Origin of the sequence: Bacteroides sp. AM10-21B (genome assembly GCF_003472565.1) — a bacterium.
GTDB classification, from domain to species: domain Bacteria; phylum Bacteroidota; class Bacteroidia; order Bacteroidales; family Bacteroidaceae; genus Bacteroides; species Bacteroides propionicigenes.
Map to the genome: position 1 here is coordinate 115,343 of NZ_QRME01000005.1, position 230,686 is coordinate 346,028.

A 230,686-nucleotide genomic window follows, 5' to 3' on the forward strand; every position below is an offset into this window, starting at 1 on the left:
TTTCCGTACTGACGCGCATGGATGAAGCCGCCAACATGATTGATATGGAAAAGGTGGACATCAGTATGCTCGTCACCAATATAGTCAATGAAGTGTCGCTGGAATTGGAAGAAAAACATATTACCGTCATCAACAGCCTGCAACCCAAGATACAACTAAAAGGCAACTATTCATTGCTCTACTCCATATTCCGCAATCTCATGGATAACGCCATAGCTTATGCCGGAACGAATATCCACATCAACATCAACTGCTTCCGCGAAGACGAGAATTTCTATTATTTCAGTTTTGCGGATACCGGAGTGGGTGTTTCGCCGGAGCACCTGAACCGCCTGTTCGAACGCTTCTACCGCGTAGACAAAGGACGCTCACGCAAACTGGGCGGCACAGGCTTGGGACTTGCCATCGTGAAAAACGCCGTCATTATCCACGGTGGAACAATCTCCGCCAAGAACAATCAGGGGGGTGGACTGGAATTTGTGTTCACGCTGGCAAAGGAGAAATAATTCTCTCCATTCATTCTTGTATGTCACTTTTTTCATTATCTTTGCGATGCATTGGTTTGCCTCCTTTCTTTCAAAGGAGGCAATTAAAAGGGAATCAGGTGCAAATCCTGGACAGTCCCGCTGCTGTAAGTTTCACATAATGTTGCAGGCTATAAACTCTCTCCATGCCACTGGAAGCATATTCCGGGAAGGCTGTTTGCAACAGAAACAAGTCAGAAGACCTGCCATGCACTGTTTTATCATTGCTTTCGAGGAAAAAGCGTTGAGTCTAATGAACCGGATAATTCATCCAATCATTTCATTCATCAAAACTCTTTCAAAGAAAGTAAAAGAGAATAAACTCTGCCAAGTTTATTTAAATGATGTCCGGCCGAAGTGATTCGTCCGGACATTTGTTTTACAAAAAGTCATAAAAGATTGCCTATCACCCGCAAAATCATTATATTCGGCACATAAAAACACAACAAACGGATTCTTCCGTTGACCTATTGTCGAACTTATAAAAATTAAGAATCTATGGAATTACCATTTGCCGAATCATGGAAAATTAAAATGGTGGAACCTATCCGCAAAAGTACCCGCCAAGAACGTGAACAGTGGTTGAAAGAGGCTCATTACAACGTTTTTCAGCTGAAATCAGAACAAGTCTATATCGACCTCATCACCGACTCGGGAACAGGAGCCATGAGCGACCGGCAATGGGCAGGCATAATGCTTGGGGACGAAAGTTACGCAGGCGCTTCTTCTTTCTTCAACCTGAAAGAGGTTATCACCCGTCTCACCGGATTTGAATACGTCATCCCTACCCATCAGGGGCGTGCCGCCGAAAATGTATTGTTCTCCTATCTGGTGCATGAGGGGGACATAGTACCGGGAAACTCCCATTTCGACACAACCAAAGGACACATCGAAAGCCGGAAGGCAATAGCGCTGGACTGCACGATAGACGAAGCCAAACAAACACAACTGGAAATCCCCTTCAAAGGGAATGTAGACCCTGCCAAATTGGAAAAAGCATTGCAGGAACATAGTGACCGCATACCGTTCGTCATTGTCACCATCACCAACAACACAGCCGGAGGACAACCCGTTTCCATGCAGAACCTTCGTGAAGTCCGAAGCATTGCCGACAAGTACGACAAGCCTGTCCTTTTTGACTCTGCCCGCTTTGCCGAAAACGCTTATTTCATCAAAACCCGCGAGGAAGGTTACAAGGACAAGAGCATTAAGGAAATCACCAAAGAAATGTTTGCCCTTGCAGACGGCATGACCATGAGCGCCAAGAAAGACGGCATCGTCAATATGGGCGGATTTATCGCAACCCGCCGACAGGACTGGTACGAAGGGGCCAAAGGATTCTGCGTGCAGTTCGAGGGCTACCTTACTTATGGCGGCATGAACGGCCGCGACATGAATGCGCTTGCCATCGGCTTGGATGAAAACACCGAGTTCGACAATCTTGAAACCCGCATCCGCCAAGTAGAATATCTGGCAAAGAAACTGGATGAGTATGAAATACCTTACCAGCGTCCTGCCGGAGGACATGCAATCTTTGTAGACGCCCCCAAAGTACTGACACACGTACCCAAAGAAGAATTCCCGGCACAGACATTGACCGTAGAGCTGTATCTGGAAGCCGGCATACGAGGATGTGAAATAGGTTATTTGCTTGCCGACCGTGACCCCGTTACCCGCGAGAACCGCTTCAACGGACTTGACTTGCTCCGCCTTGCCATTCCACGCCGCGTGTACACCGACAATCATATGAATGTAATAGCCGCCGCACTCAAGAATGTATATGACAAGCGTGAGACTATCACAAGAGGAGTACGCATTGCATGGGAAGCCCCGCTAATGCGCCACTTTACCGTACAACTGGAACGACTGTAGGAATTACAGGCTCAACGTTAGAACAAAATCCGGAAACAAGCAGTAGTGAATCTGAAAATTCCGTTTCTCCGCCGTACGATATTCCTCGGCGGAGAATACTCCTTGTTCGCCGACCGTAAACGGCAGCACATGCAAATGCTCCCGAAAATCCACATCGGAAGCATTCATACACTTAAACATGGTTTCCTTGGCAGACCAATGGAGCAGCAACGACCATGTTTCCGTATCTCCGAACAAAGAAATCCGTTCATCTTCCCGCATGAATTTATGCGCTACCTTACGTACCCGCTCGCCATAAAATTCGATATCGATACCCACTTCTTTCTCCGGCCTGCCCAACAAAACGGCAACATAGCCCTTGGTATGCGAAATGCTGATAGAGAAAGAGCTGTCCGCCAAATACGGTTTTCCATTGGGATGGTAACCTATCTCTTTCTCTTCACCAAGCATCACATACAGCAATACACGGACGGCCAGCCGCTCCAATTTACGGGACTCAGCCGTAAATACCCGAATATCCGCCTCATATTTTTCTCTATGGGGAAGCAAGGCAAACAGTTCTTCCAACGTCTCATCGGTTTTCCAAATGCCCCACCTGCAAGAGCTGTCGGTATATTGTTTAAAGACAGGCATTTTATTTTTCTGTTTCAGAACTTTCCCGAACAGGTTCATTAACCGTGAATTTCACTTTTAAGATACGGCGGTTGTCCATTTCAAGAACTTCAAATTCATAACAATTGTAAGTCACCTTCTCATGAAGTGCGGGAAACTCCCCTTTCAATTCAAGCAACAGTCCCGCCAAAGTATCGGCATCACCCGCCACCTCGTCAAAGGTCTCCTCATCTATCTTGGTTATCTTGTAGAAATCTGTCAGCTGTGTTTTGGCTTCAAAGACCCATGTGTGGTCATTGAGAACTGCATAGGTACGCTCTTCATCATCATATTCGTCACGTATCTCACCCACAATCTCCTCTATAATGTCTTCCATTGTAACGATGCCCGATGTTCCTCCGAACTCATCCACCACAATAGCGATATGAATCTTGTTCGCCTGAAAATCACGGAGCAAATCATCAATCATCTTGGTTTCCGGAACAAAGTATGCCGGACGAATCAACGACTGCCAACGGAAATTATCTCCCTTATTCAGATGGGGAAGCAGGTCTTTGATATAAAGCACTCCCTTTATATTGTCACGTGTTTCCGCATAAACAGGAATACGTGAATAAGCATTCTCTACAATACACTTCAACACATCCTTAAAAGGAGTGCGAATCTCCAAATCCACCACATCCAAACGGGATGTCATTACTTCCTTAGCCGTCTCACCGCCAAAACGAATAATACCCTCCAATATATTGTTCTCTTCTGAAAGTTCGGCTTTGTCTGTCAACTCCAACGCATGCGACAGTTCATCCACTGAAATGTTATGGTTCTTCCGTACGAAATGCTTGTTGAGAAACGAAGTGGAACGCACCAATACCGAAGATAACGGATAGAAGATGGAACGACACGCCATAATGCCGGGAGCAGCAAAACGACAAAAAGCCAATGTCTTTTGCGCCGAATAGATTTTTGGCATAATCTCTCCGAAAAGCAACAACAGGAAAGTCAGGACAACCGTCAGAATCACGAACTCCGCAATAACCGAATGGAACAGGAATACATTCATAAAGAAGAAGTTGCAGAGCATAATAATCGTTACGTTCACAAAGTTGTTCGTAATCAATATCGTAGCCAATAATCGCTCCGTATCATCCAACAAATTCCTGATTTTCTCGTCAGAAGGGTGTTTCCCCTCTCCAATAGTATTCAAATCGGAAGGAGACAGTGAGAAGAATGCTATTTCGGAAGCCGAAGCAAAACCGGAAGCAAGTAAAAGCACACCTGCCAATACAATGGCTATAATAGCCGAAACAGAAGGAGTTTGTACGGTTATACCGTTAAAAATATCTGCCAACTGGCATAAATAAGCGTCTGGGTCCAAAGATTTTGGTTTTAGTTAAACAATTAGAACGGTAAATCGTCCGTTGGATTATTCTGTGCAGGAGCCGCCTGCGATTGTGCTGACTGTACGGGAGCACCCGCCTGTCCCGGCATACCGGTCTGCGGTGCAGCCCCGGGAGTTGTATTTCTTGCAGAAAGCATTTCCATGCTATCTACAAAAATCTCTGTTACATACCGTTTTGCACCGGTCTGGTCATCATACGAACGAGTCCGTATCTTGCCCTCCACATAAAGTTTGTCTCCTTTATGCACGTATTGATCAACAACTTCAGCCAACCGATTGCGAAATACAAGATTATGCCATTCAGTGCGGTCCGGTATTTGTGTTCCATTCTGTAAAGTGTACCCTTTTTCTGAAGTGGCAAAAGATACTTGCGCTACGCAATTACCACCGTCATAGTAGGTCACTTTTGGAGGTTGCCCTACATTTCCTACCAATATCACTTTATTTACTGACATATACTTTCAATTTTATATTTGTTGCCAAAATTAACGAGAATAACAACATCATGCAAGAATACAGCCAACTTTTATACATATTTCTCCAAGAACGCATGCACCAGACGAGATACCGGATATTGTTCCAAATCTTCCACCCTGATGCACTGATAACCCGAAAACGAACGGGAGTTCTCCGGCAACACAACTTCATAAAAGTTAGTATAAATCACCCTGTGCGACAAAATATGTTTCACATTCCGAAGCACCGAACGCACTTCCGGCGTCTCCCCCTCCGCCAAAAGTGATCGAAAAGAAGCCGATGCAAGGAATTCCTCTTCAGACAAGTCCTTATCCGCTTCAACCAACGGCAACTCAAACAAGTTCTTCCAAACATCGTCGTCCGTCCGCTTATGTATAAAAGTACGCGCGCCCATGCGTACATATATATAATTAAAGTAGCGGTTGGAAGTTTTTGTTTTATGTTGCTTCACGGGAAGTTGCGTCACCAGCCCTTTTGATAAAGCGGTACAACTATCCGCCAAAGGACAAAACATACAGTTGGGAGACTGCGGCGTACACTGAATAGCCCCAAAATCCATTATGGCCTGATTATAGGTCGCCGGCCGGGATTTATCAAGCATCTCATCCGCCAAAGCCGCAAAAAGTTTTTTTCCCTCCGTAGAATCAATCGGAGTATCAATACCCCAATAACGGGAAAGGACGCGATACACATTACCATCCACCACCGCATACGGCATATTATAGGCAATGGAACAAATAGCGGCAGCCGTATAGTCGCCCACCCCTTTCAAAGCGCGCACTTCCCGATAACTTGCCGGAAACTTGCCGTTCATACTCTTGGCGGCGGCATGCAGATTACGGGCACGGGAGTAATAGCCCAATCCTTGCCAGTATTTTAAAACTTCCTCCTCCGAAGCCGAAGCCAAAGCCGCCACATCAGGAAAACGACGGATAAAACGAAGGAAATACTCATATCCCTGCACTACCCGCGTCTGCTGCAAGATAATCTCAGAAATCCATATCCGGTAAGGATCGGTTGTTTCTCTCCACGGCAAATCGCGTTTATTATCCGCATACCAATTCAGTAAAGTCTCAGTCAATATATTCATAAATAGTTCCATATCCCCCAAAGGATGCAGTCCTTTTTCGGAAGAACAAAAATACGGATTTTCAGTCTAACAATGCCCAATGCTTAGACTTTTTTCAAAAAATGTCGAGAATATATTTTTTAGAGCCGCCAAAAAGCTATATATTTGCAGTCCAAAAAATTAGAAAACTATAGTAATAATATTTTTTTTAGAAAAAATGACTAAAGCTGATATTGTAAACGAAATTACAAAGAACACCGGAATTGACAAAGTCACAGTACTTACAACCGTTGAAGCGTTCATGGACGCAGTGAAGGCATCTTTATCAAAAGATGAAAATGTTTATCTCCGCGGGTTTGGTAGTTTTGTAGTGAAGAAGAGAGCTCAGAAAACAGCTCGTAACATCTCAAAGAACACTACCATCATCATTCCGGAACACAACATTCCGGCTTTTAAACCTGCCAAGACATTCACCATTGCTGTGAAAAAATAATAAACAATTAGTATTAACCCATAAAATTTTGAAGCTATGCCAAGCGGAAAGAAGAAAAAAAGACATAAAATGTCTACGCACAAGCGTAAAAAAAGACTAAGAAAGAACAGACATAAAAGCAAAAAGTAATTTTTAGTCTGAAAGACAAAATAAAGAACAAACTTGTGAAGCTAATTGTCTCGCGGGTTTGTTCTTTGTTTAAGTATCAAACTGATGAGGTTGTGTCTAAACTTCGTTTTGACACAACTCCCATCGGTAAATCTGAACAGAAAATATCTGTATAATAAAAATGTAAAAGCAAATTATTGTGACAAGCGAACTCGTTGTAGACGTACAGCCCAAAGAGGTTTCCATCGCTTTGCTCGAAGACAAAAGCCTGGTGGAACTCCAAAGCGAAGGAAGAAACATTTCCTTCTCTGTGGGTAATATGTATTTAGGACGCGTCAAGAAATTGATGCCGGGCCTGAATGCCTGCTTCGTGGACGTGGGTTACGAGAAAGACGCTTTTCTTCATTATCTGGACTTAGGTCCTCAATTTAACTCATTAGAGAAATACGTAAAGCAAACTTTAAGCGATAAAAAGAAGCTTAATCCAATTACCAAAGCAGCCATACTTCCCGATCTTGAAAAAGACGGAACAGTATCCAACACACTCAAAGTAGGACAAGAAGTAGTGGTGCAAATCGTAAAGGAACCAATCTCGACCAAAGGGCCGCGCCTAACTTCCGAACTTTCTTTTGCCGGAAGGTATCTCGTGCTAATCCCCTTCAACGATAAGGTTTCCGTATCACAAAAAATTAAATCAAGCGAAGAACGCGCCCGTCTCAAACAACTGCTGATGAGCATCAAACCCAAGAATTTTGGTGTCATCGTCCGTACTGTTGCCGAAGGAAAACGCGTAGCCGAGCTTGACGGAGAGCTTAAAGTATTACTGAAACATTGGGAAGAAGCTATTACCAAAGTACAAAAAGCAACCAAGTTTCCGACACTGATTTACGAAGAAACCAGCCGCGCCGTAGGCTTATTGCGCGACTTGTTCAATCCTTCTTTCGAAAACATCCACGTGAACAACGAAGCTGTATTCAACGAAATCAAGGATTACGTAACACTCATCGCCCCTGAACGGGCAGGAATCGTAAAGCTGTACAAGGGTCAACTTCCCATTTACGACAATTTTGGTATCACCAAACAGATAAAGTCGTCATTTGGCAAAACCGTTTCATACAAAAGCGGGGCTTACCTGATTATTGAGCACACCGAGGCGCTTCACGTAGTAGACGTGAACAGCGGTAACCGCATCAAAAATGCCAACGGGCAAGAAGCCAATGCACTGGAAGTGAATTTGGGAGCCGCCGATGAACTGGCACGCCAATTGCGACTAAGAGATATGGGTGGTATTATCGTAGTGGATTTCATTGACATGAATGAAGCCGAAAACAGACAAAAGCTTTACGAACGTATGTGTGCTAATATGCAGAAAGACAGAGCACGCCACAACATCTTGCCGCTCAGCAAATTCGGATTGATGCAGATAACTCGTCAACGAGTACGTCCGGCAATGGATGTGAATACCACGGAAACCTGTCCAACCTGCTTCGGCAAAGGCACTATTAAATCGTCCATCCTCTTTACGGACACCTTAGAGAGTAAAATTGACTACCTTGTCAACAAATTGAAGATAAAGAGATTCTCGTTACACATCCACCCGTATATCGCTGCCTACATCAATCAGGGAGTCCTCTCGCTGAAACGGAAATGGCAAATGAAATACGGATTCGGAATCAAGATTATTCCAAGCCAGAAATTAGCGTTTCTGGAGTATATCTTCTACGATCCGCAAGGAGAAGAGATTGATATGAAGGAAGAAATCGAAATCAAATAAAGAAAACGGCGAAGTCTGATAAACACTTCGCCGTTTTTTTGTTCGTTATTACAGTGCCAGACGATAGATTTCCTTGCTGTCCTGTTTGGTCAGTTTTACATAATTGCCCACAAACTCTCCCTTATTGCGATGCAAATTATCCGACAAGCGGTCTATATCAGGATTCTCAATGCCCAACTCCCTAAAGTTGACCGGCAGTCCTATAAAGCGGAAAAAGTGTTTTAAACGGGCGATTCCCGCCAAAGCCATTTCTTCCAAATCTTCCGACTCAGGAATTCCAAAAACACGGTTGGCGAATTGGGCTATCTTCTTCGGATTGTGCTCAGCCATAAAAGTCATCCATGCCGGAACTATCACAGACAACCCTGCGCCATGCGTAACGTTGTAAATAGCACTGACCTCATGCTCCAAAAAGTGCGAAGCCCAGTCTTCCTCACAACCTACACCACAAGTTCCGTTATGGGCTATCGTTCCGCACCACATAATATTGGCGCGTGCGTCATAATCTTCCGGATTTTGCTTTACACGATAAGCCTCCTTAATGATAGCCGTCAGCGTACCTTCGCAAAGGCGGTCGCTGATTTCCACCTCCTGCGTATTAGTGAAATAACGCTCCATAATATGCACCATCATATCGGCAATTCCGCAAGAGGTCTGAAAAGGCGGTAATGTATAAGTCAGCTCAGGATTCATTATAGAAAAGACAGGGCGTAATAGCTCCGGCACACGCAGGCTCAATTTCTGAAGGGTATCTACCTTCGTGATAACCGAATTGCCTGACCCTTCACTGCCCGCAGCGGGAATTGTCAGCACAACAGCCACTTTCAATGCCTTCACCACTTTCGCCTTACCGATAAAGAAATCCCAAAAATCACCTTCATAAGGCACACCGGCAGCAATTGCCTTTGCTGTATCAATCACAGAGCCGCCTCCCACGGGAAGCAGTAAATCAGCCTGTTCACGACGGCAAATCTCAATGCCTTCACACACCTTCGTATCAACCGGATTGGGCTGTACGCCTCCCATCTCGCAATACCGAATACCGGCTTCCTGCAAAGATTGCTTCACCCTGTCCAACAGACCGCTCCGCACCACGGAACCGCCACCATATACAATCATTACTTTCTGTGCCCCGTGCTTATGCGCCAAAGCGCCGACTTGCATTTCCGTTGCCCTACCAAAGACAAATTCCGTAGGACTATAAAAGACAAAATTATTCATATACTTCTATACTATATATAAAAACCGACTATCGCAAAAACGCTACATTAATGCCGACGGAAATTAGTAAACAACACACGTGGCGTCACACCTTCGTCAAGCCCCATGAAATCCATAACTATAATACCCGTTGTATTCCTTATCTCCTCGATAAGAAACTTTTCTACCTGAGGATTATTGCTCATGGCACATACCTGAGGAATAGGAACTGGAATTTTTATGGAGTCTGAAAGTTTTATATTATCCACTCCGCTTAGGAAATTAATGGAATAGACAGAATCTTCACATCGGTCTGCTTTCCGGGCATTTTCTTTAATTGCTTGTATCTTTTGGGGAGTGGAACCAAGTTGATATTCATCCTGCAAATGTTGGCAAGTTACCGGGAAGGGCTCTCCATCAACCACCGGCGTATAAAACCGAAGCTGATAGCCGATATACTCTTTCACCCCATCCTTCATATCTTCCAATTGATATGAATTAAAGAGGACTATTTTTCCCCTTGTTTCACCCAATACGGGAATCACCACTCCATGTTCATCTTTTACACCGGCTCCGGAATATTCCTCAGACCAGCTCCAGAACCATTGCCGATAACGCCCTATCACTTCCTTTTCCAAAAGGTTTCTGTAAGCGGACTCATCCTGAGTATTTTCCGACTTTACACGTAAAAGAACCGTTTCATCCGGATGCTCGCCCAAAAATCTCACCAATGGCTGCATAGCGTCTTCCGACACCAGCTTCAAATCCGTAGCGCCATGATAAAAGCGCATCGTATGGTCCAAACGAAGGTCAAAAAAGCGTGCGCCCATTTTAAGTTGCTCTTCCAAAGATTTAGCTTGGCAGGCCGCCGTAGCATCCAGAATAAGCCCCCATTTTTTTTGTTCTATTACCTCCTTTATGAGATTCTTATGATAGCACGTATAGCTCATAGTATCATGGGTGCCGGGAATTGAGATTCCGGATAATAGAGTATCATCCGGCACGCAGGACATCCAATCTTCATGCTCCCAACCCCAATTGCCAGCTTCAACAGGTTCACCGGTCGGAATTTGTTCCAATTCGTTTTCCGGAAGCACCTGTATCTTATCGGCGGCAAAGCCCATTTCATCAAAAGTGACAGAATCAAGAATCGGCAGTTTCAGGCAGCCATTTACACTCAAATAAACTTTATTGTCCGAGTCTGCCACCAACCGGGACGAAACAGACAAGAATTCGCCATCCGGCAACACATTCAGGCATTTGTCAGTAACCCGCGTATAATACGGGCGTACAAATAACTTCTCCATGACTTCATCGCCTGCAATCGCATATTTCTTGCCATGAAGGACCAAATAGGTACTGTCGCCGCTTCCTCTGACAACAGCACAATTTAAAATCCTGTGTTCCATACCTTTCTATGTTTATCGAATATATTGACTGTATCTTTCAAAGAAACGTTTAAACGTCCCCCACTTCATCAGCCCTTGCTCAAATACCAGAATACCCAGCAGAGAACAGGAAATGCCCAGCATTACATCAATCAAATAATGATGTCCGGAGTAGACAGCCGTCCACCAGATGCCCACCATGACAACAGAGAACAGAGCTATCAGCCACTTCTTGCAACGCCCCATAGCGGCATATGCCACAGCTACCACCATATAAGCTGCGTGCAGCGAAGGAACAGCAGCAAACACGTTGGCATTCCGCCCGTAAATGGAATTAAAGATGGAGCACCCCAACAGTTCGTCAAAACGCCCCAACCCCGCCACATTACCCGGCGTATCGAGAATCGGCTCAAAGCCGTAGTTCATAGCATACCAAGGTGGTGCTGCCGGATGAATATAATACCCGGCAAACCCGATAAGGTTTACCAACAAAAAAACCATGGCAAAGCGAAGATACAGCTTGCGTTCGCCTTTCAGATAAAGCCACAAGCCGAATGCAATGGGAACAGGAACCCAGCAGAGATAGAATATGCCTGCCAAGAAATCACCTGTCGCACAGTGGTTCTGTGCAAAATATTCACAGGGAATCAACGTTGTCCCGTTAATCGAGATACCAAATAAGGACTTCTCCGCCTCATACAATCCCTGCACATCAATAGGATTCACCTCATAATTGGGATATACCCGCATCCAGTCGTAAGAAATGCCGAAGATGATAAAAGGAAGTAACGCTACCGCCAATTTACGGGTTGTTTTTCCTGCAAAGAAGAGCACCAGAAACAGACCCGCCATCAGAAGATGTTCTGTGCGCAGCCCTATACAAACGGCTGTCAACAACAAGAACAGTACCGTAATAACAACAACAGGCAACGCTTCTTTGACAGAAGGGAAGATATTTTTTCTCATCGTTGCTTCTTTAAGAGTTTATAGCAATGCGCAATACGTGCAAATGCCGTCAAATTAGCAAGAAAAGCTATCACAGCCATCGGAACAATCAGTATCAGCATGGGGTCAAACGCTTCGCAATCTCCGAAAATGCCGCAGAACAAAGCACCGAGACTGGTCAGCACCACACGTTCGGGACGTTGCATGAAACCTACCTTACATTCCAGCCCCAACCCTTCGGCACGTGCACGCACATAGCTCACCATAAGCGAGCCAATCAATGCGACAAAAGTTATCATCGACCCCCACAGATAACCTTGCAGAATCAAATAATAGAAGATACCGAACAACGTCACCATCTCGCTATAACGATCGAGCACCGAGTCGTACAATGCTCCAAATGTGGAAGACATATTGCCTACACGCGCCACACGCCCGTCCATCATATCGAACAAACCGGCAAAGAGGACAATTCCTCCTCCCCAACCCACATAGGCCAGTTCACCCGGTTTGTACATACCCGCATACACAAATACGCACGCAGCCACGATGTTCATCACCAGTCCGGTGGTAGTAATAAAATTAGGCGTAATGCCCACCTTAATCATGCCATGTACAATCGGATTTATAATCTTATAAATCAACTGTTGCAGCCAATCTCTATAATTCATATCAGTTCTATTTAGTCTCTAAAATATTGTCGTATAAATTTTCTGAAATTATGATTACGATATACGAATACCCGTTGCAGATGATAGTTCCAGAAAAATGCCACCAGAACAGCTACGATAACTTTGGACAGGATAAACACATCGTTTATGTAATGTCCCAGCAATCCGTCCACCCAGTACATACCCGTCAGCCACTCCGTCAGGGCAAATGTACCCCATGTATTCAATAAAATACTACCTCCCCAGACAAAAAGATATTTCAGCGCAACGTGCGTCTTTTTGCAGTCATCCGCATGAAATACCCAACCGTAGTTAATGACACAATTCACCATGCCGCCAACCACAGAGCCTAAGAAAGTAGCATACAAATAAAAAAGTCCGGATAGTTTAACCAGTAAAATAGTCACCAAGAAATCCACAAGACTTGCCACATACGACGAAAGCTGAGCCTTGACAAAGACCCAAACAGCATGACGCCAACCTGCAAATCCCGATATTTCCTTTAGCCTATCAGCCATCTTACTCCGATTAAGACTACAAAGCTATAAATTCCCGCCAAAATATCATCCATCATTACTCCAAATCCGCCCGGGAAACTTTCCATACGACGGATTCCTAACGGCTTGAAAATGTCGAACAGACGAAAAAGGGCGAATGCGCCCAGCGCATACCATACATTACCCGACGGTGCAGCCAGCAATGCAATCCATACTCCTACCATTTCGTCCACCACCACGCGCGAAGGGTCTTCCCCCCAGCAAGGTTCAAGACGATTGGTTGCCCATATTCCCATTACCGTAAAGACAAGAATTAAGGCCACCGTCAGCCACATCAGGCATATTTCCGGAACAATGAAAGACAATCCGAACCAAATAAGCGTAGCCAGCAAAGCGCCTGCCGTACCCGGAGCGAAAGGAGAAAATCCCGAACCGAAGCCCGTACCTATGAGAACCGGGAAAAAAGAGGGTTTCTTCATTGATAAAAAGGGGATAAAAAGGATGATAATGTGATAGGGGTGATAAAGCGATAAAAGTGGTAAGGTAGTAGAGTGATAAAATCTCGAAACACGAAACTTACTTATCACCCTATCACCTTATCACTTTTATAACCCTACCACTTTCTTATTTTAGTCCAAATAGCTCGGTGCAGTTTCACCTACCATGTTGCGGAGAGTTTCTTTCACCATTCTCCACTGTTGGAACAAGTCGTGTACCGGCTCGTGTTCAAAGTCGTGCATCGGGCTCTTGCAGAAGAATGACAGCCAAGTCTGGATGCCACACATACCTGCACGCAGAGCAAGGTCACTGAAGATAACCAAGTCGAGTGCGATAGGAGCTGCCAAGATAGAGTCACGGCACAGGAAGTTAACTTTGATTTCCATCGGATAACCCATCCAGCCGAAGATGTCGATATTATCCCATGCTTCCTTGTTGTCCTTACGAGGCGGATAATAGTTGATACGTACTTTGTGATATACATCACCGTACAAATCGGGGAATTTTTCAGGTTCGAAAATATTGTCGATAACAGACAGCTTGCTGACTTCTTTTGTCTTGAAGTTTTCCGGTTGGTCCAGCACTTCGCCGTCGCGGTTACCCAAGATATTGGTAGAGAACCATCCGCTTACGCCCAGCATACGAGTCTTGAACATCGGGGCGAGTACAGTCTTCATCAAAGTCTGTCCGCTCTTGAAGTCCTTACCGGAAATAGGCACATTCATCTTCTTGGAGAATTCCCACATAGCCGGAGTGTCTACGCACAAGTTAGGAGCACCCATGATGAATGGAGCACCTTCTGCGATTGCAGCGTAAGCGTAACACATACTCGGAGAAATAACTTCCGTATTGTTTTCCTTCATAGCTTTTTCCAAAGCGGCGAGAGACTTGTGCTCTTCAGCCAAAGGAACATAAATTTCAGTACTTGCAGCCCACAATACTGCGATACGGTCGCAGTTATTATTTGCCTTGAAAGTGCGGATGTCCTCACGCAACTGTTCCACCATATCCCAGCGCGTAGCGGCATTCTTGATGTGTGTACCGTTCAGACGTTTTGCAAAATTGTGGTCAAAAGCGGCAGGCATAGGTTTGATGGCCTTCAACTCATCCTTTACGAGGTTCAAGTCCTTTTCTTTCAAAACTTCTGCATACATTGCAGCTTCATACGCATCATCTGCAAAAATATCCCAACCGCCGAAAACGATATCGTTCAAATCAACCAAAGGCACTACATCCTTAATCAGATGCTCTTTGCCGTCCTGCATACGCATAGTAGCCATTTGTGCGATTGAGCCTATAGCTTTTGCCAACCCCTTACGGGCAGCTAATGTACCTGTAATCATAGTGGTTGCAACCGCACCACCTACTCCGACTACCAGTACGCCTAACCGACCGGTTGCCGGCTTAATGTTTTCTTTCATTGCCATTGTATTATTTAGAGTTTAAAAAATTGCTCAAATTTAGGGTATTTTACCCAATTGGGATTAGTCTTTTTATCCGATTTAATGCTCTGTTAGTAAGATTTAAGTTAAAATGTCATATGCAGGCTGATTCTAAGCCCGGATTTATCTATATTCGGTAAATCCCGGTAAGTTAAACGCCATACATAATCCACCCGCAGCACTTTCAAAATATTCTCAATCCCCACCCCGACTTCCACGTACGGAGTATGTCCCATGGTAGTGCTTCCTGCCGGAAAAGCAAATAATCCTTCACTGAATTCGGGATTGTTCTTGTTGCTCAGGTTTCCATAAATTCCCCGGCAGGACAATACTTCACGCCATTTCAGTTTTTTCAACAACGGAATGCGGTTGAAGAGAAAACCGTTCAAGAAATAAGTCACATCCCACGAGGCATATTCATCGTTCATAAATTCCATCGCATTCATCAGTGAATAAGACTCCGGCTGAATAGTGTAAGACAGATTGGCATTGGGAATAATAAGTAACGGGAAAGGGACTTTATTCCACACCTTACCGGCTTTCAGTATGACATCCGTATAGCCAAAGGCCGAAAACCAGAAACGTTTCTGGAAACCCGCCTCCGTATAGTGGTAGGTATAATCCCCACCCAACACACCTTTAGCCGCCATAGTATGCGTCAGCGTAAAAACCGGAGCGTCCAACGACACCGGAAAACGGTTCCATTGGGTCTGGAAGAATTTTTCGTTAGGAGCATAACGCAGCTTCAATTCCAGTTCACTTGTAGAAATACTTTTTACAAACTCATCTCCGGCATCTTGCTTCACGAAAGGAATAAGATGTGAAGATTCGTCTTTCCGCAGGCGCGTAGTCAGCTGGAAAGAAAAGCCCGAATGAAATTCGTTTGTGTACGTCAGTTCCGCCTTCCGCTGATAGCCGATGCGGTCGTCCTTCTGGCGCTTCAAAGCCAGAAATACATTATCCTGACTGGTATAGAGATAATGCTGCCCGTATTGGTTGACATCGGACAGATAGCGAAGTTTCAAGGAATGAATCGGAAACTCGTTGGCATACTCCTTTTTCTTGTGAAAAGAATATTCCAGTTCCGCCAGCCCTTTCATACGCTCATCACGAAATCCGTACGCCATATATCCCCTACCGAACAAATGCGGATTGAGCCAAGCGGTCGTCATTCCGCCGGCACGTACACGAACCCCCTCCAGCGCATTACCGCTGATAGTGGTATTCATCATGCCGATATAGAACAAGGGAGCTTTCTCTTTAGGAGCCGGGATATACCCCGTAAACAATACTTTCAGCACCTTCTCCGTCCAATAATAAACCGGATAACTGCGCAATTGAGCCATCATCTTGTCTACGGAAGTCTCCTTTTTGCTCACTTCCGCAAGCCGGTTGGCATCCCAATAAGCGTCGGAATGAGCGGAAGAATCCATGCCCTCAATCACTTTCTCGGGCTTTCGGAATGCCTGCAAAGCATCAGCGGTAAGTTCGTAGGCATAATCCTGATAATATACATCCCGCTTGGCATAGATACCGTCACTGTTATCCACCAATTTGAATTCCGTCGTGATACTTTCATTCATCAGCTGCCTTGTACCGTCCTCCGCACGGCCAAAGTTCTGTTCTATCTTCATGTAGTCCACAAAGTTCAGGTTGATTTTCTGAGGAAAGTTCATCACTACGCGACGCACGAAATACGTACTGTCCAGCATGACGTACAGATGCCCCGTAAAGCCGAACGACTCGGAGTTGAAAGGTACAAAAGTCAAGTCCACACAAGGCTTCCCGGCAACGGTCAGTGTATCCATCAGGTAATACTTGTAGAACGAAGGTCCCAAAGAAGATAGCGGACTGACGAACTTATTGGTAAACAGCGTTATATTGTTCTGATAAATATCTACATCGGTCATGGTGACGCTGATAGCCTGCTCCATGCCTTGCTGTGACAGCATTTCGTCCACACCTGCCTGCCGCCGTGCCTTTACCCATTGCTTTTCGCTATGGGGCGACTTGCGGTAATAATCCGTAGCCAGCAGCTCGCGGTTGGATACCGCCAATACAGGTTTTCCGGTAACGGCGGAAGTATCTACATAATCGGTCAGGAACTTAAACTTGCGGTACAGCCACTTCTGCTGCTTTACGCTATCGAAATTGTTAATGGCAAACGTCATTTTTTCATAACGTTCACGCTGCCAGAAGTCACGTTCATCCGGAGAATAATCGTCCCGGTGCTCTATCATCTTCCGTACAAACTCCACAGCCGGATTGTCCTTCTTTTTGTAACGCTCGCGCTTCGGCTTCACCACCACCTCGTTCAGCGCATAAGTAGCAGGGGCAAGCGCAACTTTTATACGCTCCCCGCGTGCCGGATGAATCAACCGGGTGTATTCATTATAACCCACAGCCGAGATTACCAGCCGCGCTTCCGGACGATAGGTCTTGAAAGAAAACACGCCCTTGTCATCAGTCATTCCCCCCTCTGTGGTTCCTTTCAGATAGACCGAGGTATATGGCAACGGCTCCCGTGTCAGCGAATCAGTGACAACACCTTGCACTACATATTGCGCCCTCAAGGGAACTACAATTATCTGCATCAGCAGAAACACCCTAATAAACAACCTCATACCTTACCTATCTATCATTCAGTGCGCAAAGGTACGGAAGAAAACTTTTTATAAAAGTTCGGTTTTGCGGAATAAATGTTCTAAAAAACCACTTTTATTCAAAACACTTCCCGTTAAAACCCGTTGTATAGCGAAAACGACTTGCAAAAGACGTACAAACCGACCTAAATACTTAATTATGGAATGGATTTTCAATCAACTCAGAGAACGTCCCGAATTAGCCATTTTCCTCACCATTTTCTTGGGGTTCTGGCTGGGCAAGCTGCGCATCGGCAAGTTCACTTTAGGAACCGTCACCAGTGTGCTGCTGGTAGGCGTAGTGGTGGGGCAGCTGAATATTGCCGTACCCGGCCCTATCAAGTCAGTATTTTTCTTACTGTTCCTGTTTGCCGTAGGCTACAAGGTAGGACCGCAGTTCTTCCGCGGACTCAAAAAAGACGGACTGCCGCAGGTGGCATTTGCGGTGCTGATGTGCGTATCCGTATTGGGAGTGACTTGGCTTCTTGCCTTGCTCATGGGATATAACATGGGAGAAGCGGCAGGATTGCTTGCCGGCTCGCAAACCATATCCGCCGTTATCGGAGTAGCGGAAGATACAATGGCCAATATGGGGCTGGACGAAGCGCAACGGCAGAGTTACGTCAACATCATTCCGGTATCCTATGCCGTAACTTACATTTTCGGCACTGCCGGCTCGGCTTGGGTACTATCGTCCATCGGACCGAAAATGCTGGGCGGGCTGGATAAGGTGAAAGCCGCCTGCAAGGATTTGGAAGCCCGCATGGGTAATTCCCAGGCAGACGAGCCCGGCTTCATGCACGCCGCACGTCCCGTCACCTTCCGCGCCTACCGCATAAAAAACGAATGGTTCAAAAACGGGAAAAGGGTTATAGACCTCGAAATGTACTTCCAGCAACAGGACAAGCGCCTGTTTGTGGAACGGCTCCGCAAAGCGGGCACTATCCGCGAAGTCAGCCCCAACGTGCAACTGGAGATAGGAGATGAAGTTGTGCTCAGCGGACGCCGGGAATACGTTATCGGTGAGGAGGACTGGATAGGTCCGGAAATACAAGACCAGCAATTACTGGACTTCCCTGCAGAAAGGCTGCCCGTCATGGTAACAAAAAAGACTTTTGCAGGAAAGACCGTTTCGGCAATCCGCAGCGAAAAGTTCATGCACGGTGTCAGCATCCGCAGCATCAAGCGTGCAGGCATCGACATCCCCGTCATGGCACAGACCACAGTAGATGCCGGCGACGTGGTAGAAGTAGTGGGAACCAGACAGGAAGTGGAAGCTGCCGCCAGACGTTTGGGCTATATAGACCGTCCTACCAACCAGACAGACATGATTTTCGTAGGGCTCGGCATCCTTGTGGGCGGACTGTTCGGTGCATTATCCGTTCACATCGGCGGCGTGCCAATCAGCCTGAGCACCAGTGGCGGAGCATTGATAGCGGGATTGTTCTTCGGTTGGCTGCGTAGCAAGCATCCCACCTTCGGACGCATTCCCGAACCGTCGCAATGGGTACTGAATAATGTAGGGCTGAATATGTTCATCGCCGTAGTAGGCATATCGGCAGGTCCCAGCTTTGTACAGGGATTCCATGACGTGGGCATCAGCCTGTTCCTTGTAGGTGCGGTTGCCACCACTCTCCCGCTGATTATCGGGCTGCTGCTGGCAAGGTATCTGTTCAAGTTTCACCCCGCCATCGCACTTGGGTGCTGTGCAGGTGCAAGAACCACTACGGCAGCCCTCGGAGCCATACAAGATGCTGTAGAGAGCGAAACGCCTGCATTGGGTTACACAGTGACGTATGCAGTAGGCAATACCTTGCTTATTATATGGGGAGTGGTTATCGTCCTGCTGATTTAGCGTACAAAGGCTCTAAGCAAACAATAGCTATTCTCCAAACAAACTAAGAATTACAGATGCCCTTGAAATCATAATATTTTATTAAATAATGCGAAGCAGTAATTAAATACCTAAACCTCAGATTATATGGATACAAAACTTTTAGAAAAGAAGATGGAAAACATCAGCCCTTTCGAGCTGAAAAACCGTCTCATTGATATGGCAGATGAAAGTCTGAAAAAGACCGCGCGTACCATGCTGAACGCCGGGCGCGGTAATCCCAACTGGATTGCAACCACTCCACGCGAAGCCTTCTTCCTTTTGGGAAAGTTCGGGTTAGAAGAATGCCGCCACACCATGTTCCTTCCCGAAGGCATCGCCGGCATTCCCGAAAAGCAAGGCATTGCCTCCCGTTTTGAGCAATTCCTCAAAAGCAATACCTATCAGCCCGGAGCCAAATTGTTGGAGCAAACCTACAACTATATGCTGATGCAGCATGCCGTCGACCCGGACAGCCTTGTCCACGAATGGGCGGAAAGCGTTATAGGCGACCAATATCCCGTGCCCGACCGCATTCTGCAATTCACCGAAATGTTGGTATGCGACTACCTGAATCAGGAAATATGCGACAACCGTCCGCCACGAGGAGCGTTCGACCTGTTTGCCACCGAAGGCGGAACAGCCGCCATGTGCTATATCTTCGACTCCCTGCAAGAAAATTTTCTATTAAACAAAGGCGACGGCATCGTTCTCATGGTTCCCGCCTTTACACCTTACATAGAGATTCCCCAACTGAGCCGCTACCGGTTTAAGGTGACCGAACTGCATGCCAACCGCATGAACAAAGACGGACTGCACCTGTGGCAATACAGTGACGAGGATATTGACAGGCTGAAGAATCCGGCGATAAAGGCATTGTTCGTTACCAATCCGAGCAACCCGCCCAGCTACACGCTCAGTCCGGAGACAATGGCACGCATCGTAAACATTGTAAAGGAAGACAACCCCAACCTGATGATTATTACGGATGATGTGTACGGCACATTCAGCCCGCATTTCCGTTCGTTCATGGCAGAAATTCCGTACAATACGCTTTGTGTATATTCATTCTCCAAATATTTCGGCGCCACCGGCTGGCGCAATGCCGTCATAGCACTGCACGAGTACAATGTATTCGACAGGCAAATATCCCGGTTGCCAAAAGAGAAACGCGAAGCCCTCAACCGCCGTTATGCCACACTGACCCTGCATCCCGAGAAACTGAAGTTCATAGACCGCATGGTAGCAGACAGCCGCCAGGTAGCATTGAACCATACGGCAGGACTTTCACTGCCTCAGCAGATGCAGATGAGCTTATTCGCCGCTTTTGCATTGCTGGACAAGGAGAACCGATACAAGCAAAAGATGCAGGAAATCATCCGGCGCCGTTTGCAGGCTCTTTGGGACAACACCGGGTTTACATTAGTGGAAGACCCCTTACGGGTGGGCTACTATACGGAAATCGATATGCTGGTCTGGGCCAAAAAGTTCTATGGAGACAAGTTTGTGGAATACCTCAAAAAGACGTACAGCCCGCTGAACGTCGTGTTCCGCCTTGCCCAAGAAACATCCCTGGTACTTCTGAACGGCGGCGGCTTCGACGGGCCGGAATGGAGCGTGCGCGCTTCCCTTGCCAATCTGAATGAGAACGATTACGTCACCATCGGCCAAGGCATCAAGCGTATATTGGATGAATACGCGGAGGAATGGGAAGGAAAATTAAAAATTAAATAAGATTCGGAAGCGGGTCAACCCGTCATTGTATGTGCGCAGGGAGAATGTACAACCATGACGACTCAATACTTCCCTGATAAACACCAAGCCAATCCCCTGCCCGTTCGGTTTGGTGGAGAAGAAGGGACTGAAGAGTTTAGCTTCGGCCTCCTTACTTATTCCGGGACCATTGTCTACGATTTCTATGAAAGCGGGGGCGGTGGTCCTTACTATTATTTCACCTTGCTTGCCTGCCGCTTCGCCGGCCCCCTCTATACTTTCGGCAGCGTTCTTAATGATATTTACCAAAACTTGCTCAAACAATGAAGCATCCAGACGAACCTGTCCCACTTCAGGGTCACATTCCAAGCGGAGGATAATGTTACGGTCGTTGCACATCCCTTCCATGAAACGCTTGCACATGGATACCAATTCATTCAGCCGAACCGGCGCCACCGTAGGTTCGGGAATCTTCACCACATCGGCAAAACGGGTAATGAAACGGCTCATAGAGAAACAACGCTCCGTACATACGCGCATTACATCGCAAATGTCTTCCATGCCCTCTTCCGTAGAAAGGGCTTGCTCCACCGTATCCAAAGTAGAGGTTATGCCGGCAGTAGTATTGTTCACTTCGTGGGCAATCATGCGGATAACCTTTTCGTATGCACGTTTTTCCGCTTTCATCACTTCGTCCGTCATACGTTCTATCAAGAAGAAAGGATGCTTGAATCCTCTGTCGATAAACGAGGAATGGGTGCACTTATAAATATTCGCATCATTCAGCCGCACTACGGAAGTTTCCTCTTTAGGAAGCGATGCCAGTTCTTCCGCCAAAGGCGAATCAATCTTCTCCAGTTTCTTGTTCTGCGCTTCTTCAGGACGGACACCTAACATCTTCACAGCCATTGGGTTGAGTTGAGACACTTCGCCGTCCAACGTCATAATGATAACTCCCATAGGCGATGCCTGAATCAACAAGTCAAGAAAATGGTTCTGCTCGCGCATACGCAGACGCTCGTTCTTGAGCTGCTCCATCATGCGGTTGAATATGTTTACAATACGGTCGGCCTCATACTGCCCCACCTGACTGAGCCGGCTGCTGAAGTCCTGTTCGCGCAGCAATTCCATACCGCTTCCTATCGTACTCATCGGCTTGACAATCTTGCGATAAAACACCACCAGATAAATAAGTATAAATGCGATGATGCCCTCCACTATATACAGGTGGACGGTTTGCATTTTATCTGCCAGGCATATCAATGCCCCGCCAAGTCCGAGCAGAAACAGCACGAGGATGAAAAAATAGAATTTGATGCGCACGATAAATGAGTTATGATGAATCAGAAATTATAATTCATATTTTATTCCGTATTTCTCCAACCGCCTGTACAGTGCAGCCCTGCTGATGCCCAACCCTAATGCAACCTGACTGAGATTGCCTTTATGTTGTTCCAAAGCCTGCAGGATAGTCTGCCGTTCTATTTCGTCCAGCGTCATGCCGGCAAAAGACGTTCCTTCGGCGGCCTTTGCGGGTTCGTCATGGCGCTGATATTGCGATTCAAAATCAGAAGCATCTAAAGTCTGTTTTCCGCTGACAAGAATGGTACGCTCCACCAGATTCTTCAATTCGCGGATATTACCCGAATAAGGCAGGCGGGAAAGGAAATTCAGTGCGTCCGCCGAGAATTCGGTATGTGGCAAACCGTTTACAGCTGCCTGACGGTCGGCAAAGTGGCGTGCCAACAGAGGAATATCCTCACGACGTTCGCGCAAGGCGGGAAGTTTTACGGTTATCAGATTGATACGGTAGAAAAGGTCTTCGCGGAACGTGCGTTCGGAAACCATTTTGCGCAAATCGGCATTGGTGGCGGATACTACACGTACATCCACCTTGCGCGGGCGGCTGTCTCCAAGCACTTCAAAAGTCTGGTCTTGAAGCACACGCAACAGTTTTACCTGACAAGACAAATCCAAGTCGCCTATTTCATCCAGAAAGATAGTCCCTTTGTTTGCCAGTTCAAAACGGCCTATACGGTCGGCGCTCGCATCGGTAAAAGCGCCTTTCTTATGACCGAACATCTCACTCTCGAACAAACTCTGCGAAATACCGCCGAGATTGACCTTCACGAAAGGTTGCTTGGTACGCTGGCTGTTGATATGGATGGCCTCGGCTATCAGTTCCTTACCTGTACCGCTCTCACCGGTGATGAGTACGGAAGCGTTGGTACGGGCTATGCGGGCTACGGTATTCAGTACTTCCATCAGTCCTTGTGACTTTCCTATGATGTGGCTGCGGTTCAAGCCTTCCGCCTGCTCTTCCGGCACTTCCTTCGGAGCGGCGCTCAATTCCAAAGCGGTTTCGATGCGCTGCAAAAGGGCGGCATTGTTCCACGGCTTGGTAATAAAGTCGAAAGCACCCGCCTGCATACCCTGTACGGCAAGCTGTATACTGCCCCATGCTGTCATCAAGATAACGGGGACGTCGGAGCGGAACACCTTCACCTGCTTCAACAGCGTAAGCCCTTCCTCACCGGTAGTGGAGAGCGTAAAGTTCATATCCATCAATATCAGTGCGGGAGATTCTGCACGAACTATATCCATTGCTTCACGGGGACCCGGAGCTGTTTTTACTTCATAACCGGCACGCTTCAACATAAAACTAAGTGAAGAACGTACGGCACTATCATCATCGACTATCAGTATCATAGCATTTTGTAGTTAGTTGCTTGCAAAAGTAAGTTTTTTCACCACAGTTCATACAGATTTGCACTCTTTTTTTGTTTTTTCCCTTATAATCTTACAAATCGGTATGTTTTGTACCGGAATCAGCCTTTGATTATATCTTCAAAGTCGGCTTCCAACTCCATGTTCCGTTCAAAATCCCAAAGAGTCAGGCTACGGAGCTGATAGAAATAATACCAATAGTAATAAAGTTCGGAGATGTGTTTTTGCCGTGCTTCGTCTTTGGAGTTCTGCGCATCGTTGAGGTCAAGAGTGCTTATTTTGCCAATCATAAAAGTCTCCACACTGGTCTTGTAACGTTTTTCGGCTATCAGGTCGGCTTCTTCGGCTATTTCCAGTTGCTGGGCTTGGTTGTTGAAGTTTGCCACCAGCAAGAAGATGTCCTGATTGAAGTCCATTTGTTCCTGGCGGATTTTGGAAAGCACCACTTCGCGGTTGCTCTTCGCCACTCTCACCTTGCCGCGACGTTTGCCCCAGTCGAGGATAGGTATTTTTACACCGACTTTCACAATCTGGTTATCCAGCAAATCCTGATAGGCAGAGGAGAATTCATAGTTTTGTCCGGTATAGCCAACGCTGGCAAACAAGTCAATACTCCTTAAATTTCCACGTGCCGTAGCCACTTCATAGTCGGCTTCCAACTGGCGGCGGCGTATATTCTGGGCAAACGAGTTGCGTTCCAAAGCCTTGTTCAGGACGCGGTCATAGTCCATTTTAATACCCGAAACAGAAGCGGGTATCACAGGGTTCAGTCCCTCGCTCTCCGACACGCCGAGGAATGAACGCAACTGGAACATCTTGGCGTTCAGTGTGCTTTCGGCTTCGGTTACATCGGCTTTGCCTTGCAGGGAGTTCAGTTTGAGCTGCAACAGGTCGTTTTCTGAAATCTGCCCCATTTTGCGTTTGGCAATGGCCACTTCATATAGGCGGTCTGAATTCGCTTTATTTTGCTGTGCTGTGGCAAGCGCTTCCTTTGCCAGCAATAATTCGAAGAAGTAGGTGATGGTTTTCATCGTTACTTGTTCCGTTGCCGAAATAAAGGCAGCCTTTGCCTCTGCATACCGTACAGGTTCGATACGGCGGTTCCACTTCAAACTGTTCACGCCGAATATGGGTTGCGTCAATTCAAGGCTTACGGGCACGGACATAAACTGCTTATTACCGTCGGAGCCCAACTGCTTGATGTAATCGAGGGAAGAAGCCAACGACAGCTTACCACCTGTGAACCAGATATTCTGGTCGATGGAAAGTGCACCGGACAGTCCCAATGTATTGTTACGGACAAAGCTATAAGAACCGTCTGAATTCTGATAGGTGCTGTATGACTTGTTATAATTGGGCAATGTTCCTGTAAAGTTTACTTCGGGCAGCAGGTCTGCTCGGAAAGTACGGTATTCCCAATAGGCTGTTTTCAACTCGTTGAGTGCCACCGCAGCATCTACAGACTGGGTACGTGCCAGGGCGATGGCTTCTGCCAAAGTAATGTCACGTTCGTGCGTCAGAGTATCATTTTGTGCCGATGCAATCAGCGGCATCAAAAAACAAGCGGCGAGTAAAATATTCTTTTTCATGTTCGGTCTTTAAAATTGTCGTTGATAGAAAAGCAAAGAGTGTGCCAAGCGGGCAGGAAGGCATTACGCAAGGGGGAGTGTCCGAAATCGGACACTCCCCCTGTTCGTTTGCGGACAATCGGCGGCGATTCTGTAACGTGCCAATAAAAAGCCAGCCCATGTGCCATTTTTCGGGCTCATTTCCAGACGAATAGCCCATTTTACAGCCAATGCTACTGCCAGTCTACTGACACAACATAATTAATAAAGAAAAGATATACTAAAGTATATCTGTCGGAGAGAGAAAACTGATGATGCGTTCGGGCAAGGCAGATGATGCGTCCGGGCAAAGCAGATGATGTATTCGGACGCAACGCATCATACATTTACAGTACCCCTTTCGAGCTTGGCAGTTCATAGTGATAGATATCACGTTTCACTGCCATTTTCAGGGCTCTTGCCAAGGCTTTGAAGATTCCCTCTATCTTATGATGTTCATTCTGTCCTTCCGCTTTGATATTTAGATTCATCTTGGCCGCATCGCTCAACGACTTAAAGAAATGCAGGAACATTTCCGTAGGCATCTCTCCTATTTTCTCGCGCTTGAACTCGGCATCCCATACCAGCCAGGGACGTCCTCCAAAGTCCAGACATACCTGACACAGACAATCGTCCATAGGCAGTGCGTACCCGTAACGCTCTATGCCGCGCTTGTTGCCCAATGCCTGATACAGACACTCACCCAAAGCAAGGGCGGTGTCTTCTATCGTATGATGTTCGTCCACTTCCAAATCGCCTTTCACGCGAATTGTCAAATCCATACCGCCATGCTTGCCTATCTGTTCCAGCATATGGTCGAAGAAGCCGAGCCCGGTATGAATATCACAATGACCGTTACCGTCCAAATTCACAGCTACGTAAATATCCGTTTCTTTCGTGGTACGGCGTACTTCCGCTTTCCGTTCACCTGCAAAAAGAAATTCAGCGACTTTATCCCAATCTTTCGTTGCCAAAGCACAGACATCCTCCAAGCCCTCACAGGCAGCTTCACCACCGGATGATTTCGGCTTCAGCATATTCGTATCTTCCTGCAAAAAGATGGCACGACATCCCAAGTTCTTCGCCAACTCCACATCCGTAGGGCGGTCGCCTATCACAAAACTGTTTGCCAAGTCGTATTCGGGATTGTCGAGGTACTTCGTCAGCATACCGGTACATGGCTTGCGGGTCGGTGCATTGTCTTCGGGCATACTACGGTCTATGCAAATATCATCGAACGTAATTCCCTCCCCTTCCAGCGTCTTCATCATCAGATTATGCGCCGGCCAAAAAGTTTCTTCCGGAAAAGACGCCGTACCCAGCCCATCCTGATTGGTAACCATAACAAGCTCAAAATCCAGTTTGCTGCGGACAAAGCCAAGGTTACGCATCACTTTCGGATAAAACTCCAGTTTCTCCAACGAATCTAACTGATAATCTACAGGCGGCTCAATAACCAACGTCCCGTCACGATCTATAAAAAGTACCTTCTTCATACTTTGTATTTTATATCTTATACTTTATACCTCATATTTCCTCAACGCCTCAAGCAACCTGTCATTCTCGTTTCTTGTACCTACCGTTACCCTCAGGCAGTTTCCGCAAAGCGATACGGAGTTACGGTTACGCACAATAATACCTTCGCCCACCAGATAATTATAAATCTTCACAGCATCCGTCACGCGGGCCAGAAAGAAGTTGGCATCAGAAGGAAACATTTTCACCGTACAAGGCAACTTAGCAAACGCCTCCTCCAAACTTTCGCGTTCCTCTTTCAGGGTCTTTACCCAACGCTCTATCTCATAGTAACGGTGCAACATCTCTATCGCCTGTTTCTGCGTCAGCAGGTTCACATTATAAGGATACTTTATTTTGCTGAGAATCGAAATAATCTCCTGCGAAGCAAAAGCCATGCCCAAACGTATGGCAGCACATCCCCATGCTTTAGAGAAGGTTTGGAGCACAACCAGATTAGGGTATTTATCCAGTTCTTCCAAGAAAGAAGGCGCTTCCGAAAAGTCGTTATAAGCCTCATCCAGTATCACCAGCCCATCGAACCCACGGATAATTCGCTCAATCTCGCAACGAAGCAAGTCGTTTCCCGTAGGATTATTGGGAGAACAAAGGAATATCAACTTCGTATGCTCGTCCGCAGCCGCCAGCAGCTTATCTGCCGAGAACTGAAAATTCTCATCCAGCAATACTTTACGGTATTCCACATCGTTCACCTCCGCACACACCTGATACATACCGTATGTAGGGTCTATAGCTACCACATTATCTATACGCGGCTCGCAGAAAGCACGGAATAGAAGGTCTATCGCCTCATCACTGCCATTTCCCAGAAAAATATGTTCGGGGCTTACCTTCTTTATTTTCGACAGTTCTTTCTTCAATTCCCGTTGCATCGGGTCCGGATAGCGGTTGTGCGGCATATTGTACGGATTTTCGTTTGCATCGAGAAAAACGGACGCGGCAGCGCCATTATATTCATCACGTGCCGAAGAGTAAGGCTTCAAGCGCCACACATTCGGCCGGGTAAGTTCTTCTAAAGTTCTCATGGACAGATGTTTTTTTTATTTTCAATTCTCAACTCTCAATTTATCAAGTCTGACAGTTACCGCATTCTTATGTGCATCCAGATGCTCGTTGGCAGCCATTTCCTCTATAGCCGGGCCAATGGTGCGTATTCCTTCCGGCTTAATCTCTTGGAAAGTAATCTTACGTATAAAGCTATCAAGACTGACACCGCTATATGCTTTGGCATAACCGTTGGTGGGCAGCGTATGGTTGGTTCCCGAAGCATAGTCTCCTGCGCTTTCCGGAGTGAGAGAACCCAAGAATACCGAACCGGCATTAACTACCCGTTCTGCAACGGACATATAATCCGCTGTTTCGATGATGAGGTGCTCCGGTGCATAGGAGTTGGTCAGTTCAATGGCTTCGTCCATATCGCGCACTACAATCAGTTTACTGTTGGCAAGAGACCTCTCCGCAATCTCCTTACGGGGCAGCAAAGCCAACTGACGCTCCACTTCTTCTTTCACCGCCTGTTGCAACGCCGGGGAAGTGGTAATCAGTATCGCCTGACTGTCTACACCATGCTCTGCCTGACTCAGCAAGTCGGCAGCCACAAAAGACGGATTGGCTGTTTCATCCGCCAGCACCTCCACTTCCGAAGGACCCGCCGGCATATCAATGGCTACATCACGCAAGCTCACCAACTGTTTGGCAGCCGTTACATATTGATTGCCCGGACCGAATATCTTATACACTTTCGGCACGCTCTCCGTACCATAAGCCATTGCCGCAATGGCTTGCACACCACCGGCTTTGAAAATGCGGCTTACACCCGCCACCTTAGCCGCAAACAAAACGGCAGGGTGCACTTTTCCATCTTTGCCCGGAGGAGTACAAAGCACTATCTCCTTGCATCCTGCAATCTTTGCCGGAACAGCCAGCATCAGTACGGTAGAAAAGAGCGGAGCTGTTCCGCCGGGAATGTACAAACCGACTTTCTCTATGGCAACCGCTTTCTGCCAACAAGTAACACCCGGTTGAGTCTCTACCCGTTTGCCCTCAAAGCGTTGCGCCCCATGAAAGGTCTCAATATTCTGTTTGGCAAGACGGATGGCTTTTTTCAGCTCCTCGCCCACCAATGCGGCAGCTTCCTCCTGTTCTTCTTCCGTCACAGCCAATGCGGCCAGCGACACTTTGTCAAACTTTTCTTCGTATTCCAATACGGCACGGTCACCTTCCGCTTTCACACGGTCTATAATAGCCCGTACCGTATCGAAGAGGTTTTCCGTGTTCATCACCGGACGTTTCAGTAATTCCGCCCATTGAGATTTATCAGGATTAGTAATCAAGTTCATACCACTAACTTTTAAAGTATCATTTTTTCAATCGGCAACACCAAAATGCCTTCTGCACCCAATGCCTTCAATTTACCGATAATCTCCCAAAAACATTTTTCATCCAGCACCGTATGTACTGAACACCAACCCTCTTGCGCCAACGGCATCACCGTAGGGCTCTTCATACCCGGCAATACGGCTATAATTTCATCCAGTTTTTCTTTCGGCGCATTCATCAACACATATTTCTTGTCTTCCGCCGTCTTTACTGCATTCATACGGAACAGCAATTCATCCAGAATCTCCTTCTTCTCCTCACTCATATTCTTGTTGCCAATCAACAGAGCTTCGGACTTCATCACCACTTCCACTTCTTTCAGGCGGTTGCTCACCAAAGTAGAACCGGAACTTACAATATCAAAAATCGCATCGGCCAGACCAATACCCGGAGAAACCTCTACCGAACCTGTAATCACGTGTATCTCCGCTTTTACTCCCTGTTCTTTAAGGTATCGGGAAAGAATGCCGGGATACGAAGTGGCAATCTTCTTACCTTCAAACCACTGCGGACCCGTATATTCAATATCCTTAGGCAGGGCCAGTGACAAACGGCATTTGCTGAATCCCAAACGTTTTACAATTTCAGCATCTTCCGCCTTTTCCATAAACTCGTTTTCACCGACAATACCCAAATCGGCCACTCCCGTAGCTACCGTTTGCGGAATATCATCATCGCGCAAAAACAAAACTTCCAAAGGAAAGTTGGAAGACTGTACCAATAGTGTGCGTTTCGTTGCACTCAGTTTAATATCCGATTCTTCAAGGAATGACATTGTTTCGTCAAAAAGACGGCCTTTGGCCTGTACTGCAATTCTTAACATGATATTATTTTATATTTTATGGTTTGCTAATAAAAAAACGAGGTTTACCAGTGTTCGGCAAGCCTCGTTCATTATATGTTCTTCGTTATACACATATCCTCATACGCCCACCGAGTTATTCGTCAGGATGATAATGGTGATGATGTGCAACGATATTCTTCATACTTTCTCTACTTTTGATGCGACAAATGTAAACGATTTGTTTTAAACAACCAAAGATTTATCACAAAAAGTTCACTTTTTCTTTCACTTTCATCAAATAAGCGGTAATATTTCATCCGGTTCTACATCACAGTGATGAAAACACATTTCTTTTTCCGCCTTTTCCTGCGGGAAAGTAAAGTAGGTGCATGTGGCTTCCGTACAGAGTTCGCCCATGCTGTTATACAGCCTTGCTTCTATAATGGCAATATTACGTTTCTGTTCACGTAGCGACGCCCGCAGTACCAAATGTGTATCATTAGTAGATATGGACTTACGAAAACGAGTCTCCATTTTAGAAGTCACTCCCCCGGTCTGCAACTTGCGGAACACCACCCAGCCGCAAATTTCATCCAGCAATACGGACTGAATGCCGCCATGCAATGTGTTCAACCATCCCTGATATTCCGGACGGGGCTTCCAGATACTCACTACTTCATCGCCGTCTTCATAGAATTCCATTCTTACACCTGCCTCATTATCAGGAGAACAACCAAAGCAATTATAGCCTTCCATGTTTTTCCATGGGTTGATAATCTTCTTCATATACTATTTTTTCTGTAAAGATAAGCTATTCTATGAAATCCACACAACTTTATTCTTTACTTCTCGCATTCCACACCAGCAACGCCAATAACACAGACATCAAAGCCGCACCTATCCAAAACCAGTTGATATAGGTAAAGTCGTACACCTCCACACCATCGACAAGCCGCTTGTTGCCTTCAATCAGCACTCCGCTCATCACATCCTGCAAGCCGGCACCGATATAACTCGCAATGCCTACCACGCCCAAAGCAGCACCCGATGCGTTACGGGGAGCAATATCCACAGCCATCAGTCCGCCCAGGAAGCAAATCAACACACCGATACCCAAGCCAAAGAGAATCATTGCCAAAGCATCCACCCAAAAATGGACACCCGGAACAAGAAGAAAAAGACACAGGGCAACCACATTCGTCAAACCGAATATCAAGGCGGGAATATTGCGACGACCTCCGAAAAGCTTATCCGAGATAACCCCGGAAAACATAGTCCCTACAATACCGCATACCGAACTTATGGAAATGATGAAGCTGGCATCCAACGTGGAATATCCCTTCTCTGCCTGCAGATAGAACACACCCCAACTATTCACCGCATAACGGCTGATGTACATAAAGGCGCTACTGAACGCAAGTATCCAAATGGCAGGATTTCTCAACACCGCTTTCTGGGCACGGTTGAACTCTTCTGTTTCCAAAGCATTCATTTCCTTTTTCTCCGCAGGGGCATTGACGGCAGGAAGTCCCTTGCTCTGAGGAGTATCATGAAAAAAACGCCAGATTATCAAAGCACCAACCAGACCAACCAGACCTGCACCCAGAAAACCGTAACGCCATCCCAACGCACTTACAATGGAAGCCACAATAATAAATGTCATTGCCTCACCGATATTATGGCTTGCGCTCCAAAAGCCATAAAAAGAGCCGCGTTCCTTGTCCGTAAACCAACGGGAAAGACCTACCACACAGGAAGCCGCACCCATAGACTGAAACCACCCGCTGATACCCCAAAGAATGGCAAACAGAATAAAAGAATGTACAAAACCCAAACAAAGGTTGACCAATGCGGTCACCAGCAAACCGGTTGACATGAAACGGTTGATATTACTGCGGTCTGCCAAAAAACCATTCGTAAACTTGCCGACAGCATAGGTAAAGAACAGTACCGCACCAATGATTCCCAGTTCGGTTTCCGAAAAGATACCCTCATCCACAATAGGCTTCTTCACTACATTCAGACTCAAACGGCAGACGTAATACATACCATAACCCAAAGTGGCGGCAAGGAAAGTGGACCACTGTAAACGCTTCAAACGTTGCTTCTGTCCCATCAGGCAGTCATCGGAAGAGGAGTCATCAGACAAAGCTCCGCCATGACCGGATTTCGGTTGCGAAACCCGGTAGAAATCAATAATAGACTTAAACATGATGATTTTCAATCTTTATTCATGCAACTTCTTTGCTTTCAGATACTCCAGCAACAGAGCCGGACGGTCCGTCTGAACCAGTTTAGCTCCCTGACCGATTATCCACCCCCAACTTTCATCCGGCTGATGCAACTCTACGGCACGGTCATCATCATGTCCGCCGCAGAGTTCAGGCCAGAGGCTGTTTATAAAGATTTTTGCACCGCTATCACGAACTTTTTTTATTAAACGCTGAACTTCGGGACCATCATTATTAAATACCAATTCAAAAGCCTGTGGTTTCATGTGTTTCAAATAGCTGTCTATTACAGCTTCAGCACCTTCCTTATGCAAATTCACAACAGGCATGAAAATCATTTTATCCAGCACCTCACCATTTTCAGCCTTTACCTGTTCGTAAGGCAAACCGGCTTTCATCACACACTGATTTACCGTACCCGTTTTTTCAAGAATAGCATATGCATCTTTAAAGTAATCATAACCTTTATCCACATTCACCATTATCTTACCTTTACACAAAAGCATCACCTCTTCAAAGGTAGGTATAAGATGACGTGTTTTATGTCCTGCACCGTTACGCATACGAAACTCATGCAATTCTGCTAAAGTAAAATCTTCCGGACGACCTTTTCCTGTTGTAGTACGGTCAATTGTTTTATCATGCATCAGAATCAGATGTCCGTCCTTGGTACGTTTTAAATCTATCTCGACCATATCAACTCCCATATCAATACAATTTTGAATAGCCTGCAAAGAATTCTCAGGAGCATTACGCCAATCGGCACGATGAGATACAACCAACACTGATTCACTGGCTGGTGCATTAAATCCTTCCAAAATATGGTCTACGGTTTGTTGAGCAAGTACATAACCTGCCCATATCATACTAACGTAAATGAATAATAAAATTTTCTTCATAACCATAAAATTATTTCGTACAATCAAATGTACCCAATTCTTTTTTAATTAAATGTTTGGAATCACTGTCATTCAGTATATAAATACTGTATTTTGCCCCGCCCGGATACACACGAACAACAATATGTCCTTGAGTAGATGCCATCTTATCCGTCAAACTTCCTATAACTATCTTTGCAGCCGGATGTAAATTAGTAGATATCACATTCCTACTTTCCGGATAAATCTCTTTTGATAAAGCCCGGGCTAATACTGTATGATTAGGATGTAAAGCATCCCACGCAGACATTATTATATTCTGAGGGGATAAACGCGCCAAAAAATGCTCATTTGTACCATCTTCATTTCCATGATGATTTAAGACCGCAACTTCAACCTTACCCACAATATCAGAAACAGGAGACTCAATATCATGCCATAGTGGACGTCCGGGACGTGGATAGCCGGGAATATCCCCACCTGTGTAATAATCAAATAACCCATAAGTCAGTTTAACTACACAGCTATACATATTTTCCCGGGGCATCTCTTTTTTGGTATAAAGAATTCGGTCAGAAAATAACGTATCAATCTCACCGTTTTCCAAAGCTAACATACCATTGGCATATATATTCCGGATATGAAAAGAAGGATAGCTCAGTCTATCATACAGCAAACTAAATTGTTTATCAGTACCCACTTTAAAAGTTTGATGTTCCACCTTATTGTCTATAGATTTTATAAAACGGCAATAATTGGAATAACAAGAATCGGAAAAAGAAGGTGGAAAAAAGTCTCCTCCTCTATCAACGATTGTATGTGCCGGAAAATGCTGATAAACATCTGTAACTCCGGTTAAATAATAACGTTTTTTCTCTTCTTTTACGCGAAACAAAGCACCAATATGATCAGAATGGTGGTGAGTCAACAAATAATAATCAATATACTTCCTGCCATTTGGAATAAAGGAAGCAATATAATCTGCAATCCATTCACCTGCTCTTTTTAGGTTATCCGGTTTGGGGGCAACAACTCTCGTATTAGCTTTTATTTCTCCTGCATCAATCAATAAAGTTGTACCATCCGGAAGAATACAAAAAGTACAATCACCACGTCCGGTATTTATGTGATGAATATCCAAATACCCCTCTTCCCATTTCTCCAAAGTCTGTGAGAAGACGGTTGTGGCGGCAAATGCCGCCACAACCAATAATAAAATATACCGATTCATATTAATTATACCCCGGATTTTGAGGGAATGTTACAGGATTATTAATCAAATCAACCTCTGTTTTCGGAAGCGGATATAAATAATCATTCTTCGTAATTGTAAATCCAACCTTAGACATGGCATCTAATGCTGTATCTGTACGAATCAAATCAAACCAACGGTGCAGTTCAAAAGGAAATTCCAAACGTCTTTCCTCTAATACAGCCTTACGAAAGCTATTTTGATCGTTCAATTCTGTTGAAGTATATGCAACCGCTTTTGCACGTCCTCTAACCAAATTTAAAGCACTCATAGCCTTACCATCCTCCGTTCCATCGTAAGCTACCTCATTATGAGCTTCTGCACACATCAACAAAACATCAGCCCATCTCAATAAAGGAAGATCAAAACCGACCTTAGCTGTTGTTGCATCAAACGTATCATAATATTTAGCTATCACATTATTATTAGCATCCACCTTTTTATATTCAATCATATCACGACGTTCATCCGTAGTGCCATAAGAAGCCTTTAATTCACTATAAATAACAGATTTGTCCTTAAAATAATCATTGTATCCATGTCCCTCTCCAATAACAGACTTTGAATAACGGACAGCAAACAATATTTCTTTGTTCATCTCATTATTCACACTAAACACATCCGCAATATTATCTAATAAGCCATATTGTGATGAATATGTCTGTATCAAATTATCCAATAGTGTAACCGCATCCGACCACTTCTTCTCAGTCAGATACACTTTACCCTACAAAGCCTCTGCTGCAACGGAAGTTGCGCGCCCTAAATCGTCACTACCATACGAGGGTTCCAACTTTTTAGCTGCATCCTTTAAATCATCTTCGATAACTTTATAAATATCTGCTATAGGAGTACGGCCATAGTTCACTGCATCCACAGCTTTAATCGGCTCTAAAATAAGAGGAGCATCTCCCCATAAACGGACAATATTAAAATAAGCCAAAGCACGCAAGAAAGCCGCTTCTCCCTCATATTGTTCCCTCAATTCATCATTAGCAACAACATGGCTATTAGCGAGTACATTGTTACATCTATAAATCTGATTATAAAGTTCTTTCCAGGCTTGACGAATAATATTATTTCCAGAAGTTGCCGTAAAATTATCTATAAAATAAAATACACCGGCTGCACCCCCAGGATTAATATCTTCTACATTGTCAGAACGAAGTTCCATTAAAGCTATAAAGTATTCTCCATATTGATAAGTGCCTTGCAATGAACCATAACAAGCTGTTAAAGCCGAATTTATATCTGAGGTATTTTTATAGTAATTAACAGAAGAGGCTTCAGATATAGGAGTTAGGTCCAAAAAGTCGCTACAACTTGTCGCCGACAATAGAGCGAATAAACTAACTATATAATATTTTATCTTCATAATCTATACTATTTAAAAGGTTACATTTAATCCAAAAACAAAGGACTTAGCCAATGGATAAGTTCCATAATCAATACCGGGTGTAAGAGAGTTGCCTTTCATATTTACCTCGGGATTATATCCGCTATATTTTGTAAAAGTAAACGGATTCTGTGTAGACAAATAAACGCGGAGATGATTAATACCTACATTAGACAACCAAGATTTAGGCAATGTATAACCTAACGTTATATTTTTTATTCTCAAATAAGATCCATCCTCAATATGCCAAGTTGAAGTAGTACCATTCATTCCGGTAGCGCTTCTATTGGCTCGTACCACCAATCCACTTCCCGGGTTACTCTCTGATACCCAACGATCCAAAGCATCAACCTGACAGTTGTTTCCACCTTCCATATTATCGATATAACGACGGAATATATTAGCAATTTTATTCCCCTGTACTCCTTGTAAAGACACGGCTAAATCGATATTCTTATATTTCATCTCGGTAGAGAATCCATAAGTAAATTTCGGCATATAGTTTCCTGTAATAGTACGGTCATTTTCATCGATTTCTCCACTTCCGTCTACATCTTTATAACGGAAATCTCCCGGTTTGGCACCTTTTACATAAGCATATTTGCGTTTAGTTTTATCCGGATCTTTAGAATTATCTATCTCCGCTTGATTAGCAAAAACACCATCTGTAACCAAAGTATAATAGTTACCTATCGGTTCGCCAACTTTCGTAATAAATGTCACACTTTCTGTTGTTGTCAGCATCTCATCAACTCCCCCTAAATCAACAACTTTATTTCTATTAGCGGAAATATTAAAACGATTATTCCAAGTAAAATCTCCCCACTTATTCGTTGTAGCCAAAGAAAACTCAATACCTTTATTGCTTACCTTACCGATATTCATAGGAATTGTACTGAAACCGGAAAATTCTGCAACAGGAACATCCAATAACATATCACTGGTAGTACTTGTATACCAGTCCAGTTCAAAGGTAAACATATTAAATAAGCCAAACTCCAATCCTAAATTCAACATAGCTGTTTTTTCCCAGCCTAAATCCGGATTTCCAGCAGTTGACGGATATAAACCATTTGCCAAAGTTCCGTCATTTTTTCCATAAGCATAGTTATCCTCGCTTAAAGTCGCATAATAATCATAATTGCCAATATTAAAATTACCGCTCACACCATAGCTGGCACGCAACTTCAAAGAAGAAAGCCAATGTAAACTCTTCATAAAGTCTTCTTCACTGACATACCATCCGGCAGATACAGAAGGGAATGTCCCCCAACGATTGTTTTTCCCAAAACGGGAAGAACCATCAGCACGAATAGCTGCCGAAAGCATATATTTTCCTTTATAAGAATACTGTGCACGTGCCAATGCAGAAAGTAAAGACCACTCATAAGCCGTAGCACTCCAATTCGTAATAGCCGATGCCGCATTTATAGTATGCACCAAATCATTTGGATAACCATTTCCTGCAATCAAAGAGGTATTAGCAGACTCTTTTTGAGCCGACCAACCTGCCACAGCAGACAAATGATGATCTTGCTTAAATGTTTTCACATAAGACAGCGTATTCTCCCATACCCAGTTCAACAGGTTTTTATCACGTTTCGACCCTTCCGGTACAGAAGGCGGTACTCTATTCAATGATGTCGGCAAAGTAGAAGGACGGTAATACGAACGACTATAACTATTAAAATCAACCCCAAAACTAGTCTTAAATTTCAAATCCTTATACAATTCATATTCTCCATATACATTACCCAAAAAACGATACCTCTTCATTTGATCCTCTTTTTCATTAGCCAATGCCACCGGATTTACAATTTGCGGATGCTTATATTGCCAGTTCCATTGATCAAAGTTATAAGACCCATCAGGATTGTACACAGGCATAATAGGAGCCATTGCCAGTGCAGAAGCAACAATAGTTTCATTCTTATAACGGTCTTCAGTAGGCACAATGTCATACACTGAATAGTTAAAAGATAGATTAGCTCCAAAAGCAAATCTCTTATAACTAGTATCAACCTTACCTCTTGCGCCCATTTGTTCAAATTCAGAGCCAATAACAATACCTTCTTCTTTCATGTAATTCCCTGAAATAAAGTATCTGGTAGAGCTATTTCCACCGGAAAGAGAAAGATTGTGACTATGAGTCAAAGCAGTCCGCATCACCTCATCCTGCCAATCAGTATTAGTCAAGCCTGTCTCACCATTTATATAAGGCATAATTTCCGGTGGCAACAAATATGCCTGATTTATAGTGCCCGGTTTCTTTCCAAGTTTAGCATTACGTTCATCATTAGTATCAGTAATGCTTCCTTGTATACCTTTACTCTCTAATAAGTCAAGATATGCATTATTATGCCCGTCATAACTAAGTTTTGCATAGTCATAAGCATCCAGCATATCTATTTTTTTTGTGCGTTGTTGGAAACCTACATATCCGTCATATTGTACTGTCGGTTTCAAATCCTTGCCTTCTTTCCCTTTTTTGGTCGTAATAATTACAACACCGTTAGCGCCTCTCGAACCATAAATGGCCGCAGCTGAGGCATCCTTCAATACTTCAATAGATTCAATATCATTCATATTGATAGTACTCAAAGGAGAAACACTTTGTCCTGCCCCATTACCGGCATCACTAGACATTGGAAAACCATCTATTACATACAAAGGATCTGTACCCGCGGTAATACTGCCGCTACCTCTAACTTTTATAGATAATCCGCCACCGGGTACCCCATTCGGTTGAGTAACTTGTACGCCAGTCATCTTACCGACAAGGGCCTGATCCACACTTGACACAGGAACGGCTAACTCGCTGGCTTTCATTGATGATATAGAAGTAGTAACATCACGCTTACGCTGTACACCATAACCAACGACTACCACCTCATCAAGAAGTTCATTATCTTCTTTTAAAATAATTTTAGCCAAATCTCTATTATCCGCCTTAAATTCAGCTGTTTTATAACCGATATAAGAAAAAGAGATTGTCCCTTCTTCCGGAACATCAGACAAAGTATAGTTCCCATCAACATCGGTTATTATACCATTAGTTGTGCCTTTTACTACCACGCTTGCACCAATAATAGGCTCTCCCGTTTGGTCAACTACTCTACCTGTAATTGTTTTAGTCTTTACTTGCTTACCCGTATTTGAATTTTTCTGTTTGCCTACAGAAATCGTATTATTTTCCCTATTGAAATATAACTTTGTTTGAGAAGATATTTTATCCAATACAGATTGTAAAGAAGCATCCTTGACACTTAAAGACACACGTGATACATTATTTATCACTGTTTCATCATAAAAGAATTTCAATCCGGTTTGTTTACTCAGTTGATTGAAAACATTTTCTACCGTTTCATTTTGAACACTTAGCGTAATATTGTTCTGATTTTGTGCTTGAACACTATAAGGTACAAATGACAAGCATACGAATAGTAAAAAAGCTAAAAACGAATATACATTTCTACTTTTCCTTTTAGAATTAGGAAGAATATTCATAAATTTGTGCGTTTTAGTAATTAAATAAATTATTTAAAACAAAGGTTTTAGTAATCCGCGATACGTTATTCACACGGGGGAAAACGAATGAATATCCGTCCGGACTATGATAGGGGCTTCTCTGAGAGACAGCTCCTATTTTTTTAAGAATTAAGGATGTGTTTTCATACTTGCTTTTTCTTGAATTAAAGGTTAATATTCACGAGGTTTACATATAATACACTATTACTTCAATGCGCTGGGGTTTCATTAACATATTTTATTGCTTATACAATAATACCTGATTTCCACTCTTCTTATAACGAATGCCACTTGTGTACTCAATAGACTGTAGCACAGCCTCCAAACTCTTATTATCATGCTCACCGGAAATAAGGTTGCTAAAGTCTTGACCTTCAGCAAAAGTGATACGACAATTATACATACGCTCCAATTCTTTGGCTACATCACGTATCGGAGTAGTGTTAAAGCGCAAGCTACCTTTTCGCCAAACAGCTACTGCACGATCTTCGTGCCGCTTGTTATATTCTCCCGAAACTGTATTGATAAGTACCTGTTCCTTAGCTTGCAGACGCATCATTGCTTCGGGCATATCGACCTGCACTTTACCGCTTTCTACATCTACAGAAACCACTTCATCCGAAGAATAGGATTTGACATTGAAACAAGTACCCAACACACGCACGTCAAAATGACGGGCATTTACAATGAAAGGCTGTTTTTCGTTATGATATACACGGAAATAACCTTCACCCTCCAACTCTATTCTGCGTTCATCATCGACAAAATGATTCGGATAACGCACACGTGAACAGGAATTTAAAGTTAAGTATGTACCGTCAGGAAGTTGTATTTCTTTGCGTTCACCGAAAGACGTGGAAGCTTCCAAATAGGATATCTGTTGCCGGTCTATATAATGTATATAACTGATACTGCCAAAAATAAGGCAAACCACAGCAGCCACACTTGCTACCGCCGCCACTGTCCGGCGAAACCATGTCCGTTTTTTATGCTCAATATGCTTCAACAACAATCGAGCTTCCTTTTTATATTGTTCGCGTTCAAGATCAGTACGAGCCTGACGAACGGAAGATTCTTCCCAAATATCGGTTGCCAGTTCTTCAAAACCGTCAATACCGTGATGTTCCGAACACTGTAAACCATCCATCAGCCTACGTGCATCTTCCGTAGTATACAGGTCATCTAAATAACGGCGAAACAATGATTTATCTCTTTCACTATTCTCCATAGTTCCTAATTTTAATAGTACAAAGGCTATCAAAAATAAACCTTTTATATGGAGATATACACGTAAGAGAAGAATTACAGGGGTGCGATTAGCGTTTTTTAAGAAATAAAATTCCTGCCAAATGGTCTGGTCGTGCGTCTTCCTACAAATTTAAGCAAATAAGAAGCAAAACAAGGTCTGCACCCGCTACTGAGTTCTTTTCCAAATAAGTACGCAATATCCGTAATGATATAGAAATGGATTCCTGTACTGTATTGACAGAAATACCCAATGCTTCGGCTATTTCACGATGAGACATTTGCTGTTCCCGGCTCATTTCAAATATTTCACGCTGGCGGGGTGTCAGTTGTTGCAATGCACGAACAATGAACTGCCGCAAGTCATTGGCAAAAACAGTCTCTTTCGTATTATTTGTATAATCCACCGCTTGCGAGAGTATCTGTTCCCTAAGTTTATCCTGATTGGCCAAGTCACGCAACTGATTCAGTATGCGGTTGCGTACAATCGTATATAGATAAGCCGAAAAAGATGCGTCCGGATTGATAAAACGACGACCTTGCCAAACTACCGTGAAAGCATCCTGAAAAATATCCTCTGCATACTCGCGTGACTTCAAAAAGCGCATGGCAAAGTATATCAAACGATTTTTATAGGCAGCATAAAGTTCGCAGAAAGCATCCTCATCCCCCTCTATCAGACGGAGAACAAGAGCATGCTCATCATTAAGAATTCCGGTTGCGTACATACTGTATTTTTAAAGTTTGCCTACAAAGGTATCGCTATGATGTTACAAACCTATGTAAAATTCGGGAAATAAAAAAGAAATAAAGCAAATCTCTACATAGTTAAGTCGGCAACTAATGTTTGCTAAACATAATCATTATAACACTAATCAACAGCAAAGTAATTGAATATAAATAGAAAATTGTTTTCATACTCTTCAATAAAGCTATAAACTTTATATTGGGACTTGGTACCCAAATCAGTCCGACTGATAAACAGGCACAAAAGATATTAGCAATGAAAAGAACAAATAATTCTTCCGGAATATTGCCAATAAAAGATACGCTGAGCGGTAATAAAAAAGTAATGATAGTAACTATACCACTTGTATTCTTTTCAACCACAACAACTCTGTGCTCATACCATGCAAATTTATCTGTAACATTCTCAGCATCATTATAAAAACTAAAACAAAGATTAAAACCGAAAAAGATATTTCCCAATATCCATGGGAAAAAGTAGATATAAATATTGTGTTGCAGAATTTTGGAATATAGTAAATAAATAATCAAAAGATTCCATAATAACATAGCGACATAATAGGCAATACTACTCAGATCTATCTCTACAATTTCTTTATTGGGTAGTCGAGTTCGAGACTTGGTAAATAGCATTTGAAATATTAAATAGCCACAAGTCTGCAATAATATATAATTAGAAAAAGTCCATGTAAAAATATAATCTCCCATCAGGTACGAAGGAACTCCACTTCCTAATGCAGAAATAGTGCTGCACAAAAGAGAAGGTAACAGAGCAATGCAAACAGTATAGAAAAGCAAATGAAGATCCTTATTAACAATTACTTTTATAATCGTTACAACAAAAGTGGCAGAAGCAAATGTATAAAGAATCGTAATCCATGTATGAGAATTGAATATACAAAATAAAATATATAGGATAAATAAAATCAATAGCAAAAAGTTATATTGTGAAAGATAAAATATCCCTTGTGCATATTTATTCCTATTTGGTATTTTCAACCGTTTCAAGGCAAAGAAAGCAACAAGTAATAGAAAAATCTGAAAAGTATTAACGATACAATTTATTATTAATATTTTCAAAGGAAGCTCTAAAACAAATCCACATATTAAAAATGACATCACTCCAATAACTATCCCCCAATATTGAAGATACATAATACAAGTAAAAAGTATGACTACCGTAATATAAAAGGGCAAACTTGTATAGAAGATTGCAGAATTATTATTCAATAGTAAAGGAATAATACTTGTCACTACGGCGATTAGCATCATTATGAGTAAATTCGCACAAACTCTCGTTGTCTCCAGCTTATAGGTGTCACTATGTGAAGATTGTATCATATTATTTCCAGTATTAATCAAAATAAGTAATGTACAAAAATACGAATATATATCAAAAAGAAAAGATATGTATCCGGCAAAGTTCAGAATTTCAGAAAAGTTTCTCCCCTTTTTCTTAAGAAATAAACTAAATTCTCTTTTTACATACTGTTTTTTTCATATCTTCGTTTATCCAAATGGTCTGTCAGTTAGAATGGGCAAGAGTCGCAATACTTTCATCCTTCAGTTTGTTTATATTTATACAAACCGAATAATTAATAAAAGAAGAATGCTTAGAGGTATCAGCTTTTGTATAGGTGTATTGTTAACACTTTCTTTGTTTGCCCAAAACAAAGAAAATGATTCAATTATATCCGACAGCATATCACGCAGGAATGACAGTCGATTCAAGAAAGTGATTAAACGTTTCCTCAATTTCAGCGATTTTGATACCACTTATATCAGTCCAAACCGCTACAACTACGCTTTGATGCTCGACCACTTCACCAACTATGAATATTATTCCGTAGGGAGTGGCACTCCCGAACCTCAACGCCTCCGGTTCTCACCCAAACCTCATAATAAAATAGGAGTCTATTTTGGCTGGCGCTGGATTTTCTTGGGGTGGGCTGTCGATGCGGACGGCCTTTACGGAAAGAAAAGCGGGAAAAAAGAGGAACTGAATTCGACCTCAGCCTTTACAGTTCCAAGTTAGGAGTGGATATTTTATATAAACGTACAGGTAACTCTTACAAGATACATAACGTAACAGGATTCTCCGACCATATACCTGCCAATTATTCTGAAGACTTCAACGGACTGAAAGTAAAGATGAAAGGACTGAATTTATACTATATATTCAACAACCGGCGCTTTTCTTATCCTGCCGCTTTCAGCCAATCCACCAACCAGCGGCGTAACGCCGGCTCTTTCATTGCCGGATTCTCCGTATCAACTCATAATCTGGATTTTGACTATACCAAGCTGCCCGACGTTATTCAGAAGACAATGAACCCGGGTATGAAAGTGAACCATATAAAATACACCAATATCAGCCTCAACGCCGGCTATGCCTATAATTGGGTATTTGCCCGCAACTGCCTTGCCTGCATTTCCCTCAATCCGGCAGTGGCTTACAAAACCTCACGCATTAAAAAAGCGGAAGGAGAAATGGACGACTGGTACAAGAACTTCAATATCGACTTCATCCTGCGTGCAGGAGTGGTATACAACAACAGCAAGTATTTTGTAGGCACTTCATTCGTAGGCAGAACATATGACTATTACCGAAACAACTTCTCTTTGAACAACGGCTTCGGTACATTGCAGGTATATGCAGGGTTCAACTTCTGTCTGAAAAAGGAACACCGCAAGAAAAAGCGGTAACAAACCTGTTATAATCAGAAGGAATAAGTACAAGCCACCCCTACTATATCCTTTCGCCCCTTGCTCTCCCATTGGCGGCAATAAAAGATATCCGCTTCCCAATCGGAAGAGAGCGGAAGAACCACTCCGCCACGATAGCGCATACGTTGTACATCAAACCGTTCTCCACGATTCAATCCGTTATACATTTCAACCGAAGCATACGGCTCTATTTTACATTTGGGAATATCATAGGCCAACTTAACGCGTGAACGCCAGCGGAACTCATCACCATTGCTATCGAAAGTGTGTTGGAAACGTTCGCGAAGCGAAACTTTCAGCCTTTGTACGCGAGTGGAAAGCGTTCCGTCAAAATGATAACGGTGACGGAATTTCCAACCCGCTTCTCCCCGGTTGCGATAATGGACTTCGTAGCCCGCAGCCACTTTCAGAAAAGGGAGCACAGAATATGCCCCGCCTATATCCAACCCCCAACGGTCTGTCTTGTCAAGATTATCTTTTGTACGCCATTCCAATTTTCCGGACAGGGTAAATGCCGGTTTTACCTTATATTTAAAACCGGTACTTGCCCAAGTGGTAAAGTCCCTTTCCTGTGCATACAGAGAAATAGGCACAACAAATAATACCGCTACCAGCAAGCCACAGATTCTCCATACACCAAAATTCTTCTTTACCATAATTATTTCAAAATAAGTAAATACACATAATTAGCTTATGCTATCTGTCATTCAGAGCGTAGCGAAGAATCTCTTCTCTGTGTATACATCAAGAGAGTAGATTCTTCGCTACGCTCTGAATGACAGATGCTCTTGATATAAACATTTAACATCGGTTTCACACCTGCAAAGCTAAAGATTAATTCTGTAATAATTCTGTAATTTCTTTCAAGTGTTTCTCTATCTTCTCAAAAAAGGAAGCCAGATGCGAACCGTCCACAAAAGCATGATTCACATAAATGGAAAGCGGAAACACCAGACGCTCTCCGCGAGACACTACTTTACCGACGGTCATCAGGGGATGGCTACAACCGTTACCGGCTTCGGCAACGGTATAAGTGGTCGATGTGAAGTACATTTTGGGCACTGCACTCAGATGCACCACATCGTAATCTCCTTGCTGCATCAATGTCTTTTCCGCACCGTAAGGGTCGCCGTCTTCGGGAATATTCGTAATCAGAGCATACGCTTCGGTATAAAAGCGTTTGAAGTCTTCATGGTAAGGAATACGAACTGTATAGAAAGTCTTTCCCGGAACTGCAATCGGGGAAATAATGTCTACCCGGTCGTGAAATACAACCTGCCCGTCCTTATCTATGCGGTAACGGAGTTCGTTCACCTCATTAGCCGAACGAAGAACCGCATACAAGTAATAAAGGAAAAAAGAGTGTTTTGATTGCTTTGCCGCAACACTGGCCTCCGTACAATCTATTTCGGTAGTCACCGAATACCATGAGTTTAAAAATGTACGGAAAAAACCGTAATTGTCACGACGTTCCCAAGTGTCAATGTCGATAATGTGTTTCATAAATAAAAAATGGATTACGAAAAAAGGATACTTATACAGCATCCTTTCTTCTATTCAGTTATTATTTTTCTTTTTTATAATTTTCCAATCCTGTCTGCAGGAACTCGATGTACTTTGGAATACTTTCATCATAAGAATATGACTTGTTCAGCGGCTCACCTTCATTGTTTATCAACACATAGAAAGGCTGGGCATTGGCGCCGAACTTCACCCGCTGCAAGTAGCTCCACTTATCGCCCACCGTACGCAAGGTACGTTCCGTTCCGTTCTCCACAATCTTCACCGGTGAGGGAAGCGGAGTCTTATTGTCTACATAGAGCGTAATGAGCACATAGTCGTTATTGATAATATCGCTTACTTTCGGGTCTGTCCATACGGCAAGTTCCATCTTACGGCAATTCACACAACCATAGCCGGTAAAGTCCAACATCACAGGCTTGCCCTGTTGGCGGGCATACTCCATACCGAGGTCGTAATCATCGAACTTGGCATGCACCTCATTATTATAAAGATTGAAGTCTTGCGTCTGCATAGGCGGTGCAAAAGCGCTGACAGCCTTCAACGGAGCCCCCCATAACCCGGGAAGCATATATACGGCAAACGCCAGCGAAGCCAGTGCCATAAAGAAACGAGGCACACTGACTTTTACATCGTCATCATCGTGCGGGAACTTGATTTTGCCCAACAGATAGAAACCAAGCAGGGCAAACAGTACAATCCACAATGCAAGGAAAGTTTCACGGTCGAGTATGCGCCAACCGTAAGCCAAATCGGCCACGGAAAGGAATTTCAGCGCAAACGCTAATTCAAGAAACCCGAGTGTCACCTTGATTACATTCATCCAGCCGCCTGATTTGGGCATTGACTTCAGCCAAGACGGGAACAGTGCAAACAGAGTGAACGGCAATGCTAAAGCAATAGCAAAACCCAGCATCCCGATAGCCGGAGCTATCATGTTGCCGGTAGTGGAAACCTGCACCAGCAAGAAACCGATAATAGGACCAGTACACGAAAATGACACCAACGACAGCGTAAACGCCATCAAGAATATACTGAGCAAGCCGCCTGTCTTTTCCGCTTTAGAGTCTACCGCATTGCTCCACTTGGAAGGAAGCGTAATTTCAAAAGCTCCGAAAAAAGACGCCGCAAAAACTACCAGCATCAAGAAGAAGAAGATGTTGAAAACAGCATTCGTTGACAACGAATTCAAGGCATTAGCACCGAAAAGCCCTGTTACCAGCAGCCCCAAACCAACATATATCACTACGATAGATGCACCGTACGTCCAAGCGTCACGAATACCTTTCTTCTTGTCTTTGCTACGTTTCAGGAAGAAGCTGACAGTCATTGGAATAATAGGCCACACGCAAGGTGTAAACAATGCCAGCAACCCGCCGACAAATCCGGTGATAAAGATGTAAATCCAAGACATATCTTCCTGCGAGGTGGTTTCGCCCAATGCTTGCAATTCATTGATAACCGGTTTCCAAAGGTCGATAGTTCCGTTATCGGCGACTTTGATTCCGGTAGTTCCTTCCGCCCCACCTATAATAGTCGCCTCTCCGGTTTCGGCCGTTTCGGAAGAAACTTCCGGTTTCACCGGTTGGGCATCGGCTGCCGGTTCTTTAGAAACCACGCCTTCCGCATTGCCCGAAAACTTAAACGGCACTTGTGTAGGAGGCAAACAGTTTTCGTCATTACATGCGCCATATTCCAAATAGCCTTCCACCTTATATGCACCACCGGTCAGCTTCAGCTTCTGTACAAACTGAACGGAATTTGCAAAATAGCGCACCTTCATCTCGAATAGCTTGTCGAATGCGGCAATTTCTTTTCCTATCGGCTTGAGTTTCCCGATAAGTTCCGCACCTGAGATTTCTTCGACATTAAATGTTGCCGAAATAGGACCGCCGTCACCCAAATCGGTTGAGTACACATGCCAGCCCTTATCAATAGTTCCTGTAAATACGACCTCTGCCTCACCTGCCTGCAAAGTCTTTAACTCCGACTTAAACTTGACAGGTTCCTGTATCTGCGCCTGCACCACCACGGCGAAAAGCAACAGAAGAATGGAGAATATGCTTTTCTTCATTTTATTCTTTCGTTTTTTTTAATTTATACTTCATAATCCACGCAGGCACGGCTTTCTTTAACCTCTGCAATGAGCTTGCCGGCAGCTACATGGTCGGGATGCGTAGCGTAGAACTTCACATCGTCCAACGTATCGAATTCGCTGTAAAGAGCAATGCTCCAAGTCTCGGCAGGATTGATGTTCAATCCGACTTCAATCTTACGGATAACGGATATCTTAGCGGGAAGCGCTTCAATAGCCTTCTTAAAATTATTCATTGCAGCTAACTTTTCGTCAGCGGGAGCTTCGTCTTTCAGCTTAAATAATACAATATGCTTTACCATAACTTTGTTATTTAAATGATTTATACCTATATTTGTCAACCGAAACGGTTGCTTTTAAAACCGCAAAAATACTCGTTTTGTTTCAAATATATACTTAAACGGATGTTAATAATAGGAATTGCAGGCGGAACCGGGTCGGGAAAGACCACCGTAGTACGTAAAATAGTCGAAAGCCTGTCGGCAGGTGAAGTGGTATTGTTACCCCAAGACTCTTACTACAAAGACAGCAGTCACGTCCCCGTAGAAGAACGGCAGAATATTAATTTCGACCACCCGGATGCTTTCGACTGGGGACTTTTGTCCAAACACGTATCCATGCTTCGTGAAGGCAAAAGCATCGAGCAGCCCACATATTCCTATCTGACCTGTACCCGCCAGCCCGAAACCATCCACATCGAACCGCGGGGAGTCATCATCATCGAAGGTATACTTGCCTTATGTGACAAAAAGCTGCGCAGCATGATGGATCTTAAAATCTTTGTCGATGCAGATCCTGACGAACGTCTCATCCGCGTAATCCAGCGTGATGTCATAGAGCGAGGACGTACTGCCGAAGCAGTAATGGAACGTTATACCCGTATCCTGAAACCGATGCATCTGCAGTTTATAGAACCCTGCAAGCGATATGCCGACCTTATCATACCGGAAGGCGGAAGCAATCAGGTAGCGATTGATATCCTCACGATGTATATCAAAAAACACTTGTAACCAACTTAATTCTGCATATATGGCCGAGAGTGCTCCCCTTGCCAAACGCAAATTGTCAGTTTTCCACTGTCAATTGCTGATAGCAATCGTGTTGCTTTGCAGCGTCATGGGATGCCGCGGCAATCATAGTGCGGCAAGCGAAAAGGAAGAAACCGGTGATTTGCAACAGATAAAGGATAGCGGAGAACTGGTAGTGCTGACCTTATACAGTTCTACGTCCTACTTCATCTATCGTGGACAAGACATGGGTTTTCAGTATGAACTGAGTGAACAGTTTGCCAAGAGCCTCGGCGTGAAGCTGAAGATTAAAGTTGCCGGAAGCGTACACGACCTGATTGAAAAACTCCTTGCGGGCGAGGGCGACCTCATAGCCTACAACCTGCCCATAACCAAGGAATGGAAAGACAGCCTGATATATTGCGGAGAAGAAGTGATTACACATCAGGTCATAGTGCAACGCGCAGGCGGACGTACAAAACCGCTGAAGGACGTAACGGAACTTATCGGAAAGGATGTGTATGTGAAACCCGGAAAATACTATGAGCGTCTTGTCAATCTGGACAAGGAATTGGGTGGCGGCATCCATATCCACAAAGTAAGCAATGACAGCATCACGATAGAAGACCTGATTATGCAAGTATCGCAGGGTAAGATACCTTACACCGTGGCGGACAATGATGTAGCCCGGCTCAACACTACCTATTACCCCAACCTGAACATCGGGCTTTCCATCAGCTTTGACCAACGGGCCTCGTGGGCTGTACGCAAGGATTGTCCGCAACTGGCGGAAGCCGCCAACAAATGGCATGAAGAGAATATGACCTCTCCGGCGTATACAGCCAGTATGAAACGATATTTTGAAATCAGCAAAGCCATTCCCCACTCTCCTATCCTGTCTCTGCGGGAAGGGAAAATATCGCATTTCGACCCTCTTTTCAAGAAGTATGCACCGGACATTAATTGGGATTGGCGTTTATTGGCATCCTTGGCCTATACGGAATCCAACTTCGACACTACCGCCGTTTCTTGGGCAGGTGCAAGGGGATTGATGCAACTGATGCCCGCCACGGCACGTGCCATGGGAATGCCTCCGGGCAAAGAGCACAACCCGGAAGAAAGTATAAAAGCCGCCACAAAGTATATTGCCGCTACCGCCAAAAGTTTCTCGGCCATTCCTCAAGAGGAACGGATTAATTTTGTATTGGCATCCTACAATTCCGGTATCGGACATGTGCTCGATGCCATGGCTTTAGCCGAGAAATACGGAAAGGACAAATACATATGGCGGGACAATGTGGAGAATTTCATCCTCTTGAAAAGCAATGAAGAATACTTCACCGACCCGGTTTGCAAGTACGGTTACTTCCGCGGAATAGAAACTTATAACTTCGTAAGGGACATCACCGCACGATTCGAACAGTACAAGAAGAAGATTAAAAGCTGATACACCTCAGGGCTTTTCTCAAAACAATTTCAACCGGTTTGCCTTTGCCTCTTCGAGGGAAACTGTCTTAATCTGTTTCTCCTGATTCTTCTCGCGCAATTGTTGATACTCGTTGGAGAGGCTTTCCATCAACTCGGCTTTTTGATTGGGATTCATCAAGCGGGCTGCTATCGTTGCGTTCTGCGAAGCGTCTTTTAAGTGAATAACCGGGGCATGGTAAACCGGAGCTATCTTCAACGCCGTATGCAAAGGAGAAGTAGTAGCGCCGCCAATCAACAACGGTATATCCACTCCCGCTTTTTCCAATTCAATGGCAACGTGCACCATTTCGTCCAACGAAGGGGTAATGAGGCCGCTCAGCCCAATCATATTCACCTCTTCTTCTATGGCACGCTGTACAATCGTTTCAGCGGGAACCATCACTCCCAAATCAATTATCTCATATCCGTTGCAAGCCATTACGACGGAAACTATATTTTTGCCAATATCGTGTACGTCGCCTTTCACCGTGGCAAGTAATACCTTGCCGGCAGAGGTTGCACCTTCCTGCTTCTCCGATTCGATAACCGGCTGAAGGATAGCTACCGCTTTCTTCATGGTACGCGCCGTCTTGACAACTTGCGGAAGGAACATTTTACCTGCACCGAACAAATCGCCCACATAATTCATCCCTGCCATCAGAGGACCCTCAATTATATCTACGGCCTTCGGATAGTTCTTCAGGGCTTCTGCAAGGTCTTCTTCCAGATAATCTCCGACGCCCTTTGTCAAAGCATACTTTAAACGCTCCTCTACGGTACTCTCACGCCAGAAAAGTTGAGAGTTGGGAGCTGAAAGCCGTGAAGTACCGTTTAGAGAAGAACTCTTGGCAGCTTCCGCCTCGGCTTTCAAGCGTTCGGCAGTCTCAATCAAACGCTCGGCGGCATCTGCGCGGCGATTGAGGACAACATCCTCGATACGCTCCAGTATATCAGCGGGTATATCGGTATAGAGCACGGAAGTGGCAGGATTCACGATGCCCATGTCCATCCCTTCACGAATGGCATGATAAAGGAACACCGCATGCATTGCTTCACGGATATAATTGTTGCCGCGAAACGAGAAAGAAAGATTACTAACCCCGCCGCTGACATGAGCGCCGGGCAGGTTCTTCCGTATCCAAGCGGCAGCACGAATAAAATCGACAGCATAATTATTATGCTCGTCCATCCCCGTAGCTACTGCAAGCACGTTCGGGTCGAAAATAATATCGTGCGGATTGAAGCCGGCTTTATCTACCAACAGACGGTAAGCACGTTCGCATACTTCGATTCTGCGCTCGTATGTATCAGCTTGTCCCCGTTCATCAAAAGCCATTACTACCGTAGCTGCACCATATTGCTTTACAATACGGGCGTGCTCAAGAAATATCTCTTCACCTTCTTTCAAAGATATGGAGTTGACGACAGACTTGCCTTGCACGCATTTTAATCCCGCAACTATCACGTCCCATTTGGAGGAGTCTATCATTACGGGAACACGTGCTATTTCCGGCTCGGAAGCTATCAGATTGAGGAAAGTCGTCATTTCCCTTTCCGCATCCAGTAATCCGTCGTCCATATTTATATCGATAATCTGCGCTCCGTCTTCTACCTGTTGACGAGCGATACTCAGCGCTTCATCATATTTCTTCTCGTTGATTAGACGCAGAAACTTGCGCGAACCGGCAACATTGCAACGCTCGCCTACATTGACGAAGTTATTTTCCGGCTTTACTTCCAACAGTTCCAGACCGGAAAGCCAAAGGTTAGCGGGTGCAGGAACCGGAATACGCGGCACAGCATCGGTTATCAATGATGAATATGCAGCGATATACTCGTCCGTCGTACCGCAACACCCGCCGATTATATTTACCAGCCCTTCACGAATGTACTCTTGCATCTCAACAGCCATCTCAGCCGGTGTTTGGTCGTATGCGCCAAGACTGTTGGGCAAGCCTGCATTGGGATATGCGCTTATGTAATAGGGGGCACGAGCGGACAATTGTTCGAGAAAAGGTTTCAGCTGTCGGGCTCCGAAAGAACAGTTGAGCCCGACGGAGAAAATATCGGCATGCTGCACAGAAGCCAGAAATGCGTCCAACGTTTGTCCGGACAAAGTGCGCCCGCCTACATCGGAAACCGTTACGGAAAGCATCAACGGTACGCGAACACCGGTAGCCTTCATTGCCTGCTCGGCAGCGTATATAGCCGCTTTCGCATTCAATGTATCAAATATAGTCTCAATCAACAACGCATCGACTCCTGCTTCGAGCATCGCTTCCATCTGTTCGCGATAAGAAGCGGCCAGTCCGTCGTAAGTCAATGCGCGAAAAGCCGGATTATTCACATCCGGACTCATGGAACAAGTCTTATTGGTAGGCCCTACGGAACCTGCCACGAATCGTGGCTTATCAGGAGTTAAAGCCGTAAATTCATCGGCAACTTCACGTGCCAGCCTCACAGCCGCAAGATTTATCTCACGCACATATTCCTGCACGTGATAGTCTGCCATACTGACGCTTGTAGAACTAAAGGTATTGGTTTCGATAATGTCTGCACCTGCCGCAAGATATTTGCGGTGAATGTCTTGTATTACATCCGGACGTGTCAAACAAAGTATGTCATTATTGCCTTTCAGCTGTCCGGGAATCTGCGCAAAACGTTCTCCGCGGAAATCTTCCTCCGTTAAGTTGTATTGTTGTATCATGGTGCCCATAGCACCGTCCAGAATAAGGATGCGCTCACGCACCTGATTTTCAATAGAAACCATAATTATCTTTTGAACATACGCGCCATATCGCGCTTATCATCTTTTTCTTTCAAAGCCTCACGTTTGTCATATTGCTTCTTACCCTTTGCAAGAGCAACAACAACCTTTGCCAGTCCTTTTTCATTGATAAACAAACGGACGGGTATCATGGTAAAACCGGGATCTTTCGAGCCTCGCTGCAGTTTATCCAGCTCTTTTTTTGTCAACAGAAGTTTACGCTCCCTGCGTGCGTTATGGTTATTGTACGAACCATAAAAATATTCGGCGATATGCATATTCTTTACCCACAGTTCGCCGTTGGCAAAGTAACAGAATGTATCTACCAGACTGGCTTTTCCCAAACGGATAGACTTAATCTCCGTACCGGTGAGCACAATGCCCGCAGTATAGGTATCTACCAATTCGTAATCGAATGTAGCACGCTTATTCTTAATATTTACAGGAGCTTGTTTCATAAAATCAATCAGTTCAGCACTACCGTCAGCTTATTGAATATGAATTCTATCACTGCCGGACAAGCTATTAACAAAATAGAAGAAAGAATGGTGAACCTCAAACGGTCTTTTTCCGCTACTTTCATCACAATAGCGCTTCCTTCCCACACTACATACACAATATAAAATTGAAGCAACAAGGCTATTATGCTGAAATCGGGCAATATGCCTATAATGATTTTCAACAAGAAAGGGACTACCAACGCATAACCTGCAAACTGTTGCGTCAAAGGAATATCATTGTCCATAAAAAACATACGGACACGCAACCCATTGATGAGATAGGCTGCCAAAAAATATCCCCCGAACAGGGATACCGCCACCGCACAGCATTGTGTCATGGCATACTGAAAACTTTGCGGACCGCCCCAGCCTTTCGCCATCAAAGAACCGATAAAGACTGACAATCCGCATAAACCAATCATAGGATAGACAAAAGCTGTAAACACCTTTCGCCTATCCTCTTCCAAACGAATTTCCTCCCAGGCACGTGCCGGAGAGGAAATCAGTTGCATTGCTATATGAAATAGTTCCTTGTAATTCAATTATTTATCATCTGTTTTAAATGAGTAACTTACCTCATAGGACTGAAGCTCGTCTTTAGCGTTCTCCAAACTATTTGAATCAGCTTTCTGACCTTCATTTGCCCAAATCTTTATTTTCGTAGGAGCGCTTTTGCCTGTTTTTGCCTTAAATACAGAAAGAGCCTCCTCTATGCCAAATGCTTTATAAATATTACCATCAGCTTTTACTTCAGTGTCAGTTGTCTCATAACGCAAATACAGTTCTAAAGTCGTATCATCAGCCGGCTCCTGTGATTCGTCATAAACCAAAGTAAAGAGATGCTTGGTTAAATCCGCTGAATTATATAAGAAAACAACCGGTATCAGGATAGTCTCCTTATCATAGTAGCTGATACCATTATTAGAGTTTGAATAATCGCTGGCGAATCCGATTTTTTTAATTGTCGCATTTTCAAAGTCATCAGCCCCTGTACTATTAAGCACATAACTTGCGGTAGCTGTACTCAGATTTTGAATGCCTGCAACAGTTACTTTTATTTCTTTAGTCTGTTCTGTCACAGGTTGTTCTTCTGAATTATAACTCCATGCAATCTGTACAATATCACCTGAATTTAATTTTAAATCAGTATCTGTAATCAATTTGCTGGCATTCACAGCAGTGTATTTAATATCACTATCCGCAAATTTGAATGAGCAATAAATAGGGTCTACCACTTCCATTACAAAAGTACCGCCCACAGTAGGATCACTATCTCCCATACATGAAGTTAAAGAAACACCCATCATCAGGGTAAAAGCAACCATCAAGAATTTTAATTGTTTCATAAACATATTTTTTTAGAGTTTGCAAAGATATAAATTTCAATTCACATAATGTAAATGCAGAAACTTAAAAAATACTGCAAACACTACTTTATTATTTTTGCAAATAAATCCAGATGTTCGTCTACATAGCTGGCAACCAACGCTGTATATTCTTCCTCTTTTTCCAAAAATTCATCTTCCAACGCATCAAAAGCTTCATATTGCTCGTACATAGCCATAAACTCATCATCCGTACGCTCACGTTCCAAGTCTTCACGGTGAGCATCATATATCTTCTTGGCAGCATACACCAGCTTGCTTAAATCGCCCACTCCCCACAAGCGCATAACCTTGGCAAACGGGTTAGCAAAGATATAGCCCCCATACCCGTTCTGTATCAATTGGCAAAATCCACCCTCCATCAGTTCGTCGCGGAATATCTGATATGCCAGTAACGAATGTTGTTCGCCGGTGAGCAAAGGCATCGTTTCAGCAGTCAGCTCGCCACCTGTTTTTTCCTTGTACGTATCTGTAAATACTTGAATGAAAGCATCCATTCCTTCACCTGCAGCTTGTTGCAGAACTTTATCCGCTATTTCTACCATAATCTTAATTTTCTGTTTTTAAGTATATAGCGGCAAAGATACCAAAATTATTCAAGGAAATGCAATAGTACACCTTTAAGCTGTCAAAGGTCAGCTTTACGTTGCCAAAGGTCAACTCTGCAACGCTAAACCTCTACTCTGCAAACAAAGCATTGTGACACCCTGTCACCATACTTACATAACTTTCCCTCGCGCGCGCAGGAGATTTTTTTTAGAATGTATGAAACGTGCATTTCCTGCACGCGCGTATGAGGAAAAAGTTATGCAAGTATGGTGACAGGGTGTCAAGCTGCCAATCGTATTGCAATCTCTACATTGCAATACGCTAAGTCTCTATCCGTTATTACCTATTTTTAGAAAAAAAGTCAAATTGAACGGTTGGCAGAAAGCAAGAAAACGACTACCTTTGTGACCGTTTAATAAAACATAGAACTACGTTTTTTTTAATTATAACTTAAAAAAGAGCTAATTATGACTTATTCACACGAAGTGGAACACATGTGTGTTGTAAAGAAAGGTCCTAACCACGGACCGGCTCCCATACCCGAAGAAGGCAAATGGGTAAAATCAAAAGAAATCGTTGATATTTCAGGTTTGACACATGGTGTAGGTTGGTGTGCTCCTCAGCAAGGTGCTTGTAAACTGACTTTGAACGTAAAAGAAGGTATCATTCAGGAAGCATTGGTCGAAACAATCGGCTGCTCCGGTATGACTCACTCAGCCGCTATGGCAGCTGAAATCCTTCCGGGCAAGACAGTACTCGAAGCATTGAATACCGACCTCGTTTGCGACGCTATCAATACAGCAATGCGCGAACTCTTCCTGCAAATCGTTTACGGACGCACTCAGTCGGCTTTCTCAGAAGGCGGTTTGATTATCGGTGCCGGTTTGGAAGACTTGGGCAAGGGTCTGCGCAGCCAGGTAGGTACTCTGTACGGTACTTTGGCAAAGGGTCCTCGTTACCTGGAAATGGCAGAAGGTTATATCAAGACTATCGCTCTTGATAAGAACGATGAAATCTGCGGATACGAATTCGTTCACATGGGTAAATTCATGGATGAAATCAAGAAAGGTACTGATGCCAACGAAGCATTGAAGAAAGTAACCGGTACTTACGGACGCTTCACTGCAGAACAGGGAGCTGTTAAACACATTGATCCACGTCACGAATAATATAAGGAGGAAAGAAACTATGATTAGAGAAGTAAAATTTGAAAGTCAAGACCGTCGTATCAAAGGTATCATCGAAGCCTTGAACGCTAACGGCATCAAAGACATCGAGGAAGCTAACGCTATCTGCGAAGCTGCCGGACTCGATCCTTATAAGACGTGTGAAGAAACTCAGCCCATCTGTTTCGAAAATGCAAAATGGGCTTATGTGGTAGGTTGCGCCATCGCTATCAAAAAAGGTTGCAAGAACGCTGCTGATGCTGCTGAAGCTATCGGTATCGGATTGCAGGCATTCTGTATTCCGGGTTCTGTAGCCGACGACCGTAAGGTTGGTATCGGTCACGGTAATCTGGCTGCCATGTTGCTTCGCGAAGAGACTAAGTGCTTTGCTTTCTTGGCAGGTCACGAATCTTTCGCAGCTGCAGAAGGTGCAATCAAAATTGCCGCCAAAGCTGACAAAGTACGTAAAGAGCCTTTGCGTTGTATCCTGAACGGTTTGGGTAAAGATGCAGCACAAATCATCTCTCGTATTAACGGCTTTACTTATGTTCAGACTCAATTTGACTACTATACAGGTGAACTGAAAGTAGTTCGTGAAATCGCATACAGCGACGGTCCTCGTGCCAAAGTAAAATGCTATGGCGCTGACGACGTTCGCGAAGGTGTAGCCATCATGTGGAAAGAAGGCGTAGATGTATCTATCACAGGCAACTCTACTAACCCGACTCGTTTCCAACACCCCGTTGCAGGTACTTACAAGAAAGAACGTGTTCTTGCCGGTAAACCTTACTTTTCAGTAGCATCAGGTGGCGGTACAGGCCGTACACTTCACCCGGACAACATGGCTGCCGGTCCTGCTTCTTACGGCATGACGGACACGATGGGCCGTATGCACTCAGACGCTCAGTTCGCTGGTTCTTCATCAGTTCCCGCTCACGTGGAAATGATGGGCTTCCTCGGTATAGGTAACAACCCGATGGTAGGATGTACAGTAGCTTGCGCGGTTGACGTGGCTCAGGCTTTGAGTAAGTAATATAATACATTGCTAATATATAAATCCCTGTAACTGTAATGGTTATGGGGATTTATATTTTAGTTATAGTGCAATACTTATCCCCTATCTAATACTCATTTCCTCTTGCTATTCTTTTTATAATTGATTGTAGTTGGGACAAGAACAAGCAACAAATACTATTATCGGAGAAATTGCATGATGCGTAGGGGGCAAACGCATTATCTATTAAAGTCAAACACATCATGGGTTTACCCGTAATAGATGATGTGTTTGACTTATCATACTTCTTACTGAAGCTTAAAGAATAGGTGGCAGTTAATAATAAGTAGTTGTATCCTTTCGCTTTCTTCCTAAATTGACACATTAAACCTTTTGTTTTTTGATGAAAAAAACTTTTTCTTATAGGTCGCGGATGCAGCGTACCCGGTATTGGCTTGTCTTGCTACGGTTCATCATTGCCCCCAAAGCAAAATCCATAGTCCACGCTTCGGATGAGGAGTTGGTCGTGGACGACCAGTATTGGGTTCCGTCCATCAGGAAGTCTGTAAAGCCTGCGAGACTGCTAAGCAACTCTTTTCTCACGGTATATATCAGATACAACTCCCGTTGGGTGGGGACACGCCAGCTACCGGCAGGTGCACCGAGTTCGGAGTAAGCCTGACATCCGGTGGCGGGTGAGGCAATAGTGCCTGTTCCCGATGAACTGTTGGCAGCGGAAGTCCAGCCGTTGGCTGCTGCCCAACTCACATTGACAATGTCTGCTTTGGCTACGACGAATCGTGGAGATACCGTACGGTTTGTGGCATCGGAATATAGGTGTACGGGTACGGGATGCGATACGGCGCTACTTTTCAGCGAGGTACTTTTGAAGCCGTTGTTGTTGATGATGCCGCTTAGCGTTTCTACATACGGACTGGTGAGTCCGCCGGTACCGCTTGCCACTGCACGCACGCAGCGTACGTAGAGCGTGTTGCCTTTGGCGGTGGTGGTGCTTCGCCCGTTGTCAAAGCGGGTGTAGATGGCATTGTCTTTTCCACTCTGCGATTCGGTACTCGAATAGTAAAGATTGGCAGATATCTTTTCGGCAGAGGTCTGACTTAGTGAGGGTTCTCCCGCATAAATCAGCGCCAATTCGTCTTCCGATGGCAGATACCATTTTATTTCGTCTCCCAGTATAGAGCCGTCTCCGTTGGTGTCACGGTTCTTCTCGAAGCAATAGCGGGCGGCATAGGTGTTGAAAATGGGGTCGTAAAGGTTTTCGGCTATCACATTCTCACCGGTGCGCGGATAGGGCTTGCGCAGAATGGTGGACGAGGGCAGGTACACGAGGTTGTTGGTGTTGTCCAGCCCGGCACGCTTGTAGTAATCGAATACCACCTGTGGCAACACGGTCTGCATATCCGTAGAGGGAAATCCCCATTGCATGGTGTAGGTCTTTTCCAGCCCGGTTTCGGCTCCCGGTGTCAGTATCAGCCCGGTTTCCTCCACATTCTCCACGGCAAGTTTATAGTCGCCGGTGGGGAGCAGAACGCCCGGCAGACTGTATTTGCGCATACCCACTGTGCCCATCGTCTGGTAGCCTTTCTGGGTGATGGGTACGTCTACGTAAGCTCCTTGTGCATTGGTGATGTGCAGGGTGGCGTTCCGGGTTGTTCCTTCCGAGAGGTATTCGTCGGCATACAGATAATAGGTTTGGAAGGTCATCTGCGTGGCATCCGTAAATGCAATGCCGCTGATGGAGGTTTTCATGTCTGTAGACGGATTGTACGTGGGACGTGCCCACATACTGGTGCCTGCCGGTACAAACTTGTTGATGTTGAGCGCAGAGACTTTCAGCCAGAAGGTGGAGGTGGCGGGAAGTCCCGAGTTGTCCAGTATTTGCAGGCTGAGCGTGTTGGCAAACGAACCGAGCCTGATGGGACGCCAATCGTAATGGCAGTCCAGCGTGGTGTTCTGCACGGATGCCTGAAAGCCCGAAGCCGCTCCCTCGATACGTGAGTCGATATCTATGTCATTGATGCCGTTGACGGTTATCTGGTAGGTATACTCTTTGCTCCGTTCCAAGTTGTAATCATTGTAGCTGTTTGCTCCCAGAAAGATGGTGGCTTTGATGCCGGTGTTTGCACCCGACTTTTGATAGAATCCGTTGGCTATGATGGCTGTGGCGCGTGCAGGGGCATAGAGATTCTTGTTGTACGGGTTGGTGTCGGCAGGCGAACCGCCGGTACGGCCGCCGCGCCGGTTTTCAAAGAGGTAGAACACGGTTGCCTTGCCGGGTTTGGACGCCCCGTTTACGGTGAATGTGGTATCGGTCCAAGCAAAGGTAGCGATGGACGACAAGTAGTCCGAAGCGTTCGCCGGGTTCACGGCATCACTGCTGCGCGGTATGAGGTAAGACAGGCGGGGGAAGTCCTGCAACTTCCAGTCCGACCAAGTTACCTGTTCGCCGGCAGGCACATTGTTTATCAAGTTGACGTGTATTTTGGAGACTACATAACTAAGGTTCAGGGATACGGTTATACTGCCCGGATTGACGGGGATTGCCACGTTGGAAGCATATCCCCACATCAACATTTTACGGTTTATCTCCATATCGCCTCCTGTGGTGTACACAATGAGGTTGTTCATGTCCGTCAGATTGTGAATATCGTTCACTGCTTGCGTAAAGTTGGTGTTGACCGCAGTCAGATTGGCTATGGCGTATATGCTCATATTGCTTCCCGACAAGGTGGAAATGTTCTGAATGTTCGTTAGTCCGTTGGCATCACTGTAAGATGCGTTGGTTACAATCTTTCCTGTATGGTCGAATATGAGGATTTGGATAGAACTGACTTTCTTCTCTTCGGCAGATGTCAGTCCGGTGCTCCGTGTCTCCAGTTCACGGTTTTTCAGCTGCAGATGTATCAAGGCAGGCATTCCCTCTTCCAAGTCGGGACTGGTGGGGAGATCGTCTTCACGGGCGCACGACGCTATGAAGAACAGGCAGGCAAGGGCTGAAAGAAGAAAAGTAGTAGGCTTCATAGGGTGGTAGAGGTTTTAAAATTCCTGATTTATGTTTGATTCGTTCCACGGGTTGATGATGAAACTGACGTTTACTTCGGGGTTGCCTCCCAAGTCGATGAAGACGGAGAGCAACTTGCCTGTTTCGAGAATGAGCGGCTTTCCTTGATTGTCTGCCGAGGTTTCGTAGACCGGAGTGCCTCCTTTATAGAGTGTGACCGTCACAGCCTTGCCCTTTGAGGGGAGCGTGCGGAAAACGGGTGCCACCAGCTCCTGCAAAGTATTGAATCGGCATTCGGGCCGGTACTTGTTGCGCGTTGTCGACAATTCGCCAAGGAAGTTGATACCCTCTGCCGTCTCGCTCACTTGTAAGGTAAAATCTGTATCCGAAGTATCAAAGCGTCCCGAAATTCCTTTGACGAGAATCTCCATGGAAGCAACTCTTCGTTGTAATTTCAGTAAATGGGTGATAGTCGAGGCGCGCGTGGCGGCTGAATAATCAATATTTACAAAACCGAAGAATAAGTCATCGGGCGACAGGAGGTATCCATCGGTAGAATGGAGCAACGTCATTTGCAAATTTCCCAACAGTGCGCCCGCAGTGGGTTGCGGCATATTTTGGCTACTGCTTCGGCTGTTTCCCCAGCCTGCGATGGTGATTCTCTGCTGTTCGGGATAGTCGATGCCCACAGTCTCGTTCTCTTTGCAAGGAATGCTCTTCAGAAAACGGTTCTGTGCATCGAATACATACAGCATTACTTCGGAAACGGCATCTGTACCGATGATTTCGTTACCCACTCCGTCGTACGAGCGAATCGTGAGGACGTGTTGTCTTTTGGGGTGAGGGCAGTTATCGTGCCCATCGTCATCACAGGCTGCCTGCATGAGGCAGAGCATCAGCAGGCAGCAACCGGTGTAGATAAGGTTAGGTTTCATGTTAGTTGAATTCCTGATCTATCTGAATCACAGGGTTCCATGCGGCAGGCGTAATGGTTACGTTGATGGCGCCTTTGCTGAGGGGAGCATAGGGGTCGTTGTTGCCGAAACCTTTAATGATAGCTTTCACATTATAGATATTGCCACGTTGCACTACCAGCGATTTGTCGCCTGCATTGGTGGCGTTGTTTGCGCCCGAACCGTTCTGGTCGCCATTGATGATGATAGGATAGTAGTAAGTTTCGGCTCCCAATTTGCCTTCGAGGGCTACGATTGTGGGCGACTGGCTGTTGTTCTCCAACGCATAGAAGTAATTCTTGGCGAATCCTTTGTCGGCACTAAGGTCGGCAATTTTCAGTGCGGCATCGTACGTATTGGTTGCGGGTGATACGGGCAGGTAGCTACCGGTAAATCCGGTGATGTCACTCTTTCCGTACAAGAAGGAAGTCACGTTGGCGGTGAGGTAAGTACCGGGGGCTGCGAAGTAATCTGATGCCGACTTTACGTTGAGCAGGTAAGCGCCTGTGATGGTGAAACCCGTCATGTTGGAGGGCAGTTGAGACAAATCCCAGTCAAGGTGGATGCGTGAGCCGAGGAAGTGCAACTGAACGGTAGCCGTGGCAGGCGAAGCGGTAGTTGCGGCAGATGCGTCGATGTTTTCGGTAAATCCGCTCATCCCCAAGTTAGTACCTGTGCGCATGGCTGTCAATTGGTACTTGGCGGCAAGGTTGTAGAGGTCGGAAATGCGGGTCACCCCGGCAAAGTCGGCTGCATTGCTGATGTTGGCAATGACGTAGACGTGGCGGTTGGCGCCGGCGGTAATATTCACGCTTACAGCCGTATTGCCGCTTGTGGAGAAGTCGAAGGTGGTTTTACCGTCAAGTACGGGGTTGAGACTTGTGCCACGAAACACGAGGATGATACCTTGTCCTATCTTGGATTCGTCATTGGCTACCGGGGCACCGGATGCCTTTGTGTTCACGTCGGATGCAAGGGTCACTTTGAGTAAGGCAGGTGTGCCCGGTTCGGCAGGTTCTGTAACCTCATCATTCTGATTACAAGAAGCCAAAAACATACAGCTGATAGCTGCGAAAGAAAGAAACAACTTTTTCATAATGAATTAATTTTAAGAAAAACATAAATATATTGGGTTTAGAGAAAATATTAAAACAAGTATGTTCCTATCTAACATCAATCATATGAATTAGTTCTTTGAAAAGTCTCATTTTTTTATCCGAGCGGGAAATATTTTTGGATAATGCAGCTGATGCCTTTCAATACAATTGACAAGAATGCATTGCCGGGTAAAACTTCGACAATACATTCTTGTTTTTTTATATAAAATCACACCATGATATTGGACTACGCTTTAAATAAGAGACTTAGAGAATATTTCTGTTTGAATGGGTAATGACTTGGCAACGGTCATAAATTCAGCGTTTTACAATACTATTCAATCAAACAACTCTTATTGGGCACTATAAAATATTTTGTGTAAATGTAAATACGGGATTCAATATGGGTTCCGTATTTTTTATTTAATAGCTTTGCAAAATGAAGAAAATTATGAAAGAGAAGAATCATGTAGTGCCTGATGAGGTATTAAGTAAGGAGTTCCTTAACCAATTCAAGACAGAAGCTGATGTCAGCAAGTTTCTGAAGCAACTACACGCGCAGGTATTGGAGTAAATACTTGAAGGTGAGATGGATGCGCATCTGGATTATGAGAAGAATTCGGTTTCCGGTCATAACAGCGGTAATTCCCGTAACGGCAGCTACCCCAAGAAAATCCAAACCGAACACGGTGAAGCGGTCATACCTATTCCCCGTGACCGTAACGGTGAATTCGAGCCCATAGTTGTTCCCAAACACGAGAGTCGTGGGCTTTCCATAGAAAAACTTGTTATCTCCCTATATGCCAAAGGAATGAGCGTTTCTGACATTGAAGAGAAGATGCGTGAAATCTATGAAATAGAACTGTCCACATCAGCCATTTCCATCATCACGAACAAAGTCAACCAGGCTGCTCAGGAATGGCAGAACCGCCCTTTGGATCCTGTCTATCTAATCGTTTGGATGGACGGTATTGTCTTCAAGGTTCATGACAACGGAAAAATCATCAACAAGACTGTCTATCTCTGTGTCGGTCTGAAACAGAACGGCTTGAAGGAAGTCCTTGGCATGTGGGTGGGAAAATCAGAAAGTTCTTCATTCTGGATGGGTGTCCTGACAGATTTGAAGGCCCGCGGAGTGCAGAACATACTGATTACCTGCACTGACAATCTGAACGGGTTTACCGACACCATACGTGCCGTATTTCCTCAATCTTCCAGCAAATATGTGTCGTACATCAGATCAGGAACTCCTGTAAATATGTCGTTTACAAGGACAAGAAAGAGTTTACAGCCGATATGAAGAACATCTATAACGCGCCCAACAAGGAGGCTGCTGCCGTGGAACTGGATAATTTGGGAAAAAAATGAGGAGGGAAGTACCCTTATGCCATCCTCTCATGGAGGAATAACTGGGATGACCTGACTGTTTTCTTCCAGTTTTCATTGGAAATCAGGAAAATAATCTACACCACAAACCTCATAAAAAATCTGAATGGAAAAATCAGAAAGTACACTAAACAAAGCTTTCATTCCCTTCGGATGATGCTGTGAAGAAAATGGTATACCTTTCTCTGACGGAGATTGAGAGGAAATGGACGATGCCGATTACTAACTGGGGATTGATTATGAACCAATTTATGCTTATTTTTGAAAACAGAATTCAGATATAAGAGAACTTATAACTGAATTCCGTTTACATTTACACAAAATTATGGACAGTGCCGGCTTTGAGTAAGTAATTTTAAGTAATTGCTATACACCCCTGTAACTATATAAATTACAGGGGGTTATATTTTATATCCATAATAATACCTATCTCCTATTCTGATACTTATTACCTCTTACTATTCTTCTTATAATTGACTATGATTAGATAATGGAATTGAAGCAAATTATTACTTAAAGGGAACTAAATTGAAGCTATATTATCCCAATAAACAAAATCATTTTAATCATACAAACTATTGCGGATTGTTTTATAACGTTCAATCAATTCATTACTTATTTCACGGTTTATAAAATCAATTGCAAGGATTGGTTCCCTAACAATATTAGTTTCATATATTCCCAATGAATACAACATTTCCTTGAAAAAGTGGATTGATATATCAAGATGCTGATTTGAATAGGATAATATTGGCAATATTTTCTCAAAAAGCTCACACGCCTCCGCTTTACGTCCATCTTGGAATAGGGTATAAATCCTTACATATATTTCATGCATGGCTGTTGGCATAAAACAATCTACACCACGCTCCAATCCTTCTATCATCTGTCCAACTGCCCAGCCACCAGCCAACAATAAATTCCCTTTGGTAAGCTTCTTCACATCAGTGTACTTCTTCCCTGCGGGCACAACCTCAACCTTCAGCATTTTGAAACTTTCTATTTCTCGATAAAGATGTCCTATAAAATCTAAAGGTAATCCATACCCTCCTGCATCCCAATCCTGAATTACAATCATTTCAGGAGACAATTTATCTAATTGACTTATTTCATCAAAATAGTCATCAACTGAAATCAATGGAATATTCACCAATAAAGCTCGACATCCCATTGCCTGAAACTTGACAAAATTTTCATATCTTTCTTTGCGCGTATAAGCAGATGTTCCGGCTACAACAGCCACTTCTGTCCCCGCCTCCTCAAGAGCGATACCAACAAGTAGCTCTTTTTCCGATTCCGACAATTTTAGCACTTCACTTGCCATAGCCGGAATCAAAAAACCTTTTACTCCAGAATCAATGGCATATCTCAAATGCTTACGCAATCCATTTTGATCGATTTCTCCATTATACCTAAATGGAGTATTAATTACTGTAACTATTCCTCTCAAATCCATTTTTAATTATGGTTTTATTCATCAACAGAATAAATCTTTGATATTATAAACTTTCATAGTTCCCCTATTAGTCGGTCTTTTTCATAAATTTTGTAAGTAAGAATCCTGTTAGAAATATAACAGTCGTCCCAAAAACGATCGTGAGATATGTGTGTAACGAACTATGAAAACAATAAAACGGCATTCCTTCATTGATTAAAGGAGAGAGACTCATCCATGCAATGGTTAACAACCCAAGTATTACAGCGATAATGGCATGCACGCGTTTGACATTGCGACAAACTACACCCAACAAGAACAGACCAAGCATTCCACCACTGAAGATTGATGCCAATTTCCACCAAGCATCCAACACACCGTCAATATGCATCATCATTAATCCCATAACAATACCCAATGCTCCTACAACAAACGAAGTAATATATAAAACCCTCATACTTTTTTTCTCTGGCAGCTCTTTTTTAGAAAGTCGCTTTACGAAATCTGTCAATACAATCGTTGCCGAAGAATTAATACTCGTAGCAATAGTAGACATTCCCGCAGAAAATAAAGACGCAATAATAAGACCAGTAAGACCAGTAGGAAGTCCGTGAACGATGAACCAAGGAAATACCTGATCAGATGGTGTTCCTACGGGTAATAACTCAGGTTGAGCCGTGTAGTAAGAGAATAATGCTGTTCCAATGTAAACAAAAATAAGGGATACGGGAATATAGAGCAAACCGCCAAAAAGAGTAGACTTCACAGCTTCAGCGGTCGAGCGGGTTGTCATATAACGTTGAACATAATTCTGATCTATACCATAATTCTGCATATTAACAAATAATCCATAAATCAGAACAACCCAAAACGTTGGTTCTGTTAGACTCGTACTGAAACTCCCAAGACTGAATTTATCGTGTTCCCAAGCTATCGCAAAGAGCTGATTAGGCCCCTCAGGCATGGTAAAAGTAAGAATTAGTGCGCATACTACAGCACCCACGATAAGTATAATTCCCTGTATGGCATCTGTCCAAACTACAGCAGCAATGCCTCCCAACAAAGTATATACAAGGGTAACTACACCTGTACCAATAATAATAGTCTGAATATCCCACCCAAACATGGTATTCAACGGCAGAGCCAGTAATAACAATATCGACCCTACACGTGCGAGCTGTGTAAGTAGGTAACAAACAGCCACATAACAACGTGCCCAATACCCGAAACGCATCTCAAGATAATGGTAAGCTGACACACTATTAATCCCTCTATAAAGAGGAATAAACACTTTTGCAGCAAGCCACGTAGCAATCGGTATCGAAAGGCTAAATACAAATGGATTCCAATTACCATTGTAAGCATCTCCGGGTAATCCCAAAAAACTGATACTGCTAACAAACGTAGCAAAAATTGACATACCTACGATCCACGTAGGTAATGTTCCCTCTGCAGCGGTAAATGCCGCCGCTCCTTTACAACTGCGAAAATAAAACGAGCATCCGAAAAGTGCAACTCCGCCTACAAAAATAAAGAAGACGAAGTAATCAAGTAAAGTTATATCCATTTTTATATCAGATTAAATAGGTTGACAATATATTACTTTAGATTAGTATTCTTTTATACAGCGTATATATAATTAAACTCGCCATTACTCCTAAACGGGATGAGCCGGAATATTTCTTTTAATCATGTTCATTTGTGTTGTTTTTATTGATAATTAATACAAAAAAGGTCAGTTATATTTTTCATACCTTACAGATTTCTCTACATATACAGAATGCAAGTGTTTTTACAAATATCCATTTAAAAATATAGATACTTACTTCATTTTTTAGATTTACACTTCATTTTAAAACGTTTTAGCTTTATTCCGTAAAAACGAACTTCCATCCTAAATACTTTTGCCTATAACAATTATATTCATCATTAATAATTTTATTATTCGCAATAAAGGCTACATACCCTAACTAATAAGTTTCCCGCTTCTACAGCCATATTTATAGCAACTTTCAGCACATATTATTTTTTTCAGCTGATATTCAAAAAATCCATTTCCACTGCAAAAATAGCTAAAACGTTTTAATAAACAAGCTTTTTCTATTTTTTTTTTATAAGTACACAATATTATACCATAAAACAGAACAAATTTAGATGTATCAAACATGATAAAGTTGACGTTCCAGTCCATAAAAAAACAGAATGATATTAATTTTCTCTCTTTTTCCTATCTTTGCCGCATGAAAGCAGAATTAAAAGAAAACGGTGGATTACCGACTCATATACTTTGGACACTTGCTATCGTAGCCGGTATTTCTGTAGCAAATTTGTACTACAACCAGCCATTGCTAAACGTGATACGTCACGAGCTGGGCGTCTCCGAGTTCCAAACAAATCTTATTGCAATGATTACGCAAATAGGGTATGCTTTGGGACTACTGTTCATAGTGCCGTTAGGCGACCTTTACCAACGGAAAAAGATTATTCTGACAAACTTCATCTTACTGATATTCTCACTCATAGCCATAGCTGTAGCACCCAATATTTATATTATATGGGGAGCTTCGTTCATAACAGGAGTATGCTCTATGATACCGCAAATCTTTGTGCCGATAGCTTCACAATTCTCCCGACCGGAAAATAAAGGACGCAACGTAGGCATTGTCATATCCGGTCTGCTGACCGGTATACTCTCCTCACGCGTCATCAGTGGTTTTGTTGGCGAAGTATTAGGGTGGCGTGAAATGTATTTCATCGCGGCAGGTATGATGCTGTTATGCTCCATTGTTGTCCTGAAAGCCCTGCCGGACATACGTCCCACTTTCCGAGGAAAATACAGCAGCCTGATGAAATCCCTCTTTTCCCTTATCAAAGATTATCCCACCCTACGCATCTACTCCATGCGGGCGGGTATCGCATTCGGTTCTTTCTTAGCCATGTGGTCATGCCTTGCTTTCAAAATGGGTGAAGCCCCCTTCTACGCCAATAGCGACGTTATCGGAATCCTGGGAGTATGCGGAATAGCGGGTGCATTAACTGCATCTTTCGTTGGGAAATATGTAAAGACAGTAGGAATACGCAACTTTAATTTCATAGGCTGCGGACTAATCCTCTTGGCATGGGCCTCACTCTATTTCTGTGGAAACACATATGCCGGTATCATTGCTGGAGTCATATTAATTGACATTGGCATGCAGTGTATTCAGCTTAGTAATCAAGCCAGCATTTTCGATATTTGTCCTCCGGCATCCAACCGGGTAAACACCATTTTCATGACAACCTATTTCATAGGCGGCTCATTAGGCACTTTCCTTGCAGGCAGTTGTTGGCACGTATGGGGATGGGCCGGTGTGTCCGGCATAGGTACGGTGCTCACCATACTCTCTCTCCTGATTACCATTTACTACAAAGAGAAATAAAGGAATAACATCCTTTTTAGAAACGATACATTCTTGTTTTTTACATAAAAGAAATTTCAATATGTTTTGATTTTCCCCATAAAAGTTATATTTTTGTCAAAACAGGTATAATTTAATAAATATTCATCAAAATTCATCTAACCATGGACACACAAAAGAAAATCACAGTGACAGGAGTTATCTCCGAAGGTATCGGTTTAGGTATTAAGAATGCAGCATCTATGCTGGGGGCCACAATTCTTTGGCTGCTTACAATCTGGATTCCTTATTTAAATGTCGGGACTACTATCGCCATGACAACCATTCCCATTGAGTTGAGTAAAGGAAAAGTAATTTCTCCCCTTTTCATTTTTGACGGAAAATACCGCAAATTCATGGGTGAATATTTCACATTAATAGGATTGATGTATCTTGCCATCATCCCCGCTCTCTTTTTCATGATTGTACCGGGAATCATCATATCCATAGGATGGTCACTTGCAATCTATATCTTGCTTGATAAAGGTGTAGCTCCGGGCGAAGCTATGATTCAGAGCAACAAAGCTACTTATGGCTATAAATGGACTATATTCGGTATATCATTCCTGTTAGGCTTGGCTTTCTATATCCTCTTATCTATTATATTTGCCATTGCAGACGGTGGTTTCGCAATGTTCCTTCTGTTCCTTATCAGCATTGTCTACACCGTGGCGTCACTCGGATGTAGCGCTGTTATCTATCGTAATTTGACGGCAGAAGTCCAACCGGAAACAATGGAAACCGTAGTAGAAATATAAACTACTATTGAAAAACACCAACAACCTCCTTCACCGCTCTGCAACTCCTTAAGACAAGAGAGTTAAAGGTGAAGGGGGCTGTTGTTTATTGATGTCTCCCCTATTTATCTTGACACCCGTCCTGATGTATTTCCATTCATCAGGCTTTCCACTTCATCCACCGTTATAAGATTGAAGTCTCCATAAACAGTGTTCTTCAATGCAGAAGCGGCAAGGGCATACTCCAATGCTTTTTGATCATCGTGCGGATAAGTGATTAAACCATATATCATACCACCGACAAAAGCATCACCCGCCCCCACGCGGTCTATTTCATGCTCAATGTCATAAATACCGGCGTGCTTCAGAGCACCGTCGGAATAAAGCACGGCAGCAAGCAAATTATGATTGGACGTGACAGAATTACGCAATTCCAAGAATACTTTCCGGCAACGGGGAACAAGCCCGGCTACTTCTTGTCCAAAAGCCTCGAAAGAAGGTAAATCCGACTCAAAAGAAGTATCGGCAGCATCTACAGCCTTGAAACCTACAGGATTTATGCCAAGAATCTCCCGATACTCCGGTTCCGCACCAAAAATCACATCGCTGTATTGCACCAGCGGTCGCATCACTTCGGCAGCCGTACGTCCATAGTTCCAAAGTTTCTTGCGGAAATTCAGGTCGCAGGAAATGGTAAGTCCCATACGGTCGGCTATTTCAAGCGCTTCGCGGCAGGCGTCAGCACCCTCTTGCGAAAGGGCGGCGGCAATGCCCGACCAGTGAAACCAGCCTGCATCGGCAAATATGGCTTCCCAATCAATCATACCCGGACGGAGTGTGGCAAAAGATGAGCCCTCACGATCGTACACCACATTGGAGTTGCGGAACGCAGCACCACATTCCAAATAGTACAATCCCAAACGTTTGCCACCGAATACGATACCGTCCGTTCTCAGTCCGCAGGAACGGAGTGAAGCAATACATGCACAGGCCATTGCATTATCGGGCAAACGGGTGACAAACTCCGTAGGAATACCGAAGTGTGCCAAAGATACTGCCACATTGGCCTCGCTGCCACCATACGTAGCAATAAATTCATTGGTCTGCGAAAAGCGGCGGAATCCGGGAGTAGTAAGTCGCAGCATAACTTCACCGAAAGTAACGACTTTCTTATCGGTGGAAAGGGATTTCTTTTTCATAAGTCTTATATTATTCAAAAGCATCAATAGAAATTCAAATATACTATCAAAAATCCAAGTAAACGCAAAGAATTAATAATATTTATTTGCAGAACAGGAAAAAGAAAAGAAATTCGGCAGCTTTGTTATACTTTTGTCGCATTATATTTACTGTAACGTTTCGCATGAGTCCAATAAAGAAAATACCCTCTCCTATCGTATCCCTTCTCCCTATCGTAATTTTAGTAGGAATGCTGTTTGCCACTATCCGCACCTTTGGAAGTGATGCGCTAAGTGGTGGCAGCCAAGTATCTTTGCTTACTACTACTGCGGTTTGCATATTTATAGGAATAACGTTCTACCGGATTCCTTGGAAAGATTATGAAATTGCCATCACCAATAATATAGCAGGCGTATCTTCCGCCATTATCATATTACTGATTATCGGTGCACTGAGTGGTGCATGGATGATTAGCGGTGTAGTTCCTACCCTCATTTACTACGGAATGCAAATTATACACCCTGATTTTTTCCTCGCTTCCACCTGTATCATCTGTGCATTGGTATCAATTATGACAGGAAGTTCGTGGACTACTATTGCAACCATAGGAATCGCCCTTTTGGGCATAGGCAAGGCGCAAGGTTTTGAAGAAGGCTGGATTGCAGGCGCCATTATTTCAGGGGCTTATTTCGGTGATAAAGTTTCACCGCTGTCAGACACTACGGTTCTTGCCGCATCGGTCACCGACACTCCGCTGTTCCGGCATATCCGCTATATGATGATTACCACCATTCCGTCACTCATCATCACCCTTATTATATTTACAGTTATGGGATTCACCTACGAAACCGGCGGTACAGAACAAATAGCCGAGTTTGCAGCATCACTGGATGCCAAATTTCACATCACACCTTGGTTGCTGGCTGTGCCGGTAGTTACGGGCATACTGATTGCACGCAAGATACCCTCTATCATTACCCTGTTTTTATCCACCTTATTGGCTGCTGCCTTTGCCATCATATTCCAGCCCGAACTACTACATGAGATTTCCGGTAATAATGACCTATTTAAGGGAACAATGATGAGCTTATATGGCAGTACCGAACTGCAAAGTGACAATGATATGCTCACAGAACTGATTGCCACAAGAGGTATGTCGGGAATGATGAACACGATATGGCTAATCCTTTGCGCCATGTGCTTTGGTGGTGCAATGACAGCAAGCGGTATGCTGGGAAGCATTACTTCCGTCTTTGTTCGGTTCATGAAAAACACTGTCAGCGTAGTGGCATCCACCGTCGGTTCGGGTATATTCCTCAACTTTGCCACAGCAGACCAGTATATCAGCATTATTCTTACCGGCAATATGTTCAGCAATATCTATGAGAAGAAAGGATACGAAAACCGGCTACTGAGCCGTACCACAGAAGATGCCGTCACCGTAACCTCTGTTCTCATCCCATGGAACACATGCGGAATGACACAAGCTACCATCCTGAGCGTATCTACGTTGACCTACCTTCCTTACTGCTTTTTCAACCTCATCAGTCCTCTGATGAGCATACTCGTTGCAGCTCTCGGATATAAAATAATTAAAAAAACGGTGAACAATCCCGATTAGGCATTGTTCTTGCAATAAACTTATAACGAACAATATAATTTAAACCTAAACAAAAATTAAGTATGAAAAAGTTTATTGCATTAGCAGCATTAGTTTTGGTAAGCATGGTAACCACTACCGTGTATGCACAAGAGAGTAACGCACAACGCCGTGCGGATCGTAAAGCCCAAAGAGACGCAGAACGCGCCCGCCTGAAAGCGGAACAGCAGGCAGCCGATGCCGTCTCTTATGATGAAGCCGTAGCAGCACTGAAAGCACAGAAGTTTGTATTGGAAGCCAATCAGGTGATGTTCCGCAACGGACAAACCGCCTTTGTTACATCCAATACCAACTTTGTATTGGTGAATCAGGGACGCGGTACTGTACAAGTAGCTTTCAACACTGTTTATCCCGGTCCCAACGGTATTGGCGGAGTAACCGTAGACGGAACTGTATCGGATATACAAACAACCACCGACAAGCGCGGTAACATAAATTGCAATTTCAGCATTCAAGGTATTGGCATCTCCGCCCAGATATTCCTTACGCTGACTAACGGCGGTAACAATGCAACCGTTACCATCAGCCCGAACTTCAACTCCAACACCATGACTTTAAGCGGCAGCTTGCTGCCGTTAAACCAGTCGAATATCTTTAAAGGACGTTCTTGGTAAACCCATTACAATATATATATATTCTCAACCCCGCTGCAAATCACTTAAAAAGTGTACATTTGCAGCGGAGTTTTTTTTATATCTATTCATCATGAGAGAATTTATCATCGCAGACAATCAAGACATAACCAAAGCAGGGATGATGTTTCTGTTGAGCCAACAAAAAGACACTGCCCTGCTACTGGAAGCCGATAATAAAGCGGAACTGATACAACAGTTGCGATTGCATCCCGGAGCGGTGGTAATACTGGACTATACATTGTTTAACTTCACCGGCTCCGACGAGTTGATTGTATTGCACGAACGCTTCAAGGAAGCCGACTGGCTACTGTTCTCTGACGAATTGAGTGTCGGCTTTCTACGACAAGTACTATTCAGCAGCATGGCCTTCGGGGTAGTGTTGAAGGACAACTCCAAGGAAGAGATACTCACCGCCCTGCAATGCGCCTCGCGCAAAGAGCGTTTCATATGCAATCATGTCAGCAACCTGCTACTGGCAAGAGACAATCGGCCTCCTACTCCCCACTCCGTGCAAGATGCCTTACTGACACCTGCAGAACGGAGTATCCTGAAAGAGATTGCATTAGGAAAAACTACCAAAGAGATTGCAGCCGAAAGAAACCTCAGTTTTCATACCGTGAACAGCCATCGAAAAAACATTTTCAGGAAACTGAGTGTAAACAATGCCCACGAAGCTACCAAGTATGCTATGAAAGCGGGCATTGTAGATTTGGTGGAATACTATATCTGATTTCTCCGCTTCCGATACACAATCCGGAAGCCTCATCATATATAACGCCGAATTGCCCCGGAGCTATGCCTTGTAACTTCTCTTCGGAAACGACATGATAACCGACCTCATCCTGCGCCAGCCTACCCTTGATAAATTCGGGTGTGTGGCGTATCTTAAACGTAATCGGAATTTCCCCCTTGATGCCTTTCCATGGGTTTTCCGTAATAAAATGAAAATCCTGCATACTGAACTCATGCCCGTATTGCAGTTCCGTATCATATCCGCGCGATACATAAATCACATTCTCATCCGTATCTTTACAAACCACGAACCAAGGACCTCCACTCAATCCCAACCCCTTACGTTGACCGATAGTATGAAACCAGTAGCCGTGATGTACCCCCAGTACCTTTCCCGTTTCCAATTCAACAACCCTACCTTCTTTTTCGCCCAGAAACCGGCGGACAAAGTCGTTATAATTAATCTTTCCCAAGAAACAGATGCCTTGGCTGTCCCGTCTGCGAGCACTGGGTAACTTAGCTTTCAAAGCGATGTCACGCACTTCCTGTTTCATCAGTCCACCCAATGGAAACATCAGTTTGGAAACTTGCAAATAGTCTATCTGTGCAAGAAAGTCTGTCTGGTCCTTCACCGGGTCGAGGGCAGTGCCCAGCCAAGTTTTTCCATTCAGCATAACGGTAGTGGCATAGTGCCCGGTTGCCGTAAAATCAAAATTCTTGCCGACCTGTTGCTCAAAGCAACCGAATTTTATGAGCTTGTTACACATCACATCCGGGTTCGGAGTGAACCCGCGGCGTACCTTCTCAATGGCATAAGCGGCCACATTATCCCAATATTCCCGATGTAAATCTACCACTTCCAGCGAAAGTCCGTAACGATGGGCAACAGCGGAAGCCATTTCCAAATCTTCCTCTGCCGAACAGTCCATATAGTCGGTATCATCCTTCCCTATTTTTATGTAAAACAATGAAGGACGGTGGCCTTGCTCACAAAGGAGATGTACAGCAACGGAGCTGTCTACACCCCCGGATAATAGAACGGCAATATTCATATTTATAATATATCTAAATTTTCCCCAATGCCTGCGACAAATCATCCAACAAGTCGTCTATGTGCTCCGTTCCAATGGAAAGACGTATTGTTCCCGGCTTGATGCCTTGCTCAGCCAGTTCCTGTTTGTTTAATTGTGAGTGGGTGGTAGTAGCCGGATGTATGACAAGTGACTTTACATCTGCCACATTGGCCAATAATGAGAATATCTGTAAGCTGTCTATAAATGCCTGAGCCTCTTTCTCTCCACCCTTTACCTCGAAGGTAAAGATAGAACCTGCTCCTTTTGGGAAATACTTCCGGTACAACGCATGGTCTGGATGATTCGGTAAAGACGGATGATTCACGGCTGCCACTTTAGGATGCTTCTTCAGGAATTCCACAACTCTCAGCGCATTCTCCACATGGCGTTCCACACGCAAAGAGAGAGTTTCCAGGCCTTGCAAAAGAATAAACGCATTGAACGGGCTGATAGCTGCACCCGTATCACGCAACAACACCGCACGAATACGGGCAACATACGCAGCTGCCCCTGCCGCATCAACAAAACGTACGCCATGATAACTGGAATCGGGTTCTGTCAGTTGCGGAAATTTACCGGAAGCCACCCAATCGAACTTACCGCTATCTACAATGACACCACCCAAAGAAGTACCATGTCCGCCAATGAACTTCGTAGCGGAATGTACCACAATATCAGCCCCGTGTTCGATAGGGCGAACCAAATAGGGGGTACCGAAAGTGTTGTCGATAATCAAAGGTATTTTATGGCGGTGAGCGATTTCGGCAACTGCATCAATATCGATGATATTCGAGTTAGGATTGCCCAATGTCTCCAAAAATACAGCTTTTGTATTTTCCTGAATAGCTTTCTCAAAGTTGGATAAATCGTTCGGATCTACGAAAGTAGTCTTAACACCGTAAGCGGGCAATGTATGTGCCAGCAAATTATACGTTCCGCCATATATTGTCTTGGCAGCTACGATGTGGTCGCCCGCACACGTAATATTTTCAAAAGCATAAGTCACAGCCGCAGCACCGGAAGCAACTGCCAGTCCCGCGACACCGCCCTCAAGGGCTGCAACACGTTGCTCAAATACTCCTTGTGTGGAGTTTGTCAATCGGCCATAGATATTGCCCGAATCTTGTAGACCAAAGCGGGCGGCAGCATGGGCCGAGTTACGGAACACGTACGAAGTAGTCTGATAGATAGGCACGGCACGTGCATCTGTCGCCGGGTCCGGCTGTTCCTGTCCTACATGGAGTTGTAGCGTCTCAAAATGTAATTTCTTTGTTTCCATTATCATTTGTATTTTAGGTGAATAGGATTTTCCTCACTTGAATGTTGCAAAGATAGAGGGATATAACCAAGCGACCTATGACACATGATAGGGAATTTTATACCATATTTGTGGTAGATAAAAGAACTATTCGCTATTTTTGTGGGCGAAAACCAAATGATATAGAGACTGATGAAGAGAAGGAAGTTGTTACTTTTCCCCCTACTGGGATTCCTTACGCTGACAAGCCTGTTTTCCTGCGGAGAGAATCGCTGGAAGGAATACTATCCGTTGACGGGACGCGATCTGTGGATGGACAGCCTGATGCGGGAAGTTTATCTGTGGTATGAAGATATTCCTCCTTCCAAGAGCCTGAACTATTTTCAAGAACCGGAGGATTTCCTAAAAAGTATCTTGTCGGGAAATGATAAAGGTTTCTCTACCGTGGACTCTATCATAGATGCTCCCCTGCCAAGTTATGGTTTCGACTATACTTTATATAAGGTGGCTACCAGCGACACTACTTACAATGCACTTGTCTCTTACGTAGCCAAGAATTCTCCGGCAGAGGAAGCCGGGCTGCAACGCGGCAACTGGATTATGCTCATAGACGGCGACTCCATTACCAAGAATACGGAAGAACGGCTTACAGATGGCGGTGTACGGACGCTGCGTGTCGGAAAGTATGTGATGGTCAAGGAGGAAGGTGGCGAAGACAAGGAAACCGGAGATAAAGAAGAAACGGAAGAAGATAAAAGTGTAGGAGTGATACAGGAAATCGGGGATATCACATTGCCGGGTGTCCGTAGTGTAACAGAACCTGCCATTTATACAACAAAGTTTGTGCAGCTCGAAGGTACCGACCACAAAATAGCCTATCTGGCATACAACTCTTTCAGTGCCGGCACTGCGGAAAACAAGGAGAAATACAACAACGAATTACGTGCCTTTTCACAAAAGTGCAGGCAAGCTGATGTCAATAATTTTATACTCGACCTCCGCTACAATCCCGGTGGAGAGATGGAGTGCGTACAACTCCTTGCGGACATACTTGTACCCGCCGATAAGCTGGAAAGCCCTTTCGCTTTCTTGCAATACAATGACAAACAAAGTGCCAAGAACCGTGATTTGATACTGGATTCCCAACTTCTGCAGGGAGGAACCAATCTTAATCTATCCAAAGTTTATATCATCACCGGTAGCACTACCGCCGGCGCTGCGGAGATGCTTATCAACTGCCTGAAGCCCTATATGACGGTAGTCCTTATCGGACAAACAACCAAAGGAGAATATGTAGCTACTGAAAACTATATCAACCCCAAGTATCCTTGGGCATTACGTCCGGTAGTATGCGAGGTTTTTAACTCGAAAGGTGAAGCCGATTACAGTGCGGGGTTCAAACCCGATATCCCTATCAACGAAGCATCTTACCTACAATACTATCTTCCCTTAGGCGATTTTAATGAAATATTGCTCAATACCGCAATAGGAGTTATTGCAGGCGTTATTGAAATTCCGAAATCCCAAACAAATGCAATTGTCGTTAAGAGTTTCACCACTCAAAAGAATGTTCGCAAGGGATTGATTATTAAATAATGGAAGCAATGAAGAAACTTATCTTTACATTATTAGTTGCACTCACAGTAATAACAGCTTGTGAAGATAACGACACTCCCGCCAACAACGGGAAGCGTCTGCCCATACCTTTTTCTAAAATCCAGTTATCGGAGAACAGCCCCTATGAGGTAGGAGTACCTACGGTAACCACTACCCAAACCTACTCATATGCCCAAGGGCAACTGACCGACTTCACCACCGTACAAAGTTATACCGTTCAGGGTGAACAAATGAAAATAGAAAATACGACATCGGTAGCCTATAACGAACACGAAGCCGTAGTGACAGACGACTCCGGCAATGTATCCACCTATCTTCTTAATGATAAAGGATATGCCACCCAATGCACACGCCAAGAGGTAAGTACAATCCGCACTTATACTTTTTCTTACTTCATCAGCCCGGAAGGTAAACACTATTTAGAGAATATAACCGAAAGTGTGAATGGTAAAGTATACGCCTTTATCGACATGGATTACAGTAATTACCAAGCACTGCGTGTTACACAAAAAGTAGATACTTACGAACAGGCCTATACAGCCACCACTCCGTCAAATAATGGAATAGCCAACCAATCGGAAGTTCCTTGCGTGTTTTTTGAAGGTTTATATCCGCTTTCACTGCACTCTGCCGCTTTATATGGGAAATTGCTGGGAGAGCCTTTCGGCATCTTAATAGACCAGGTTATTCCTGACGGGAACACAGCGAGTAAAGAAGTCACAAAGTATACCTACTCTTTCGATAAACGAAACATTATAACTTCCTGCAAAGAGGTAATAAACAGTTACGGTACGAATTATATCCGTACCGTAAACTATGTTATCGAATAATTATTTAAGTAAATGTGCATAATTAGTTTATACTATCTTGATATAAATTAATTCTCAACATTTACTTATTGAAGTACTTACTGAAGAACAATATCTGGTAGTCTATGGAGTTATTCCAATAAGTCCCTGTATGCCCGCCCGGGCGAGTGATGAAATCGTGGTCTATTTTGTATGCCAATAAACGTTTGTGCAATTCCTTGTTTACTTCAAGGAAGAAATCGCTTTCGCCGCAATCAATAATCAGAGCCAAGTCACCATTCTTTAGTTTATCAACTTGATTAATAACTGTATGGCTATTCCAAATCTCCTCGTTTGCAGTAAGTTCACCCAGCTGTTTCTTCATCTCCCAATTATTGGGGAACGGGCGAATGTCCACTCCGCCGCTTGTACTTCCTGCCGCTCCGAACACGTCTTTATGACGGATAGCATTCCACAATGCTCCATGTCCGCCCATACTCAAACCGGTAATGGCACGTCCCCGTTTCTCCGGAACCGTGGCATAGTGCGTATCCGTATAGTTCACCAGTTCCGAAGAAATAAAGGTTTCATAACGATAAGAAGGATTCTTGGGGCTATCCCAGTACCAACTGTTTTTCCCGTCAGGGCATACAAAGATAATGCCTTTCTCATCAGCTATTTGAGATAACTCCGGTCTTATCCCAATCCATGTACCTGCATTGCCGCCATAACCATGCAACAAATACACAGCCGGACAAGCTTGCGGCTTCTTTGCAACAGCCTTATCCGGAAGGATATAAACCACCTTTACGTCCTTGTTCATCGAGGAACTTTTTACGAACACTGTATCTACGCGTGCGGCCTGTACACTAATAGCCACCACTTGCAGCAAGAATACGAATAGAAAATGTCTGCTTTTCATGTTAATTTGTTTAATCTTCTTAAGAGACGGCAATATTAACAATAAATATTTGAAAAACATTATCTTTGTGCACAAACAATTTGTAATCCAAACATGGAATTCATTATTATTCTATTTTTACTTATCTTGAATGGCATCTTTGCCATGTATGAAATCGCATTAGTATCTTCAAGCAAAGCACGCTTAGAAACCCTCGTAGGAAAAGGTAATAAAAGTGCGAAAGGCGTTCTGAAACAATTGGAAGAACCGGAAAAGTTTCTCTCCACCATCCAAATCGGTATTACACTGATTGGCATTATATCCGGTGCTTACGGCGGTGTAGCCATAGCCGACGACGTAGTTCCGCTGTTTGCAATGATTCCCGGTCTGGAATTATATGCCAAAGACCTTGCAATGATTACTACCGTAGCCGTTATTACCTACTTGTCACTCATTATCGGAGAACTGGTTCCCAAATCAATAGCATTAAACAACCCGGAACGTTATGCTACCCTGCTCAGTCCCTTTATGATTGTGCTCACTAAGGTATCCTATCCGTTTGTATGTCTCCTCAGCGCTTCTACCAAACTGACAAACAAGCTCATCGGCATGAAAGAAGGAGAAGAACGGCAAATGACCCAAGAAGAATTGAAAATGATTCTGCATCAAAGTTCCGAACAAGGTGTTATCGACAAGGATGAAACAGAAATGCTGCGTGATGTTTTCCGTTTCTCGGACAAAAGAGCCAATGACCTGATGACACATCGACGCGATGTAATAGTACTGCATCCCACCGACACACAAGAAGAGGTGTTACGGATTATTCATGAAGAACATTTCAGCAAATATTTGTTGGTGGAAAGCGGTAAGGATGAAATCATAGGAGTGGTTTCCGTAAAAGACATTATCTTGATGTTGGGCGGCGAACAACCGTTCAACCTGCGTAACATCGCCCGTCCACCCCTGTTTATTCCTGAAAGTTTATATGCCAAGAAAGTTTTAGAGCTCTTCAAGAAGAACAAAAACAAGTTCGGAGTTGTTGTAGACGAGTATGGAAATACAGAAGGCATTATTACCTTGCACGATTTAACGGAAAGTATCTTCGGTGACATTTTGGAAGAGAACGAAACGGAAGAAGAAGAGATAGTGACCCGAACAGACGGCTCCATGTTGGTAGAAGCTTCCATGAATATAGGCGACTTTATGGAAGCAATGGGCATACTGAGCTATGACGACTTGAAAGAAGAGGATTTCACAACATTAAGTGGACTTGCCATGTTCCTTATCGGGCGGGTTCCAAAAGCCGGTGATATTTTCAGTTACAAAAACTTGGAGTTTGAAATAGTAGATATGGATCGTGGAAGAGTAGATAAATTGCTCGTTATAAAACGAGAAGACGAAGAATAAACGCCGTTGGCGTCTCTTAATATTAATTTAAACCATTAAAGCAATGAAAAAAGTAATGATGATTGCAGCAATTGCCGCTGCATTGGTATCCTGCCAATCAAAAGGAAATCAGAACAACGACACTATGGATGAGGGTGTCATGACTGTTGTAGGCAACGATTCTTCTGCAGTAGCCGTTTACGAAGGTATACTCCCTGCAGCCGACGGTCCGGGCATTCAGTACGTATTGAGTGTAGACAGCATAGGTCCCGACGGCGAAAGCGGTTATACCTTAGTTACGACTTATCTGGATGCAGAAGGACAAGGAAAAAATAAATCCTTCACTTCCACAGGAAAACGTCAGGTTATCCAAAAGGACGTTAACAACAATAAGAAAACGGCCTATAAGCTGACTCCCAACGACGGTGACTCTCCCGTATACTTCGTTGTTATCAATGACACTACTTTAAGACTGGTAAACGATAGTCTGCAAGAGGCTGTCAGCGATTTGAATTACGACATTATTCAAGTGAAATAAACAGTCGCCACTGAACATCAAAAAGGAAGTTAACTTCATGCCTTGCATGATATTAACTTCCTTTTCTTATGATGTTAACTTAGTATGGTGTATCTTATTAACTTATTATAGACAAATAAGTTAACTAAACATCCTGCAATTATTCCCCTAACTTATTTCTTTGCGGGAGAAGAGTATCTTGCATTCAAACCGTCCAAGATTTCACGTGTAATATTATAAATGCTGTCAGCATACAACAGATTGTCAAAGCCGGTGTTGCTGATAATCATACTGTAACCTTTTGTCTTGTTGTATTCCTTCAGGAAAGCGTTAATAGAGTCACGCAACTGCAAACTGTTCTTTTCGTTCTCACTCATCAACTCAGACTGTAGCTTGTTACCCAGATTCTGCAGGTCTTGTTCCAATTTAGCAATACGGTTGTATTCCTGTTGAGCGCGCTCCTGTGTCAGATATGCATTGTTCTGAACTTTAGTCTGGAACTCTTGTTTCTGACGGTCAAGGTCTTTAGCTTTCTGGTTCAAAGTCAAACGTACATTTTCGCTTTTCTTTACCATTGCCTCGTTCAAGTCGACACAATAGTTATATTTTGCCAAAAGCGTATCTATTTCTACATAAGCAATTTTCATTCCGGATAATCCGGCTGCTTGTGTTGAAGCATTTGCTGTCTGATTATCGGCTTTACCAGCGCATTGAGAAAATAAAACGATTAGTGCAAGAGCTGCCAAACCGTTTACGAGGTAGTTTAATCTCTTCATAATTTGTAAAAATATTGTTTTTAGTTTATTTAGTTCATACTATCGTTTAAGGTTCTCTCCAGGTCATCAATAGAGAAACGGCTTTTCTTTTGTGCCTCCCTGTCTTGTGACTGTACACACCCGATTCCTCTATCCCGCATTGCTTTATTGCCGCTGACGTGTCCGTTAGGAAACCTGCCGCCTTTCACAAAAAAGACCTTTACGCCCAATAAAACAATGCAAATAGCAACTATTAACAAAGTTATCAATAATGTACCAAGCATTTCCATTAATTTTGTTGCATAAAAACAGAATACCAGTCAGCAAAAAGCGTTTGAATTTTGTTTTCACTCTTAGCTTACTCTGTTTTGTGGGTGCAAATATAGGGCTTTGGTTGGACTAAGCATCCTTTTTTACTCTAAAAAAAGAGAAAGGGAAATAAAATAGCCAATCAATTTAACCATCTTTAGCAATAAGAGGTTAATTTGTATAAGAATTGAATTTCAAAAACAGAAGATTAGAATACATATCAAGTGTATCCTATCTGTTATAAACTATAAGATATGGAAAAAAAAGACTTGAAACCGGCCGGCGTATTCCGCTATTTTGAGGAAATCTGCCAAGTTCCGCGTCCTTCCAAAAAGGAAGAAAAGATTATTGCTTTCTTAAAAGCATTCGGAGAAAAACATAAGTTGGAAACGAAGGTGGATGAAGCCGGAAACGTACTGATAAAGAAGCCTGCCACTCCGGGTATGGAAAATCGAAAAACAGTTGTGCTCCAGTCGCATGTGGACATGGTATGCGAGAAGAACAACGATGTAAAACATGATTTCCTCACCGACCCTATCGAAACCGAGATAGACGGAGAATGGCTGAAAGCCAAAGGCACAACGCTGGGGGCGGATAACGGTATCGGTGTAGCAACCGAACTGGCTATCCTTGCCGATGACAGCATTGAACATGGTCCTGTAGAATGTCTGTTCACCGTAGACGAAGAAACCGGACTGACGGGTGCTTTTGCTTTGCAGGAAGGTTTTATGAGCGGTGATATTCTCCTGAACCTCGACTCCGAAGACGAGGGCGAACTTTTTATCGGCTGTGCAGGCGGCATAGACTCTGTTGCCGAGTTTACCTATAAGGAGGTGGATGTGCCTGCCGGATATTTCTTCTGCAAAGTACAGGTGAAAGGTCTGAAGGGCGGGCACTCCGGCGGCGATATTCATTTGGGACGAGGCAATGCCAACAAGTTGCTGAACCGCTTTCTAAGCCAGACTTTCAAGAAGTACGATATGTATCTCTGCGAAATAGACGGCGGCAACCTGCGTAATGCCATTGCACGCGAAGCGCACGCCGTTATAGCCATCCCCGAAGCCGACAAGCACGCCCTGCGTACCGATTTAAATGTATTTGCAGCCCAAGCCGAGGCAGAGTATGCCGTAGCGGACCCTGATTTGCAGTTTGTTCTCGAATCGGAGAATCCCCGCACTAAGGCCATTGATAAAGATACGACCGAACATTTGCTGCAGGCCCTTTATGCTGCTCCACATGGAGTATACGCCATGAGTCAGGATATTCCGGGCTTGGTAGAAACTTCCACCAATCTTGCATCCGTAAAGATGAAACCGGGTAATATAATCCGCATAGAAACAAGCCAACGCAGTTCTACCGAGTCCTCCAAACAGGACATCGCCACTATGGTACGTACCGTATTCGAAATGGCAGGGGCAAGCGTTTCTTTCGGCGACGGTTATCCGGGTTGGAAACCCAATCCGCACTCTGAGATACTGGAAGTTGCAGCGGAATCATACAAACGCCTGTTCGGTGTAGATGCCCAAATAAAGGCTATCCATGCCGGACTGGAATGCGGGTTATTTCTCGATAAATACCCCTCATTGGATATGATTTCTTTCGGTCCTACCCTGCAAGGAGTACACTCTCCCGATGAACGGATGCTCATTCCCACCGTACAAAAGTTCTGGGACCATCTGCTGGATATATTGAAACATATCCCTGCCAAGAATTAATGGACATACAAATACGGAAACATAAAGAAGAGATGCGGAGCAAAAGAAGAAATGCTCCGCTTCTTTTTGTTTCCATACCAGTCTTTATACTTCTTGCTTTCCTACCATTCTCTTTGTTGTACGGGCAGGTCAAAAAAGATACCCTCACCTTCCGTATCATGAGCTACAACGTAGAGAACCTGTTCGACTGCCGCCATGACACACTGAAAAACGATTATGAATTTCTGGCTGGCGCCGTCCGGCACTGGAACTATACCAAATACAAAAAGAAATTAGATGCCATTGCACGCGTCATTATTGCCGTAGGCAGATGGACACCACCTGCATTAGTAGCCCTCTGCGAAGTAGAAAATGACAGCGTATTGCGCGACCTTACCCGCTACTCCGCTCTGCGGGAAGCCGATTACCGCTATGTCATTACGCATTCTCCCGACGAACGGGGAATTGATGTGGCACTGCTGTATCAAAGAGGTCTTTTCAAATTGTTGTCCGCTCAAAGTTATCCGGTAACAAAACCTCATGAAAGAAGCCGTCCCACACGCGACATTCTCCATGTCAGCGGCTTGCTTTTGAGCCACGACACTTTAGATGTACTTATAACTCACTTCCCATCCCGTTCCGGAGGGGCAAAGGCATCCGAGCCTTACCGCCTTTCGGCAGCACAAAGATTAAAGAATGTGGCAGATAGCTTGTGCAGAGCCCGTACCCGTCCGCAAATTATCATTATGGGAGACTTTAATGACTACCCCGTCAACAAGTCCGTACAAAAGATATTAAAAGCCGGAGTTCCGCCTACGGAAGCAGATGCATTAGACTCCCAAACCCTTTATCATCTTTTAGCGAGGAAAAGTACCGCCGACAAGTACTTCGGAAGTTACAAATACCAAGGGGAATGGGGGCTACTCGACCATATTATCCTTTCGGGAAACTTGCTGAAACCGGATTCCCCGCTATACACAGCAGAAGATAGAGCCGATGTGTTCCTCGCACCCTTTCTGTTGTCCGAAGACAAGAAATATGGAGGCAGTCAGCCTTTCCGCACCTATTACGGTATGAAATATCAGGCGGGATACAGCGACCACCTTCCCGTATGGGCAGAGTTCAAGCTACTATATTAATCGGAATATTGGTAAAGCTTTAAGTCAAACTTACCGACCATTACCAACAAGTGATCGAATATATCGGACTGAATACGTTCGTACTCCTTCCATACCTTATTGCGCGAAAAGAAATAAACCTGAATGGGAACCCCGTAGGTCGTGGGCTCCTTTTGACTGATAATTAAATCTAAATCCTGATTTACAACCGGAAGGCTGCACAGATAACGCTCAATATAAATACGATAAAGCTGGGCATTAGTGGGCACTTCTCCCTCTGCCGGCTGATAGTCCGCCATCAAAGGAATGTCCTTACGAATGGCATCCAACATATCGGGAGTGCAAAACTTCAAAGTAGTCATGTCCAAATAAATATTCTTATTCACACGCCGGCCTCCACTCTCTTGCATTCCGCGCCAGTTCTGGAAAGAATTATTCACCAATGTATAAGGCGGTACAGTAGAGATTGTATTGTCCCAATTGCGTATTTTCACCGTATTCAGAGTGATTTCCTCCACGGTTCCATTGGCGGTGTTATTGGGCAAAGCTATCCAGTCTCCAATACGCAACATATCATTGGCAGAAAGCTGCACTCCCGCCACAAATCCAAGAATACTGTCTTTAAATACCAACATCAACACGGCTGCCGATGCACCCAAACCCGCAAACAAGGTCATTGGAGATTTATTTATCAGCACAGCAATAATAACAATTCCCCCGATAAAGAACAACAATACCTGAAGAACCTGTACAAAGCCTTTCATCGGACGGTTCTTTTGCTTGTCCTTTGCATTGTACACATCCAGCATCACCAGTAGCAAGCCGTTGATAGTAAGCAGTATTGCGGTGATGATATACACCGCACATATCTTCTGCGAAAATTCCAGGATTTCTTTTCCCCGCACAAAAGCCAGAGGCAACAAGAAGTAAATCAATATACCGGGCAGGATATGGATAAGATGATGTACCACCTTACGCTTCATCAACAATGTATTCCACTGGTGAGGAGCACGCTTTGTATAGTGCCTCATCCCTCCCACGAATATAGCCTGACACAGATAATCCAACCCTACTGACACACCTATCATCAATACGGCAATAATTGTCTCGTCAAACATATTTGCAAATTTCGGTTCTACGCCCCATTCTATCAGGATGTTGTTCATCCAGCTTCCTAAACTCATCATAAATATCTGTTTTATAAATCTGTTAAGAAGATAACAAACTATAAAGGAAGATGTTTATCGTAGTAATGCCTCCCACCCAAATCGGGAGATAAATATGCGTATAATTTTCTCTCCGTCGATACTTGCACACCCCGCAGAAAAGCCGGTAACAAAGAGACGCACCGACAAAACCGATAAAAGCGCCCGCCAATAAGTCTCCGGGATAATGCACTCCCAAATAAGAACGGGAATAACACGTCAGCAGCGCCCATACCATAATAAACCAGTTCAAAGCACGATTGCGGAACAGATAGAACAAAAAGAAAGCAAGTCCGAATGTATTGGCGGCATGACAGGAAGGAAAGCCGTATCGTCCGCCCCGATACCCATTTACTATATGTACGAACTCAGAAATGGGGTTCTCCGGATTGGCAGGACGCAGACGGCACACCCACGGACGGATGAAGGTCGCTCCTATCTGGTCGGCAAAAATGATTGTCAGCGCAATGGCTACAGCGCACCCTATAGCTACTTTCCAATGCAAATTACGGGCTATCACATAGAGAATAGACGCATATAAAGGTATCCAAATCCATTTTCCACTAAAGGCATACATAAACAGATCCGCCCATTCGGCACGCCATCCGTTGATGGCAAGCAACAGGTCGGTATCCATTTCCACCAACCCTGATAAAACATCAGCTAATATCATTCTATCTTTTGGCTATATCGTCATACAATTTCTGCAAATAAGCCTGTCCCAAAGAGAGGTTCTGCCCTTTCTTCGAGCCTTCATCCACAGCTATTGCATTTGATTCATTATTAAATATCAGCTGATTGTCCGGCGTCACAAGACCGAAAGCGTCGTGTGCGGTAAAGAAAGCAAAATGCGGAGAATCAGGATTCAGCATATCTTTGCTGAACGTAAATTTACCATGAGGCAAGGACAGTTGCGCCAACAAGGTAGCGGCAATATCCTGTTGCGAACCGTAAACATCAACACGTCTCGGCTCACGCACTGCTCCTCCCACTATCAGCAACGGAACCCGGTATCTGTCTATTTCAAGATTACTGATATGCTCGGGATAGGCCCCCAGATGGTCGGGCACAAACACAACAGCCGTATTTTTCCATTGCGGCAACTCACGGAATTGTCTTACAAAGTCACCGATGCAACTATCCGTATACGCGAAAGCATTCAGGCGTTCGTTCTCCAAGCGGCTGTAAGGAACCTCAAAAGGCTCGTGGCTGCTGGACGTTTGCAGCACGCGAAAGTGCGGTGCATCTTTCCCCGCCAAACTGCTGTCTGCCGCTTCCGCTCTCAAGTCATCCAATAAACGACGGAACACAAGATGATCGTGCACTCCCCACTTACTTAAACGCTCCGATACCGGAAAATCCTGATCGGCTACAATATCTTCAAATCCGGATGACATCAGGTAAGAACGCATATTGGTAAAGTCCGCATCGCCGCCATAGTAGTATTTGGTTCTATAACCTGCATTCCTCAAGCTGCCCGCAATGGCAGGGATGGACTGCGTCTTACGAGGATATTTCATTATACTGGTGGTGGGTTGTGCCGGATAACCGCTCAAAATGGCTACCAATCCCCGGTCTGTGCGGAAACTGTTGGCATAAAAATTGGTAAAGAGCACCCCTTCTTGCGCCAGGCTGTCCAAGTTCACAGCCACATCCGGCTCTCCTCCCAACGTAGCCATCAGGTGCGAAGAGAAACTCTCCATAATAACAAAGAGCACATCGGGACACTGTGTCGTAAACAATGAATGCAGAGAATCCGGAACTTGCCGTAAGGAATCAGTCAGAAGAGTGTCGTTCTTCAAAACAGCGGAATCCACCAAACCGGAAAAAATGCGGTCTGCCGCATCCGCTTCCATAAAACGATACAGTTTTCCAAAATCCTTCTGCTTGGAGAGAGATTCCATAAGGCTGAAAGCCGGGTTAATGGCGGCATGATTCAAACGCTGGTTCGTACTGAAATACACTTTCCCCGTATTCATGGTGGATACCGTAAATCCTCCGCGAATCGGGATGAACAACAACCCGGTCATCAGCAACAAAACACCTGAAACCTTCAAACGCTGATAAGGTATCTTCATACGTCTGAACGCACCTTTCTGCAACAAGACAAAATAGAATACTCCATACAACACCGCCGCATAGGCAACCATGGCAACAATACCACCGATTACCATCCAAAAGCTGACGCTTGCCACCGCATCTTTCGGTGAAGAAAAGAAATAGAACAAAGGAGTAGCGTCCAAACGGAATCCCCAATATTCATACAATCCGATATCGACGGTAAATATGATGGAAAGCAAAACGGAAACAAAGATAAAGTAGCCGCACCATATACGGCGGAGAAGATTGGGAACCGCCCATGCGGAACAGATAAAAAGCAACCCCGGAATGGCAGTCAGATAGCCTGCAAGCGATAAGTCCAACGGCAATCCATGCCACATCACACTAAACCACTCCGTCCACGAAACGCCTTCGTACAACGGGCGGTAAAAGAGCATAAAAAACGGTTTCTGCAATGCAAAGATGCAAACAAACAAGAGATATGTCTTGAGGAATCCTATAAGCCTTTCTTTCATCGGTGCTTTCTCTTAAACTGAATATATTCGGCAAAAATAAAGTTTTTATTCTATTTATCGCCAATATTAGTCAAGAAATACGTGAAAGATAGGCTTATAGGCTTTTCCGGATTATCCGTTCACACGTTTATAGTCTTCGAGGAACTTCTTTAACCCGGCATCTGTCAGCGGATGGTTCAACAGGCCTTTTATGGCGGAAAGCGGGCACGTGGCTACATCGGCTCCTGCTTCTATACATTGGACAATATGTGCGGTATGGCGGATGGATGCAGCAAGCACCTGAGTTTCATAACCATAATAGCGGTACATTTCTACAATACTGCCCACCAAGGCCACGCCGTCCTCACAGATATCGTCAAGGCGCCCCACAAACGGCGAAACGTAAGTTGCCCCGGCTTTTGCCGCCAGTAAAGCCTGCCCCACGGAGAACACCAGTGTGCAGTTGGTACGGATACCTTTTCCCGAAAAATATTTGATGGCTTTTATTCCGTCTGCAATGCAAGGCACTTTCACCACAATGTGCGGGTTGAGTGCGGCGAGTTCTTCACCTTCCTTAATCATACCCTCATAGTCGGTGGCAATCACCTCCGCGCTTACATCTCCCCGCACTATATTGCAGATGTCCACGTAATGCTTGCGCTGGTTTTCCACTCCCTTGATACCCTCTTTTGCCATGAGTGAGGGGTTGGTTGTCACTCCGTCGAGTACGCCCATATCGTAGGCTTCCCGAATCTGGTCTAAATTTGCAGTGTCGATAAAGAACTTCATAATGTAAATAGTTTAAGGATTAATTCCACAAATATAACGATTTACATTGTTGTTTGTTCTTTATCAGCCGGATATTTTAGCGGTTGCGCTTCAAGTACAGGCGGTCGCTAATCGTGGCAGGAAGTTCGTTCTCGTAATGAGTCACCATTATCATTGTTTTATCCCTACGACGGCAAAAAGCCTCTATGATTTTCTTTACGCGACGACGGTTATACGTATCCAGTCCATGCAAGGGTTCGTCAAGAATCAGCAGTTCGGGGTCTTTCACAAAAGCACGCGCCAACAGGGCAAGACGTTGCTCGCCGCTGGAGAGTTGCAGGAAAGGCTTGTCTTTCAAACCCGCCACGCCGAAAACATCCATCCACCACTCGCACACAGCCATTTGGCCGGTGTGCGTACGCTTGTACAGACCGATACTGTCATGCAGTCCGGAAGCTACGATTTCGATAGCCGGCAGATTCTTCAGATAAGCGCGATGCATCTCCGGGCTGACATAACCTATGTGTTTCTTGATTTCCCAAATACTCTCACCCGTCCCCCGCTTACGTCCGAACAGGCTGATGTCGCAGGCATAAGACTGCGGATTGTCCGCACACACCAAGCTAAGCAAGGTGGATTTGCCTGCGCCGTTCTCGCCGCTCAAAGCCCACTTCTGTCCGCGCATCACCGTCCAGTCCAGTTCTTTCAAGATTGTGCGGTCGTCATAGCGGATACTGACTTTATTCAAACGGACAACTTCGTCCGAAGTGAAGTTAGTGTTTTCATAAGGAAGGTCGATAATGCGTTGCTGCAATTCACTGAAAAAGGCGGCATCTGCCTCAGCACGCATAGCGTCTTGCTCATGGAAAGCCTGCATATAGACAGCACGTTCCATTTTCTCTCCCGCCACTTTATTGTCAACGGGGACTACGTGAGTGATGAAAGACGGTATATCATCCAGCATGGAGAGAACCAACACGATTTGCAGGGAAGCGAGTTGCGCCAGTTTCTCCAGCACATTGAACAACAGTTCGCGTGTGGCGGCATCCAGTCCGATGAAAGGATTGTCCATGATGAGGATGCGCGGAGCTGTAAGCAATGTCTTGGTCAGCTGAAACTTGCGGAGTTCGCCACTGGAAAGAAGAATGATTTTCTTATCAAGCATCGGCTCGATACGGAAAAGGTCGAACAGTTGTTGTTTGAGAGCTTCGTCCTTCACCTCACCCAACAGCTCACGCACCAGCGGGGCGTCCTCTTGGTCGTGGGCATTCCAACGTTGCTGATAGTAGTAATTGGCGTCGGCAGAACCGTAGGTATCACGGAAAGCAATGTACTTGATGTTGTCGTAGGCAGTTTGCGTGGCGGAGGGGCGGAAATCGTACGTCAGTGTGCCGTCACGCAAGGGATATCTACCCGTAAGCAAATCTACCAACAGGCTTTTCCCGGCTCCGTTAGGGCCAACAATAGCTATATGCTCTCCATCGAGAAAGTCAAGAGTGACAGGGTGTGACAGACGAATAAGCGGATTGCGCGCTACTCCTTCCGTTATCTGCAAGGTATGTTGTTGTATCATTTTTAATGGTTTGTCTTGTTAGGAGTCACAAACTCTTCTGAGTGACAGAACAGATAATGCGTTTTAATGAAACAGATTATGCGTTTTAGTAAAACAGACCATGTATTCTGACGAAACAGATAATCTGTTTTCTTACGATGATAATTCCGTTTGATACACTTGATAAATTCATTTGATATGCTTGAAAATTCCGTTTGACATACTCGAAAAGCCTGCTTTCCCTATTTATAGAAAATAAGTGCCGACTGCGCCGGAACGGAGATTTCCGGCCCGTACATCGTACCCAAACCTTGTTCACTGATGAAGCCGTCCTTGCAGACCACCGTATATTTGCCTTCGGGCACTGAGACCTTAGCCGCTTCCTTGCGTGAATTCAGCACTACATATATATCGCCCCACGCATCGCCCCCGGCATTCTCTTTCAACCGATAGGCCACCACATTACTGCCCTCAACCGGCAGGAATTCCAGATGCTTGCGAACCAGTTCGGCATCTCCTAAGCGGAAAGCCGGATGATGCTTGCGCAGCTGAATCAATCCTTTATAATAGGCAAACACATCGGCGTGCTCCGTCTTGCGTTTCCAGTCGATGGCATTGATGGAGTCCGGACTCTGGTAACTGTTATGTACACCTTTCTTGTCGCGCATCACCTCCTCGCCCGCATAAATAAAGGGTACGCCCTGCGAAGTAAATACCGCTGTCTGCGCCAGTTTGTCCAACCGGGCAAGTTCTTCGGGAGTGATGCCCGGAATACTCGCTTTCAATCTGTCCACCAAGCACATATCATCATGGCAAGACACGTAGCTAATCATCTGTGTGGGTTGTTCCGCCCACGGGGCTTTGCTATAATTCACCTGTTCATTATTGACTTGCGGATGCTTCACTGCACCCACAATACCGAACTTGATGCTCTCCTCTCCCCCGGGCAGCCCGGCAAGGAAAGCTCCCTGACGGTTATCATTGAAAGGACCGCGCAGTGCATCACGCATCTCATCGGAGAAAGCGGCGATACCCGGCATCTTATAGGTATTGGCCTTCATTGCCAACGAATCCTGTGACATTTGGGGAGCCGATGCAGCCCAACCTTCACCATATATAAAGATTGTGGAATCTACCGCTGTTGCCGCCTTGCGTATCTCGTTCATGGTTTCGATGTCATGGATTCCCATCAGGTCGAAGCGGAAGCCGTCAATATGATACTCGTTTATCCAATGCAAAACGGACTCTACTATATATTTGCGCATCATGGAACGGTTGCTCGCCGTTTCATTGCCGCAGGCAGAAGCGTCCGCAAAACTTCCGTCAGGTTTCTGACGATAGAAGTATCCGGGAACAGTACGCTCGAAATTGCTCTCAACCGTATTGAAAGTATGATTGTACACTACGTCCAGCACCACACGAATGCCCGCCTTATGCAAAGCCTGTACCATTTGTTTGAACTCGCGGATACGTACATCCGGCTTGTAAGGATTGGTAGAGTAAGAACCGTCGGGCACATTATAGTTCTGAGGGTCATATCCCCAGTTGTATTGATTCTCGTTCAGCTTGGTTTCGTCCACAGAGGCATAGTCATAGGAAGGCAGGATGTGCACGTGTGTCACTCCCAGCTCTTTCAAGTGGTCGATACCGGTTGACAACTTATCGGGATTGACTGTTCCCGTCTCCGTCATGGCAAGGAACTTACCCTTATTCCGGATGCCCGATGAAGGGTCTACGGAGAAGTCCCGGTGATGCATCTCATAGATAATCACATCGGCAGGCGATGCCAGCGGCGGACGTTTATCTTCCGCCCAGCCTTCCGGATCGGTTTCACGCATATCGATAACCGCCGCACGCTTGCCGTTCACACCTACTGCCTGTGCATTGATGCCCGGCGTATCACCCAACCACTTACCGTTGATTCTTACATTGAACGTATAGAACTTGCCTTTCAAATCCCGCTCTACCTTAGCCGTCCACGTACCGTTTTCGGCAGGTGACATAGCTACCGTTTCATAAGCGTGCCCGCCGTCTCCCGCATCATACAGCATCAGGCGTACTTCATCTGCCGTAGGCGACCAAAGCGTAAACTGCGTAGCGCCCGGAGTATACTCCATTTCAGCCAGACTGCCCGTACGGACAGGATAAAGTTCGTATGAGGTATATTCTTTCTTCGAGGGGGCACAACTGACTACCGTTGTCGCCGCTACTCCGATAATGACAAGATCATTTAATTTCATGGCTAGTATTTTAAGTGTAAAGTATTAAATTCGAAATATAAGGTACGGGACTACCGTTTTATTTTGTCGGGATTCTTGGCTATAAAATCCTTCCAACTGTGATAGCCCTTCTCCATAGCGGGCCGCCCCATTTGCAGAAAGTGGCAATAAGCAGCGGCAAGCCCATCGGTAGCGTCCATAAATACGGGCATCTCCTCTTTGGGAAAGTGGAGCATACGCTGCAGCATATCAGCCACTTGTTCCTTAGACGCCTGTCCGTTTCCGGTTATTGCCATTTTTATCTTCAAAGGGGCATATTCCGTAATAGGAATATCACGGCTCAAAGCGGCAGCCATAGCCACACCTTGCGCACGTCCCAGCTTCAGCATGGACTGCACGTTTTTTCCAAAGAAAGGCGCTTCAATGGCAAGTTCATCCGGCAGATAACTCTCAATAATGCCCAACACCCGCTCGTGGATATGGCGAAGCTTCAGGTAGTGATCGCCAAACTTGCGAAGGTCTATGATACCCATAGCAATCATTTCGGGCTTCACTCCCGCCACGCGCAACACTCCATACCCCATAATGGTAGTACCGGGGTCGATGCCCAGAATGATTTTTTCTTTTACCGGTTGTATCACACAATTACCTCCATCAATGTCGGAAAACCGATTACTTTGTCTTTAAAGATTTTCAGCAATTCTTCATTCAGCTTCACGCCTTGCTCCTGATGCCAACGATGCAGCTTAGCCGAGTTTTCCACCTCAAACTGTACTGAGTAACATATGCTTCCCTCTTCAATATGACTCAGTATGCGTGCTATGCGCGGAGCATACAGCGTACCGTGCTTTTCCACTTCAGGAAGATAGAATTCCTGCATCCAGGTAAGGAAGTATTTTTCCTGTCCTTCCTCTACGTGATAGGTCGTATTATATATCAACATAACTTCTTTTTTCATTTTATTTCGCAAACATAGCAATTATTTCAGAATAATGCATTATATTTGCGCCATCAAAAATGCAGGTAGCTCTGCAAACGTTAGCAACGGGGCGTTAGCTCATCTGGCTAGAGCGCGACACTGGCAGTGTCGAGGTGATCGGTTCGAGTCCGATACGCTCCACCCGCTTCTCATGAATGAAGTTTTCCTCATGAAAAAAGTTCAAACTACATCAAAAGCAAAAGTCATACTTCTGATATTTACTCTACTTTTCATAAGTTTGAATTCTTTCCCAGCCAATACCAAATTCTACAACATCAGTGATATTTATGGCATAACATCGGGAGAAGCATTTTCTATCTGCAAAGATAAGCATGGCTTTATCTGGGCCTCCACTAAAACCGGGATTTTGAGAGTAACTGAGGGAGACTGCCGCAATTATGAGCTACCTTGTAAAACCACCGATTTTGTATTTGTAAAACTGACTTACGGCAATTCACAACTATTCTCTTACACTAATAACAGTCAGATATTCCATTACGACGAAGTTACAGACCGTTTTCTCTTTTTGGCAGACTTACGAGAAGAAACCGGCAACAACCATATCACCATAGGAACTATCACGGCCGATAAAACCGGAACCCTTTGGATTGCCTCCTCAACCGGGCTATTTAAATATGAAAACAATACACTTACAAGAATCACACAATCGGAAAAGGAAATAAAGCAACTCACCTTTTATAAAAATAATCAACTGTTTTATATTACATCAGCCGGTATCTCATTGCTGGAGATGCCAACATTAAAAAGCCGTCTCATTTACCCATACAATGCAAAAGATTTTTTTCAGATACCCAGTTTGTACTATGACGAGCAGCTCGACCGCCTATGGATTGGTACCGGAGCGGCGGGCCTTTTTTATTATGATATCACTCAAAAAACATTATCAGCCATACCAATCAAGGGCTTTCCGAAACAACCGATTCTTACAATAAAGAAAGACGCCAATAATACTCTTTTAATCGGTATTGACGGTCAAGGCATATGGCATATCAGCGAAAAAGGAGATAAACTTCTCAACATTTACAAAGAAGACCTAAATAACCCCTTTTCACTTCGAGGTGACGGGGTATATGATATTCTCTGCGATGAATCCAGAAATTGGGTAGCCACATACACCGGAAAACTGTCTTTTTTTGAAAACGGCAATTCCCTGATTATCCCCATAACCTATCAAATAAACAATCCGAATTCTTTAGGTAACAATTATGTAAACAAGATTATAGAAGATCATAAAGGGTATATATGGTTTGCAACAAACAATGGCTTAAGCCGCTGGAATCCTATATCCAATAAATGGAACCATTATTATCGGGACAAATCAGAGCAAGCAAAGGTGTTTTTATCTTTATGCGAAGATAGTCAAGGACGTATCTGGGCAGGTAGCTATTCTTCCGGCGTTTATTTACTGGACGGAAAAACCGGACAAACACTTCAACATTATTCCTCAAAGACTCATACTCCCGGTTTCTCAGGAGACTTTATCTTTGATTGCTTTGTGGATGCAGAAGGAGATGTATGGATTGGCGGCAACCAGAATCTATCCTGTTATCGGAATAAAGAAAATAGTTTTCGAGAATATCCAATCCAACCTGTCAGTGCATTTGCCGAACTCGCTCCGGGGAAGCTATTACTCACAACTTCACACGGCTTGTTCTTACTGGATAAAAATCACGGAACAATAGAAGCTTTAGTCGAAGGTAGTTTGGCACAAGATGTAGTAGTAACCGATAACACTGTATGGATTGCAACTTGCCGAGACGGGCTGATAAAATATGATTATGACAAACGGCAAACAGAGCGATTTACCACAGAATCCGGTCTGACATCCAACTATGTAAACAGTATCTTATTGGATAACGGCTTTTTATGGATTGGTACTGAAAGCGGTTTGTGCAGGCTCAATATCTTAAACAATACTATCCGGTCGTATACTTCCGTCTACTCCCTTTCAAACACAACTTTTTGTGTCAACTCCTGCACGAGACTAAAGAATGGCAAACTGGTTTGGGGAACGAATAACGGTGCAATAATGTTTACTCCCAAGCTGCTTCAGGAGACTCGTCCCAAAGGAAAGATTTTCTTCCAAAACATCACCGTAGCCGGTCGTTCCATCCGTACAATCCCCCATTTATTAAATAATACCCCGGTCAATCAACAAAAGAGACTATCCCTGAATTATACTCAAAACAATTTCATGTTAGAGCTCCTGCCAACAGGAGGTTCTGCAAGAAACATGAAATTCTCATGGCTATTGGAAGGACTGGATACGAACTGGAGTCGTCCCTCTGAACTTCATTTTATTAATTACACCAATCTTCCCGGCGGAGACTTCAAATTGCATATCAGAATGTACGATGGCTCTCTATCACAAATTATAGATGAACGTAGCTTGAACATACATATCACACCTCCCTTTTGGAAGACTTGGTGGTTTGCAATTCTTATAAGCCTATGCATCGGCGGTTACATCATTTACGCTTTCAAAAGCTATTCGAACCGTTTAAAAAGAAAGAGTACCAATGACAGGCTCATCGCCGATGCCGCCCAAGTGCTCATGCAAGAAAAAATGGCGCAAAGCCAACCAACTACTCGCGAAGAAAAGTCCGTACTCCAAAGTAAACCTAACGATCCGTTTGTTAACAAAGCGATAGCTGTTATCAATGAAAACATCGCCAACAGTGAATTTGGAAAAGAAGAGTTTGCCGCAGCTATGAATGTTAGCCCTTCACTCTTATACAAGAAAATCAAAACATTGACAGACCAATCCCCTTCCGACTTTATCAAAGCCGTACGCATGAACCATGCGCTCAAACTTTTGCAATCCGGTCAATATACTGTAACCGAAGTCAGCGAGCTCTCCGGTTTCTCCAGCCTCAGCATTTTCAGCCGCGCTTTTAAAAAGCACTTCGGGAAAACACCCACCGAAATATAAATAAAGTACAGAAACCCACTTGCGCACCCTTTCAGAAGCTTTTTTTACCTAAATTGCAAAATAAAATATCTGAAAAGGGGAGTCTTTTTTCTGTCTCTACCCTACATTTGCAGACAGAATTCTTAACTTATTAGTATTATGAAACACGTCTCACTTTATCTACAACTGACATTGATAATCCTGTTAAGTTTCGGAGTAACCGCCAACGGATATACCCGAAATAAAACAACAGAGATTGCATCCGACTTTGATAAAATAGGTTGGAAAGTCGGTATTCAGTCTTATACCTTTACTCGCTATTCTCTTTTTGATGCTATTGATGCCGCCGCAGATTTAGGTCTGAAATATGTAGAAGCCACAATCTGGCAAACCATAGAAAGAGGAAAAGAAGAAAGATTCAACCCATGGCAAATATCAGAAGAAACCAAACAAAAAATTAAAAATAAATGCAAGGAAAAAGGTGTGACTCTCACTTCATTCTATTGCCGTCCAAGTAAGGAAGATGCAGAAAACGGACAAACAGAAAAGCTCTTCCAATTCTGCAAAGAGTGGAAAATGGCCCTTACAACTGACCCTGTCCGTATCGCATCAGGTCCCGGAAGTATGGATTTTTATGATAAACTATGTCAGAAATATGGCGTTTATATGTTTCTCACCAATCATCCCAAAGCTCACGGTTCACCGTATTGGAATCCGGAAGACGTATTAGCTGATTGTAAAGATAGAAGTAAATACATTGGCGCTTCTGTGGATGTAGGACATTTCATGCGTGACGGTACCAACGTATATGAAGTCGTAAAAAGATATACCGACGCCGGACGTATGTACCATTTCCACTTCCGCGATGTAGACCGTTGCGACAAAAACGGGAAAGATGTTACATTAGGAGAAGGAGCTGCACAAATAAAAGAGTTATTAACTTATCTGAATAAAAAAGGAGCTACTCCCATTATCGTATTTGAATATGAAAGAGATCAAGATGAACCCTTGAAGTATATAACTCCCGGTGTAGTCTATCTTCGTCAACTCAGTAAAGAATTGCTTAAGAACAAGCAAGCCGACAATAATAATAAACCTATAAAACTATGGGCAAGAAATGCATCTACAAAAGGCGGACTAAACATCTGTGATAAAGATAAAGACACATTGGCAACAATACACGGCTGGAACAATACGGAACAACAGATTTCATGGAAAACGTTTTTAAAAAAAGGAAACTATACCGTATGCTTGAAATATTCCGAACCTTATCAAGGAAGTGCAATAACTGTTACAGCAGGACAACAACAATTTGCTACACTAATACAACCGACAGCTGGCTGGAATGAATACCACGAAAAGAACTTAGGTGTTATAAGAGTCCCTACAACTGGAGAAGCGAACATAAGCCTTCAAGGTATTCAACTTTCTTTAGTAAAAGATGAAAAAGGTAAGTTGGTACACAAAGAGGCACTACCGGATATACAATATCTATCACTTATACCTACAAAAGAAAAGTCTGTTTCTTCACCCATAAATATATTACAAGAGTTTAAAGGAAAACCCATATTCAACGGAAAGACCTTCAAAGGGTGGACTGGTAACAACGGCAAGGAAAGTATGAAATGGTTTCGTATAGAAGAAGATGCCATAATAGGTGGAAATACCGAAATGGAAATACCTCAAAATGAATTCTTACGTTCAGACCGTGAATACGGTAACTTCGAGCTACGCCTGAAATTCAAAATTAACTGCGCAGACGACTCCTATAATGCCGGTATTCAATTCCGTAGCCAGCCCCAAACCGAAAAAGGCAAAGAGCATGAAATGATAGGCTACCAAGCAGATATTATCTCCTGGAAAAAGGGAGCACTCTACGATGAACAACGTCGCTGGGACTTTTTAGGGAATCCCCTTGCTAAAAATCCTACTTACAATGCTAGAGAGTGGAACTCTTATATCATTCGCTGCGAAGGTCCGCGTGTTCGTATTTGGCTGAATGGAATACAAACATTAGATTATTTCGAACCTTTTGTTGACACCCCTCACCCCGATGTACAGATAGGCAGAATTCCACAAATAGGATATATTGCTTTACAGATTCATGAAGGCAAAGCTTGCGAAGCTCTATATAAAGACATCACAATAGAAGAACTATAATAAAAAATGAAAAACATAAATAAATATTGCCTGTTACTACTTTTGTTTTCCGCACTTCTGGCAGCGTGTGAAGGAAAAAAGAACAGCTTTAAGACAATCTGTAATCCTGTCAATTTAAGTTATCGCTTTTCGTTGAATTCACCATCCTGGCGTGAAGCGGCAGATCCCAGCATGATTAAATTTCAAAATGAATATTACCTATTTTTATCTAAATCGGGTGGCTATTTTCATTCATCGGATCTTATCCACTGGAATTTAATAACTACTGACGATCTCCCCATTGAAAAATATGCCCCTACCGTTATGGAAATGAATGGAGAGATTTATTTCACTGCATCCATAGCAACTAATAAGATATATAAAAGCCATGACCCTAAATCCGGAAAATGGGAATTGGTAACCGATCAATTCCCTTATATCCTGGCAGACCCAATGTTATTCTACGATTCGGATAACGATAAAATTTATCTATATTACGGTTCCGGTGCAGCCACCCCAATGATGGGAGTAGAACTGGATAAAAACACCTTTATGCCCAAAGGAGAAGCTACTCCCCTATTCTACAGTAATGCCGAAAAGTACGGCTGGGAAGTGGCTGGAGACTACAACACTAATTATAAGCACACAGGCTGGCTCGAAGGAGCATGGATGAACCAATACAAAGGAAAATATTACCTGCAATATGCAGTACCCGGTACAGAGTTTAAAAGCTACAACAACGGAGTTTATGTATCAGAGAATCCATTAGGTCCATTTACATTACTCAAACACAACCCATTCTCCTATAAGCCCGAAGGTTTTGTCAATGGCATCGGACATGGAAGTACATTCCAAGACTTATATGGAAACTACTGGAATATCGGCACCTCTACCATCTCCCAAAGGCATATGTTTGAAAGAAGAATTTCATTATACCCTACTTTTTTTGACGAAGAGGGTGATGCTTATGCATACACTGCATGGGGAGACTATCCAATGATTGTTCCCGACAAGAAAATAACCTCTCCACAAGATTTATTCCCAGGATGGATGCTCCTGTCTTATAAAAAGGAAGTTGAAGCTTCATCTACATTGGAAGGCTACCCTACAAAGAATGCCGTGAATGAAGATATAAGAACATGGTGGAGTGCTGAAACAGCTAACAAAGGAGAATTCTTAACGGTTGATTTAGGGCAAAATTCCAAAGTATACGCCATTCAAATTAATTTTGCCGACCAAGATGCCAATATATCGGGAAAAACAGATTCTACCTATTACCAATACCGAATAGAAGATTCCCAAGATGGTATTATATGGAATATGACAGTCGACAAATCAAAGAACAAGGTAGAAGCCCCTAACGACTACATCCAATTGGACAAACCGGTAAACACCAGATATATTCGTGTAACCAATATATATTTCCCTTCCGGAAAATTTTCCATTTCCGGCCTAAGAGTATTTGGAAAAGCAGATAAACCGGTTCCAGCAACTGCACAGTTCACGAAATTAACCAGAAATAGTAATAATCGCAGAACTGTAAATCTGAACTGGAATAAAGTAGAGGATGCCATCGGATACAATATCCGGTTCGGTACACAGAAAGACAAATTATACCATAATTATCTAGTATATGAAGATAACAAGGTATCCATTAACATATTGAACGCAGACCAGACTTATTATTTCGCAATAGACAGTTTCAATGAAGCGGGAATCACTGTCGGAAAAGAAGTCAAAATCATTCAATAAATATGCAATGTCATGAAAACCACTTATTTTCTTAAAAAATCACTTTTCTGCTTATTACTGTTTGCATCATTTACATCAATCAGCAAGGCGGATTATCCATTGTTTTGGCAACGATATACAGCTGACCCATGGGGAATAGAATACAATGGACGACTGTATCTGTTTTGTTCACATGATACCTATAACCCTCAAAGAGGATACGGATATTTTATGAATGATATCACTTGTATCTCAACTGACGATTTAAAGAATTGGACAGACCACGGTGAAGTATTCCATGCTAAAGACTCAAGATGGGGAGCCCAATTGACCTGGGCACCATGCGTTGTTTATCACAACAACCAATTCTATCTCTATTACGGTGACGGCAATTGCGGAGGTATTGGCGTAGCAACCAGTAACAGTCCAATTGGTCCTTATATAGACAATCGGGACACCCCCATGGTTGATATGAATACTCCAGGAGTGCAACCCGGTAGCGGACAATGGGGTATGTGGTGTTTCGATCCAAGCGTTTGGATAGAAGATGACGGACAAGCCTTTCTTTATTTCGGAGGGGGTGATCCCGGCAATTCACGAATCATTAAATTGAAAGATAACCTGACAGAAGTTGAAGGTAAAGCCATACACCCCAATACTCCCGGCTTCTTCGAAGCTTCATTTGTACATAAATATAAAAACAAGTATTATTATTCGTATGCCGGGCATCATTTCAGCTTTCCCGCCAACATTGAGTATGTAATGAGTGAGCATCCAATGGGACCTTTCTCCCAGCCGGGATTAATATTACCTAACCCACCCATCAACGACGGCTTCAACAATCATCATTCCATCTTTCCATTCAAAGGCGAATATTATATTGCATACCATAATCGGGAAGTGGCCTATGTGAAAGGAGAAGCAGACAAACGTTCACGCGAATATATGCGTAGTGTCTGTCTGGATCATTTAATACACAATGAAGATGGTACTATCCGGACGGTATCAACCACACGTGACGGTTTACCCCAATTAAAATACATCAATCCGTACAAACGGAATGAAGCGGAAACCATGGCAAAAGGTTGGGGCATCAACACCGAAGCCCGAAAAAGTGCTCCGGATAACCGGATTGTAAGTTCTGCCAACGACGGGGATTATATAAAAGTACAGGGAGTGAATTTCACCAAAGAAGGTCTTTCCAAATTTAAAGCTTTTATCTCATGTGGAGCTCCAAAAGGTGGAAATATTGAAATCCGTCTGGAAAGTGAAAACGGATTGCTGATAGGTACTCTGAACATTGTTCCCACAGGAGACTGGGAGTCCTGGAAAACAATTACAACGGACGTATCTATTCCCAACACTGGTATATTTGATCTGTACTTTGTATTCAAAGGCAATAAAGAAGACTTTGCCCACATAGATTATTGGGAATTCACACATTAATATCCACAATAAATATTTGTATTAAAAACAACTATCAACAATAACGATTATGATGAAAAACAACATTTTAGCTCTATGTCTGGGATTCCTTCCTCTTTTGGCAACGGCACAAAATCCGATTATTCAAACCAAATATACAGCCGATCCTGCCCCAATGGTGCATAACGATACATTATTCCTTTATGTGGGATGCGATGAAAAGGATGCTCCCTCCAACGCATACCTGATGAGGGAATACCGCCTGTATACCACTACCGACATGGTGAATTGGACAGACTGTGGAACACCGCTGAAAACAAGTGATTTCAAATGGTCAGCCGGAGATGCCAGCGCTGCACAATGCATAGAGCGGGATGGTAAGTTTTATTGGTATATATCCTCACAAAACAAATTCAGCCCAGGTTCGTCCATCGGTGTAGCCGTTGCAGATTCACCTTATGGCCCCTTCAAAGATGCATTAGGCCGGGCATTGGTAACCAACAACATGACTACAACTGCCAAACACTCCTGGGATGACCTTGATCCTACGGTATTTATCGATAACGATGAACAGGCATACCTATATTGGGGTAACGGTGTATGCTATCAAGCCAAACTGAATAAAGATATGATATCATTGAATGACTCTATAACAGCGCTCGATGCCAAAGATAATACGGCCTTTTTCGGAAGATTCACAGAAGCACCTTGGGTATATAAGCGGAATAACCTATACTATATGATCTATGCCGCCGAGTTTCCGGAGTCTATACATTATTCTACAAGCCAAACAGCAAAAGGGCCATGGAAGGCCGGAGGAATAGTTATGCCATTGGCAAAAGGAAGTAATACCAATCACCCCGGCATAATAGATTATAAAGGCAATTCTTACTTCTTTTACCATAACGACGCACTACCTGGAGGACATAGCTATTGCAGATCGGTATGCGTAGAGCAATTTACATACAACCCTGACGGCACCATACCGCAAATGCACATGACTGATGAAGGCATCAAGAAAGGGGTAAGTACACTCAATCCATACAAACGGACAGAAGCCGAAACCATAGCATGGTCACAAGGCGTTATTTCCGCTACCGATGCAGAAAGAGGTGTTTATATTACCTCTATCCATAATACCGACTATATAAAAGTTCGTGATGTAAACTTCGGACAAAAAGGTGCTTCTCAATTTATTGCTTCTGCATCTAGCAGATATCATGGTGGGAAAATAGAACTTAGAATCGACTCACTTGAAGGAGAAATAATAGGAACCTTAAATATCCCCTACACTGGAGAATGGGAAAATTGGGAGGAACATTCCACCAACATAAAAACAACCAAAGGAATTCATGACCTATATCTTGTCTTTAAAGGCAGAACTCCACACGAACTTTTCAACCTTGATTATTGGATGTTTAAATAAATCACAAAAAAATAATATCTTATGAACAAGAACCTTTTTTTAAGTATTTGCCTGGGAATATGCTCTCTTCCGGTAATCGCACAGAATCCTATTGTACAAACCATGTACACAGCCGATCCGGCACCGATGGTACACAATGACGTACTTTATCTCTACACCAGTCACGACGAGGATGCATCCACATGGTTTGTTATGAATGACTGGAAACTATACACCACTACCGATATGGTGAACTGGACCGATCATGGCGCTGTGCTTTCCTACAAGACATTCAGCTGGGCAAAAGGAGATGCATGGGCTATGCAATGTATAGAAAGAGATGGTAAATTCTATGCATATGTGCCGGTAACATCACGCACAACCAATAGCCCCGCAATTGGCGTAGCAGTATCCGACAGCCCCTACGGCCCTTTTATAGATCCACTGGGAAAACCGTTGGTGCAAAGTAAAAAAGGAGATATTGACCCTACCGTATTCATTGATGATGACGGGCAGGCATACCTCTATTGGGGAAATCCTTTCTGTTATTATGTAAAATTGAATGAAGATATGATTTCTTATGAGGGGGACATCGTACGCGTTCCAATGACAGAAGAAGCTTTTGGCAAACGGGAAGGTAACGTAAAGGAACGGCCGACATTATACGAAGAGGGTCCATGGCTGTATAAACGCAATGACCTTTATTATTTATTGTGGGCAGGCGGTCCTATTTCAGAACATCTCGGCTACTCAACCAGCAAAAGTCCCCTCGGTCCTTGGAAATATGGCGGGGTACTTATGCCTACGGAAGGAAGAAGCTTCACCAACCATCCCGGAATTGTAGACTATAAAGGAAATACATACTTGTTTTATCACAGCGGAGCGCTTCCCGGAGGCTCAGGCTTCACCCGTTCGGTATGCGTAGAACAAGTAGAATTCAACAAAAACGGTTCCATCAAACCTCTGAAAATGACGAACGGAATCCAACAAGGACTCACAACCCTAAATCCATATCGAAAGACAGAGGCAGAAACTATAGCATTCTCCGAAGGAGCCAAAGCCACACAGAATGCAGAAGTAGGAGTCTTTATCAACGCCATGCAAAACAACGCATATACCAAAGTCAGAAACGTTAATTTTCGCGATCACGGTCCCAGCAAATTTACAGCAAGAGTAGGAACTACACACAATGGCGGCGTGACCATGGAAATTCGGCTCGACAGTCCTCAGGGACAGCTATTGGGAACGACTAAAGTACCACTGACCGGAGGTGATGACAGATGGGCATTGGTGAGCACTGAGACATCTAAAGTAACAGGAATACATGACTTGTATTTCATCTTCAAAGGAGATAAGCCCGGCCGCATCATGTATTTCGACTATTGGATGTTTTCCAAATAACTCTTAAATCGATATATTCACCCTATTCAATAGAACAATCATGAAACATCTATTTTCTATTATTTTCGGACTGATAACATTCTGTCAGTTGCAAGCCCAGTCGTGGACAGCTGACAATGGTAACGGAACCTTTACCAATCCACTATTCTACGACGAATTCACAGACCCGGACCTGATACGTGTGGGAACGGACTTTTATATGGTAGCCAGTTCCATGCATGCCATGCCAGGGCTGCCGCTACTACGCTCCAAAGATTTAGTCAATTGGGAATTTGTAACCTACATATTTGACAGACTTGATTTAGGACCCGACTTCCACTTGGAAGGTAATAAAGGTATCTACGGAAACGGAATATGGGCTCCTGCCATCCGTTATCATAAAGGTACCTTCTATGTATTCGTCAACGTAAATGACCATGGTTTACAAGTGTTTTCCGCCAAAGACCCCACCGGCCCTTGGGTACACAAAAATATGGGTGGCAGAATTTATGATTTGGGAATACTGTTTGATAATGACGACAAAATATATGCCGTACATGGTTATGATGAAGTACGCCTGATTCAACTCAAGCCCGATTTCAGTGGCTATGTAGAAGGGAGTGAAAAAGTAATTATTCCTAAAGGCAGCGCTATGGGGGAAGGACACCATTTCTATAAAATAGATGGAAAATATTATATTATCAGTGCAGACTATGCACCCGTAGGCCGCATGCAATGCGCTCGTGCCGACAAGCCGGAAGGTCCTTACGAAACCGCCGTTATCAGCAACCGCGAAACAATGGGTACGCAACGCGGATGGTGGTCGAATGAATTTGGATTCTGGTCCGATATCCCTAAAGAAGGAGACAAGATAACATTCACAGCCCCAAACCCGGACGCTTACTATGCTGTACCACTACATCAAGGCGGAATTGTAGATTTGCCGAATGGCGAATGGTGGGGTGTTTCAATGATGGATGTAAAATCTGTCGGACGTTTGACTTTCCTTTCTCCGGTGACATGGAAAAACGGCTGGCCTTTTTTCGGAATAGAGAATAATTTAGGACGTTCACCTCGCACATGGTTCAAGCCGAATGTAGGAATTGAAACAACTCCTCATACTACTTACGAACGCAATGATGACTTCTCGGGAAAAGATTTGAAACCAATCTGGCAATGGAATCACTATCCCGTAGAAAAGAAATGGGCGTTAAAAAACGGAACGTTACGTTTGCACACTATGCCGGCCAAGAGTTTTATGCACGCCAAGAATTCACTAACGCAGCGAACAGTCGGACCTGAATCAAATGCCATTGTAGAGCTGAATACCAAATCACTGAAAAAAGGTGATATAGCCGGATTGGCTTTACTGAATGTTCCCTATTATTGGATTGGAGTACTGCGTACCGGAAAGGGAGATGTAATACGCTTTTACGACTTGGTCAAGAACATAAAAGTAGATGAACCAATTTCGACGGGAAAAATCTATTTACGCGCCGAAGGAGATTTTGACAATGATTTGGCTAGGCTGAGTTATAGCACTGATGGTACAAACTTTAAAGAAATGGGGAGCAATTTACGTTTAGGCTATCAAATGAAAACTTTCCAAGGAGTGAGATTTGCCTTGTTTGCTTACAACACAGAAGGGAAAGAAGGAGGATATGCCGAATTCGACAACTTCAAAATCGAGGAGCCACTTGCCGACCGTTCCGCAAATCTTCCTATCGGAAAAGTAATTACTCTCAAAAATTTAGCAAATAATTCTTTTGTATGGACGAATTCACGCCGCATATTGCGCAATGCAAATATCAACAGCAACGAATACAATCCGAAAGACAGCCAATTCAGAATTCATGACCGCGGAAAAGGGCGTGTAGCCTTGGAAGCGATGAATGGAAGCGGCTTCTTGACCGTTGCAGGTGAAGGTCTTTCGGGAGACGTGCGCCTAATGGACAAGGAAAGTGATGCCAGTCTATTTATGTGGCAAGATATGCTTCGCAATCAATGTATGTTACTGTCACTCAAAACAAATCGCTATATAGGTATAGATGTGCTCACCGGTGAACCTTATTCTGCAGATTGGCCTGGCTCAAATACTACACGAACTAACGGAGTCGTTTTTGAATGGAGTGTTATACAATGACTGAGATACATAAATCCGTCTCATGATACAAAGTAGTCTACAAATGACCATAAAAAATAATATGCGGCGATTGAAGGCAAAACAATGATAAAATTGTATCTTTGCACCGTTTTATGCATTTAAAGAATAAATAATAACAACGATATGATAGCTAAAATCAACGAGCTTCTGCAAGAAGTAGAAGCACTGAAAGCCGCTAACGCCGAGGAATTGGAAGCACTTCGCATCAAGTACCTTAGCAAAAAGGGAGCCATTAATGAACTGATGGCGGACTTCCGCAACGTACCTGCCGAACTCAAAAAAGAAGTAGGTATGCGCCTGAATGAACTTAAAAACAAAGCGCAGGAAAAGATCAGTACTCTGAAAGAGCAATTCGAAAACCAAGACAACGGTTGCGATGACCTTGATCTTACCCGTTCGGCTTATCCCGTAAAATTAGGGACACGTCACCCACTCAGCATCGTAAAAAACGAGATCATTGATATATTCGCCCGTATGGGATTCAACATTGCCGACGGTCCGGAGGTGGAAGACGACTGGCACGTTTTCTCAGCTATGAACTTTGCCGAAGATCATCCGGCACGTGATATGCAGGATACTTTCTTCATCGAAAATAATGCTGAGAATGTATCACATAATATCATCCTTCGCACACATACATCCAGTGTACAAAGTCGTGTGATGGAAACGACTCAACCGCCTATTCGGGTGCTTTGTCCGGGACGTGTATATCGTAACGAAGCTATCAGTTATCGTGCACACGCATTCTTCCATCAGGTAGAGGCCTTGTTTATAGACCGTAACGTATCGTTCACCGACTTGAAGCAAGCCCTATTACTCTTCGCTCAGGAAATGTTCGGCAAGGACACTAAGATTCGTCTCCGTCCTTCGTACTTCCCGTTTACGGAGCCAAGTGCCGAAATGGACATTAGCTGTAACATCTGCGGCGGCAAGGGATGTCCCTTCTGTAAAGGAACAGGCTGGGTTGAAATCTTAGGTTGCGGTATGGTTGACCCCAATGTATTGGAGTTAAACGGCATTGACAGCAAGGTGTACAGCGGTTACGCTTTAGGTATGGGTATAGAACGCATCGCCAACCTGAAATACCGTGTAAACGACTTGCGCCTGTTCTCTGAAAATGATACACGCTTCCTGAAAGAATTCGAAGCGGCTTATTAATATAGAACACTCTTATATATTTCTATATTAAGCATTAGGTTGGGATATGTCCAAACTGAAACTCGCTTACTATTTATTTCTTTAATTAGGCACGGATTACACGGAAAACACGGATTAGATTAAAAGGAACCGTGAAATCCGTGTAATCCGTGCCTAAAAGTATATTTATTATCAATCTTATTAAATTTCCACCCAATGAAAGATAGGCTTGTAACTTCCAGCTATTGCTTTATTCTTGCAGCCAACTTTCTGCTATACTTCGGGTTTTGGCTATTAATCCCCGTATTACCGTTCTATCTATCCGAGGTATTCAGTGCAGGAAACTCTACCATTGGTATCATCCTCTCCTGCTATACGGTAGCCGCTTTGTGCATCCGTCCGTTCTCCGGCTATTTTTTGGACAGCTTTGCCCGTAAGCCTTTGTATCTGCTGGCCTACTTCATCTTTATGACGATGTTTGCCGGATATATCATAGCCGGCTCACTGACACTGTTCATCCTATTCCGTATCATACACGGCGTATCATTCGGTATGGTGACTGTAGGCGGAAACACAGTAGTTATCGACATTATGCCCTCATCAAGGCGCGGAGAAGGACTCGGATATTACGGGCTCTCCAACAACATAGCCATGGCAGTGGGACCGATGTCCGGTTTGTTCCTGCACGATGCAGGTATGAGTTATACTACCATTTTCTGTTGCTCGTTGGGTTCCTGCATTGCCGGATTTATCTGTGCCGCATTGGTGAAGACCCCATACAAGCCACCTGTCAGACGCGAACCAATTTCACTCGACCGTTTCATTCTGCTGAAAGGTATTCCTGCGGGCATCAGCCTGCTTTTATTATCCATTCCTTACGGAATGACTACCAATTACGTCGCCATGTATGCCAAAGAAATCGGCATCAATGCGACTACCGGTTTTTTCTTTACTTTTATGGCGGTGGGCATGGCTATCTCCCGTATCTTTTCCGGCAAGATTGTAGACAAGGGAAAAATAACGCAAGTAATTTCGGCAGGGCTATACATTGTTGTATTCAGCTTCTTCCTGCTCTCGGCTTGCGTCTACATTATCAATTGGAACAGCATGGCATGCAGCATCATCTTCTTTGCCGTAGCATTGTTGCTCGGGATTGGTTTCGGCATCATGTTTCCGGCTTACAATACCCTGTTTGTAAATCTGGCTCCCAACAATCAGCGAGGTACGGCAACTTCTACCTACCTGACCTCATGGGATGTAGGGATAGGTATCGGTATGCTGACAGGCGGATATATAGCCGAAATCAGCACCTTCGACAAGGCGTATCTTTTCGGAGCCTGCCTGACGATAATTTCCATGCTTTATTTCAATGGCAAGGTTACCCCTCATTATCATAAAAACAAATTACGATGAGAAAAAAGGAACGTTACGAAAAAATACTCGCCTGGTTCAGGGAAAACCGTCCCGTAGCGGAAACCGAGTTGCATTACAACAATCCGTATGAGCTATTGATTGCGGTAATTCTTTCCGCCCAATGCACGGATAAACGGGTAAACATGATAACTCCCCCTCTGTACCGGGACTTTCCTACTCCCGAAGCGCTTGCCGCTACCACACCGGAAGTAGTATTTGAATACATACGCAGTGTGTCTTATCCCAACAATAAGGCCAAGCACCTTGTAGGCATGGCAAAAATGCTGGTGAAAGACTTTAACAGCCAAGTGCCCGACACATTGGAAGAACTCGTAAAACTGCCCGGTGTGGGACGTAAAACAGCTAATGTAATTCAGTCGGTAGTTTTCAACAAAGCCGCTATGGCGGTAGATACCCATGTATTCCGTGTCAGCCACCGTTTAGGGTTAGTGTCCGACAAATGCACCACCCCGTTCAGTGTGGAGAAGGAGTTGGTCAAACATATTCCTGAAGCGGATATTCCCATCGCCCACCATTGGCTCATCCTGCATGGACGGTATGTATGTCAGGCACGTACCCCCCAATGTGACAACTGCGGTTTGCAATTGATGTGCAAATATTACTGCCGGAAGTATAAAGTTAACAAAGAGAGTAATGAAGGGGAAGAATAAATAATGATTTCATAGCGAAAAAAAGAAATAAATACTAACTTTGCCGTCACAAAAAGAAAATAGTAACACTTTTAAATAAAAATAGAGTATTATGACAATTGATCAATTTAACTTTGCCGGAAAAAAGGCATTCGTTCGCGTGGACTTCAATGTGCCCTTGGACGAAAACTTCAACATTACAGACGATACCCGTATGCGTGCCGCTCTTCCTACATTGAAGAAGATTTTGGCTGACGGTGGCAGTATTATCATCGGTTCTCACCTCGGCCGTCCGAAAGGCGCGACAGACAAATTCTCTTTGAAGCACATTCTGAAACATTTGTCAGACCTGCTGGGTGTTGAAGTACAGTTTGCTAACGACTGTATGGGCGAAGAAGCTGCCGTTAAGGCTGCCGCTCTGCAACCGGGTGAGGTGCTGTTGCTCGAAAACCTCCGTTTCTACGCTGAGGAAGAAGGCAAACCACGCGGTTTGGCTGAAGACGCAACAGACGAAGAAAAGAAAGCCGCCAAAGCTGCAGTTAAAGAAAGTCAGAAAGAATTTACCAAGAAATTGGCTTCTTATGCAGACTGCTATGTAAACGACGCATTCGGTACAGCTCACCGTGCACACGCTTCTACAGCATTGATCGCTAAATACTTCGACAAAGACAATAAGATGTTCGGCTACCTGATGGAAAAAGAAGTGAAAGCTGTGGACAAAGTGCTGAATGACATCAAACGTCCGTTCACTGCTATCATGGGTGGTTCTAAAGTATCTTCCAAGATTGAAATCATCGAAAACCTGCTAAACAAGGTAGACAACCTTATTATCACCGGTGGTATGACTTATACTTTCACCAAAGCTCAAGGAGGTAAAATCGGTCTTTCTATCTGTGAAGACGACAAGTTGGATTTGGCTCTCGAGTTGTTGAAGAAAGCAAAAGAAAAAGGTGTAAACCTCGTATTGGCTGTAGATGCCAAAATTGCTGACTCATTCTCTAACGACGCCAACACTCAGTTCTGCAAAGTAAATGAAATACCTGACGGCTGGGAAGGTCTGGATATAGGTCCTGAGACTGAAAAAATCTTCGCTGAAGTTATTAAGAATTCCAAGACTATCCTTTGGAACGGTCCTACAGGCGTATTTGAATTCGAAAACTTCACTCACGGTTCACGTTCAGTAGGTGAAGCTATCGTAGAAGCAACCAAAAACGGTGCATTCTCACTCGTAGGTGGTGGTGACTCTGTAGCTTGCGTAAACAAGTTCGGTTTGGCAAACGGTGTTTCTTACGTTTCTACCGGTGGCGGTGCATTGCTTGAAGCAATCGAAGGAAAAGTTCTTCCGGGTATCGCTGCTATCAACGAATAAAAAGAATCTAATCAATACAAAAGGCAGCTCTTTGAAAAAAGGGTTGCTTTTTTTTTAATTATATATCCAACACATGAAACGAATTCTACTATCCTGCTTTCTTCTTCTCTCTGCATATACGTTAAAAGCCCAAGATGCGTGCCTGAATGATGTAGTGAATACACTGAAAGAACGTATCACTCTGGCAGGTTATGCCCAAGTGGGATACACCTATGACGATGCCGGCGAAAAAGCCAGCAATACTTTCGACCTCAAACGAGTTATATTTATGGCACGCGGTAAAATTACCGATAAATGGTCGTGTTACTTCATGTATAGCTTCGCCAATACCGGAAAAATACTGGAAGCCTATACAGAATATCAGTTCCTGCCTCAACTCACTGCCCGTATCGGACAGTTCAAAACGATGTACACTATCGAGAATCCTATGTCACCCTGTTTTGTAGAGCTGATAAGCTGTTATTCACAGGCAGTCAACTATCTGGCAGGTATCAATGGAAGCGATCCTTTGTACGGTTCAAGTAGCGGCCGTGATATGGGAATCCTCATCTACGGTGACCTTTTCAAGAAGAAACTGAGTTATAACTTTGCCGTTATGAATGGACAAGGCATCAATCTTAAAGACAAGAATAATCAAAAAGATATAGTAGGCGGCTTAATGGTTCATCCGCTCGATTGGTTGTCGGTAGGTGGTTCGTTCATCAAAGGCAAAGGATGTGCAGTAGTCGCATCTGCTATCAATCCGGACATAGCCGTAGGTGACAACTACACACGAAACCGCTGGTCGGCAGGAGCTACCATTCAGACAAAGCCTGTCAGTTTGCGCACCGAATATCTTGCCGGTAAAGACGGACATATAAAAAGTGACGGATATTATGCAACAGCGTCCGTACATGTACTTCCCAAGTTCGATATAGTAGCATCTTACGATTACTTCAATAAAGATAAAGCGCAGGATTATAAACAGAGCAACTATGTAGCCGGTGTACAATGGTGGTTCTACCCCAAATGCCGCTTGCAAGCACAATATACTTATTGTAATCCTCATAAGGGAGAATCTTCCAACCTGTTGCAAGCGCAATTACAGGTTAGATTCTAACTTCTTTAACTCCTACCGAACATTTTGGCATTCTTTTTGTACATTTGTAGAGTATAATCACTTAACGAATACAATCTTATGAACGAGCAAGCCATACAAGAGCAATATCAACATATAGTCAGTCTATTGGAACAGAAACGTCTGAAAGAGGCTCAGGTACAACTGGAAGCCTTTTTATGGAACTGCAACGATTGGACTCTTCGCAGCCGCTTGGAACAGGCTAAGATGTCCTACCAATATATGTTGCAATATATGCGTCAAGGCGTAAACGATCCGGAACGGCAGAAACTATACCGGCAACTTTTGGCAGAAACATGGGAAATTGCCGAACAGACGCGTGTCAGCTTGCTCGATGAAGTTTCCACTCACTATTACCATGCCCTGCACAAGAATAAAAGGAATATGGTAGCCGGCTATGGCATGTCCTCATGGCTGAAAGTTTTGGAATCGTTTCAGGATGACATGGCGGTTTGCCAACTCATGCCGGACAATAAAAAGAGTTTGGACAGTGCTTTGAAACGTCACGAAGAAACTGCCCAATATCTGTTTCTTACAACATGGGGAAACAGCGGCTGGACAACGGAAGAAGAACAGGAAGCCAAAACATATTTAGATTCCGAGTTGCTGCCGGTAAATGATTTATGCTTATTTACAGGAGCTATTCTACTTAGCTTAATGGAATGTTTTGATCCGCGCAAGTTCTCTTGGTTACTGGATGCCACAATGCACGCTGATACACAAGTCAGCCAACGTGCTTTGGTAGTTCTTGCCATTGTGCTACACATACACTCCAACCGTCTGTGGCTATATCCTGAGTTGGAAGCAAGATTGTTGCTTCTTAATGAAGACGGCAGTTTCGGCAAACAACTGAACCGGATTTACATCCAGCTGCTCCGCAGTCAGGAGACAGAGAAGATAGACAAGAAGATGCGCGAAGAAATCATTCCGGAAATGATGAAGAACGTAAGTATCATGCGCAACATGAAGTACGGCTTCGAGGAAAACATAGATGAAAACGACCGTAACCCGGATTGGGAGAAAGCGTTTGAACAATCCGGATTGGGTGATAAGATACGTGAAATGAATGAACTGCAACTGGAAGGCGCCGATGTATATATGAGTACATTTGCCCAACTCAAGAGCTATCCGTTTTTCCAAGACCCACACAACTGGTTCTATCCGTTCGATATGCAACATTCCAGTATTATACGGGAGTTTGGACTGAAACCGACAGGAGACAATGCCATTCTATCATTAATACTACAATCAGGCTTTTTCTGCAACAGTGATAAGTATTCATTATGCTTTACTATGGCACATATTCCGCAAGCACAACGCAATATGATGCTAAGCCAAATGACATCACAGGACCTGAATGAATTAATGGACGAAAGCAAGTCGTCCGGATTAAGACAGTACGCACAGCGTCCGGATGTTATCAGCAACCAGTACATCCACGATCTATACCGCTTCTTCAAGTTAAGCCAACGCCGTCATGAATTCCGTGATATTTTCAAAGAGGAAATAACTCTGCACCGTATCCCGGCACTGAAAGATATTTTGTGCAAACCGGAATTATTGGTTACTATAGCCGATTTTCATTTCCGCAAAGAGCGCCCGACTGAAGCTTTAAGTATCTACCAAGAAATAATAGATATGAATTATGCCGATGCAGACATCTTTCAAAAAACCGGATATTGCCTGCAAAAGGAGAAACGCTACAAAGAGGCCATCAGCGCTTACCGGAAAGCGGATGTACTGAAGCCCGATCATGTATGGACCATCCGCCACCTTGCCACTTGCTATCGCCAATTACGCGACTTTGCATCGGCGCTGGAGCATTACAAAAAGGTAGAAGCCATACAGCCGGAAAACAGAAGCGTCATATTCTTCATCGGCAGTTGCCTGGCAGAATTGGAACGCTATGAAGAAGCCTTGCAGTGCTTCTTTAAACTGGATCTCATGGAGAATGATTGCATCAAGGCATGGCGTGCCATAGGCTGGTGCTCATTTGTCAGTGGAAAATTTGAACAGGCCATGCGATATTATAATAAGGTGCTTGCCCTCAAACCTATTGCCACAGATTATCTCAATGCAGGGCACGTAGCGTTGCGACTGGGAAATATGGAAAAGGTAGCGGAATTATACGGGAAAGCCACCTCGGAAAGCGGAAATCGGGAGACTTTCCTTGATATGTTCGACAAAGATAAAGAAACCCTTATCAAACTGGGTATAAACGAAAAAGACATACCATTAATAAGAGATTTGGTTTAGTTGAGAGTTGAGAGTTCCTTATAAAGCCGTTGCACCGGTAAACCCATAATATTATAATAACTACCTGAAATATTTTCCACTCCGATAAAGCCAATCCATTCTTGTACTCCATAAGCGCCGGCTTTATCCATCGGCTGGAACTTATCTACGTAATAAATAATTTCCTCTTCACTAAGTTTGGAGAAACGAACTTCTGTCTGGGCGGCAAAACTTCGCTGCCACTCTGTTGTGGTTATGCAGACACCGGTAAATACTTCATGAGTACGACCGGACATATCCCGCAACATACATAAGGCATCTTCCCTGTCCTTAGGTTTTCCAAGCACTCTCCCGTCCAGCCACACAATGGTATCGGCAGTTATCATCAGTTCACCCGGCTGCAACATATTCCGATAGGCATCCGCTTTTTCTTTCGCTATATAAAGAGGTATATCTGCCCCTTGCAAAGTATCGGGATACGACTCGTCTACATCCGGCAAAGTACGTACTTCGTAACTCACGCCCAACCCAGACAACAACTCCTTACGGCGAGGAGAATTAGAAGCAAGGATTACTTTATATTTCTTTAGATTGTCTAACATGACTTCCTGTGAATTATGAATTTAAACTATAAATTATCAGCTAATAGAAATTACCAACCAAACGCCCTCTCGTCCGCCATCCAAAGGCCCTTTACTTTGAGGAACTGCTCCACGATGTCACGTCCGCATCCATATCCTCCGTCTTTATGGGATATATAACGGGCAATAGATTTTACTTCAGGAGTAGCATCCCTCGGACAACAGGGCAGACCGCAAGTACTCATCACTTCCATATCCGGAATATCATCACCTACATACAGTATCTCTTCATCCCGTAAGCCATAGCGGTCACGGAAATCACGGTAGTCATGTATTTTAATGGAAGACCCCATATATATGTTCTCAGCTAATATTCCTAAAGCAAGAAAGCGTTTACGCACCGCTTCCGTACGCCCACCGGTAATAATAGCCAATGGAATCTCGTGTTTGGCAGCCAAGTGTAGTGCATATCCGTCTTTTATGTTTACCGTCCGCAGTGGTTCACCCTCCGTACTCATGGGGATAACATTAGCGCTCAATACCCCGTCTACATCAAAAGCAAGGGCTTTTATTCTGTTCAAATCGTAGTTGATTGTACTCATCCCGTTATTTTCTAAAAGGTTAGCTATTTTGTTGATGTATGCTTTCGCTAATCAGTCTGTACAGTTCCTGCATCCCCGGTTCATCAGAAAGCATTTGCAAATGGTTGTTGATGACATTCTCATCATATCTTATGGCCGGTCCTGTCTGTGCAAGGCGCGGCTCAAGTTCATGCACTTTATGGGCAGTCTCATCTATCAGAGGTAGCATTACATCAAAAGGAAGTTGATATTTCTTCAACAATTCGGCGGCAAGGGCATACATATGATTCGTAAAATTACAAGTGAATACCGCTGCCAAATGTAAACTCTTACGTTGTTCCGAGGTAGCTTCATAGACCTTCTCGGAAAGCACGGAAGCAATCTCTTTCAGCATCCGGGTGTCTTCCGCAGAATTACTTTCAATAAAAACCGGTATCTGTCGGAAATCAACAGTACGCTGCTTACTGAATGTTTGCATGGGATAAAACACACCATATCGTTTTACCCGGCCTGCCCAAACATCCATTGGAATACTACCGGCAGTATGTACCCATAAAGCCTCCTCCTTTCCTGCCACTATTTCCGGTAGCAATTGCACAAAAGCCGCATCTTTCAAGGAAACAATATAAAGCTGCGCACCAGCCACCACAGATGACAAGTCAGTAATATAGTCAGCTTCCACCGCATATGCCAATGCGCGTGCCGATTCTTCCGTACGACTATAAATCTGCACAATACGGAATCCCTTATAATAAAGTGTTTTTGCCAAATTCGTCGCCAGATTACCGGCTCCTATAAATACAATAGATGTATCCTCTATACTTCTCTTCATCCTATCTTGTAGATACCAAATATAAAATACCGCCTACAACCAACAACGCTACCGGTAACAAGTAAGCGGACATTGTACCAAGCAGGGCTGTTATCAACCCGAAGTTCAATATCAGCCACAAACCTATCAGCACCAATCCTACCGATTTATCGTGTTTGAATAACAAGAAGATGATTGCCGTATACAACAAAAAATTATCCCTATTCATCACCCACGACAAGCCCAATGTAGAAAAGTGCAGCAGCTTATCTACCAAATAAAGCACACCGAACACAATCAGCGTGATAGCTGTAGCCTTGTATGTATCTTTATTATTATTTGCTTTTGCCGCACTCACTGTTACTTTCCTCCATATTTATTAAGGTGAATCTTCTCCCATTGCAGGTTGTCCTCATTGAAAGGCTTGCGTTCCATTCCTTTATGACCTATGGCTATGATACTGAGAGCTTGCAACTGCAAGGGAATATCAAGAACATCATGCACATATTCGTTAGAAGACATTCCGGACGCTGTAAAACGTTCCCGAAGTTGCACCCAGCAACTTCCCAACCCCATATCTTCCGCCTGAAGTTGCAAGTAAATGGAAGCGATAGAAGCATCTTCTATCCAAACATCGCTTGCCAACGGATCGGCAGTGACAACCACGGCCAATGCCGCATCTGCAATGAATTGTGAAGCCTGTTCTTTACAGAAAGATAGTTTTTTCAGTGTTTCCCTATCGTCTACCACGATAAACTGCCATGCATTGCTACGTTTGGAAGTAGGTGCCATCAGTGCAGCTTTCATCAATGTAACCACCTGTTCCTGCGTCAATTCTTCTGCTGTAAACTTCCGCATACTGCGGCGGGACTTTATCAATTCACTAAAACTTTCCATATATGTATATCGTTTAGAAATGAATACTTTGTTGTTAAGCAATGCAAAGATACAAGATTATTTTTTTAAATTTGCAGCAATGCCTTTGAAACTGACTACATATTACCGAGGGAGTCAAGTTCCCAAATTGCCGGGAACCAACACATTCCATTCCACAGAATTGTTTCACATCTATGAAGCAACTCCGGGATACACCCCTTTGCTTATTGTAGCGTCAGAAGGAGGAGTGCCCGTAGCCAAACTACTTGCCGCCATACGAAAAAGCGTACGTCTGTTTCCACCCGCCATCATCAAGCGATGTGAAGTATACGGTACAGGAGAATATTTTGATGAAACGATTGACAAAGAAACTATTTTCAGCGATATGTTGCAACGACTTACGGACGAGGCCCTGCGTGAAGCATTCCTCATAGAGTTCCGTAATCTGGACAATTCACTATCCGGCTATAAAGTATTCCGCAAGAACCGCTATTTTGCCGTTAATTGGCTACGTGTCCGCAACTCTCTGCACAACGTGGAACGGGCAGAGGTGCGTTTCAGTCCTTCACGTATCCGCCAAATAAAGAAAGGAGTAAAGAACGGAGCAAAAGTCAAAGAAGCACACACCACAGAGGAAATCCATGCTTTTGCCAAGATGCTACACCACAATTACTCCGCCAAAATACGACGACATTTTCCCAGTATGGACTTTTTCCAACAGTTGGAGAAACAAATGACACATAGCCAACAGAGCCGTATTTTCATTGTCACCTATAAAGACAAGATTATCGGTGGAAGCGCCTGCATCTATTCTGATGACAGTGCATACCTTTGGTTCTCCGGTGGTATGCGTAAAACCTATGCCCTGCAATATCCCGGAATTCTTGCCGTCTGGCAAGCATTACGAGATGCAAAAGAACGCGGTTACCGCCATTTGGAATTTATGGACGTAGGGTTGCCATTCCGCCGGCATGGCTATCGTGAGTTTGTACTCCGTTTCGGTGGAAAACAAATCAGCACCCGTCGCTGGTTTCGATTCCGATGGGAATGGCTGAACAGGGTGCTGATAAAGATATACGAATAAATAGCTACTGAGCTATTTTAAATATGACAGACGAATATTCACCTAATTTGATGGTCACTTTATCCCCCTCTTTCACCCATGCTTTGCCAGAGACACCGACGGCTTTTTCAATATTATCCGCTAAGGATAACTCAGTTGGAGTACTACCAAAATTATGTAAAACCAGCATTTTCTCATCCCCTTTTGTTCTATACCAAGCTGCAATATTATTATACTTCGCATTACTCTCGTTATATATGGCATGGCTACTCATTATTCCTTCTGCCATTGCAGAATAAGTATTACGAAGTTTCGTAAAAACAAGATACGTGTTCAACAGAGAATTTTTATCCTCCTGTTGTTCCACAACCGACTTCACACTCGACTTACTGATACCATTCATATACTCTGTAGTAGTATTATCCCCCCATTGCATCGGTTCACGCACATGCTGGTCACCATTACCTTCCTTCGTAATACCATAGAAACCCAATTCTTCACCATAATAGATATAAGGTGCTCCCGCAGCAGTCAGCAACACAGCGGCAGCCAGTTTCTCTTTAGCTTCCGATCTATCAAACTTTAAACCAGCACGATCTTCATCATGATTGGAAAGTTTGGTAGCCTCTATATAGTTTTCACGATTGGCTTGATACAGTTGCTGATAATTCAATATATCTTTAGCAAAATAACGTCCTGTACTATTATTAATCGCCCACTCCAACCGATACCAAAAACTAAATTCAAACAAAGCAGGAAGCCCTTTGTAATACGGAGCAACTACTTCAGCATCGGAAAGTACCTCACCTACCATATAAAGTTCATCCGTCTTGCCTTTTCCTTTATAATAAGTATTCAATTCATCATAAAACTTCTTTAGAAAAACAGGATTCTCATCGGACTTATCATTATGATAGATATGCTTTACCGCATCCAAACGAAAGCCATCAACTCCACGGTCTATCCAACCTTTAGCAGCATCTGTCACTTTTCGGAATACGGGAGATGTTTCCAAAGTCTCTGCTTTACCATAATTAAGATCGGCAAATGAAGCTGTATAAAAATGTGAATGATATTTCCACATATCCATATCCGAAAACATAATATTGGCAGCGATACTACTATTCAGTATAAAAGTCTTTCCTAAGGTCAGCCTGACATCCTCAGAAACCGCACCGTATTTAGTGCCTGCAGGCCAGTTCGGATTATTTGACGTACGGATCAAAAAACCCCAGTTAGATGTAAAATCCACTGTAAGCTCATAGATGCCATTTCCCTTATCAAAGAATTTCTTACATATATCTTTACCAAACCAAATGAATTTGTCATTTTCCGTATCTGCAGCTGTATTTTCACTTATATCTGCTGTGTTTCCCTGAATCACAGTGACGGTCGGTTTAGACGGGTTACTCCAATCCAATAGGAATTTATAGCAGGCTTTTACTTCATCTCCGGAGACTGAAAACCATTCGGCGGCATTATATCCTCCCGCATTTTCACTGGAAATCATATCAATCTTGCCCTCCTTAATATCAACAGCCGGGGCTTGCGAAAATATATAATAGTTCCGATATTCATTATCTACCGAAGTCTTAGCTTGCTGAAACCACGGATGTTCTATACTCGTATGATTCAATACATAGTCCAAATAAACTTTGATATTGCGTTTGTGAGCTTCAGCAATCAGGCGGTCAAAATCATCATCCGTACCGAATTTAGGGTTTATTTTGGTATAATCCGTCACATCATAGCCATGATAAGAAGGAGACGGATGAATTGGTGACAGCCAAACAGCCTTCACACCCAAAGAGTTTATATAGTCTAATTTAGAAATCACCCCATTAATATCACCATATTTATCACCATCACTGTCAGCAAAGGAATACACCAATATTTGATAAGATATATCTGCACGTTTTGTTCCATCCCAATTGTCTGGTGCAACCTCAACTGAAGTATAGCCCTCCGGAATCCCATCCAGTATCGGGTCAGGTTCAGGTGCCACTCCGTTGTCATCGCTACAAGCAATCAGACAACTCATCAATGTACAAAGCAATAAATAAGAAATAGACTTCATAATTTTCATATTATCAGATTTTTATCTGATAACAAATGTATGAAAAGCATAGACTTATCTTTCACAAATAAGACAAGATAACATAAAATGAGTACGGAAACGTTTGCATAACCAAACAACTACATACCAAAAACTGCCCGACACATATTAATGTGCCGGGCAGTACTAGTTCAGATTTTAATTACTCTCAAAAGAGATTTACATACATTATTCCACCGTTTGGAATACCACCTCACCGGTAATATCATTAAAAAATACATTGTATTTTCCATTCGGTACTGTAAAGTTCTTACCGTCTGCAGTACGCAAAGTCAGATAGTTTTTATCGGCAATTGTCACATTTTCTACCGGAGCTCCCCAAGCAATACTCCAGTCGTGATTAGCACGTAACTTCAATTCACCGTCCTTACCCGGTTCAAAATTCGCAATATACCAGTTGTGCGGTGTTACCATTTCCAAGTCTTTCTCCGTACCATTCTCAGCATCCCAACCATTAAACTCACCAATCAAACTTATATTATTGTAAGTGACCGGAGTCTGATTGCTCTGTTTTGTCCAAACATAAGTATTCGTAGAAAAGTCAACTTCCAGTTTATAAAGTACATCCGCTTCCGGGCAGGCTATTGCTCCGGCACTGACTGATACTAAATTGCCCGAAACCGCCTTATCACCATTTGTAGTCGTACCATAACAATTATCCCAGTTCCCAAAATCAGCACCCAACCATATTTTCACATTCGTTGATCCGCTGGCATTAGCAAAATTCGTAATATATGCATACTTCTTATCACCTTGTGGATAAAACATATATTTTGCATTCTCAGCATCCCATGACGTAACGTCGCCTACCAAAAAGTATTCAGGCATAATTTTCTTGATTTCATACGTATATTCCATCATATCCAACGTAATACGATACATACCGGGGTCGGCAATCTTACCAGCCTTGCAATCCTTATTAATCAGGTTACCGCTCATTGCATCATCACCGTCAATAACAACTCCTACATCTCCCGGCATATTACCCAAATTACCACTATTAATATTATCTATCGGTATTATCTTCCAATATTGATTGGCCTCGGTTGTAGTGAAAATCAAAGTAAACTTGGAATCAACATATACATCTTGGTCACTGTGAGTAAACTTACCTTTCTCTGTTACTTCTTTCCAACCGTCATTGTTCTCATCCACCTTAAACATATTACCAATCATGTAATATGCTTCCGCAATTACCGGAGCCTCAGGAGTCAGTTTGATAACAAACTTTTCCGACTTCCCCATAACAGTCTGTTTATTTACTTCTTGATACTCAAAAACATAAGCATCAAATGAGCGTTCCACCGGCCGCTTGTTAAAAGCTGTTTCCACTAAACTTTGAAGTTCATCTACCTTTACCTCCCCTGCCTCATTTAGCTTGAATTTCTGATTGGCAAGAGTTCCGTCAGTAGCGGTATACTTCATATCCAGCACATAGCTAAGTTTTACACCCTCTCCCACTTTCGTCGGAGTGAAAGAACAAACTTTTACCATAGTAGTACCTTCCGCTAAATTACCCAAATCTATCGCCGTCTCCGAAGCAGGCGTTGCACTAAAAGAAACTGTTGCGGCAGCATCTTCAGGGTCATTGGTCTGATAACCTGCAATTCCTTCATTGAAGTCTTCGTTGCAGGCTACCAGTGCGGTAGCCAGCAAGAAGGAATATAATGATTTTAGTTTCATAAATTTCATTTTTTCAATTTAACAACATTAATCTTCTTTTATCTCAAAGAAATAATAGCATCGGTCAACATCATTGAGTACCACGCGATACTTACCGGCTTGTACCGGAATTTTATTGTCCGTCTTCAATCCGTAGGGGAAAGTATCTCCACCACAATTATCCGTACCAGCAGCATCTGTACGGAACAAGGCTTCACCGTCCGACGTAAATTCGACATCCCCATACCAGATGTGTTTTACAGAAGTATTTTGAGTTAATGTAAGTACTCCGTCGCTACCCCAATTGTTGAAGTCGCCCACAAGTTCCCAGTTTGTAAATTCAGCGGGAGCATCACCTTCGTAAGGTTTCACTTCAATCTTAGCATTTGCAGATCCCGTAGTACTATTAAAAGATACCGTATAGTAGCCATTTGTAGAAATGGATATGGCAGCCGGGTCAGGAGTCCCATCGTCCGGACGGTAACTTACTCCCCATTGTGGAGTCCATTGTCCCGGTGTCTTGACAAACTTCAACTGGTCACCACAGAAATAACCAGTATAAGTAAATTCACCTTCACCTGTAGTAGCGTCATATTTGGCATCTTTCTTCAATGTCATAGGAATAATTTTTTCACCTTCCGCACCAGCATTATTATCCCAAGAACCAACAGCCGTACCTACCATATACCATATCTGCGGAAGCGTCTCGGACACATAGCAAGGATAAACTTTCACTTTAATGGAATTGGAATAGCAAGGTTGGTCCGCCATCGAAGAAAGATAAGCCTTGATTCGTATATATATATCCATTACCTCTTCAGGAACATCCGTTGCTTTCTTCCAGCCTTTCAGCAATCCGATAGCCTTGGCAACTCCTTTGGCACTGGCTTCAATATCTACCGTAGTAGAAATATCCTCCACAGAACCGTATGTAGCCTTTGCATCCGTCGTAGCATCATTCCATTTGTCATCCAAAGACACTTGCACCTGATAATTTACCGTAGCGGTATATCCGTAATCCGGTTGTTCTTTCACACTGAAATACATTTTATCAGACTGTTCCAATGCAATCGGATTATTAGCATTGACAGATTCGTAAAGTGTAAATCCTTCCGGCATCTTTACGGTAGGATTGGAGTCACGGTCGCTTTCGCAAGCCGCGAGCAACAGCAATCCTGTACACAACGAAGCCAATATATTTATTTTTTTCATATTCTTTCTTATTAAGACATTAAACTTTTAGATTAATAACCCGGATTCTGTTTCAAATTCGGATTAGCATTCAAGTCATTGACAGGTATCGGATAGAGATTACGATATTCGGGGAAAGAAGTACCACTCATGGAGCCGCCTTTCCAATCCCAATTATACTCGCTCTGACCTGCAAACTTTCCGAAACGAATCAAATCCATACGGCGACGGCCTTCGAAGTAGAACTCACGTGCCCACTCGTCACAAATTTGCTCAAGCGTATATGCATCCTTTTCTTCCGCATTTGCTCTTTTCCGCAATTCATTGATTGCATCCGCTGCTTTTTCCGGAGTAACCGTACCTCCCGCACCTCTGGTCACAGCTTCCGCATAAGTCAGATAAGCTTCTGCTGCACGCATGAACGGAACATCCATATCCGGGAAAGCACTGTCTGATGTTTGGCCACCATCGGCACGAACATTTGTGAACTTAGCGCAAGAGAAACCTTCTGCAAAGTCTTTATTCTTACCGGTAGACACCGTACGACCTTTACCGAAAAGCAAAGCACGATCATCTTTAGCTGCAACCGTCATTGCCACCTCATCCACTAAAGGAGCAGATGCAGTGTTCGGGAAGAATTTGGCAACCAACGTTTCACAACAACGAGGACCTTTCCACTCTTCCGTACTTCCGTAGTTATTCATATCTTTCTTGTGCGTACCGGCAATAAGGAAGTGAGAAACACCCCAGCTGCGGGTTTTTCCACCATCCTGCAAGATAGGAAGAATAACTTCATTAGGAGCCAAGTTATTAGGATTGCCGTCTACCGCTCCACCGTTGTCTGCCATAAATAAATGCTTATAAGGCTTACAAAGCGAGTATTGAGACTTCATCACTTTCTCTGCATAAGTTGCAGCTTCCGTCCACTTGGCAGTACCGGTATAAACTTCTGCATTCAAATACATACGCGCAAGGAGCAGCCATGCAGCCGCCTTATCCACGCGTCCGTAGGTGTTTGTCTTAGGCTCTTTCAAGTTAGGTTCAGCCTTTTTAATCAATTCATCTTCAATATAGGCAAACAACTCGGCGCGCTTCATCTGTTGAGGATAAACATCATATTCAACCGTTTCACTAAAAGGAACGTTGCCAAACAAGTCCATCAGATAGAAATAGTTGAGCGCACGCATAAAACGTACTTCCGCACGCATCACCTTTTCTTCATCGCTTGCCTCATCGGAAGTATTTTCCAAGAACCAGTTACAAAGAGTTATGTCAAAATTCAGTCTATAATAAGCTCCGGTAGTGATTTCATTGGAAGCTCCCCATGTGTAACTAATCAGAGAAGGCAGACCGGGGTCATTCCATCCGGCTACGATAGCCTCATCAGTCACCAATTCGTTGGCACACCAAGTCATGCGGTAAAATGCAGATGTACCTTCATCAATATCATCCACGTCACCATCACCATCGGCTCCCTTTTGTCCAGTCAGCCCCAAAGTGGCATAAACTTTATTAAAGACCGCATCTCTGTCAAAATCCATTTTCGTACTCGGGTCAATGGGAGTTACATCCAAATCATTGATACACGAGTGAAGTCCCAACGTCAATGCTAACGCAGCAACAGGTACTAATGATTTTAAATATTTGAAGTTCATAATTATCAGTTTTAAAGATTAAAAGTTAAGGCTTAAACCCAAGAGGGAAACTAAAGGACGAGGATAGATACTATTGTCTATACCACCATTAATTTCCGGATCCAGTCCTTTATAGTCTGTAATGGTAAATACGTTCTGTACGGTAGCGTATACACGTCCGGATATGTTTTTACCGAACAATTTGTCAAAGCTGTAGCCCAATGTAATGTTATCACACTTCAGGAAAGAAGCATTCTGTACATAGTAGTCGGACATATAATAATTACCGACACCCTGGAAATTGTTTGCCAACACCATTTTGGGACGATTGCTCAAGGCATCAAACGAGTATATCACAGTCGATTTACAATTGGAGTTGCCTGCTTCCACATCATTATAAACATAGTTATTGAAACTTGCACGTAGAGAAAAGTTAAAGTCCCAATTCTTATAAATCAGTTTGGAAGTCAATCCCATAAGCACATCTGCCGTCGGTTTCTTATAGAAGTAACGGTCTTTATCATTGATGATACCGTCACCATTACGGTCAACATATTCATTTTCCAACGGTTTTCCATCCTCGCCATACACCTGCTGGTATACGTAGAATGAGGAAGCCGCATGTCCCACAGCATGAGCTTGGATTGTATTACCCGTACCGGAAGAGATACCGCCGGTAGGAACATAATAACCTTCACTGTCACCGGAAGTCAGTTTGGTGATTTCATTCTTATTATAAGTGATGTTGTATCCCAATTCCCAACGCCAATCTCTTTCCTGAATCACTTTGGCATTTACGGAAAACTCAACACCACTATTTTCCAAAGAACCGATATTAGAGAGCACTTTGTTCTTGAAGTTTGTACCTGCTGCCACATATACGCTGTTTATCAAGTCATCAGTCTTGCGGAAGTAGTAATCAACAGACCCGGTGAAACGTCCATTGAGGAAACCGAAGTCCACCCCTGCATTATAAGTAGTAGTCTCTTCCCATTTCAGGTCGGGATTGTAAGCGCCCGGACGGTAAGTGATACCGTTACCCACGATAGGATAATAAGCGTAGTCCTTATTCTGGATATAAGTAGCCAATGTAGGATAGTCGCTACCGATATTCTGCTGACCGGTAATACCATATCCCAAGCGGAGCTTCAAATCAGACAGCCACTCTACATCCTTCAAGAAGCCTTCTTCCTTCAGTTTCCAACCGAAAGCGAATGACGGGAACAAAGACCAACGGTTATCCTTGCTGAAACGTGAAGAGCCGTCGTAACGCACAGTAGCAGTAAACAAGTATTTATCCAGTAAAGTATAGTTGGCGCGACCAAAGAAAGAAACCAAGAAATTTTCCGTAGCCCACTCATTTACTGTAGGCGAGTAAGCCTTCCCTGCCATGCTTTCTCCTGTAGCTTTATCTACCACGGTAGTGGTGGAAGGATACAAGCCGGCATAATAACTATTGCCTTTGCGGTGGAAGTGCTGCCATTCATAACCGCCCATTACATCAAAATGATGCTTTTCATTAAAGTCTTTTGAATACTGAGCATACATATTCAAAGAAAGATTGTACTTATCCGTCTCATCAAAACCTGTATTACCATAGTAGTTGTTTTGAGCGGAATACGGACTCCAGCTCGTTTCTTGTTTACCGGTAGACAAATCCATACCTCCACTTACATGCAGACGCAGATCTTCCAGTCCGTGCACTTTGTAGTCCAATTCCAAATTACCGACCAACGCCTTAGATGTAGCACGGTCGTCCTTCTGGTTCAATGAAGCTACCGGATTGTAGGCAGCTTGCGAGTTCTTATAATAGTTCCACTCGCTGTCACCCAAAGTGTTTTTACCTTTATCATCAAATGCTGAAATATACCATTGAGAATAACCGCCGAAATACTTCTGGTGGATTTCATTGTCAGAATAAATAGGCTGGGTGGGGTCATAGGAAGCCGCAGTGCCGATTACACTTCCGTCAGCATAACGATTCTTGGCATACATACCTTTCAAGTTTGCATTCACCTTTAAATGGTCTTGCAAAAAAGAAGGAGCAATATTGACAGATGCCGTATAGCGCTCGAAGTTTGAAGTCTTGACAACACCATTCTGGTTGGTATAGCCGAAAGATACACGATAAGGCATATTCTTTAAACCACCCGAAATTGTAAGATTATGATCCGTACTTACTGCCATACGGTAGATTTCATCCTGCCAGTCCGTATTGGCGGTACCCAGCTTGCGGTAAGCATCATTGTCCTTACCTTCCCAGATTTCCTCTACAAAAGCACGAAATTCGTCACCGTCCATTACGTCAAGTGTCTTCTTTACGTTACTGAAAGAGACATTACCGTCATAAGAGACACGCGGTTTGGAACCTGCCTGACCTTTCTTAGTAGTAATGATAATAACACCGTTGGATGCGCGAGAACCGTAAATTGCCGTAGCAGAAGCATCTTTCAGTACCGTAAAACTCTCGATGTCGTTAGGATTCACCATAGACAAAGGGTTGGACAAACCTTTCACACCATTGTTATCCATAGCCAAACCGTCAATTACAATCAACGGATCATTTTCGGCAGAAAGAGAAGAACCGCCACGTACACGAATCGTAGCACTACCACCCGGAGTTCCACCATCGGATATGACGCTTACACCGGCAATCTTACCGGTCATCATATCTTGTGCATTCGTAGTCAAACCCTTGTTCAACTTATCCGGTTTAATGGCTGTTACAGAACCGGTAGCATCATTCTTTTTCACTGTACCGTAACCAATGACCACGACCTCGTTCAGCAGTTCCGCATCATCCTGCAGCGTTACTACCACCGATGAGGTTGCCGGAACTTCCTGCGTCTTATAGCCAATAAAAGACACGATCAATGTAGCTCCTCTAGGGACAGACAACGTGAAGTTACCATCCAAGTCTGTGATTGTACCGTTTGCGGTATTTCCTTTTTCTACGACATTAGCACCAATCACACCACCTAAGGCATCTTTCACATGCCCTCTCACTGTGATGTTCTGTGCATAAACGCCAACTGACAAGAATAACCCTAACAATAAGGGAAGAATCGTTCGATAGATTCTAAGATTAACTTGCTTCATGCATTTAAAAATTAAAGTTAACAATATTAATTATCTATATGTATATTCAAATAACGTTTCAGTATATTAACCTTATTACAGAACGTACTTCAAATACCTTATTATGATACAACAAATGTATGCCATATTATCGAGTAAAAAATAAAGATGTGATAAAAAGTGCAGCAAGAAGAGTGCAAACGATTGCATCACATTTTCGGTCTCCGACTGTGGGATTAGCGAACAAAAACAAAACGGCAACTGTTACAGGGAGCTGATGGAAAAACCAACAGCATAGTAGGAAAAGTTAGTATACACCATAGAAAATGCTACTCGGAACGATATAAAACTTCGTTTTCCAATTGGGGGCTCTACGGTTGCCAATTGCGGGCTGTCGGGCACACAGTTGGCAACCGTAGAGCCCCCAATTGGAAAACGAAGTTTTGCATGAGGCAAAAGCACAAAACAGATAAGAGAAAGAGACAAAAAGCACAAAGGACAGCTTGTTTATGCACAAGGCATAGAGCCCAATCAGTGCTTTGTGCCGGCAGATAATACGATTCTTCCTGTCCGCAAACCCTTTGCCTTCGCTTCAAAAACAATCTCACCTGATTGCTCACCGCTTTGCACAATCGCCGTCAGCTGTCCGCTGAAGGCAGGCATTTCAGGCAGATGGAAAAGGTCGAGACTGGTGGCATCGCCATTGGCAGCGGCGCGATAACGCCCCGCCCCTTTTACAGAGAAAGATACAAGACGATTGTCCGAAGGGCAAAGATTGCCATCCTTATCCACAATGCGGACGGTGATGTATGCCAAATCCTTACCGTTTGCAGCAAGCCGGGTACGGTCTGCCACCACTTCCAAATGATGAGGTTTGCCGGCAGTACGGATTACTTTTTCCTCTACCGACTTACCGGAAGCGTCATAGGCCACAACTTTCAGTTCTCCCGGTTCATAAGGAACGTCCATCCACATCAAGCGATAGCGACGTTGCAAAGCAAGCGAATCTTTACCCTGCAAGGCTTCACTCTCCTGTGCCGTCAATTTGCGTTGCTTTCCGTAACTCTTGCCATTAACAAACAGCTCGGCAGCAAGATAGCTGGTGTAGACAAAAACAGGCGTATTCTCTCCTTCCCTTCCCGGCCATGTCCAATGCGGAAGGATGTGCAACGTGTTTACCTTCTTGTTCCAAATGCTGCGATACAGGTAGTAACGGTCTTTTGGTATACTCGCCAAATCTATAATGCCGAATACGGAACTATGGCTGGGCCATGCATCCGTATCGTATGGAGAAGGCTCACCCAAATAGTCAAAGCCTGTCCAAACAAATTGTCCGATAGTCCAATTGTAGTCATCCGCCAAGGCAAAGTCCATATCGGGAACATTGGACCAGCTGCAGCACTCTACATCATAACCCGAACATTGATGGTCGTCATACTGCGCACCGGCACGCTTCTCCACCGGGAACTTATACACACCGCGTGAGCTGACAGTAGATGCCGTTTCCGAACCGAGAATGACGTTCTGCGGGAGTGCATTGTAAGCCTCTATATAACGATGAGCACGGTAATTAAGCCCGGGTACGTCTATCATAGCGGCAAAACCGTTTTCCAAAACACAGGATACCTGATCCATCCCGCACGTAACAAGACGTGTAGGGTCTTCCCGATGACAGATGTCCTGCAAGAAAGAAGCCACTTTATATCCTTCGGGACTGCATTGCGTAGGCACTTCATTGCCAATGCTCCACATTACCACACTTGCATTATTACGGTAATGACGCAACATATTCACCATATCCCGTTCCGCCCATTCATTGAAGTAGCGGTGGTAACCGTTTTCGCATTTGGCAATGTCCCATTCGTCAAAAGGCTCTATCATCATCATAAAGCCCATTTCATCACAAAGTTCCACTAACTCGGGAGCGGGCATATTGTGCGAAGTACGGACAGCGTCGCAACCCATATCTTTCAATAGCGTAAGTTGGTGGCGAAGGGCAGCCACATTAACGGCAGCACCCAGCGGACCTAAGTCATGATGATTGCAAACGCCCTGAAACTTCCGGTGTCTGCCATTCAGGAAGAAACCTTTATCCGCCACAATCTCTATGCTACGGATACCGAAACGGGTGGTATATTCATCCACTTGCTTACCGTCCGCATATATTTTAGAAAATGCCTTATATAAATAAGGTGTCTCCGGCGACCATAAGGCGGGAGTATCTATCAGGAAATTCTGTTCAAAGGGTTGGCCGTGGTTTATCTTACGGGTATTGTCTTTTACGGCAACCACCTTGCCGTCCGGCGAAATAATCTCCGTCACAATACGAATATTATCTTCTCCCGCATTGGCAACTTCGGTGCGCAGGTACACGGAAGCATATTCGGAAGATACATGCGGAGTGGTGAGTTGCGTTCCCCACACCGGAACATGTATACGTTCTGTTGTCACCACATGAACATTACGATACAGCCCCGCACCGGGATACCAACGGGAGGATTGCGGCTTATTCTCCAGACGGACAGCCAACACATTATTCTTACCGTCCGCATTAAGCAGTTCCGTAACGTCGCAGTGAAAAGAGTTGTAACCAAACGGCCAGAAACAGGCTTCTTTTCCATTGACATAGACGCGGGCTTCACTCATTGCCCCGTCAAACACCAAAGCTGTCTGTTTACCGGCAGGGACATCAAACTTTGTGCGATACCAGCCAATACCCACATAAGGAAGTCCTCCGGTACGCCCCGTCTTAACGGATGCCTTTTCCTCAAAATTCTGTGCAACGGCAACATTCTGCAAATCATGGTTGCGGTCGAAAGGTCCGAAAATGGCCCAATCATGCGGCACGGTAACCGTCTCCCACTTACTGTCGTCAAACTTCGGTTCTACAGCGTTCACTATATCCCCTTTAGTAAATCTCCAGTTCTTTTCAAGCAAATATTCCGAACGCTGAGCTACTGCCGGCAAAGAGAGAAGCAGACTCAGTAAAACAAGACTTATTAGTTTCTTCATGGAATCAGTATTTTAATATTTCTCACTCTTTGAAAGCATCCATTATTATTGTTGGTTTTCCGTCGTCCGTAAAAGCTCCCAGACGATATTGTCCGGGCTTACATTCCGGTTCCCAGTAAAAGACGCCTTTACAACGACCGTCAGTATTGTTGCGGCACTCTTCTATAATACGACTTAATTGTTCCTTACCTTCCTTTAGTACAGAGTCACTTGCCAAGTTACCCTGATCGTCGGCACATTCCATACCGGTTTCCACTACCATTACGTCACAATCATATCTCTTACTTACACTCTTGATATTAGCAATGCAGTCCGTTATGGTTTTGGCGGCTGTATATTCAGGATGCTCCATCCGGGTCCAATACGGATAAAGTGACATACCTATCATATCCCACTTACCGCCATTCTTTTTCAACTCGTCAAAAAACCAAGTATACAATTCATTATCGTAACCGTTATCCAAATGAACTATAACGATGGCATCTTCAAATACCTCCTTTACCGCATCATAACCGACATTGATGAATGCTGCCAGATTGGATGTATTCTTGTAATATTTGATTGCCGTAGAAGTGCTTCCGGAATCTTTCACATCACACTCCCTAATGTTATAGGAAGCACCGCTCAAAGCGGCATCCTCATCCCACAACATACCCGGACGTATCTCATTACCTACTTGTACCCATTTAGGGGTAATCCCCTTCAACTTCAACGCACTAAGTACATCACGAGTATGCTCGCCAACTGCCTTCTTCAAGTCTGTCAAATTCATGTTTTTCCAAGCTGCCGGCTTATGCTGTTGTCCGGGATCTGCCCACCAATCGCTATAATGGAAATCTATCATCACATCCATGCCAAGCTCTTTGGCACGTTGAGCTTTTATCAACATATCGGCTTTATTGCACCAATTATCGTGTTTCTGAGGGTTCACCCATACACGCAAACGCACGGCATTCAGTCCCAGTTCTTTCATCAGAGCGGTACATTCACGCTGCTCTCCGGACGCATTATAAAACTTATGCCCTTTAACTTCCAATTCCGTTATCCAACTGATATCCGCACCTTTAGCAAACACCTCGGAAGGTGAAGGCTCCGGAGTAGAGCCTGAAGATGACTTTGTTTCTCCTCCGCCACAGGCAAGGCAAAAAAAAGTAAATACTATTAAAGACACAAATGCACTTATGTTTCTCATAATTCAACTGATTAGATTATTTATCGCTGACAAATATAAAAAAATAGAACACAAAGCAAGAGCTGCAGGTTTACTTTAACTTTGTCAAATCGTATGCAATCGTTTGCACTGTTTCATAATCCAATAACATTCAACCTGTAAGAATGTATCGTATCAATCCATTATTTTTGCATACAAAATTGTTAAAGCCTGCTTGTTTTTCTTGTCAGGCATTTCTATTTCTGTTACCTTTGGCTGAAAAAGAAACAATACTAATGAATAAACCGCAGATAACCATCAAGGACATTGCCCGTGCCTTGAATGTCTCTCCTTCCACCGTGTCGAGAGCGCTCAAGGATAATCCGGACATCAGCCGGGAGACTCGTGACCTTATCCATGCTTACGCACGCGAACATAACTACAAGCCCAATGTGCTTGCCGTCAACCTTCGTTCGAGTCGCAGCAATACGATTGGTGTGATTGTGCCGCAGCTGGTACATCATTTCTTTTCATGTGTATTGAGCGGTATTGAGACTGCGGCAGCCGAAGCCGGTTACAATATAATCGTGGCGCAAAGCAACGAATCATACGGACAGGAAGTAAAGATAGTTCATTCTTTCCTTGCTGCCCGCGTCTGTGGTGTTATCGCCTCTCTTGCCAAGAATACGGAACAATACGATCATTATCAGGAATTATTAAATAACAATATTCCAATTGTCTTCTACGACCGTATCTGTACAGGGCTGAAAACGGAACGGGTGGTTGTCGACGACTACGCCGGTTCATTTGCCGCCGTAGAGTACATGATTCAGACCGGATGCAAGCGTATCTTCTTCTACGGAGCCGACCCTCATCTTGAAATCACCAAGAACCGGCGTAACGGTTATCTGGATGCCATGAAGAAGTACAAGATTCCCGTAGACGACAGCATGATTAAGCTATGTGACAATCGCGAACGGGCCATTGCCATAACACCTGATTTGTTGGAAAGCGACAACCGTCCCGACGGTTTCTTTGCAATCAATGATGAAACGGCATCAGGTATATTGTATGCCTGTAAGCTGGTCGGATTAAAAGTTCCGGACGAGGTTTCCATCTGCGGTTTTACAGACGGAGCCATCGCCCAAAGCACCGACCCGAAATTGACGACAGTGGAGCAACACGGAGAAGAGGTCGGCAAGAGCGCCTTCAGTATCCTTACCGACAAGTTGGAAGGAAGTGAAGAGAAAAGCACCAACAAGATTGTACGAACCAATCTGGTAGTCAGAGGAACAACAAAATGAAATCACAATCAACCGAATTTATCTATAAACTAATATCATAAAAAACAAAAAAGCAATGAAAGTAAAACCCGATTTAAGTTTCTGGAAACTGTGGAACATCAGCTTCGGTTTTTTTGGTGTACAGATTGCGTATGCCCTGCAAAGCGCGAACATAAGCCGTATATTCTCCACTTTAGGAGCTGACCCGCACAGTTTGAGTTATTTCTGGATATTACCACCGTTGGCAGGTATCATAGTGCAACCCATCGTTGGGGCTGCCAGCGACAAGACTTGGACACGATTCGGACGTCGTATCCCCTATTTATTCATAGGTTCGCTGATTGCAGTGCTCGTAATGTGCCTTCTGCCCAATGCGGGCAGCTTCGGTATGGCGGTAAGTACGGCCATGATTTTCGGCTTGGTATCACTGATGTTTTTGGATACCTCTATCAATATGGCTATGCAACCGTTCAAGATGATGGTGGGTGACATGGTGAATGAGAAACAGAAAGGACTCGCTTACTCCATCCAGAGTTTCCTATGTAATGCCGGCAGCTTGGTGGGGTATTTGTTCCCGTTTATATTTGCATGGATAGGTATCAGCAATACGGCACCGCAAGGAGTAATTCCCGATTCTGTAATCTATTCGTTCTACATCGGAGCGGCTATTTTGATATTCTGCGTTATTTATACGACAGTCAAAGTCAAGGAAATGCCGCCTGCCGAATATGCCGAATATCATGGCATCACGGAAGAGCAGGAACATGAGAAAATCAATATGCTGAAGTTGCTGGTTAAAGCGCCGAAAGCCTTTTGGACGGTAGGACTGGTACAGTTCTTCTGTTGGTTTGCTTTTATGTTTATGTGGACATACACCAACGGCAGTATAGCTGCAAATGTTTTTGACGCTCCCACTGTGGAACACACTGTAAACGGCATCAGCAAAATAGTTCTTGACACCAAGAGTCTGCAATATCAGGAAGCCGCCAACTGGGTAGGTGTATTGTTTGCCGTACAAGCCATCGGTTCAGTGCTTTGGGCAGTCTGCATTCCCATATTCAAAGACCGCCGCTTCATCTATGCACTAAGCCTTGTATTGGGTGGTATCGGCTTCATATCCACCTATTTTGTACATAGTCAATATGTACTGTTCATATCTTTCCTGCTGATAGGTTGTGCATGGGCTGCCATGTTGGCATTACCCTTCACCATTCTGACCAACGCTCTGTCCGGCGGGCATATGGGTACCTATCTCGGACTGTTTAACGGAACAATCTGTATCCCGCAAATCGTGGCCGCAGCATTAGGAGGAAGTATCTTGGCGCTGTTTACACCGGAAGGAATGCTCCCTCCGGAAATCAATATGCTGGTAATGGCAGGTGTGATGCTCATTATCGGAGCTGTTTGTGTATATCTGATAAAAGAAACCAAGGGAGAAAAAGCATAAAGACAACAAAAAAAGACTGCCATGAAGAAATACCTTAAAACTGACGAATGGAATATTATAGAAGATAGTTTTCAAGCCGACCATATGCGATGGTCCGAAAGCATATTCAGCCTTGGAAACGGCCGTTTCGGGCAACGGGGATATTTTGAAGAACCATACAGTAGCGACAGCTATCGGGGCGCATTCGTGGCAGGTATCACATTTCTGGATAAAACCCGTGTAGGCTGGTGGAAGAACGGATTCCCGCGATTTTACACACGTATCCCCAATGCTCCGGACTGGAGCCGCATCAGCCTGCGCCTTATTGACGAGGAACTGGACTTGGCCCAATGGGAGGTAGACAGTTTCAACAGACGCCTTGATATGAAGGCGGGTATCTCCTACCGGGATGTGGAAGTAACTTCTCCGCGAGGCCACCAGCTCCGCCTGCACGTGGAGCATATCACAGATATGGCACATCCCAATCTCTGCCTTATAAAGTACAGCGCTACATCTATCAACTATGCCGGTAAAATATCTCTTGTACCGACCTTTAACGGTGACATCGTGAACCAAGCCGACCATTCTGATGAAAAGATATGGAATATACTTCGTTCCGGCGCCACCAGTGATTGTGCCTATCTATGGACACAAACCAGACGGGAAGATGCGCAAATATGTTACGCCATGACCTATCAGTTCTTCAAGAACAACAAAGAGACATTCGCCAACCCGATACGGATAGAGAAAGAAAAGCAAACCGGTTTCAGCGTAGGCATAGAAGTGAAACCGGGAGATACCGTAACACTCATTAAATACACAGCCATTGCATCGTCTCTTTACTATGAACGGCAGGACTTGATAGAGGAATCCGTATCCGAGGCCCGTAAAGCCAAAAGTACGGGTTGGGATGTTTTGGTACAGGAGCACCGGGAAGCCTGGCAAGAGATATGGGATGAGGCTGATGTTACGATTGAAGGAGACCCGGAAGCCCAGCAAGGCATACGCTATAATATCTTCCAACTCTACCAGACCTACCGGGGAGATGACCCACGCCTGAATATCGGTCCTAAAGGCTTCACCGGAGAAAAGTATGGCGGAAATACTTACTGGAATACCGAATTGTGCTGTGTGCCTTTCTTCCTGCTTTCTACCCCGAAAAAGATTGCCGAGAACCTGCTGATGTACCGCTATAAGCAACTGCCCAAAGCCATTGAAAATGCACGTAAGTTAGGATTCGATAATGGCGCCGCCCTATTTCCGCAAGTCACCGGCAACGGAGAAGAATGCCATAGCGAATGGGAAATCACCTTTGAAGAGATTCATCGGAACAATATGATTGTCTATGCCATCCTGCAACATTCCACTCTTACCGGTACACTGGATTATATCGCTCATTACGGATTGGAAGTAATGATAGCCGTCAGCCGCTTCTGGAGCCAGCGGGTATCTTTCTCACAACCCAAACAAAAATATGTTATCTTGGGAGTTACCGGACCCAATGAATATGAAAACAACGTGGACAACAACTGGTATACCAACTACTCTTGTATGCGTTGCCTCAGAACCACTCTCAGCTTCCTCGAAATCATCGCACGACAATATCCTGACGAATATGCCCGCATACGCCGCATCACCCAACTGAATTATGCAGAAGAGAGTGAACGTTGGCGGGATATTATCGAACGGATATATCTGCCGGAAGACCCGGAACGCGGCATTTTCATCCAAAACGACGGCTATATGGATAAGGTTCTGCAAAGCACCGATGCCATTCCCGATGGCGAGCGCCCCATCAACCAGTACTGGTCGTGGGATCGTATCTTACGTTCCTGCTACATCAAACAGAGCGATGTTCTCCTTGGTCTATACCTCTATTATTTCAACTTTGACACGGAAACCATCCGCCGCAACTTCGAGTTCTACGAACCAATGACGGTGCATGAGTCTTCCCTCTCTCCGCATATCCATTCTATTCTTGCCGCACGCATCGGAAAAGTAGAGAAAGCGTATCAGCTATTCTTACACGCCACCCGCCTCGACTTGGACGACTACAACAACGAAGGAGACGAGGGACTGCATATCACCAGTATGCCGGGTAGCTGGCTGGCCATTGTACGAGGGTTTGCAGGATTGCAGATTCAGAATGACACACTTAAGATAGCACCCGTCATACCGGAGAAATGGAATAGTTATTCGTTTAAAGTGAATTACTTAGGCAATACACTGCATATACAGATAAGCAAAGAGATAAAAATCAGCCTGACCGCCGGAAGCCAACTGAACATACAGGTATATCAAAACGTTTATGAATTAAGACAAGGGTTGGATTTGACCGTCAACCTCAAAGACTTGTCTTAATCGGAATAAATGAAGAAAATGTATCTGTTCGCCTTGGCGGTGACGTTCATCATTACGTCCTGCGGGCAAAAAGAGAGGGAAGAAACCACCCTCGTTCGACCTGTGAAAACCGCTACCGTACGTTCACAGTCAGTAATTCTCAAGGATTTCTCCGGCATGGTAGAAGCGGTGGAATATGTGAAACTGGCATTTCGTGTCAGCGGACAAATCATCAATCTTCCGGTAGTGGAAGGACAAAGAGTAAGGAAAGGACAATTGATTGCCGCCATCGACCCTCGGGATATTTCCCTGCAGTATGCCGCCGACAAGGCTGCCTACGAAACCGCTGCCGCACAGGTTGAGCGCAACAAGCGGCTACTGAGCCGCCAAGCCATATCCCTGCAGGAGTACGAAATCAGTGCAGCCAATTATCAGAAAGCCAAATCCGCCTACGAGTTATCCACCAACAATATGCGAGATACGAAACTGCTCGCCCCTTTCGACGGCTCTATCGAAAAACGTCTGGTAGAGAACTATCAGCGTGTAAATTTGGGAGAAGGGATTGTACGGCTGGTAAATACACAGAAACTCCGCATAAAATTCACCGTACCCGATGATTACCTGTACCTGCTTCGTGCCAAAGACGCCACGTTCAAGGTGGAGTTCGATACTTATAAGGGTACGATATTCAATGCCAAACTGGAAGAATATCTCGATATTTCAACAGACGGTACGGGCATCCCGGTTACCATCACCATCGAAGACCCTGCTTTTGACCGTGCCGTATATGATGTGAAGCCCGGATTTACCTGTAACATCCGTCTCGCCTCGGACATCGCTCCTTTTATAGAGGAAAAGCTGATGAATGTACCGCTAAGCGCCGTATTCGGTGACAGCGAGAACAAGAACACCTACGTATGGATAGTGAAAGATAACAGAGTAAGCCGCCGCGAAGTAACCGTATATTCACCGACCGGTGAAGCCAATATTCTCATCTCCAAAGGGCTAAAACCGGATGAAACTGTTGTTATCGCCGGAGTATACCAACTCGTAGAGGGGCAGAGAGTAAAAGAGGTAGAGTAACAGCCTGTCCCCTATCACTTTATAACTTTATCACCTTTTAGATATGAACTTAGCCAAATATTCATTAGACAATACAAAGATTGTCTATTTCTTCCTTGCTATGTTGCTCATCGGCGGCATATTCTCATTCGGCCGTTTGGGAAAGAAAGAAGACGCCCCCTTTGTCATCAAGACGGCGGTCATTATGACACGCTATCCCGGAGCCGAACCCGCTGAAGTGGAACGACTCATTACCGAACCCATCTCCCGCGAAATACAGAGTATGAGCGGAGTATACAAGATAAAGTCAGAGTCCATGTACGGACTTTCCAAGATTACGTTCGAGCTGCAGCCTTCGCTCTCCGCAGCATCTATCCCGCAAAAATGGGATGAACTGCGTCGTAAGGTTCTCAACATACAACCCCAACTGCCCGCCGGAGCTTCCGTGCCAACGGTATCGGACGACTTCGGCGATGTATTCGGCATTTATTACGGACTGGTCGGAGACGACGGTTTCTCTTATGAAGAAATGCGCAACTGGGCGGAACGTATCAAAACTCAGGTCATCACTGCCGAAGGAGTAATGAAAGTAGCCCTGTTCGGCACACAGACGGAAGTAATCAATATCTTTATCTCCGTAAACAAGTTGGCGGGGATGGGTATCGACCCCAAACAACTGGCAAGCCTGCTGCAATCGCAGAACCAGATTATCAATACGGGTGAAATCGACGCGGGCGAACAACAGCTACGCATTGTCGCCAACGGCACTTATACCACCGTCAACGACATCCGTAACCAGCTAATCACCACTCCCGGCGGTCAGGTCAAGCTGGGTGACATAGCCATTGTCGAGAAGGGCTACATGGATCCGCCCGGCACTATCATGCACGTCAACGGAAAACGGGCTATTGGCATCGGTGTCTCCACCGACCCGCAGAAGGATGTGGTAAAAACCGGCGAACTGGTAGACAAGAAACTCGCCGAACTGCTGCCTCTCATTCCCGTGGGGCTGGAATTGGAAAGCCTTTATCCCGAAAACATCATAGCCAAAGAAGCAAACAATGGCTTCATTATCAACCTGATAGAATCCATTCTGATTGTAATTGTCATCATCATGCTGGTAATGGGGATGCGTGCCGGCGTGCTCATCGGTTCTTCACTGATATTCTCCATCGGCGGTACGCTGCTTATCATGTCATTTTTGGGAGTCGGATTAAACCGCACTTCGCTGGCAGGCTTCATCATCGCCATGGGAATGCTGGTGGACAACGCCATCGTAGTGACCGACAACGCGCAAATCGCCATAGCCCGCGGTGTAAACAGACGGAAAGCGCTGATAGACGGCGCCACCAAACCGCAATGGGGACTGCTTGGAGCAACGTTTATAGCCATCTGCTCCTTCCTGCCGCTTTATCTTGCACCGTCTTCCGTTGCCGAGATTGTGAAGCCGTTATTTATCGTCTTGGCTATCTCGTTAGGATTAAGCTGGGTACTGGCATTGACGCAAACCACCACTTTCGGTAACTTCATACTGAAAGCCCGAACCGGCAACTGCAACAAAGATCCTTACGACAAGCCTTTCTACCATAAGTTCGCATCTGTCCTCAGCCTGCTGATACGCAAAAAATCGTTGACGTTGGGAAGCATGGTCGTATTGTTCATCCTCTCCCTCGTTATCATGGGACTGATGCCGCAAAACTTCTTTCCCTCACTGGACAAGCCTTATTTCCGTGCCGACGTATTCTATCCCGACGGATACGGTATCCGCGATGTAGAGAAGGAAATGAAGAAAGTGGAAGCCCATCTGCTGGAACAGCCGGAAGTGAAACGGGTTTCCGTCACCTTCGGCAGTACCCCTCTACGCTACTATCTGGCATCCACTTCCGTCGGTCCGAAACCTAACTTCGCCAACCTTCTGGTAGAAGTGACAGACAGCAAATATACCAAGGAATATGAGGAGAATCTGGACAGCTATATGAAGGAGAATTACCCCAATGCCATCACCCGCACCACACTCTTCAAACTCTCGCCTGCCGTAGATGCCGCTATCGAGATAGGCTTTATCGGCAATAACACGGATACTTTAGTGGCACTAACCAACCGAGTTCTGGAGATGATGCACCGCGACAAAGACCTTATCAATATACGCAATTCATGGGGCAACAAGATTCCCATATGGAAACCCGTATACAGCCAGGAGCGTGCGCAACCGTTAGGCGTGTCCCGCCAAAGCATGGCGCAAAGCATACAAATCGGCACCAATGGAATGACATTGGGAGAATACCGGCAAGGCGACCAAGTACTCCCTATCCTGCTGAAAGATAATACAACCGACTCATTCCGCATTAACGACCTGCGTACACTGCCCGTATTCGGGACTACGCGTGAAACCACCACACTGGAACAAGTGGTCAGTGAGTTCGACTATCAGTATAAGTTCTCCAATGTAAAGGACTACAACCGCCAAATGGTTATGATGGCACAAGCCGACCCCCGCCGGGGAGTGAACGCCATTGCCGCCTTTAACCGTGTATGGGAACAGGTGCAGAACGAAATAGACGTCCCCGAAGGATATACCATGAAGTACTTCGGCGAACAGGAAAGCCAAACCGAATCCAATGCCGCACTGGCAGCCAATATGCCGCTGACGTTTTTCCTGATGTTCGTCACCCTGCTGTTCCTGTTCAAAACCTACCGCAAACCCATTGTCATATTGCTGATGTTGCCGCTCATCTTTATCGGCATCGTATTGGGACTACTGCTATTGGGCAAGACGTTCGACTTTTTCGCCATCTTGGGCTTACTGGGACTTATCGGAATGAATATCAAGAACGCCATTGTCCTCGTAGACCAGATTGATGCGGAAACGGCTGCCGGAAAAGCGCCACGCGAAGCGGTCATCAGCGCAACGACCACCCGAATCGTTCCCGTAGCCATGGCATCGGGCACCACCATTCTGGGTATGCTGCCGTTATTATTCGACGCCATGTTCGGCGGTATGGCAGCCACTATCATGGGCGGTCTGCTGGTAGCTTCGATACTCACCCTGTTTGTGTTGCCTGTGGCCTACTGTGCGATACAGGGGATAAAAGGATGAAAGAATTTACGATTTGACTATTTACAATTTACTATTTGAATGATGAGAAAAATTATACTTATATTATCAGTAATCGGTCTCGGCATAAGTGCCGAGGCACAGGAAACGCATCTCAGCCGCGAGGCTTATCGGGACAAGGTAGAAGCATACAGCCAATTACTGAAGCAGCAACGTCTGAAAGCCGCCGCAAGCACCGAAGCCCGCAAAATAGTACAGACAGGCTTCCTGCCCAAGATAGACATTACCGCCGAAGGAACTGCCAATTTAAGTCATCTGGATGCTTGGAACAGTCCTGCGGGACAATACCGTCCCTATACCTACCAGGCATTGGCTACATTAGGGCAGCCCCTTTATACAGGCGGTTCACTCATTGCTCAAAAGAGAATAGCCAAAGCCGATGAGGAACTGGATAAACTTGCCATAGAACTGACCCTTGACCAAATACACTACCAGAGCGATGCTGTTTATTGGAATGCCTCGGCCGCATTGGCGACACTCGAAGCTGCCGCTCGTTTTGTAGAGATTGTCAACCGACAATACAGCATCATTCAAGACAGGTTTGACGACGGCGCTATCAGTCGTACGGACTTATTAATGATTTCCACCCGCAAGAAAGAGGCCGAGTTGCAGTTCATCAAATTCCGTCAGAACTATACCCTTGCCTTACAGCAACTCAATATTCTGATGGGAGTAAAACCGGACGCCACAGTAGACAGCCTTTGCGAAATCAGTGCCTACTGTCCGCCCGTTGATTTACTGAGTCTCGACGAAGTATTAGGACGCCGTGCGGACTATGCCGGAACCAGTGTCAGTATTGCCAAGAGCGAAGCGCAACGCAAGGGCGCCCTCAGCCGGTACAATCCCCAACTCAGTATGTTTTTAGCTACCGGATGGGATACCGGTATCGCCTATATGGGACAAGACGTACCTCATACTCCCATTGCGGGGCTCAATCTCAACATCCCCATTTTCCGATGGGGTGCACGCTTCAAGGCCAACCGCCAACAAAAAGCATATATAGGTATTCAGAAACTACAGCAAAGCTATGTAGCCGATAATATTTTGGAAGAGTTGTCCGCCGCTACCACCAAACTGACGGAAACAGAACAGCAGGTAAAGACAGCCCAAGAGAATATGGCGCTTGCCGAAGAGAATCTCGACTTGGTTACGTTCTCATACAATGAAGGCAGGGCAAGCATGGTCGATGTACTTTCCGCGCAACTTTCGTGGACGCAAGCGCAAACCAACCTTATCAACGCACACCTTGCCGCGAAAATGGCAGTAGCTGAATATAGAAAGGCTATCAGTGAATAAAGGCAAGCGTAAAAAATAATGTGTTAAAACTTTGATTGGCAGAATGAGAAATCAATCAAAGTTTTAACACATTATTTTATATCATCAATCCCTTATCCGAGGAACGAAATCAGTACGCCCGCCGCCACCGCAGAGCCGATAACACCGGAAATATTACTGGACATACAGTAATTCAGCACATGATTCTTGGGATCATACTTAGTAGCAATTTCATTACATACACGACTTGCCATGGGCACAGCGCTCAACCCTGTTGCACCAATCAGCGGATTAATCTTCTTCTTGGAGAACAGATTGAATAGTTTCACAAAGAAGATACCGCCCGTAATAGACAAGGCAAATGCAAGGAAACCGCCGATAACGATACCGATAGTAGTCCAGTTAAGGAACGCCTCGCTCGTCATGGTAGCACCCACGCTCAATCCCAGGAAGATGGTTGCCGCATTCATAATGCTGTTGGCCGCTGCATCGAACAGGCGGCTGGTGTCGGAGCCTATTTCCTTAATCAGGTTACCGAACATCAACATACCAATCAAAGGCACCGCCGTCGGTACGAAAAGGGCTACAATGGTAGTAACGGCAATCGGGAAAATAATCTTCAATACACGCAGGTTCTTTATCTCGGTCTTTGAAGGATACAGCTTCTCCTGCTCTTTCATGTTAATCATCAGTTCCTTCTTGCTGCAGAAGAGTTTCACGACCAATGGAATAATAACCGGAACCAACGCCATATACGAGTAGGCCGCAATAGCGATAGGGCCCAGCAAGTGCGGAGCAAGTTTAATGGTAGTAAAGATAGCCGTAGGACCGTCTGCACCACCGATAATGCCCAATGCGCCGGCTTCCTGCGGTGTAAAACCTATCATAACCGCGCACAGCAGCACTGTAAAGATACCAAGCTGTGCAGCTGCGCCGAATATGGAAAGGCGCAGATTGCGGAGCATAGGTCCGAAGTCCGTCAGCGCACCCACACCCATAAAGATAATAGGCGGCAGGAATCCGGTCTTTATCAGCATATAGTAGATGAAGTTCATCAGTCCGAGGTCGTGCGCAATCTCATGCAACGGCATCTCCCAAATGTTCTTCAGCACTCCGTTCACCATTACCATACCGTTTTCATCCGCCTGAATCACGCCCATCTCTCCGCCGGGGAAGTTGGCTATGAGCACACCGAAAGCGATGGGAACCAGCAACAGCGGTTCGTAATGCTTCTTGATGCCCAGATACAGCAAAATGAAGGCAATGGCATACATTACAAGGAACGACGGATCGGCAATGATATTGCTGAACGCCGTCATATCATAAAGTTTTGCAAATATATCTTCCATTATCCAATCTTCATTAATACATCATCTTCAGAAACAGAATCACCCGGGTTGACACAGATAGCGGTAACTGTTCCGCCAAAGTCGGCACGGATAGCATTATAAGTCTTCATCGCTTCGATGTAGCAAAGCAAGTCGCCTTCCTTCACCTTGTCTCCTACCTTGAGCGGAGTTTCCTGCGCATTCTTGGTCAGGAAGAACTTGCCTTCGAGCGGAGCCGCCACTTCCTGTCCTTCACCTACGGGGGCAGTGACTTTCTCGGTAGCGGAAGCCGGCAGGTCTATGTCGCCATAGGCCACCGTCACGCGATAAGCCTGTCCGTCCACCTGTACGGTAAGCGTTTTGGGTTTGGCGTCATCCAAAGGAGATTTATCACGTTCGGCACGGCGTTTTTCCACGTCTTCCAAGAAATCCTCTTTAGCCTTGCCGCTCTTGTAAGCCTCGTATTGCGCCGGATGCATGGCATACTCAAAGAGTTCCTCATCATCCTCTCCGAGTTCCCACTTGTTTTCTTTCATCAGCTTGCGGTACTTATCAAGCGCATCGGGATAATTGTCCTGCGGGTTGCCGTTGAAGAATTTACGTCCCTCACGTTCCGCCTTTTCCACGATTTCGGGTGCAAGCTCACCCGGCAGCTTACCGGCTTTACCCAACAGCATATCCCAAATATCGTCGGCTATCATGCCCCAACGTTCCTTGCCTTTCTCCATAGCCATCACGTTCATCATGGAGAGGTTCTTTACATATTGGCTGAACGGCGTTACCAACGGTGGGTAACCTACACGCGGCCATACATAAGCCACTTCGTTGAAGAGCTTAATCAGCAGTTCGTCTTGCTTCATAAACGGCAGGTTACGTTTAGCCTTATACTTGTTGATAGATTCCAGATTGGATTCCAAGTCCGCCATCAAGCTGCCCATCATGCCGCCCGGAAGTCCCGGACCAATCAGCAACGAGTTCATCAGGCGGTTCTTCGGGCTGATGTACAGGCCGAGGAAATCATCCATAAATTCTTGTATCAGGGCGCGAACCTTCATATAGGCTTCCATATTGACCTCAGGCACTTGGAAACCGGCGTCTTTCAGCATGGCTTGCACACTAAGCAGGTCAGCATGTCCGGTACCCCATGACAACGGTTCCATACCTACATCGATGTAGTCGCAGCCGGCTTCACATACTTCGAGAATGCTCGCCATATTGAAACCGGGACCTGCATGGCTGTGATATTGAATGGGAATTTCCGGATGGGCGGCTTTGATATTGGCCACAATCTTACCCAGAGATACCGGACGACCGATACCTGCCATATCCTTTATACAGATTTCGTCCGCACCCAATTTGATAAGCTTCAATGCCATATCCGTATAATATTCCACTGTATGGATAGGTGAATGGGTGATGCAGAGAGAGCACTGCGAAATCATTCCCGCCTCGTGTGCATAAGTGATGGAAGGAGCGATGTTACGTATATCGTTCAGTCCGCAGAAAGTACGCGTAATGTCCGTACCCTGCGCTTTCTTTACTTTATAAAACAACTTGCGCACATCAGCAGGCACAGGGCTCATGCGCAAACCATTCAGCGCACGGTCCAACATATGTGTCTGGATGCCGGCTTCGTGGAAAGGCTTCGTCCACTCGCGCACAGCTTTATTGGGATTTTCACCAAACAAAAGATTTACCTGTTCAAAACCACCGCCATTCGTTTCTACACGGGCAAAACATCCCATCTCGATAATGGCAGGAGCTACCTTTACCAGTTGGTCTACACGGGGAACATATTTTCCGGCGCTTTGCCACATATCCCTGAATACCAAACTGAACTTAATTTCTTTTTTCATACTAAATTATTCCTGTGTGTGTTTATATAAGATTAGTTATTTCAAATTTTCTCTACTTTCGCTACCTTACCCTTGCCTTGTGTCACTACTGTAACAGCCGCACTGATAGCCGCCATGATATTGCCGGGAATAACCGCAGGAGCATTTGCCGCCTGTTTGGCAGGAGCAACCTCTTCGGGAGCATATTTATTCACAAGAGCAATGAGACCCTTTCCTAAGTAGATAACAATCAATAGGATAGCAAACACTGTTGCCATACCTACCACCATTAGCAGAAGCGCTATGTTTAAGTTTTCCATATTATAATTTATTAGTTATTCTGTCCGATTTATAAAAAATCGTACGAAATTAGCGATAATTCATTAAAGGATAGTGCAATATAATTATAAATAATGCTAAAACAAAAGTTCCCATATTGCCCGGAAGGACAATATGGGAACTCATTTATCAATACTGTAACATTGGTACGGAATGCCGCTCGGATGTTATTAAAGATTATCCTAACGGATTTTCCGCTTCACCGCTCTCAATGTCATCACCGTTACCGCCATTGCCGGAAGCTGAAGTTTTGCCCCACTCTTCCCAGCAAATATTACTGTTTACCATACTACGAGTAACAATCTTATTATTAATGTCTCGTTCTACTTCGGGAATAAAACGGACGCGTACACCCACTATTTGAGAAGCGCTGACCTCCTTAGACGTTTTTACTCCGTTCTTATTGGCGGTAGCTGTATAATAAAAGGTACCGACTCCGTCTATTTTTACCGTACGTCCTTGTGCCATATAAAGAGAAAGTACATTTCCCAAATTCTTGATAATAGCATATGCGTCACCACGAGTTATGGTAGAAAGTAACGCCAATTGATCCGCCACCTGATTACTTGTAACGGCCTTACCCCATGTGATAGATTTTGGATACCACAAACCATTGATTTTTTGCTGAGTTCTTTTATAAAACATAACTGATAATATATTAAGTACATATATAAAATAATTGCAGGTGAACCGGTCATCACCGCCTTGACCGATCAGATTAAAGGCCGATCGAAGCCACATCTTTTTCAAGAAGTAATAAGAAAAAACTCTATCGCGAGGCCTCAACAATTAAGTATTTCGTTTTTCTCAAATTCGATGTTGCAAAGTTAAAGAGCACAAGAAAGAAAAACAAGAAAATCGACTCTACAGCAAATCTTACAAAACAACTAAAAATCAACCAATTGCAAATGACACATCTCTACAATACAACAATAGAAAACTAAATCAAAAATTTAGTTTTCTATGAAATCTCTACCAAAGTACTATATAAAACGCTGATAATAAGTATCACGAAATTAAGACATCTCTACAATAGCACCTATGTGCTATAGAAAGAGCTACTCGGCAATACAACCAAAAGTTGATAAGTAATTAAAATATTACAACAAAACACAAACACCGGATATACTATCTTAATAATGACAGGCTTTGTCGTTATGCAAGGTCACCTCTGTCGTTATACAAGGCTGCCTCTGTCGGCATATGAGAGTACCACAGTCGTTATCTTTAATTCCTTCGACAAGAAGCATTTTTGACGGGACTTTTTTGCAATCTAACTAAATTTATTACAGTTCCGAGTATCTCGTCCGGATTACAACAAAACTTTACACATAGAGAAACAATAAAGCTGTAGAGAATTCTTGAGTAATTGTATAATAGAGTATTTTTAACAGTAAAAAAGAGACTACACGCATCAACACCCGCACACCACCGCATCCACCGTCTCCCCGTTTTTGAACAAAGATTCATCCGACTGTATCAACCGCTTTTTCAAGCGGAACTTCTGCTGGGAGACAGAAGCGGGAGAGACAGCCGTAAGCGTTGCTATCTGCGCATTCGTGAAGCGCAGACGCATCAGCAAGCAAAGCTGAAGGTCGGCAGGTGTAAGTTGAGGAAAACGGAAAGTGAGGCGGTCGGAAATGCCCATATACACTTTATCTGTCAGTTGTCGTAAATGTTCCCACTGAACTTCCGTAAGAAACTTGGGATGGCTGCGCAACCGCTCCACCACCTCATCACTATCTATCAAGGTGGCAGTGAGCGCTTGTACCTGCCCGTCCAATTCGCGGACGCGTTCACCCTCTTTCTCCAACAGCTCCAGCTCGCGAGGAACAGGATGGTCTTCATACTCCTTGAGGCGGGAGCGCAGAGCATTGTTCTCTTCGTGCAGTTGGCTGCCATGAGCCATAAGATTTACCAGCGAGTGCTGTACCTCCTCACGTTCGTCATCTTCCAGTGACATTTCCCGAAGACATTCTTCCAGTTCGGCACGCTCACGCTCATTGTTGAGCAGGCGGTGTTCGTTCTCACTCAAGTCTACAAGATAACGCCGGTGCTTGCGATCATTCGTAAACTTTATATCCCGTATGGAGAGCCAAACGTTCAGACTCAACATCAATGTGGCGAATACTCCCCAAAGGGTGTGCTTCCACCCCGTAGCAGGCATCAGGCGCAGGGGTCTCCCTCCGGATTGCTCTTTCACCTGAGCGTATTCGCGATGCAGTTCGGAAAGCAAACGAACGGTACGGGCACTGTCGGCAGCACCGGACTGTACCAGAGAGTCGGCATGAACAAGAGTTTGTTCGTACTCCAGCATGTCTTTATTGGCAGGGGAAGAACAGGCTGCCACTCCCCACAGGAGAAATAACAGCAGAATAAAATTGAAAAAAGACTTCATGTGCAATCAGAACTCGCTCGTAAAGTGGAACTTTATATTCTTAAAGTCCATCTGCGCCATTTGCAAAACGTAACCGCTGTCTGCCAGGAATACATCCCTGCCTTCACGGTCTTTCGCCATATACTGGTACTTACGTTTCTTGAAAGATTCCAGTTCGGCAGGGTCGTCACTCTCAATCCAGCAAGCCTTGTAGAGGCTCAACGGCTCCCAACGGCACTTGGCGCTGTATTCATTTTCCAGACGGTATTGAATGACCTCAAACTGTAATTGTCCTACCGTACCGATAATCTTGCGTCCGTTGAACTGGTTGACAAACAACTGCGCCACACCTTCGTCCATCAATTGGTCGATACCCTTGGCAAGTTGTTTCTGCTTCATAGGGTCGGCATTTTCAATGTACTTGAACATCTCCGGCGAGAAACTCGGCAATCCTCTGAAGTGGAGCATCTCACCCTCGGTCAGCGTATCGCCAATCTTGAACGTGCCGTTATCCGGCAGGCCGATAATGTCTCCCGCCCATGCTTCGTCGATGGTAGTCTTACGTTGTGCCATAAACTGTGTGGGCGAAGAGAAGCGCATTGTTTTGCCATGACGCACATGCAGGTAAGGCGTATTACGGGTGAACTTACCGGAACATATCTTACAAAATGCGATACATGAACGGTGATTCGGGTCGATATTAGCGGTAATTTTGAAAACAAAGCCTGTGAATTTCGGCTCATCCGGTTCCACTTCACGTTCTTCCGCTTTTACAGGACGGGGGCTGGGAGCTATCTCGACAAAGCAGTCCAACAACTCCTGTACACCGAAATTATTCAAGGCAGAGCCAAAGAATACGGGAGCCAGTTCACCTTTCAGATATTCTTCTACTTGGAAATCGGGGTATACTCCGTCTATCAGTTCCAGTTCGCTACGCAGCTTGTCTGCCAGCGACGAACCAATCTGGTTATCCAATTCTTCCGTATTTACATCTACTTCCACCTTCTCTGTCACCACCTGTTTGGAAGGTTGGTAAAGGTTCAGGTTATGTTCGTAGATGTTATAAACCCCTTTGAAGCGGGCGCCACTCTCGATAGGCCATGTCAAAGGGCGGACATGGATAGAAAGCTCCTCTTCCAGCTCATCCAGCAAGTCGAACGGGTCTTTTGCCTCACGGTCCATCTTATTGATGAAGATAATCACCGGAGTGTTGCGCATACGGCAGACTTCCATCAGCTTGCGCGTCTGGGTTTCCACACCTTTCGCACCGTCCACCACAATGATAACGCTGTCTACCGCCGTCAATGTACGGTAAGTATCTTCGGCAAAGTCCTGGTGACCCGGAGTATCGAGAATATTGATTTTATAATCACGATAATCAAACTCCATTACAGAGGTGGTCACGGATATACCACGCTGTTTCTCAATATCCATCCAGTCCGACGTTGCCGTCTTCTTTATCTTGTTGCTTTTTACTGCACCTGCCACTTGAATCTGACCGCCAAAAAGTAGTAGTTTTTCAGTCAGCGATGTCTTACCGGCATCCGGATGCGCGATAATCGCAAAGGTTCGTCTTCTCTGTATTTCTTGATTTGCCATAACTAGTTATTTTTCAGGCACGGATTACACGGATTTCACAGTTTTTTTAATGTATCAGTATCTTACGCTTTATTTCTGCGCTTAAGCCAAAATTCAGCAATAAACCTACCTGCAAATTTGTACCTTTCAGATAGTTCACCAACTGCCATTCATGTTCCGGTCTTAGCGTAGAAACAGCTTTCAATTTTAAGATAATAGCGTCCTCAACTATCATATCCGTTCTATACGTACCTACTATTCTATTTTTATAATATACATTTAAATCTTTCTGACATTCACATTTCAGTCCTCTTTCTTTCAGCTCAAGGTAAAGTGCATTTTGATACACTTGTTCCAAAAATCCGAATTCCAACGTCTTATGAACCTCGCAAAATGCCGCAATAATCTTCGACGTCAGTTCTTCACACAACATTATTATTCCTCTCTGCGAAATCCGTGTAATCCGTGCCTAAAAATCCAGTCTCTCAATACAAATCTGTAAGCTCTCTTCCCAATGGGGAATCTCTATACCGAAAGTCTTTTTTATCTTCGTCTTATCCAATACCGAGTACTGAGGGCGCGGAGCTTTGGCAGGATACTCATTCGTATGTAACGGGCTGACTTTACATGAAGTGATACCCGCAATGCGGTGAATGGCTACCGTAAAATCATACCATGAACAAACACCTTCGTCACTGAAATGATAAATACCGGAAACAATGCCTTGATTGATTGCCTCAAAGATGGCACGAGCCAAGTCATTGGCGTAAGTCGGCGTACCAATCTGGTCGAAGACAACTCCCAACTTTTCACGTTCTTTGCCCAAGCGAATCATTGTCTTTACAAAATTATTGCCGTAAATAGAATATAACCATGCCGTGCGGATAACCATTGCACGACTACACTTCTCCATAACAGCTTGTTCACCCGCCAGTTTTGTAGAACCATAAACGGAATTGGGACAAGGAGTCATTTCTTCTATATAAGGTATATGGGCGGTTCCATCGAACACATAGTCCGTGGAAACCTGTATCATGGCAGCACCACAAGCCTCAGCCGCAGCAGCCAGATAGCCGGGAGCTATATGGTTCAGTTTATCGCAAAGTTCCGGATTATCTTCCGCCTTGTCTACCGCCGTGTAGGCAGCACAGTTCACAATAACATCCACCTGATTGCCGGACACAAATGCGCGTATGGCTTGCTCATCGCATATATCCAATTCCTGCACATCCGTAAAGAAATAAGTGTGTTGCTGATTTTCAGCGGAGAGCACCCGCATCTCGTTGCCAAGCTGTCCGTTGGCACCGGTTACTAATATATTCATCTTGCTATCTACAATTTATTATCTACTACATATCACTCATATCTCATGCAAATATCCCGTCAGTCATTTTCCAGCTTCAACTCGCCTTTCTTGTCTTTGTCGTAATAGTTGGCAAGTAAGGAAAGGAAACTGCTGATAGCTTCTACCGCCTTGGCAGTACCCTGACTGATTTCCTTTTTCTGCAAACGCAACAACAATATGCCGTAAAGCGCTTCGAAACAAGTTTCCAATTCGGGTTCTTCTTCCTGTCCGCCCTTCTGTCGCAACTCTACAATAAAAGGAAGTGCCTTGAAATACGCTGCATTATAAAAAGGATATTTTGTGGAAGCCAGCAAATCGGCGTGCAGGTCCGTCAAGTTACGAATAACATTACGGTTAATCTGTAAATGCCCTTTCTCCGTCACACCCTCCGCACGCATCATATCTGCAAGATTTCCATACCATTCTTCCAAAGGCGCATGCTCTTCCGCCGGATAGCGGGAAATGATATTACTACGGATAAGGTCGATATCGCACTTGTTCGCACGAATCAAATCTTCCACTTGCCACATATATATAAGGTATTCGGCAATATTCTTTTCTTTCAGTTGCTGTGAAATCTTCACGTTGAGATTTATGATTTATAATTAATACAGTGACTCACCCATCAGCGTAAACACCAGTCCAAGTGCAGATACCACCATGACAATACCGCCGATAATACGATTCAATATCCAAATACCGCGCAAGTTGAATTGCGTACGAACCTTATTGACGAAAAAGGTGATTCCAAACCACCAAGCCAACGCCCCCAAAGCAATGGCAAGATACCCCGTAACGGCCTCAAAGACCAACACGCCCTCGCTCACAAAAGCAAAACGTGCAAAAAGACCTACAAAAAGAAATATGATAAGCGGATTGGAAAGAGTGACAGCGAACGCTGTGATGAAGTTGTGAAAATAAGACCCCTTACTGGTAGATACCGGACGAATGGATTGTACCGGATTGCTGCGGAACGTATAAATACCGAATATCAACAGAAGGATGCTTCCAAACAATTGCAGATAGAATATATTCTTGTTGACATAATCAAATACGAAACTCATTCCGTAGCCTGTCAGCAAAGCATAGGCAATATCGCTCAGTGAAGCTCCTATGCCTGTTACAAAACCATACCAGCGTCCTTTATTTAGAGTACGCTGAATACACAATACTCCTACAGGGCCCAATGGTGCAGACACTATAACACCAATTATGAACCCTTTCCACAATATGTCAAATATGGTCTCTATCTGAATCATGCCTGCAAATATCGGACTTTTTTATGAGACAAGCGAATAGAGTTAACGTTTTTTCGACTGAAAAGGATTATATAAACATAATCTGCCATTATAAACCACGTTCGCTATAGAAAACTTGTATATTTTGCATCGGATTACACAAAAGACTTAAAAGACGTCCTACATACACACATATCAATCTATTATACAACAATTTACGCAAGATATATATTAAGCTATATCTTATAGATAAAAACAAAATATTCAAATATAAGATTAAATAAATCAACTTTTAATTGCATATACATATTATAATTATTACTTTTGTACCGATTAATAAACAGAACATCAAACAATAAAAACAAAAATGAAGAAACGCCACTTATTACCGGTATTCGCACTATGTGCAACCGCAATGTTTTCTTCTTGTGAGAAAGAAGTTTTCAACTCTCAGAAAGCCGAAAGTACAAAGGACTTGAATGTTCCCGCCGACTTTGACTGGAAAACTACCCAAAGCAAGACTTATACTGTCACTTCACCCGTAAATACGGCTGTAAGTTTCTACACCGATGAAAGCTGTACCGATGAGAAATTATTGGTCAAGAACTTTCCGCTGACTGCCAATGAGACAAAAGAAGTTTCATTGGATATTCCCACTTATCTGACTGATATCTATGTACAATATCCTACGGCAAATGGAATGAATACATTAAAAATCAGTACGGATGAGACAACGACACGGGGACACCGAGATATTGTTCTGCCCGAAGGAACGGAAGTATATACCGACGAACAGGCAATAACCCATCATTACTACCCCAGCGGAACCCGTATGGGAACCATCCTTTTCGAAGACCTCTATCCTGCAACAGGAGATTATGACTTCAACGATTTCGTCATCGGCTATAACATTGACGCATTCTACACAGTAGGTAAAAAAGGTTCTTATAATGACGGATTTATCATGAAGTTCCAGATACGCGCCATAGGAGGTGCATTATCCTATCGTCCTGCCATTCGCTTAAAAGGTTTCCCGATGAAGAACCTTAAGGGCGCGGATATAGATTATAGCGGAACAACCCACGAAGGCATTACTTTGGAACTATTAGAAAATCGCAGTGATGACCAAGATGTGATTTTTGTAATCAACGGTACAGAGAAACTTCGTCAAGGTGGTTTCTACAACACTAATCCCGATAAGATAAACAAGGATATGCCGGTAGTAAGCTGTAAAGTAGAGAAGAATAACTTTAAAGAGTCCAATATAGCCACGAGCTATATGTGGCTGGCAGTGGCTCTTCCTCAGTATTTCGACTTCTTCATTCAAAATCCCGACAACAACAACGAGATACACTTCAGAGGTTTCAATCCTACCGATATGAGTCCGCAGGATTCCAATACAGAGTTTAATTCTAAAAAGAATCTGGTTTGGGGCTTCGCCATTCCTGAACTAATGGCACATCCGGCTGAAGGCATTGATATTATTGACGCATACCCAAGCTTTAAAGGTTGGGTTAAAGGTGGAGGAAATGGTAACAAAGACTGGTACACCAAGAAACCGCATGACAAAGTAATTGATTTGAATTAACCGGACTTATTCATCCGATTTATCCAAAATCCTCATATATAAACATCAGCCGATTGAGTTTCCTTAATCGGCTGATGTTTTTTTATTTCCATTTCTTTCTCCCCACCAACGATTTTGTATATCTTTGCAACCAAATCGTAAACTCTTAAATAAAAGTATGATTCTTTTTTTCAGAACACCATCCAAGAGCGTGATTGCCGTAGAATGTGACCACGAACTTACCCAGGCAGACAGCGACAAACTCTGCTGGCTTTTTGGAGAAGCCACCCCCGAAAGTGAAGACAATCTGAAAGGACATTTCGTTGGCCCGCGCCGCGAAATGATTACTCCTTGGAGTACCAATGCCGTGGAAATCACCCAGAACATGGGACTGAGCGGAATTATCCGTATCGAAGAATATTTCCCGGTAAAGGATGAAAATGCAGAGCGTGACCCGATGCTGCAACGTATGTATAAAGGCTTGGACCAAAACGTATTTACGACCAACCGTCAACCGGAACCGATTATCCATATAGATGATTTGGAAGCATACAACGAAAAAGAAGGTCTGGCACTCTCCAAAGAAGAAATGGACTACCTTAAGAAAGTAGAGAAAGACTTGGGACGTCCGTTGACAGACTCCGAAGTATTCGGCTTTGCACAAATCAATTCCGAACACTGCCGTCACAAAATCTTCGGCGGTACATTTATCATCGACGGAGTAGAACAGGAGTCTTCCCTCTTCCAGATGATTAAGAAAACCACTCAGGAAAATCCGAACAAGATTATATCAGCTTATAAAGATAATGTTGCCTTTGCCGAGGGGCCGGTTATCGAACAGTTTGCTCCGGCAGACCACTCCAAACCCGACTTCTTCCAGATAAAGGACATCAAGAGTGTTATCTCCCTAAAAGCTGAAACCCACAACTTCCCCACTACCGTAGAACCTTTCAACGGCGCTTCCACCGGTACAGGCGGTGAAATCCGCGACCGTATGGGTGGTGGTAAAGGCTCATGGCCCATTGCCGGAACAGCCGTATATATGACTTCTTATCCCCGTACAGACGAGGACCGTTCTTGGGAGGAAATACTTCCGGTACGCGAGTGGTTGTACCAGACTCCCGAACAAATCCTGATTAAAGCATCCAACGGCGCCAGCGACTTCGGAAACAAGTTCGGTCAACCACTGATTTGCGGTTCCGTACTCACCTTTGAGCACAAAGAAAAAGATGAAGTTTACGGTTACGATAAAGTTATCATGCTTGCCGGCGGTGTAGGATATGGTACTCAACGCGACTGTCTGAAAGGCGCTCCCGAAGCCGGCAACAAGGTTGTCGTTATCGGTGGAGACAACTACCGCATCGGCTTAGGCGGCGGCTCCGTATCGTCTGTAGATACGGGACGTTACAGCAGCGGCATCGAACTGAATGCCGTACAGCGTGCCAATGCAGAGATGCAAAAGCGCGCCTACAACGTAGTACGCGCACTTTGTGAAGAAGACACCAATCCCGTGGTTTCTATTCACGACCACGGTTCTGCCGGACACGTAAACTGTCTGTCCGAGTTAGTAGAAGAGTGCGGTGGAGTTATTGACATGAGCAAGCTGCCTATCGGTGACAAGACTTTGTCTGCCAAAGAAATCATAGCCAACGAGAGTCAGGAACGCATGGGATTGTTGATTCAGGAAGAGGCTATCGAGCATGTACGCAAAGTAGCCGAACGCGAGCGCGCCCCGATGTACGTAGTCGGTGAAACAACCGGTGACCACCGCTTCGCATTCCAGCAGGCTGACGGTATACGCCCGTTTGACCTTGCCGTAGAACAAATGTTCGGCTCTTCACCCAAAACCTATATGGTAGACAAAACCGTAGAACGTCATTATGAGATGCCGAAATACGAATTGTCACAACTGCATGAATATCTCACCAACGTACTCCAACTGGAAGCTGTTGCCTGCAAAGACTGGTTGACAAACAAGGTAGACCGTTCCGTAACAGGCAAGATTGCCCGCCAACAATGTCAGGGCGAACTCCAGCTGCCGTTGAGCGACTGCGGTGTCGTAGCTTTGGATTATCGTGGTGAAAAAGGTATTGCAACTTCTTTAGGACACGCTCCGCAGGCTGCGCTTGCCGACCCGGCAGCCGGTTCCATTCTCTCCGTCAGCGAAGCATTGACCAACCTGATTTGGGCTCCGCTTGCCGAAGGTTTGGACAGCGTATCTCTGTCTGCCAACTGGATGTGGCCGTGCCGTTCACAAGAAGGTGAAGACGCACGTCTCTATACAGCTGTCAAAGCATTGAGCGACTTCTGCTGCGCCCTGCAAATCAATGTTCCTACGGGTAAAGACTCTTTGTCCATGACACAGAAATATCCCGACGGCAGTAAAGTTATCGCTCCGGGTACGGTTATCGTATCTGCCGGCGGTGAGGTTTCCGATGTGAAGAAAGTAGTATCTCCCGTACTCGTCAATGATGACAAGACTACCCTTTACCATATCGACTTCAGCTTCGACCAGCTGAAACTGGGCGGTTCCGCTTTTGCGCAATCATTAGGCAAAATAGGTGACGAAGTGCCTTGTGTACAAGACGCCGAATACTTCCGTGATGCTTTCTTGGCTGTACAAGAATTAATCAACAAAGGACTGATTCTTGCCGGACACGATATTTCAGCCGGCGGTCTTATCACTACGCTGCTCGAAATGTGCTTTGCCAATGTAGAGGGCGGTATGGAAATCAATCTCGACAAGATGAAGGAGCAAGACCTCATCAAAATATTGTTCGCCGAGAATCCGGGTATTGTTATCCAGATTAGCAACAAGCACAAGGAAGAAGTCAAGAAGATATTGGAAGATGCCGGTGTTGGCTATATCAAAATCGGTAAGCCGACTGATGAACGCCACATCCTCGTAAGCAAGAACGATGCCACTTACCAATTCGGTGTAGATTATATGCGCGATGTCTGGTATTCTTCATCTTATCTGCTCGACCGCAAGCAGTCCATGAACGGATGCGCCAAGAAACGTTTCGAGAACTACAAGATGCAGCCGCTGGATTTGGTATTCCAACCCGAATTCAAGGGTAAACTTTCACAATACGGTCTTGACCCGGACCGCCGTACTTCTACCGGCGTTCGTGCAGCTATCATCCGTGAGAAAGGAACCAATGGCGAACGTGAAATGGCATACTCACTCTACCTTGCCGGCTTCGATGTGAAAGACGTAACCATGACCGACCTTATCAGCGGACGTGAAACACTGGAAGATGTAAATATGGTAGTTTATTGCGGCGGCTTCTCCAACTCCGACGTATTAGGTTCCGCCAAAGGTTGGGCAGGCGCTTTCCTCTTCAACCCGAAAGCAAAAGAAGCGCTTGACAAGTTCTATGCACGCGAAGACACGCTGTCTCTCGGCGTATGCAACGGCTGCCAGCTGATGATGGAATTGGGCCTCATCACTCCCGATCATGAAAAGAAGGGAAAGATGCTGCATAATGATTCTCACAAGTTCGAATCAACCTTCATTGGCCTGACCATCCCTACCAACCGCAGCGTAATGTTCGGCTCCTTGAGCGGCAGCAAGCTCGGCATCTGGGTGGCACACGGAGAAGGCAAGTTCTCATTGCCTTATGATGAGGACAAGTACAATGTAGTGGCAAAATACACCTATGACGAATATCCGGGCAACCCGAACGGTTCCGACTATTCCATCGCAGCCATAGCCAGCGCCAACGGACGCCATTTGGCTATCATGCCTCACTTGGAACGCTCCATCTTCCCGTGGCAGAACGGCTACTATCCCCAGGACCGTGTTCATAGCGACCAGGTTACTCCATGGATAGAAGCATTTGTCAACGCACGCAAGTGGGTGGAAGAAAAGACAAAAAATGACAAAGCGTAAAGCTATAATCCAATAATATGGTAGTGTGCCAAAGCTTCTGCATCAGCAAGAACTTTGGCACATTTCATTTGTTTTCCGATCATTTCCCCGTTCTCCCGCCACCCTCCCACTCCATTTCTCTTTTTTTTGCATATCTCAAACAAATTCACTACTTTTGTGTTAATATTAAGTCCCCCCAAACGTTTATCAAACTCCAAAATTGGCTAATATGAAAAAGCATTTCTTTTTCTTTATTTTCCTGTTATCATCTTTTTTGACCGTTGCTCAAACGTATAAGTACATCGGCGTAGAAGATGGTTTGAGCAACAGGCGGGTGTATGCTATTCAAAAAGGGCCTAAAGGCTATATGTGGTTCCTCACACATGACGGTATCGACCGTTATAATGGGAAAGAGTTCAAACAGTATAAGCTTATGGACGGCGAAGAGGAAATAAACTCCATGATGAGTCTTAGCTGGTTATATACCGATTCCAAAGGCAGATTATGGGAAATCGGCAAACAGGGACGTGTGTTTCGCTACGAAAACAAACACGACCGCTTTCAATTAGTATATAAGCTTCCTAAAAGTGAGACAAAAGGATTACATACTCCCGTCAGCTACGGATTCGTAGATAATAACAGTACAATATGGCTCTGTAACCAAAAGAATATCTATCTGTACAATAGTGAAACGGAAAAATGTACCACTATTAAAAATGAAATCAACGAAAGCATAACAGATATTGAACAAATAGATACCAACCATTATTTCATAGGTACAGATGTCGGCATACATTACGCCAAACTGAAAAACAATATACTTGCACTCAGTCCCTGCGAGAAACTGGATACATTAAAGCTGCAGATAAATGAACTTTTCTACCACAAGAAGAGCCGGAAAATCTTTATCGGTACTTTCCAAAGAGGTATATATGTATACGACCTTAACCTTCATAAAGCATTTCCTGTAAAATCCAGTCTGATAGATGTCAGCATCAACCGTATCCGCGCTTTTGGTGACAACGAGATATTAATTGCGACAGACGGCGCAGGTGTTCATAAGATGAACGTGGACACCCATTCTACCGAACCGTATATCGTAGCCGACTTCAATCGGTATAACGCCATGAACGGCAATACGATTTACGACATATACATCGACGAAGATGAACGTATATGGATGGCAAACTACCCTATCGGCATTACTGTGCGTAACAACCGATATAGCGATTATGAATGGATAAAACATTCAATAGGCAACAAACAATCCCTCATCAACGACCAAGTAAACGCTGTCATAGAAGACAGAGAAGGCGATTTATGGTTTGCCACCAACAATGGTATCAGTCTATACGAGCATCGCACCAAACAATGGCATTCATTCCTTAGCGTATTCGACAAAGAGCACACAAATCAAAGCCATACTTTTATTTCCTTGTGCGAAATCAGCCCCGGGGTTATTTGGGCAGGCGGCTACAGTTCAGGTATCTACCAAATAAACAAAAAGAGCTATTCGGTTGATTTCTTTACCCCCGCACTATTTGGCGGAACAGATATTCGTCCGGACAAATATATTCGTTCTATCACCAAAGACAGTGAAGGCTACATATGGTCCGGTGGATACTACAATCTCAAAAGAATAGACTTAAAAAATAAAAAGGTGAATTTCATCCCCGGACTGGATGCCATAACAGAGATAAAAGAGAAAGACAAAAAATATATGTGGATAGGTACAGCCAACGGGTTATATTTATTGGACAAGGAAACCGATAAACACCAGTACATCCCGATGCCGGTAGAATCTTCCTATATATACTCCTTATATCAGGATCCCACAGGGCTGCTATATATTGGTACCAACAACTCCGGTTTGCTTATTTATGACCCTGTCAACAAAAGCTTCCAGCACTATCACAAAGATAACTGCGCACTTATCTCCAATAACATCTACACAATCCTCTCAGAAGATAAGAATGACGTATTGCTCAGTACCGAATATGGTTTGAGTGCTTTTTATCCTAAGGAGAAGGTATTCCATAACTGGACTAAAGAACAGGGACTACAGTCCGATCACTTTAATGCCAACTCAGGAACATTGCGTAAGAATGGCAATGTCATTTTCGGAAGTACTGATGGTGCCATAGAGTTTCCTAAGAACATGGTATTACCACGCGAGTATAAAACACAAATGATATTCAGTGATTTGCGTGTATTCTACCAGACTGTATACCCAAAGGATGAGGGTTCTCCCCTTATTTTGGATATTGATGAAACAAAAACCTTGCAACTGAAATATAACCAAAACATATTCTCACTTCAGGTTTCCTCTATCAACTATGACTATCCTTCCCTTATCCTGTACTCTTGGAAGTTAGAAGGATTCTATGACGGTTGGAGCCGTCCGGGAGAAGAGAATATTATTCGTTTCACCAACTTGAGCCCCGGGCACTACATCCTGCGCGTTCGTGCCATATCCAACGAGGACCGACGCATCGTACTGGAAGAACGCTGCATGGATATTATTATCGAGCAACCCTTCTGGCTCAGTATATGGGCTTTATTATTTTATGCGTTCGTTCTCATCGCCCTTACAAGTGTTACATTACGTATCATCGTGTTACGCAAGCAAAGAAAGATATCCGATGACAAGATTCGTTTCTTTGTCAATACGGCGCATGATATCCGCACCCCGCTAACACTTATCAAAGCTCCGCTGGAAGAACTTGCCGAACGCGAGACGTTGACTAAAGAGGGAGTTGACAATCTCGGTACGGCACTTCGTAATGTCAATGCGTTGTTACGTCTCACAACTAACCTCATCAACTTTGAACGGGCAGACACTTATTCAAACAGCTTCTACGTATCCGAATACGAACTGGGTGTCTACATGAATGAAACAGTCAATGTATTCCGTCCATATGCTTCCATCAAACATATCAACTTGACTTACGAAAGTAATTTCCGCTATCTGAACGTTTGGCTGGACAAGGATAAAATGGATTCTATTTTGAAAAACATCATATCCAACGCCTTAAAATATACTCCGGACGGTGGAAGTGTACATATCTATGCTTACGAGACAGAAGATACTTGGAATGTGGAGGTTAGCGATACAGGTATCGGTATTCCATTGGACGAGCAAAAGAAACTGTTTAAAATGCACTTCCGCGGCAGCAATGCTATCAACTCTAAAGTTACCGGAAGCGGAATAGGTCTGCTGTTGGTATGGAAACTCGTACATATACACAAAGGAAAGCTCAATTTTAGCAGTACCGAAGGCAAAGGGTCTTGTATCAAAGTATCTTTTCCTAAAAGTAAAAAACGTTACCATAAAGCGATACAACATTCCTCTCCGGCAAAAGATGAAAAAGAACAAAACCAGCCGAAGGATAACGACATGGAACAGGTTGTTCCTTCAATAGAGAATACGCTGAATGTTCCTGCCGAAACCACAGCCACTCCTATAGAAGGTTACGAAGATGCCCAACAGCAAACCCTTAGTACAGACCAGCAGCAAAAGATATTGGTAGTAGAGGATAATGATGAACTGAGAGAATACCTGCGCCGTACTTTGGCCGAGAAGTATCAAGTACAGGTATGTTCCAACGGCAAATCGGCACTTTATATCATAAAAGAGTATTTCCCAGACTTGATTATATCGGACATTATGATGCCCGAAATGCGGGGTGACGAATTATGTCAAGTTGTAAAAAACGATATTGCCACTTCGCACATTCCCGTAATCCTGCTTACAGCTCTTAATACAGATAAAAACATCATAGACGGACTGCAAACCGGAGCGGACGAATACGTGGTAAAGCCTTTCAATATCGGAATTTTGCGCGCCACCATTGCCAATCTGCTGGCCAACCGCGCTTTACTACGCCACAGATATGCCAATCTGGAGTTAAATGACGACACCCACAATACGGAATGCCTCAACTGCTCTACGGATTTAGACTGGAAATTCATAGCCAGCATCAAGAAGCACGTAGAAGATAATATGGATAGCCCAACTTTCAATATTGATGTTCTTTGTAACTTACTCAATATGAGCCGTACCAGCTTCTACAATAAATTAAAGGCGCTGACCGACCAATCTCCGGGAGATTATGTCCGGCTAATTCGTCTGAAACATGCCATGAAGCTGTTGAAAGAGCAGAGGTATACAATCACCGAGGTGGCCGAAATGACCGGATTCAGTGATGCCAAATATTTCCGTGAAGTCTTTAAAAAGCACTTTAATGTAAGTCCGAGCCAATATGCAAAAGAGGAAGGAAACATTAATGAACCAAAACAATAAACTGATTACAGTATTACACATGATATGACAAATATATATATCGAAGCTTTTTCCATATTCTTCAAAATCGGGGCATTCACCATTGGCGGCGGCTATGCCATGGTCCCGTTAATAGAAGATGAAATTGTTACAAAGCGCCGGTGGATAGCCAAAGAAGATTTCATAGACCTGCTTGCCATATCCCAATCCGCACCGGGCATTCTTGCGGTCAACATATCCATTTTCATAGGCTACCGTTTACGAGGGATACGGGGAAGTATCATCACAGCTTTAGGGACGATACTGCCTTCGTTTCTTATTATCCTTGCCATAGCTTTATTTTTTCATAACTTTAAAGACAATGTTTACGTAGAACGTATTTTTAAAGGCATCCGTCCGGCTGTTGTGGCACTAATAGCCGCTCCAACTTTCAGTATGGCGAAATCTGCCAAAATCAACCGCTATACCATCTGGATTCCTGTTGTATCAGCACTGCTTATTTGGCTACTGGGCTTCTCCCCCATCTGGATTATCATAGCTGCCGGTGTGGGCGGATACGCATTTGGGAAGTGGCGGCAATTAACCTCTAATCATTAACCCCTAATCACAACATCTATGCTTTTTCTTCAATTATTCTATACTTTCTTTAAAATCGGCCTGTTTGGTTTTGGTGGTGGATACGCCATGCTTTCCATGATACAAGGTGAAGTAGTCACCCGTTATGGCTGGTTGACACCACAGGAATTTACGGACATCGTAGCTATCAGCCAGATGACGCCCGGACCTATCGGTATCAATTCTGCAACCTATGTAGGCTATACCACGATAGCCGAGCACTATGGTACAAGCATGGGAATATTGGGCTCTTGCATTGCCACCTTTGCCGTAGTACTGCCTTCATTCATTTTGATGCTCACTATCAGCAAATTCTTTCTGAAATATCAGAAGCATCCTTCGGTAGAGGCTGTATTCAGTGGCCTTCGCCCGGCAGTAGTCGGACTTTTGGCATCGGCAGCACTGGTATTAATGAATGCGGAAAACTTTAGTTCCCCAAAAGAGGATAGCTACTCTTTCGTAATCAGTATCATCATTTTCTTGGTAGCTTTCATTGGAACAAGAAAGTACAAGGCCAATCCTATATTGATGATTATAGCGTGCGGAATAGCCGGACTGATACTCTATTAACAAAAGAAGGAATTCTAAACAACGGCTCAGTTTGAAAACTTGGGGGATTAACATTTTCTAATTCCCCTATATGCATACACATTACTCGCCAACGATAAGCGATGCGAAGATTCTGAACAGCCACACATACATACTTTGATGTACATCATAATTCATTTTGATATACGTCAAAACGGATTATGATATACATCAAAACAGGGAATATTCTTGGATTTCAGTTTGCACCTGTACCCCTTCCACCCTTCCGAACCTTCCTGTTTATACGGGGTAGCGGGTGAAACCCGCTTTTTACTCCCCTAATGACACATCTCAGCTCCCGTAACCACGGGCATTTGTCCTGCAAACCACAGGCATTTGAGGAGCTGAGGTGTGTGGTTTAAAGAGCTGAGATGCGTCATTGTAATTGTCGGAATGTGCAGCCTGTGATATGGGGTTCCACCCGCTACCCCGTATAAACAGGAGGTTTCGGAAGGGTGGAAGGTATTGGAACACAACTGCAAAAGGAAGCATATCTTATGTAAAATTGCTGTATCTTCTATAACTTTACCTTTTTGCCTACTGACTTAGACTCGTTATGCAAGCGGTCGAGTGCGGTTACCACATAACGGTATTTTGTCTTACCGTCCTCATAGGGCAGCTTATAGAAAGTATTACGTGTGACAGCCACAATATGCGAGGGATCGTCAATATCTACCTTTTCCTTCGACCCGAAACGATACACCACATACTGTACCGGACGGTTCATTTCGTCTTTAAACTTCGGCGCAGTCCAGAAAAGTATATAGCCGTCAGCTGTCCATACCGGTTTCACTTTGCGTACTTTGTCCGGTGCTTCATTATCCATAAAGTCAAATACAGGCGGCAGAGCAGGATATTTATGATACTCGGCAACCAACGCATCCCGATACTTGCCGGCATTTTCCACTACGGCACTGGCGGGCCATTGGCAGCTGCCGCCAATTGTCTGATAAGCCCGTTGCAAGGCCATCTTGCGGGGAAGCTGATTGATAGATGGATTCTTCGGGTCGGCATTCTGCACCGTATTCATTACAGACTGTCCGATAAACAAAGGACGGTTTTCCGTATGCTTTGCCCACCATTTCACTAAAGTTTCATAATCGGCTGCCGGATGTCCTATCTGCCAGTATATCTGCGGTATATTATAATCAACCCAACCTTTGCGCGCCCACAGAAGTACATCAGCATATAAATCATCATAATTCTGCAAACCATTCGTATTGCTACCCAGCGGATCGCTACTTTGGTTACGATAGATACCGAAAGGGCTCACTCCGAACTTCACCCAGGGTTTAAGCCCACGAATCGTTTCGTGTATCTTCTGAATCAGAATATTCACGTTACTGCGACGCCAGTCTGCCTTATTGCTGAAACCGCCGCCATAACGTGCAAAACTTGCATCATCCGGAAAGTCTTTTCCTTTGATAGGGTAAGGATAGAAATAATCGTCCATGTGGATAGCATCCACATCATAGCGCGACACGATATCGGTTATCACCTTACAGATATGGTTACGGCTTTCGGGCAATGCCGGGTCAAAATACAACTGATCGCCATAGGTTACAAACCATTCGGGATGCGAATTATAAACATGAATAGGAGAAAGTTCATTTTTCAGTGAGGTCTTTACCCGATAAGGATTAATCCAAGCATGGAACTCCATACCCCGTTTGTGGCATTCTTCAATCATAAACTGCATTGGGTCCCAGTACGGTTCCGGTGCTTTACCTTGTACGCCTGTCAAGAAACGGCTCCACGGTTCATATTGCGAAGCATACAGTGCATCAGCTTCAGGGCGCACCTGAAAGATAATGGCATTAATACCCGCACCTTGCAAAGAGTTCAACTGGTTTATCAATGTTTGCTTCAGTTTGCCGGTAGGTACACTGCGAAACTGTCCGTTCACCGCCTGTATCCATGCGGCGCGAAATTCACGTTTAGGATAGTTGACAGCTGAGGTTTGCTGTGCCTGTATGGTCCAAGTTTGAATGCACAGCAATAGTAGCAAGAGGAGATTTCTAAATTTCATTTTGTTCTTTTTAAATATTGCATGGCAAAGATAATGATTATCTTTGTACCCCAATTCATTTTCAACAGTCTATGACAAAAAATACATCTATCATCATAAAAGGAGCACGCGTCAACAATTTGAAGAACATTGATGTAGAGATACCCCGTAACAAACTGGTGGTTATTACCGGGCTATCCGGTTCCGGCAAATCCTCACTTGCATTCGATACACTCTATGCCGAAGGTCAACGCCGCTACGTGGAAAGCCTCAGCAGCTATGCCCGCCAGTTTTTAGGACGTATGAGCAAGCCCGAATGTGACTTTATCAAAGGGATTCCTCCCGCTATTGCCATTGAACAGAAAGTGAGCAGCCGCAATCCGCGCTCTACCGTAGGGACTTCTACTGAGATTTACGAATATCTGCGCCTACTCTATGCCCGAGTGGGACGGACATTCAGTCCCGTCAGCGGACAGGAAGTGAAGAAACACTCCACCGAAGATATTGTGAACTGTATGCTTCAGCAGCCTGTAGGAACACGCTATACCGTGCTCGCTCCTATATTGCTTCGTGAGGAACGTACCTTGCAGCAACAACTGGAGATAGACATGAAACAGGGCTTCAACCGCCTGGAAGTGAACGGAGAAATGGTACGCATTGACGAGTACCGGCCTAAAGATGGAGACACTGTATTCCTTTTGGTAGACCGTATGACGGCTTCCGGAGAGAAAGATGCCATCAGCCGTCTTACCGATTCCGCCGAGACTGCCATGTACGAGGCAGACGGAGCTTGCCTGTTGCGCTTCTACCAACCGGACGGCACTACCAGCCTATACCGTTTCAGTACCAAATTTGAAGCGGACGGTATCACGTTTGAAGAACCCAACGACCAGATGTTCTCGTTTAACTCCCCCATCGGAGCCTGCCCTGAATGTGAAGGTTTCGGACGTGTCATCGGCATTGACGAACATCTGGTTATCCCCAACCGCTCCCTCTCTGTGTACGACGGTGCAGTAGTATGCTGGCGCGGAGAGAAAATGGGCGAATGGAAAGACATGGTAATACGTGGCGCGGAAAAGGCCGGCTTCCCTATTTTCACCCCTTACTATCAACTGACGGATGAGCAACGCCGAATGTTGTGGGAAGGTACTCGCTACTTCGAGGGCATCAATGCTTTCTTCAAAATGGTGCAAGAGAATCAATATAAAATACAGTATCGTGTAATGCTGGCACGTTATCGCGGTAAAACCCTTTGCCCCAAATGCCACGGTACGAGGCTGAAACCCGAAGCCGGTTATGTCCGGGTGGGCGGACGCAGCATTTCCGAATTGGTGGACCTGCCTATCACGGAACTGAAAGTATTCTTTGATAACCTGAAACTGGACAAACACGATACCGATGTTGCCCGCCGCATCCTTATAGAAATCAACAACCGCATCCGCTTCCTGCTGGATGTAGGCTTGGGATACCTCACGCTGAATCGTCTCAGCAACTCCCTTTCCGGCGGTGAAAGTCAGCGCATCAATTTGGCAACTTCTTTGGGAAGCAGCCTCGTGGGCAGTCTCTACATTTTGGACGAACCGAGTATCGGACTTCACAGCCGTGACACAGACAAACTGATACACGTCTTGCGCCAACTGCAACAGTTGGGTAATACCGTAGTAGTGGTGGAGCATGATGAAGAAATAATCCGTGCCGCCGACTACATCATCGACATCGGTCCTAAAGCCGGACGCCTGGGTGGCGAGGTTGTATATTGCGGAGATATGAAAGACTTGCAAAAAGACAGCAATAGCTACACTGTACGCTATCTCTTGGGTGAGGAAACTATTCCCGTACCCAAAAGCCGTCGCCCGTGGAACCAGTATATTGAAATCACAAGTGCCCGCGAAAACAACCTGAAAGGTGTAGACGTACGCTTCCCGCTCAACGTAATGACCGTAATCACCGGCGTATCGGGTTCGGGTAAAAGTACACTGGTACGCGACATCTTCTTCCGTGCCCTCAAACGAGAGTTGGACGAATGCAGCGAACGCCCGGGCGAGTTTGCTTCTATCGGCGGAGACCTGCAGAACCTGCGTAATGTAGAATTTGTAGACCAAAACCCTATCGGCAAATCCTCACGTTCTAATCCCGTAACCTATATCAAGGCCTACGACGAAATCCGCAAACTATGGGCAGAACAACCTCTTGCCAAACAAATGGGCTATACCGCCGGACATTTCAGCTTCAACAGCGAAGGCGGCCGTTGTGAAGAGTGTAAAGGCGAAGGCACTATCACTGTAGAGATGCAGTTTATGGCCGACCTCGTACTGGAGTGCGAATCTTGCCACGGCAAGCGTTTCAAGGCAGATACACTGGAAGTGAAGTTCCACGACACCAGCATCTACGACGTACTGGAAATGACTGTCAACCAGGCAATCGAGTTCTTCACCCAACACGGGCAAAAGAAAATCGTGAAGCGTTTGCAACCGCTGCAAGACGTCGGGTTGGGATATATCAAACTCGGACAATCCTCCTCCACCCTCTCCGGCGGCGAGAACCAGCGTGTAAAACTTGCATACTACCTCAGTATGGAAAAAGCCGACCCGACGCTTTTCATTTTCGACGAACCCACTACAGGACTACACTTCCATGATATTCGAAAATTACTGGAAGCCTTCGACGCATTGATACGCCGCGGTCATTCCATTGTTATCATTGAGCACAATATGGATGTAGTGAAGTGCGCCGACCACGTTATTGACCTCGGTCCCGAAGGTGGAGACAAAGGAGGTTACATCGTGGCAACCGGTACCCCGGAAGAAGTAGCGGCTTGTACGGCAAGTTACACAGGGCAGTTCCTAAAGGAAAAGCTACAATAGACCTACAGCATAATTCCGTCAAAATCGTCCTGCGAGACAAAAAAAGGGATGCATCAAAACGAATTTAAACTATCATTCTGTCATTCAGAGGAGCTTGCGACGAAGAATCTTTTCTCTTATATGTCAGGAGAAGAGATTCTTCACTTCGTTCTGAATGACAGAATGATAGTTTAAATTCGTTTTGATGCATCCGCAATTATATTATGCAATTTTCTTTCTACCTCTCTTAGAAGTAGAAGCCAAATCCCACCTTCAGTCCGAACTCCGAACGATCCTTGTTTATATCCCAATAAACAGCCGGTTCGATAGTTACCGTACGTGACAGGAAGAACGCGTAACCGGCTTCCATACCAAAGCCAAAACGGGTTTTATCGCCACCATCCCAATTATAACGGTTCAGATTAACGTCAGCTCCCAAAAAGACACCAACCTTGTCAATATAATAGCGTCCGCCCACACCCAAAGTATAGACGTCCACTCCACCGCCTTGCCATTTTGCACCGGCGTCTATCAGCAAAGCTACATTATCCATCAAAAACGCACCGCCTTTGGCTTCAATACCAAAATTGGCTTTATCCGTTTCTGTATTATAGGAGAAGTTAAGCCCGGTAACGGAAGGATTCACGAACCATTTTCCTTTTTCAAACTGTGCATGGGCAGCCACAGTGCCAATAAGCAAGCATACGAGTAATGCGAGTCTTTTCATCTTGTTTTCATTTTTGAGTGAATAATTATTTTCGTTCTATTCTATCTTCTTCACGACGTTTCCGCTGTAATTCCTCTTTTTTACGAAGCACCAGCCACAGCACAAGTACAATGACATACGAAGCAATTACGGTGACATACTTTTCCGTATTGCTGATTTCCGTATTACGCGGCAGAAAATATGCCGCAGTGGCAGAAACATAAATAAGCAGGGCTATGGTCAAGCCCGTAGATTTCTTGAATTTCTTCATCAGTTAAGAATTTTAGTATGTTTATTCTTCCATGCAACGAACCACACCAAAGCTATCACAACACCGGCAATTCCTATGCCGTAAGCTACCGGATGCGACAGGCCGAAACCTTCGGGCGCTATACAGATATAGGTTGTACAAACACAAGTCATGAAAAAGGCAGGTATCAATGTCAGAAAATATGGTTTCTTCTCACGTACCAGATAGACTGTTATAGCCCATAGAGTAAAGACAGACAAAGTCTGGTTGGCCCACGCAAAATAGCGCCATATCATATCGAAACCGTCTTTATCGCGCAAGCTATACAATAACAATCCGATAGCTGCCAAAAACATCGGCACGCATATATATAAACGACGGCGCATTGTTTTTTGTTCCATACCCAGAAAATCTGCAACGATAAGTCGTGCCGAACGGAAAGCAGTATCACCACTGGTGATAGGAGCCGCAATCACACCCAGTATAGCAAGTACCCCGCCGATTGTTCCCAACCAGTTTTTCGTAATAGCATCCACAATGACGGCGGCATTCGTCTCTTTCATTCCGTTTTCGTGGAAAAAGTAAGTGGCGGCGGCAGCCCAGATAAGTGCTACGATGCCTTCGGTAATCATAGCGCCGTAAAATACCGGACGACCATGGCGTTCACTCGTCATGCAACGTGCCATTAACGGACTTTGTGTGGCATGAAAGCCACTGATTGCCCCGCATGCAATACTGACAAACATAATAGGGAATATAGGCAGTGCAGAAGCATTAGGATGGGGATTCTGTAGCCCGTCCCATACTTCCGGCAGTGCCGGATGATTTACGTAGAGCATTACCAAAATACCTACTGCCATAAACAGCAATGCAATAGCAAATAACGGATATATCTTACCGATAATCTTATCTACCGGCAATAGGGTGGCAAGCACATAGTAAATAAAGACCACTACAATCCAGAAGGTAGTATCCAGCGTCTCCGGTGTCAGGCTGGCAAGCAGTCCGGCAGGACCTGCTACGAACACTGCTCCTACCAATATCATCAGGACAACAGTAAACCCACGCATTACTTGCTTGGTAGTCATCCCCAAATAACGGCCTATAATCTCCGGCAAACTCTCCCCACCGTGCCGCAACGAAAGCATTCCCGCAAAATAATCGTGCACAGCACCGGCAAAAATACTTCCTAACACAATCCACAAATAAGATGCCGTACCGAACTTGGCCCCCATAATAGCGCCGAAGATTGGTCCCAAACCTGCGATGTTCAAAAATTGTATCATGAAGATTTTCCACGTAGGCAGCGGGATATAATCCACTCCGTCGGCCTTTGTAAGAGCTGGTGTCTTACGGTCGTCCGGTCCGAATACGTGTTCAATAAAGCGTCCGTAGATGAAATAGCCTGCAACCAACGCCAGCAAGCAAAGTGTAAATGTAATCATGGCGTGCTAATGTTTAATATATATATGCTCAGTGTTAATGTATTTTATATATGCAAATGTAACAGTTTCCAACTAAACTACACAAATTTATCAAGCGATTTACTTATCTTCGCCGTGAAATATAACAGAAATAAAGAAGTAAATAGGAGTTTACTCCCAACCAAAATACCGTTATGAAGAAATTAAACTTTATCCTATTATATATTTTCTGCCTCTTCCCCCTTGCCTCCGCCCAACGTCCTCCCAAGCATGAGGTACGTGCCGCATGGGTTACTGCCGTTTACGGATTGGACTGGCCCCGCACCCGTGCCACCACCCCCGAAGGGATTCGCAAGCAGCAAGCCGAACTCGTGGAGATACTGGACAAACTGAAAGCAGCCAACTTCAATACAGTCCTCTTCCAAACCCGTACCCGCGGAGATGTATTATATAAATCCGCTATCGAGCCCTACAACTCCATTCTGACAGGAAAGATCGGAGGTAATCCGGGTTACGACCCGCTTGCCTTCGCCGTAGCAGAATGTCATAAACGCGGTATGGAATGCCACGCCTGGATGGTAACCATTCCTTTAGGTAATCGCAGGCATATCTCCGCTCTCGGCAAGGAGTCTGTCACCAAACGTAAACCGGCTATCTGTGTGCCCTATAAACGTGAATATTTCCTCAATCCCGGACATCCTCAAACCAAAGAATACCTGATGAGCCTTGTCCGTGAGGTCGTGGAACATTACGATGTAGACGGTGTACACTTCGATTACCTGCGCTATCCCGAACACGCCCTGCGCTTCTCCGACAGCTATACCTATAAAAAATACGGCAACGGACGAGACCTTGCACAATGGCGGCGGGATAATATCACGGAAATCGTCCGTTATCTCTATAAAGGCGTCAAAGCACTGAAGCCCTGGGTAAAGGTCAGCACCTGCCCCGTAGGCAAGTACCGCGATACATCCCGTTATCCGTCTCGCGGCTGGAATGCTTTCCACACCGTCTATCAGGATGTACAAGGCTGGTTGGGCGAAGGCATACAAGACCAAGTCTACCCGATGATGTATTTCCGTGGCAACGGCTTCTACCCTTTTGCACTCGACTGGCAGGAACAAAGTAACGGACGGCAGATTATTCCCGGACTGGGCATCTACTTCCTCGACCCCAATGAAGGCAACTGGACGGTAGACGAAGTAGAGCGGCAGATAAACTTCACCCGTACACATGGTCTGGCAGGCGAAGGTCACTACCGTGTGAAGTACCTCATGGACAATACGCAGGAACTTTATGACATTCTTGAAGAAAGCTACTACACCGCTCCCGCCCTGCAACCTGCCATGCCGTGGATAGACGATGTTCCGCCAACCGCCCCCACGCAACTCTGCGTCGAAAAACAATCCGAAGGATATTGGAAAATCAGTTGGCGCCCATCCACCGACAATGACAGACAAAACGCTCCGACCTATGTACTTTACGGCTCCAATACCTACCCCGTAGATACTGATAACCCGGAAAACATACTGGCGCAACGTATACAGGGAACAGAATACATATACGCCCCCATCCGTCCGTGGGCTACCCGAAAATACTTTGCCGTCACCGCCACAGACCGTTGCGGCAACGAAAGTCCCGCCTGCAAACAATAACCGGAGTCATATCCGAACATATGCCCTATAGCAACTTTTAGGCGTAACCGGCACTAACGGCAAATAACCGGAAACAATCCTGCCGCTTTCCGTTATCAGCGGCCAGTCCCGCATATCCTGTTCATGCCGCACACGCAACGCTTCATTGTCAGGAAAATATTCAATATTAAAATATCCCGTACGGCCGGAAAGCACAAAGTTATCATAAAACAAACGGGCCACCACTCCCATATTCATGCGCATATTTATCTCCACACAAGGGTGGACAACATATCCTTGCCCCTTCTCCTGCCTGCAAAGCATCATGTCAACTCCCAAATAGCCCGTATAGGTATTTCCATAGATTGCTGCCAATTCCGTACAAAGCGACCCACGCATAAGCACCAATTCTTTTAGAGGGAGATAGTGTGCAACCATCTCCTCTATCTGTCCGTCCGATGCTATCAGATTGCCCGTATATGCTCCATGCTCGTTGGTAGAAAACATGGAATACCCTGCAAAAAGCACCTCTCCCCGCCCGTCAGAGTAAAACTCAAGAGCAAAGTCTTTCACCTTATTATATATAGGTTCCGCCGTAAGGCAACCCTGTTCCTTCAAAATTCTTTCACACCAATTGGCCACAGGTTTTGTCAATCCATGCAGGCACCAGTTCAGCCCCTTTCCGCTACCGGACCAAGGAACTTTGAGCAAGCAAGTGTGCATTGCACTTACTATCCGCTCACAATCTGCGCTATTTTCTATAAGATAATGTTCACCACAGGTATATTCCGGATAACACCCCGTTATATGCCGTGTCATTGCTACGGCTTGCAAACGGGAAGAGAGCAGGCGATACTTCCCAAGAAGTCGGGAATCAGGCAGCCTGTCCTCACTTATGCCGCCTTTCAACAAATATTTTCGGATAGAAGGATTCCAACCCCAAGGTACAATCTCCGCCCCGGCATAATCGGGCAATTCGGGTTCTGTCGCCAATTGTACCTGTAACGGAAAAATCTCCCGCATCCGTTTCAGGAAGTCTGCATTATAAGCAGAAGGGGCCAATACCGCACTGTCCGAACCGGCATACCACATCGGCAGCAACGCCAAATCCTGCGCCATGCGCCGGGCAGAAGCCGGAGCTATATAGTTCTCTTCATTATTGGCAAGCGCCAAATCGGAATCGGGATTAAATAGATATAATTTCATTGATTATAGTTCATAATTATTCGGAACTGCAAACTTACAGAGAAAAAGGACAGCATACAAATATATAAAACTTAACTATGAACAAGATATTTTGCTATCTCTACTTTGCAATTCTATAAAAAAGGTGTATATTTGTCGCCCGATAAACCGAATTTAAAGCATGGAAGCATTTTACCGAACACACGCTTATCTGGTAGAGCATACAAATGCCCCCGTTCGCCGCGACCTCATGGATGAGATTGACTGGAACGACCGTCTTATCGGTATCAAAGGTACCCGAGGTGTAGGCAAGACCACATTCCTGTTGCAATATGCCAAAGAGAAATTCGGAACCGACCGCTCCTGTCTCTTTATCAACATGAACAATTTCTACTTCTCCGGCCACAGCATCGTAGACTTTGCCTACGAATTCCAACGCCGGGGCGGAAAAGTATTGTTGATAGACCAGGTATTCAAGCACCCGGACTGGAGCAAGGAACTGCGCTTATGCTACGACCGTTTCCCCAATCTGAAGATTGTCTTTACCGGTTCGTCTGTGATGCGCCTGAAAGAAGAAAATCTGGAACTGAGGGATATCGTAAAGAGCTATAACCTGCGCGGTTTCTCTTTCCGCGAATATCTGAATCTGCAAACAGGTATGAAGTTCCGTTCCTACTCATTGGAAGAAATCCTGAGCAACCACGAACAGATAGCCAAAGGCATCCTTTCGAAAGTACGCCCGTTGGATTACTTTCAAGACTATATGCACCACGGCTTCTACCCTTTCTTCCTTGAAAAGCGTAATTTCTCGGAAAATCTGTTGAAGACGATGAACATGATGGTAGAGGTGGATATTCTGCTAATCAAGCAAATAGAATTGAAATATCTGTCCAAGATAAAGAAATTGTTATATTTGCTGGCAGTAGACGGGCCGAAAGCCCCCAACGTAAGCCAGCTTGCCAACGACATACAAACCTCCCGTGCTACGGTGATGAACTACATCAAGTATCTGGCAGATGCGCGCCTTATCAATATGGTATATCCCAAAGGAGAAGAATTCCCCAAGAAACCGTCGAAGATAATGATGCACAACTCCAACCTGATGTATTCCATCTACCCCGTAAAGGTGGAAGAACAGGATGTACTGGAAACTTTCTTTGCAAATACAATGTGGAAAGACCACAAAGTGAACAAAGGAGATAAAAACATTTCGTTCATGGTAGACGAAGTGATGCCTTTCAAGATTTGTCAGGAAGGCATGAGGATTAAGAACAATCCGGGAGTGACATATGCATTGCACAAGGCAGAAATAGGCCGGGGCAATCAGATTCCTCTCTGGTTATTCGGTTTTCTATATTAATTGAGAGATTTTTTTACTTAATAAATTCAATTTAGTTATGACTAAACAGAAGAAATTCATTACTTGTGATGGTAACCAAGCTGCTGCACATATCTCGTATATGTTCTCTGAAGTAGCTGCTATCTATCCTATCACTCCCTCTTCTACGATGGCTGAATACGTAGACGAATGGGCTGCCGCAGGTCGCAAAAACATCTTCGGCGAAACAGTATTGGTACAGGAAATGCAATCCGAGGGTGGTGCTGCCGGTGCCGTTCACGGTTCTTTGCAAGCAGGTGCGCTGACTACCACGTACACCGCTTCACAAGGTTTGTTGCTGATGATACCGAATATGTACAAGATTGCCGGTGAATTCCTGCCTTGTGTGTTCCATGTGTCTGCACGTACTTTGGCAAGCCATGCGCTGTGTATCTTCGGTGACCATCAAGACGTTATGTCTGCACGTCAGACAGGTTTCGCCATGTTGGCCGAAGGCTCTGTACAGGAAGTTATGGACTTGGCCGGTGTTGCTCACTTGGCTACTATCAAGTCTCGCGTTCCGTTCATGAACTTCTTCGACGGTTTCCGTACTTCTCACGAAATCCAGAAGATTGAAATGTTGGAAAACGAAGACCTCGCTCCGCTTATCGACCAGGAAGCGTTGGCAGAATTCCGTGCACGCGCACTGAACCCGATGAATCCGGTTGCCCGTGGTATGGCTGAAAACCCCGACCACTTCTTCCAACACCGCGAATCATGCAACAACTACTACGAAGCAGTTCCTGCTATCGTTGAGGAATACATGAATGAAATCTCCAAAATCACAGGCCGCAAATACGGTTTGTTCGATTACTACGGTGCAGAAGATGCAGAACGCGTAATTATCGCTATGGGTTCTGTAACGGAAGCTGCCCGCGAAGCTATCGACCACCTCGTTGCCAATGGTGAAAAGGTTGGTTTGGTTGCTGTTCACTTGTATCGTCCGTTCTCTGCCAAGCACTTCCTTGCTGCCGTTCCTAAGACTGCCAAGAAGATTGCCGTACTTGACCGTACAAAAGAGCCGGGTGCTAACGGTGAACCGTTGTATCTCGACGTAAAAGACTGCTTCTACGGTGCAGAAAATGCTCCGGTTATCGTAGGCGGCCGTTACGGTTTGGGTTCCAAGGACACTACTCCTGCACAAATCATTGCAGTTTACAAAAACTTGGCTATGCCGATGCCGAAGAACCACTTCACTATCGGTATTGTGGATGACGTTACTTTCACTTCTCTTCCTCAAGAAGAAGAAATCGCATTGGGCGGCGAAGGTATGTTCGAAGCTAAGTTCTACGGTTTGGGTGCTGACGGTACAGTAGGCGCTAACAAGAACTCTGTAAAGATTATCGGTGACAACACAGACAAGCACTGCCAGGCTTACTTCTCTTATGACTCTAAGAAGTCAGGCGGCTTCACTTGTTCTCACTTGCGTTTCGGTGATACCCCAATCCGTTCTACATATTTGGTAAACACTCCGAATTTTGTGGCTTGCCACGTTCAGGCTTACCTGCATATGTACGATGTAACTCGTGGTTTGCGTAAGAACGGTTCATTCTTGCTGAATACTATCTGGGAAGGTGAAGAACTGGCCAAGAACCTGCCAAACAAAGTTAAGAAATACTTCGCACAGAACAATATCTCTGTTTACTATATCAACGCAACTCAGATTGCACAGGAAATTGGTTTGGGCAACCGTACCAATACTATCCTCCAATCCGCATTCTTCCGTATCACAGGTGTAATTCCCGTAGAACAAGCTGTTGAACAGATGAAGAAATTCATCGTTAAGTCTTACGGCAAGAAGGGTGAAGACGTAGTGAACAAGAACTACGCTGCCGTAGACCGTGGTGGCGAATACAAGACTTTGTCCATCGACCCGGCTTGGGTTAACCTGCCTGATGATGCCAAAGCAGAAAATAACGACCCTGCATTCATCAACGAAGTGGTTCGTCCTATCAACGCACAAGATGGTGACTTGTTGAAAGTATCTGCATTCAAGGGTATCGAAGACGGTACTTGGGAACAAGGTACGGCTAAGTACGAAAAACGCGGTGTGGCAGCTTTCGTTCCTGAATGGAATCCTGAAAACTGTATCCAGTGTAACAAATGTGCTTACGTTTGTCCTCACGCTTCTATCCGTCCGTTCGTACTCGACGCTGAAGAGCAGAAGGGTGCTGAGTTCGCTCAACTGAAAGCTGTAGGTAAGGCATTTGACGGTATGACATTCCGTATCCAGGTTGACGTTCTCGACTGTCTGGGTTGCGGTAACTGTGCCGATGTTTGTCCGGGCAACCCGAAGAAGGGTGGCAAGGCTCTTACTATGAAGCATCTTGAAAGCCAATTGGCAGAAGCAGCTAACTGGACTTACTGTGCAGAAAACGTAAAGAGCAAACAACACTTGGTTGATATCAAGGCTAACGTTAAGAACTCTCAGTTCGCAACTCCGTTGTTTGAATTCTCCGGTGCTTGCTCCGGTTGTGGTGAGACTCCGTACGTAAAACTGATATCTCAGTTGTTCGGCGACCGTGAAATGGTTGCTAACGCTACGGGATGTTCTTCTATCTACTCCGGTTCTGTACCTTCTACTCCTTATACCAAGAACGAAAAAGGTCATGGTCCGGCTTGGGCTAACTCATTGTTCGAAGATTTCTGCGAATTCGGTCTGGGTATGGAGCTCGCTAACGAAAAGATGCGTGCACGTATCGTGAAGGCTATGGAAGAAGCAATCGCAGCAGAAAGTACTCCGGCTGAATACAAAGAAGTATTCCAAGCATGGATTGAAAATATGTACGATGCAGACAAGACAAAGGAACTGGCTGAAAAGATTATTCCTATGGTAGAAGCTGCCAAGGACAAATGTGACAACTGCAAGACTATCGCCAGCCTGTCTCAATATCTGGTAAAACGCAGCCAGTGGATTATCGGTGGTGACGGTGCTTCTTACGACATCGGTTACGGTGGTCTTGACCATGTAATCGCCAGCGGTAAGGACGTTAATATCCTCGTTTTGGATACTGAGGTTTACTCTAACACAGGCGGTCAGTCTTCTAAGGCTACTCCGGTAGGAGCTATCGCTAAGTTTGCCGCTGCCGGTAAGCGTGTACGCAAGAAAGACCTCGGTCTGATGGCTACTACTTACGGTTATGTATATGTTGCTCAAATCGCTATGGGAGCTGACCAAGCTCAGACTTTGAAAGCTATCCGCGAAGCAGAAGCATATCCCGGTCCGTCACTCATCATCGCTTATGCTCCGTGTATCAACCACGGTTTGAAGGCAGGTATGGGTAAGAGCCAAGCCGAAGAAGAAAAAGCCGTTAAGTGCGGTTACTGGCACTTGTGGCGTTACAACCCGGCTTTGGAAGCTGAAGGCAAGAATCCGTTCACGCTGGATAGCAAAGAACCGGATTGGTCAGGATTCCAAGATTTCTTGAAGGGTGAAGTTCGTTACGCATCTGTAATGAAACAATACCCGCAAGAAGCTGAAGAATTGTTCCAAGCAGCTGAAGAAAACGCTAAATGGCGTTACAACAGCTACAAGCGTCTGTCCAAAGAAAACTGGGGTGCAGAAGTTGCTGAATAATAGTTGATAAGTTATTTAAATAATAATCAGAGGGCTGTCCTGCATTGCGGTGACAGCCCTCTTTCTTATATTGTCCCTTTCCTTTTCAGGAACTCCGTCGGACTTTCACCAAACTGTTCCTTATAGCATTTTGTAAAATAAGAAGGTGACGAAAAGCCTACTTCATAGGCAATCTCAGCTATAGTCATATCAGAAGCGGCAAGCAAAGAGGCAGCCTTTTTCAAGCGCATTTGGCGCAGCAGTTCGTTAGGAGAATAGTTAGTCAGTGACTTTAATTTTCGATAAAGCTGCACACGGCTCATTCCCATATCACGTCCCAAGTCCTCAACATTCAGTTCCGGGTCTTTCATCTTTTCTCCGACCAGAGATTTGAAACGGGTAACAAAATCCTTGTCAAGTTCACTGATAGACTCTTTCTCTATAGACTGATTATCACCAAAGAATTGCTTCAACTGCCTGTGATTAGCGATAAGGTTCTTAATGCGCGAAAGCAGTAATTGCGAATTGAACGGTTTGGATATATAAGAATCAGCTCCTCCCTCATATCCCTGTATACGCTGTTCGTCGAGCGAGCAGGCTGTAAGCAGGATAACCGGGATGTGGCAAGTTTGTAACTCTCCCTTCAGCCGGCGACAGCATTCCATACCATCCATGCCGGGCATCATTACATCGGAAACAATCACATCGGGCACATATTTCATGGCAAGACGAATGCCCGTCATTCCATCCGCCGCATCCAGTACACGGTATTCCTTAGAAAGTAAAGCCTTCACGTAGTGACGTATATCGGCATTATCATCAATGACAAGCACTGTCGGACAATCATCCTCCACCACCTCTTCTCCTAACGGAATTTCCGCATCCACCAGCGTGGATGCAATCTCTTTCTCATCCGCAGGCAGAGTGAGTGTGGCAGGATGATACTGCGACACATCCTGCTTCGGGAAAGTAACGGTAAAAGTAGTCCCTTTCTCGTTGCTGTGTGCCATGATATTCCCGCCGTGCATTTCCACAAAAGCGCGTACCAAAGCAAGACCAATACCTGTACCCGCCTGATGACCGTCCACCTGATAGAAACGTTCAAAAATAGCCTCAACATCAGTAGTAGAAATATAACTGCCCGAATTGAATACCGACAAGCGGAAATGGCGGTCTTCCGCTTCGAGACGTACCACAATCTTTCCATTCTCCTGCGTGTATTTCACGGCATTGGAAAGGAGATTAAAGTATATACGTTCCATCTTCTCGGCGTCTGCCAGCATACGATAATCCACCCCGGAAACCGGTTCAAAACTAAAAGCAATATGCTTTTTAAGCAAAGCCATACGAAAAGAGTCATTCCATCCCCCAAAGCTGTTCAGCAAATCAAAAGGTTCGAGATGCAGTTCCATACGCCCGTTCTCAACTTTACGAAAATCAAGAATCTGATTGACAAGGCGCAAAAGAATATGTACGTTCTTCTTCATCAGTTCCAACAGCTGATGTGACTGTTCACTGATAGAACGGTCGGCAAGAAGCTGGTCAACGGGGTCGGCAATCAGAGTCAACGGTGTACGGAAGTCATGGGAAACATTGGTGAAGAACACCAATTTAGCGTGGGTGGCGGCTTTCAGTTCACGAGAGAGTTGCTCCAACTGGTCTTTCTGCATCTCCAGCTGATCCCTTTGTTGCTCCAATTGTTCCTTCCTGCGGGAAAGTTCACGGTTCAACCTGTTCTTTGTACGCAAAGAAAGATAAACAGCGACCAATAGCCCGACAACCAGCAAAAGAACTAACAGACTTCCATACAAAATAACCTGTTGCGTGGCATAACGCGCCAGATATTGATTAATCTTCCCATTCAAGGTTTCAATCTTTTCATCGAGTGAACTGATATGGGCAGTCTGCATTTTCATAATAAGCGCATTATCACGGTCTACCACCGAAGTATTCAGGATTGTTTCTCGGGGAAAGTTCCTCTTATTCAGAATATCCATTGCTATCTGCATAACGCGGTCACCGCCTGTAGGATAAATAAATGTAGCATCCAACTCACCCGAAAGGACTTGCTCCACCCCGTAACCTTCACCGGGAATGGCATCTGTACCGACAAAACGCAGATTCTTTTCTCTGTTCCGGCGCATGGCGGCTGTATAAGCCCCGGCAGCCATACGGTCATTCTGGGCATAGACAACATCTATTTGCGGAAAACGTTCAAGTAGAGTATCCATTCTTACTTCCGCCTGAGAGCGTAGCCAAGCCCCGTCTTCCCTTGCCAGCAGACGAATGTCCGGGCAAGCGGATATGACACTCATAAACCCTTCATGGCGGTCTATCGCAGGAGTAGAACCCGACAGCCCCGTAATCTCCACCACCGTGCCTTTCCCATGAAGCATATTAGCCACATACTTGCCTATTGCCTTACCTATTTCGTAATTATCCGCACCGACATAGGCTGTATACTTTTCAGAAAGGATTCTACGGTCCACTACAATAACAGGGATACCCCGGTCGTAGGCTTCTTCTACAACCGGGGTTATTGGTTCGGCTTCATTGGGAGCAACTATCAATAAGTCCACTCCCGCCTCTATAAAATGCCGGATATCCTTTACCTGTTTGGCATTATCATCTTTCACTGTACGTATCTCTACCTCCACGCCATCGTAGAAAAGAGCTTCACGCAACATCTCATTATTCATCTGGTGACGCCACTCGTCATCGCTACATTGCGACACTCCGATGTGGAAGCGTACTTCGTGTCGGGAACAAGAAGTCACCACACCGCCACATATTAACAGAACAAACAGTAACAGGTAAACATATCGTCTCATCTTCTTTCGCTGATTTTAAGTGATTGCAGATGAGCAAAGATAAGAAAAAAATCAGATTCTGTCTTTCAATATCTGCGGCAATTCCGGCATTGCTCCGCTCTGCGTGCATACATAAGCTGACACCTCTACTGCCAGTTTATGGGCCTCTTGTACCGGTTTGCCGCTGAGAATAGCCGATGTAAAGGCAGCCGTAAACGAATCGCCGGCACCTACTGTATCGGCAACGGGTACTCTCGGAGTTTCCTGAAAAGATACAACTCCCGGAGTAAACACATAGCTGCCGTTCGTACCGCAAGTCAGAATAAGCATTTTCAAATTGTACTTGGCAAGAAGAATCCAACACTTGTCCTGCAAGTCAATACCCGGATAACCGAATATACGACTGATTGTCACTAATTCCTCATCATTGATTTTTAAGACATTGCAACGTCGCATGGAATCACAAAGTATCTCTTTTGTATAAAACCCCTGACGCAGGTTGATATCGAATATCTTCAATTGTTCCGCACCGTCCGGCATGGTATCAAGAAAACGGTTTATCGTTATACGGCTGACCTCATTACGTTGTGCCAAAGAGCCGAAGCATACGGCACGTGTATTCAGGGCCAGACGTTTCAGTTCATCCGTAAAAGGTATATTATCCCATGCAACACCTTCTTTTATCTCATAGCAAGGTACACCCACCGCATCGAGCGTCACCTGCACCGTACCCGTAGGATAAGGCACACGTTCTATTTGCGTACGCAAACCTTTCCGTGCAAAAACTTCCAGTATTTCATCACCGTCGGCATCAGCACCTACCGCACTGACTACACGGCTGTCAAAGCCGAATTGCGATACATGATAGGCAAAGTTTGCCGGAGCGCCGCCGATTTTCTTTCCTTCGGGCAGGCAGTCCCAAAGCGCCTCACCCATTCCTACTACAATCTGATTCATGATATTTAATTTTACAGTTTTACATATTATTCTCTTCATTGCAAAGGGCGGAAAAGCAAAGCCGTATATCGAGCCATGCTCAGTCCTATACTTAGGGTATCTCAGTCGTATACTTAGGGTACCTCTGTATACGACTGAGGTACTCCCCTCTCACAACACCTTGCAGAGCCGCTCACAAAAGAGTCAGCGTTTCATTCTCACCATATAGAAAAATAAGTATAGAGCACCTACCGTCATCACCGCCACTGCACCGCTTTGACCGATGGCATCACTTGCCACCCCCATTGCAAGCGGAAATATCGTACCGCCGAACAACCCCATAATCATCAGCCCGCTGACTTCGTTCTTCTTCTGCGGCATTGCCAACAATGCCTGTGAGAAGATAATCGGGAAGATATTGGAATTTCCGAAACCTATCAGAGCGATACATACGTATATCAGTACCATGTCATGAAAAACAAACAGTCCTGCCATTGCCGCCAACATACACAACACGCTGATTCCAAAGAAAGTTCGTGCAGCCATTTTCTGCAAAATAAAGGCTCCGAGGAAGCAACCTGCCGTACGGAAGATAAAATAAAGGCTTGTGGCAAACCCTGCATCGGCAAGCGACATGCCCATACGCTCCATTAAAATCTTAGGTGCAGTAGTATTTGTGCCCACATCAATACCCACATGGCACATGATACCCAAGAAACAAAGCAATATAAACGGTTTCCCCAGCAAAGCAAGGCATTCACCGAAAGTAGAAGGACGTCCTTCTTCCTTTTCTTCACTAATGGATGTAGTACCCAGCCACAGAATAGCGATAACGGCTATCACCATATAAACAGGGAACAGTACTCTCCAGCCCATACCCAACGAAGGTATAGCCTGCGTAGCCCCCCACATGGCAATATATGGAGCAAGAAAAGAGGCGATTGCTTTTACGAACTGTCCGAAAGTCAAAGAACTTGCCAGCCGCTCTCCACTGACAACGTTAGAAAGCAAAGGATTAAGCGAAGTCTGCATCAGCGCGTTACCGATGCCTAACAGCGAAAATGAAATCAGCATCAACGCATATCCGTCTCCGAAAACCGGCAGCAACAACGATGCGAAAGTCACAGCCAAACTAAGAAGCACTGTTCTTTTGCGCCCGATGCGGTTCATCAGCATACCCGTAGGTACGGAGAAGATAAGAAACCAGAAGAACACAAGCGAGGGGAAGATATTTGCCTGGGAATCCGTCAGGTTTAAATCTGCCTTTACATAGTTGGAAGCAATGCCCACCAAATCGACAAACCCCATGGCAAAGAAGCAAAGCATGATGGGGAGCAACTTTGCAAGCGAATTATTATTGTTATTCATAAGATAGCGAATTTTAGTTATTAACTTTTAAAGGATTTACAGTCAAGTCATTCACTTTGCAACGTCCCTTATCTACAACAAAGGAAATGGTTGTATAAGGATTCTGCGGAAACACAAGGTTGGTCATCGCAAAACGTCCGTTGCCCTCGAATGCCTCAACACTGCAACGGTCTATAAATAGACGCAGACGCTGCTTGGCTTCTGCCGGACAAGGAGCTATGGTCACTGCAGGAAAGTCCTTGTTGAAGTCCGTAAGTCCGCTTGCAGTGCGATCCATGCTGAATGTAGAGTTATCCAAGTCATAAGTCATTACAGTCTGTTCATTTTTATCATTGGACAAGGTAATATATACTTTACTTGCCGAACGGGGAATCAGTTCAAAATTAATTTCGCAGATACCGCTGTTCTCGGCAGGCAGCTTCCGGGAAATTTTCTTTGTTCCGGCAGAGAAAGCCCCGTATTTCAACGCTTTTCCTGCACGCAACGCAGCTACTTCCGGTGCAGGAGTTACCGCCAAATAAAGTTCGCCGTCACTGCCTTCGTACAATTCAACGTCACGCGGCAATGTATTGGCGCTGCGGAACTGTTTGGTAGGCACATTGTTGGCATATTGCCAGTTACTCATCCATGCAATCATGGTGTGCCGTTTTTCGGGCGTATTGCTCCAAGATACAGCGGCATAATGGTCTTTACCGTAATCCATCCACTTGGTTACTTCGGGTTTGGTGTCACAAGTAAAGTTTTTCCCGTCAAAGTCTCCGACAAAATACTGTGCCGCACTGCCGCCGAAAGGTCCACCGGGATTGATATTGCAAATCAGTACCCATTTTGTACGGTCTGTCCCGCGAACGGGTAACTCCATGAGGTCCGGACACTCCCATACGCCATCCTGTGCACCATATCCATGACCGAAGCTGCTCTCCTTCGTCCAGTTCTTCAAATCGGGAGAGGAATATATCCACATTTCCTTTTCCAGCGCAGCTGCCAGAATAAGAATCCATTTGCCACTCTTTTCGTGCCAGAACATATTCGGATCGCGGCATTCCTTATCGGCGGCAATGATAGGATTGTTTTCATAGACATGGAAAGTCATTCCGTTGTCCAGACTATATGCAAGACTCTGCATCTGGCTGGCTCCCGCCGAAGTATAAATGGCAATCACAGCACCCTTTCCGAAACCTGCCGTATTATCCTTATCAACCACGCTGCTACCGCTAAACACAGTACCTAAGCCGTTGGGCTGTATAGCTACCGGATGGTGCTGCCAGCTTATCAAGTCCTTGCTGGATGAATGTCCCCAGTTCATATTACCCCACATGGATCCGTATGGGTTCCATTGGTAGTAGAGGTGATATTCGCCGTCCTTGTAGAACATCCCGTTAGGATCGTTCATCCAGCCATAAAGGGGAGAATGGTGGTACAGAGGACGAAATACCTCACGGTTGGCATCATCAAACGTATCGGAAAGTCTCAGTTCTTTCCAACAGGCATCCGCCATGGCATCACGTACATTGGCACGGCTGTTGCCGGTATGAATGTCGAAAGTTACCGTCTTGCCTTTATACTGTTCCAAAGCAAACGGAACAAGATAGTCGATACGGTTGACAGCCAGACGAACCAGGAAACTTTGATCTGTCTTATTATTCACCAATACATTGACGGTAGCTTCCGGGGCAGCTTCTTCCACCGGCAATAAAAGGTACTTTTGCGCTTCCTGCACCTGTACCAAACTGTGATTTGCACCCAGATAATGGATTTTCAGTCCGGCAGACTGCGCCGCACAAATACCGATATTCATTATTATAATAAGAAAAGTTGCAATAATCTTTCCCCAAAAAGGAAGAAGTGTTCTATGAGAATAATGCTTCATTTTCAAAATCAGGTATTAAATTTAATGTTTACTTTATAAACTCGCTCAATGCTCGGGAAAGCACATTGCAAAGAAACGGAATAAATGCGAAAGGGGCTAACACAAATGTTACAAATGCTGCTAAAATTGATACGGGGCTACCTCCTGAGCCGTTTCAATCCTATGTCATGAAACAAAATTTGCAGCATCCGTATCATTTTTTATAGCTCGTTTCAATACAAACCATTTACTTTGCGATATCAAAACATGATCGGGAAAGCTGTTTTGAGAATTTAGAATCTAACTGTTAACAATAAATTTATAATGTATGAGAAAACTTAGCATTATGATGTTCCTTCTCGGATTATGCGGTTTTGTCTATGCACAAAACATCCAAATAAAAGGAACAGTAAAGTATGCAACCGACGGAGAGCCTATCATCGGCGCCTCAATCGTTGAAGAAGGCAACAAGACCAACGGTACGATAACCGACTTCAACGGAAACTTTTCATTGAGTGTTATGTCCGGTGCAGAAATTACAGTATCTTATATCGGTTTTAAGTCACAAACCCTAAAAGCCAAAAACACTTTAGAAATTCTGTTGGAAGAAGACTCCGAAATGCTGCAAGAAGTGGTAGTTACGGGCTATACCACACAACGCAAAGCCGACCTCACCGGCTCTATTTCCGTAGTAAGTATGGACGAGATAGCCAAACAGAACGAAAACAATCCGATGAAAGCCTTGCAGGGCCGCGTGCCGGGCATGAACATTACAGCCGACGGTAATCCGAGCGGCAGCACAACTATTCGTATCCGCGGTATCGGAACACTGAACAACAATGACCCGCTTTACATCATCGACGGTGTACCAACCAAAGGCGGTATGCATGAACTGAACGGAAATGACATCGAATCCATCCAAGTATTGAAAGATGCCGCCTCCGCTTCCATTTACGGTTCGCGTGCAGCCAACGGAGTTATTATCGTCACTACCAAGAAAGGAAAAGAAGGACAGTTGAAAATCAACTTCGATGCTTCTGTCGCCGCCTCCATGTACACCAATAAAATGGAAGTACTGAATGCCGAGGAGTACGGTCGCGCCATGTGGCAAGCCTATGTTAACGAAGGACAAGATCCCAACACAAACGGTCTCGGCTATAAATACAACTGGGGTTACGATGCCAACGGATACCCGCAACTGAACGGTATAAGTATGTCCAAGTATCTGGATTCTGCCAATACAACCCCGGCAGCCGATACGGACTGGTTCGACGAAACCACCCGCACAGGTGTTATCCAACAGTACAATGTATCTGTAAGCAACGGTTCCGAGAAAGGTTCGTCTTTCTTCTCTTTGGGATATTACAAGAATCTGGGTATTATCAAGACCTCCGACTTCGAACGTATCTCCGCCCGCATGAACTCCGACTATAACCTTATCGGCAAGTTCCTGACCGTAGGGCAGCACTTCACCGTTAACCGTACGTCCGAAGTACAAGCTCCGGGCAGTTTCCTGCAAAATGTGCTCCAATTCAACCCGTCACTGCCCGTATATACCATTGACGGCAAATTTGCCGGTCCGGTAGGCGGTTATCCCGACCGTGAAAACCCGGTGGCACGTTTGGAGCGCAATGCCGACAACCGCTATACTTACTGGCGTATGTTCGGAGACGCCTACGTCAATCTGAATCCGGTGAAAGGCCTCAATCTGCGCTCTACTTTCGGTATCGATTACTCTCAAAAGCAACAACGGGTGTTTACTTATCCCGTCACCGAAGGTAACGTAGCCAACGACAAAAATGCGGTGGAGGCCAAACAAGAACACTGGACCAAATGGATGTGGAATGCTATTGCCACCTATAACTTGGAAATAAACAAACACCGCGGTGACGTTATGGCGGGTATCGAGTTGAACCGTGAAGACGATGTCCACTTCTCCGGTTACAAAGAGGACTTCTCTATTCTTACCCCCGACTTTATGTGGCCGGATGCCGGGGCAGGTACTGCACAAGCTTACGGTGCAGGCGAAGGGTATTCACTGGTTTCCTTTTTCGGCAAGCTGAACTATACGTACGATGAGAAGTATCTGCTCTCACTCACGGTCCGCCGCGACGGTTCATCCCGTTTCGGCAAGAATAACCGTTATGCCACTTTCCCCTCCGTTTCTGCCGGCTGGCGTATCAGCCAAGAGAACTTTATGAAAGGCATTGACTGGCTGGACGACTTGAAAATCCGCGCATCATGGGGCCAAACCGGTAATCAGGAAATCTCGAATACATCACGCTATACAATCTACGTTCCTAACTATGGAGTAACGGAATCCGGCGGACAAAGCTACGGAACTTCCTATGACATTGCCGGAACCAACGGCGGAAGCATCCTGCAATCCGGTTTCAAACGCAACCAAATCGGTAACGACGATATCAAATGGGAAACCACCACACAAACTAACATCGGTCTTGATTTTTCTTTATTCAGTCAAAGCCTGTACGGTTCATTCGACTGGTACTATAAGAAAACCACCGACATCTTGTTGGAAATGGCAGGCATCGCCGCTATGGGCGAAGGCAGCAAGCAATGGATTAATGCCGGAGAAATGGAAAATAAAGGATTCGAGTTGAATCTCGGCTACCGCAACACCACCCGATTCGGTCTAAAATATGATATAAGTGCCAATATATCCTCCTACCGCAATAAAATCACCGCATTGCCCGCCACCGTTGCCGCCAACGGCACATTCGGCGGAAACGGCGTGGAAAGTGTGATAGGTCACCCCAACGGCGCACAGGTAGGCTACGTAGCCGACGGCATTTTCAAGTCACAGGAAGAAATCGATAACCACGCCACCCAGGAAGGGGCCGGCTTGGGACGAATCCGTTGGCGCGACTTAGACCACAACGGAATCATCAACGAAAAAGACCAGCAATGGATTTACGATCCCACTCCCGCCTTCAGCTACGGTTTGAATATCTATCTTGAATACAAAGATTTCGACCTCACCATGTTCTGGCAAGGAGTGCAAGGAGTAGATGTTATCAGCGACCTGAAGAAAGAGACCGATTTGTGGAGCGGACTCAACATAGGCTTCCTGAACAAAGGGAAACGTGTTCTCGATGCATGGTCACCGACCAATCCCGGTTCTGACATCCCTGCACTGTCACGTAGCGACAATAATAACGAGAAACGGGTATCCACCTATTTTGTTGAAAATGGTTCATTCCTAAAATTACGCAACATACAACTGGGATACAACGTACCGAGAACATTCGCACAGAAAATGAAAATGGAACGCCTGCGCTTCTACCTGAGTGCACAAAATCTGTTTACAATCAAAAGCAAAAAGTTTACCGGAGTAGATCCGGAAAACGCCAACTACGGTTACCCCATTCCATTGAACCTGACTTTCGGTGTCAATGTCAGCTTTTAATCAGAACATAATAATGAAAACAATGAAAAATATAGCATATACAATTATCTTAGGGCTTGCATGGATATGCAGCGGTTGCACCGACTTTCTGGAGCAACAAACTCCGCAAGGAACCATGAACGACGAGCAACTGAAAGACCCCGCATACGTAGACAACCTGATTATCTCCGCTTATGCCGTATGGATTACTGCCGAAGATATCAACTCCTCTTTCTCTATGTGGAACTATGACGTCCGTTCGGATGATGCCTATAAAGGCGGAAACGGAACTGAAGACGGTGACGTATTTCATTCTCTGGAAATCTCGCAAGGAATCATGACTACCGCATGGAACATCAGTGATATGTGGCAACGTCTGTACAATTGCATCTCACGTGCCAACACGGCATTGCAGTTATTGAACCAGACAACTGAAGCCACCTATCCGCTAAAACAGCAACGCATTGCCGAAATGAAATTCTTGCGCGGACACGGACATTTCTTACTGAAGCAGTTGTACAAGAAAATAGTATTTGCCAACGATGAGAGCCTCTCGCCCGAAGAGTATAATAGCCTGTCAAACACAACGTATACCAACGATGAAGGCTGGCAGTTGATTGCAGATGATTTCCAGTTTGCCTACGACAATCTGCCTGACACGCAAACCGACAAAGGACGCCCCACCCGTGCGGCTGCGGCAGCCTATCTTGCCAAAACATATTTGTACAAAGCTTACCGCCAAGACAATGCCGATAACAACGAAGTGACAGAAATCAATGCGGACGACTTGAAGAAAGTAGTGCAGTACACAGAGAACTCAATTATGGCAGCAGGCGGTTATAATCTGGAATCGGATTTCCACAATAACTTCCGTCCCGAACCTCAATATGAAAACGGTGTAGAATCTTTGTGGGCCATGCAATATTCCATGAACGACGGAACAACCAACGGCAACTGTAACTGGTCCAACGGACTGATTGTTCCTAATATTCCCGGAGTAACCGACGGCGGCTGCGACTTTTACAAGCCGAGTCAGAATCTTGTAAACGCCTTCCAAACAGACGCCAACGGCCTACCTCTATTAGACACATTCAACAATGAGGATTACGACAAGAATACGGATTATGCCGACCCGCGCCTGTTCCTTACCATCGGCATACCGGGACTGCCTTATGCGTTCAATGCAAACTACATCATGGACGAATCTTCCACATGGAGCCGCAGCAACGGATTGTACGGTTATTATGTAACCCTCAAACAAAACGTAGATCCCGACGGAGATTATCTGATAAAAGGTTCTTGGTGGGGTACTCCCATGAATCACATCGTGCTGCGCTATGCTGATGTATTGCTGATGCGCGCCGAAGCCCTGATACAACTGAACGACGGACGCATTGACGAAGCCATCGACTTGATAAACCGCATACGTAACCGCGCCAAACAAAGTACCGCCATGATTAGCAACTATGAAATGGACTACGGAATACACATCAACATACAGCCCTACAACGGTACTTACACACAGGCAGAAGCTTTGAAGATGCTGAAATTTGAACGACGTGTAGAACTCGCCATGGAATGTGACCGTTTCTTCGACTTGGTACGCTGGGGAGAGGCCGCTGAAGTCCTGAGCAAATACTATGCAGGAGAAGCTGATAACTGCGCTATCTACTCCAGTGCTTCGTTTACTAAAAACAAGAATGAATATCTGCCGATACCGTTTGCACAAATGAGCGCCAGCAATGGCAACTACACACAAAACTGCGGTAATTGGTAATCAATTAATCTTATATAAGCAACACTATGAAATCAAAAATAAAAAGAATTAGTTTGCTACTTTGGAGCATAGCATTACTGGCTGCAATCTCCGGATGTAGTGACAACAACCTGTCAAATCTTCAACTGAACGGAGATACTTGGATTACAACCTTTGAGCTGGACCGGTATGCCGGAGTGATAGACCGTACCAACAAAACCATAACGGTGGCACTTCCCGAAACATATAACACCGATGCCATGACCGTTACCGCCATCGAAGTGTCGGAAGGGGCCGATGCTTCGGTCAAGGCGGGTGATGTACTAAACTTCTCCTGTACACAAATGGTTAAGGTTACCAACGGAGACACCTACCTCGACTACACAGTCGTCATTAAGCATGATGAAGCCAAGATACTGTCATTCAAACTGAACGACACATATGCCGGAATCATCGATCAGGAAAATCATAACATCAGCGTACGCGTACCGAGCACGACAGATGTAACCGCCCTAATTCCAGCTATCACCACTTCGGAAGGAGCTACCGTTACTCCTGCATCCGGTCAGGCCATAGACTTTACAAATCCTGTAGACTTCATTGTCTCTTATAATACGGCATCTGCCGTCTATACGGTAACAGTTATACTTTCCGACGCTCCCGATGCCGTATATGTAGGACTTGCCACACAAATGGATGACTTGAACGCAGAAGAAAAAGCCGCGGCAACATGGATGCTGGGAAATATTCCCAATTCGCAATACATTTCCTTCGCTGATGTTCAGGCCGGCAGAGTGGATTTAAGCAAATGTAAACTGATGTGGTGGCATCTTCATATAGACGGCGGCATAGACAATATGGAGAAATTCGATAACGCCGCCCCGGCAGCCGTCAATGCATTGGTACAGATGAAAGAACTTTACAACAATGGCATGAACCTCCTGTTGACCCGCTATGCCACCTATTATGCAGCCAAACTGGGTGCGACCAAAGACGGAAACAATCCGAATAACTGTTGGGGACAAGTGGAAGAAAGCGGTGAAATAGCGGGAGGTGCTTGGAACTTCTTTATACAAGGACATACAGACCATCCTATTTACCAAGGTATCAGTCAAGACAACAAAGTGTACACATTTGATGCAGGCTACCGCACTACCAACAGTACAGCTCAATGGCACATAGGTACCGACTGGGGCGGTTATGCTGACAATGAAACATGGAGAACCCTTCATGGCGGCGTGGACTTGGGATATGGCGGTGACGGTGCCATCGTTGTATGGGAATATCCGGCAAACGCAACCAAAGGCGGTATCGTATGTATCGGTTCGGGATGCTATGACTGGTATGCTTACGGAGTGGATGTTTCGGGCGACCAATATCATGGTAACGTAGCCAAGCTGACGGAAAATGCAATTAATTATTTAACCGATAAATAAAGACTAATATATGAAGACAATGATAACATCACTTACTCTCACTGCAATGTTGTTCACTTCTTTCTGTAGTTGCAGCGATGACAACAATCCTGTCTTGACCCAAAAGGACTGGGACGGAACAGCGACCTATTTTGCCTCAACCGATGAAAACACATTCGGTACTTACTATAAACCCTATGTTGGTTATGTAGGCGATCCGATGCCTTTTTATGATCCGGTTGAGAAAGACTTTAAGATACTCTATCTGCAAGACTTCCGCCCCAACCAAGCCGGTACTTACCACCCCATCTGGGGAGTAAGTACTAAAGATGCAGCGTCTTATACATCTTTGGGAGAACTGATTCCATGCGGCGGCATCAACGAACAAGATGCTGCAATCGGTACGGGAAGCACCATATACAATCCGTCCGACAAACTGTATTACACATTCTATACAGGCAACAAATATCAACCGACTTCTTCCGACAACGGTCAGGTAGTAATGCTGGCAACTTCTCCCGACTTCAAGACTTGGACCAAGAGCCATACTTTCTATTTGAAAGGCGATGCTGACGGTTATAGCAAGAATGATTTCCGCGACCCGTTTGTCTTTGAAGGAGAAGACGGTAAATTCCATATGCTTGTATCCACCAAGAAGTCCAACCAGGGCGTATTGGCAGAATATACTTCTACCGACATGAAAAACTGGGAACACGCCGGCGTGTTCATGCAAATGCACTGGGATCGCTTTTACGAATGTCCCGATATATTCAAGATGGGCGATTGGTGGTATTTGGTTTATTCCGATATGTCCACTTACTCACGCAAAGTACAGTATTTCAAAGCAAAGACATTGGAGGTCCTAAAGCAGACAACCAATCCGCTCACCTTCCCCGATGAAAAAGAAGGCGTATTGGACTCCCGCGCTTTCTATGCAGGAAAAACAGCATCCGACGGCACCAACCGTTATATCTGGGGCTGGTGCCCTACTCGTGCCGGCAACGACAATACTGAGGTAGGCGCAGACAGTGAGCCCGAATGGGCGGGGAACTTGGTGGCACACAAAGTAATTCAACACCAAGACGGTACACTCTCTTTGGGTTTGGCAGAAAGCATCAGTGAGAAGTACACAGCCGAAGCGGACACTAAAGTAATGGAACAGGATGGAAACGTAACCCAAAACAATGGCAGCTATACGCTGGCTAACGAAGCCCATATACTTTTCAACCGCCTGAATGTACACAATAAAATCTCCTTTACCGTAAAAGCTGATGGGAATCAAGGCAAATTCGGTATCTCTTTCGTACGCGGCACAGACTCCAAAAAGTATTATACCGTTATTATCAACCCGGAAGATAACGGAAAGAAACGCAAGATAAACTTTGAAGAGGAAGGTGAAGAGGGCAAAGGTTTCATAGCCGGTATCGACAGCTATCTGTTCACCACTCCCTCCGACAATGTGTACAATGTTACCATCTGTACAGACAATTCCATTTGTGTAGTCTACATCAATGACAATGTGGCATACACTAACCGTATTTACGGAATACAAAAGAATTGCTGGTCTATCAATTCCTATCCGGAGAGCAATATTGAAGTCAGCAATTTAAAACTCAGTTATCAGAAATAAAACGACCTACTAATACCATAATAACCATGAAAACATATTTTTTAGCAATCGCTGCATTAGCTATGAGTTTTGCAGCATGCACAAATGAAGAGGAAGAGCAGATTTTCAGAAACGGAGAGAAAGGCACATTAGAAAGTCCGGTAGCTATTGATTTCTCTGCCGGCATCACTACCCGCGTAATAGGAAACGAATGGGAAACCGGAGATTTTATTGGTATCTCTGCAACGGACGGGGCCGATGCCAACTATACAAATGTAAAATATGAGGTGGCAGAAAGCGGTCCGTCCGCTACTTTCAATACTGCAAACGGAATAAACTCCATTTGCTATAAATCCGAGAATGCCATGTCCTTTAAGGCATACTATCCTTATGCAAAAGACAATGAAATGTCCGAAGGCAAAATCAAAAGAAACACAGCCCAAACTCAGGATAAAGTTGATTTTTTATGGGCAACCATAGAAAACAAGCCCTACTCGGCAGAACCGAAAGTAAACTTTACATTCCAACATAAAATGGCGCAAATCAACGTAAAGATTACATCCGGTGTCGGTGATGCCACAAACGGAAAGTCAGTTGTGATAAGCGGATTAAAGCATGACGGCGGTTTTGACACGCAGACCGGCATAGCCGCCCCGAATACAAATATAAGTGCGGAAGACTGGACTATCGGAGAGATGAACAGCCAAGATTTTTCCTACACCGGACTTATCTACCCGCAAAATGCCCTCAGCATAACCTTGAAAGTGGGTGATGGAAATGACGACCTGAAAACAACCCTCAACTTAGGAAATATCGGGAAGTTTGACGCCGGATACAAATACACCATAACCGCAACGGTTGAAGATGGAAAAATCAATGCCCATATAACAATTAACGGCAATATAATTGAGGATTGGAAAGACGGCTCCATAGCCCCCATTGCTTTCATCGGTGATGCAGAAACGGCAGAGATGCTCGAAGGAGAAGGTAAAGCGGCTTACGACTGGTTGGTAAGTAACAGCCAGTATAAAGTAACCTATTTCTCCATTAATGGGAATGATGCCACTATAAATTTAGAACAATATAAAATGATATGGGCGCATTTCGATAAAGACAACAGTAGTATCACAAGTGAAGTCAATACCGCTATTGCGAATTATTATATCTCCGGTGGTTCTGTATTAGCTTCACGTGACGCAATGTATAGTCTTATTGGATGGGGAATTATCTCAGATTCTAACAAGACAAACTGGAATTTTGGAAATAGTACAGACGAAAGAAAACCCATTGACTGGGAAGGGACACAAGGATTTACAATTACCCAAACCAACCATAAACTATTTGATAATTTACCTGCAGATTATATCCTCATTCACCAAAGAGAATACCCTTGCATCAGAAAAATGAGAGGATGGGGCGAGAATTATACCGCTGATGATTTAGAAAACTGGGAAAAGACAGCCGGAGCTCAAAGATTAGCACGTGACGGTGGAAAAGAGAACTCTATTACTATTGCTGAAATATTCAAGACAACCGGTCATGGATGTGCTATCATCATTGGCGATCCGTCATTCGAGTGGTATGGCTCTACACCGGATAACTCTAATATCAATGCTCTGTATACATTTACAACAAATGCTATCAATTATTTGATTAACCAAGTTACTCAACAGCAATAATATTATCATATCATACTCCCTATCAGAAGCATTACGATAATCCTTTGGTAGGGAGTTATTTATCTCTCATCAGGGTTCTATGCATTATTTACTTCCAACTTCACCTCTGCCGCACACGCATATCCCTCTTCATAAAGGTCCGTCAGCTTCTTCACATCCCTTTCGATTCGGTCCACCACTATTGGCTTTTGCGGACGTATAACGGTGATTTCCCCTGCATCTTCCAGTTGTTCCACCAATTCCAGCTGTTCGTTGTAAACACGGCTGCGCCGATTGATGGCTTCCCTTAAAAGAGGATATTTCTTATAGATAAACGGAGGAACTTTAGTTCCTTGAAGCTCCTTACGGTAACCCCTGTTACGTGTCAGTACTACAACATTGCGGGTATATCCGTCTTGGCGGGCACGCATCAAAGGAATGCTGTCCACAATACCGCCGTCCAGCATCGGAATATTATCCACATAGGTAATGGGACAGACAAAGGGCAAGCTACTCGAAGCACGGACTATGTCGATGACACGCTCCTTATTCTGTTTTTCTTCAAAATAATCGGCTTCTCCCGTCAGGCAGTTAGTAGTTACCATGACAAAACGCTCCGGACTGCGGAAATAAGCATCATAATCGTATGGCAGGATATGTTCGGGAAACTCCCGGAACAAAAGGTCGAAATCCATGATATTGCGTTTCTTCAACAGATATTTCAGTCCGATATAATTATACTTCTCCAGCAGGTCTATATTACTGTACTTGGCACGTCCCCGCTGCCCCGACATATACGACAGTCCGTTGCACGCACCTGCACTGACGCCAATCGTATAAGGAAAGCGAATTCCCCTATCCATAAAGTTATCCAACACACCACAAGTAAAGACGCCACGCATACCGCCGCCCTCAAGAACCAGTCCACTTTGATTGTCTATACGCACTAATTTATCCATAAGTGTCAGAATTAACGCGCCAAAGATAGCTTTTGTTTACGATATTCTACCTATATTTGCAGCTACAACTATAAATTAATAACAATTTAATCATGATGAAAAAGCCTATATTAATTGCCGCTTTAGGACTGTTCAGCCTGAATATCATGGCACAAGACGCCCCGAAAGAAGAGGGATTCGTCTTTACTACCGTAAAAGAAAACCCTATTACCTCCGTTAAGAACCAGAACCGTTCCAGTACATGCTGGAGCTTCTCAAGCCTCGGTTTCTTGGAGAGCGAGTTACTGCGTATGGGTAAAGGAGAATACGACCTCTCCGAAATGTTCGTCGTACACCACACAATGGTAGACCGTGCACAGAACTACGTGCGCTATCACGGTGACAGTTCTTTCTCGCCGGGCGGTAGTTTCTATGACATCATGTTCTGCCTGAAGAACTACGGTCTTGTTCCGCAAGAAGCCATGCCGGGCATCATGTACGGTGATACACTGCCTGTACACAATGAGCTGGATGCCGTAGCGGGCGCCTACACAGATGCCATTGCCAAAGGCAAACTCAGCAAACTGTCTCCCGTATGGAAGAAAGGTTTGAGCGCTATCTACGACACTTACCTCGGCCAATGCCCCGAAAAGTTCACTTATAAGGGAAAGGAATATACTCCGAAGACTTTCGGCGAATCACTCGGTATCAACCCGGATGATTATGTATCATTGACTTCGTATACACACCACCCGTTCTACACCCAGTTCGCCATTGAGATTCAAGACAACTGGCGCAACGGACTTTCTTGGAATCTGCCGATAGAGGAACTGATGGCCGTTATGGACAATGCTGTTAAGAACGGTTACACCTTTGCATGGGGTAGCGACGTCAGCGAACAAGGTTTCACCCGCGACGGTATCGCCGTTATGCCGGATGCAGCCCGTGGCGCTGAACTGACTGGTTCGGACATGGCACGTTGGACAGGTCTTACCGCTGCCGACAAACGTAAAGAGCTGACCAGCAAACCACTGCCGGAAGTAAACGTGACTCAGGAAATGCGTCAGACAGCTTTCGACAACTGGGAGACAACCGACGACCACGGAATGGTTATCTACGGTATTGCCAAAGACCAGAACGGAAAAGAATATTTCATGGTAAAGAACTCTTGGGGATTAAGCGGCAAGTATAAAGGCATTTGGTATGCTTCCAAGGCTTTTGTCGCTTACAAAACCATGAATATCCTCGTTCATAAGGACGCACTTCCCAAAGATATTGCCAAGAAACTGGGTATTAAGTAACAATAACCCGAAACTCATATAAGAAAAATGAATTAATTGTCGTCACTCGTTACTAAATCTCCGTATCCCTCTATTCATGGGGAATACAGAGAGTGACGACAATATTATAAGAGTGACGACCAATAATTGGTCGTCACTCTTTATACCTCTGTGCAAAAAACCTATCATTAGCTTCGCTCAAAACATCTTTTGATTTTTACACTAAGGTATAGTCTGTCATTCAGAGGAGCTTGCGACGAAGAATCTCCTCTCTTATGTATGCAGAGAAGAGATTCATCACTTCGTTCAGAATGACAAAATGATAGGACTTTTATGTCTTGACACATTTAGTTTTTCTTCGTCCCGCAGCCGGCAACCGTAGAGCCCGCAGTTGGCAACCGGACGGCCCGCAATTGGCAACCGGACAGCCCCCAAATGGAAAACGAGGTTTTGCATCGTTCCGAGTAACATTTTACATCACACAAAAACGGAAAAAGAACCGTCCTCATCCTATTTTCCTTATGTCATACGCTATCTGCGACACTGTCAAACGTTTTGCGTTTTTGCTCAAAATCTTCTCGGATGTGCATTTTTTACTTTGTTTTCTTGTCAAACCCAACTCTTTGCGTAAATTTGCACGCTGATAGTTAACCGGATAATTTCAGTAGCAGGACTCTACTACTCCTATTCCCGGCACTGACATATAGAAATACTAATACTAATTATTAATAGCATGAGTTTGAAAATTGTTGTATTGGCAAAACAAGTTCCCGACACACGTAACGTTGGGAAAGATGCCATGAAAGCCGACGGAACCATTAACCGCGCGGCACTCCCTGCCATCTTCAACCCCGAAGACCTGAATGCCCTTGAGCAAGCTCTCCGATTGAAAGATGAACATCCGGGCTCCACCGTAACCATCCTGACTATGGGACCGGGACGCGCAGCCGAAGTTATTCGTGAAGGACTTTACCGTGGCGCCGACAACGGCTATCTGCTGACTGACCGCGCTTTTGCCGGAGCTGATACACTGGCCACCTCCTACGCCCTTGCCACCGCCATCAAGAAGATTGGCGATTACGACATCATCATCGGCGGTCGCCAAGCCATCGACGGTGATACGGCTCAAGTAGGCCCGCAGGTAGCGGAAAAGTTGGGATTGACGCAGGTGACTTATGCAGAAGAGATTCTGAATGTGGACAAAGCCGCCAAAAAGATTACCGTAAAACGTCATATCGACGGTGGTGTGGAAACGGTAGAAGGCCCGTTGCCCATCGTTATCACCGTCAACGGAAGCGCCGCTCCCTGCCGTCCGCGCAATGCCAAACTGGTACAGAAATACAAACGCGCCCTCGGCGCACAGGAGAAAGCCGCCATTGAAAAAGAAGGCGCAGAACTGCCGTATGCAGCCCTTTATGAGAAGTATCCTTATCTGAACATCACCGAATGGAGTGTGGCCGACGTGAACGGCGACCTCGTACAATGCGGTCTGAGCGGTTCGCCTACAAAGGTGAAAACCATTCAGAACATTTCATTCCAAGCCAAAGAAAGCAAGACACTGACAGGCAGCGACCAGGATGTAGAAGATTTGATTGTTGAACTGTTAGCTAACCACACGATAGGATAAGATTATGAATAATGTATTTGTATATTTAGAGATAGAAGGCACTACGGTTGCCGATGTCAGTCTCGAACTCCTGACCAAAGGTCGTAAACTGGCTAATCAGTTGGGCTGCCAGCTGGAAGCTGTTGCCGCCGGAAACAATTTGGCAGGCATTGAAAAGCAAGTATTGCCCTTCGGCGTTGACAAACTGCATGTATTCGACGCCCCGGGCTTGTTCCCATACACTTCCCTTCCCCACTCTTCCGTCCTCATCAACCTGTTCAAAGAAGAACAACCGCAAATCTGCCTGATGGGTGCAACCGTTATCGGCCGTGACCTCGGTCCGCGCGTGTCTTCCGCACTGACCAGCGGACTGACCGCCGACTGTACTTCACTGGAAATCGGCAACCATGAGGATAAGAAAGAAGGCAAGACCTACGAAAATCTGTTATACCAAATCCGTCCCGCATTCGGCGGCAACATCGTAGCAACGATTGTGAACCCCGAACACCGTCCGCAAATGGCGACCGTACGCGAAGGCGTGATGAAGAAAGAGATTCTGGATGCCAACTACAAGGGTGAAGTTATTCGTCACGACGTTGCCAAGTACGTTCCCGAAACGGACTATGTAGTGAAGGTTATCGACCGCCACGTAGAAAAAGCCAAACACAATCTGAAAGGCGCTCCCATCGTCATAGCCGGCGGTTACGGCATGGGCAGCCGCGAGAACTTCGATATGCTATTTGAACTGGCTAAGGAACTCCACGCCGAAGTAGGCGCCAGTCGCGCCGCCGTCGATGCAGGCTATGCCGACCATGACCGCCAGATTGGTCAGACCGGTGTTACCGTCCGCCCGAAACTCTACATTGCTTGCGGCATCAGCGGACAAATCCAACACATTGCCGGTATGCAGGAGAGCGGTATTATCATCTCCGTCAATAACGACGAAAATGCTCCTATCAACACAATTGCAGACTATGTTATCAATGGTACGGTAGAAGAAGTTATTCCGAAGATGATTAAGTATTACAAACAGAATAGTAAGTAAGGAAATTATGGCTAATTTTTATACAGATATTCCGGAACTCAAGTTCCACTTGAACAATCCGATGATGGAACGTATCTGCGAACTGAAAGAACGCGGCTACGAAGATAAAGACAAGTTCGATTATGCTCCGCAGGACTATGCGGATGCCATCGACTCATACGACAAGGTACTCGAAATCACCGGTGAAATTACGGGTGAGATTATCGCGCCCAATGCCGAAGGCGTGGACGAAGAAGGTCCTCATTGCGCCAACGGCCGTGTGGAATATGCCAGCGGTACCAAACAGAACCTCGACGCTATGGTGAAAGCCGGCTTGAACGGTATGACCATGCCGCGTCGTTTCGGCGGACTGAACTTCCCTATTACCCCGTACACCATGTGCGCGGAAATCGTAGCTGCCGCCGATGCCGGTTTCGGCAACATCTGGTCTTTGCAAGACTGTATTGAAACTCTTTACGAGTTCGGCAATGAAGACCAGCACAGCCGTTTCATCCCCCGCATCTGCGCCGGCGAAACCATGTCAATGGACTTGACCGAACCGGATGCAGGCTCTGACTTGCAATCGGTAATGCTGAAAGCTACTTACGACGAAGCAAACAACTGCTGGCGTCTGAACGGCGTGAAGCGTTTCATCACTAACGGTGATGCCGACCTGCACCTCGTACTGGCACGTTCGGAAGAGGGAACAAAAGACGGCCGCGGCCTGTCCATGTTCATCTACGACAAGCGTGACGGCGGCGTAAACGTTCGCCGCATCGAAAACAAGCTGGGTATTCACGGTTCTCCTACTTGCGAGCTGGTCTACAAGAATGCGAAGTGCGAGCTTTGCGGCGACCGCAAACTCGGTTTGATTAAATATGTAATGGCACTGATGAACGGCGCCCGTCTGGGTATCGCCGCCCAGTCCGTAGGTTTGTCACAAGCCGCCTATAACGAAGGTCTGGCTTATGCCAAAGACCGCAAACAGTTCGGCAAAGCCATCATCGAGTTCCCCGCCGTATACGATATGCTGGCTATCATGAAAGCCAAATTGGATGCAGGCCGCGCCTTGTTGTACCAAACTTCACGCTACGTAGACATCTACAAGGCATTGGACGACATCGCCCGCGAACGTAAACTGACTCCGGAAGAGCGTCAGGAACAAAAGAAATATGCCAAATTGGCCGATTCTTTCACTCCGCTGGCCAAAGGTATGAACTCCGAATATGCCAACCAGAACGCTTACGACAGCATCCAGATTCACGGCGGTTCCGGTTTCATGCTGGAATATGCTTGCCAGCGCATTTATCGTGACGCACGTATCACCAGCATCTACGAAGGTACTACGCAGTTGCAAACGGTAGCCGCTATCCGCTACGTCACCAACGGTTCTTATGCCGCCACCTTGCGCGACTATGAACTGATTCCGTGCAGCGAAGAAATGCAACCGTTGTTGAATCGCGTAAAAGAAATGACAAACAAGTTCGAGGCTTGCACCAATGCCGTTAAGGAAAGCGGCGACCAAGAGTTGCTTGATTTCGTGGCCCGCCGCCTTTACGAAATGGCTGCCGTATGCGTAATGTCCCACTTGCTGATTCAGGATGCTGCAAAAGCGCCCGAATTGTTCGCCAAATCGGCACTGGTGTACGTAAACTATGCTGAATCGGAAATAGAGAAGCACTTCAACTTCATCCGCAAGTTCAAGGCTGAAGAGTTGGAAGGTTATCGCAAGTAAAAGTCTTAAAACTTTGATTGACATTTCATCCTGTCATTCAGAGGAGCTTGTGACGAAGAAGAGAGTGTGCCAAAATACACTTGATAATTTCTTTTAGGCACGGATTACGCGGATTTCACGGATTTTCTTTATTTCTTTTCCGTGAAATCTGTGAAATCCGTGCCTAAAAAGAAACAAATAGTAAGCGAACTTTTGTTTTGACACATTTTCTTCTTCGTCACAAGCTCCTCTGAATGACAGGATGAAATGTCAATCGGAGTTTTAAAGTCAGTCCAAGCCTCCCAACAGTCTCAGCTTATTGTGCAGCGAATAAATCTCCTGCTGCATACTTTCCATACGCTCCAGCAAATGATGAATGGCATCAATACCTTCGATATTGATAGACAAGTCGTAATACATACGGCTGTAACGCTCTACATCCGGCAATTGGGAAAATTGCAAACAGCGTTCGCCACCTTCCGTCAAAATATCTATCAGACCGCCTTCCTGCAACATCTCAATGAACGAGGGCTCTATGTGGCACTTGTCACAATACTCACTGATTATAATTAATTCGTTCTGCATAACTCGTTCTCCTTTTTAGTTCATACTTTGAATTTTACGGAACAGTTCTTTCTGCTGCTCCGTCAGATTCGTCGGCAACTTTACGGAATAAGTCACAATCAAATCACCGAACCGGCCTTCCTTCTTGTATACCGGAAAACCTTTCCCTTTTAGACGGACTTTTGTCCCGTTCTGCGTTTCGGGCTTTACTTTCAGCTTCACCTGACCGTCCAATGTATCTACCAACTTCTCGCCACCCAGAAGCGCCGTATAAAGGTCAATATCCACATCTACATACAGTTCGTCGCCCAAGCGTTTGAATACGGGGTCCTCAGCAATCACAAAAGTAATGTACAAGTCGCCTGCAGGTCCGCCGTTGATGCCCTCGCCGCCATAGCCTTTCAGCTTAATGACTTGGCCGTTTGCCACACCGGCAGGAATGGTGATACGGACATTCTTACCGTTCACCGTCAATATCTGCTTATAGGTTTGGGCTGCATCCCGAAGCGACAGGTTCAAATCGGCATGGAAATCCTGCCCGCGAAAACCTGTATTCGCTCCGCCTCCGCCACGTGTGCGGTGTCCGAACATCTGTTCAAAGAAATCGGAGAAGCCGTCTGCATCCTGACCGCCGAAGCCACCGAAACCTCCCGCCCCGGCTTGCTGTTGCGCCCGCTTCTGCGCTTCAAATTCATCGGCGTGCTTCCAGTGCTCGCCATATTCATCATATTTCTTTCTTTTCTCAGGATCACTAAGCACCTCGTTGGCTTCGTTGATAGCCTGAAACTTATCTTTGGCAGTAGCGTCATTAGGATTCAAGTCGGGATGATATTTGCGCGCCAACTTACGGAACGCTTTCTTGATATCATCCTGAGATGCCGTTTTGTCTACTCCAAGGACTTGATAATAATCAATATAAGCCATAGTTTATAAGTTTTGTATTCTAAAATGGATAGAACAAACAGCACACCAACTTTGTTTTTCGGGAACTAAAATGTGTAAACGAAATTAAAAATCTTATTTTTAAATACCAATCGAAAGGTTACCAAATACAAATCCCGAAATTGTCGCCATAATGATAACAAGAACCACATATACAATGGTCTTCTTTGTGCCCATAACACCCCGGATAACCAACATATTAGGCAACGACAGCGACGGTCCCGCCAACAGCAACGCAAGCGCAGGACCTTTACCCATGCCGGAAGCAAGTAACCCCTGAATAATAGGAACTTCAGTTAGTGTTGCGAAATACATAAACGCTCCTGTAAAACTTGCGAAGAAGTTGGAAAGTAGAGAATTTCCACCAACCGCCCACTCTATCCACTCGTTAGGAATAACTCCGGCGATAGCAGTGCTGTCGTGCGTAGAGCCCAGCAAGAAACCTGCAGTAACGACACCGATTGCCAATAAGGGCAGTATTTGCTTGGCAAACCCCCATGACGAAAAAGCCCAGTCCCGATTCTCTTCATCTCCCTTGTCGAAAAGCAGAATGACGGAAAGCAACGTTATGCCTACAACCATCGGTACAAGCGGCACTAATTTAGCATTGGAAACGAAAGCTCCGGCAAGAAAAGCGGAGGCAATTGTCAGCACTGCTCCGACACATACCCACAATACTCGCAATCTCAATATTTTGACGAGTGACCAACAGAGCATCAATGCGAAAATTCCCGCAATATACCATTTATAGGAGAAAATGAAATACCATAATCCCCTGTCGGAAGCGGCAGGTGCACCCCAGTTCGCAAAAACAAGAATCAGTACCAACGTAAAGAAATGAAAAGTAGTCTGCCACATCGGACGCTTTTCCGGTGGCGGCACAATATTCATCTGTTCCTCTTGTTTGGCTTTCTCCTCCTTACGGAAAATGAATGCCATTGCAAGCCCTATCACTACAGAAAAGCCGATAGCTCCCACCATGCGAGCAATGCCCATCTCAATACCCAAAATACGGGCCGTCAAGATAATGGATAAAATACTGATGGCAGGACCTGAATAAAGAAAAGCGATGGCAGGACCTAAGCCCGCACCCCGTTTGTAAATACTTGTAAATAAAGGTAAAATCGTGCAGGAGCAAACAGCCAATATACCTCCCGAAATAGCGGCGATCGTATAGGATAGCCACTTCTTGGCATTTGCCCCGAAATATTTGAGCACTGAACCCTGACTGACGAACACAGCAATCACCCCTGCTATGAAGAATGCAGGAAGCAGACATAGCACTACGTGTTCCTGAGCATACCATTTTGCAAGATCGAGAGTCGCATCAATGGCCGTCATAAAACGCTCGTTGCCAAGCGGCATGAAGAAGACTGCCGCAAAAACTATGATAATCCAAAAGAGTATTTTCAGTTCCTTTTTCGCATCCATAGCCACATTTTATATACCGAGTATTTGCTTTACCTCTGTTTCAGACGGAACGTGTCCCTTGATTTTAACCTCTCCATCCACCATAACGGCCGGAGTAGCCATAATGCCGGAATTGAGTATTTCTACAATATCCTCTACTTTTGTGAGTTTTACATCAAGATGGTTCTCACAGATTACTTTCTCTATTGTCTGATAGGTTGTCTTACATTTGGCACAACCCGCTCCCAAAACTTTAATTTCCATGTTTCTATCTTTTTTATAAATATATAATTATACAATAATACACGCCGATAATCGAGAACACGCCCCCGACAATCCTATTCAACCATTTTTGTATAGTCTGCATTTTACCATAAAAACCGCCGATATGCTGTATGCTGAATGCCAATATCCAAGCCACCGCCAAAACGGGCAGCGCAGTAGCTATGGCGAAAAGGACAGGTAACAGATAACCTGCAGTAACCGTTGCCGACATCGGAATCAACATCCCGAAATAAAAAACTCCGCTGGTGGGACAAAACGCCATTGCAAATAGCATTCCGAGCAGAAGCGCTCCCCATCCTCCTTTACGAGCCAGACCTTCGCCATCTCCCTTGAAACCGAAAGAAGGCAATTTCAATTTGCTGCCGAACAATATAAACAAGCCTATAAGAAGCAAGGCAGGACCAAGTATGCGCTCTCCATATTTACCTATGAACCTCTGAATACCGAAAAGATTGGAACCTTCTTTGAGTACCAGTATCAATACAATCCCCAGCAAAGTGTAAGCTATGACACGACCGAATGTATATAATAAACCATTGCGGAAAATCCGGCGGCGGTTTTCAATATCTTTGCCAATAAATCCGATAGCGGCTATATTCGTAGCCAACGGACAGGGTGAAACCGCTGTGAGCAGTCCCAAAAGAAAAGCCGTAAGTGCAGGGGTTGTACTGCTTTCCAATAATGCCTGTAACCACTCCATAAGACTTTATTCCAATAAGGTACGGACTTTCTCAATCACTCCGCTCTTGAAAGTATCAGGAGCCGTTTTGGCATTGGCAAAAGCATATTCCGTCAGATTCTCATACGTTTCTTTACCATCTCTCCACTTGCTGACAAAAAGCGACGACCATGCAACCTCGTATTTATTGGCAACAGTCTCGTTCTCAGGCTTGGATATGTCGATTGTTTTAAAAACGACTGTTCCGTTTTTCAGTTCATCGGCAAATTGTGTCTCTATCGCTTCTTTGGCATTCTTTTCTATCGCCATGCAAGTGGCACACCGCCGTTTACCATGAAAATACAGCACTTCCACACAGTTTTCCTGTTCCTGCAACTGTATTTGCTCTACATCCGCAGAGCGGTTCTTCCCCGCTCCATTATTGCCGCAAGCTGTCAATCCGCAGCAAATAACCAACACTAAAATCAGTCTGTTCATACGCATTTGTTTGTATTGATAATTATCCATGTTTGTATTTCGTAAAACTACGAACATTAAAGAGAAAAAAATTGCCGCTATTCGCAACAACTTTCCTTTTTACAGACACACTGCCCAAAAAGTTTAGACAAAAGCATAGAGGCTATTTTCCAATTCTCCCGATTGATACAATACTTTACTTTCGGTGTCTCTATCTCTCCTTGTATCAGTCCTGCATCTTTCAACTCCTTCAAATGTTGTGAAACCGTCGCTTTCGCAATAGGGAGTTCCTCGTGGATATCTCCGAAAAAACAACAGTCCTGTTTGGCCAAAAAGTCAAGAATAGCCACCCTTGCCGGATGCCCTATCGCTTTTGCAAAGCGAGCAATTTGCTCTTGTTCTAATGTGTATTTCTTGGTTTCCATCATCTTCTCAATTATATGTTCGCAAAACTACGAACAATATTTTGTACCACAAAACATTGCAGCAATTTTCTTTATGAAAAGCATATACTCCAACATAAAAAAACCGCGATGCCTTTATGTAAGACATCGCGGTCAATCTATATGATTAAGAAATCAAGGGAAAACGATATTACATCATTCCGCCCATACCGCCCATTCCGGGAGCACCCATCGGCATTTCGGGCTTATCTTCTTTCTTTTCTACAATTACACACTCAGTAGTCAGGAACATACCTGCAATAGAAGCGGCATTTTCAAGAGCTACACGAGTTACTTTTGCAGGGTCTACCACACCGGCAGCGTGCAGATTTTCGTAAACATCGGTACGTGCATTATAACCGAAGTCAGCCTTACCTTCACGAACTTTCTGTACCACAACTGCACCTTCTTTACCGGCATTGGCAACAATCTGGCGCAAAGGTTCTTCGATGGCACGCTTGATGATGTCGATACCTGTAGTTTCGTCAGCATTGTCTCCTTGCAGACCTTCCAAAGCATCCAGTGCACGAATGTAGGCTACACCGCCACCTGCAACGATACCTTCTTCGATAGCCGCACGAGTAGCGCGGAGCGCATCGTCTACACGGTCTTTCTTCTCTTTCATTTCTACCTCGGAAGCCGCACCCACGTACAGAACAGCTACACCACCCGACAACTTAGCCAGACGTTCCTGCAATTTTTCTTTGTCATAGTCGGACTTAGTAGAAGCAATCTGAGCTTTAATCTGTTCGCAACGTTCTTTGATATTTTCTTTTGCGCCGGCACCGTTTACGATAGTTGTATTGTCCTTAGAAACAGTTACCTTGTCGGCAGTACCCAACATTTCGATAGTAGCTTGTTCCAGCTTCAAGCCTTTTTCTTCGCTGATTACAACGCCACCGGTCAATACGGCAATGTCTTCCAGCATTTCCTTGCGGCGGTCACCGAAGCCCGGAGCTTTCACAGCACATATCTTCAACTGAGAACGCAGACGGTTAACAACCAATGTAGTCAGCGCTTCGCTATCCACGTCTTCTGCAATTACCAACAGAGGACGACCGGTCTGTACAGCCGGTTCGAGGATAGGCAAGAAATCTTTCAAGTTAGAAATCTTCTTATCGTAAATCAGGATGTACGGTTTTTCCATTTCGCATTCCATCTTTTCAGTATTGGTAACGAAATAAGCTGAAAGATAGCCACGATCGAACTGCATACCTTCCACTACGCCGATAGTAGTATCTGTACCCTTAGCCTCTTCGATAGTGATAACGCCATCTTTAGAAACCTTACGCATAGCGTCTGCAATCAATTTACCGATAACCGGGTCATTGTTGGCAGATACAGAAGCAACTTGTTCAATCTTATCGTAATTGTCACCAACTTTCTCAGACTGGCTCTTGATAGATTCTACCACTTTGGCAACAGCCTTGTCGATACCGCGCTTAATATCCATAGGGCTTGCACCGGCAGTTACATTTTTCAAGCCTTCGGCTACAATGGCCTGAGCCAATACGGTAGCAGTAGTTGTACCGTCACCTGCATCGTCACCTGTCTTAGAAGCAACTTCCTTAACCAGTTGTGCACCGGTATTTTGATAAGCATCAGCCAATTCCACTTCTTTGGCAACCGTTACACCGTCCTTTGTAATGTGGGGAGCGCCGAATTTCTTTTCGATGATAACATTACGTCCTTTCGGGCCGAGAGTTACTTTTACTGCATTTGCCAGTGTATCGATACCTTTCTTTAATTGGTCGCGGGCATCGATATTGAATAATATTTCTTTTGCCATAATTCTATTTACTATTTTAACGATTTACTATTTACAAATTAATTATCCCAATACAGCGAGTACGTCGCTCTGACGCATAATGAGGTATTTGGTTCCTTCAACTTCCAGTTCTGTACCGGCATATTTTCCATACAATACTGTGTCACCAACCTTCAACACCATTTCTTCGTCTTTTGTTCCGTTGCCAACTGCTATAACTTCACCCTTTAAAGGTTTTTCTTTTGCCGTATCAGGAATAATAATACCGCCAATTGTCTTTTCTTCTGCAGGTGCAGGGAGTATCAGCACTCTGTCTGCTAATGGTTTAATGTTCATAGTTTCTTTGTTTTTATATGTTATACATTTATTATAATAGTAATTTTTGCTTTATGTAAGCGAAAAAGAACTTACGAAAACTGTGCCAAAAGGCAAAGCTGTTCGTTTGGCAGATTCAAACTGACAAAATGGCAAGGAATAAACTGTAAAAAGTCCGACACCTACAACCTTTTAATCATCTCAAACTGTTTGCCCGCAGACTCTATATTTTTCGACCGAAGAAAAGTTGTCATCGAACTACATTCTACATCGGTATTAATAATCTTGACAAAGCTATGTTGGTTACTTTCGAGCATCTTCTGGAAAAGCAATGAACCGACTCCTCTGCGATGGTAACGTTTATCGACCGCTATCTGGGTGACATCACCGGATATAGGTTCAAAAACTCCATAGCCAATAAGTTTATCTTCAGAGAAAACGCCCAAACAGATAAAGCCTTCCAAGCTCCTTGCTATTGCTTCAAGGCTGTTCTGCCAAGAGGGTTTGAAATTCCAAAAATCAGATAGCGAACTATATTCAGCAATATCAACAGGTTTCAATGTATAAGGAAAATCAAGTGTTCAGATACTCTTGTCAATCTGCTCGTTTTCTTTCTTGAAATAATAAAACTCTCGTGTTATCTCAAACCTCAACTTCCGATAAACCGAGACCGCTCCTATATTATGCTGCAATACTTCCAACAGATATTCCTTTAGTTCTAATGTCTCCAAATGCGGAATCGAATATTTAAAAATCTCAGTGGCCCACCCTTTTCCCCGATAGTCTTTCAAGGTTCCTGTTCCGGTATCATAGGCAGTAGACGTTCCGTAGAAATCCCCTATTCCATTACAAGTAAACGAAATCGTTTTATTCCCGTCAAATGCTCCGAAAGAAGCTTCTGCATCGAAACCGAGCCTTTTCAGCATAGCAAAAAGTTCCACTTTGTTCAGTTGTACTTCGTAATCGGCAAAAGCCTGTTCGAAAATATCAAACGCGGTTTTATTTCCATATCAATATCACTTTATTTTTCAAAAAATACGATTTATTGCAATTTAATGCAAATACTTCTTTATAGTATCTGAAAGTGATTTCATAAACTTTTATCTCTGACTTAGTATAATTATTTATAGAAAGCGGTACAAGATTCTTTATAAATTCAAAAAGCCATACAAATTCTTGTAAAAGAATAGTATGGCTTTCTATCTAACACCTATTCCTGAAAAACTGTAACAATCCTTTGGAAATAAGTAGTTCTTATAAATCATTATTTTACCACCGCCGGATAATTATATATCGTTGGTGGAATGTGCCTATACTCTCTATCTGACACACGATAACCCGCTCTTGTTTTAATTTTATTTATAGCTTCAATCCAATCCATGTGTCCAGGAGTATCAAACTTAACAAATTCCTCATAATTATAGTCCCAAGAATCACCATAAGCAAGTTTCATTGCCCGTTTATAAATGGCTTCACGGCTCGGAGCATTATACTGATTCACCCATGTATATAGATTTTCCCCATTTACACTCATTCTCTCTCTCATAATACTATATTCGGTAGGCCGATAAACACCATATCTATAAAGAGCACCTTCAAAAACACCAAGACCTTCTTCTTTATAACGTGGATCATTGATAAAATGTGCCCAACTTACTTTTTGAGAGTCAGAGATATAATCTACATTTGCATTCCAACCATCTTTATGATCTTGCAGTAGTCCCTCAACATCTGTAAAAGTTTCTTCATATAATATATATTCATCACAGAGAAGGCCAAATCCATGTCCTCCTGCCTCATGATATATCAATTCCTTAAATTCCCGCAAGTCATTCTTATCATAAGCGCAACAAGACAAACTAAAGCCATTTGAAAACATGTTGCAATGTCCACCAGCAATACTACCTGCAAGATTCAAAACCATTATAGCCTGAACATTATCCAAATTTTCCCCACCAACTGCTTTGTGAACATATTCCATACATTTAACAGTATTCTCACTAAGACCATTGATATTTGTTGTTTCAAAAGCAGTCTCTCCACTCATCCAATCATGTTTGGATACTGCTTTGATTGCTACGATATCAAAATAGTCGCGCAAAGATTTATAAGGCTCTATTGAAAAATAATTTTCCATAGTTTCTTTCATTATAGCCTCATATCTACCACCTTCTCCCATATCTATATCCACAAACAAATCTCCCATTACAACTAATTTGATGCCATTGCCTTTTGTGTGAGTCTGCAATGTTAAAATCTCGCCATCTTTAGAGAAGTCCGTTGATACATAATAATTTTCCGGAAACAAAACATAACCCTCCTGCTGAGGATATATAAATGCAGCCGAATACCAAGTGTCCCATCTTTCACATTGCAATAATTTTGTAGGAATAGGGCCACTCAAACGATTTCGATTTAATTGTAAATGCCAAAGTAATGGCAAATCTGCAAATTCCTTAGGTATTCCCCCTTCTATATTATTAAAACCAGCGTCAAAGAACTCCAACTTTTTCAAATGCCCAATACTTTTAGGTATATTTCCTCCAATATTATTTTTCCAAACATTAAAACGGGTTAAATTGCTTAAGTTTCCTATACTTTCTGGTATTACACCACTTAAATTATTACTAGAAACATCCAAATTACTTAAGTTAAATAAGTCTCCCAACTCTTCGGGTAACCCACCTGATAGATTATTACTTGGTAAATTGACACTTATTACATTTCCAATAGCATCTACAACAATTCCATACCATTCAGAAAGAGGCTTATCACTACACCAATTTACATTCTTTGTCCAATTATCTCCATTAGTAGCCTTATAGAATACGATTAATGCCTCACGCTCCAAATCTCTATAACTTTGTTTTACTGTAATCACTTGCTTCTTATCGCTATTCTTATCCTTTACTGTTATAGTAGCTTCCCTATCTTTTTGTTCAGTATTCTTTGATATAGTAAAACTTAGATTATATTCAATTAAAGCGCGTGTCGGTTGCACTTGCCGAATCCATGAATCCGAGAGTTCCACATCAAACTCCAAATTAGTTTGTACCGTCAAGTCTAAATTTCCTCCTTTCTCACCAAACTGATATTCATTACGAGCTACCAAAATAGCACCCTTATACATCTGATAAATAGAAACCGTATCTGCAACATTTTCATCGTTCGGATTATAAAATACGATTTCAACCTCTCTTGGATCATAAGCATCATTAGGAGAAATTACATAATGGCGAGTATGGGTAGAAACAGCACGACTTTGAACTTCAGTAATCCAATCCACATCAGATAGCATCTTAACCTCATAATCCAATGTACTCTTTACTTCAATATCCACATTTCCACCTTTTTCAGGAATCGTAAAGTCGCTTTGCGTTAAAGTTATAAAATCATCGAACCTTTGATAAACTTTGATTATCTCTGAAAGTCCTCCACTCTTAATTACTATTTCTCCTTCACGCTTATCTCCTGTCTCATTTAAATCTATGGTAAAATTCAAATTACTTGTTGTTAAAGCACGGGTCTTTGTATTTTGTCTAATCCAATCTGATTTTATGTCAACTTCAAAACTAATATTAGCCTTTACCTCTACACTAATATTACCCCCTTTAACACCCACTTCATATTTGGAAGAAGTTATAGTTAAAGCATCTTTCTGTTTTTGGGTTACAACAATATTCTTTGAAACCGAACCACATTTCAATACAATTGTAGCATTACGTTCATCATAAGTATCATTCGCCACCGCTGTTATACTTATTTCAGTCTTTCCCTTCGTTCCAGAAACTGGACTAATAGAAATCCACTCTTCTGCACGAGTATTCATTAAACTAGCAGTCCAATCACTTGTAGCTGTAAAAGTTACAAAAGCAGTCCCTCCCTGCTGTGGTAGTACTGGTTGTAAACTCTCTGAGTCTTCTATCGTTATGGAAGAAGAGGTATCAATTGGAGCAACCTCGTCATCTCCACATGAAAATACCATTAAAAACATCATTGCAAGTAATGGTAACCAATAATAATGCTTGTGTCTCATAAGCAAATAGATTATACTTCTATAAAAGAAGCGATTTAGCATAATAACATTTGTTGTTTCAATTCAAGTAAATGAATTTCAAAAAGGTTTGGTTATCGCTAAAAAAAAGAATAGTAATACTAATAAAAAAAGGCATAATACAAATGACGACCTATATTTTTTAAAGATTCTAAAGTTCTTTGTGTGTTTTAATATCTTATTATAATGAAGAAGCATATCATCATCAGGATAAGAAGAAGCAAAAGCAGCAAGTATCTGCTCTATCTTCACAATTATCGCATCCGTATAAGAGTTTCGCATTTTATTCTCTACTTGAGAATTATCACTATATGGATTTGCCTTCAATAGAATTTCCAACTGATTCAAGATTTTTACTAAAGACAGTCTATCATCCGGAATAGCGATATCCATTAATTGCTGTACCTTATTAGCAATGCTATCAGAAAATTGTATATACCTTTCTTTTTCTTGCCTCTTTTGTTCCTCCGCAAGCTGTTTGTCTATCCTGCGTTGTTCGACTTCAATCTGAAACTGCCGCTGTCTTTCTTCTGCTTCAACTTGCGTTTGGCGTCTCTGCTCTTCTGCTTCAACTCGGATTTTTTTTAAAGCCAATTCTTCTTTTCGCTTTTCTTCTTTCTGATATCGATGTTCAGAATCGTCTGTAAAAAGGTCTATGAATCCCATAATAATCATACTTGACTTTCTCCCCAGCCTCAAAGAAGAGTTTATAAAAAGGAAAGGCGTAAGACTGTTAACTTATATCATCGATAGGTTCTGGACTGACCCATACTGAGTATAAGAAAACAACTCACGCCTTTGGTTTTATATATGTAGTCTAACATATAGAACAAACCAAAGGAGAGCATCTTTTCCTATTCTCTCAGTACATTGAATTGTCCAGATTCATCGATGAGGAATAAGCTAAACGCTTCCTAATATATATATGTCCTTTCATTCAGGACATTGCAAATATAGAAATAATTTAGATAAATATTCCATTCATGAGTTGTTTTTCATATAAGTCTATCTACTTATCTATCTCTTTATTTACAATGCACACCCTCATGAATCATATAAATTCAAATCGATTTCCTCATAAAATCTTTAATGCAGTTTCCTATTTCTTCCAATAATTCATCAGGAATAGCACCGCTCAATTGACGCGTATGAATGACTAATTTAGAATGTTCCCGATTGTAGTAGATACAAAATGAGAAATTACGTTTGCCAACCCTTGACGGTATTTCGTATTTTCTATCGAACACTACTCCAAAAATATCACGAATCTCGTTCTCGCTAATATAGTTCGAACAAGCCAAAACCACAACCGGAAATGCTTGAATGAATTCTGTATTTTTAAAAAAATTTTCCTTCCTTTCCTTTAACTGTTTATCAAAGTCAGGATCTTTTTGGGCGGTGCTTGTATTCTTGCATCGTATGGTACTCATCTCTGTGGTAAATATCCGCTCCGTAAAGTTAACCCCCATCCGTGCTGTATGTCGAAATGCAGGATAAATAACATCATGTAGTTTCTGATATTTACTCCATGTATGACCGGATGGATATCTATACTCGTTACTATCTTTGGAAGTCTTTCTTCCATTACTGTCGAGAATAGCAGCCCATTCTCGTGCAAAAGAAATTTCATCATTGTTCTTTTTATTTTCCTGATACACGTGAGAACCTTCTTTACCTACAAATAATATTTCTGCATGCTCGTAATCGCCTATACCTAAATAGGTATTATTCGCTATATTGGCCTGCACTAATTTCTTAAAAAGTTCTTTCATTCCTTCCATGGTATTTTATCTTTTCAAATATGTAAAACTTAAATTCTCCAATTCTCTTTTATCTATAACTAAAAAGGCGTAAGACTATTAACGTATCATCGATAGGTTCCGGACTGACCCGTGCTGAGTATAAAAAAAACAGCTCACGCCTTTGGTTGTATATATGTAGTCTAAACACATATAGAGTAAACCAAAGGAGAGCATCTTTCCTTATTCTCTCAGTACATTGAATTGTCCAGATTCATCGATGAGGAATAAGCTAAACACTTCATAATATGCATATCCTTTCATCCAGGACATTGCAAATATAAGAATATTTAAATAAATGCTCCATTCATGAGCTGCTATTCATATCTATCATTTATAAAAATCATTCATTACACTAATTGTTTCAGCTATTTGACGTCGAAACCAACTCGGAGATAACACCTCTATTTCCTTCCCATGCGACAATAATTCCTGACAAAAATCATAAGTAGGACTTATATAATACTGAAAAACAGAGTACTCCAATTCCAAAACCAATTCTTTTTGACTATGATGCAACGGCAACATCCGAATATAATTTCTTTTAACGCCCTGCACTTTAATTTCTACATATTCGGGCTTTGCAGCAACATAATGCATAATTCCAAAACTATTGTAGAAATAATCTTGCGGGGAAAAGTCCAAAGGATAATCAAAAGTATCCATTGAGAGAGTTACAGACTTCATCCGATCCAAAGAATATATATGTAATTCTTCAGAATCATTTTCCAAAGCCAATACATACCATCTTCGTCTAAATAGTTTCAAACAATAAGGTGATATAGTCAACATTCTCGACTGACAACTATTAAAGCTCTGATATTCAATCGTACATCTACAATTTTCTTTCATCATTTCAACAAAAGAGGTCAAAAATCGATTTCCCGATGGAATATCCTCAAGTACAACTCTATCCGACAGATTACGGGTCTCTTGTATAGCGTTACTTACAGAAAAAGTATTCAGCAACCAACTTTCCATTCCTCCCGTTTTCAAAGCATACTCATTATCAATATAATAATGATTCCCGCTCGTACGATTACATAAGATACGAATACCAAACAATTCTTCAATTGCCGCACGATGGTTATGAAATGTCCTTAAAACTAATGAAGTGCCATTATTCAACGAACTGCGTTTCCATTTATCAGCTATTTCTTCAAAAGTTATTCTTCCTGAAGAATAAATCGTCTCTACCAACCATATGTATCTTCTAAACAAATCGCGTGTCATAAACTTATCATTAGACGATGAAAATTATCTTGTTTTAAGTGCAAAATAAGGTACTAAATATGAAAGAACTCTGCATATAGACTATTAAATAAAAAACTCCCAAGAGCAATGTATCACCTACTGATACAAAAGGTGTGTGATCACTCACTATTGATTACACCAATTGATATTAAAACAATTGATTTTCAACAGAAAAAATCAATATAATCTGTCACACACCTTCATCTTTTACAGTAACCGAAATATATCTCATTATCCGCAATGGAAATACTTCTCAACCAATTTCAACATTGCTTCCTGATTATTCTGAACCTCACTGCGCAAGGTCTTATCCTCATAAGAACGCAACTTACTGATAATTCCGTCAATCATGGCGGGGCTGAAAACATTGTACTTCTCAAAAGCGGCACGCTGTTTCTCCAAACAGTCTGCAGAAGCTGCACAGCTATCGGGCAATTGGGCCAGTTGTTTCAGTTTATCCTCGTTTTCTTTCTTGTGAATATTTACATTCACATAAGTCTTGTCTGCAATTTCCAAAGCATTTGATATTTCAAATCCATGACGGCAAGCCACTGCCAAACCTGCAATCAGCTGGTACAAATCGGCTGAGCCGTCCGGAGAGCGCATCTCCACCGTTTGCTTTTGAGTTGTGTCGTAGTTGCTCGGCGCTTCCAATGGATTAGCGAGCATACACATATCGGTCTTGGCCGACCATCCCAACGGAACGCGTACCAGTACGGAACGGTTGCGGTCGCCCCAACAAATATTGGTAGGAGCTTCCTGATGGGGCACAAGACGGAAATAAGAGGTAGGATTCGTATTGCCGAATGCGGTAATGGAAGGGGCCAATTCCATCATCCCCGCAATAGCCTTGCGGGCTGTTTCGGAAAGTACGCCGTCTTTCAACATCTGATTTTTTCCATCCTTCATGATACGCATATGAATGTGTAACCCGGAACCGGCTTTTCCCGCCGTTATTTTCGGAGCAAAAGTAAGGTCGAATCCATAGTGATGAGCAAGGTTACGGATAATCCATTTAGCAATCATCAATTGATCGGCTGCCTGATCGGCACGTACCGGCAAGAATTCAATTTCATTCTGTTCATATATTTTGCCGTCAAGAGTGAAATTACCCACTTCGGAGTGCCCGTATTTAATTTGTCCGCCGGCTTGTGCAATATATGACATACATTCGGTACGGAACTCGTTGAACTTGGCATAAGGAGCAGACTCGTGGTAACCACGCTGGTCGGTAGCCGGAAACATCCCACTATCTTCCGAAATAACATAATATTCCAACTCGCCCATAGCCTGAAACTCCATGCCTGTTACTTCCGTAAATGCCCGGCAAGCCTTGCGCAAAGTATGTTCCGGCGAACTTTCCAACGGTTCACCGTCTTTATTGAAGAAAGAGCAAAGCATGGAAAGTGTAGGCAAATCGGCAAACGGGTCTTCAAAAGCCGTACAAAAACGGGGCACTACATATAAATCGCTGCTGCCCGCTTCAATAAAAGGAAACAAACTGGAACCGTCCACACGCTCTCCACACGTAAGAATGGCATCGAGATATGCTGCGTCATTAATAACAAAGTTCAGGGTTTTCAGTCGTCCGTCAGCTGCCGGATACATGAAATTCACCATAAGGATTTCATTTTCCTTTATATAAGATACGATGTCGGCCTTTGTAAATTCGGAAGCCGGCTTTTGAAGTTTAGCCACCAACGGATTGGCATGCATTGAGAAATCTTGATTCATGATTTTGGTTGTTTTTAATTTATGATATGGTTAACAAAATCCGTTTGCACTGAAATTTTGAGACATTAATCTACAAATATACAAAAAGGCAGCTAACCGCAATGGGATTAGCTGCCTTTATTTATTCTCAATATGGGTAAATACCACAAAAAGGTAATACGTCTCAGCAAAACTATAAGTTAATATCATAACCCATACGATATTAACATCATACATACCATGATGTTAACTTGCCACATCGCACTTGGTTAACATCATCAGTACAATCAAGTTAACTTCCTATAAGGCTTATCAATGAAGTATCACTCCAATAAGTTCTCAATGGAATAATTTTCCCAAAAAGTCTTGGTAGAGTGCACCAGCGAACTCCCCATATAAAGCAAAAACAACACCGCTATGACAATCATCAAAAAGCTGACGAGGGCATTGTGCTTTTCTTGTTTAAATTGAACGGAAACCATACAAACCTCCTATTTTATTGTCACTGCAAAGGTAAATGCCAAAGATTACATTTCTGCGACACCTCCTTTACAAATATACAAAAAAAGGAGCACAAATGTGCTCCTTTTTAATAGTATTTCAGTTTTTATTAATTCAGTTCGCTTACCAACTCTTCGGGAGTAACCAACTTCTGTTCGCCGGTTTCCATATTCTTCAAGGTTACCTTACCTTCATTCATCTCATTCTCTCCAACCAAAGCAACAAACGGAATCATCTTGGAATTGGCATAACTCATCTGTTTCTTCATCTTACTGGAATCGGGGAAGATTTCAGCACGAATACCTGCTGCACGTACTTGAGCAAGTACATTCATAGAGAAAGCAGCTTCTTTCTCACCGAAATTGATAAACAGAAGTTGTGTACCGTTCACCGCTTCTTTCGGATAAAGTTCAAGTTGGTTCAATACATCGAATATACGGTCTGCACCGAACGAAATACCTACTCCCGAAACACCTGCCATACCAAATACACCGGTCAGATTGTCATAACGGCCACCACCGGTGATACTGCCTATTTGTACATCCAGTGCCTTTACCTCAAAGATAGCGCCGGTATAGTAATTCAAGCCGCGGGCCAAAGTCAGGTCAAGTTCAATCTCATTCTTCAGACCGAGAGTTGAAAGAGTCTTCAAGATAAATTCACTTTCTTCCACACCTTTCAATCCCGTTTCACTGGCAGACAATACTTGTTTCAGAGTAGCAAGTTTCTCTTCATTGCTGCCGCTCAACAAGATAATAGGCTGCAATTTGGCAATAGCCTCATCGCTGATACCTTTCTCCTTCAATTCGGCATTGACATTGTCCAACCCTATCTTGTCCAACTTATCAATAGCTACTGTAATATCCACTATCTTGTCGGCCTCACCGATAATCTCGGCAATACCGCTCAAAATCTTTCGGTTGTTGATTTTAATACAGACACGAATGCCGAAACGTGTAAATACAGTATCGACAATCTGCATCAACTCTACCTCATTCAGCAAAGAATCACTGCCCACAACATCGGCATCACATTGGTAGAACTCGCGATAGCGTCCCTTCTGCGGACGGTCGGCACGCCAAACAGGCTGAATCTGATAGCGCTTGAACGGGAAAGTTATTTCATCCCTGTGCATTACGACATAACGGGCGAAAGGCACGGTAAGGTCATAGCGCAAACCTTTCTCACAAAACTTGCTTGCAAGCTTCGCGGCATTGCGGCTCAACAGTTCTTCGTCCGTCAGACAAGAAAAATAATCACCGGAATTCTGTATCTTGAACAACAGTTTATCGCCCTCTTCACCATACTTTCCCATCAAAGTGGAAAGCATTTCCATAGAAGGAGTTTCTATCTGCTGGAAACCATAAAGATGATAAACATCACGAATCGTATTGAATATATAGTTACGCTTCGCCATTTCTACAGGCGAAAAGTCACGGGTCCCTTTTGGAATACTTGGTTTTGCTGCCATAATCGTATCAATCATTTATAAAATAAGACGGCAAAGTTACGGTATTTTATTGATTAAGAAAAAAAATAAATGTTCTTATTCTCTACGTCCCAAGAATATCATAATGTAGTAAATGAGTGTTGCCAATGAACCAAGTGCAGCTACTACATAAGTATAAGCCGCCGAACGAAGCGCATCTTCCGCCTGAGCATGATTGTAAGAGTTCGTAATACCGGAACTGCTTAACCATACCAATGCACGTTTACTCGCGTTGATTTCTACCGGCAGAGTGATAAAGCTGAATAAGGTAGTCATAGCAAAAAGAATGATACCTGCCAACAGCAATTGCGGGAAAGTATTCAACATCAGGATACCTGCCAGCAATATCCATGTCATAATATTGGAAGCAAACGATACGACAGGCACCAACTTACTACGCATCGTCAGCGGAGCATAGGCACGCGCATGCTGCACAGCGTGTCCGCACTCATGGGCTGCAACGGCTGCCGCCATAATACTGTTGCTGCTATACACACCCTCACTCAGGTTCACTGTCTTATTGGCGGGATTGTAATGGTCTGTCAAATGTCCCGGAGTATGCGTAACGGTGACATCATAAATTCCGTTATCGTGCAGCATCTTCAATGCTACATCAGCTCCTGTCATTCCGTTGCCGGTGGGTATTTTAGAATATTTCTTGAATTTACTTTGCAGATTCATCTGTACCAGCCAGCTGATTACAGCTATACCGATAAATATAATCCATTGCATTCCTATCATTCCTGTTGTCATAATCTTCTTTCTTTTAAAAATAAGTGAATAATGTGTCGTTTTCTATTTCTATAACAAATAGTCTGCCAAAAATAAAGGGAAACTGCGAGCAATCTCACAGTTTCCCTTATATTTTAGGAAGAATTAGCTAAAATCTATTATTCTTCTGTATAACGTTCAATGGTTTGTTCGCGGTCAGGACCTACAGATACAATCTTCACAGGCACACCGAGTTGTTCTTCCAAGAAAGCCAGATATGCATTGAATTCTTCGGGGAATTCATCCTCACTCTGCATCTTTGTCATATCGGTCTGCCAACCGGGCAATTCCACATATACCGGTTCAACACCTTCTATATCGAACGGGAAGTAATCAATTTCTTCACCATTTACTTTATATGCCACACAAGCTTTAATCGTTTCAAAAGAATCGAGCACGTCACTCTTCATCATAATCAGTTTGGTAACACCGTCCACCATGATGGCATATTTCAAAGCTACCAAGTCAATCCAGCCGCAACGACGCTTACGCCCGGTTACCGAACCGAACTCGTGTCCCAATGTACAAATCTGGTCACCTGTCTTGTCGAACAGTTCTGTCGGGAACGGACCTGCACCTACACGCGTGCAATACGCTTTGAAGATACCGTACACTTCACCAATCTTATTAGGAGCGATACCCAAACCCGTGCAAGCGCCCGCGCAAATGGTATTGGAAGAAGTGACGAACGGATAGGAACCGAAGTCAACATCCAACATCGTACCTTGCGCACCCTCGCACAGAACAGATTTACCATCTGACAATAGTCCGTTTATTTCGTGTTCGCTATCTACAAACTTGAATTGCTTCAAGTATTCAATACCCTCAAGCCACGCTTTTTCCAACTCTGCCAAATCATATTGATAATCCAAACTTTTCAGAATTTGTTCGTGGCGGGCTTTAGCGGCAGCATATTTCTTATCAAAATCATGCAGGATATCACCTACACGTACACCGTTACGGCTCACCTTATCCGTATAAGTCGGACCAATACCCTTACCGGTGGTTCCCACTTTGGCATCTCCCTTTGCTGCCTCGTAGGCGGCGTCCAAAATGCGGTGCGTAGGCAGGATGAGATGTGCTTTCTTGGAAATATGCAAGCGTTCCTTCAAATTGTGACCGGATGCCTCCAATGCTTCAGCCTCGGCTTTGAACAGTGCCGGGTCAAGTACTACACCGTTACCGACGATATTTACTTTGTCACCTTGAAAAATTCCCGAAGGAATGGAACGGAGCACATACTTCTGACCTTCAAACTCCAATGTATGACCAGCGTTCGGGCCACCTTGAAAACGTGCCACTACATCGTATCTCGGAGTTAATACATCAACGACTTTGCCTTTGCCTTCGTCGCCCCATTGTAATCCTAATAGAATGTCTACTTTCATTTCTCTTTCTTATGGTTATTATTTTTCTTCTTCCTTTTGTTTGCGCGGTCGCACTTACTGCACAGCCCGTACATATACAGCGAATAATGTGTCAGGTTGAAACGACTCAGTTTTGTATTCTCAATAGCTTGCTGCAATTCTTCATTTTGAAATTCGACAACCTTACCGCACTGCGTACAGATTTGGTGGTGATGTGTATCACGGTTATAGCTTTTTTCGTATTGAGAAGAATTCCCGAACTGATGTTTGATAACCAAACGGGCGTTGATAAGTAATATAATTGTATTGTAAAGTGTCGCACGGCTGACCCTGAAGTTCTCCTGATCCGCCATTAGCGAATAAAGCGTGTCAATATCGAAATGGCCGTCTATGGAATAAATAGTGTCGAGTATGGCATAGCGTTCGGGAGTCTTGCGATGCCCGTTCGTATTGAGATATTCCGTGAATATCTGCCTAACCGTATCTTTCACGTTCTGACTTTCCATTTAAAGGCGCAGTTTTTTAACAGCCAACAAAGTTAAGCCTTTTTTGCGGAAAGCAAACAAAAAAAGAAAAATTAATAATGAGAATGATAAAGTAGGGAAAGAAAGGATTAGGTGAATACATTATCACCCTATCACATTTCCACTTCTTCCCTTATCAGGGTATAAAGAAGATGTTCCGCTTCCGAAGAAGAATCTTTCATATCCTCTACTCTCCGGCAAACCTGAAACGCATTTTCTTCACTATGTTGCATAAAACGACGGATAGCAGTCAGGGCAGCATTCCGCACATGATAAGAACCGGACAAGAAAGCTGAAATAGCTTGGTCAAGGAACTCATTCTCCACGCGCTCGTTCATATCGCCTTTTTTCATCAGCAGGCGGGCAATGGTAAGGAAGCCGCAAACCTGCGTATATTCATCCTCAGCCGCAATCCAATGGAAAGACTTGGCAGGGGCATACGGAAGATACTGAAAAAGGTTCATACAAGTAAGTTCCGCAATCTCGATATTCCGGATATTCTCCACCCATATATCCGCAATTTCAGGCAAGAAACTGTCGACCGGCTGGAGTAATCCCGCCAGTATCTTACATTCGCGAATATCTTCTTTCCAAAGAGTCTGTGCCAAGGCATGGTCTTTCTCGTAAGCGTCGGCAATGCTCTTGATACGGGGTAGTTCCACACCGAAATTGAGTTTGTAGACTAAACCTTTCTCACGCATACTTTGAGACACAGCTCCATTCATGGAGAGGCGAAGCTGTGTTTTTATTTCTTTGAGTTGTTCTGTTAGTTCCATAAATGAGGGGATTAGAGAAATGAAGAATGATGAATGAAGAATTAAGAATTAAGCTGCACATATACGAATATGCCGCAAGGTAATTCTTCATTCTTCATTCATCATTCTTCATTTCTCATTCTTCTTCTTTGAATTAATTATTTATAGAAGGCAATGCCGAGTAATCCTTGCTATAACGCAACATCTGTTCTGCATAGCCTTCATCATAAGTCACAGTTACATCAGTGATATTACCGTCCGCATCCGTCACAGCCTCATACTTCGGGTTGATAAAACCTTTGTACGGAGCCAGATTCAATTTCTTATAGCGCTCCAGAACTTCCGCATGTAGTTCAGGGTCTACCTTTACAGCATAAGTTTCTACCAGCTTATGAGCTGCGTCATAGTCACCCGTAGATTTGATACGTTGTATTTCGGCAAGCAACTCACCAAATAATTCACGCACCTTTTCGTAATTGTTGATTACAACATAAGTCTTTCCATCCTTCTTCGCCAGTTCCACCACTTTATCGGCAGCACCCTTTTCATATACCCAACGGGCTATAAGCTGACGGTTGCGCATATGGGCCTCTTCCACATTATTACCCGGTTCGATGCGTACAAGCTGTGTCATCAAGCCGTTCATCAGATAAGTATAAAATTGAGCCTTGTAAGCATCTGCACTCGGAGTCAAGCCCAATTCCACCAACTTCGGATCAGCCACATAGTAAAGCCCGAATAAGTCGGCACGCGCTTCTTCGATAGTAGAACCGTAAGCTTTCAGTGCATCAGGATCTACACCCGGCAACAGCTTGCCGGAGCCATGCCCTAAGCATTCGTGCAGGTCGGTATGCAAATTATCGGTGATATCGGCGTATTTATCTATCAATTGCAACTCGGCATCACTATAAACAAACTCTTCATTGAATCCGTTACCATGAGCCGCTTTGTTATAAGCATCCGTTATATTACCAATTGTAACGGACTTGGAACCATGATGGCTACGAATCCAATTTGCATTGGGCAGGTTGATGCCGATAGCCGTTGCAGGATACAGGTCGCCCGCCAGAATAGCGGCGGTGATAACTTTAGCGGAGACACCTTTCACTTGTTCTTTCTTGAACTGTTTCTCTACCGGTGAATGGTCTTCAAACCATTGTGCGTTGCTACTGATAATCTCCGTACGGCGGGTAGCTTCCAAATCTTTGAAGTTCACCAAAGACTCCCAACTTGCCTTCATACCCAGCGGGTCACCATAGCTTTCGGTAAACCCGTTTACAAAATCAATGCGGGAGTCCAAGTCTTTCACCCACAAAATGGCATAATCATCAAAGGTTTTCAAATCACCGGTATCGTAAAACTCTATCAGTTTGGTTATAACCGCCTTCTGTTCCGGATTTTCGGCCACTCCTTCCGCTTTCTTCAACCAATATACTATCTTTTCAAGAGCCTGGCCGTACAAGCCCCCTACTTTCCATACTTTTTCCTGAATCTTGCCGCTCTCCTTCACCAGACGACTGTTCAGCCCATAAGAAACCGGTGTTTCATCTTTAGGATTTTTCATTGCATTATAAAAATCCTCGGCTTCCTTCTGTGTCACCCCGTCATAATAATTACAAGCTGAGGTCAGCACTAAATCCTCACCGGCAGCTTGATTGACACGCTTCGGCATTACTTTGGGGTCAAAGATAACGGGAGCAACTTCTTCATAAAGTTGTTCTACCGTTTGTCCTTCCGCAAGCGGAAGTGTAGAAGCGTCTACACTCAAAAGAGCTTGTTTGAAGAATTCGGGAGTAAAGCCCGGCACGAACTTCTCGCTGCCATAATGATGATGGATGCCGTTAGAAAACCATACTCTCTTCAGATACACCTCCATAGCCTTGAAGTCTGCCGCAGTCTTGTCACCGCTATAACCTGTATAGACAGCTTCCAGCATCCGGCGGATTCTGAGGTTGTACTTCCCGTTTTGGTCGAACAAGATGTCACGTCCCTGCAAAGCGGCTTCTGTGAGATAATAAACTAATTCTTTCTGTTTGAGAGACAAGTTCTCAAATTCCGGTACGCGGTAGCGTAAAATCTGTAAGTCTGCAAATTGTTCCACTGTATAATCAAATTTTTCTGCCTCGGCAGTCGTTTTCTGTGCTCCGCCACACGCTGTAAGCAAAGACACAGCGGCTACTACGGAAATTAGTTGTTTTTTCATGTGTGTCGGGAAGAGATAGTTAGTATTTAAAAAGACAAAAGGAAGTATTCCGGAGCGAACCTCTCAGAATATTTCCTTTTATAAATTCAGTTCCACTGCATTATTTGCTTTTCACTGCATGTTGTTTACGATAACCGTTAGGAGTTTCTCCTACATTTTTATAAAAAGCAGCATAAAAAGACTGACGGTTTGCGAAACCAACCATCGTGCTGATTTCTTCTACATTTTTGTCAGCATACCTTTTATCTGTCAATAAATGCAAAGCATCTTTCACTCTGTATTCATTCAACAAGCAAGAATAATTCATTCCAAAGCGAGAGTTTACAACTGCCGACAAATAACGGGTATTAGTCTGCAACTCTTTTGCCAAATCTTTAGCTGAATAATTGGGGTCTCTGTACTTCTTCTGTACAACGATAATATTCAATATCCGGTCATACAGTTCGTCTGCCAGTTCCGGGCGTATCAAGGAACGGTAGGCAGCCTTTTTCTCTTTCTTTTCGCGCAGGTTATAAGGACGCTTCTTTGTAGCTTCCTCCTGTGCTTTTTTTTCTAAGTCACTCATTGAACTAACTGGTTAGGGTTGTTTAAAGATAGAAATCCAAAGGAGTTTCCTTTAGATTACACAAAAGTCTAACATTTTTTTTTAATACGCAACTTTTCCCATACATATTTTTGATATATAAACAATGAAAAAGATTGAAAAGAAGCGGAGTACACTTAATAATAAGATTATTTAACTTTGACTTTTAATCGTCAACTTATTCAATTGAGTAACACTTACTTTTGCATTTTATGCAATAATTAATGTAACTTTGTCCTCTCAAAAAACACCGGTTACGCTTATGCTACAAACGCTGAAAACATACTTCGGTTACGACAGTTTCCGCCCTCTGCAAGAAGAAATTATCCGCCACATCCTGGACGGAAACGATGCACTTGTACTAATGCCTACCGGTGGTGGGAAATCCATATGTTACCAACTTCCCGCCCTGTTGCGCGAAGGCACTGCAATAGTGGTTTCACCTCTTATCTCACTGATGAAGGACCAAGTGGAAGCCCTGTGCGCCAATGGCATCAGCGCCGGTGCGCTGAACAGCAGCAATGACGAAACGGAGAATGCCGCCCTGCGTCGTGCCTGCATGGAAGGCAGGCTGAAATTACTATATATCTCTCCTGAAAAGCTGTTGACAGAAGCCAACTACCTTCTGCGGGATATGCACATCTCACTTTTTGCTATTGACGAAGCACATTGTATTTCACAATGGGGACACGATTTCCGCCCGGAATATGCACAAATGGGAATTCTCCACCAACTGTTTCCGCAAGTGCCCGTCATCGCCCTGACTGCCACTGCCGACAAGATTACGCGCGAGGACATTATCAAGCAACTTCATCTGAATCATCCCCGGATATTCATCTCCTCTTTCGACCGCCCTAACCTGAGCCTCACCGTGAAACGAGGCTATCAGCAGAAAGAAAAGTCCAAGGCAATTCTTGATTTTATAGCCCGTCACCCCGGAGAAAGCGGCATTATATATTGCATGAGCCGAAGCAAGACGGAGTCCGTTGCACAAATGCTCCAAAAACAGGGCATTCGCACTGCCGTATATCATGCCGGACTCTCCCCTGCCCGCAGAGACGAAGCACAAGATGACTTCATCAACGACCGCGTACAAGTGGTATGTGCCACTATTGCTTTCGGTATGGGTATAGACAAAAGTAACGTACGCTGGGTTATTCATTATAATTTACCAAAAAGCATCGAAAGTTTCTACCAAGAGGTAGGGCGCGCAGGAAGAGACGGGCTGCCAAGTGACACCTTATTATTTTACTCATTGGCCGACTTGATTTTGCTCACTAAATTTGCAACCGATAGCGGACAGCAAAGCATTAATCTGGAGAAGCTTCAACGAATGCAGCAATATGCCGAATCCGATATCTGCCGACGACGTATATTATTAAGTTATTTTGGAGAGACAGCAGACCATGATTGCGGCAATTGTGACGTCTGTAAGAATCCGCCGGAGCGTTTTGACGGAACTGTCATTGTACAAAAAGCCCTAAGCGCCATTGCCCGCACCGAGCAACAAATCGGCACAGGTGTTTTGGTTGACATTTTAAGGGGGAATATGTCCGCCGAAGTTGTGGGTAAAGGCTATCAACAACTGAAAACATTCGCAGCAGGACGTGAAATTCCCGCTCGCGACTGGCATGATTACTTATTACAAATGCTGCAACTCGGCTACTTTGAGATTGCCTACAATGACAACAATCATCTGAAAATAACTTCTGCAGGAAGTGATGTCCTTTTTGGCAGAGCCACTGCCCGATTAGTAGTAATACGCCGGGAAGAAGCGAACGAAACCAAGCGAGGCAGAAAGCGCAAAACCCCCGCTCCCGACAAAGAACTGCCTTTGGGACTTCCCAACACGGAGAACGAAGCCCTCTTTGAAGCCCTGCGTGAATTGAGAAAACGCCTTGCCGACGAAGAAGCCTTGCCTGCATACATCGTCCTGTCCGACAAGGTACTCCACCTGCTCAGCACCTCACGCCCCACCACTATTGAGGAGTTCGGAAACATCAGCGGTATCGGAGAATACAAGAAAAAGAAATACGGAAAAGAATTTGTCGGTCTAATACGCAAGTTCTGTGACTCCTGACCACTATTTTCTCGTTTGTTGCAGTAAGTCACGCAAATCGGCTTGCGGTACTCCCAACGATATAGCCTTCTCAAAATCACGTTTGGCCAAATCCTTTTTCTTTTGGGCAAGATAAATTTCGCCACGCATCAGGTATATTTCCGGTTGCGAGCTATCCAATCTTATCGCCTCTTCCAAGTCAACCAGCGCCATATCCATATGGTTCAAGTCTTTCTCTACCCCGGCACGGGCCACATAGAGCATGGCATATTGGGAAGAAGACAATTGTGAATTTCCTCTTTTGGCTGCAATCATATTGTTCAGTACACTCAGTGCCTCTTCGTATTTCCCCTCTTTCTGTTCTAAAGTCGCCAAACCAAGACGACCGTTATAGCTGACCGGATTCACTTTCAGCAAGCGTTCATAATCCGCCTTTGCCATTTTATACTCACGCTGCTGCATATAAATATAAGCACGCATCAGCAAAGCCTCCTCATTGTTCTTCTCCAAATCCAGTACCAGCGAATAATCAGCCTGCGCCAGATTATTACGTCCCAGTTCCATATAAACAGCCGCACGGTTCAGCAAGATAGGGACTGCACGCGGAGCGATATTCAGGGCAAAGCTATAAGACTCCAAAGCCTGCTCGTACTGCCTTTGCCGACGCTGTATCGTGCCGAGATTGGAGAACAGAAGAGCATTGTGAGGATTTGCCGGTTCCAGCTTCAAAGCCTGGCGGATATACTCTTCCGCTTGCGGCAAACTATCCTGCTCCGTATAAGTTATGGCACGGTCGCAAAGTTCCTGATAGGTTTGCGAGAACGCAGGCATACCGCCTGCCAATAAACACACAATGAAGGAAATTAGCTTCTTTGTACTTGTTATGTTATATTTATTCAGCTTTCTCATACTCGTTATACTATATTTATTCAGTTTCCTTTGTACTTGTTATGCTATATTTATAAGGTAAGTAAATAAACAAGTGTTGAGATTTAGTTTATATCAAGACTATCTGTCATTCAGAGCGTAGCGAAGAATCTCTTCCCTACATATATGCCAAGAAGAGAGTAGATTCTTCGCTACGCTCTGAATGACAGATAGTCTTGACTAATTTTCACCATTTACCTAAACCGGTTTCAAACGTTAGTACAAAAAATACCAACGATTGGTACGAGCAATACCAAGTGTTGGTACGAGGAATACCAAACGTTGGTACGAGGAATACCAAACGTCGGTACAAGCACTACCAAACGTTGGTACGAGCAATACCAAACGTCGGTACGAACAATACCCGCCGCTAAAACGGGAGTTTTCCCCCGGCATTACTCCAAAGGATAGGTATCAAAAGCAAACAATTCCGTTGAGAGATACCTCTCCCCTGTATCAGGCAACAAGGCAACTATCATTTTGTTTGCAAATTCGGGACGC

The 230,686-nt window shown here is 44.3% G+C and carries 174 protein-coding genes, 1 tRNA gene, 3 pseudogenes and 1 riboswitch (2 of these 179 cut by a window edge); of the genes and pseudogenes, 63 read left to right on the plus strand and 115 right to left on the minus strand.

Translation table 11 applies throughout. The annotated features are described in order from the left end of the window. Together DW121_RS07930 and DW121_RS07935 are read left to right on the plus strand one after the other, a co-directional pair. Positions 1-506, plus strand: the final stretch of a protein-coding gene (locus DW121_RS07930) for an ATP-binding protein (RefSeq protein WP_117711411.1). The gene continues 1,291 nt to the left of window position 1, outside the view; 506 of the gene's 1,797 nt are visible here — the last part of the coding sequence; its start codon lies off the left edge, out of view; the stop codon is at positions 504-506. 35 nt (positions 507-541) lie between these two features. Continuing rightward, a riboswitch (cobalamin riboswitch) is annotated at positions 542-750 on the plus strand. Positions 751-1,022: 272 nt separating this feature from the next. Continuing rightward, positions 1,023-2,396: a tryptophanase gene (locus tag DW121_RS07935; protein WP_118323473.1), complete on the plus strand. Its 1,374-nt coding sequence runs from the start codon at positions 1,023-1,025 to the stop codon at positions 2,394-2,396. 3 nt (positions 2,397-2,399) lie between these two features. Here the strand turns inward: DW121_RS07935 and DW121_RS07940 are convergent, their stop codons facing one another. The 4 genes from DW121_RS07940 to mutY form a co-directional block, all read right to left on the minus strand. Further along, on the minus strand, positions 2,400-3,029 hold the full coding sequence (locus DW121_RS07940) for a 4'-phosphopantetheinyl transferase family protein (RefSeq protein WP_118323556.1): 630 nt from the start codon (positions 3,027-3,029) through the stop codon (positions 2,400-2,402). A 1-nt stretch (position 3,030) separates the two neighbouring features. Further along, entirely contained in the window at positions 3,031-4,383 is a 1,353-nt protein-coding gene (gene gldE, locus DW121_RS07945) for a gliding motility-associated protein GldE (protein ID WP_117711409.1), read from the minus strand. Positions 4,384-4,406: 23 nt separating this feature from the next. Beyond that, complete coding sequence (locus tag DW121_RS07950; RefSeq protein WP_118323474.1) at positions 4,407-4,862, minus strand: single-stranded DNA-binding protein; 456 nt, start codon at positions 4,860-4,862, stop codon at positions 4,407-4,409. A 71-nt stretch (positions 4,863-4,933) separates the two neighbouring features. Further along, on the minus strand, positions 4,934-5,974 hold the full coding sequence (mutY, locus tag DW121_RS07955; protein ID WP_118323557.1) for an A/G-specific adenine glycosylase: 1,041 nt from the start codon (positions 5,972-5,974) through the stop codon (positions 4,934-4,936). Positions 5,975-6,170: 196 nt separating this feature from the next. On the opposite strand from mutY, the gene DW121_RS07960 reads away from it, so the two are divergent. Then, on the plus strand, positions 6,171-6,446 hold the full coding sequence (locus DW121_RS07960; RefSeq protein WP_004290360.1) for an HU family DNA-binding protein: 276 nt from the start codon (positions 6,171-6,173) through the stop codon (positions 6,444-6,446). A 307-nt stretch (positions 6,447-6,753) separates the two neighbouring features. Continuing rightward, on the plus strand, positions 6,754-8,328 hold the full coding sequence (locus DW121_RS07965) for a ribonuclease E/G (RefSeq protein WP_117711407.1): 1,575 nt from the start codon (positions 6,754-6,756) through the stop codon (positions 8,326-8,328). Between the two features lie 48 nt (positions 8,329-8,376). On the opposite strand, the gene DW121_RS07970 is transcribed toward DW121_RS07965, so the two are convergent. The 8 genes from DW121_RS07970 to DW121_RS08005 form a co-directional block, all read right to left on the minus strand. Further along, entirely contained in the window at positions 8,377-9,549 is a 1,173-nt protein-coding gene (locus DW121_RS07970; RefSeq protein WP_118323475.1) for an iron-containing alcohol dehydrogenase, read from the minus strand. A 47-nt stretch (positions 9,550-9,596) separates the two neighbouring features. Then, on the minus strand, positions 9,597-10,937 hold the full coding sequence (locus DW121_RS07975; RefSeq protein WP_233555787.1) for a hypothetical protein: 1,341 nt from the start codon (positions 10,935-10,937) through the stop codon (positions 9,597-9,599). A gap of 12 nt (positions 10,938-10,949) precedes the next feature. Further along, the gene (locus DW121_RS07980) at positions 10,950-11,882 is read right to left on the minus strand and encodes a phosphatase PAP2 family protein (protein WP_117711405.1); all 933 of its coding nucleotides are present in this window, start codon (positions 11,880-11,882) and stop codon (positions 10,950-10,952) included. Next, a complete protein-coding gene (locus DW121_RS07985; protein WP_118323476.1) occupies positions 11,879-12,532 on the minus strand; it encodes a CDP-alcohol phosphatidyltransferase family protein in 654 nt (217 codons plus the stop codon). Before DW121_RS07985 ends, DW121_RS07980 begins: the two co-directional genes overlap by 4 nt. 11 nt (positions 12,533-12,543) lie before the next feature. Next, a complete protein-coding gene (locus tag DW121_RS07990) occupies positions 12,544-13,050 on the minus strand; it encodes a GtrA family protein (RefSeq protein ID WP_118323477.1) in 507 nt (168 codons plus the stop codon). Then, a complete protein-coding gene (locus DW121_RS07995) occupies positions 13,035-13,508 on the minus strand; it encodes a phosphatidylglycerophosphatase A (RefSeq protein ID WP_117711402.1) in 474 nt (157 codons plus the stop codon). The genes DW121_RS07990 and DW121_RS07995 overlap by 16 nt, the downstream gene beginning before the upstream one ends. Before the next feature lie 150 nt (positions 13,509-13,658). Further along, positions 13,659-14,948, minus strand: a complete 1,290-nt coding sequence (locus DW121_RS08000; protein WP_117711477.1) for an inositol-3-phosphate synthase — start codon at positions 14,946-14,948, stop codon at positions 13,659-13,661. A gap of 107 nt (positions 14,949-15,055) precedes the next feature. Continuing rightward, a complete protein-coding gene (locus DW121_RS08005; RefSeq protein WP_118323478.1) occupies positions 15,056-17,593 on the minus strand; it encodes a DUF5686 and carboxypeptidase-like regulatory domain-containing protein in 2,538 nt (845 codons plus the stop codon). A gap of 178 nt (positions 17,594-17,771) precedes the next feature. Between DW121_RS08005 and aspT the strand changes: the two genes are divergently transcribed. Continuing rightward, on the plus strand, positions 17,772-19,466 hold the full coding sequence (gene aspT, locus DW121_RS08010; RefSeq protein WP_118323479.1) for an aspartate-alanine antiporter: 1,695 nt from the start codon (positions 17,772-17,774) through the stop codon (positions 19,464-19,466). 126 nt (positions 19,467-19,592) lie between these two features. Further along, positions 19,593-21,218 (plus strand): aspartate 4-decarboxylase, encoded by a 1,626-nt coding sequence (gene aspD, locus DW121_RS08015; RefSeq protein WP_118323480.1) that lies wholly within the window; start codon positions 19,593-19,595, stop codon positions 21,216-21,218. Here the strand turns inward: aspD and DW121_RS08020 are convergent. The 18 genes from DW121_RS08020 to DW121_RS08095 all read right to left on the minus strand — a co-directional run bounded on the left by DW121_RS08020 (position 21,204) and on the right by DW121_RS08095 (position 42,848). Beyond that, the gene (locus DW121_RS08020) at positions 21,204-22,520 is read right to left on the minus strand and encodes a sensor histidine kinase (protein WP_117711398.1); all 1,317 of its coding nucleotides are present in this window, start codon (positions 22,518-22,520) and stop codon (positions 21,204-21,206) included. The genes aspD and DW121_RS08020 overlap by 15 nt on opposite strands. Positions 22,521-22,547: 27 nt before the next feature. After that, the gene (locus DW121_RS08025) at positions 22,548-23,906 is read right to left on the minus strand and encodes a sigma-54-dependent transcriptional regulator (protein WP_117711397.1); all 1,359 of its coding nucleotides are present in this window, start codon (positions 23,904-23,906) and stop codon (positions 22,548-22,550) included. 119 nt (positions 23,907-24,025) lie between these two features. Continuing rightward, positions 24,026-25,513, minus strand: a complete 1,488-nt coding sequence (locus DW121_RS08030) for a TolC family protein (RefSeq protein ID WP_117711396.1) — start codon at positions 25,511-25,513, stop codon at positions 24,026-24,028. Continuing rightward, positions 25,510-25,680, minus strand: a complete 171-nt coding sequence (locus DW121_RS15595) for a hypothetical protein (RefSeq protein WP_158560994.1) — start codon at positions 25,678-25,680, stop codon at positions 25,510-25,512. Before DW121_RS15595 ends, DW121_RS08030 begins: the two co-directional genes overlap by 4 nt. A 198-nt stretch (positions 25,681-25,878) precedes the next feature. Next, the gene (gene hisB / locus DW121_RS08035; protein ID WP_118323481.1) at positions 25,879-27,027 is read right to left on the minus strand and encodes a bifunctional histidinol-phosphatase/imidazoleglycerol-phosphate dehydratase HisB; all 1,149 of its coding nucleotides are present in this window, start codon (positions 27,025-27,027) and stop codon (positions 25,879-25,881) included. 24 nt (positions 27,028-27,051) lie between these two features. After that, positions 27,052-28,092 (minus strand): histidinol-phosphate transaminase, encoded by a 1,041-nt coding sequence (gene hisC, locus DW121_RS08040; protein WP_118323482.1) that lies wholly within the window; start codon positions 28,090-28,092, stop codon positions 27,052-27,054. A gap of 21 nt (positions 28,093-28,113) precedes the next feature. After that, on the minus strand, positions 28,114-29,406 hold the full coding sequence (gene hisD, locus DW121_RS08045; RefSeq protein WP_118323483.1) for a histidinol dehydrogenase: 1,293 nt from the start codon (positions 29,404-29,406) through the stop codon (positions 28,114-28,116). Between the two features lie 11 nt (positions 29,407-29,417). Next, positions 29,418-30,269, minus strand: coding sequence for an ATP phosphoribosyltransferase (gene hisG, locus DW121_RS08050; RefSeq protein WP_118323484.1), 852 nt, complete (start codon positions 30,267-30,269; stop codon positions 29,418-29,420). A gap of 255 nt (positions 30,270-30,524) precedes the next feature. Continuing rightward, positions 30,525-31,016, minus strand: coding sequence for a PaaI family thioesterase (locus DW121_RS08055; RefSeq protein WP_117711391.1), 492 nt, complete (start codon positions 31,014-31,016; stop codon positions 30,525-30,527). A 49-nt stretch (positions 31,017-31,065) separates the two neighbouring features. Continuing rightward, positions 31,066-32,442 (minus strand): MFS transporter, encoded by a 1,377-nt coding sequence (locus tag DW121_RS08060; protein WP_117711390.1) that lies wholly within the window; start codon positions 32,440-32,442, stop codon positions 31,066-31,068. Between the two features lie 15 nt (positions 32,443-32,457). Beyond that, positions 32,458-33,360: a glycerophosphodiester phosphodiesterase family protein gene (locus DW121_RS08065; RefSeq protein ID WP_187120016.1), complete on the minus strand. Its 903-nt coding sequence runs from the start codon at positions 33,358-33,360 to the stop codon at positions 32,458-32,460. A gap of 10 nt (positions 33,361-33,370) precedes the next feature. After that, a complete protein-coding gene (locus DW121_RS08070; RefSeq protein ID WP_118323485.1) occupies positions 33,371-34,570 on the minus strand; it encodes a ComEC/Rec2 family competence protein in 1,200 nt (399 codons plus the stop codon). 1 nt (position 34,571) lies between these two features. Beyond that, entirely contained in the window at positions 34,572-35,189 is a 618-nt protein-coding gene (locus tag DW121_RS15840) for a RagB/SusD family nutrient uptake outer membrane protein (protein ID WP_233555788.1), read from the minus strand. A 129-nt stretch (positions 35,190-35,318) separates the two neighbouring features. Beyond that, on the minus strand, positions 35,319-35,966 hold the full coding sequence (locus DW121_RS15845; RefSeq protein WP_233555789.1) for a RagB/SusD family nutrient uptake outer membrane protein: 648 nt from the start codon (positions 35,964-35,966) through the stop codon (positions 35,319-35,321). A gap of 12 nt (positions 35,967-35,978) precedes the next feature. Next, entirely contained in the window at positions 35,979-39,494 is a 3,516-nt protein-coding gene (locus tag DW121_RS08080) for a TonB-dependent receptor (protein ID WP_118323486.1), read from the minus strand. A 259-nt stretch (positions 39,495-39,753) separates the two neighbouring features. Further along, a complete protein-coding gene (locus DW121_RS08085; RefSeq protein ID WP_117711386.1) occupies positions 39,754-40,743 on the minus strand; it encodes a FecR family protein in 990 nt (329 codons plus the stop codon). A gap of 142 nt (positions 40,744-40,885) precedes the next feature. Next, positions 40,886-41,488, minus strand: a complete 603-nt coding sequence (locus tag DW121_RS08090) for an RNA polymerase sigma-70 factor (protein ID WP_117711385.1) — start codon at positions 41,486-41,488, stop codon at positions 40,886-40,888. 112 nt (positions 41,489-41,600) lie between these two features. Continuing rightward, positions 41,601-42,848 (minus strand): hypothetical protein, encoded by a 1,248-nt coding sequence (locus tag DW121_RS08095; protein ID WP_118323487.1) that lies wholly within the window; start codon positions 42,846-42,848, stop codon positions 41,601-41,603. A gap of 268 nt (positions 42,849-43,116) precedes the next feature. On the opposite strand from DW121_RS08095, the pseudogene DW121_RS08100 reads away from it, so the two are divergent. Continuing rightward, a pseudogene (locus DW121_RS08100) lies at positions 43,117-44,213 on the plus strand (DUF4421 domain-containing protein). A 14-nt stretch (positions 44,214-44,227) separates the two neighbouring features. Here DW121_RS08100 and DW121_RS08105 read toward each other — a convergent pair. From DW121_RS08105 to DW121_RS08120, 4 genes are all read right to left on the minus strand, one after another. Next, the gene (locus DW121_RS08105) at positions 44,228-44,890 is read right to left on the minus strand and encodes a DUF2490 domain-containing protein (protein WP_117711383.1); all 663 of its coding nucleotides are present in this window, start codon (positions 44,888-44,890) and stop codon (positions 44,228-44,230) included. A 178-nt stretch (positions 44,891-45,068) separates the two neighbouring features. Beyond that, positions 45,069-45,737 (minus strand): chloramphenicol acetyltransferase, encoded by a 669-nt coding sequence (locus tag DW121_RS08110; protein WP_118323488.1) that lies wholly within the window; start codon positions 45,735-45,737, stop codon positions 45,069-45,071. A 61-nt stretch (positions 45,738-45,798) separates the two neighbouring features. Further along, positions 45,799-47,829, minus strand: a complete 2,031-nt coding sequence (locus DW121_RS08115) for a protein-disulfide reductase DsbD family protein (protein ID WP_118323489.1) — start codon at positions 47,827-47,829, stop codon at positions 45,799-45,801. Between the two features lie 23 nt (positions 47,830-47,852). After that, the gene (locus tag DW121_RS08120) at positions 47,853-48,152 is read right to left on the minus strand and encodes a Dabb family protein (RefSeq protein ID WP_117711474.1); all 300 of its coding nucleotides are present in this window, start codon (positions 48,150-48,152) and stop codon (positions 47,853-47,855) included. A gap of 102 nt (positions 48,153-48,254) precedes the next feature. Here DW121_RS08120 and udk point away from each other — a divergent pair, with 102 nt between their 5' ends. Together udk and DW121_RS08130 are read left to right on the plus strand one after the other, a co-directional pair. Then, positions 48,255-48,860 (plus strand): uridine kinase, encoded by a 606-nt coding sequence (gene udk / locus DW121_RS08125; RefSeq protein ID WP_117711473.1) that lies wholly within the window; start codon positions 48,255-48,257, stop codon positions 48,858-48,860. Between the two features lie 106 nt (positions 48,861-48,966). Beyond that, positions 48,967-50,304: a transglycosylase SLT domain-containing protein gene (locus DW121_RS08130; RefSeq protein ID WP_117711472.1), complete on the plus strand. Its 1,338-nt coding sequence runs from the start codon at positions 48,967-48,969 to the stop codon at positions 50,302-50,304. 18 nt (positions 50,305-50,322) lie between these two features. On the opposite strand, the gene metH is transcribed toward DW121_RS08130, so the two are convergent. The 5 genes from metH to DW121_RS08155 form a co-directional block, all read right to left on the minus strand. After that, positions 50,323-53,094: a methionine synthase gene (metH, locus tag DW121_RS08135; protein ID WP_118323490.1), complete on the minus strand. Its 2,772-nt coding sequence runs from the start codon at positions 53,092-53,094 to the stop codon at positions 50,323-50,325. Positions 53,095-53,096: 2 nt separating this feature from the next. Continuing rightward, entirely contained in the window at positions 53,097-53,549 is a 453-nt protein-coding gene (smpB, locus tag DW121_RS08140) for an SsrA-binding protein (RefSeq protein ID WP_004290321.1), read from the minus strand. A gap of 8 nt (positions 53,550-53,557) precedes the next feature. Further along, positions 53,558-54,103, minus strand: coding sequence for a Yip1 family protein (locus tag DW121_RS08145; RefSeq protein ID WP_187120017.1), 546 nt, complete (start codon positions 54,101-54,103; stop codon positions 53,558-53,560). Positions 54,104-54,133: 30 nt separating this feature from the next. Then, positions 54,134-54,937: a hypothetical protein gene (locus DW121_RS08150; protein ID WP_147399669.1), complete on the minus strand. Its 804-nt coding sequence runs from the start codon at positions 54,935-54,937 to the stop codon at positions 54,134-54,136. 83 nt (positions 54,938-55,020) lie between these two features. After that, complete coding sequence (locus DW121_RS08155) at positions 55,021-55,521, minus strand: DMP19 family protein (protein WP_117711377.1); 501 nt, start codon at positions 55,519-55,521, stop codon at positions 55,021-55,023. A 471-nt stretch (positions 55,522-55,992) separates the two neighbouring features. Between DW121_RS08155 and DW121_RS08160 the strand changes: the two genes are divergently transcribed. Together DW121_RS08160 and DW121_RS08165 are read left to right on the plus strand one after the other, a co-directional pair. Then, a complete protein-coding gene (locus tag DW121_RS08160) occupies positions 55,993-56,694 on the plus strand; it encodes an iron-sulfur cluster assembly scaffold protein (RefSeq protein WP_004290317.1) in 702 nt (233 codons plus the stop codon). Positions 56,695-56,713: 19 nt separating this feature from the next. Continuing rightward, entirely contained in the window at positions 56,714-57,724 is a 1,011-nt protein-coding gene (locus DW121_RS08165) for a GGGtGRT protein (RefSeq protein ID WP_004290316.1), read from the plus strand. A gap of 381 nt (positions 57,725-58,105) precedes the next feature. Here the strand turns inward: DW121_RS08165 and DW121_RS08170 are convergent, their stop codons facing one another. Genes DW121_RS08170 through DW121_RS08180 form a run of 3 tightly spaced genes read right to left on the minus strand, consistent with a single transcriptional unit; the run spans position 58,106 to position 62,756 of the window. Then, positions 58,106-60,727 carry a DUF1566 domain-containing protein gene (locus tag DW121_RS08170; protein WP_118323492.1) on the minus strand — a complete coding sequence of 874 codons (2,622 nt, stop codon included), beginning with the start codon at positions 60,725-60,727 and terminating at the stop codon, positions 58,106-58,108. Positions 60,728-60,742: 15 nt separating this feature from the next. Then, positions 60,743-61,642, minus strand: coding sequence for a FimB/Mfa2 family fimbrial subunit (locus DW121_RS08175; RefSeq protein ID WP_118323493.1), 900 nt, complete (start codon positions 61,640-61,642; stop codon positions 60,743-60,745). Between the two features lies 1 nt (position 61,643). Next, entirely contained in the window at positions 61,644-62,756 is a 1,113-nt protein-coding gene (locus tag DW121_RS08180) for a fimbrial protein (protein WP_118323494.1), read from the minus strand. Positions 62,757-63,196: 440 nt separating this feature from the next. Between DW121_RS08180 and DW121_RS08185 the strand changes: the two are divergent. Next, positions 63,197-64,427 (plus strand): annotated as a pseudogene (locus tag DW121_RS08185) (IS256 family transposase). Between the two features lie 278 nt (positions 64,428-64,705). Here DW121_RS08185 and DW121_RS08190 read toward each other — a convergent pair. Beyond that, entirely contained in the window at positions 64,706-65,599 is an 894-nt protein-coding gene (locus tag DW121_RS08190; RefSeq protein WP_117711360.1) for a dihydrodipicolinate synthase family protein, read from the minus strand. A 67-nt stretch (positions 65,600-65,666) separates the two neighbouring features. After that, complete coding sequence (locus tag DW121_RS08195) at positions 65,667-67,145, minus strand: sodium:solute symporter (protein WP_117711359.1); 1,479 nt, start codon at positions 67,143-67,145, stop codon at positions 65,667-65,669. Between the two features lie 673 nt (positions 67,146-67,818). Here DW121_RS08195 and DW121_RS08200 point away from each other — a divergent pair. Beyond that, positions 67,819-68,997 carry an MFS transporter gene (locus tag DW121_RS08200; protein WP_118323495.1) on the plus strand — a complete coding sequence of 393 codons (1,179 nt, stop codon included), beginning with the start codon at positions 67,819-67,821 and terminating at the stop codon, positions 68,995-68,997. Positions 68,998-69,140: 143 nt separating this feature from the next. Next, the gene (locus DW121_RS08205) at positions 69,141-69,773 is read left to right on the plus strand and encodes a hypothetical protein (protein ID WP_118323496.1); all 633 of its coding nucleotides are present in this window, start codon (positions 69,141-69,143) and stop codon (positions 69,771-69,773) included. A 104-nt stretch (positions 69,774-69,877) separates the two neighbouring features. Here DW121_RS08205 and DW121_RS08210 read toward each other — a convergent pair whose 3' ends face one another. Beyond that, a complete protein-coding gene (locus tag DW121_RS08210) occupies positions 69,878-70,951 on the minus strand; it encodes a sugar kinase (RefSeq protein ID WP_118323558.1) in 1,074 nt (357 codons plus the stop codon). Positions 70,952-71,124: 173 nt separating this feature from the next. Here DW121_RS08210 and nhaC point away from each other — a divergent pair, with 173 nt between their 5' ends. From nhaC to DW121_RS08225, 3 genes are all read left to right on the plus strand, one after another. Continuing rightward, positions 71,125-72,552, plus strand: coding sequence for a Na+/H+ antiporter NhaC (gene nhaC / locus DW121_RS08215; protein ID WP_118323559.1), 1,428 nt, complete (start codon positions 71,125-71,127; stop codon positions 72,550-72,552). A 62-nt stretch (positions 72,553-72,614) separates the two neighbouring features. Further along, positions 72,615-73,205, plus strand: coding sequence for a DUF4251 domain-containing protein (locus tag DW121_RS08220; RefSeq protein WP_117711356.1), 591 nt, complete (start codon positions 72,615-72,617; stop codon positions 73,203-73,205). Positions 73,206-73,296: 91 nt separating this feature from the next. Next, on the plus strand, positions 73,297-73,956 hold the full coding sequence (locus DW121_RS08225) for a LuxR C-terminal-related transcriptional regulator (RefSeq protein ID WP_118323497.1): 660 nt from the start codon (positions 73,297-73,299) through the stop codon (positions 73,954-73,956). On the opposite strand, the gene mnmA is transcribed toward DW121_RS08225, so the two are convergent. Then, complete coding sequence (gene mnmA / locus DW121_RS08230; protein ID WP_118323498.1) at positions 73,913-75,010, minus strand: tRNA 2-thiouridine(34) synthase MnmA; 1,098 nt, start codon at positions 75,008-75,010, stop codon at positions 73,913-73,915. The genes DW121_RS08225 and mnmA overlap by 44 nt on opposite strands. A gap of 13 nt (positions 75,011-75,023) precedes the next feature. After that, a complete protein-coding gene (locus tag DW121_RS08235; protein ID WP_117711353.1) occupies positions 75,024-76,310 on the minus strand; it encodes an O-acetylhomoserine aminocarboxypropyltransferase/cysteine synthase family protein in 1,287 nt (428 codons plus the stop codon). A 171-nt stretch (positions 76,311-76,481) separates the two neighbouring features. Here DW121_RS08235 and DW121_RS08240 point away from each other — a divergent pair, with 171 nt between their 5' ends. Both DW121_RS08240 and DW121_RS08245 read left to right on the plus strand, forming a co-directional pair. Beyond that, positions 76,482-77,885, plus strand: coding sequence for a S41 family peptidase (locus DW121_RS08240; protein WP_118323499.1), 1,404 nt, complete (start codon positions 76,482-76,484; stop codon positions 77,883-77,885). An 8-nt stretch (positions 77,886-77,893) separates the two neighbouring features. Then, positions 77,894-78,736 (plus strand): DUF4595 domain-containing protein, encoded by an 843-nt coding sequence (locus DW121_RS08245; RefSeq protein WP_118323560.1) that lies wholly within the window; start codon positions 77,894-77,896, stop codon positions 78,734-78,736. 61 nt (positions 78,737-78,797) lie between these two features. Here the strand turns inward: DW121_RS08245 and DW121_RS08250 are convergent, their stop codons facing one another. Further along, positions 78,798-79,616 carry an alpha/beta hydrolase gene (locus tag DW121_RS08250; RefSeq protein WP_118323561.1) on the minus strand — a complete coding sequence of 273 codons (819 nt, stop codon included), beginning with the start codon at positions 79,614-79,616 and terminating at the stop codon, positions 78,798-78,800. Between the two features lie 93 nt (positions 79,617-79,709). On the opposite strand from DW121_RS08250, the gene DW121_RS08255 reads away from it, so the two are divergent. Together DW121_RS08255 and DW121_RS08260 are read left to right on the plus strand one after the other, a co-directional pair. After that, positions 79,710-81,002, plus strand: coding sequence for a hemolysin family protein (locus DW121_RS08255; protein WP_117711351.1), 1,293 nt, complete (start codon positions 79,710-79,712; stop codon positions 81,000-81,002). A 43-nt stretch (positions 81,003-81,045) separates the two neighbouring features. Continuing rightward, positions 81,046-81,519 (plus strand): copper resistance protein NlpE N-terminal domain-containing protein, encoded by a 474-nt coding sequence (locus DW121_RS08260; RefSeq protein WP_117711350.1) that lies wholly within the window; start codon positions 81,046-81,048, stop codon positions 81,517-81,519. Positions 81,520-81,671: 152 nt separating this feature from the next. Here the strand turns inward: DW121_RS08260 and DW121_RS08265 are convergent, their stop codons facing one another. Together DW121_RS08265 and DW121_RS08270 are read right to left on the minus strand one after the other, a co-directional pair. After that, positions 81,672-82,274, minus strand: coding sequence for an OmpH family outer membrane protein (locus DW121_RS08265; protein ID WP_117711349.1), 603 nt, complete (start codon positions 82,272-82,274; stop codon positions 81,672-81,674). Between the two features lie 29 nt (positions 82,275-82,303). After that, positions 82,304-82,537: a hypothetical protein gene (locus DW121_RS08270; RefSeq protein ID WP_118323562.1), complete on the minus strand. Its 234-nt coding sequence runs from the start codon at positions 82,535-82,537 to the stop codon at positions 82,304-82,306. A 279-nt stretch (positions 82,538-82,816) separates the two neighbouring features. On the opposite strand from DW121_RS08270, the gene DW121_RS08275 reads away from it, so the two are divergent. Beyond that, positions 82,817-84,277, plus strand: coding sequence for an aminoacyl-histidine dipeptidase (locus tag DW121_RS08275; RefSeq protein WP_118323500.1), 1,461 nt, complete (start codon positions 82,817-82,819; stop codon positions 84,275-84,277). A gap of 32 nt (positions 84,278-84,309) precedes the next feature. Continuing rightward, the gene (locus DW121_RS08280) at positions 84,310-85,395 is read left to right on the plus strand and encodes an endonuclease/exonuclease/phosphatase family protein (RefSeq protein WP_410492039.1); all 1,086 of its coding nucleotides are present in this window, start codon (positions 84,310-84,312) and stop codon (positions 85,393-85,395) included. Here DW121_RS08280 and DW121_RS08285 read toward each other — a convergent pair. From DW121_RS08285 to DW121_RS08320, 8 genes are all read right to left on the minus strand, one after another. Beyond that, a complete protein-coding gene (locus DW121_RS08285) occupies positions 85,392-86,561 on the minus strand; it encodes a mechanosensitive ion channel family protein (protein ID WP_118323502.1) in 1,170 nt (389 codons plus the stop codon). The genes DW121_RS08280 and DW121_RS08285 overlap by 4 nt on opposite strands. 22 nt (positions 86,562-86,583) lie before the next feature. Next, positions 86,584-87,252 carry a phosphatase PAP2 family protein gene (locus DW121_RS08290; protein WP_118323503.1) on the minus strand — a complete coding sequence of 223 codons (669 nt, stop codon included), beginning with the start codon at positions 87,250-87,252 and terminating at the stop codon, positions 86,584-86,586. 1 nt (position 87,253) lies between these two features. Beyond that, positions 87,254-89,155, minus strand: a complete 1,902-nt coding sequence (locus DW121_RS08295) for an LTA synthase family protein (protein WP_118323504.1) — start codon at positions 89,153-89,155, stop codon at positions 87,254-87,256. Positions 89,156-89,266: 111 nt separating this feature from the next. After that, positions 89,267-89,923: a fructose-6-phosphate aldolase gene (fsa, locus tag DW121_RS08300; RefSeq protein WP_117711343.1), complete on the minus strand. Its 657-nt coding sequence runs from the start codon at positions 89,921-89,923 to the stop codon at positions 89,267-89,269. Between the two features lie 76 nt (positions 89,924-89,999). After that, on the minus strand, positions 90,000-91,475 hold the full coding sequence (locus DW121_RS08305) for an ATP-binding cassette domain-containing protein (RefSeq protein WP_410492038.1): 1,476 nt from the start codon (positions 91,473-91,475) through the stop codon (positions 90,000-90,002). 221 nt (positions 91,476-91,696) lie between these two features. Further along, entirely contained in the window at positions 91,697-93,694 is a 1,998-nt protein-coding gene (gene pulA / locus DW121_RS08310; RefSeq protein WP_118323505.1) for a type I pullulanase, read from the minus strand. Between the two features lie 50 nt (positions 93,695-93,744). After that, positions 93,745-94,314: a crossover junction endodeoxyribonuclease RuvC gene (ruvC, locus tag DW121_RS08315; RefSeq protein WP_117711341.1), complete on the minus strand. Its 570-nt coding sequence runs from the start codon at positions 94,312-94,314 to the stop codon at positions 93,745-93,747. Next, the gene (locus tag DW121_RS08320; RefSeq protein WP_117711464.1) at positions 94,311-94,616 is read right to left on the minus strand and encodes a DUF4286 family protein; all 306 of its coding nucleotides are present in this window, start codon (positions 94,614-94,616) and stop codon (positions 94,311-94,313) included. The genes ruvC and DW121_RS08320 overlap by 4 nt, the downstream gene beginning before the upstream one ends. A gap of 103 nt (positions 94,617-94,719) precedes the next feature. On the opposite strand from DW121_RS08320, the gene DW121_RS08325 reads away from it, so the two are divergent. The 14 genes from DW121_RS08325 (at position 94,720) to DW121_RS08390 (ending at position 115,770) form a co-directional block, all read left to right on the plus strand. Continuing rightward, positions 94,720-94,793: transfer RNA gene (locus DW121_RS08325), tRNA-Ala, on the plus strand. A gap of 28 nt (positions 94,794-94,821) precedes the next feature. Beyond that, entirely contained in the window at positions 94,822-97,605 is a 2,784-nt protein-coding gene (locus tag DW121_RS08330) for a two-component regulator propeller domain-containing protein (RefSeq protein WP_118323506.1), read from the plus strand. Between the two features lie 138 nt (positions 97,606-97,743). Next, positions 97,744-99,744, plus strand: coding sequence for a family 16 glycoside hydrolase (locus DW121_RS08335; RefSeq protein WP_118323507.1), 2,001 nt, complete (start codon positions 97,744-97,746; stop codon positions 99,742-99,744). Between the two features lie 6 nt (positions 99,745-99,750). Continuing rightward, positions 99,751-101,475 carry a family 43 glycosylhydrolase gene (locus DW121_RS08340; RefSeq protein ID WP_118323508.1) on the plus strand — a complete coding sequence of 575 codons (1,725 nt, stop codon included), beginning with the start codon at positions 99,751-99,753 and terminating at the stop codon, positions 101,473-101,475. Positions 101,476-101,487: 12 nt separating this feature from the next. Further along, complete coding sequence (locus tag DW121_RS08345; protein WP_118323509.1) at positions 101,488-102,900, plus strand: glycoside hydrolase family 43 protein; 1,413 nt, start codon at positions 101,488-101,490, stop codon at positions 102,898-102,900. 49 nt (positions 102,901-102,949) lie between these two features. Next, positions 102,950-104,305, plus strand: coding sequence for a glycoside hydrolase family 43 protein (locus DW121_RS08350; protein WP_118323510.1), 1,356 nt, complete (start codon positions 102,950-102,952; stop codon positions 104,303-104,305). A gap of 21 nt (positions 104,306-104,326) precedes the next feature. Further along, positions 104,327-105,685 (plus strand): glycoside hydrolase family 43 protein, encoded by a 1,359-nt coding sequence (locus DW121_RS08355; RefSeq protein ID WP_118323511.1) that lies wholly within the window; start codon positions 104,327-104,329, stop codon positions 105,683-105,685. A 40-nt stretch (positions 105,686-105,725) separates the two neighbouring features. Beyond that, positions 105,726-107,807, plus strand: a complete 2,082-nt coding sequence (locus tag DW121_RS08360; protein WP_118323512.1) for a glycoside hydrolase 43 family protein — start codon at positions 105,726-105,728, stop codon at positions 107,805-107,807. Positions 107,808-107,951: 144 nt separating this feature from the next. Beyond that, complete coding sequence (gene pheS, locus DW121_RS08365; protein ID WP_117711334.1) at positions 107,952-108,986, plus strand: phenylalanine--tRNA ligase subunit alpha; 1,035 nt, start codon at positions 107,952-107,954, stop codon at positions 108,984-108,986. Positions 108,987-109,181: 195 nt separating this feature from the next. After that, a complete protein-coding gene (locus DW121_RS08370) occupies positions 109,182-110,378 on the plus strand; it encodes an MFS transporter (protein WP_117711333.1) in 1,197 nt (398 codons plus the stop codon). Further along, positions 110,375-111,049 (plus strand): endonuclease III, encoded by a 675-nt coding sequence (gene nth, locus DW121_RS08375; RefSeq protein WP_117711332.1) that lies wholly within the window; start codon positions 110,375-110,377, stop codon positions 111,047-111,049. Before DW121_RS08370 ends, nth begins: the two co-directional genes overlap by 4 nt. A gap of 88 nt (positions 111,050-111,137) precedes the next feature. Further along, positions 111,138-112,397, plus strand: a complete 1,260-nt coding sequence (locus tag DW121_RS08380; protein ID WP_087412755.1) for a phosphoglycerate kinase — start codon at positions 111,138-111,140, stop codon at positions 112,395-112,397. Between the two features lie 73 nt (positions 112,398-112,470). After that, positions 112,471-113,496 (plus strand): porin, encoded by a 1,026-nt coding sequence (locus tag DW121_RS08385; protein WP_117711331.1) that lies wholly within the window; start codon positions 112,471-112,473, stop codon positions 113,494-113,496. Between the two features lie 78 nt (positions 113,497-113,574). Next, positions 113,575-115,770 (plus strand): tetratricopeptide repeat protein, encoded by a 2,196-nt coding sequence (locus tag DW121_RS08390; RefSeq protein WP_117711330.1) that lies wholly within the window; start codon positions 113,575-113,577, stop codon positions 115,768-115,770. On the opposite strand, the gene DW121_RS08395 is transcribed toward DW121_RS08390, so the two are convergent. From DW121_RS08395 to DW121_RS08415, 5 genes are read right to left on the minus strand one after another with little or no spacing between them, the layout of a single operon-like run. Next, positions 115,767-116,351, minus strand: coding sequence for a Maf-like protein (locus tag DW121_RS08395; protein ID WP_118323513.1), 585 nt, complete (start codon positions 116,349-116,351; stop codon positions 115,767-115,769). The two genes, DW121_RS08390 and DW121_RS08395, sit on opposite strands and share 4 nt — an antisense overlap. Positions 116,352-116,401: 50 nt before the next feature. Beyond that, on the minus strand, positions 116,402-116,932 hold the full coding sequence (locus tag DW121_RS08400) for a KdsC family phosphatase (RefSeq protein ID WP_117711328.1): 531 nt from the start codon (positions 116,930-116,932) through the stop codon (positions 116,402-116,404). A gap of 19 nt (positions 116,933-116,951) precedes the next feature. Continuing rightward, positions 116,952-117,743, minus strand: a complete 792-nt coding sequence (locus DW121_RS08405) for a Rossmann-like and DUF2520 domain-containing protein (RefSeq protein WP_118323514.1) — start codon at positions 117,741-117,743, stop codon at positions 116,952-116,954. A 1-nt stretch (position 117,744) separates the two neighbouring features. Next, positions 117,745-118,080, minus strand: a complete 336-nt coding sequence (locus tag DW121_RS08410) for a hypothetical protein (protein WP_009122412.1) — start codon at positions 118,078-118,080, stop codon at positions 117,745-117,747. Positions 118,081-118,082: 2 nt separating this feature from the next. Next, positions 118,083-118,619 carry a nitroreductase family protein gene (locus DW121_RS08415; protein ID WP_117711462.1) on the minus strand — a complete coding sequence of 179 codons (537 nt, stop codon included), beginning with the start codon at positions 118,617-118,619 and terminating at the stop codon, positions 118,083-118,085. Between the two features lie 79 nt (positions 118,620-118,698). Between DW121_RS08415 and DW121_RS08420 the strand changes: the two genes are divergently transcribed. Further along, positions 118,699-119,682, plus strand: a complete 984-nt coding sequence (locus tag DW121_RS08420) for a GNAT family N-acetyltransferase (protein WP_117711326.1) — start codon at positions 118,699-118,701, stop codon at positions 119,680-119,682. A 4-nt stretch (positions 119,683-119,686) separates the two neighbouring features. Here the strand turns inward: DW121_RS08420 and DW121_RS08425 are convergent, their stop codons facing one another. From DW121_RS08425 to DW121_RS08460, 7 genes are all read right to left on the minus strand, one after another. Continuing rightward, positions 119,687-121,747 carry an alpha-amylase family glycosyl hydrolase gene (locus DW121_RS08425; RefSeq protein WP_118323515.1) on the minus strand — a complete coding sequence of 687 codons (2,061 nt, stop codon included), beginning with the start codon at positions 121,745-121,747 and terminating at the stop codon, positions 119,687-119,689. A gap of 198 nt (positions 121,748-121,945) precedes the next feature. Next, the gene (locus DW121_RS08430) at positions 121,946-123,460 is read right to left on the minus strand and encodes a DUF5115 domain-containing protein (RefSeq protein WP_118323564.1); all 1,515 of its coding nucleotides are present in this window, start codon (positions 123,458-123,460) and stop codon (positions 121,946-121,948) included. Between the two features lie 27 nt (positions 123,461-123,487). Continuing rightward, entirely contained in the window at positions 123,488-124,651 is a 1,164-nt protein-coding gene (locus tag DW121_RS08435; RefSeq protein WP_118323516.1) for a SusF/SusE family outer membrane protein, read from the minus strand. Positions 124,652-124,683: 32 nt separating this feature from the next. Beyond that, positions 124,684-126,285, minus strand: coding sequence for a RagB/SusD family nutrient uptake outer membrane protein (locus DW121_RS08440; RefSeq protein ID WP_117711323.1), 1,602 nt, complete (start codon positions 126,283-126,285; stop codon positions 124,684-124,686). A gap of 18 nt (positions 126,286-126,303) precedes the next feature. Further along, positions 126,304-129,363: a SusC/RagA family TonB-linked outer membrane protein gene (locus tag DW121_RS08445; RefSeq protein ID WP_117711322.1), complete on the minus strand. Its 3,060-nt coding sequence runs from the start codon at positions 129,361-129,363 to the stop codon at positions 126,304-126,306. 510 nt (positions 129,364-129,873) lie between these two features. Then, the gene (locus DW121_RS08455) at positions 129,874-132,354 is read right to left on the minus strand and encodes a glycoside hydrolase family 2 TIM barrel-domain containing protein (protein WP_118323517.1); all 2,481 of its coding nucleotides are present in this window, start codon (positions 132,352-132,354) and stop codon (positions 129,874-129,876) included. A gap of 22 nt (positions 132,355-132,376) precedes the next feature. Further along, entirely contained in the window at positions 132,377-133,546 is a 1,170-nt protein-coding gene (locus DW121_RS08460) for an arabinogalactan endo-beta-1,4-galactanase (RefSeq protein WP_118323518.1), read from the minus strand. Between the two features lie 254 nt (positions 133,547-133,800). On the opposite strand from DW121_RS08460, the gene DW121_RS08465 reads away from it, so the two are divergent. The 6 genes from DW121_RS08465 to DW121_RS08490 are packed head-to-tail and all read left to right on the plus strand — an operon-like array spanning position 133,801 to position 144,026. Next, positions 133,801-134,808 carry a LacI family DNA-binding transcriptional regulator gene (locus DW121_RS08465; protein WP_118323519.1) on the plus strand — a complete coding sequence of 336 codons (1,008 nt, stop codon included), beginning with the start codon at positions 133,801-133,803 and terminating at the stop codon, positions 134,806-134,808. 55 nt (positions 134,809-134,863) lie between these two features. Continuing rightward, complete coding sequence (locus DW121_RS08470; protein ID WP_117711317.1) at positions 134,864-136,234, plus strand: SLC45 family MFS transporter; 1,371 nt, start codon at positions 134,864-134,866, stop codon at positions 136,232-136,234. 21 nt (positions 136,235-136,255) lie between these two features. Next, entirely contained in the window at positions 136,256-138,574 is a 2,319-nt protein-coding gene (locus DW121_RS08475; RefSeq protein WP_117711316.1) for a family 65 glycosyl hydrolase domain-containing protein, read from the plus strand. Positions 138,575-138,583: 9 nt separating this feature from the next. Continuing rightward, positions 138,584-139,636 carry an efflux RND transporter periplasmic adaptor subunit gene (locus DW121_RS08480; RefSeq protein WP_118323520.1) on the plus strand — a complete coding sequence of 351 codons (1,053 nt, stop codon included), beginning with the start codon at positions 138,584-138,586 and terminating at the stop codon, positions 139,634-139,636. Positions 139,637-139,679: 43 nt separating this feature from the next. Further along, positions 139,680-142,712, plus strand: a complete 3,033-nt coding sequence (locus DW121_RS08485) for an efflux RND transporter permease subunit (protein ID WP_118323521.1) — start codon at positions 139,680-139,682, stop codon at positions 142,710-142,712. A 39-nt stretch (positions 142,713-142,751) separates the two neighbouring features. Beyond that, positions 142,752-144,026 carry a TolC family protein gene (locus tag DW121_RS08490; protein WP_118323522.1) on the plus strand — a complete coding sequence of 425 codons (1,275 nt, stop codon included), beginning with the start codon at positions 142,752-142,754 and terminating at the stop codon, positions 144,024-144,026. Between the two features lie 92 nt (positions 144,027-144,118). On the opposite strand, the gene DW121_RS08495 is transcribed toward DW121_RS08490, so the two are convergent. The 10 genes from DW121_RS08495 to DW121_RS08545 all read right to left on the minus strand — a co-directional run bounded on the left by DW121_RS08495 (position 144,119) and on the right by DW121_RS08545 (position 154,066). Beyond that, positions 144,119-145,354 (minus strand): sodium ion-translocating decarboxylase subunit beta, encoded by a 1,236-nt coding sequence (locus DW121_RS08495; RefSeq protein WP_117711312.1) that lies wholly within the window; start codon positions 145,352-145,354, stop codon positions 144,119-144,121. Continuing rightward, a complete protein-coding gene (locus tag DW121_RS08500) occupies positions 145,354-147,189 on the minus strand; it encodes a biotin/lipoyl-containing protein (RefSeq protein WP_009122427.1) in 1,836 nt (611 codons plus the stop codon). Before DW121_RS08500 ends, DW121_RS08495 begins: the two co-directional genes overlap by 1 nt. Positions 147,190-147,230: 41 nt before the next feature. Beyond that, positions 147,231-147,488, minus strand: a complete 258-nt coding sequence (locus tag DW121_RS08505) for an OadG family protein (protein WP_118323523.1) — start codon at positions 147,486-147,488, stop codon at positions 147,231-147,233. A gap of 196 nt (positions 147,489-147,684) precedes the next feature. Next, positions 147,685-148,152: an HU family DNA-binding protein gene (locus tag DW121_RS08510; RefSeq protein ID WP_118323565.1), complete on the minus strand. Its 468-nt coding sequence runs from the start codon at positions 148,150-148,152 to the stop codon at positions 147,685-147,687. 769 nt (positions 148,153-148,921) lie between these two features. Continuing rightward, complete coding sequence (locus DW121_RS08520) at positions 148,922-149,905, minus strand: helix-turn-helix transcriptional regulator (protein WP_118323524.1); 984 nt, start codon at positions 149,903-149,905, stop codon at positions 148,922-148,924. A 6-nt stretch (positions 149,906-149,911) separates the two neighbouring features. Then, positions 149,912-151,483, minus strand: coding sequence for a peptide chain release factor 3 (locus DW121_RS08525; protein WP_117711309.1), 1,572 nt, complete (start codon positions 151,481-151,483; stop codon positions 149,912-149,914). Between the two features lie 46 nt (positions 151,484-151,529). Continuing rightward, positions 151,530-151,895, minus strand: a complete 366-nt coding sequence (locus tag DW121_RS08530) for a GxxExxY protein (RefSeq protein WP_187120018.1) — start codon at positions 151,893-151,895, stop codon at positions 151,530-151,532. Between the two features lie 36 nt (positions 151,896-151,931). After that, positions 151,932-152,786, minus strand: coding sequence for a dTDP-4-dehydrorhamnose reductase (gene rfbD / locus DW121_RS08535; RefSeq protein ID WP_117711307.1), 855 nt, complete (start codon positions 152,784-152,786; stop codon positions 151,932-151,934). A gap of 59 nt (positions 152,787-152,845) precedes the next feature. Further along, the gene (locus DW121_RS08540; protein WP_118323526.1) at positions 152,846-153,391 is read right to left on the minus strand and encodes a DUF4924 family protein; all 546 of its coding nucleotides are present in this window, start codon (positions 153,389-153,391) and stop codon (positions 152,846-152,848) included. A 21-nt stretch (positions 153,392-153,412) separates the two neighbouring features. Next, positions 153,413-154,066 carry a LysE family translocator gene (locus tag DW121_RS08545; RefSeq protein WP_009122436.1) on the minus strand — a complete coding sequence of 218 codons (654 nt, stop codon included), beginning with the start codon at positions 154,064-154,066 and terminating at the stop codon, positions 153,413-153,415. Between the two features lie 346 nt (positions 154,067-154,412). Here DW121_RS08545 and DW121_RS08550 point away from each other — a divergent pair, with 346 nt between their 5' ends. From DW121_RS08550 to DW121_RS08575, 5 genes are all read left to right on the plus strand, one after another. Further along, a complete protein-coding gene (locus tag DW121_RS08550; RefSeq protein WP_118323527.1) occupies positions 154,413-155,633 on the plus strand; it encodes an LruC domain-containing protein in 1,221 nt (406 codons plus the stop codon). A 157-nt stretch (positions 155,634-155,790) separates the two neighbouring features. Beyond that, the gene (gene purL, locus DW121_RS08555) at positions 155,791-159,507 is read left to right on the plus strand and encodes a phosphoribosylformylglycinamidine synthase (protein ID WP_118323528.1); all 3,717 of its coding nucleotides are present in this window, start codon (positions 155,791-155,793) and stop codon (positions 159,505-159,507) included. 208 nt (positions 159,508-159,715) lie between these two features. Then, positions 159,716-163,789, plus strand: coding sequence for a response regulator (locus DW121_RS08565; protein WP_118323529.1), 4,074 nt, complete (start codon positions 159,716-159,718; stop codon positions 163,787-163,789). Between the two features lie 24 nt (positions 163,790-163,813). After that, entirely contained in the window at positions 163,814-164,365 is a 552-nt protein-coding gene (locus DW121_RS08570; protein ID WP_117711302.1) for a chromate transporter, read from the plus strand. Positions 164,366-164,383: 18 nt separating this feature from the next. Beyond that, positions 164,384-164,953 (plus strand): chromate transporter, encoded by a 570-nt coding sequence (locus DW121_RS08575; protein ID WP_117711301.1) that lies wholly within the window; start codon positions 164,384-164,386, stop codon positions 164,951-164,953. Positions 164,954-165,488: 535 nt separating this feature from the next. Here DW121_RS08575 and DW121_RS08580 read toward each other — a convergent pair. Next, complete coding sequence (locus tag DW121_RS08580; RefSeq protein WP_117711300.1) at positions 165,489-167,000, minus strand: glycoside hydrolase family 10 protein; 1,512 nt, start codon at positions 166,998-167,000, stop codon at positions 165,489-165,491. Between the two features lie 71 nt (positions 167,001-167,071). On the opposite strand from DW121_RS08580, the gene uvrA reads away from it, so the two are divergent. Next, complete coding sequence (gene uvrA, locus DW121_RS08585) at positions 167,072-169,843, plus strand: excinuclease ABC subunit UvrA (RefSeq protein WP_117711299.1); 2,772 nt, start codon at positions 167,072-167,074, stop codon at positions 169,841-169,843. Between the two features lie 226 nt (positions 169,844-170,069). On the opposite strand, the gene DW121_RS08590 is transcribed toward uvrA, so the two are convergent. The 3 genes from DW121_RS08590 to DW121_RS08600 are packed head-to-tail and all read right to left on the minus strand — an operon-like array spanning position 170,070 to position 172,223. Then, the gene (locus DW121_RS08590; protein ID WP_117711298.1) at positions 170,070-170,549 is read right to left on the minus strand and encodes a hypothetical protein; all 480 of its coding nucleotides are present in this window, start codon (positions 170,547-170,549) and stop codon (positions 170,070-170,072) included. A gap of 25 nt (positions 170,550-170,574) precedes the next feature. Then, the gene (locus DW121_RS08595; protein WP_117711297.1) at positions 170,575-170,799 is read right to left on the minus strand and encodes a hypothetical protein; all 225 of its coding nucleotides are present in this window, start codon (positions 170,797-170,799) and stop codon (positions 170,575-170,577) included. After that, positions 170,799-172,223 (minus strand): carbon starvation protein A, encoded by a 1,425-nt coding sequence (locus DW121_RS08600; RefSeq protein ID WP_117711296.1) that lies wholly within the window; start codon positions 172,221-172,223, stop codon positions 170,799-170,801. The genes DW121_RS08595 and DW121_RS08600 overlap by 1 nt, the downstream gene beginning before the upstream one ends. 173 nt (positions 172,224-172,396) lie before the next feature. Between DW121_RS08600 and DW121_RS08605 the strand changes: the two genes are divergently transcribed. After that, positions 172,397-173,857, plus strand: a complete 1,461-nt coding sequence (locus tag DW121_RS08605; protein WP_118323530.1) for a glycoside hydrolase family 10 protein — start codon at positions 172,397-172,399, stop codon at positions 173,855-173,857. A 6-nt stretch (positions 173,858-173,863) separates the two neighbouring features. Here the strand turns inward: DW121_RS08605 and DW121_RS08610 are convergent, their stop codons facing one another. Next, positions 173,864-175,042: a hypothetical protein gene (locus DW121_RS08610; protein ID WP_118323531.1), complete on the minus strand. Its 1,179-nt coding sequence runs from the start codon at positions 175,040-175,042 to the stop codon at positions 173,864-173,866. A gap of 160 nt (positions 175,043-175,202) precedes the next feature. Here DW121_RS08610 and DW121_RS08615 point away from each other — a divergent pair, with 160 nt between their 5' ends. Both DW121_RS08615 and nifJ read left to right on the plus strand, forming a co-directional pair. Next, positions 175,203-176,381, plus strand: coding sequence for an ATP-binding protein (locus DW121_RS08615; RefSeq protein WP_117711293.1), 1,179 nt, complete (start codon positions 175,203-175,205; stop codon positions 176,379-176,381). 37 nt (positions 176,382-176,418) lie between these two features. Then, complete coding sequence (gene nifJ / locus DW121_RS08620) at positions 176,419-179,976, plus strand: pyruvate:ferredoxin (flavodoxin) oxidoreductase (protein WP_117711292.1); 3,558 nt, start codon at positions 176,419-176,421, stop codon at positions 179,974-179,976. A gap of 65 nt (positions 179,977-180,041) precedes the next feature. On the opposite strand, the gene DW121_RS08625 is transcribed toward nifJ, so the two are convergent. The 4 genes from DW121_RS08625 to DW121_RS08640 form a co-directional block, all read right to left on the minus strand. After that, positions 180,042-182,786: a substrate-binding domain-containing protein gene (locus tag DW121_RS08625; RefSeq protein ID WP_118323532.1), complete on the minus strand. Its 2,745-nt coding sequence runs from the start codon at positions 182,784-182,786 to the stop codon at positions 180,042-180,044. A gap of 51 nt (positions 182,787-182,837) precedes the next feature. Further along, the gene (locus tag DW121_RS08630) at positions 182,838-183,722 is read right to left on the minus strand and encodes a carbohydrate kinase family protein (RefSeq protein WP_118323567.1); all 885 of its coding nucleotides are present in this window, start codon (positions 183,720-183,722) and stop codon (positions 182,838-182,840) included. Between the two features lie 183 nt (positions 183,723-183,905). Then, positions 183,906-185,069: an MFS transporter gene (locus tag DW121_RS08635; protein WP_117711290.1), complete on the minus strand. Its 1,164-nt coding sequence runs from the start codon at positions 185,067-185,069 to the stop codon at positions 183,906-183,908. Positions 185,070-185,082: 13 nt separating this feature from the next. Further along, entirely contained in the window at positions 185,083-186,939 is a 1,857-nt protein-coding gene (locus DW121_RS08640) for a DUF4980 domain-containing protein (protein WP_118323533.1), read from the minus strand. A 325-nt stretch (positions 186,940-187,264) separates the two neighbouring features. On the opposite strand from DW121_RS08640, the gene DW121_RS08645 reads away from it, so the two are divergent. Genes DW121_RS08645 through DW121_RS08665 form a run of 5 tightly spaced genes read left to right on the plus strand, consistent with a single transcriptional unit; the run spans position 187,265 to position 196,783 of the window. Next, positions 187,265-190,345, plus strand: coding sequence for a SusC/RagA family TonB-linked outer membrane protein (locus tag DW121_RS08645; RefSeq protein ID WP_118323534.1), 3,081 nt, complete (start codon positions 187,265-187,267; stop codon positions 190,343-190,345). A gap of 22 nt (positions 190,346-190,367) precedes the next feature. Continuing rightward, positions 190,368-192,101: a RagB/SusD family nutrient uptake outer membrane protein gene (locus tag DW121_RS08650; RefSeq protein ID WP_117711458.1), complete on the plus strand. Its 1,734-nt coding sequence runs from the start codon at positions 190,368-190,370 to the stop codon at positions 192,099-192,101. 26 nt (positions 192,102-192,127) lie between these two features. After that, a complete protein-coding gene (locus DW121_RS08655) occupies positions 192,128-193,516 on the plus strand; it encodes a DUF4960 domain-containing protein (RefSeq protein ID WP_117711287.1) in 1,389 nt (462 codons plus the stop codon). Between the two features lie 10 nt (positions 193,517-193,526). Further along, positions 193,527-195,125: a glycoside hydrolase family 32 protein gene (locus DW121_RS08660; RefSeq protein WP_118323535.1), complete on the plus strand. Its 1,599-nt coding sequence runs from the start codon at positions 193,527-193,529 to the stop codon at positions 195,123-195,125. Between the two features lie 26 nt (positions 195,126-195,151). Beyond that, positions 195,152-196,783, plus strand: coding sequence for a fimbrillin family protein (locus DW121_RS08665; protein ID WP_118323536.1), 1,632 nt, complete (start codon positions 195,152-195,154; stop codon positions 196,781-196,783). Between the two features lie 77 nt (positions 196,784-196,860). On the opposite strand, the gene DW121_RS08670 is transcribed toward DW121_RS08665, so the two are convergent. Further along, positions 196,861-197,721: a patatin family protein gene (locus DW121_RS08670; protein WP_117711284.1), complete on the minus strand. Its 861-nt coding sequence runs from the start codon at positions 197,719-197,721 to the stop codon at positions 196,861-196,863. 95 nt (positions 197,722-197,816) lie between these two features. Between DW121_RS08670 and DW121_RS08675 the strand changes: the two genes are divergently transcribed. The 4 genes from DW121_RS08675 (at position 197,817) to DW121_RS08690 (ending at position 203,345) form a co-directional block, all read left to right on the plus strand. Further along, complete coding sequence (locus DW121_RS08675) at positions 197,817-199,001, plus strand: aminopeptidase C (protein ID WP_118323568.1); 1,185 nt, start codon at positions 197,817-197,819, stop codon at positions 198,999-199,001. Between the two features lie 712 nt (positions 199,002-199,713). Further along, on the plus strand, positions 199,714-200,607 hold the full coding sequence (locus tag DW121_RS08680; protein WP_117711277.1) for an electron transfer flavoprotein subunit beta/FixA family protein: 894 nt from the start codon (positions 199,714-199,716) through the stop codon (positions 200,605-200,607). 4 nt (positions 200,608-200,611) lie between these two features. After that, positions 200,612-201,631 (plus strand): electron transfer flavoprotein subunit alpha/FixB family protein, encoded by a 1,020-nt coding sequence (locus DW121_RS08685; protein WP_022217746.1) that lies wholly within the window; start codon positions 200,612-200,614, stop codon positions 201,629-201,631. Between the two features lie 7 nt (positions 201,632-201,638). Next, positions 201,639-203,345 carry an acyl-CoA dehydrogenase family protein gene (locus DW121_RS08690; protein WP_117711276.1) on the plus strand — a complete coding sequence of 569 codons (1,707 nt, stop codon included), beginning with the start codon at positions 201,639-201,641 and terminating at the stop codon, positions 203,343-203,345. A 267-nt stretch (positions 203,346-203,612) separates the two neighbouring features. Here DW121_RS08690 and DW121_RS08695 read toward each other — a convergent pair whose 3' ends face one another. From DW121_RS08695 to DW121_RS08800, 23 genes and pseudogenes are all read right to left on the minus strand, one after another. Continuing rightward, on the minus strand, positions 203,613-203,909 hold the full coding sequence (locus DW121_RS08695; protein WP_009121266.1) for a chaperone modulator CbpM: 297 nt from the start codon (positions 203,907-203,909) through the stop codon (positions 203,613-203,615). 15 nt (positions 203,910-203,924) lie between these two features. Continuing rightward, the gene (locus DW121_RS08700) at positions 203,925-204,812 is read right to left on the minus strand and encodes a DnaJ C-terminal domain-containing protein (protein WP_118323537.1); all 888 of its coding nucleotides are present in this window, start codon (positions 204,810-204,812) and stop codon (positions 203,925-203,927) included. 99 nt (positions 204,813-204,911) lie between these two features. After that, positions 204,912-206,261 (minus strand): permease, encoded by a 1,350-nt coding sequence (locus DW121_RS08705; protein WP_118323538.1) that lies wholly within the window; start codon positions 206,259-206,261, stop codon positions 204,912-204,914. Between the two features lie 9 nt (positions 206,262-206,270). Continuing rightward, complete coding sequence (locus tag DW121_RS08710; RefSeq protein ID WP_117711273.1) at positions 206,271-206,504, minus strand: thioredoxin family protein; 234 nt, start codon at positions 206,502-206,504, stop codon at positions 206,271-206,273. A gap of 13 nt (positions 206,505-206,517) precedes the next feature. Beyond that, positions 206,518-207,225: an aromatic aminobenezylarsenical efflux permease ArsG family transporter gene (locus DW121_RS08715; RefSeq protein ID WP_117711272.1), complete on the minus strand. Its 708-nt coding sequence runs from the start codon at positions 207,223-207,225 to the stop codon at positions 206,518-206,520. Between the two features lie 6 nt (positions 207,226-207,231). Further along, entirely contained in the window at positions 207,232-207,681 is a 450-nt protein-coding gene (locus tag DW121_RS08720) for a nitrophenyl compound nitroreductase subunit ArsF family protein (protein ID WP_118323569.1), read from the minus strand. A gap of 77 nt (positions 207,682-207,758) precedes the next feature. Further along, positions 207,759-208,085, minus strand: coding sequence for an ArsR/SmtB family transcription factor (locus DW121_RS08725; RefSeq protein ID WP_117711455.1), 327 nt, complete (start codon positions 208,083-208,085; stop codon positions 207,759-207,761). A 169-nt stretch (positions 208,086-208,254) separates the two neighbouring features. Next, complete coding sequence (groL, locus tag DW121_RS08730; RefSeq protein WP_004290133.1) at positions 208,255-209,892, minus strand: chaperonin GroEL; 1,638 nt, start codon at positions 209,890-209,892, stop codon at positions 208,255-208,257. A 42-nt stretch (positions 209,893-209,934) separates the two neighbouring features. Further along, a complete protein-coding gene (locus DW121_RS08735) occupies positions 209,935-210,207 on the minus strand; it encodes a co-chaperone GroES (RefSeq protein WP_004290132.1) in 273 nt (90 codons plus the stop codon). A gap of 161 nt (positions 210,208-210,368) precedes the next feature. Beyond that, positions 210,369-211,172: pseudogene (locus DW121_RS08740) on the minus strand (GNAT family N-acetyltransferase). A 278-nt stretch (positions 211,173-211,450) separates the two neighbouring features. Next, complete coding sequence (locus tag DW121_RS08745; protein ID WP_158573920.1) at positions 211,451-214,222, minus strand: BACON domain-containing protein; 2,772 nt, start codon at positions 214,220-214,222, stop codon at positions 211,451-211,453. Between the two features lie 78 nt (positions 214,223-214,300). Continuing rightward, positions 214,301-214,906 carry a hypothetical protein gene (locus DW121_RS08750; protein ID WP_147399670.1) on the minus strand — a complete coding sequence of 202 codons (606 nt, stop codon included), beginning with the start codon at positions 214,904-214,906 and terminating at the stop codon, positions 214,301-214,303. Positions 214,907-215,301: 395 nt separating this feature from the next. Continuing rightward, on the minus strand, positions 215,302-216,021 hold the full coding sequence (locus DW121_RS08755) for a hypothetical protein (RefSeq protein WP_118323541.1): 720 nt from the start codon (positions 216,019-216,021) through the stop codon (positions 215,302-215,304). A 348-nt stretch (positions 216,022-216,369) separates the two neighbouring features. Continuing rightward, positions 216,370-217,239, minus strand: coding sequence for a helix-turn-helix transcriptional regulator (locus DW121_RS08760; protein WP_158573921.1), 870 nt, complete (start codon positions 217,237-217,239; stop codon positions 216,370-216,372). A gap of 285 nt (positions 217,240-217,524) precedes the next feature. Next, positions 217,525-219,027, minus strand: coding sequence for a glutamine synthetase family protein (locus tag DW121_RS08765; RefSeq protein ID WP_118323543.1), 1,503 nt, complete (start codon positions 219,025-219,027; stop codon positions 217,525-217,527). A gap of 302 nt (positions 219,028-219,329) precedes the next feature. Beyond that, positions 219,330-219,488: a hypothetical protein gene (locus tag DW121_RS15700; protein ID WP_018669324.1), complete on the minus strand. Its 159-nt coding sequence runs from the start codon at positions 219,486-219,488 to the stop codon at positions 219,330-219,332. Between the two features lie 128 nt (positions 219,489-219,616). Beyond that, a complete protein-coding gene (gene hisS / locus DW121_RS08770; protein ID WP_117711454.1) occupies positions 219,617-220,978 on the minus strand; it encodes a histidine--tRNA ligase in 1,362 nt (453 codons plus the stop codon). A gap of 75 nt (positions 220,979-221,053) precedes the next feature. Next, positions 221,054-221,749: a zinc metallopeptidase gene (locus tag DW121_RS08775; protein WP_117711270.1), complete on the minus strand. Its 696-nt coding sequence runs from the start codon at positions 221,747-221,749 to the stop codon at positions 221,054-221,056. A gap of 137 nt (positions 221,750-221,886) precedes the next feature. Further along, positions 221,887-223,155, minus strand: coding sequence for an adenylosuccinate synthase (locus tag DW121_RS08780; RefSeq protein WP_118323544.1), 1,269 nt, complete (start codon positions 223,153-223,155; stop codon positions 221,887-221,889). After that, positions 223,152-223,640, minus strand: a complete 489-nt coding sequence (locus DW121_RS08785) for a Fur family transcriptional regulator (protein WP_117711268.1) — start codon at positions 223,638-223,640, stop codon at positions 223,152-223,154. Before DW121_RS08785 ends, DW121_RS08780 begins: the two co-directional genes overlap by 4 nt. Positions 223,641-223,771: 131 nt before the next feature. Further along, entirely contained in the window at positions 223,772-224,434 is a 663-nt protein-coding gene (locus tag DW121_RS08790; protein ID WP_118323545.1) for a DNA alkylation repair protein, read from the minus strand. A gap of 133 nt (positions 224,435-224,567) precedes the next feature. Beyond that, a complete protein-coding gene (locus DW121_RS08795) occupies positions 224,568-226,616 on the minus strand; it encodes a dipeptidyl-peptidase 3 family protein (protein ID WP_118323546.1) in 2,049 nt (682 codons plus the stop codon). Positions 226,617-226,716: 100 nt separating this feature from the next. Then, on the minus strand, positions 226,717-227,181 hold the full coding sequence (locus DW121_RS08800) for a helix-turn-helix domain-containing protein (RefSeq protein WP_117711265.1): 465 nt from the start codon (positions 227,179-227,181) through the stop codon (positions 226,717-226,719). A gap of 280 nt (positions 227,182-227,461) precedes the next feature. On the opposite strand from DW121_RS08800, the gene recQ reads away from it, so the two are divergent. Then, complete coding sequence (gene recQ, locus DW121_RS08805; protein WP_117711264.1) at positions 227,462-229,279, plus strand: DNA helicase RecQ; 1,818 nt, start codon at positions 227,462-227,464, stop codon at positions 229,277-229,279. Between the two features lie 3 nt (positions 229,280-229,282). Here the strand turns inward: recQ and DW121_RS08810 are convergent, their stop codons facing one another. Continuing rightward, entirely contained in the window at positions 229,283-230,167 is an 885-nt protein-coding gene (locus tag DW121_RS08810) for a tetratricopeptide repeat protein (RefSeq protein WP_118323547.1), read from the minus strand. A 413-nt stretch (positions 230,168-230,580) separates the two neighbouring features. Further along, positions 230,581-230,686, minus strand: the 3' end of a protein-coding gene (gene cysK / locus DW121_RS08815) for a cysteine synthase A (protein ID WP_118323570.1). Its footprint extends 845 nt past the window's final position; 106 of the gene's 951 nt are visible here — the last part of the coding sequence; the start codon falls outside the window, past its right edge; its stop codon occupies positions 230,581-230,583.

Excerpts from the sequence above, each read along its gene's own strand:
- DW121_RS07935 (WP_118323473.1), top strand. The coding sequence starts at position 1,023 with ATGGAATTACCATTTGCCGAATCATGGAAAATTAAAATGGTGGAACCT.
- DW121_RS07940 (WP_118323556.1), bottom strand. The coding sequence starts at position 3,029 with ATGCCTGTCTTTAAACAATATACCGACAGCTCTTGCAGGTGGGGCATT.
- DW121_RS07950 (WP_118323474.1), bottom strand. The coding sequence starts at position 4,862 with ATGTCAGTAAATAAAGTGATATTGGTAGGAAATGTAGGGCAACCTCCA.
- mutY (WP_118323557.1), bottom strand. The coding sequence starts at position 5,974 with ATGAATATATTGACTGAGACTTTACTGAATTGGTATGCGGATAATAAA.
- DW121_RS07960 (WP_004290360.1), top strand. The coding sequence starts at position 6,171 with ATGACTAAAGCTGATATTGTAAACGAAATTACAAAGAACACCGGAATT.
- DW121_RS07970 (WP_118323475.1), bottom strand. The coding sequence starts at position 9,549 with ATGAATAATTTTGTCTTTTATAGTCCTACGGAATTTGTCTTTGGTAGG.
- DW121_RS07975 (WP_233555787.1), bottom strand. The coding sequence starts at position 10,937 with ATGGAACACAGGATTTTAAATTGTGCTGTTGTCAGAGGAAGCGGCGAC.
- DW121_RS07980 (WP_117711405.1), bottom strand. The coding sequence starts at position 11,882 with ATGAGAAAAAATATCTTCCCTTCTGTCAAAGAAGCGTTGCCTGTTGTT.
- DW121_RS07985 (WP_118323476.1), bottom strand. The coding sequence starts at position 12,532 with ATGAATTATAGAGATTGGCTGCAACAGTTGATTTATAAGATTATAAAT.
- DW121_RS07990 (WP_118323477.1), bottom strand. The coding sequence starts at position 13,050 with ATGGCTGATAGGCTAAAGGAAATATCGGGATTTGCAGGTTGGCGTCAT.
- DW121_RS07995 (WP_117711402.1), bottom strand. The coding sequence starts at position 13,508 with ATGAAGAAACCCTCTTTTTTCCCGGTTCTCATAGGTACGGGCTTCGGT.
- DW121_RS08000 (WP_117711477.1), bottom strand. The coding sequence starts at position 14,948 with ATGAAAGAAAACATTAAGCCGGCAACCGGTCGGTTAGGCGTACTGGTA.
- DW121_RS08005 (WP_118323478.1), bottom strand. The coding sequence starts at position 17,593 with ATGAGGTTGTTTATTAGGGTGTTTCTGCTGATGCAGATAATTGTAGTT.
- aspT (WP_118323479.1), top strand. The coding sequence starts at position 17,772 with ATGGAATGGATTTTCAATCAACTCAGAGAACGTCCCGAATTAGCCATT.
- aspD (WP_118323480.1), top strand. The coding sequence starts at position 19,593 with ATGGATACAAAACTTTTAGAAAAGAAGATGGAAAACATCAGCCCTTTC.
- DW121_RS08025 (WP_117711397.1), bottom strand. The coding sequence starts at position 23,906 with ATGATACTGATAGTCGATGATGATAGTGCCGTACGTTCTTCACTTAGT.
- DW121_RS08030 (WP_117711396.1), bottom strand. The coding sequence starts at position 25,513 with ATGAAAAAGAATATTTTACTCGCCGCTTGTTTTTTGATGCCGCTGATT.
- DW121_RS15595 (WP_158560994.1), bottom strand. The coding sequence starts at position 25,680 with ATGGCACATGGGCTGGCTTTTTATTGGCACGTTACAGAATCGCCGCCG.
- hisB (WP_118323481.1), bottom strand. The coding sequence starts at position 27,027 with ATGAAGAAGGTACTTTTTATAGATCGTGACGGGACGTTGGTTATTGAG.
- hisC (WP_118323482.1), bottom strand. The coding sequence starts at position 28,092 with ATGAGAACTTTAGAAGAACTTACCCGGCCGAATGTGTGGCGCTTGAAG.
- hisD (WP_118323483.1), bottom strand. The coding sequence starts at position 29,406 with ATGAACTTGATTACTAATCCTGATAAATCTCAATGGGCGGAATTACTG.
- hisG (WP_118323484.1), bottom strand. The coding sequence starts at position 30,269 with ATGTTAAGAATTGCAGTACAGGCCAAAGGCCGTCTTTTTGACGAAACA.
- DW121_RS08055 (WP_117711391.1), bottom strand. The coding sequence starts at position 31,016 with ATGAAGAAGATTATCAACCCATGGAAAAACATGGAAGGCTATAATTGC.
- DW121_RS08060 (WP_117711390.1), bottom strand. The coding sequence starts at position 32,442 with ATGTTTAAGTCTATTATTGATTTCTACCGGGTTTCGCAACCGAAATCC.
- DW121_RS08065 (WP_187120016.1), bottom strand. The coding sequence starts at position 33,360 with ATGAAGAAAATTTTATTATTCATTTACGTTAGTATGATATGGGCAGGT.
- DW121_RS08070 (WP_118323485.1), bottom strand. The coding sequence starts at position 34,570 with ATGAATCGGTATATTTTATTATTGGTTGTGGCGGCATTTGCCGCCACA.
- DW121_RS15840 (WP_233555788.1), bottom strand. The coding sequence starts at position 35,189 with ATGAACAAAGAAATATTGTTTGCTGTCCGTTATTCAAAGTCTGTTATT.
- DW121_RS15845 (WP_233555789.1), bottom strand. The coding sequence starts at position 35,966 with ATGAAGATAAAATATTATATAGTTAGTTTATTCGCTCTATTGTCGGCG.
- DW121_RS08080 (WP_118323486.1), bottom strand. The coding sequence starts at position 39,494 with ATGAATATTCTTCCTAATTCTAAAAGGAAAAGTAGAAATGTATATTCG.
- DW121_RS08085 (WP_117711386.1), bottom strand. The coding sequence starts at position 40,743 with ATGGAGAATAGTGAAAGAGATAAATCATTGTTTCGCCGTTATTTAGAT.
- DW121_RS08090 (WP_117711385.1), bottom strand. The coding sequence starts at position 41,488 with ATGTACGCAACCGGAATTCTTAATGATGAGCATGCTCTTGTTCTCCGT.
- DW121_RS08095 (WP_118323487.1), bottom strand. The coding sequence starts at position 42,848 with ATGATACAATCTTCACATAGTGACACCTATAAGCTGGAGACAACGAGA.
- DW121_RS08105 (WP_117711383.1), bottom strand. The coding sequence starts at position 44,890 with ATGGTAAAGAAGAATTTTGGTGTATGGAGAATCTGTGGCTTGCTGGTA.
- DW121_RS08110 (WP_118323488.1), bottom strand. The coding sequence starts at position 45,737 with ATGAAACACATTATCGACATTGACACTTGGGAACGTCGTGACAATTAC.
- DW121_RS08115 (WP_118323489.1), bottom strand. The coding sequence starts at position 47,829 with ATGAAGAAAAGCATATTCTCCATTCTTCTGTTGCTTTTCGCCGTGGTG.
- DW121_RS08120 (WP_117711474.1), bottom strand. The coding sequence starts at position 48,152 with ATGGTAAAGCATATTGTATTATTTAAGCTGAAAGACGAAGCTCCCGCT.
- udk (WP_117711473.1), top strand. The coding sequence starts at position 48,255 with ATGTTAATAATAGGAATTGCAGGCGGAACCGGGTCGGGAAAGACCACC.
- DW121_RS08130 (WP_117711472.1), top strand. The coding sequence starts at position 48,967 with ATGGGATGCCGCGGCAATCATAGTGCGGCAAGCGAAAAGGAAGAAACC.
- metH (WP_118323490.1), bottom strand. The coding sequence starts at position 53,094 with ATGGTTTCTATTGAAAATCAGGTGCGTGAGCGCATCCTTATTCTGGAC.
- smpB (WP_004290321.1), bottom strand. The coding sequence starts at position 53,549 with ATGAAACAAGCTCCTGTAAATATTAAGAATAAGCGTGCTACATTCGAT.
- DW121_RS08145 (WP_187120017.1), bottom strand. The coding sequence starts at position 54,103 with ATGCAACTGATTTCCTCTCCGGCACGTGCCTGGGAGGAAATTCGTTTG.
- DW121_RS08150 (WP_147399669.1), bottom strand. The coding sequence starts at position 54,937 with ATGAAACAATTAAAATTCTTGATGGTTGCTTTTACCCTGATGATGGGT.
- DW121_RS08155 (WP_117711377.1), bottom strand. The coding sequence starts at position 55,521 with ATGGTAGAAATAGCGGATAAAGTTCTGCAACAAGCTGCAGGTGAAGGA.
- DW121_RS08160 (WP_004290317.1), top strand. The coding sequence starts at position 55,993 with ATGACTTATTCACACGAAGTGGAACACATGTGTGTTGTAAAGAAAGGT.
- DW121_RS08165 (WP_004290316.1), top strand. The coding sequence starts at position 56,714 with ATGATTAGAGAAGTAAAATTTGAAAGTCAAGACCGTCGTATCAAAGGT.
- DW121_RS08170 (WP_118323492.1), bottom strand. The coding sequence starts at position 60,727 with ATGAAGCCTACTACTTTTCTTCTTTCAGCCCTTGCCTGCCTGTTCTTC.
- DW121_RS08175 (WP_118323493.1), bottom strand. The coding sequence starts at position 61,642 with ATGAAACCTAACCTTATCTACACCGGTTGCTGCCTGCTGATGCTCTGC.
- DW121_RS08180 (WP_118323494.1), bottom strand. The coding sequence starts at position 62,756 with ATGAAAAAGTTGTTTCTTTCTTTCGCAGCTATCAGCTGTATGTTTTTG.
- DW121_RS08190 (WP_117711360.1), bottom strand. The coding sequence starts at position 65,599 with ATGGATTTGAGAGGAATAGTTACAGTAATTAATACTCCATTTAGGTAT.
- DW121_RS08195 (WP_117711359.1), bottom strand. The coding sequence starts at position 67,145 with ATGGATATAACTTTACTTGATTACTTCGTCTTCTTTATTTTTGTAGGC.
- DW121_RS08200 (WP_118323495.1), top strand. The coding sequence starts at position 67,819 with ATGAAAGCAGAATTAAAAGAAAACGGTGGATTACCGACTCATATACTT.
- DW121_RS08205 (WP_118323496.1), top strand. The coding sequence starts at position 69,141 with ATGGACACACAAAAGAAAATCACAGTGACAGGAGTTATCTCCGAAGGT.
- DW121_RS08210 (WP_118323558.1), bottom strand. The coding sequence starts at position 70,951 with ATGAAAAAGAAATCCCTTTCCACCGATAAGAAAGTCGTTACTTTCGGT.
- DW121_RS08220 (WP_117711356.1), top strand. The coding sequence starts at position 72,615 with ATGAAAAAGTTTATTGCATTAGCAGCATTAGTTTTGGTAAGCATGGTA.
- DW121_RS08225 (WP_118323497.1), top strand. The coding sequence starts at position 73,297 with ATGAGAGAATTTATCATCGCAGACAATCAAGACATAACCAAAGCAGGG.
- mnmA (WP_118323498.1), bottom strand. The coding sequence starts at position 75,010 with ATGAATATTGCCGTTCTATTATCCGGGGGTGTAGACAGCTCCGTTGCT.
- DW121_RS08235 (WP_117711353.1), bottom strand. The coding sequence starts at position 76,310 with ATGGAAACAAAGAAATTACATTTTGAGACGCTACAACTCCATGTAGGA.
- DW121_RS08240 (WP_118323499.1), top strand. The coding sequence starts at position 76,482 with ATGAAGAGAAGGAAGTTGTTACTTTTCCCCCTACTGGGATTCCTTACG.
- DW121_RS08245 (WP_118323560.1), top strand. The coding sequence starts at position 77,894 with ATGAAGAAACTTATCTTTACATTATTAGTTGCACTCACAGTAATAACA.
- DW121_RS08250 (WP_118323561.1), bottom strand. The coding sequence starts at position 79,616 with ATGAAAAGCAGACATTTTCTATTCGTATTCTTGCTGCAAGTGGTGGCT.
- DW121_RS08255 (WP_117711351.1), top strand. The coding sequence starts at position 79,710 with ATGGAATTCATTATTATTCTATTTTTACTTATCTTGAATGGCATCTTT.
- DW121_RS08260 (WP_117711350.1), top strand. The coding sequence starts at position 81,046 with ATGAAAAAAGTAATGATGATTGCAGCAATTGCCGCTGCATTGGTATCC.
- DW121_RS08265 (WP_117711349.1), bottom strand. The coding sequence starts at position 82,274 with ATGAAGAGATTAAACTACCTCGTAAACGGTTTGGCAGCTCTTGCACTA.
- DW121_RS08270 (WP_118323562.1), bottom strand. The coding sequence starts at position 82,537 with ATGCTTGGTACATTATTGATAACTTTGTTAATAGTTGCTATTTGCATT.
- DW121_RS08275 (WP_118323500.1), top strand. The coding sequence starts at position 82,817 with ATGGAAAAAAAAGACTTGAAACCGGCCGGCGTATTCCGCTATTTTGAG.
- DW121_RS08280 (WP_410492039.1), top strand. The coding sequence starts at position 84,310 with ATGCGGAGCAAAAGAAGAAATGCTCCGCTTCTTTTTGTTTCCATACCA.
- DW121_RS08285 (WP_118323502.1), bottom strand. The coding sequence starts at position 86,561 with ATGATGAGTTTAGGAAGCTGGATGAACAACATCCTGATAGAATGGGGC.
- DW121_RS08290 (WP_118323503.1), bottom strand. The coding sequence starts at position 87,252 with ATGATATTAGCTGATGTTTTATCAGGGTTGGTGGAAATGGATACCGAC.
- DW121_RS08295 (WP_118323504.1), bottom strand. The coding sequence starts at position 89,155 with ATGAAAGAAAGGCTTATAGGATTCCTCAAGACATATCTCTTGTTTGTT.
- fsa (WP_117711343.1), bottom strand. The coding sequence starts at position 89,923 with ATGAAGTTCTTTATCGACACTGCAAATTTAGACCAGATTCGGGAAGCC.
- DW121_RS08305 (WP_410492038.1), bottom strand. The coding sequence starts at position 91,475 with ATGATACAACAACATACCTTGCAGATAACGGAAGGAGTAGCGCGCAAT.
- pulA (WP_118323505.1), bottom strand. The coding sequence starts at position 93,694 with ATGAAATTAAATGATCTTGTCATTATCGGAGTAGCGGCGACAACGGTA.
- DW121_RS08320 (WP_117711464.1), bottom strand. The coding sequence starts at position 94,616 with ATGTTGATATATAATACGACCTATCACGTAGAGGAAGGACAGGAAAAA.
- DW121_RS08330 (WP_118323506.1), top strand. The coding sequence starts at position 94,822 with ATGAAAAAAGTTCAAACTACATCAAAAGCAAAAGTCATACTTCTGATA.
- DW121_RS08335 (WP_118323507.1), top strand. The coding sequence starts at position 97,744 with ATGAAACACGTCTCACTTTATCTACAACTGACATTGATAATCCTGTTA.
- DW121_RS08340 (WP_118323508.1), top strand. The coding sequence starts at position 99,751 with ATGAAAAACATAAATAAATATTGCCTGTTACTACTTTTGTTTTCCGCA.
- DW121_RS08345 (WP_118323509.1), top strand. The coding sequence starts at position 101,488 with ATGAAAACCACTTATTTTCTTAAAAAATCACTTTTCTGCTTATTACTG.
- DW121_RS08350 (WP_118323510.1), top strand. The coding sequence starts at position 102,950 with ATGATGAAAAACAACATTTTAGCTCTATGTCTGGGATTCCTTCCTCTT.
- DW121_RS08355 (WP_118323511.1), top strand. The coding sequence starts at position 104,327 with ATGAACAAGAACCTTTTTTTAAGTATTTGCCTGGGAATATGCTCTCTT.
- DW121_RS08360 (WP_118323512.1), top strand. The coding sequence starts at position 105,726 with ATGAAACATCTATTTTCTATTATTTTCGGACTGATAACATTCTGTCAG.
- pheS (WP_117711334.1), top strand. The coding sequence starts at position 107,952 with ATGATAGCTAAAATCAACGAGCTTCTGCAAGAAGTAGAAGCACTGAAA.
- DW121_RS08370 (WP_117711333.1), top strand. The coding sequence starts at position 109,182 with ATGAAAGATAGGCTTGTAACTTCCAGCTATTGCTTTATTCTTGCAGCC.
- nth (WP_117711332.1), top strand. The coding sequence starts at position 110,375 with ATGAGAAAAAAGGAACGTTACGAAAAAATACTCGCCTGGTTCAGGGAA.
- DW121_RS08385 (WP_117711331.1), top strand. The coding sequence starts at position 112,471 with ATGAAACGAATTCTACTATCCTGCTTTCTTCTTCTCTCTGCATATACG.
- DW121_RS08390 (WP_117711330.1), top strand. The coding sequence starts at position 113,575 with ATGAACGAGCAAGCCATACAAGAGCAATATCAACATATAGTCAGTCTA.
- DW121_RS08395 (WP_118323513.1), bottom strand. The coding sequence starts at position 116,351 with ATGTTAGACAATCTAAAGAAATATAAAGTAATCCTTGCTTCTAATTCT.
- DW121_RS08400 (WP_117711328.1), bottom strand. The coding sequence starts at position 116,932 with ATGAGTACAATCAACTACGATTTGAACAGAATAAAAGCCCTTGCTTTT.
- DW121_RS08405 (WP_118323514.1), bottom strand. The coding sequence starts at position 117,743 with ATGAAGAGAAGTATAGAGGATACATCTATTGTATTTATAGGAGCCGGT.
- DW121_RS08415 (WP_117711462.1), bottom strand. The coding sequence starts at position 118,619 with ATGGAAAGTTTTAGTGAATTGATAAAGTCCCGCCGCAGTATGCGGAAG.
- DW121_RS08420 (WP_117711326.1), top strand. The coding sequence starts at position 118,699 with ATGCCTTTGAAACTGACTACATATTACCGAGGGAGTCAAGTTCCCAAA.
- DW121_RS08425 (WP_118323515.1), bottom strand. The coding sequence starts at position 121,747 with ATGAAAATTATGAAGTCTATTTCTTATTTATTGCTTTGTACATTGATG.
- DW121_RS08430 (WP_118323564.1), bottom strand. The coding sequence starts at position 123,460 with ATGAAACTAAAATCATTATATTCCTTCTTGCTGGCTACCGCACTGGTA.
- DW121_RS08435 (WP_118323516.1), bottom strand. The coding sequence starts at position 124,651 with ATGAAAAAAATAAATATATTGGCTTCGTTGTGTACAGGATTGCTGTTG.
- DW121_RS08440 (WP_117711323.1), bottom strand. The coding sequence starts at position 126,285 with ATGAACTTCAAATATTTAAAATCATTAGTACCTGTTGCTGCGTTAGCA.
- DW121_RS08445 (WP_117711322.1), bottom strand. The coding sequence starts at position 129,363 with ATGAAGCAAGTTAATCTTAGAATCTATCGAACGATTCTTCCCTTATTG.
- DW121_RS08455 (WP_118323517.1), bottom strand. The coding sequence starts at position 132,354 with ATGAAGAAACTAATAAGTCTTGTTTTACTGAGTCTGCTTCTCTCTTTG.
- DW121_RS08460 (WP_118323518.1), bottom strand. The coding sequence starts at position 133,546 with ATGAGAAACATAAGTGCATTTGTGTCTTTAATAGTATTTACTTTTTTT.
- DW121_RS08465 (WP_118323519.1), top strand. The coding sequence starts at position 133,801 with ATGAATAAACCGCAGATAACCATCAAGGACATTGCCCGTGCCTTGAAT.
- DW121_RS08470 (WP_117711317.1), top strand. The coding sequence starts at position 134,864 with ATGAAAGTAAAACCCGATTTAAGTTTCTGGAAACTGTGGAACATCAGC.
- DW121_RS08475 (WP_117711316.1), top strand. The coding sequence starts at position 136,256 with ATGAAGAAATACCTTAAAACTGACGAATGGAATATTATAGAAGATAGT.
- DW121_RS08480 (WP_118323520.1), top strand. The coding sequence starts at position 138,584 with ATGAAGAAAATGTATCTGTTCGCCTTGGCGGTGACGTTCATCATTACG.
- DW121_RS08485 (WP_118323521.1), top strand. The coding sequence starts at position 139,680 with ATGAACTTAGCCAAATATTCATTAGACAATACAAAGATTGTCTATTTC.
- DW121_RS08490 (WP_118323522.1), top strand. The coding sequence starts at position 142,752 with ATGATGAGAAAAATTATACTTATATTATCAGTAATCGGTCTCGGCATA.
- DW121_RS08495 (WP_117711312.1), bottom strand. The coding sequence starts at position 145,354 with ATGGAAGATATATTTGCAAAACTTTATGATATGACGGCGTTCAGCAAT.
- DW121_RS08500 (WP_009122427.1), bottom strand. The coding sequence starts at position 147,189 with ATGAAAAAAGAAATTAAGTTCAGTTTGGTATTCAGGGATATGTGGCAA.
- DW121_RS08505 (WP_118323523.1), bottom strand. The coding sequence starts at position 147,488 with ATGGAAAACTTAAACATAGCGCTTCTGCTAATGGTGGTAGGTATGGCA.
- DW121_RS08510 (WP_118323565.1), bottom strand. The coding sequence starts at position 148,152 with ATGTTTTATAAAAGAACTCAGCAAAAAATCAATGGTTTGTGGTATCCA.
- DW121_RS08520 (WP_118323524.1), bottom strand. The coding sequence starts at position 149,905 with ATGAAGTCTTTTTTCAATTTTATTCTGCTGTTATTTCTCCTGTGGGGA.
- DW121_RS08525 (WP_117711309.1), bottom strand. The coding sequence starts at position 151,483 with ATGGCAAATCAAGAAATACAGAGAAGACGAACCTTTGCGATTATCGCG.
- DW121_RS08530 (WP_187120018.1), bottom strand. The coding sequence starts at position 151,895 with ATGTTGTGTGAAGAACTGACGTCGAAGATTATTGCGGCATTTTGCGAG.
- rfbD (WP_117711307.1), bottom strand. The coding sequence starts at position 152,786 with ATGAATATATTAGTAACCGGTGCCAACGGACAGCTTGGCAACGAGATG.
- DW121_RS08545 (WP_009122436.1), bottom strand. The coding sequence starts at position 154,066 with ATGATTCAGATAGAGACCATATTTGACATATTGTGGAAAGGGTTCATA.
- DW121_RS08550 (WP_118323527.1), top strand. The coding sequence starts at position 154,413 with ATGAAGAAACGCCACTTATTACCGGTATTCGCACTATGTGCAACCGCA.
- purL (WP_118323528.1), top strand. The coding sequence starts at position 155,791 with ATGATTCTTTTTTTCAGAACACCATCCAAGAGCGTGATTGCCGTAGAA.
- DW121_RS08565 (WP_118323529.1), top strand. The coding sequence starts at position 159,716 with ATGAAAAAGCATTTCTTTTTCTTTATTTTCCTGTTATCATCTTTTTTG.
- DW121_RS08570 (WP_117711302.1), top strand. The coding sequence starts at position 163,814 with ATGACAAATATATATATCGAAGCTTTTTCCATATTCTTCAAAATCGGG.
- DW121_RS08575 (WP_117711301.1), top strand. The coding sequence starts at position 164,384 with ATGCTTTTTCTTCAATTATTCTATACTTTCTTTAAAATCGGCCTGTTT.
- DW121_RS08580 (WP_117711300.1), bottom strand. The coding sequence starts at position 167,000 with ATGAAATTTAGAAATCTCCTCTTGCTACTATTGCTGTGCATTCAAACT.
- uvrA (WP_117711299.1), top strand. The coding sequence starts at position 167,072 with ATGACAAAAAATACATCTATCATCATAAAAGGAGCACGCGTCAACAAT.
- DW121_RS08590 (WP_117711298.1), bottom strand. The coding sequence starts at position 170,549 with ATGAAAAGACTCGCATTACTCGTATGCTTGCTTATTGGCACTGTGGCT.
- DW121_RS08595 (WP_117711297.1), bottom strand. The coding sequence starts at position 170,799 with ATGAAGAAATTCAAGAAATCTACGGGCTTGACCATAGCCCTGCTTATT.
- DW121_RS08600 (WP_117711296.1), bottom strand. The coding sequence starts at position 172,223 with ATGATTACATTTACACTTTGCTTGCTGGCGTTGGTTGCAGGCTATTTC.
- DW121_RS08605 (WP_118323530.1), top strand. The coding sequence starts at position 172,397 with ATGAAGAAATTAAACTTTATCCTATTATATATTTTCTGCCTCTTCCCC.
- DW121_RS08610 (WP_118323531.1), bottom strand. The coding sequence starts at position 175,042 with ATGAAATTATATCTATTTAATCCCGATTCCGATTTGGCGCTTGCCAAT.
- DW121_RS08615 (WP_117711293.1), top strand. The coding sequence starts at position 175,203 with ATGGAAGCATTTTACCGAACACACGCTTATCTGGTAGAGCATACAAAT.
- nifJ (WP_117711292.1), top strand. The coding sequence starts at position 176,419 with ATGACTAAACAGAAGAAATTCATTACTTGTGATGGTAACCAAGCTGCT.
- DW121_RS08625 (WP_118323532.1), bottom strand. The coding sequence starts at position 182,786 with ATGAGACGATATGTTTACCTGTTACTGTTTGTTCTGTTAATATGTGGC.
- DW121_RS08630 (WP_118323567.1), bottom strand. The coding sequence starts at position 183,722 with ATGAATCAGATTGTAGTAGGAATGGGTGAGGCGCTTTGGGACTGCCTG.
- DW121_RS08635 (WP_117711290.1), bottom strand. The coding sequence starts at position 185,069 with ATGAATAACAATAATAATTCGCTTGCAAAGTTGCTCCCCATCATGCTT.
- DW121_RS08640 (WP_118323533.1), bottom strand. The coding sequence starts at position 186,939 with ATGAAGCATTATTCTCATAGAACACTTCTTCCTTTTTGGGGAAAGATT.
- DW121_RS08645 (WP_118323534.1), top strand. The coding sequence starts at position 187,265 with ATGATGTTCCTTCTCGGATTATGCGGTTTTGTCTATGCACAAAACATC.
- DW121_RS08650 (WP_117711458.1), top strand. The coding sequence starts at position 190,368 with ATGAAAAATATAGCATATACAATTATCTTAGGGCTTGCATGGATATGC.
- DW121_RS08655 (WP_117711287.1), top strand. The coding sequence starts at position 192,128 with ATGAAATCAAAAATAAAAAGAATTAGTTTGCTACTTTGGAGCATAGCA.
- DW121_RS08660 (WP_118323535.1), top strand. The coding sequence starts at position 193,527 with ATGAAGACAATGATAACATCACTTACTCTCACTGCAATGTTGTTCACT.
- DW121_RS08665 (WP_118323536.1), top strand. The coding sequence starts at position 195,152 with ATGAAAACATATTTTTTAGCAATCGCTGCATTAGCTATGAGTTTTGCA.
- DW121_RS08670 (WP_117711284.1), bottom strand. The coding sequence starts at position 197,721 with ATGGATAAATTAGTGCGTATAGACAATCAAAGTGGACTGGTTCTTGAG.
- DW121_RS08675 (WP_118323568.1), top strand. The coding sequence starts at position 197,817 with ATGAAAAAGCCTATATTAATTGCCGCTTTAGGACTGTTCAGCCTGAAT.
- DW121_RS08680 (WP_117711277.1), top strand. The coding sequence starts at position 199,714 with ATGAGTTTGAAAATTGTTGTATTGGCAAAACAAGTTCCCGACACACGT.
- DW121_RS08685 (WP_022217746.1), top strand. The coding sequence starts at position 200,612 with ATGAATAATGTATTTGTATATTTAGAGATAGAAGGCACTACGGTTGCC.
- DW121_RS08690 (WP_117711276.1), top strand. The coding sequence starts at position 201,639 with ATGGCTAATTTTTATACAGATATTCCGGAACTCAAGTTCCACTTGAAC.
- DW121_RS08695 (WP_009121266.1), bottom strand. The coding sequence starts at position 203,909 with ATGCAGAACGAATTAATTATAATCAGTGAGTATTGTGACAAGTGCCAC.
- DW121_RS08700 (WP_118323537.1), bottom strand. The coding sequence starts at position 204,812 with ATGGCTTATATTGATTATTATCAAGTCCTTGGAGTAGACAAAACGGCA.
- DW121_RS08705 (WP_118323538.1), bottom strand. The coding sequence starts at position 206,261 with ATGGATGCGAAAAAGGAACTGAAAATACTCTTTTGGATTATCATAGTT.
- DW121_RS08710 (WP_117711273.1), bottom strand. The coding sequence starts at position 206,504 with ATGGAAATTAAAGTTTTGGGAGCGGGTTGTGCCAAATGTAAGACAACC.
- DW121_RS08715 (WP_117711272.1), bottom strand. The coding sequence starts at position 207,225 with ATGGAGTGGTTACAGGCATTATTGGAAAGCAGTACAACCCCTGCACTT.
- DW121_RS08720 (WP_118323569.1), bottom strand. The coding sequence starts at position 207,681 with ATGAACAGACTGATTTTAGTGTTGGTTATTTGCTGCGGATTGACAGCT.
- DW121_RS08725 (WP_117711455.1), bottom strand. The coding sequence starts at position 208,085 with ATGGAAACCAAGAAATACACATTAGAACAAGAGCAAATTGCTCGCTTT.
- groL (WP_004290133.1), bottom strand. The coding sequence starts at position 209,892 with ATGGCAAAAGAAATATTATTCAATATCGATGCCCGCGACCAATTAAAG.
- DW121_RS08735 (WP_004290132.1), bottom strand. The coding sequence starts at position 210,207 with ATGAACATTAAACCATTAGCAGACAGAGTGCTGATACTCCCTGCACCT.
- DW121_RS08745 (WP_158573920.1), bottom strand. The coding sequence starts at position 214,222 with ATGAGACACAAGCATTATTATTGGTTACCATTACTTGCAATGATGTTT.
- DW121_RS08750 (WP_147399670.1), bottom strand. The coding sequence starts at position 214,906 with ATGGGATTCATAGACCTTTTTACAGACGATTCTGAACATCGATATCAG.
- DW121_RS08755 (WP_118323541.1), bottom strand. The coding sequence starts at position 216,021 with ATGGAAGGAATGAAAGAACTTTTTAAGAAATTAGTGCAGGCCAATATA.
- DW121_RS08765 (WP_118323543.1), bottom strand. The coding sequence starts at position 219,027 with ATGAATCAAGATTTCTCAATGCATGCCAATCCGTTGGTGGCTAAACTT.
- DW121_RS15700 (WP_018669324.1), bottom strand. The coding sequence starts at position 219,488 with ATGGTTTCCGTTCAATTTAAACAAGAAAAGCACAATGCCCTCGTCAGC.
- hisS (WP_117711454.1), bottom strand. The coding sequence starts at position 220,978 with ATGGCAGCAAAACCAAGTATTCCAAAAGGGACCCGTGACTTTTCGCCT.
- DW121_RS08775 (WP_117711270.1), bottom strand. The coding sequence starts at position 221,749 with ATGACAACAGGAATGATAGGAATGCAATGGATTATATTTATCGGTATA.
- DW121_RS08780 (WP_118323544.1), bottom strand. The coding sequence starts at position 223,155 with ATGAAAGTAGACATTCTATTAGGATTACAATGGGGCGACGAAGGCAAA.
- DW121_RS08785 (WP_117711268.1), bottom strand. The coding sequence starts at position 223,640 with ATGGAAAGTCAGAACGTGAAAGATACGGTTAGGCAGATATTCACGGAA.
- DW121_RS08790 (WP_118323545.1), bottom strand. The coding sequence starts at position 224,434 with ATGGAACTAACAGAACAACTCAAAGAAATAAAAACACAGCTTCGCCTC.
- DW121_RS08795 (WP_118323546.1), bottom strand. The coding sequence starts at position 226,616 with ATGAAAAAACAACTAATTTCCGTAGTAGCCGCTGTGTCTTTGCTTACA.
- DW121_RS08800 (WP_117711265.1), bottom strand. The coding sequence starts at position 227,181 with ATGAGTGACTTAGAAAAAAAAGCACAGGAGGAAGCTACAAAGAAGCGT.
- recQ (WP_117711264.1), top strand. The coding sequence starts at position 227,462 with ATGCTACAAACGCTGAAAACATACTTCGGTTACGACAGTTTCCGCCCT.
- DW121_RS08810 (WP_118323547.1), bottom strand. The coding sequence starts at position 230,167 with ATGAGAAAGCTGAATAAATATAACATAACAAGTACAAAGAAGCTAATT.